Here is a 206,365-nt window from a genome sequence, read left to right as displayed (position 1 = left end):
CAGGGCGCCCCGGTGCCCAAGCGGATGAACCAGCTCGGCATGGGCGGCGCCCCGGTCCCCGGCTCACTGCTCACACCCGACTCACCCGAGGAGACCGCGGCCCTGGAACAGGCCCGCGCCGAGGAGGCCGCCGCCGAGGCCGCCGCCCGCAACGGGCACCCGGCCCCGGAGGTCAGGGCCCGCTCCGAGCGGCGCGAGGCGATCGGCCGACAGTAGGCAGTCGCACGCTCCCAGGAGCCTGCGCTCGTCCGGCCGGGTTACCTGCTCCGGAGCGCATTCGGCGACGTCGACCGGAGTCGACAGGTCCAGTTGGGGGGCGGCCCGATACCGGGCCGCACGCACGTGAGAGCGGGCATTCTGAGGTCGCGGGTGCCGTATCGACACAACGTCGTATGGACTATCTGGGTCACTTTTCCAACGCTTGTGAGGTGGCGACGACCCGCACGGGGGAGCGCGCCATGCGCGACGTCGGAAGGCGCCGAGCGCGATCGCCCCCACCGATGCCCAACCGCGCCAGCCGTTACCGTCCGCAGCGGTCTGCCGACTGGTGACGTCCCCCTTGGGAAGCGCCCGCGCAACTGGTGCTGTTGATCACTCGAACGGATGCGGTCTCGTGCGAAGCGCCAGATGGGATCCCCGTCACGATGTCCGCCATGTGTCGCTGGGTGTGGTCGTGGGGCGCGCGGGCTTCGGCAGTTTGTCCGCCACGAGCCCGTAGGAGTCGCTCACCAGCCCTCGTATCAGGACTTCGTCGATGCCAGGGCCGGCGGCGGCGCTCACCCAGTGCCGCTTGTCGGTGTGGTAGCCCGCGCTGATCTCCTCGTACCGTTCGCGGAGTGCGACGGCCTCGTCGGGCTCGGCCTTCACGGTCACGACGGCATGTCCCGGCAGGTCGGTCATGAGTAGGAAGACCTTGCCCGCGACCTTGTATGTCTCCCAGTTGGGGTTGGTCCGGTGCTCGAAGGTGACGCCGGGCAGCGCCATCGCCGCATCATTCGCGACCTCCTGCAATTGTTGTTCGTCCATGACGTTCGCCTCGTTTCTGGATCACGCGAAGGTGAACAGCCGGTCGGGCTCGAAGCGAGAGATCGCGGTGGCGTACTGCTTCTCGAGATCGGGGTATCCCAGCGCGAGCAGCACGGTCGTGGTGTAGCCGGTCTCGCGGATGTCGAATGCCTTGTCGATCGGCACGGGGTCGAAGCCCTCCAGCGGCATGGCCTCCACACCAAGCTCGGCAGCGGCCATCATCACGAGGCCGAGCACCATGTAGGTCTGCTTCTCCATCCAGTGGTAGGCGTCCTTGTAGGTGTACTTCCGCAGGTTCACGAAGTCGCGCGTCATCCGTTCCCAGTTCGCCTGCTTGTCCGTTGTCGGGAACCGGCTGTCCTCGCGCTCCTTGCCGAACACCGCGTCCAGGTGCTCCTCGGGGATGTCCGCGCGGGTGGTCATGATGATCGTGTGGGAAGCATTGGTAATCTTCTCGCCGTTGTCGGCGAACCGCTCCCCGAGATTGGACGCCAGCTTCGCCTTACCCTCCGGGGTGGACAGCACGATGAAGTGGTTCGGCTGGATGTTCGTCGACGTGGGCGCCGAGCGGAGGAACTTCAGCAGCTTATCGACCGTCTCCTTCGGGATGGTCTTGCTGCCGTCGAAGTAGCGACTGAGGTGCTTGTTCATAATCTTTTCGAGGTCCATGGGTCTCTACCTTCTGTGATTGTCGCGCAGGATCGATCTGACTTGCGCTTCGGGCGAGCTCGATGTCGTCGGTCGACATGCCACCCAGCAACGGCCTGCCGGGTGCAGAAATCGGTCAGATGGCCAACCCCGCGCCACCGGACACGACGATCTCCTGCCCGGTGACGTAGCTCGCATCATCGGACGCCAGGAAGGCGACTGTCCCGGCGATGTCTTCGGGTGTGGCGAGGCGGCCGAGGGGGTTGTGATCGGCCATCGTCGCCATCGTTCCCGCGACGTCCTCCGTCGATGTTCGGATCGATGCTCTTGTCATGGGTGTGTCGGTCATTCCCGGGCTGACCGCGTTGATGCGTATCCGGCGCGGTGCGAGCTCGAGCGCAAGGGTGGGGATCATGGCGAGCATCGCGCCGTGGGAACCGGCCGCGACGCAGCTGCCGGTGAGACCGCGGGTTGCTCCGATCCCGACGGTGACGATGACGGACGCGCCATCCGAGAGCAGCGGCAGCACCTTGGCCAGGGTGAAGAACACGCCCTTGGTGTTGACGGCGAACACCTCGTCGTACCCGGATTCGTTGGAAGTTTCCAGCGTCATCGGACGGTTGACGCCCGCGTTGAGGAACAGCGTGGTCAGGGTCCTGAAGTGTTGGCCGATGTCGGAGACAACCTTGTCGATGTCCGAGAGCGACCCTGCGTCAGATCGCAGGACAAGGACATCGTCGGGCAGTTCTTCTCGTGCGCGCTCCACGCTCTCCTGGCGTTGTCCGGTGATGGCGACGCGGTAGCCGCGATCGTGCAGAGTCCGCGCGGCGGCCTTGCCGATTCCGCTGGTGCCACCCGTGATCAGGGCCGTACGTGCTGACATGGCAGTCACTCCATCTTCGTTGCAGGCCGGACCGGACGGGCCACTCGGCACCGTGCCGAAGTGGTGGGGACTGGCCGATTGAGCCCGATCCGCGGCGACGGTGGGGTTCGTCATGATCACTCACCGAGCGGGGTGCCCCCCGTCGCATCGGTACGCGGGTTGTGCGTGGCGATGACGGTGAACAGGGTTGCGATGAGGGCGAGTGCGCCGTATCCGAGGGCGATCTGCGGTAGCGAGAAGGTGTTGGAGAGCTGGCCGGCGATGAGGGCGGGCACCGTCGCACCGCTGTAGCTGAGGAGGTAGATGACGCTGAAGATCGGTGCCCGGTCGGCCAGGGTGCTGCCGTGCAGCAGGCCGCGGGTGGCCGCACTGATCGCGATGCCCTGACTGGCGCCGGCGACGATGGTCGCGGCGAAGAACAACGCCAGTGCGCCGGTGGCGATCGCTGCGATGATGCCGGTCATTCCGGCGAGGAAGGCGATCATGCCGAGGCGTTGCGCCGCCGCTGGTGTGAACCGGCCGCCGAGGGGAGCGCCGAGAACGCTGGGGGCCATGTAGGCGGTGAACACCAGTCCGACGACGAGCGGGCTGCTGGTGTGGAGTTGCTCTTCGACCAGCGCGGGTACGAACGCTTGGTAGAAGGCCCCGGCCGCCCAGGTCGCCAAGAACACCGCGGCCGCGCTCGGGAGCAGGCTCCTGACCCGGGCCGGCACGTGGACCCGGGGTCGCAGCGACCGCCACGCACCCGGCATCCGGGTCACGGTCTCCGGGCTGACGACGATCAGTGCCGCGGACGCCAGGAGCAGGGCGATGACGACCAGGAAGATGAGCCGGCGTGGCCAGGGACCGAACTCGACCAGGGCACCGGAGGCGACGGCGCCGACGGCCAGGCCGAGCATGACCGTCTGGCTGGACGCGACGGAAGCCAGCCAGGCCGGCCTGACCGGCGCTGCGTCGACGATGTAGGAGGTGAGGCTGCTGCTGGCCAGCCCGGCTCCGAGGCCCATCAGGAGCCGACCGGCGATCAGGATGCCGATGCTGTGCACGTCCAACAGCAGCAGACAGCCCAGCAGGAGCAGGACGAGGCTGGCGATCGCTGTGGGCCGTCGGCCCAGATGGCTGGACAGCCGCCCCAGCACCAACAGCGTGGTGAGCGTGGCGACGGAGTAGGCGACGACGGTCATCGAGATACCGGCGTTGGTGAATCCGTCCTCGGCCCGGTAGATGTTGAACAGCGGGATCGTCGAGCCGACCGCGGCGAACGCGGCCACCAGGGAGACCACCGCGGAGACGAAAGCCGGCCAGGGCGTTCTGCCCCGGCCGGCCACGTTCGACGCTGGTGCCAGGTTGTGCATCGAGCGGTGCCTTTCTCGGGCTCCGAATCACGCCGGAGTTCTGGATGCCCGGGCGGTCAGGCGATCGTGATCGGATCGGGCGCGCAGGCCGCAACACGCACCCAGGTTCCCGCACGCTTCTGGTAGGTGTCCGTGTACAGAGCCTCTTCGGCCACTCCACCGTCGAGCGTGGTGAGTGTGGATCAGGGCAACGTCACTGAGGGTGCGGATGTTGACGTCGTGCGCGGCGAGATCCTCTCGAGGATCGCCAGGTCTTCGGTCAACTGCTGGGTGCTGCCAATTTCTCTACTCCAGGTCGCGCTCGAATGTGGCCAGCTCCGCATCGTGGTCGCCGTCCGCGGGTTCGGGCCGCGGGTAGGCGCCGGAGCCGGGATGAACCTTGTCGATCAGGTCCAGGTATTCCGGGTGGCGGGCGATGAACTCGCCCACGACCGGGCAGACGACGGTGATCTTCTTTCCGCTCTCCCGGACCTCGTCCAGGGCGCGAGCGATGAGCTCCTGGGCCACCCGGTTGTGGCGGGCGGCGGGGTCGACCCAGGTCGTCAGCAGCACGACGCGGCCGCCCACGAACCGGTACGAGAGCTCCGCGATCGCGTCCGCGCCGAGGACGGCGATCCAGCGGCCGCGCTCCGCGTCGTTGATGACGTCGAGCGCCCAGGTGGAATCCACCGCACCGGGGGTCTTCTCGTCCAGGGCGGCGATGAGTGCCGCGTTGTTCTCTTCTCGCGTGGCCGCCTCGGCCTCGATGTTGAACGTCAAGGTCACCCCTTGGTCACTCCTGGTCGCTTGGGATCGACGAGGTCCGCGTACCCGTGGTTGTGCTCGATGAAGGTGCGCACGATCGGGCACATGATGGTGACCGTCTTGCCTTGCGCGCGCACGTCGTCGAGGACGCGTCGGATCAGCTCGGTGGCGATGCCCTGTTTGCGGAAATCGGGGAACACCGAGACGGCCAGCAACACGAGTCGGTTGTCGTCGGCGACGTTGTACGACAGGCCGGCGATCTCGCGGTCGCCGACGACGGCCTCGTAGATGCCGGTCTTCTCGTCGTTGACGACTTCGAAGTCGGAGGCGGGGGTGTGGGGGTCGTCGAGTAGCTCGTCGATGAGGACGGTCTGATCCTGGCTGAGGCTGCCTTCCCCATCGGGGTACTGGAAGGCGTAGCGGCTCGGTGCGGTCGGGCCGGTCATGGGGGTGTCCCTTCGTTGATCGTTCGTTCGCCGGCCGTCCTTCAGGAGCGAACGCGGATGACGGTCTTCCCCTTGACCCGCTCACCCGGGTTGAGGGCGGCGACTGCATCGTCGAGGGTCGCGACTCTGCCGATGTTCGTCCGCAGTCGTCCGTCCTGGACGCGCTGGGCGATCTCACGCAGTTGGGCGGGCACGGACACGACGACGAAGTCGACCGCCAGGCCGTCGGTGGGTCGCGCCTCCGGCGGCCCGGTGACGGTCACCAGTGTTCCTCCGGCTCGAACGAGGCGAGCGGACCGCTTCTGGATGTCGCCGCCGAGGACGTCGAAGACCAGGTCGACCGCGCCGACGTCTTCCAGGGCGTCGTTGTCGAGGTCGATGAACTCGTGCGCGCCGAAGTCGAGTGCCGCCCGGCGGTGGGCGGCGCGTCCGGTGCCGATGACGTGGGCGCCGGCCTCACGGGCGAGCTGGGTCGCCATCGAGCCGACGGCGCCGGCGGCGCCGTGCAGGAGGACGCTCTCGCCGGCCTGGAGGCGGCCGTGGTCGAAGAGACCCTGCCATGCGGTCAGGCCGGTCATCGCGACGCCTGCGCCCACCGTGAAGTCGACGTCGCCCGGCAGCGGCGCGAGGTTGCGGGCCTCGACGACCGCGTACTCCGCGAGGGTGCCGTCGCGGGTCCAGTCCGTGAGGCCGAACACCCGCTGTCCTACCGTCAGGCCGGTGGTGCCGTAGCCGAGGGCGGTGACCCGACCGGCCAGCTCGTGTCCGGGGATCGACGGTGTTCGGTCGCGGCCGAGGCGATCGATCCAGGTCGAGGGCCACTCCAGCTCGTTCCCGGTGAATCCGGACGCGTGGACGTCAACGATGACATCGCCGTAGCTCGCGCCCGAGAGGCCGGCGAGCCTCGCCGCGTCCGGATCGGGCCGTTCCACCAGCTTCATCCCGGCCGTGCCGGCGGCCTGGTCCGTCACCACGATCGCTCGCATGTGAAAACACCTCTTCGTTTCGGTCCTCGCCGGTACGGCCCGGCGATCGCGTCCCGGCGCCGTCGGCGCTCGTCACGGACGAACGCGGATGATCGTCTTTCCCGTGGCCCGCTCGGTCGGGTTGAAGGCGGCGACGGCGCCGTCGAGCGTCGCGACGTTCCCGATGACCGTTCGCAGCCGTCCGTCCCGGACCCGCCGGACGATCTCACCCAGCTGAGCACGGTCGGACACGACGACGAAGTCGATCGCCAAGCCATCGGCGGGTCGCGCCTCGGCCGGCCCGGCGATGGTCACCAGCGTTCCGCCGGCTCGCACCAGACCCGCGGACCGCTTCCCGAGGTCGCCACCGATGACGTCGAACACCAGATCGACTCCTCCGACGTCCTCCAGCGAGTCGTTCTGGAGGTCGAGGAACTCCTGCGCGCCGAAGTCGAGCGCCTGCTGCCGGTCGGCGGCACGTCCGGTGCCGATGATGTAGGCGCCCGCCTCGCGTGCGAGCTGGGTCACCACCGATCCGACTCCGCCGGCTGCGCCGTGCACGAGGACGCTCTGCCCCGCCCGAAGGCGCCCGTGCTCGAACAGCCCCTGCCATGCGGTCAGGCCCGAGATCGGCAGGCTCGCGCCCACCGTGAAGTCGACGTCGCCCGGCAGCGGCGCGAGGTTGCGGGCCTCGACGGCCGCGTACTCCGCCAGGGTGCCGTCGCGGGTCCAGTCCGTGAGGCCGAACACGCGCTGTCCCACGGACAGACCCGTCGTGCCGTACCCGAGGGCGCTGACCACGCCGGCCAGCTCGTGCCCGGGAATCGACGGCGTTCGATCACGACCCAGGCGATCGGCCCAGGTCGACGGCCACGTGAGCTCACCCGGCGTGAATCCTGACGCATGTACCTCGACGAGGACGTCGTTCCCCGCCGCCTCGGGCTGCGGCCGCTCCGCGAGCGTCATCCCGGCCGTTCCCGCGGCCTGATCCGTCACCGTGATCGCCTTCATCCGGCATCTCCCTGTATCCAGTCCCCGCCGCCACCCTCGCCGGACGACTCTATGGACGATTCGGTCCATTATTACTCCAGTGCGGAGGTGTCCGGCCAGACGGGGTCGTACGGTACCGGGGGCAGAGTCGCTGCGCCAGGGGCGTCCACCACCACCGTCAGGTGCACTGATGCGCCAAGCTGTTGTTGACCGGCGGAGGCTTACCGATCGACGCCGGGCTACTCGTCGCTAGACGCAGCGGTCCAGTTGGCTGTGGGCAAGCCTGTCGTGGGTGACTACATCGTCACCGCGAAGAGCCTCATCACCCCGGGGGCGGCGACGTCAGATGATCTCGAGTGCGCGGGGTGGTCGTGCGCGGAGGGGCTGGCGGCGTCAGCGAGTGGCTGAACGGCACGGTCAGGTGCCATCGCGAGTCGCTGAGTGGTGAGCGTGGAACCTCGAACCTCGTGCTCCAGAGCTTCGCGATGGCGCTCCCGTCCGAGAAGGTCAACATCAGCGTGTACGACGGCGCTCGAGCTTCGTCGTGGTGCGCGCCGAGGCTCCGGCCGGAGAGGTGGATGAGGCGCGGAAGTGAGCTCAACGAGATCGAGTTGATGTGCAGCTCGAGACGTGCTGTTCCCGGGATCTCCTCGGGGGAGCCGACGACGCCTTCACCCGACTTGCCGGTTGTGGCGAGCAGGACGTCGAGGCCGCCCAGCACCCGCGCACTGATCGAGAGCTTCAGCTCCAGGAGGCGATCCGGCTCGAGGTCTTCCGACCGGCTGCCGTCAGCTGTGATGACGGCCGAGGACAGCTTCAACGGAAGGCCGGTAACCGGCGAACTCGGCGTGAAGCCCGGCTGCTCGCTCACCGTGGTGGCCCTTCGCGGGTCGCTCGTGCGGTCGCGACGACTCGGTCACTCTCCGGGCTCATCCCCCGCTCCTCTCGATCGGTGACCGGCCCCGACGCTCCACAGTCGACTTCATCCGGGACCTCCCGGTATCCAGTCCCCACCTGTACGGCACTTCGGTCGACCCTCTAGTCGTACCAGACGGTCCAGTCAAGTTCGCCGTGGGCCTGCCTGTGGCCCGGCAGGCGGTTGCTGCGGAGCTTCGACGCTGTTCACGCCGGCCTCGAGGGTGTCGAGCAGGGCGGTGGCACCAGCTCGTCGCCTTGACCGGGCGCCGCCTCGCCCGCAATACTCGGACTGAATAGTCCAATGTTGCGCACGTGGCCCGCCGCTGTCGGCTCCGCATCCCCGTTCACCGCACCCCGGAAGAGAGGCGACGTCATGCGCAAGATCCTGATCGTCGGCGGTGGCTACGCCGGCTTCTACACCGCCTGGAAACTCGAGAGGAAGCTGCGCCGGGGCGAGGCCGAAGTGATGGTGGTCGACCCGCGGCCATACATGACCTACCAGCCGTTCTTGCCCGAGGTGGTGGCCGGGTCGATCGAGGCCCGGCACGCCGCGGTGTCGCTGCGCCGCCATCTGCGCCGCACGCGCGTGATCGCCGGGATGGTCAGCGCGATCGACCACGAGCACCGCGTTGTCACGGTCCGGCCCGCTGACGGCGACACCTTCGAGCTGGACTACGACCTCATCGTGGTCACCGCGGGCGCGGTCACCCGCAAGTTCCCGGTGCCCGGTATCGCCGAGCAGGCGATCGGTCTCAAGCACGTCGAGGAGGCGGTCGCGATCCGCGACCGCCTGCTGACGTCCTTCGACCGGGCGGCCACGCTCCCGCCGGGGCCGCAGCGGCAGAAGCTGCTCACCGTCACATTCGTCGGCGGCGGATTCTCCGGCGTCGAGGGATTCGCCGAGCTGCTGTCGCTGGCGACCGCGTTGCTGCGGCGCTACCCCGAGCTGCACCGCGACGAGCTTCGGTTCCACCTCGTCGAGGCGTCCGGCCGGATCCTGCCCGAGGTCACCGACCCGAACGGCCGCTGGGTCGTGCGCTTCCTGCGACAGCGAGGCGGGCAGGTGCACCTGGACACGCAGATCAAGTCGGCGGCCGGCGGGCACGTGGTGCTCTCCACCGGCGAGGAGTTCGACTCGGAGCTCATCGTGTGGACGGCGGGCAACGCGGCGAACCCGGTCGTGGGCATGCACACCGACCTGCCCGTGGACGAGCGCGGTTTCCTCGTCGCCCGGACCGACCTGCGGGTCGGCACCGACTCCGAACCCGTGCCCGACGCGTGGACCGCAGGGGACGACGCGGGGATCGCGGACCTCACCTCCCCGACCCCGGGCACCCGCACGGTGCCCAACGCCCAACACGCCGTCCGCCAGGGCAAGCTGCTCGCCCGCAACATCGCCGCGACCCTGCACGGCAGAAGGCCGAAGAACTACCGGCACCACAGCCTCGGCGCTGTTGCCACGCTCGGCATCGGTCACGGCATCTTCCAGTACCGGCGGCTCGTGATCACAGGGCTGCTCGCTTGGCTGATGCACCGCGGCTACCACGTGCTGGCCGTGCCCAGCTGGGAACGCAAGGTCCGAGTGCTCGTGATCTGGCTGACCGCCGGGTTGTTCGGCCGGGACATCCTCTCACTGGCGTCGGTGCAACACCCGCGCGACGCGTTCATCGATGGCGGCGAACCCACCGTGCTGAGCGAACAGACCCTTCATGAATAGCCCTGCCCCGACTCGACACCCGTCCCCGTTCAGCCAACCCCTGAAAGGTCGACAGCATGCCCGAACTCACGAAGGTCGCCGTCGTCTACTACTCGTCGACCGGCACCGTCTACGAGCTGGCCAACTCCGTTCTCTCGGGGGCGAAGGACGCCGGTGCCGACGTCAGGCTGCTGAAGGTCCATGAGCTTGCGCCCGAGGAGGCCATCGCCTCGAACAAGGGCTGGGCCGATCACTGCTCCGCCACCCAGGACGTCCCCGTCGCCACGCATGACGACATCCTGTGGGCCGACGCGGTGGTCTTCGGCACCCCAACTCGTTTCGGCAACGTCTCGAGCCAGCTGAAGCAGTTCCTCGACACGCTCGGTGGCCTGTGGGCGCAGGGCCTGCTCGCCGACAAGGTCTACAGCGGCTTCACCGCGACCGCGACAGCCCACGGCGGGCAGGAATCCACGCTGCTCGCGATGTACAACACCTTCCACCATTTCGGTGGGATCGTCGTCGCTCCGGGCTACACCGACCCCATCAAGTTCGTCGACGGCAACCCGTACGGCACCAGCCATGTCAACGGTCAGGGCGCAATTCCGGTCGACGACACGGCCCGTGCGGCTGCGGCGTACCAGGGCAAGCGAGTCGCCACGATCGCTACCGCCGTCAAATCCGGTCTCGCCGCCTGATCCGGCTCTCCCGGCCAGCCGGTTACGCCGTCGGCTCGCTCGATCAGCGCAACAACCGATGTGGGGTCGTCATCATGTCGACACGTGCAGCCCTGATCACCGGTGCCACCCGCACGATCGAGACCCGCCCTACCCCTCGACGCACAACCTCGGTACGTGCCGGATGAGTGGGCGCCCGCGCGACGGCGTGGTCGACCGCTTCGGGCGCGCGCACGACGTGCCGAACCTGTTCGTCTCCGACGGCAGCGTATTCACCACAGACGCGGCGGCGAACCCCACGCTGACGATCGTCGCACTGGCGATCCGGCAGGCCGAGTACATCGCCACCGAGTTCCGCTACACACCGGCGTGAGCCCGGTCGACCTGAACTCGGAGAAGCACGTGGTCACCTCGCAGGTTGCGCCCGTGGCGCCGCCGACCCGGGCGGCCGCCGCAAGATGCAGTGGTCGGGACGCAGTATCAGCCGTCGGGCATCGCGTCGGCCGGCGGTGCCGGGCGCACCATCGCCCGCAGGCCCGCCCGGGCTTCCTCGTGCGCGCCGGCCCGCTTCTGCGCGGCGAGCCGGAGCAGCTCGACCGCCCGGCACGCGTCAGCGGGATCCTCCAGCGCCGCCGTGGCCTCGACGACGTGGTCCCGCGCCTCGGTCAGCAGCCGGTCGACCTCGCGCAGGCGGCGGTACACGCAAGCGCATGCGGAGATCGCTCGATGGTCGGCCGTGGACACGGTCACAGCTCCTCCTCCCGACGTTCCTGTACGTGCAGCGGCTGCGCCGCCATCCCTGGCCGGACGGCGGTCATGCGGCCCGGTCGGTGTCGACCTCGACCATTCCGAGGTAGATCCAGTACTCCTCGACCAAGCCGTGGCTCGTCGTCGGCCCGACGTACACCTTGCGGAAGACCTTCCCGTGGGTCTCCACCAGCTCGGTCCTGACCTCTCGTGGCGCGCGGGGTCCGGTGGCGTCGGCCATCAGGCAGCCCTGGCCCCGCGAGCGACGACTCCGGCGTCGTGCACCGCCTCCAGCGCGGCGGCCAGCCGCAGGCCGAGCGCGGCGACGACGGACGGTGGCAGCCGGCGCGATGCGCCGCAAGGCGCACGAGTGGGCCGGATGCGACAACGGAAAGCCATGAGACTCCTCCTGACCAGTGCCGCCGACGTCCGGGTCGATCAGGAGGTCGTGCGGACTCCCCGGCTCGGGCCGGGCGATGATCTGCGAGTCCCACAATCGCCGGCTCACGACGGGCTGTCTGCCCGGTCAGCAGCCAATGGCCGGCCCGGAGATCCGGCCGCCGGAAACCCTGCTAGCCGGGAGGCCGGTCGTTCCCGGGGCGGTCAGGGTGGGGGAGGGCGACCACGAGTTCCTGCCCGCTCGGATAGCGGCTAGCTGCGTGGTGGGGCCGGCCCGGCGGTCCTAGCCTGATGATCGTGACCCTGCGGTGCTTGCTCGTCGACGACAGCCTGGACTTCCTGCACACCGCGCGAACCCTGCTCGAACAGGAGGGTCTCCAGATCGTGGGCGTCGCCACGACAGGTGCCGACGCAGTCGTCCGCGCTGCCGAACTGCGTCCCGACGTGACGCTCCTCGACGTCGATCTCGGCACGACCGACGGCTTCGAGCTGGCGCGGCACCTGGCCGGCCGCCCGGACCTCGACGCCGGTCACCTGATCCTGATCTCCGTGAACGCCGAGGAGGACCTCACCGACCTGATCGAGGCGAGCCCGGCCATCGGGTTCGTGTGGAAGCCGACGCTGTCCGCCGCGGTGATCGAGTCGCTGGTCCGCGACGTCGGAGGCGGCGCCCGAAGGTGAGGTGGCTCCTGCTCAGCTCGGGCCCACGCCCCCGCGTTGCAGGGGGAACTCGGCCAGAACGGCGGTGCCGGCGCCGGGGGCGGAGTGCAGGGTGAGCCGGCCGCCCAGCGTCTCGACGCGGTCCCTGAGTCCGAGCAGGCCGGTCCCGCCGGTGAAGTGCGCGCCGCCGTGGCCGTCGTCGTGCACCCGGACCCGCAGGACGACGCCGGCCGGCGTGGTGTCGATCTCGACTTCCACGGTCACGATCGAGGGCTCGGCATGCTTGGTGGCGTTCGTCAGTGCCTCTGCGACGACGTAGTAGGCCGCGACTTCGACCGGTTCCGGCAGCCGTCGACCGGCGGACGCCTTGATCCGCACGGGGACGCGCGATCGGCGGCCGAGCGCGCCCAGGGCGGGGAGCAGCCCGCCTTGGGCGAGGGTCGGCGGGTGGATGCCGCGGGCGAGCTCGCGCAGCTCGGTCATGGCTGTGGCGGCTTCGGCCGCGAGGGCCTCCAGCTGTTCCCTCAGCGCGCCGGACTCGGGCGGTACGGCCGCTCGGGCGATCCGCGCGCGCATGCCGAGCGTGACCAGACGTTGCTGGGCGCCGTCGTGCAGGTCCCGCTCGATCCGCCGGCGGGCCTGGTCGGCGGCGGCGACGATACGCGCGCGCGAGGCGGTGAGGTCGGTGTAGAGCTGGGCGTTGTCGAGGGAGACGGCGAGCTGCGCGGCGATGAGCCGGACGGCGTCGAGCCGTTCCGTGGTGACCGCGGCGCGCATGAGGCGGTTCTCCAGCAGCAGCACCGCGCGCAGCGCGCCGCGGCCGAGGATGGGCATGGCCAGCAACGAACAGGCGCCGAGACCGGCGATGTACGGATCGCGGGCGAAGCGGTCGTCGCGGGTGGCGTCGTCGACGACCAGGATCTCGGCCGTCCGCTGGACGTAGCGCACTGCCGACATCGGCAGGTCGCGTTCGTGCGGGCTGCCCGCTGTGGCGGGGTCCGTGGTGTGGTCCGGTGCGGGCAGCAGCCAGTCTTGGCGGTCGTCGTCCCACAACAGCAGGTGAACGCTGGTGGCGCCGGTCATCGCACTGAGCACCTCGACGACTCGGGTGTGCAGGCGTTCGATGTCGGTCTCCGAGCTGAGTGCCTGCGACGCGGCGAGGACGCCGAGCAGGTCGAGCGTGCCGGTCGTGACCGTCGAGGACAGCCGCAGATCATCGGCACGGCTGTCGCCGCCGGGCTCGCCGGCCGTGAGTGCTCCCAGCTGTGAGGTCGGGTAGGCCCAGTCCAGCTGGGCGACCTTCGCCGACGCTCCCCATGCGGCGTAGTACTGCCGGGCGCGGGTGAGCAGGTCGCGGCCCGCCTGCTCCACCCCGTGCGCGAGGTAGAAGCGGGCGGCGCGTTCGGTGATCAGGGCCCGATGCCACGGGCGCTGCCGGCCGGCGGCCTCACGCCCGGCGGTGTCGAAGGCGAGGGCCCCGGCGCGGAAGTCACCGACCGCCCAGGCCCGCTCCGCCTCCAGCAACCGCTGCAGGTGCCGGAAGTTGTCCGGCGCGTCCGCGGCCCGGGCGGCCAGCCAGCTCGTCACCTCGTCCAGTTCGGACAGCGGACCGTCGCGCTCGTCGGCGTGGCCGGTGCGGGCCTCCTCGGCGAGGGCCAGCCCGCGCAGCAGGCGGGCCACGGCGGTGGGGTAGAGGCCAGGTACGGCCGGTAGCAACGGCATCGCCGCCGCGGCGTGCCGCGCCAGGCCCCCCGGATCCCCGAAGACCGCGGCGACGAGCGCGTGGCTGAGATGCGCGTGGAAGAGCGGCATCGGGTTGTTGGCGTACCTGTCGGTGGAGACCGCCTTACCGGTTGTGGCGACGTTGTCGCCGCGCAGTACGCCGGCCAGCCATTGATAGCTGTCGAGCCACTGGCCGGTCTGCTCGTTGCCGGTACGCCGCACGAAGGCCAGACCCGCCTCCACCTCGGCGACGAGGACGTCCAGCGACGGCGCGCAGTCCAGCAGGTAATGCGCGGTCGGGTGGTAGGTGTAGCCGGCGTTGGCCAGGTCGCCCCCTGCGGTCAGCCCTTCGCGGGCCCGCTCCGCGGCTCGGACACCGTTCTCGATCGGCTCGAACCAGCAGCTCAGCAGGGCGAGCCGGCGGCGGGCTTCGGAGGTGCCGGGCTCGTAGCCGCGGGCCTCGCCCAACTCCACGACCCGGCGCACCGTCCGGTACCCGGCGGCGCGGTGGGCGCGCAGCGCCACCGCGGCGACGGCGGCCGCGCTGGCAGGTCCGATGAGGGTGGGGCCAGGGCCGTGCTCGACCCAGATCCGCAGCGATTCCAGGCTCAACCAGGCGACGGTGGCATGGCCGCCTGCGAAGTAGGCCGCCGGCTGGACTGCGTCGATCAGACGGGTCGTGGCCAGCAGTGTGGGCTCGGTGAGCTCGGGCCGGGCCAGATCATCGGCAGCGTCGGTGCGGTCCAGCCACCGGTGCAGGTGGTCGAACTGGTGGTCGAGCTCTGTGGTGAGCCGGTCGGCCGCCGGCACGGTCGGGCCGAGCTCCCGCAGCAGGTCGATGCCGAGTCCGATCGCGTCCGCAAATAAGTTCCGGTGGGTCAGGCTGCTCACCTGCACCGCCGTCGCGGCCGCGCAGTCCAACGCGGAGGGACCCAGCCCTTCGATCGTGCGGTACTCCTCGTCCGCCTCGTCCAGGCGTCCCAGGCCGTAGAGGGCGACGTGGCGGTCGGTGTGGACCGCGATCAGCGTGGGGGTGTCACCCGGGTCGATCAGTCGCAGCGCGGCGGCCAGCAGCGCGTTCACCAGCGCGTGGTCGCCGATCAACGTGGCCTGGTCGGCGGCGCGGCGCAGCAGCCCCACGACCCGACGCCGCTCGCCGGCATCGTCGATCGCGTCAACGACCGGTAGGTACTGCTCGGCGGCGACGGCGTACAGCTCCGGCACCTCGGCCAGCCGCCGGGCCGTGGCCAGCCGCAAGGTGCGTCGCCGCCCCGGGTCGAGCCCGCGCAGGATCGCCTCGCGGATCCGGTCGTGGCGGAACCGCACCGCCTCGCGCGCGCCGGGCTCCACGACGAGAAGGCCTTCGGCGAGGGCGGGCGCCAGCATCGACTGCACCTCGGCCGCCGGGCCGCCGGTCGCGATCTGCAGGAGGCTCAGCTCGGCGCGCCCGCCCAGACCGGCCATCACCTCCACCAGCTCCCGGGACGGCAGCGGCACGGTCCCGATGCGCGCCGCCAGTAGCTCACCGACCTCCGACCGGCCCAGATGGGCGCGCACCGCCGCCGTGTCCCACCGCCATTCCGTGCCGGTCGCGGTGAGCACGCCGTCGCGGCGCAGCGCGCCCAGCAGTTCCACGGTCTCGTACGGGTTGCCGGACGTGTGCGGCTCGATCACCTCGGCCAGACCGGCCGCCGCGGCCGGGTCCGTGTGCAGCATCTCGGCGACCATCGTGACGAGGCTCGGGACGGGCAGGTCGTCCAGGCGCAGGTGCCGCGCTCCGGCGTGGTCACGCCATCGGGACGGCGGGTGCGCCGCGTCCACGTCCTCGTCGCGGTAGGCGCCCACCAGCAGCAGGCCCTCGACCGGTTCCTCGTCGAGCATCATGTCGACGAGGCCGAGCGCGGCGCGCCCGGCCCACTGCAGGTCGTCGAGGAACAGCACCACCGGGCGTTCGCGCGACGCGACCGCCCGCAGGGCCTGCACGCCCATCCGCTGAGCCCGGTTCTGCGCGGTCAGCGGATCCCCGGGATCAGGCGGCACCGCCAGCAGCGCGGCGAACTCCGGCACCACCGCGGTCAGCAGCCCTGCGTTCGGGCCGAGCGCGGCCAGGATCCGTGCGCGGACCTCGGTCAGCTCGGCCTCCGGCTCGGCCAACAGCAGCCGGCCCAGCGCCCGGTACGCCTGGTGGACCCCGTTGAACTCCAGGTCGCGGCGGTACTGGTCGAACTTGCCCGCCACGAACCAGCCGCCCCGGCCGGCCACCAGCGGCCGCAGCTCGTCGACCAGCGCGGTCTTGCCCACCCCGGGTTTCCCGCCCACCAGCACCGCCCGGCACCGGCCGACCTGCGCGTCCTCGAACGCCGCCTGCAGGGTCGCCACCTCGTCGTCGCGGCTGACCAGCCGCGGCGGCAGCAGCCGCAGCGGAACATCGCGCTCGCCGACGCGGACCGAAGCGGCCGCCGGACGCTGCTGAGCCTCCCGCACCCGCTCCAAGTCGTGAACCACGCCGTCGGCGGTCTGATAGCGGTGGTCCGGTTCCTTCTCCAGCAGATGCAGGATGACCTCCGAAAGCGACTCCGGTACGGCCGAGTTCACCTTCGCCGGCGGGACCGGCACCCGCGCCAGGTGATCGTGGGCGAGGCGCAGCGGGTCCCCGGTGCCGAACGGCGGCTCCCCGGTGGCCAGCTCGTACAGCGTCGCGCCCAGCGCGTAGAGGTCGGCCCGCTGGTCCACCGACCGGCCGGTGCGCCCGGTCTGCTCCGGCGCGAGATAGGCCAACGTCCCCACGATCTGCGTGTGATGGGCGAACTCCGGGCGGATCTCGGCGAACGAGGTCGCCAACGCGAAATCGACCAGGGACGGGACACCGTCACCGGAGATCACGATGTTGGCCGGGGTGATGTCACGGTGCATCACACCCCGCCGGTGCATCCCCGCCACCGCCTGGGCCAACCCCACCGCCAGCCCGATCAGGACATCAACCGTCAGCGGCTTGGCCAGGCCCGCCAGGCTGGTGCCACCGACGTCCGCCAGCACGATGGACCCCGGGTACCGGGGCTCCTCCAGCTGCGCGACCCCCGCGACATCGCGCAGCCGCTCCAACATCGCCCGCTCGTGCCGCAACCGGCGCTCGGCGTCCGGCCCCAGCGGCTCCTTCCGGATGACCGTGCGCCCGGTCGAGAAGAGCCGACTCACGCGCGTGCGTTCGCTCTCGTGCAGCACCTCGGCCTGCGGATCTCGGCGCGGCAGCATCCCGCCTGCCCCCATCCGACACCTCCATGCGCGGTCGGACCCGGCTCACACAGTGCCTACACCTCTTCGAGAGCGAAGGCGACCTCCGCAAGACCGCGACACGGCACAACCCGCCGGCCGCACCCGGCCCGGCCGGCCTGCGCCGACAGGTGGTCCGCAGTCCCGCCGGTCAGGGCGATAATCGTGGACATGGCGGAGAGCGGCGCTCGAGTGGTGGTGGCCGAGGACGACGTGTTGATGCGTGAGGGCCTGGCCAGCCTGCTCTCGGGGGCCGGTTTCGACATCGTCGGGCGGTACGGCACGCACACCGAGCTGATGGCCCATGTCTTGCGGCTGAACCCGGACCTCGTGATCGTCGACATCCGGATGCCGCCCACGCACACCACCGAGGGCTTGGACGCGGCCCGCACGATCCGGCAGGAGCTGCCCGACACCGCGATCCTGGTCCTGTCGGGGCACGTCCAGGTCGAGCAGGCGACCGAGCTGCTGAGGGGCGGGCAGCGCATGGGATATCTGCTCAAGGACCGCGTCAGCGACGTCGAGGACTTCCTCTCCACACTGGACCGGATCATCAAGGGCGCCTCCGTCGTGGATCCCGCGCTCGTGCAGGAGCTGCTCGACGCCCGCCGGGTCGAGGACCCCCTACAGCCCCTCTCTCCACGGGAACGTGAAGTGCTGGCGCTCATGGCCGAGGGTCTGTCCAACGCCGGCATAGCCCACAAGCTGTGGCTGGCCGAGGGCACGATCGAGAAGCACGTCCGCAGCATCCTCTCGAAGCTGGGCATCGCGGAGGCTGCCGGAAGTCACCGGCGCGTGCTGGCCGTCCTCACGTTCCTCGGCAGCAACTGACCCGCGGCCGTGCCCGCGCCCGCCTGAACGTCGGTCCTCTGGGGCAGCACCGCGGAACACGCGTCCTACCCTGCCAGCAGGTAGTTGATGTTCCTGCTTCCAGGTACAGCAAATAGCCGCTCACCGGGCGGACGTACCGCGCTCCGGTGACGACCCTTGGCAACATGCCGACCCGCAGTGGCTTCACCTGGGTGGCGTGATGGTTGCCCGCTACCCGGCGGACCTGCCAACCCGGCCGGTCCCGGACCACGATGCGAACGATTTCTGCTCGATCCCCACCGGAGTTGTCGGCGGCGCCCGATGGACGCCTGGCTCTTGCACCGTCGAAACCGCCGCAGAGCGGTGCGACGTGACCGTGACGTCCTTATCGCCCGCATCGGCCGACCGGCCGGTTGAACGGCGGAAAAGACCCCCGCGGCGCGACCGCGATCCACACCAACCGACCCGAGCCGAGAGTGGAACCCGTAATGGCAACGATACTGCCCGACACGCCGATCACCGGGGATCTGTCACCCGCAAAGGTCGCCGATCTCATCGACCAGGCCGCAACGCTCATCGAGTCCGATGGCCTGGAGGTCGGCGACTACTGGACGAGGGCCCTGTTCCAACCGTATGTGCCCGGGACGCCCTGCTGCACGGTGGGCGCGCTCGCGGCCGTGTCCGGCTACCGCGACGGCATCGACGCCGAGAAGGCGTTCGTCGGGGTCAGCGACTACGACCCGGAGACCGGGGTCACCGAGCCCGACCACCCGCATCTCGTGATGGCCACCGCGATGACGGCGCTCGGGTTCCGGGAGGCCGAGGAGCTGTACGACTGGTCGGACAACGCCGGTGACCATGCGGTTGTGGCAGCGCTCCGCTACGCCGCCGCGCAGATCCGCGCCCGGGCAGGCGGTGCGGCATGAGCCGGACGTCCGATGCCTGAGCTGCCTGGCCCGATACCGGAGCAGGGGAAGAAGCCCGAAGCCCACTCGGAAGGCACACCGATGACTGCCACCAGACGCTCACCGCTCCCGCCGCTGGTCGTGCAGTCCGTGCTCTGCCCGATCTGCGACAAGGAAGTCGGCTACGTCGGCGGCTCGTTCCGGTGCGAGACCTGTCATGGCAGCTGGGCCAGCGACCGCTACGACGAGGAAGGCGTCGCCGGCGCGGACACCGAGCAGTGCCCCGCCGAGGTCGCGCCTCACGAGGACGGCAGGTACCCGGGCCTCGTCGGCGAGCGGTACCGCTGCGTCCGCGATGCGGGCCATCCCGCCGCCTGGCCGGACCGGCACATCGGTGTCCGCTCCGACGGCGGCGTCGACCACGGCGGCGACCCGTTCGAGTGGCGTGATGGCGAGTACCCGCGGTGGCAGCCCGCCGATGCCTGACCTACCGCCGGAGACCGGGCCCGTCGTCCTTGCCGTCCTCGACGTCCCGCCCCCGGTTCAGGCCGCAGCCGGCCGCAGCTCGACGATCGGGCACCCGGGCCAGGTTCTGGCCATGGCAACTGCTTCTTCGAGGTCGGCGACGTCGACCTCGACGAACCCGCTGACCAACTCCTCGCCCGCCACGAACGGGCCGTCGATGATCAGCCGGCGGCCATCGTCCAGCCGCACCGTCGTAGCGGTGTGGGCGGGTTGCAGGTGGACGTGATGAGTGATCTTCGCGGCGTGCTCGGCGCGTGTCCGGGGCACGGCGCACGCGGCAGCGCCTGCGGTCGCTCAGGCCATCCAGCGGCCGTCGGTCATGATCTGGGCGCCGGGACGCTCGGGAAAGGTTCGCCACGCCAGCACCCGCCGGGGGGTGAGTCGTAGGTAGAGGTATCCCGGCATGTGCCGAGGATCGTGAGCTACCAGCGCGAACGCCTCCGCGGTCGGGGTGTCGACCTCCTCCGGGGAGGTGAGGTCGACCGATCCGTCGATGAGGACGACGTCGAAGTGGTGCCCGATGGCAGTCCTCGCCACCGGCGTACGGCGCAGGTTCCGAACGGTGGTGCTGTTCGCCGCCGTCCCCATCGTGATGCGCGTGCCGTCCCAGACGAACGACACCGGTATGAGGTGCGGGGTCCGGTCCACCGCCGCGGTCCCGAGCCACAGCTGTGACTCCTTGGCGAGGAGTTCGAGGGTGTCGGCTTTGCGCTGGGCGCCGTCGCGGCCCTCGCCGTTCATGGCGCCGTCGGTCATCGGGCGCACCCCGCGATGTAGTACCCCACGACGTCTCCGTTCCGTTCAGGCCCGCTCGTCGGGCCTCTCATCACCGATGACGAGCGGCGCAACCGCAGATCCGACATGCCGGGGGTGGGCTTTCGCGCTGTCACAGGTTCCGGTCGTGCGGCGTCTCATGGCGAATCCATCGAGACGGGGAGCCACGATGACGACCATCAGCGAGACCGCACCTCGGGTCGCGGTCCTGGGCGCGGGGTACGCCGGCGTCACCGCAGCCAAACTGATCGCCGGGAAGAGCGACGCGGCCGTCACCTTGATCAACGACGACGGTCGGTTCCGGGAGCGGATGCGCAACCACCAGCTCGCCACCGGCCAGTGGTTGCGCGACCTGCCATTGCGCGATCTCGTGAAGCGCACCGGAATCCGGCTGGTGATCGACCGCGTGAGCCGTGTCGACCTCGACGGGCGGCAGGTCGAACTAGCCTCCGTCTTCGGCGCCAAGCGGTTCTGACCGGCTCGACGCCGGCCGGTCGGGCGGCCCGGGGCGGACGCCCTACCGGCCGGCCGACGCCAGTGGCAGCGGCGCGACGTGGTCGTCCCATCGACCCGATGCCGCGTCGTAGCAGGGACCGAGCGACTCGACCGGCTCGCTGCGCAGCTCGGCCTTGGACACCTTCTCCGACGGTGTCAGTGGCAGCCGGGTGCGCAGTTCCCAGTACCGCGGCACCTTGAAGTAGGCGAGGTGCGTGCGCGTGTGCGCGATCAGCTCGGCGACGTCGACCGTCGTTCCGGGGACGGGCACGACGTAGGCCTTGATCTCCTCGCCGCGGATCTCGTCGGCGACCGGGACGCAGGCGCACACCCGCACCGCGGTGTGGAGCTGCAGCACCTCCTCGACCTGCGCGGCGGCGACGTTCTCGCCGCTGCGCCGGATGATGTCCTTCTCCCGGCCGCGGAAGTGCAGGTAGCCCTCGTGCGTCTGCAGGGCGAGGTCCCCGGTCACGTACCAGCCGGTGCCCGACCAGGAGTCACCGGCGTCGTCGAGGTAGCCATCGCTCATCGCCGTCCCGCGCACGAGGAGCCGGCCCACGGTGCCGCGCGGGACCGGCACACCCCGCTGGTCGACGATGCGCACCTCCCGGTGCGGTAGGGGGCGGCCGATGGTGCCGCACTGCAGCGCGATGTCGTGCTCGTCCGCCTCGACGAGGACGTCCGCGCCGGTCTCGGTGCTGCCGTACATCTCGTGCCACGGTGCCCCGAAGCGTTCCTCGAGCTCCGCGTGCCGGCCGGAGGGGATGGCAGAGCAGGCGACGTAGCGCAGCGCGTGGAGCCGTTCGCCCTCGCGCACCGGCGTGCGCAGCAGCATCGCGGGCATCACCCCGAGGCAGTAGAAGAAGGTCGCGCGGTGCTCCTGGACGGCGGGCCAGAAGGTGCTGGAGCGGAAGCGCTCGAGCACGACGAGCCGGGCGCCGGTGAGCAGCGCCGCGACGAGGTTCCACTGCGGGTCCATGTAGGAGAAGGGCTGTGCGGTCAGCAGCACGTCGTCGCTGTGGAGCCGCGGACCGTGCCGTCGCATGGCCTCGCCGATGGCGATCCAGTAGCGGTGGGAGAGCAGGCACCCCTTCGACGTACCGGTGCTCCCGGAGGTGAACTGGACGTTGGCGGTCGACTCGGGCCACGGGCCGTCCTGGGCGGCCGGAGCGGGTTCGGCCGGCGGCGCTGCCGCGGACAGCCGGGCGCACAACCCGGCGGCCGCGTCCTCGACGGCGACCAGCACCGTCTCCGGCCGGTCCGGCTCCGGCGCGGACGCCAGCGCCTCCGCCAGCACCTCCCCGAACTCCTCGTCCGCGATCACCAACCGCGGTCGGGCCGAGGCGAGCACATGGGCCAGGTCGGACGGCCCGAGGTGCACGTTCAGCGGAACGGTCACCGTGCCCGAACGCGTGATACCGAGCCAGCACACCGGGAACTCGAGGTCGTTCCGGAACATGATCGCGACTCGGGAACCGGTGCCGATGCCGCGGCGGACGATCGCCGCTGCGACGTGGTCGGCGAGCTCGTCGAGCTCCGCGAAGCTCGACCGCTGCTGCCGTCGCTCGCAGTGCAGGACCGTACGGCGCCCCCACCGAGCCGCGGCGTCGCGCAGGAGCGTCGAGAGCGTCGCCCCCGACGTCCCGGCGCGGACCGGGGAGTCGGTAGCGGTACTCACGCCGGCACCTGGTGGGCGGGCTGTCGTGGACCGGGCCCGCCCAGGAGCCGTCGGGCGTTGCCGCCCAGGATCGCCTGCAGCGTGTCCGGACGCAGCCCGCTCGCCCGCCACTCCCGCAGCGCCCGGGCGTGGTCCATGATCGGCCAATCGGTGGCGAACAGCACCTGGTCCCGGAGCAGGTTGTCGGCGAGCGTGCCGAGCACGTCCCAGCCGGTGCCCGGCCGCATCACGTACTTCGGAGCCAAGCCGCCCAGCTCCAGCAGCACGGTCGGGTGCCGGCGGGCGATGGCGCAGTACTCGGCCACCCACGGCCAGCCACCGTGGCAGGCGATGATCTGCAGGTCGGGGAAATCGCACGCGACCCGATCGAGGAACTCGGGGCGCTCGTGCGCCATCGGGTAGACCCGGGAGTAGTTGATGCCGGTGTGCAGCGCGACCGTGAGGCCGAGCTCCTCGGCGGCGGCATAGGCCGGGTAGAGGCGCCGATCGACGATGTCCATGCCGAAGAACGCCGGTTGGATGTTCACCCCGGTCAGACCCGCCGCGGCGCACCCCCGGACCTCACGAGCGCCTGCGCCGGCCGTCGGTGGGGGCATCGTCACCGTCCCGAAGCCCGAGAGCACCGTCGGGTGCTCGGCCACGAGCGCGGCGGTGGCGGCGTTGAGGGCTGCGACGTCCTCGTCGCCCTCGTTCTCGGCGTGCACCACGGCGTGGGCGACCCCGGAATCGGCCAGGTGCCGCAGCAGCGACTCCGTGGTTCCGGCCGTGAGCTTCGCCGTCATGTCGAGCACGTCGTCGTACTGCTGCCGGGCCATCGCCGCCGGCCGGCCCCTCGCCGGTCTCCTGTCGACGGGGAGCCGTACGCGGGCGTCGACGACGGTGGCGTCGTGGAACACGGCGCGTTCAGGCATGGATGTCGACCTCCTTGGTCTCGGGAAGGCTGAACGTGCAGAACAGGACGAGCAGCGCGACGACCGCGAGGTAGTAGCCGGGTGCGTACTGGCTGCCGGTCCACGCCACGAGCACGCTTCCCAGGAGCGGCGCGGTGCCCCCGAACAGCGCGTAGCCGGCGTTGTAGCCGAGTGCGGCGCCGCTCAGCCGGGTCCGGGTCGGGAAGACCTCGAGCAGCATGGCGTAGCTGCCACCACCGAACACGCAGAGCGCCGCGGCGAGCAGCAGTTGCCCGGCTACCGCTGCGGTGGAGCTGCCGCTGCCGGCCAGCAGGAACGCCGGCGGGCTGGCCACGACGAGCAGAGCGGTGCCGATCCTGATCATGGGGAGCCTGCCCACGCGGTCGGCGACGGATCCCGCCACGATGAGGCCCGCGGTGAACCCCACGAGCGCGAGCCCGTTGGTGACCAGCGCGGCCGGCCGGGACAGCCCGGCGTTCACCTGGAGGTACGTGGGGAAGTACCCGACCAGGAAGTAGAAGGCGAGTGCGCTCATCGCCGCCAGTGCGAATGCGGCGAAAACCGCCCGGCCGTTGCGGGTCAGGGCCTCCCGGACCGGTGTGGCACTGAGCGCCTTGCGCCGCTGTGCCCTCTCGAAGGCCGGGCTCTCGTCCGTGCGCAGCCGGATGTAGAGCCCCACCAGGCTGAGGGGGAGTGCGAGCAGGAAGGGCAGGCGCCAGCCCCACGCGGCGAACGCGGCCTCCGGGAGTACCGCGCTGAGCCCGAGGACCACGAGCAGCCCGACGATCGACGACACGGCCGACATCGCGACGACGGTCGTGATCCAGGTCGAGCGGCGGTGGCCGGGTGCGTGCTCGAGCGCGAACGAGGTGGCGCTGGTCACCTCGCCGCCCGCGGACAGCCCTTGTACGACGCGCAGCGCCACGAGCAGCAGTGGCGCCAGCAACCCGACCTGCTCGTAGGTGGGCAGCACGCCGATCAGCGCGGTCGCGACGCCGATGAGCGTCAGCACCAGCATCAGGACCCGGCGCCTCCCGAAGCGGTCGCCGATCGCGCCGAAGACGACTCCGCCGAGCGGCCGGACGATGAACGCGACGCCGTACACCGCGAACGCGGAGATCAGCGCCACCGCGGGGTCGCCGTCCGGGAAGAAGCTGGCCGCCACGATCGGCACGGTCAGGGCGTAGACGGCGAAGTCGTAGAACTCGATGAAGGTCCCCACCGCGGCGCCGGCGAGCGGTCGGCGGCGGCGCATGGGGCCCGGTCGAGCGGTCTGCTGGTCGAGCGCGTCGGCGGTGCCGTCGGCGCTCATGCCGCGATCCCGAGGACAGCAAGCGGGTTGTGGACCGTCAGACGGTGGATGGCGTCGTCGTCGAAGCCCTTGCGACGCATCAACGGAACGACGTTCCGCAGCAGGTGCCCGTACCCCTCACCGCCGTACTTCTGCAGGTGGGACTTGACGCAGATGTCCTGTGACACCAGGAGCCGGTCCCCGTGACCGCGGTCGGTCAGTGCGACGAGGTGGTCGACGCGCGTCGCGTCGTTGGGCATGTCGATGTCCGCCAACGGGTAGTAGCTCGACTCCTGCCCGAAGAGGTCGAACTCCAGGTAGCAGCCCGTATCGGCGAGTTCGAGCATCGCGTCGAGATCGAAGAGCGTGCGATCGACGTGGCTCATGACCACCCGGTGCGCGTCGCCGCCGTCGGCGGTGATCCTCCGCATCGCATCCGCCGGGGCCTCGCCGTGCCGTCCGGGGTGCACCATCAGCGCGGCACCGGTCGAGCGCTGCGCGTCGACCGCCGCGCTGAGGACCCGGGCCTCGACCTCGTGCACCGGCCAGCCGAGGCCGATCTCGCCGATCAGACCGGAGCGGATGCCGTCGACGACTCCGTCGACGACGTCGCGGTGGATCTCGGCTGCGATCTCCTCCCGCGAGCGACCGGTGAGCTCGGGCGGGTGGTAGTGGTGGTGGTAGTAGCCGCTCCCCATGACGACGTGCAGGTCCGTGCGCTCGGCGACCTGCACGAGGCCTTCGGGGTCTCGGCCGAGACCCACGCTCGTGGCGTCGACGATCGCGTTGCCGCCCTGTCGTCGGTACGCCGAGAGCTCCGCGACGGCGTCGTCCAAGTCGTTCACGACCATGTCGAACGCGCTGTGGTGCCGGCGGATCTCGTAGTAGTTGTCCAGCCGGATCTCCTCCGTGGAGGAGATCGCGCTGCCCTGCTGCGTAGCCGTGCCACCGATGTTCGAGAGCACGTGCTCGTGGGGCTGGATGTGGCCCACCTCGTGCAGGGGCACGTCTCCTCGAACGGTTCTGAGCACTCGCACGGTCGCCCACCTTCCTCGTCGAAGGTCTCTGAACAGCACTAATCAGTTGATGAGAAGCTACTAATCAGGTGATTAGCCGTCAAGGGTGACCGTTGGGTAAAGTGCGGCGACACCCGTCGAGCCGCGAGGAGGATCGGGGCGCGCGTGACCAGCTTGATCGACCTCCAACGGGCCGCCGTCCTGACGTTCTCCGAGCGCGGCTACGCCGCCACCGGGATCAGGGACATCGCCACGGCTGCCGGGGTCACCTCCGGCGCTCTGTACATGCACGCCCCGAGCAAGATGGCGCTGCTGGAGTCGGTGATGCACCTGGCGCTCGACGAGCTGCTGCGGATCGCCGATACGGTGCGACTGGCGAGCCCCGATCCGGCCACCCGGCTGGCCGGGCTCGTGCGGGCGCACGTGTCCGTCCAGGCGCGCAACCCGAGAACCGTGCGCGTCGTCGACGGCGAGGTACGGATCCTGCCTGCTGCCGACCGGCCGGTCATCCTCGAGAAGCGCGACGCCTACGAGGCGTACTGGGCCGAGGTGCTGCGCGACGGGATAGCCTGCCGGGACTTCGCGGCGGACGAGCCCGCGGTCACCCGCCTCGCGCTCCTCGAGATGTGCAACGGGGTGGCGCGCTGGTACCGGCCGCGCGGGCCGCTGAGCCTGGAACGGCTGCAGGACGTGTTCGTGCGGCTCGCCTTCAACCTGGTCGGCTTCGCCGGAGCCGTTCCCGCCGCCGACCCGTCCTCGCACGCGCGCGTGCTGCCCTGCGAGCCTGCTGGGGCGAACGTTCCCGCCGTCTCCGCCGCCGCGCCCGTCGGCGCGCCACTCGGTGGCGAGATGGAGTGACGATCCACAGCTCGGGCGATCTGTCCGGCAGCCGGCATCGTGCTGCCGGCCAGGCTGAGCGTCGGTTCCGCCTGCGAACGGCGGGCTCGTGACCTTGCTGAGCAGCAGCGGAGAAGCTCTCCACGGCGGTGTCCGAGCGGTCCGGACGGACGTCACATGGCTCGAACGGCGCCCAGGGCCGCGTCCGCGTGCCCACGCATCGACCGTTCGTCGGCCACCACGTGGCGGATGCGGCGATCCTGGCCGATCACGAAGGTCATGCGCCTGGTGTGCAGGCCACCGGGGAGGAACCGGCGGTAGGCCCCCAGCGACCTGGCGATGCGGTGGTCGGGATCGGAGAGCAGGGGATAGCCGAGTGAGTGGGCGGCGGCGAAGGCGTGCTGCTTCGCGACGGCGTCGCTGCTGATCCCGACCGGCTGCGCGCCGGCGGCTGCGAAGTCGGCGGCGAGATCGCGGAAGTGGCAGGCTTCTTGCGTGCAGCCGCCGCTGGAGGCGATCGGGTAGAAGAACAGGACGACCGGCCCGGTGGTGAGCAGCGTGCTCAGCCGGCGCGGTGCGCCGGTCTCGTCGAGCAGCTCGAAGTCCTCGACCTGGTCGCCTGGGTTCACGCGGTTCCTCCTCGGGTCGGGGCGCTGGTGCGGTGGACGAGCGCCACGGGCTGGGCCAGTCGCGTCCGGTGTTCTGCCCGAACGAGCCGACCGGTTCGTTCGATGCGATCCAGATCACAGTGATCGTGGTGGCGGGACGCCACCTCCGGATCGCCACACCCCTGCGCCTCGAACCATCGCCGGTCCGTTTGCGAACACGCCGGTGTGAGGGTGTCGGGGACGGTTGCCTGGTTGTGTCGAGGTCTGCGCACGGCGGTCGTCTGCTGTCTGGTCGGGTGCACCACGACGGTGATCGGCTTCACCGCGGTCGCGCCGCGCGCTGGTCCAGCAACCCCTCTCGGCAGCGTGCCGGCCGTGCGGGTGCGGGTGCTGCAGCTGAACCTGTGCGGCAGCGGGTTCGCCGCTTGCTACACCGGCCGGTCCGTGGCGGAGGCGGCTTCGTTGATCCGCGCTGAGGCACCTGACCTCGTCACCCTGAACGAGGTCTGTGCCGGTGACGTGTCGAAGATGCAGCGCGCGCTGGCCGATGTGGTGCCCGGCGGCACGGTCACGTCCGCGTTCCGCGCGGCCCGCGATGCGCGAACCGGGGAGGCGTTCCGCTGCCGCGCCGGCCGGCAGTACGGGATCGGGTTGGTTTCGCGGTGGCCGGCGGTGCCCGGCTCGGTTCCCGGCGGTGGGATCTACCCGATCCAGGACAGGCGGAGCCCGGAGGGCCGGGCGTGGCTGTGCCTCGACGTTGCCGCCACCCCGGCCCTCTCCGCGTGCACCACGCACCTCACCCACACCGAGCGCGAGGTTGCGGGGGCCCAGTGCCGATACCTGTTCGAGACGGTCATGCCGCAGCGGCGTGCGCAGGACGGGGAGTTGCCGGTGGTGGTGGGCGGTGACCTGAACCTCGGGTCGGGCGGCGGCCCGGATCTGAGCTCCTGCCTACCAGCCGGTTCCGCCCTCGCCGACGACGGAGGGCAGCAGCACGTCGTGGCGACGCCCGAGTTCGTCGTCGAAAGCTCGCGCGCGATCGAGATGCACGAAACCACCGACCACCCGGCCCTGCTCGTGACGCTCGCCCTACCGGAACACCGTGGCAGCGAGCGCGTTTCGGCCGACCTGCGCCGGCGGTGGTCACCGGCCGACGGCGACACCGAGCAGGTCGGTTCCGGCGACAAGACCGGCGCGGCGGGCGTAGCCGGGCGGGTTGGTGTCCCCGATGGCGACGAGCACGCGCCCCAACGGGCAGGCCCTGGCCTGCCCGCGAAGCCTGCCGCACACTGCGCGGTGCCGTCAGGAGGCCCTGAGCAGGACGGCACAACGGTCTCGCGCGCCATCGCTCTCCCATGCCTTCACCCCCCGGGCCACGAAGATCCAATAGGAATCAACCGTCTAGGGTGTGGGCCATGCCGAGGGGGGCATCCGAGTCTGCTGACGCTGCATCGCGCGTCGGAGCGATTCTGAAGGCCGGGCGAGCGCGGGCGCTGTTGACGCAAGAACAGCTGGCTGAGCGGACGGGACTGAGCGCCAGGTCGATCCGCAGGTGGGAGTCCGGTGACGCGTCGGGGCGGCCGTACAGCTCCTCGCTCCGCTTGTTGGCGGAGGCCCTGAACCTCGACGAGGCGGAAGTGGCAGAGCTGGGTGCCGCCGGACGTGACCACGGCGATCCGACCGTGCGGGAAGGCTCGAGCGGTCCGCCGATCACGTCGTCGTCCATGGCCGATCTGCCCCGCCAGCTCCCGGCGGCGCCACCGGCGTTCACGGGACGGGTGGCGGAGCTGGCCGATCTCGATCGCGCCCCGGACGCGGCCACCGTGGTGATCACTGCGATCGACGGTATGGCCGGGATCGGCAAGACCGCCGTCGCGGTACAGGCCGCCCACCGGCTGCAGGGCCACTATCCGGACGGCCAGCTGTTCATAGACCTGCACGGCTACACCGAGGGCGTACGACCGGTTTCACCCGAGGCCGCTCTCGACCGGCTCCTGCGGGCCCTGGGCGTGCCTGCCGAGCAGGTACCACGGGAGCTGGACGATCGTGCCGCGCTCTTCCGCAGCTGGCTGGCCGATCGGAAGGTCCTCATCCTGCTGGACAACGCCGCCGACGAGGCGCAGGTGATGCCGCTGCTCCCGGGTACGCCCGGGTGTCTCGCGCTCGTGACCAGCAGGCGGCGCCTCTTCGGCCTGGATTCGTCCCACACGATCTCGTTGGACGTCCTGCCCCTGTCGGACGCGGTCGCCCTGTTCTCGCGCACTGCTGGCGAGACCCGGCTCGGCGCAGGGTCGACCGAGCTGCTCGTCGAGGCCGTGGAACTGTGTGGTCGGCTTCCGTTGGCGATCCGGATCGCCGGAGCCCGACTCCGATCCCGTCAGAGCTGGACCCTGGAACATCTGCTGGAGCGGCTTCGCGACCTCCGGCGCCGCTCGGCGGAGCTGGATGGTGGGGAACGCAGCGTCGCTGCGGCACTCGGTCTGTCGTACCAGCAGCTCACCGTGCGGCCTCGGCTGATGTTCCGGCTGCTCGGCCTGCACCCGGGTGCCGAGTTCGACGCACGTGCTGCTGCCGCGCTGGCCGGCGTCACCCCGACCGAGGCCGGACGGCTGGTGGACCAGCTCGTCGACTCCCACCTCCTGCTCGAGCCCGCCCCCGGCAGGTACCGGTTCCACGACCTGGTGCGCGGATACGCCGTCGCGGTGGTCGGGCGCGAGGCGAGCGACGAGGTTCGCCAGGATGCCAGCACGCGGTTGTTCGATCACTACTGCTACGCCGCGTCCCTGGCGATGGATGCGGCCTACCCGTACGAGCGCGAGCGGCGCCCACGCCCCACGACCTCCGACCCCCCGGTGCCCGAGCTGGACGACCCGGCCATGGCCGCCGCGTGGCTCGACGCAGAACTCCCCAACCTGCTCGCCGTCGCCCGGCAGGCGGGCGCCGATCACACTCTTCACCTCGCGACCACCGTGAACCTGCATCTCCGCATGCGCAGTCACTACGTGGACGCCGAGGAACTCCTCGAGCAGGCCCTGCGCATCGCAAGTGATGCCGGCAGCCGGGCCGACGAACTGGACGCGCGGATCGGCCTGGGCAACGTGTACCGGGTGCAGGCCCGGCACGACGATGCCATCGACATGTTCCAGCAGGCTCTGAAGATCGCCCGGGTCGTCGATGTCCCAGCCGGTGAACTCGACGTGCTCACCGGCCTCGGCGATGCTCACCGTTCCCGCGGCGAGTACGCGCGGGCCGCCGAGTACTTCGAGGGGGCGCAGACGGTCGCCCTGCGTATCGCGAATCGCACCCGTCAGCTCGAAGCCCTGATCGGCCTCGGCTGGATCCGCGTGTCCGAAGGTGAGCTGTCGATGGCGGCCGATGCGTTCGAGCAGGTCGTCAGGGTCTCGCGCGACACCGGTCATCGGCCCTTCGAACTGCATGCACTCCGCGGTATGGGCCACATCCATCGGATCAACGGGCGGTATGCGGAGGCCATCGGCTGCTTCGAGCAGGCGTTGGAGATCTCCCGCGCCGTCGGCACCAAGTACGGCATGCTCGGCGTTCTGATCGGGCTCGGCTGGATCCACCGGTTGGAAGGGCGCCACGATCAGGCGGCTGACTGCTACGAGCAGGCCCTGCGCCTCGCCCGCGGGATCCGGAGCAGCAACTTCGAGTACGAGGCGCTCCAGGGTCTCGGTCGGCTCTACGGTGCGGAGGGATCGATCGAAGAGGCGATCACGTATCACCGGAAAGCGCTCGACATCGCGACGACCCTCGGGCAAGCAGGGGATCGAGCACGCGCCCACGACGGCCTGGGCCGCTCATACCGCTCCCTGAACGAGCCGGATCTCGCGCGGCAACACTGGAGTTCGGCCCTCGCCATTCTCGACGGCCTCGGCGCAGCCCACACCGACGATGACGAGGTCACCAGCGCAGCGATCCGCAGCCACCTCGGCAACCTCGACGGGCCATCGACGGCGTCGTCCTGATCGCACCGCGGTCGAGCTGATCACAGCGGTCGTGGCCGGCCGGGCGGAATCGGAGGTGGTGCCGAACAAGGGCTTCCGCACCGCGACGCTGCCGGACGCCGATCTCGCCGAGGTGGTCGAGATGCGGATGATGCTGGAGGTCCGCGGCTACGGCCCCGCCGAGCAGCACGACGAGCGGCTGCACCAGGTCAAGGTCATCGATCCCGGCACCGGCCGCCCGGTGTCGGCGACCGGCCGGACGTGGACGTCGGTGTTCGGCGAGGAGATGGTGCGCCTGGCCGCCGAACGCGACGACATCGTCGCCGTCACAGCCGCCATGTCACGCTCGGTCGCCTGGAACCCTTCGCCCGCCGCCACCGGGACCGCTTCTCCGCGAACGCCGGGGTGTCAGTCGAGCACGAGCGCGACGAGCTCGTCGATGAACCGGGGCAGCCTGTTGGCGGAGCGCTCGGTGGGGTTCGCCTGGTAGAGCGCCATCCGCCCGTGCGCGGCCGTGAACACGACCACGGCGGCCCGGTCCGCCGGGAGCCGCAACCGCCGGCCCGCGGCCTCGGCGCGTTCGAAGGAGCGCTGGAACAGCGCGAGGATCTCGATCACCGGGCTGGGCGCGGACGGCGGCGCCTCGGACGGGCGGCGGAACAGGATGCGGTAGTGGCCGGGATGGTTCGCCGCGAAGTCGCAGTAGGCGCGCAGCTGCTCGCGGGCCCGGTCCACCGGATCGGCGCCGTCGCCGTCCCCTGCGCGCTCGATGCGCTCGCGCAACCGCTGGATCTCGTGCGCGAGCAAGCCGTCCAGCAGCGCGGCGCGGTCGGCGAAGTGCGAGTAGATGCTGGCCGGCGCGATCCCGGTGGCTCTGGCCACCCCGCGGATGGTCAGGCCGTCCTCGTCGTCCAGCTCGGAGAGCAGCCGGCTGGCCGCGTCGAGGATCTCGGTCCGCAGCCGCTCGCCCTCGCCCCAGCGATTGCGGGTGCGGCCCATCGAGCCGGCCGCCTGGTTGCTCACAGGGCCATTCTCCCCATCCGCGAGCCATTGCCGGGTGCAGGCTTCCGCGAATTACCGAACATCTGTAAGCTAAGATAGAGAACAGTCGTTCGGCAAGCGTGGTCACCAGGGTGGGGGAGCATGACGGCGTCGACGCGCACCGAGGCGCCCGCGCGTTCCGCCCCACGATCGACTCCGTCGGAGCCGTCCGCCCCACCGCCGGACGGCAAGTGGGGCCTGCCGCTGGCGGTGATCGTCATCGGCATGTTCATGTCGGTGCTGAACACGACCAGCGTGAACGTCGCGCTCAGCCGGATGGCGGCCGACCTGAGCGCGAGCACCGACGACATCCAGTGGGTGGCGACCGCGTACAACCTCTGCCTGGGCGTGGTGGTGCCGGCCAGCGCGTGGCTCGGCGACCGGCTCGGGCTCAAGCGGCTCTACCTGGCCTCGCTGGTCGGGTTCTGCGTCGGCTCGATGCTCTGCGGGCTGGCGGGCAACCTGACCAGCGAGATCCTGTTCCGCATCCTGCAGGCCGCGCCGGGTGGCGTGTTGCCGGTGACCTGCATGACCATCCTGTACCGGATCGTGCCGCGTCATCAGACCGGCACCGCGATGGGGCTCTACGGGCTGGGCATGGTGGTCGCCCCGGCGGTCGGGCCGACCCTGGGTGGGTACCTGGTCGAGAACGCCAGCTGGCGGCTCGTGTACTTCGTCAACGTGCCCGTCGGCGTGGTCGGCCTGATCGCGGCGGCGTTCCTGCTCCCGCAGCTGCCCGGCCGGCCGGGTCGGCGGTTCGACGCGCTCGGCTTCGTCTGCATCGCGGGTGGGTTGTTCGCGCTGCTCCTGGCCGCATCCGAGGGCGAGGACTGGGGTTGGACCGACTACCGGGTCGTGATCCTCTTCCTCGCGGCGCTGGTGCTGCTGGCGCTGTTCGTGGTGATCGAGCTGGAGGTCTCCGACCCGCTGCTGGACGTGCGCGTGCTGCGCAACTGGCCGCTGCTCAACTCGCTGGCCCTGATCGCGCTGCAGTCCATCGGCCTGTTCGCGGTGTCCTTCTACGTGCCGATCTTCCTGCAGGAAGGCCAGGGGCTGACCGCGCTGAACACCGGTTTCGTGCTGCTCCCGCAGGGCCTGGTGATGATGGTGTGCATGCCGCTGGCCGGTCGCATCTCCGACCGGTTCGGCGCGCGCTGGCCGGCGGTGGTGGGGCTCGCGCTGTCCGGGATCGGGCTGCTCATGCTGGCAGGCGTCAACCCGGACATGACCCGCGGCGAGTTCATCGCGGCGTTGATGCTTCGAGCTGTGGGTCCCGGTGTGGCCATGATGCCGATCACCACCAGCGGGATCTCCTCGTTGCCGGTGCACCTGGCCGGCGCCGGCAGCGCGTTCAACCAGCTGGTGCAGCGGGTCACGGCTGCGCTCGGGCTGGCCGTGCTCACCGCGATGGCGACCGAACAGCAGGCGCAGCTGTGGGCGGGCCGCGCGGCACTGGAGGTGCCGGCCTCCGATGCGCGGTTGCACGAGATGGCCGAGCACGGCGCGCAAGGGCTCGCGCCCCTCTACGAGACGCTCAAGCTGGACGTGCTCGCCCAGGCCTACAGCGATGTGTTCCTGGTGTGCGGCGTGGTCACGCTGGCCAGCATCCCGCTCGCCCTGTTCATCCGCTCGCCGAAACACCGCCGCCCGGCGGGTTGAGAACGCCTTCGAGGGCGGACCGGAAGCCTGTTACCGCTGCCTGCTCGAGATCGACGGTGGGCAACATATCGAACGACTGCTATGTTGCCTCGAGCTGTTGCACTCGAGGAGGCATGCGACATGCACGAGCCAGCCGATCGCCCCCGCGGGCATCGCCGACTCCCGGCCGTTCTACTTCCCGTGCTCCTGGTCGTCGTTGCGGCGTGTGCCGGGGGAGAGGCCGGGGCGGGGACCACGGGCATCGTCGCGGCCAACTACGGCGGCACGAGCGGCGAGACGATCGAGCGCACCATCGCGGAGCCGTACGCCGCGGAGGCCCGGATCCAGATCCAGCACGTCAACGTCGGGAGCGGGTTCGCCGCCAAGATCCAGGCCCAGCACCAGACCGGCAACATCGGGTGGGATGTGGTCGAGGGTCTCGGCAGCCAGGAGGCCGCGGTGCTGTGGAGCGAAGGCCTGCTCGAACCGCTGCCGCCCGATCTGCGCCGGCGGTTGGAAGCCGTGTCCGAGCCCGGTGCCGTCACCGAGTACGGGGTGGCGCTCGGCAACACGGGCATCGTGATCGCGTGCAACACCTCCACGGTCCGGCGGTGCCCGGCCAACCCGGCCGAGTTCTGGGACACCGCGTCGTTCCCCGGCAGGCGAGCGATGATGGACAACCCGTTCCAGACGCTCGCGACCGCCGCCGTCGCCGCGGGCGTCGCACCCGACCAGGTGTTCCCGCTGGACCTCGATCGCGCGTTCGGGAGCCTCGAGCAGATCAAGCCGGCGATCGACGTCTGGACGACGAGCGGTGACCAGCAGATGCAGGTCATGCGCGACGGTCAGGTCGACATCAGCGTGATGTGGAACGGCCGGGCCAAGTCGCTCATCGACAGCGGGGTGCCGCTGCAGCTGGCGTGGGACGGCTCGCTGGTCAACCCGAACTACATGGTGGTCATCAAGGGCGGGCCGAACACGGCGGGGGCCATGAAGTACCTGGAGTGGTACGCGACCCACCCCGATGCGCAGGCCGGGGTGGCGCGGGAGCTGGCGTACGGGGTCTCGAACAAGGAGACGCTCGGCCTGCTCAGTGCGGACGAGGCGGCGCTGCTCCCCGCGGCGCACACCGGGTCCCAGGTGCAGCTCGACGCGGACTGGTGGGTCGCGAACGCCGACCGGGTGGCGCCGCGCTGGAAGGAGTTCCTGGCCGGATGACCGCACTCGCGCATCGCGGCACCGGCGGGGCGCCCGCGGACTGGCAGGCCCGGCCGTCGTGGCGCACCGGAGCCGTCCTGGTGGCGCCCGCCGTGCTGGCCGTCGCCGGGCTGATCGGCGTTCCGCTCCTGACGCTGGCCATCGACACCCTCGGGCCGGCCGGTCCGGCCGCCTACGCCGAGCTGTTCGGCAGCCCGGCCGACCGCGCGGCGTTGTTCCGCACGGTGTGGGTGAGCGGCCTGGTGGCCGTGCTGGCGACCGGTTTCGGAGCGGTGCTGGCGTGGGCGCTGTGCACCGTCGAGAGCCGAGCCGGGCGCGCGCTGCTCTGGATCTCGGTCCTCGCCCCGTTCTGGATGAGCGTCGTGATCAAGAACTACGCGTTCGTCCTGCTGCTGCGCCAGGGCGGGCCGGTGCACGCCCTGCTCGGCGGTCTCGGCCTGGTCGGCGGCGATGCCGATCTGCTCTACACCGAGGGCGCCGTGGTCGTCGGGATGCTCTACGCGATGCTCCCGTACGCGGTGCTCCCGCTGTACGCGACGTTCTCCGCGCTGGACCGCTCGCTCGTCGCCGCGGCGGAGACGCTGGGCGCCGGCCGGGCGTTCGCCGTGCTGAACGTCGTCGTCGCCACCTGCTCCCGCGGGATCCTCAACGCCGGCACGCTCGTGTTCGTCATCTGCCTCGGGTTCTACGTCACCCCGGTGGTGCTCGGCGGGCCGAGCTCGCCGTTCGTCGCCACCATGATCGGCGACGACGTCTTCGAGTACTTCGACCTCGTGGGTGCGAAGGCGTTCGCGGTGGTGCTGCTGGCCGTCGCGCTGGTCGTGCTCCTCGCGAGCCAGCTCGTGAGCAGGCGTCTCCCGGGCGGTGAGCAGCGATGACCGGGCGCATCCTGCACCGCGCGCTGCTCGTGGCGCTGGTGGTGTTCCTGCTGGGGCCGGCGCTGGCCGTCATCGTGATGTCGTTCTCGCAGGAGTCGTTCCTCGCCCTGCCGCCCGCCGAGTGGGGCCTGCGCCAGTACCGCGCCCTCGCGGAGTCGGCGGTCTGGGGGCCCGCCACCGGACGCTCGGTCCTGGTGGCCCTCCCGACCGCGCTCGTCGCGGTCGCGGCCGCGATGCTGCTGGTGATCGGGTTGCAGCGCACCCGCATCGGCATGGAGAACGGGCTGATCGCGCTGTGCACGCTGCCGATCCTCGTGCCCGGCGTGGCGCTCGCCGTCTCGCTGTACGGCTTCTACGCCCGGCTCGGCCTGCTCGACAGCTACCTCGGGGTGATCCTCGCGCACGCCGTGCACACCCTGCCGATCGCGGTGCTGGTGCTGTGGGCGGCGATCCGCGCGATCCCGCAGGACCTCGAGCTGGTGGCGATGACGCTCGGCGCCGGGCGCACCCGGGCGTGGTTCGGGATCACGGTCCGGCTGCTGGCTCCGGCGCTCGGTGCCTCCGCGATCATCGTGTTCCTCACCAGCTTCGACGAGGCGACGCTGGTGAGCTTCCTGTCCGGACCCCGGACGACGACGCTGCCCAAGGCGATCCTCGACTCGGTCGAGACGGGCGTCGACCCGAGCATCACCGCGATCGCGGCGCTCCTGGTGCTGGGCACCGCGGCGCTGATGACGATGAGCGAGATCCTGCGAACCCGGAGCGTGGACCGATGACGGACGTGACATCCGCCCCTGCGATCCCGGGGACGCCGGCCGCGGACGCGCCGTCACCGCTGGAGCTGGTCGGGGTGGGCAAGCGGTACGGGAAGGTGGTCGCGGTCGACGACGTGAGCCTGCGCCTCGCCGGCGGCGAGTTCCTCACGTTCCTCGGCCAGAGCGGCTCGGGCAAGACCACGGTGCTCAAGATGGTCGCGGGGTTCGAACGGTGTGACCGGGGCACGATCCGGATCGCCGGCCAGGACGTCGCCACGAGACCGCCGCGGGACCGCGGTGTGGGAATGGTGTTCCAGCAGTACGCGCTGTTCCCCCACCTGACGGTGGCGGAGAACATCGCCTACGGCCTGCGCCGGCACAAGTGGCGGTCCGAGCGGCGCCGGCACCGCGTGGACGAGATGCTCGACCTGGTGCGGCTCGGCGAGCTCGCGCGCCGCTACCCCCGCCAGCTGTCCGGCGGGCAGCAGCAGCGGGTGGCGGTGGCCCGCGCGCTGGCCTTCGAGCCCCGCCTGCTGCTGATGGACGAGCCGCTCGGTGCCCTCGACCGGGCCCTGCGGCTGGACCTCGAGCACGAGCTGCGCCGCATCCACCGCTCCACGGGGTGCAGCGTCGTGTACGTCACCCACGACCGCGACGAGGCGCTGGCCCTCTCGGACCGCATCGCCGTCTTCCACGCCGGCCGGCTGGTCGGCCTCGACCGGCCCGAGCGGCTCTACGCGGAGCCGCCCACCAGCTACGTCGCGCGGTTGCTCACCGACGCGAACCTGATCCCGCTCCCTGCCGGTGCCCGCCGGTCCGGCTCTCACGTCGAGACCCGGATCGGTGGGCGACCGGTGCGGCTGCGCGCCGTCGCGGAGATCGGAGATCGGGCGCGGATCTCCGTCCCCCGGGCGGCGATCCGCCTGTCGGTCCCGTCGAACGAGGAGGAACGTTCCGTGCCGTTACCGGCCGTGGTCGAGGACGTGGTGTTCCTCGGTGAGCACGCCAAGCTCGAGCTGCGCAGCGAGGCGCTCGGGCCCCTGGTCGCCCAGGTGCCGCTGCCGGTCGGCTGCGCACCGGGCGAGGCGCTGACCGTGCACCTGGACCTGGACCGCTGCACGGTGGTGGTGGGGGAGTGAGCACGCTGCACACCGGCCTGACCCGCCGGGTCACCGACCGCGACTTCCTGCTCGGCTCGGTATGGGAGGGCACGGGCGACGAGCTGCACACCAACCGGTTCACCGCCGCCGCCGGGCTGTTCGGCGGGCGGGTCCTGTCCGGGATCAGCGGCATGCTGCTGACGATCGGCACCCACGACCCCGACCTGCTGTGGTCGGCGCCGGGCACCCTGGAGTGGAGCTTCGACGCCCCGATCTTCGAGGGCAGCGACCTGGTCGTGTCCGCGACGCCGGAGGGCCGCGACCACGTCCTCGCCGGGAGCCTCGCCGGGAACACGGCCACGAGGGGGCGGATCGGGTTCGGCCCCGGCGGCGTCGCGCGGCCGGTCGAGGGCACGTCGACCCGTGGCCGGACCATGACGCGCGCCGACGTCGACCTCTTCCTGGGCTGGATCCCGCCGCGGAGCGTGGAGCCGGCGGGTGCGGTGCCGTGGCCGCTGCTCGTGCTGACGGCGTCCGGCCTGGTCAACCGCAGCGACTACCTGGGGAACCCGCATCCGGAGACGGTGCTGAACCGCGGGCTGCGGTGGACCTTCGGCGAGCGGCTCGCGGTCGAGGAGACCGTGCACTGCATCGTCGGCCCGGTGCAGCAGCGCCGGAGCGCGTCGCGTCCGGGCTTCCGCGTCGCCACGTTCCGGGTGGCGGTCGTGGCGTCGGAGAGCCGGCGGACGGTGGCCGCCGCCGACTGGGTGGCGATCATCCGATGAGCCCGCACCCGATGACGCCGGCACCGGATCCGGTGCCGCTCGCCGGCGGCAACCTGGCGGGGATCGCCCGGTGGGCCGCCGGCACCTACGGCGACGCACCCGCCCTGGAGCTGGAGAACGGCGAGCGGTTCACGTTCGTGGAGCTCGCCCGGCGGGTCGCCGGCCTGGCGGCGGAGCTCGCGGAGCGCGGGGTCGGCGCGAACGACCGGATCGCGGTGGCGCTCGACAACCGGTCCACGTTCCCGCTGGCGATCCTCGCGGCGGCGCACCTCGGGGCGGCGGTCCTGCCGCTGAACCCCGGGTACAAGGACGCCGAGCTCGCGGCCGTCCTCGACCTGGTGGAGCCGACCCACGTCGTGGCGCTCGCCTCGTTCTGCGACCGGCACGACGGGCTGCTGAAGTCGTCCAGCGCCCGGGTCGTGCCGGTGGACGGGCCGGTGAGCTGGGCCGATGCGCCGTTGCAGGTCCGGGACCTGCCCTACGAGGACCTCGGGCGGGCCGGCCACCTCGACGACCGGGTGCGGTTCGGCCTGACGTCCGGCTCGACCGGGGTGCCCAAGGCCGTGACCAAGACCCACCGGCAGTGGCTGATGGACGGGCGCGCCATCCGCACGGTCATGGCGATGACGCGCCACGACCGGGTGCTGTCGAGCCAGCCGCTTTACTACGGCGACCCGTTCATCGTCCTGATGGGTTGCCTGCAGGCCGGGGCCACCTGCGTGTACCTGACGCGGTTCCGCTCGTCGACGTTCATGCAGAACGTCGCGAACCGGCGGATCACGAAGTTCATGACCATCGGCGCGATGCCGGCGATGCTGCTGAACACCCCGCGCGCCGAACACGACCGGGCCCACCACGCCGTCGCGGCGTGGAGCGTCGCGGTCCCCCGGGCGCTGCACGCGGAGCTCGAACGCCGCTTCGGCGTGCCGTGGCTGGAGGCGTACGGGACGAGCGAGTGCGGTGTCGTGCTGGCGCAGACCGCCGCCGACGAGCGGGAGGTCGGCGCAGGCTGGCTGGGCCGGCCGGCGCCCGGGCAGGAGGTACGTCTGGTCGGGGACGACGGGAGCGAGGTCAGCGGGGACGGGCCGGGGATGCTCGACGTCCGGGGGCCGACCGTCTGCGCCGAGTACTGGCGCCGGCCCGACGCGTCCCGCGAGGTGTTCCTGCCCGGTGGGTGGTACCGGACGGGCGACGTGATGGAGCGCCGGGACGGGCGCTACCGCTATCTGTACCGGAGGAAGGACATCGTGCGGCGCGCCGGGGAGAACATCTCGTGCCAGGAGGTCGAGGCGGCCCTGCGGCGACACCCGGACGTCGTCGACGCGGCCGTGGTGGCCCGGCCCGACCCGGTCCGGGGCGAGGAGGTCTGGGCGTTCGTGCAGCTGGAAGCCGGGGTGCCGGAGGGCGATGAGGTCCGGGAACGCGCGGAGTCGGTCGTTGCGACGGCCGAGTCGGCGCTCGCCCGGCACAAGGTGCCCCGGTACGTGTCGTTCGTCCCTGAGTTCCCCCGCACCCCGTCGGAGCGGGTGGCCAAGCGGCACCTGGCCGAGCTCGGCGCCCCGACCGTGGACCTGGGCGCTCGCCGGCGGCCCGCTGCGGCAGACTCACTCCGATGAGGAACTCGGCTGTCCAGACCGCCGAGGCCAGGCTGATCGCGGCGGCCGTTCAGATGTTCAGCACCCGCGGCTACACCGCGGTGGGGATCCGCGAGATCGCCCGTGAGGCCGGCGTCACCATCGGGGCGCTGTACCACTACGCCCCGAGCAAGGAAGCCCTGTTCCTCCGCATCCTCAGCGAGGCGTACGAGTCGGCGATCGCCCAGCTCGAAGCGGCCGCCGACAGCGCGGACCCGGCGCCCGACCGCGTCGCCGCCATGATCCGCACGCAGGTCCACGGCGAGGTCAGCGGGCGCGACGTGTGGAACGTGACGAAGGCCGAGCTCCGTGCGCTCACACCCGAGGCGCGGGACCGGGTCGTCGCGTTGCGCGACCGCTTCGAGTCGGTGTGGGAGCGGGTGCTCGAGGAGGGCCGTGCCTCCGGTGACTTCGTCCTCGACGACGCCGCCATCACCCGCTTCTCCCTGATCAAGATCTGCGGCGGCGTCGCCGACTGGTACCGCCCGGACGGACGCCTCACGCTCGACGAGATCTGCGACCTCCTCGTCCGGCAGGCGCTGGCGCTCGTCGGGTATTCGCCCGTGGGGTAGCGCAGCCCTTCCGCGGCCGCTCGAGACCCGGGCGCGATGGGGTTGTCCACGGTGGCCATCGGTGTTCTGCCGGGTGCGGCGACCATCGGGGTCGCCGCGCCGATCATCCTGCTGATCCTGAGGTTCCCGCAGGGCCTCTACGTGCGGCTGCGGATCGAGGAGACCCCGGTGTTCCGCGAGTTGCTCGCCGAACGGGCGCACCGGGTGCGCGACGCCGCGCCGCCGACGGCGGCGGCGTGCCGCCGGTACCGGCCGCCGGACTGGTCGCCGCCCATGGCAGCGGCGCGATCGGCGTGCTGCTCGCGGGGTACGGCCTGCCGAGCATCGCCTGCGGCCTCGCGCTGCCCGAGACGAAGGGACGGTCGCTCCGCTCCTCGGCCGCGACCGGTGCGCCGAAGGCGCCGTAACACTGTTCGGCGGAGGGAACCGGGGTATCGCACTCGGGTGGCCCTGATGCGATCGGGCGGTCGTCGGCTGCACCATCGACGGGGTTGGACCGCCGGGCGGACGCCGGCGATCGGCAGGGTCCCCTGCATGCGCCGGTCCGTCCCGGACGAACCAGGGAATCTCGGAGGTGAAGACGATGGTCCGGTCGCTCGACAACCTGGGTGTCGCCGACGGCGAACCCGTGCCGGCGGAGCAGATCGCGACTGCCGTGACGGCAGGGGAGTTCGCCTACGGCGACGGCAGCACCCAGACCTTCGAACCGGGTGGTATGACGACGTACGTGGAGAACGGGCGCCGCACCCACGGGGAGTGGTACGTAGACGGCGAGGGCCGGTTCTGCTCGTTCTGGCCGCCGAGCTACCGTGCTTGTTACGACCTGCACTGGGTCGCGGAGAACGGCCGTGTTGTGGGCCTGCGATTCACCGGGACCGGCCGGGGATCTGTTTTCGACGGGCGTTATCGGTGAGTGGCCGGCGCCGGTTCCCCGAACGCAATGAGGCCGTTCGTTCCTGACCGGGTGGCGCACACCGGTCGGTACCCGGAGAAGACATGACCATGCGCAGGAGCTTCCCGTGCGACGCAGCCGAGCTCAGGAGGCTGTTCCTGTTCGAGAAGCTGGATGACGACCAACTGGCCTGGCTGTGCCGCAACGGGCGCGTGGAGCGGTTCGAACCGGGCTACGTCTATCGGGAAGACGACCTGGCGACGTCCTTCTACGTGCTGCTCGAGGGCGAGCTCGTGATCTCGCGCCGGGTCGCCCACGAGGACGTCGAGATCAACAGGACCAGTCACGTCGGCGCGTACGCCGGCGCCTGGCGATCGTTCTTCGGCGATCGGGTGAGCCAGACGCTGGACAACACGTTGCGCACGACGAAGCCGTCCCGGATGTACGTGCTTTCAGCGGACAAGTTCGCAGAGCTCATGCGCGAATGGTTTCCGATGCCCGTGCACCTTCTCGAGGGCCTGTTCCTCGGCCTGAAGAACACGCAGCAGGCGATCAGTCAGCGGGAACGGCTGCTGGCACTGGGCGGGCTGGCGGCCGGCCTCACGCACGAGCTGAACAACCCGGCCGCGGCGGCGGTGCGCGCGACCGCGGCGCTTCGTGAGCGGGTCGCCGGATCTCCGCACTCGCCCGGTTTCCTCCCGCCCGGGGACTTCGACCGCGAGGAGCTGGCCTTCCTGGTGGACCTCCGCCGGCAGGCCCTCGGTCGGCTGGAGCGAGCGCAGCCGTTGAGCCCGCTCGAAGCATCCGACCGTGAGGACGACCTGGTCGATTGGCTCGACACGCACGGCGTCGCAGACGGCTGGCGCATCGCGCCGACGTTCGTGCAGGCCGGGTTGACCGTCGAGTGGCTGGACACGGTAGCCGACACGTTCGTGGACGAGTCGACCCTCGCGGGAGTGTTGGGTTGGCTGAACCGGACGATCGACATCGAGCTGTTGATGGACGAGATGGACGGTTCCACGGCGCGGATCGCGGCTCTGGTCACGGCGGCGCAGGAGTACGCGCAACTGGACCGCGCGCCGTACCGGGACGTCGACGTGCACGGGTTGCTGGACAGCACGTTGCTGATGCTCAACCACAAGATCGGTGAGGGCATCGCGGTGGTCGAGGAGTACGACCGGGACCTGCCGCCGATCCCGGTGCATGCGGCCGAGATGAACCAGGTGTGGACGAACCTCATCAGCAACGCCGTCGATGCGATGCACGGCCACGGCACGCTGACCGTGCGGACCTCCCGGGACCATGACCGGCTGCTGGTGGAGATCTGCGACACCGGGGTGGGCGTGGCAGAGGAGATCAAGAGCCGGGTCTTCGAACCGTTCTTCACGACGAAGCCGGTCGGCTCGGGCACCGGCCTCGGCCTGGACGTGGCGTGGCGAATCGTCACCAACATGCACGGTGGCGACCTGTCCCTCGAGTCGTCGCCCGGGAGAACTCGATTCATGGTCCGACTGCCGTTCGGAGCAGCTCCGGGAGCGACCGATTCCCTTTGATCACCGCTGCAGAGCGGCCCTTGCATGCCCTGAGACGGGGACGAGCGCGATCGCGATGGCGATCAGGACGAGTACGCCCTCGCCGAGGAAGGCGGTCGTGAACGAGATGCCGCCGGTTCCCGCGGTCTCGGTCGGGGCGCCGATGGCGACCCCGGCGAGTGCGGCGAGCCCGACGGCGCCACCCAACGGTTGGGCGGCGTTGATCAGGCCGCTGAGCAGGCCGCCTTCGCCGTCCGCGGTGTCGCGAACCGCCATCGCCGTTGCGTTGACGGCGCCGAGCCCGAGGCCGAGGCCGATCAACAGGAACGCGCCGAGCAGCGTGGCGGAGAACCCGTCGGTGGTCGGGTCCAGCAGGAGCCAGACGAGGCCGGCGAGCAGTACGGCGAGGCCGGTGGGCAACCCGCGGGACAGCCCGATCCGATGTGCCAGGGCCGGCGCGGCGATGCTGCCCAGGATGATCATGGTGGCGATGGGGAGCTGGGACAGGCCACTGGCCAGCGGGCTCATTCCGAGCACGTGCTGCTGGTACTGGGGCAGCAAGAAGAACAGGCTGGTCAGCGTGCCGCCGATGAGCAGCATCACGAGGTTCGCCGTGACCACCGGCAACCTGGCGAAGACGCCGACCGGGACCAGGGGCTGGGTGGATCGCCGCTCGACGAACACGAACGCGGCCAGGCAGGTGAGGCCGGCGGCGATGCCGGTGAGCGTGGTGGGCGAGCCCCATCCGGCGTCGGGGGCGGAGAGCATGCCGAACGCGAGGGCGGAGATCGCGACGGTGATGAGGACGGCGTCGAGCGCCACCCGACGATCGCCGCCCCGATACCGATCGGGACCGGGGTCCAGAAGACCGCCTGCCAGCCCAGCGCCTGGGTGACGGCACCGCCGAGGAAGACGCCGAGGAGGCTGCCGGCGCCGGCGACCGCTCCCCAGATGCCCATCGCTCGGGTCCGTTCGGCGCCGGAGGCGTAGAGGCCGAGGACGAGCGAGAGCGCGGCCGGGGTGACGAGCGCGGCGCCGATCCCCTGCGCGATCCGGCGAGCAGGTCCGGGAGGATGTGAAGGCCGTCGCGCTGGCGCAGCTGGCCAACGGCGGGGCCCAGGCGATCTCGCTGAACGCCATCGCGAAGGAGTTCGGGGTGTCCGGGCCTGCGCTGTACCGCTACTACGGCAGCCGCGACGAACTGCTCAACGAGCTCGTGATCGACGCCTACCGCGACCTGTCCGACGCGCTCGCCCGCGCAGGCACGGCCGCCGCGCGCCTGCCGACTCCGCAGGAGCGGATGCGCGAGCTGGGATACGCCTACCGCCGCTGGGCGCGTGCGCAGCCGCACCGCTACGAGCTGCTGTTCAAGCCGCCGTTCCCCGGCTACGACGCGCACGCCGAGCCGATCTCCGAGGCTGCCGGCGCCCTCATGGTCGCCGCGCTGGGAATCTTCGAGGACGGGCACGGGGACGCCGGAACCCGGCCGGACCCCGATCGGATCGGCTACGTCGTGCGAGTGTGGTCGCGCATCCACGGCATCGTCAGCCTCGAGCTCGGCGGCGCCTACTCCGCGATGGAGGTCGACGCCGAGGCGCTCTTCGCCGAAGAGATGCGCGGGCTCACCGGAGGCATCGGCGAGTAGCCGGGGGAGCCGGTGGCGCAGACGAGGTCGTCCGATGAGTGCCGAGCAAGACGAGCAGTGACGCCGCGGTCAACACCACTCCGAACCAGATGACGCTGCGGACGCCGGCGTGGTCGACGAGCAGCCCGCCGATGAGCGCTCCGATCGCGATGGACGTGTTGTAGGCCAGGGTGTTGAGGGACATCGCCGCCTCGAAGGTGTCGGGGGCCGCGGCTTGCGTCATGGTGAGCTGGCACAGCTGTACGACGCCGAAGGACATGCCCCAGATGCCCAGCAAGATCATCGGTGCCGCCCTGGTGTGGCCGATCGCGAGCAGCAACAGCAGGGATCCCACCAGCCCCACGGCGCCGACGACGAAGCTGGCCCGCACGCTCTTGGTCGCAGTGTGACCGGCGATGAAGTTTCCGATCGCACCGCCGGCACCGAAGATCATGAGGGCTGCCGTGATGAAGAACGGCGTTGCGGTTGCGTTGCTCTCGAGGAAGGGCCGCACGAACGTGTAGGCCCCGAAGTGGCCGAGGACGAACAGCACCACGATGCCCAACACGAGGCGCAGCCGCACGTTGCGCGACGGGAGGCCGAAGACCTCCCGCACCGAGACCGCGTTCCGGGACGGGAGCGACGGAACGGTGGCCGTGACCGCGAGGAACACCACCGCGCTCAGGCCTGCCCAGATGAGGAACGTGGTTCGCCAGTCGGTGAGGCTCTCCAGGATCGTCCCGAGCGGTATGCCCACGACCGTGGCGATCGAGATACCGGACATGACGATCGCGGCGGCCCGGCTCGCGTGGCGCTCCGGGACGATGCGCATGGCCATGCTCACGCCGATGGCCCAGAACACGCCGCTGGCGAATCCCATCACGAGCCGTGTCGTGAGGACCAGCGGGTAGCTCGCCGCAAGGGCCGTGACGAGGTTCCCGAGCGTCAGTACCGCCAGCAGCGTCGAGAGCAGGACGCGGCGGTTGACACGCCGGGTCCAGGCCACGATGAACGGCACGCCCAGCCCGGCTGAGATGCCGTAGAGGGTGACCATCAGCCCGGCGGCCCCCACGGACACCCCCATGCTGGTGCTGAGCGGGGTGAGCAGGCCTACGGGCATCAGTTCGGTGGTGAGGAAGACGAACAAGCTCGCCGTGATCACGGAAACACCCGACCAGCCTCGTGCCGTCGAATGTGAAAGCTCTTCTTGGTCGACCATTTCTTCTCTCAGCTGGGCTCAAGCCGGGGACGTCGTGGCCGCCGGCACAGGCCGGCGGTGCGCAAGCACCACTGCAGTCTCGCTGGGCGACGATCAATGAGTCCAACACATGTTTGTCATGGGATCCATCTCGATACAAGATGAGTTCATGGAGCTCCAGCAGATGCGCTACGTCGTCGCCGTGGCCGAGACGAGCAGCTTCACCCGTGCCGCCGAGCGTTGCCTGGTCGTCCAGTCCGCCCTCAGCCACCAGGTCGCGCGCTTGGAACGGGAGCTGGGTGCGCGGCTCTTCGAGCGCACCAGCCGCCGGGTGCGGCTGACACCGGCCGGCGCGGCCTTCCTCCCCGCCGCTCGGCAGTGCCTGGGCGCCGCGGAACGCGCCGCTGCCGAGGTCGCCGCCGCCGTCGGCGAGGTGCGCGGGCGGCTCGCCGTGGGCTTGATCCCCACCGTCGCCGCGGTCGACCTCCCAGGTGCGCTGCGCGACTTCCGCCGGCGGTACCCGCACGTGCGCATCAGGCTGCGCGCGGGTGCGAGCGAGGAACTCGTCGAGCAGGTCAAGCAGGGAGCCATCGAGGTGGCGTTCCTCGGCCTGCCTCCCACCGCGCGACCCCAGGGCGTCGAGACCCGGGAGCTCGCTCGCGACCGACACGTCGCGGTGGTCCCACCTGACCACCCCCTCGCCGGCGAGGACACGATCACCCTTCGCAGGCTCTCCTCCGAGGTGTTCGTGGACCTGCCGGCCGGGACGGCCGGACGCATCCAGTCGGATCTGGCGTTCTCCGCCGCCGGTCTCGACCGCGAGGTCGCCTTCGAGGTGACCACCGCGTTCCTCGTTTCGCGGCTGGTCGAGCATGGCCTCGGAGTGGCCATGCTCCCGTCCGCTTACGTGCCGCAGCTCACCGGCGTCACCACGATCAAGGTGGTCGACGCGCCGACCCGTGTCGAGTACGTCATCTGGAGCGGCGGCGGTCGCACACCCGCGGCGCGTGCCTTCCTCGATCTTCTCGCCATCCCACCGCTGGTCGAGGAGGGTGCACCACGTTGATCATGGGGTGGTGACGCCGCTGTTCGTGGCCGCCGGTCGTACCAGCAGGCGCCGCAGTGGGATGACGGCGCGCGGCACCCCCGGGGCGGGTGTGGATCGCCTCCGGTCGCGAGGTGGGCGGGCTCGCCCGCGGGAGCCGAACCGCTGCGGCGCCGGCGGTGGTCGCGTGCTCACGAATGAGCTTCCGCAGCGCTACGAGCGGCCTGCCGGAGGCGGTGGGGAGGTCGTGATCGTCGGAATCGGGCATCGGCCCGATCGTCCGCCTTGCGATGACACCACCTGGACGCCGCTCGCTACGGCCGGAGTCGTTCAGGACCCTCCTAAGGCCAGCCGGCGCCCGGTGAGCCGTTGCAGCGGAACGGCGATGGTGTGGGCCGTCCGGTTCGGCGCCCAGGGAGCGGGCATCCGCTCGGCCAGCTCGGCCAGGCGGCCGGGGACGACGACCTCGTACGCCTCACCGACGCCGAGCACGGACCACCCCGTGCGCGAACCGGTGTCGAACTCGTCGACCTCGAAGGCCACGACCGCGCCGCGGGTGGCTGCGGCGAGCTTGCCCCCGCCTCCGGTGCGGAAGACGACCTCCTCCCCGTCGAGGAAGTAGGTCACGGGCTGAGCCGCCGGGAGCGCCGAGTCGGTGAAGACGATGCGGCCGATCGTCTTCCCCGCGAGCAGGCTGAGGCACTCGGCCTCGTCGAGCTCCGTCACGTCGACGATCGCCGCCGGATCTGCGGCTGTCACTGCGGCCTCCGATGGGTGTGCATCCGACGATCCGCCGTGGCACGGCGGGCCGACAGGGTCGAAGGTCCCGGTGCGGCGCGAGGAACCGCCCCGATCTCGGCCGTGGTCGACGGCCGAGATGCTGCCGCAGAGCTCAGCGACCGCCCTTGCGCATCTCGGTGGCGTAGACGGCGGCTTCGGTGCGGCGGGCGAACCCGAGCTTGTGCAGCAGCGAGGAGACGTAGTTCTTGACGGTCTTCTCGGCGAGGAACATCTCGGCGCCGATCTGGCGGTTGGTGAGGCCGTCGGCGATGAGCTCGAGGATGCGCCGTTCCTGGGGGCTGAGGGATTCGTAGCGGGGGTCGGTGGGTTCGTCGCCTCGGCGGAGGCGGTCGAGGATGACCGCGGTGGCTTTGGGGTCGAGGAGGGAGCCACCGGCGGCGATGGTGCGGACGGCGCCGACGAGGTCGATCCCGGTGACCTGCTTGAGCAGGTAGCCGGAGGCCCCGGCCATGATCGCGCCGAAGAGGGCCTCGTCGTCGGAGTAGGACGTGAGCATCAGGCAGGCGGGGGGTGGCGTGACGGCGGAGCGGATGTCGCGGCACACGGTGACCCCGTCACCGTCGGGGAGCCGGACGTCCAGGACGGCTACCTCCGGGCGCAGGGCCGGGACGCGGGCCATCGCCTGGGCGGCGGTGCCGGCCTCGCCGACGACGGTGATGTCGTCCTCGGATTCGAGCAGTTGCGCGATGCCGCGCCGGACGATCTCGTGATCGTCGAGCAGGAACACGGAGATGGTCACGCCCATGCCTCTCGCCTTGTGGATGCTCCTCCACCGAACGGTAGCCGGGGCGGCCGTTCGAGGGGACGGCCTTCGGCCCGTCGCAGGGAGCCGAAGGTCCCCTGATTCCGGCCGGCGCCTTCCCGTCGGCTCGAGGCAGGTCAGGTGCCGCAGTAGGTGGTGTGCGGGACCGATCCCGTCGGGGCCGGCCGGGTGAAGGCCTCCAGGCCGGGGCGGTGGTCGAAGGGTGAGCTGACCGCGTCGAGCAGCCGGTGGAACGGGGCGGTGTCGCCCTGCTCGGCGGCGTCCAGGGCGGCGTCGGTGAGGTGGTTGCGCGGGATGTAGAGGGGATTGACGCGGTCCATGCCCGCCGCGACGCCGGCGCGGTCGGCGGGCAGCCGCGCTTCCCGGCGGGCCGCCCACGCGTCGAACGCGTCCCGGTCGAGGAAGAGGTCGCGGGCCGTTCCTGCGGAGAGGGCGCGGAAGAAGGTGGTGAAGTCGACCTGCTGTGCGTGCAGCAGCGCCATCAGGTCCGTGGCCAGCACCGGGTCCGGCGTGTGGAGGCCCAGCTTCGCGGCCATGCCGGCCGCCCAGTACCGCTCGTAGGCCTCGGGGTACGACGCCAGAACGTCGTCCACCGCGCCTGCGGCCTCAGCGCCGCCGAGCAGGGGCAGCAGGCTCGCCCCGAGCTGCGCGAGGTTCCATTGCAGGATCGATGGCTGCTTGCCGTAGGCGTAGCGGCCGGTCTTGTCGAGCGAGCTGAAGACGGTGGCCGGGTCGACGGTGTCCATGAACGCGCAGGGCCCGTAGTCGATGGTCTCGCCCGAGATCGTCGTGTTGTCGGTGCTCATGACCCCGTGGACGAACCCGACGAGCATCCAGCGGGCCACGAGCGCGGCCTGGGCGTCGACCACGCGGCGGAACAGCTCCAGGTAGGGCCGGTCGGCGTGGGCGGCCTCGGGGAAGTGGCGGGCGATCGCGTGGTCGGCGAGGGCGCGCAGCACGGCGAGGTCGCCGGACGCGGCGGCGTACTGGACGGTGCCGACGCGCAGGTGGCTCGCGGCGACCCGGCAGAGCACCGCCCCCGGCAGCGCCCGGTCGCGCTGCACCTGCGCCCCGGTGGCCACGACGGCCAGCGCCCGCGTCGTCGGGACCCCGAGGGCGTGCATGGCCTCGCCCATGAGGTACTCGCGCAGCATCGGCCCGACGGCCGCCATGCCGTCGTAGCCGCGGGCGAACGGGGTGGGCCCGGTTCCCTTCAGGTGCAGGTCGCGGCGATGGCCGTGCACGTCGACGACTTCCCCGAGCAGCAGCGCCCGCCCGTCGCCGAGGCGCGGCTTGTAGACCCCCCACTGGTGACCGGCGTAGACCAGTGCGGTCGTGGTCACGCCGTCCGGCAGGCCGTTGCCCACCAGCAGCGCCACCCCAGCGGGTTCGCGCAGGGCGGCCGGATCGGCGCCCAGCTCGGCGGCGAGCTCCTCGTTGAGGGCGAGCAGCCGGGGCGCCGGGGCGGCCACCGCAGGCCACGGCACCGACAGCGCGGGGACCTCACGGGCGTAGCTGCCGTCGAGGTCGAACAGGGCCCGCGAGGTCGTCATGATTCGAGAGTAGGCGACCCGGTGGGCCGGGACTCCACGATCGGCAGCGGGTCGAAGGCGGTGACCAGCGGTGGGCCGCTGCGGTAGGCCTCGATCTCCACCGAGCGGCGACCAGCGCGACCGTGGTGCCTGCACCCGATACCCCGCCGGGCAGGACGTCATTGCCGATCCGCTCGGACTTCCGCGGCTTCCTCGAGGTCTCGGCTGATCGCTTCCGCCGTCCTGGCGAGGCGATGGCTCCACTCGGCCAGCCGGTCTCGCCGATAGCGCGCAGTCGGCATCGCGAGCGAGATCGCCGCAGGCAGTGGGCCGGGCGGCGCGGGTACGGTGCGCCCGCCGGATGCCAGGCGGGCGGGGAGGACCCTCCCCTCTCGGTCCCCGACTCGCAGGACCTGATCGCACTCGACGGTCGCCACGAAGCGGACCTGATCGCTGATGACGACGACCAGGTTGCTGGTCTCAGCGGTACGGGCGGTGAGACTCGCCAGGTGGGGGAGCGCGATGCGGCGGAGCTCTGCGAGTGGCTCCGAGACCGGGTGCGCGCGCAGCACCGGGCCGGCAACGTAGCGACGGTCCTCGTCCTGCTCGGCGAAGTCCCGATAGACGAGCATCGCCAGGAGGCGATGTGCCGTCGATCGAGCGACGCCCAGCCTCGCGGCAGCTTCGCTCACCCAACTAGAGCTCGCCGACCAGGGTGGCCAGTTGCGCCGACATCACGCCAGATCGGTTCTCACCCCGCGCGGCGCCACAGGCCGGCGAGCGGCGCGGTGTCCGCGCTGTGTCCCGAAGGGGGTAGCCCGTACAGCTCTTGGAGCGTGCGGAGCAGTGAGTAGTGGTCGGCGCGCTCGGGGTCCGGGCCCACCGGGACACCCTCGCCGACGGCGATCGTTGCGATGTGGTTCTCCGGGTCACCTTCGGTCTCCGACTCGTCGAACGTGACGAGCAGCATGCTGTTGTGCGTACTCGCCCACGTCGCGTAGTCGCCGAGCTGCTCCCGCATCCACGTGTCGCCCTCGGCGATCGAGCAGTCGTGCATGTCGTGGCACAGGTTCGGGATCACGAACGAGACCGTGGGCAGCAGCGTGAAGTCCGACGGCATCGCGGTGAGTGGCTGGTGAAGCTGTTCCGGGACGTCGGTGAAGTCCGCCCAGGGTGCATGTTTGCGCGCGTACCCGTCGTGGCTGCAGCCGGTGAAGCCGGGCCTCGGGAGGTCCTCGGAGTACGCGGCGAAGCTCAGGTCCGCAGCGAGGAGCTCGCCCCCGAGGCTCGGCCCCGGGAAGGAGTACGGGCAGTCGTCGTCGCTCACGCCCTGGGTGTCGCCGGAGAACAGGGCCAGGTAGTTGGGCTGGCTGGGATGGGTCTCGGCGTGCATGTCGGTCAGGGAGGCGCCGGTGGCGGCGAGTGACGCCAGGAACGGTGCCTCGGCCATGACCTCGCCCTGCTCCTTGTTCTCGAGCACGACGATCACAACGTGGTCCGGTCGCGCGAGCACGCCGGCCGGCGCCGCCGGATCCGGCGTGGGGCTCGGCGAGCCGGGGGAGGACGCGGCGGTCACGCACGCCGCCAGCAGCGCCGCCAGGGCCGCCGCAGCCAGCGTGGCGGCGGTCCGTCGGATCCGACCCATCTCGGGTCTCCTCTCCACCGCAAGCCTTGCCTGCCGGGACGGGCCGACCCTACTGGCGCGGCACGGGCGGCTCGGGCGATCCGCTTCCCGACCGTCGACGTCCACTCTCACGGATGACGAATGGCCTCGTCCGCCGACGGGGCCCGGCCGAACCGGCGGGCCCGTCCGCTGGTGATCGTGCCTCGCCTACCGCTGCGATGGGGACTGCATCGAGGTCGGACGGGCGGGACCGTGCAGCAGGGTCCACACCCGCTGACGGGAGACGCCGAGCAGCTCGCCGATGGTGCGCATGCTCAGGCCCTCCTGCCTGAGCGCGGTCGCCTTCGCCCGGCGAAACCTGCTCCCGGTGTCGCCCAGCTCGTCGAGCGCCTGGGTGATGATCTCGGTGATCACTGGTTGCTGTTCGCTCACCGCGATCCCGGACCACGGCTTCCCGCTGATCCGTTGCTCGATCATCGGTCCGATCCGTTCGGCTGCGGCGGTGAGGCCGGAGATGGTGTCATCGAGCGTTGCCTTGAGCTCGACGAGGGCCTGGACGACGTCGTCGTCGCCTGCTTCCGGTGCACCGGGGGGTTCGGATCGGCGCGTCATCGGCCGAGCTCACCCCCGCGTACGTCGGCGAGCGCCGCGGAGCAGGACACCGGCGGCTGCGATGGTCTGGGCGGCGAGCCACGCGACACCGGTCCCGACGACGCCCATGGTCGGCATCAGCATCCAGCTGCCTGCGATGACCGCGATCGTGATCGCGGCGGGAAGGCCGAACAGGATGCGGCCGTCGTGGCGGACCCGCGCCGCCCACACCATCGACCAGTTGACGACGTTCGGGATGGCCGAGAGGGCCAGCAGGGCCAGCAGGAGGCTGCCCTCGTCGGCGTAGCGGGCCCCGAACAGCGACAGCAGCGGGTGCGCGAGCGCAGCGCACAGCAGCACTGCCGGCACCACCAGCAGCAGGGCTTTGCCGACCATGGCGCGCCGGGCGGCCTCGAGCTTGTCCGGCTCGGCGGCCGAGTGCGCCACCAGTGACTGCCCCATACCGTTGACGACCAGGTAGAACGCGTAGGCGATCTGCCACACGACGCCGTAGACGGCGGCGGCTTCGGCGCCGAGACGGGCCAGCACGACGAGCGGGAGGCCGAACACCGCGGCCAGCAGGAACACGACGCCCGCGTAGTCGGCGCGCACGAACGCGGCCACATCGCGAACGGTGACGGCAGCACCGCTCGTGGCGAGGGGCCCCGGTCCGGTCCTGGCCTCCGGTCGGGGGAGCACGCGCGCCAGCCACAGCGTGATGGCCAGTACGGTCACGGCGGTGGCGGCGAGCCAGGACACGGCGATGCCGCTCCAGATCCCGAGCGCAGCCGCCGCGGCGAGGAACACCAACTTCAGGACGGAGAACAGCATGTTCTCCAAGGGCACCACGGTTGCTCGCCTGATCGCGGGCAGGACGTAGTCCTGCATCACGAACATCGTCCAGAGCGGCGTGCTGACCACGAAGAAGGCGAGCAGTTCCGATCTTCCGAACGCGGCGGCGAGTTCCGGAGCCCACCAGGACGCGCCCAGCGCGAACAGCCCGCCCGCCGCGGCGGCCGCCACGACGGCCACGGCGTAGCACAGAGCCACCAACGTGCGGGTGCGCCGCCCGGCCACCGGGATGAATCGCAGGAGCGCGTTGCCGAGGTTGAGCTGCGCAACCGTGCCCAACAGGGTCATCGCGGACAGCAAGGTGCTGTTCAGGCCGACGGTCGCCGTTTCGTAGAGGCGGGCCGCCAACAGCCAGAACAGCAGGCCGAGCCCGGAAGTGATACCCGAACTCAGGATCAGAGCAAGCCCGTCCCGGTGCTGGGGGGCGCGCCAACCGTGCAGCAAGGCGGTCGAACGTGCCACCACGGCGTCACGGACCCGGATGGGCCGATCCCGACGCATCGCCATCGTCACGCTGGTCCCAAATCGCAGAGATGAGGCCTCCGGTGCAGACGAGGCAATTTCGAAATATGCACCGCCGAAACCCATCGAGTTGCTCAGCGGCCCCGACCATCGAAACGTTATCCGGGGACGCCTGCCGCTCATATCCCCAAAACTGAGGGGGCCGTACGCCCGGGGTCGCGCCACGGGTGGTCACGTGCTGCGCGGCCTCGACACCCGACCTCGGGCCCCAGGTCGTCGTGGCGGGGATGCGGGACTCAGCGGAGGTTCAGGAGGCGTGGCTAGCCTCATCGGGGTGGGCGGGCCGGATGCCCCTGGAGATCGAGAGGGTCGACATGACCGCCAGCAGCGGGGCTGCCTTGTTCCTGGTCGACGATCACCGTGTCTTCGCGGAGTCCCTGGCACTCGCCGTTTCGATGCAGCCCGGCATGCGCTGCGTCGGCGTGGCCCACTCGGTTCACGAAGCCCGGTCGGCTCTGCGGGATCTTCCGGAAGGGCAGGCGCCCGATCTCGTCCTGGTCGACCTCGGCCTGCCCGACGAGAGCGGGCTGCATCTGGTCGTGGAGCTGGCCCCGCGAGTCCCGGTGCTCGTGCTCACCGCCCACCCCCGGGTCGATCTGGTGCGCCGCGCCGCCGGTGCCGGTGCGGCCGGTTTGCTCGCGAAGGACATGCCGCTGGACGAGATCCTCGCTGCCGCGCGCGCCGCGCTCGCGGGCATGCCGGTGCGACCGTGGGTGCCTGATCAGTCGGTGCATCTGACAGGGCGTGAGCTGGACGTGCTCGCCGGGCTCGGCCGGGGCCGCGATACCACGCGCATCGCGGCCGAGCTGCGCATCTCCGTTCACACGACGCGCGACCACATCCGCGCGGTGCTCGCCAAGCTCGGAGCACACAGCCAGCTCGAGGCCGTGGTGAACGCCGACCGGCTCGGACTCATCGCTGTCGGCACCGAGATATGACCGTTCGGGCGACGATCATGCGCCTGGCCGGCGCGACCCTCATCGCTGCCACCGTGATCGCCGGCCTGGTTGCGCTCGGCGTGCGCTGGGTCGGTGAAGCCGATGGTGAGCGAACGGCTCACACCGTCTCGACCCAGGTTGCGGCGTCGATCCTCGTGCCTCTCTCCCGGCAGGACTTCAGCGGGCACGAGGACCTCGACCGCCGGGCGCTGCTCGCCGAGTTGGAACCGTTCTTGAACACCGGGATGGTCTACCGGGTCAAGGTGTGGGCGGTGACCGGGGATCGAGCGCAGATCGCCTTCTCCGACGAGCCGCGGGTGGAGGCGGCGGAGCGACCCTTCGACCCGCATCTCGCGACTCGCCTCGATGCCGGCGAGGCCGTCGTCTACCCGGTGCCCGACGACGCCGAGCACCGATTCGAGAGCGCGCGCGCCGACGATCTGCGCGAGGTCTTCATCGGGTTTCGGGACGCGGTGGGTAACGACAGCCGACTCGAGGTCTACGTACCCGTCGGGGTGGATACCACCGTCCGCGACTCCATGGGGGTGCTCCTACCGCTCGCGGTGGTCGGTGTGCTGGCACTGGGGCTGGCGCTGCTTCCGATCTCCGTCGCGGTGGCACGCCGCGTCGACCGTGATCGCCGCGAGCACCGTGATGCCGTCCACTACGGCCTCGCCGCCGCGGAGCTGGCGCGGCGCGAGGTTGCCCAGAGGCTCCACGACGACGTCATTCCCGACCTCGCGAGCACCGGGTTGCTGCTGGACACGGCAGCTGGCGTTCCCGCGCCGGGCGCGAGGGCGCTCGTCGCGGACGCCCGCGCGCGTATCGGGGCTGATGTCCGTCGGCTCCGAGGGCTGCTGACGGAGCTGACGCCGCCGATGGTCGATCCCTCGATGGCGCGGGATGCCTTCCTGCGGCTCGTCGCCGGTGTGCACGGCGGTGGACCGAGGATCACCCTGGAGATGGCCGACGACCTCCACCTGGACGCCGAGGTCGCCACGCTGCTGCATCGCGCCACCGCCGAGTTGTTGCGCAACGCCGTCACCCACAGCGGGGCGAGACACGTGCACGTCGAAGTCGTGCGCGACGGCGATCGGGTGCTCGCCGCGGTCGCCGATGACGGGTGCGGCTTCGATCCCGCGGCCTCGTCCCGGCCGGGGCACATCGGCCTGCTCCTGGTGCGCCGCGCGGTCGATGATGCCGGTGGGACGGTCGTGATCCGCAGCCTTCGCGATCGTGACGGACGGCATGTGACCGGCAGTCGCATCGAGGTGGTCGTGCCCGCCGTTCCGCAGCGCTCCCGACCCGCATCCGACGCCCGGCAGCTCGGATTCGGCCGGTACGCGTCGGCCGGGTGACCTCCGCCCTCCGCGGTCGACGTTCCCGCGCTCGGTCGCCCGGTGTCAGTAGGCGTTGATGCACCCACGCCGGGGTCCCGGTGACGGCTGCGACTGTGAGTTCGACCCAGCACGACCCTGGAGGGCTCGTGGTGGCGACTCGTGCGCCGGGTGAGAACGGATGGAGCTAGATGTGGATTGCCCATGGCATCCTCTTCCGATGGACGCCCTCGTCCATCTCGTTGCGGTCGAGCGTCCGGCTGTGCGCAGGCATCCGAGCGGGCCGCCGATCAGACCGGCGCACGTGGTCTGGGGGCTGGTGATCGGGCGCGACGGGACCACGCACGACCGGATCGACCTACCGGCGGACGTGATCCGCGCTCTCCGTCGTGACGGCGGTGGCCCGGTCCGACCCATGGCCGAGATCTCCCCCTCGAGGCTGAATGCTGCGGTCGAGAAGGCCGTCGCCGGTCGACGGATGCGTGATGGCGACGCCGCCGGGCCGATCGCGCCGGGGCGCTGACATGCGGGAAGTCCAGGCGTTGCCGGGTGGACGCGGTCGCCTCCGTACGCGCCGCAGAATCGGCGTCCGATTCGTCCCGGATTCGGGTCGCTTTCAGCTGGTTCACAGTCGGTTTCAGCATGTTCACAGCGACGGGCGCGATGATTGTGATCGATGATTACCGATCTAGCCGTCGGAGGCGACGCATGAGCACCGGGGCCATGGTGAACTATTCGGCTTCCCGCGCGGACGCTGTTGCGGAGCGGGCCGGCCTCGACAACGGCTCCTGGCGACGATCGGCGGTGCGCAGAGGCACGGTGCAGCCGTGGCAGCGGCTTGCCGCCGCAATCTGGGACGGCCAATTCCTCTGCGTGCAACGCGCTGTCTACGGTGCTGCCCCCCGCCTCGCCGCTCACCTCGACGAGCTGGCGCGCCGTCGTGACGAACGGCGCCGCGAGCACCCGTGAACAACGGTGATCGGCGAGGGGTGCCTCGGGAGCCGTGCATCCCTGGTACGTGGCAGTGCGCACCATGGTCACCAAGGCCCGCACCTTGATCGTGCCCGGCGGACGGGTGGTCGTGTCCGCCGTGCCGAGAGTCGTGGTGGGGGCCGCGGTCGCGATCGCGAGGATCCAGCAGCGACCCCGACGCGATCTTCGGGTCGCGGGACGGTCCGCCGGGGCCGTGTGGGTGGCTCGGTGCCGTCAGTGCGGCTCGCGGGAATCGTCGGGCAAGAACTTCCTGCGGGCACGGTGGCGGGCGGTGTTGATGCGGTTGCCGCACAACTCGGGCATGCAGTACCGGCGGCGGCCGGCCCGGCTGGTGTCGATGAACAGTCCGGGGCAACCCGCCGCGCAGGTGCGGAACCGCTCCGGCCCCAGGCGGAGCCGCGCACCGAGAACGCCAAGACCTGCGACCACGGCGAGCAGGTGAGCCGCTGCGGCGTCGTCCGGGACATCAACGGCCCAGCCCCGGTCCGGCACGATCGTGACTGCGCGCGCGCTACCGGTGAGCGCGCTGGCGCCCGCGAGATCAGCGTGCTCGACCACCGGTCGCAACCGGTCGCGCAAGTCGTGGACGGCCGCGAGGTCCCTCGCCGCCGGACGGGCCGCGACCAGGCCGTGGACCGATAGGAATTCGCGCAGCGCCGGCACGTCGCCGAGGTGGTCGACGCCGGTGCTCCACACCAGCGGAGCGGTGTTGACGAGCTTCGTCGCCACCTCCGCGTGCTGCACGTAGTCGTCCAGCAGTACCCGCAATCCGCACCTCCTCCCGGTAGTGTACTGGGTGAAATCCACTTTCATCCCTTAGGAAGAACGATGCGGACGCTCCAGGCTGCCCTCAACGGGGACAGCGCACATCCCGCCATGCCCCGCACCCCGGACGAGATCGCCGCGGACGCCGCGGCCTGCGTGGCCGCGGGAGCGACGACGCTGCACCTGCACGCCTTCGACGACGAGGGTGCCGAATCGCTCGACGAGGGGCCCGTCACCAGGGCGTTGCGTGCGGTCCGCGCCCGCTGCCCCGGGATACCGATCTCGCTCACGACGTTCGCTGAGATCCAGCCCGATCGGAGGCTCCGCTACCAGGCGGTCTCGTCATGGACGGACCTTCCGGATCTGATCCCGGCCAACCAGGGTGAAGAAGGCATCGACGAGCTCAGCGAACTGCTCGCCCGGCGAGGCGTCGGGATCGAAGCGTGTCTGCTGTCGGTGGCGGACGCGGAGAAGCTCGCCGCCCGCGGCAGCGGCACGGCCTTCGTCCGGGTCGCGGTAGAACCCCTCGTCGAGGACCCGGACGATGCGCTCGCGCAGGCGGCCGCCATGGAATCCGTCGTCGCGGCCGCGGGCATCACGCTGGAGCAGGTACACCACGGGATCGGCATGGCCACCTGGGCGGTGTGCCGCCGCGCCGCCGAGCGGGGCCACGGCATCCGCACCGGCATCGAGGACACCGGCTACCTGCCCGACGGTCGGCCCGCACCGGACAACGCGGCACTCGTCACGGCCGCCGCCCGCATCCTGGGCCGAATTCCTGCCTGATGCACTCTGCGGCACACCGTCGATGCCCCCGGCCGGGACACCAGCGGGCGGCCTGGTCGGCACGTCGGTAGCCTGCCGGCTCAGCGCTGATTCGATCACACGCCTTACGGCTGGATGTCCGTTCACTCCGAGGGGGAGCCTGTCGCCATGTCCAAGATGTCACCCGGAGCCGGGGCGGACGAACCCGCGACGGAGATCTTCACCGCCGTCTCGATCCTGAACCGGGAGGGCCACGCACCCGGGGCGGCCGACCGCTCGGTGCAGCCGCAACACCGGCGGGATGCGGACCCCGGAGGTGAACCGGACAGGCGCGGGGTCACTCGAAGTGGCGCCATCGCGGGCGGTGCTGTGCTGGCGGGGGGCGCGGCGGTCGGCGTCGCGGTCTTCGCGGACTCGGAACCCACCGTCGGCGAGATGGTTCCCGTGGGCGACGGCGGCGACGGCGGCGCCTATCCGGGCCAGGGCCTGCTCGACGCGGAGGTCCCGGCCGAGGCACCTCTCGAACCGGTTGCGATCGACCCGGCTGCCAGCACCGGCTCGCTCGATGAGACCGCACCCGGCGGATCGCCTGGCGCCCCTGCAGGCGCCCCCGCCCACCCGGCGGCAGGCGGGGCCGGTGCCGCGTCCGCTTCCCCGGATTCGGGCGGACCCGATGCGGGCCGCGGCGGGTCCGGTGGCGCCGACGGTGGGGATGAGACCGCCTTCGGCAGCGGTTCCGGTCATGACACGAGCGACGGCGATACGAGCGACGGGGACACCAGCGACGGCGACACCAGCGACGGGGACACCGCGGGCGGGGATGAAGGGGGTCTCCTCGGTGCCGGTGGCGACGAAGGAGTTCTCGACACCGGGCTCCTGGCCTCCGACTCCGACTCGTCGGGCGACGAGGCGGAGTCGTCCGGTGACAGCAGCGGTGAGGACGACGGCGGTGGCGGCTTGCTCGGTACCGGGTTGCTCGCTTGAGCCGAGTCTCGACGCCGGTCGCCGGGACGGGTTCAGGCCGGTCGCGGGGGCCGGCGCCCACTGCGAGCCCGCCGGCTTCCCGCGCTGCTGCCGGGGGTGAGGTCTACCTCGGTCGGGTGGTGATGATCCCGGGCAGGAGGGCCTCGCCGTCCTGATCAGTGAACACGCGCGAGCTCCCCGGCCAGCTTCAGTGTTCTCGCCTTCTCGGCGTCGTCGCCGACGAGGCTGACCAGGACGTCGGTCGCGCCCGCGTCCGCGTAGGCGCGGACCGCGGCGGCGACGGTGTCCTCGTCCCCGGCAACGATCGTCTCCGCGACGTTGCTCTGCCCTTGGCGGTCGAGGAGCGCCCGGTAACTGGCGAAGTCCGACGCGAAGCCGACCGCGGCGGCGACCTCGTCGCGCACGGTGTCCGGGTTGGCGGTCACGCTCAGCATCACCGACGCCACGATGCGCGGGTCTTTCGCCACGGCATCGATCTTCGGCCGGATGTGGTCGGCGATCGTCGCCGGGGTCGCCCACACCGTGATCGTGCCGTCGGCCAGTTCGCCCGCGATGCGGAGCATCACGGGGCCGAGCGCCGAGAGCAGCACCGGCGGGGGCTGCGCGCCCGGCACCTGGACGTGGCCGGTGCCCGAGAGCTCGGTGCGCAGTGCGGTCAGGTACTCGCGGGTGTGCTGCGCAGGCTGGTCGTAGGACAGGCCGAACACGCCCTCGATGAACTGCTTGTGGCTGGGCCCGACGCCGAGGGTGAACCGGTTGCCGATCGTGGCGGCGACCGTGAGCGCCTGCCCGGCCAGCGAGATCGGGTGGCGTGGGTAGGTCTGCACGACACCGGTGCCCAGTTCGATCCCCGGCACGGCCGCCCCGGCGAGCGCTGCGACGGTGAGGGGGTCCCACGCCAGGACCTGGTTGAAGTACGCGCTGGCCAGCCCGTGTTCGGCCGCCGCGCGGACCTGCCCGATCTGGGACTGGAGATCGCTCTGGTCCCCGATGTACCGGCCGATCCGCATCGTTCCTCCAAGGTGAATTCGGGATTCCGGTTCCGCGAAGGTAGCATAAGAGGAATCTGAGGTTCCGGTTGATGGAGGGTCGAGTGCGGGCTGACGCGCGGCGCAACCGGGCGGCGATCACCGGTGCCGCCCTCCGGCTGGCCGGCCGGCTGGGCGAGGTCGTGTCGATGGAGGACATCGCACGGGAGGCGGGAGTGGGCGTCGGCACGCTGTACCGGCACTTCCCGGACCGGCGCGCCCTGCTGGAGGACATCGCGGTCGACACGCTGCGGGACCTGCTGGAGGCCACGCGCACCGAGGTCGGCCGCGCCCCGGCATGGGAGGCGATGCTGCGGGTCGTGGACCACTGCGTGGCCCTGCCGCTGCCGCTGATCAAGTCCCTGGTCGGCGGCGAGCCTCGACGCCCCGAACTGCCCGAACTGGAGGCCGAGGTCAACACGCTGATCGCCGAGATCGCGGCGGCCGCGCAGCGCGAGGGCGACCTGCGCGCCGACGTGCCGCCCACAGAGGTGGTGCGGCTGCTCAACGTTGCGGTCTGCCGCTGCGGCGCCCGCGCCGACGACCACCTGACCCGCGTACTGCTGGACGGCCTGCGCGCACCGAAGAACCAGTGGTGACCACGTTAATTCGCCGGTCCCGGTTGGAGCGGCGGTACGAACGGCACTCTCGTCGGCTAGGTGCGTACGAGAGTGCCGTTCGTGCAAAAGGCGGCCGGCACTGATCAGGAACTTGCGGGCGGCCGGACGGCCACGACCTCGGCGGAGATCTCACCGTCCGGGCCGGGATAGGTGATCCGGTCGCCGGCTCGCGCGCCGACGAGAGCCTGTCCGAGGGGGCTGTCGCGGGTCAACGTCCTCGCCGAAGCGGGGGCCTCCTCCAGGATGGTCACGACCCTCATGGTGCTGGTGGTGCCGTCGCCGAACCGCACGGTCACCGTCGTTCCGTCGGGCAGGGCGTCGGATGAGGACGACGGTTCGCTCCTGCCCGAAAGCAGCCCGGCGATCTCCCGGATGCGATCCGACACCCGGTCGAGATCGGCGGCGCGCTGGAGGCGCTGTGCCTGGTCGCCGGTGTCCTCGACGCCATCGGTCTCGACGGCGGCCTCGTCGAGCTCGCGGCTGCGGGCGCGCAGGTCGGTGAGTTCCCGTTCGAGCCGCCGGTGGGTGCCGGCATCCAGCCGGGACCCCGTACCGCTTCGCTGGTCGTTCATGGTGCTCGCCCTCCTGCGCCGTGTTCGAGACCGCCCCGGCACTGCGCGGGTGGTTACCCCCGACGCCGGGGGGCAACCCGAGCGGGCGCGCTCGGGCCGGGGCACCTTGACATCGCCGTTGGTTCCGGCGAGCATCCAGTCGTATGTATACGGACGGTGTGCCGCAGCTGATCCCCGGATCAGACGTCGGGCCTGCGGGCCGAGGCGTCAGGGCGATGTTCCGTGTACTCGCATCGGTCGGAAAGGAAACACTGTGAGCGTCACGACGGACGTCGTCTCCCTGCAGGACCTCATCGACCGGGGGGACCTGCTGGACTTCCTCTACAACGACTCGCCCGGCGCGCACAGCCGCGGGCGTCCCGACCTGACGCCGGTCCGCCAGGAGTTCACGAACTGGCGTGACGAGCAGCGGTCCTGGCGGGAGACCGCGGTGCTGTTCGACCAGAGCCACCACATGCCGGAGCTGTTCGTGTCGGGGCCCGACGCGCTGGCCCTGCTCGGCCGGATCGGGGTCAACAACCTCTCGAACCTGGGCGACGGCCGGGCCAAGCAGTTCATCGGGTGCACCGAGCGCGGGCACGTGATCGGTGACTGCATCCTCTACGACCTCGGCGGCGGTGGCTACGAGCTGGTGTCCAGCACACCGCTGCTCAACTGGGTCGAGTACCAGGCGCAGACCGGCGGTTGGGACGTGTCGCTGGAGCGCGACAACAACACCTCCGACAACCCGAGCGGCCGCCGGCGCAGGTTCCGCTACCAGCTCGACGGCCCGCACGCCGGCGCGATCTTCGACGAGGTCGTCGACGGCCCGCCCCCGGAGATCGGCTTCTTCCGCACCGCCCGGCTGGCGATCGCCGGGGTCGAGGTGACCGTGCTGCGGCACAGCATGTCCGGGCACCGGGGCGTCGAGATCTCGGGGCCCTACGAGCACGCCGACACCGTCCGCGGGGCGATCCTGGCCGCCGGGGAGCGCCGTGGCCTGCTCCAGGGCGGGACGAAGGCCTACTACAGCGCGAGCTTCGAGGGCGGTTGGATGGCCTACCCCCTGCCCGGCGTCTACACCGGGGATGACCTGCGGAAGTACCGCGAGTGGCTGCCCGCCACCTCGTGGGAGGGTCGGTTCCAGCTCGCCGGCAGCTTCCGCCCGGCCGACATCGAGGACTACTACGTCACCCCGTGGGACCTCGGCTACGGCAAGCTCGTGCACCTCGACCACGACTTCATCGGGCGCGCCGCGCTGGAGGAGGTCGCGAAGCGGCCCCCGCGCACGCGCGTGACGCTGGTGTGGAACACCGACGACGTGCTGCGCGTCCTGCGCTCGCAGTTCGAGCCGGGAACGCCGTACAAGCACCTCGACCTGCCGGTCTGCGACTACGGCAACGTGCAGCACCGCGACGAGGTGCGCACCGCGGGCGGGCGGCTGATCGGCCTGGCCACCAAGACCGGCTACACCGTCAACGAGCACCGGCTGCTGTCCCTGGCGATGGTCGACGTCGAGCACGCCGCGCCGGGCGAGGAGGTCGAGATCGTCTGGGGCGAGCCCGACGGCGGGTCCCGCAAGCCGCAGGTCGAGCGGCACCGCCAGACGACGGTCCGGGCCACCGTCGCGCCGGCGCCGATCGCGTCGGCCCGGCGCTGACCGGGGGATCGGTGGCCGGTTCCGCGCCCGAGGTCGTCGTGGTCGGCGGCGGGATCGCCGGCCTGTTCACCGCGCACGCACTGGTCGCCCACGGCATCCCGGTCACCCTGCACGAGCAGGCCCGCGCGCTCGGCGAGATCGGCGCCGGCGTGTGGCTCACCCCCAACGGCCTGCGCCACCTGGGGCGCGTCGGGCTGGGCGAGGCGGTCGCGCGGGCCGCCGGGCACGTCGGGCCCGGCTCGCGCTACCACCGCGAGGACGGCACGGAGATCGCCGGCGTGCAGCTCACCGGGTCGACCGGTCCGCTGTCCGCGGTGGGGATGCACCGCGCCGACCTCGTCGCCCTGCTCGCCGACGGGCTGCCCGACGGGGTCGTGCACACCGACCGGCGCTGCGTCGGGTTCGCCGAAGCGGGCGACCGGGTACGGGTCGGGTTCCACGACGGCACCGAGGTCGAGGCCGACGTGGCGATCGCCTGCGACGGCATCCACTCAGGCCTGCGCCACCACGTCGTACCGCCGTCGGAGCCGGTGTTCTCCGGGGCCGTCGCCTACCGCGGCCTCGTCCCGCACGAGGCGGTGCCCGACTGGCCCATCGACGGCTGGAACATGTGGCTCGGCCCGGGCCGGCACTTCCTGACCTTCCCCGTGCGCTCCGGCCGGCTGGTCAACTACGTCGGTTTCGTCCCCGCCGACGAGGCCATGCGGGAGTCGTGGTCGCTGCCCGGCGACCCCGACCGGCTGCGCCGCGAGTTCGCCGCCTGGGACCCGCGCATCGGCGGGCTGCTCGCCCACGTCGAGGCCACGCTGCGCTGGGGGCTCTACGACCGCGACCCGCTGCCGCGCTGGGTGTCGGGCCGCCTCGCCCTGCTCGGCGACGCCGCCCACCCGATGCTGCCGCACCTCGGGCAGGGCGCCAACCAGGCGATGGAGGACGGCATGGCGCTCGCCGCGCTGCTCGCGCGGGCCGGCCGCGCCGACGCCCCGGCCGCGCTGCGGGCCTACGAGCGGCTGCGGCTCGACCGGGTCGCGCAGGTGCAGCGTGGCGCGCGGGAGAACGGGCTGCGCTACGACTCCGCCTACGCCGACCTGGCGGTGCGCGACGCGGAGATGCGCGCCCACGTCGAGTACCGCAAGCAGCTCTACGGCTACGACGTGCTCGCCGCCGTCGACCAGGTCCTCGCGTAGTGGGGGTCACCGGGCGAGCACCCAGCGTGCGAGGGTGCCGTTCGCTCCACCTGCGGTGGCTCGGAGCGGGGCCGTCAGCTGCGGAGGCGCGGTAGCAGCTGCTCGGCCGCGTCCCGGTGGATGGAGGCGCGCAGCTGCTCGTCGGCGGCGCAGGCGTCGAGCTGCGCGGTGAAGTACTCGGAGTTGTCCTCGCGGGCGTAGGGCCAGTCGCTCCCGTACAGGACGTGCCCGGGCCGGGCGAACGCGAGCAGGCTCGGCAGGCTGTGGGCGCTCGCGGTCAGGGCGGTGTCGTAGTAGAAGGCCGCGCAGTCGTCGAGGAACCGGGCCCGGTCGACCGCCCCGGTGTCGGCCATCGGCGTCAGGCTCGCGATGCGGTGGGCGGCGTAGGGCAGGAAGCCGCCGCCGTGGGCCAGGACGAACGTGGTCCGCGGGAAGCGGCGCAGCACGCCGTGGCGCACCAGGTTGAGCGCGGCGCGGGTGGTGTCGAGCAGGAAGTCGGCGACGAAGACGGGCACGTCGGGCACCGGCGCGGCCGGCACCGCGTTGGGGTGCACGAACACGACGGCCCCGCGCCGGTCCAGCTCGGCCATGAGCGGGTCGAGCCGCGGGTCGCCGAGGTATGTGCCGTCGTTGTTGGCGAGCAGCACGATCCCGTCGCAACCCAGGTGGTCGTAGGCGTGCGCGACCTCCGCGAGCGCGCTGTCCAGGTCCGGCAACGGCAGCGCGGCGAAGAGCCCGAACCGGTCGGGTCGCTCGCGCACGAGGTCGGCGGCGTACTCGTTCACCTCCCGCGCCATGCCCGCGGCCTTGCCGGCGTCGCCGAACCAGAACCCCGGTCGGCCCACGCTGAGGATCGAGGTCTGCACGCCGAGGACACCCATCTCGTCGAGCGCCGCGGCGGGGCTCCACGCGGGGGTGGCCTGCCCGCCGAAGAACGCCTCCTGCTCCAGGTAGCTGCGGTAGGCGGGGGGCACGTAGTGCACGTGGGTGTCGATCCGTCCGGTGGTCACGATGCGCTCCTGTCGGCGTCGGTGACGGGCTCGGGCCGCCGCAGGGCCGCGGTGAGGAACCGGGTGAGCGCGTCGTGGTGGTCCAGCGGCAGGACGTGGGCCACGTACTGGTCGGGGCGCACGACCACGAGGCAGCCCCGCTCCCGGTCGACCCCGCGCAGGTCGAACACGTCCTGGCCCGGCCGGGGGTCGGGGCAGAACACCTTCTCCTGGTCGACCAGCCCGAAGCGGCCCTTCCGCGGCCGCAGCAGCGCCGGCACGTCGGCGGGGGAGAGGTCGTGGTGCCCCTGCTGCACGACGGCGCGCAGGTCGAGCACGGCGTCGATGTCGGCCCCCGGGTCGGTGAGGACGCGGACCGGCGAGCGCGGGTCCTCGGCGAGGAAGGCGCACAGCTTGCCCAGCGGCGACCCGGGACCGACCCCGTCCCGGTCGGCGAACGCGTAGAGCCGCCACCGGCCGTCGGCCTGCGCCACGTGCCCGAGGTGCAGCGCCCGCGCGTCGGAGAACCGGACGACGGGGGCGGAGTGGAAGCGCGTGCCGACGGCGAACCCGGAGGCCAGGCCCTGGTGCTCGGGCCCGCCCCGGACGAGCGAGGGCCCGTAGCGCGTCGCGACGCCCGCGGTGAAGCGGCCCTGTTCGGTGTAGAGCCCCTCCAACCCCGCCCTCGCGGACTTGCCGGCCTGCGAGTGGGCGCTGTGCTGCGCCGCCCAGTCGCGGTCGAAGTCGATCAGCTGCTGCGCCACCGCCTGGCGCTCCGCCGAGTAGGTGTGCAGCAGCGCCGGCGCCGCCCGGCCCTCCAGAACGGCGGCGAGCTTCCAGCCGAGGTTGAACGCGTCCTGCATCGACACGTTCATGCCCTGCCCGGCCTTGGGGCTGTGCGTGTGGCAGGCGTCGCCGGCGATGAAGACGCGCGGCGGCCGGTCGTCGCGCCCGGTGCCGGCCACGTCGTCGAACCCGTCGGTGAGCCGCTGCCCGATCTCGTAGACCGACCACCAGGCGACGTCGCCGACGTCGAGCGTGTACGGGTGCAGGATGCGCCGGGCCGCCGTGACGATGTCGTCGACACCGATCCGCCGGCCCGCGGCACGCTCGCCGGGCGCCAGCTCGCCCATCTCGATGTAGTACCGCACGAGGTAGCCGCCCTCCCGCGGGATGAGCACGATGCCGCCGTGCTCGGACTGGATCACCGACTTGCACCGGACGTCCGGGAAGTCGGTGACGGCCAGCAGGTCCATCACGCCCCAGATCTGGTTGGCCGAGTCGCCGCTGAGCGTGCGGCCGATCGCGCGCCGCACGGTGCTGCGCGCCCCGTCGCAGCCGACGACGTACCGGGCCCGGACCCGCACCTCCTCGCCGGCGCGATCGGTGCCGGTCCGGCGCAGCACGACCTCGACGCGTGCCGCGGGGTCGTCGGGCACGACGAGGTCGGTGACCTCCAGGCCGTAGTCCGGCTCCGCCCGGGTCGGCGAACGGCGCATCGCGTCGAGCAGCAGGGCGTGCACCCGCGCCTGGTTGAGGATCACGTGCGGGAACTCCGAGAGCCCGTCCTCCACGTCCTGGATCCAGCCGCTGCGGGCGATGCGCGCCGGGTCGTGCGGGTCGGGGCGCCAGAACCTGGTCTCGTTCACCCAGTAGGCCTCCCGCAGCAGCCGCTCGGCCAGCCCGAAGGCGTGGAACATCTCCACCGTCCGGCAGGCGAGACCGTCGGCCTGGCCGAGCTCGATCGGGCCGGGCTTGCGCTCGACGATCCGCGTGGTGACGCCGGGGAAGGCCGACAGCTGCGCCGCCAGCACCAGGCCGGCCGGGCCGCAGCCGACGATCAGGACGTCCACCTCGGGCGGCAGCTCGCCACCGGCGTCACCGCCGCTCCGGGGGGCGGGTGGTGCGACCTCGGGGTCGCCGGGCTGGAAGCCGTTCAGGTGGAACTGCACCGGAGACCCTCCTCGCGTCACGCGTGATGCGACAATACTCCGTATACAAACCGTGTGGTGAGTCCGGCGGTGCCGGCCCTGGGCTAGCGTTGCCCGGAGCGAAAAGGCCGGTGAGTCCTGGGGGGTGGGCGGGATGTCGACCTCCGCGGCGCTGCCGCTCGACACGACGGCGGGTCACCTGCTGCGCCGCGCGCAGCAGGTGCACACCGCGCTGTGGACCGGCGAGTTCGGCGGCGACCTGACCGGCCCGCAGTACGCCCTGCTCAGCGCGCTCACCCAGGGGCCGGTGGTCGACCAGGGGACGGCCGGTCGCGTGGCCTCGCTCGACAAGTCGACGGCGGCGGACGTGATAGCCCGGCTGGAGCGCAACGACTGGCTGCACCGGCAGCGGCATCCGTCGGACGGGCGGCGCTACCTGCTCTCGCTCACCGTTCCGGCGCGGGCCGCGCTGGAGTACATGACGCCGAAGGCGGCCACCGTGCAGGCGCGGCTCCTCGAGTCGCTGGCCGCGGAGGACCGCGGCTGGTTCACCGAAGCGCTGGCCCGGGTCGCGTACGCGGGGGATCCGCCGGCCGTGTCGGCGGAGCCGGGTACCACGCGCGCCCTCCAGATGCCCGTCACGCCCGGTCACCTCCTGCGGCGCAGCGAGCAGCTGCACGGGGTCGCCTGGGCGCGCCGGGTCGGTACCGCGCTCACGCCGTCCCAGTACGGCCTGCTCAGCGGACTCGCCTGGAACGCGCCCGTAGACCAGGGCACGGCCGGAGACCTGGCGTCGTTGGACAAGTCGAGCACCGCCGACATCATCGCCCGTCTCCTGCGCCGCGGGCTCGTCGCGCGGATCCCGGACGACCGGGACCGGCGCCGCAAGCTGGTCGTCCTCACCGACCGGGCGCGCGGCGTCCTCGACGAGCTCACGCCCGCCGTCGAGCGGGTGCAGCGCGACCTCGTCGCCCCGTTGCCGGCGGCCGAGGCGGCGCGGCTGGTCGACCTGCTGCAGGTCGTCGCCTACCGCGGGCGGCCCGACCGGGGAAGTGCCTGACACCACGTGCCGCGCCGCCCTCCGGTTGTGGTTCGGGCACAACGTCGGTATACGTACTAAATGCAGTCCGACACCGAGAACCGGAGGGGCGGACGTTGCTGATCGCACGGCGAAGGCGCCGCACCGCGCCCGCGCGGTTCGCCCTCGCGCTCGTGCTGGTGGCGGCCGCCGGCTGCGCGTCCGGCGCCGACGCGGCGGCCGCGGCCGACAGCGACGGCGACGGGCTGGTCGAGATGACGGCGGGCGTCGCGGCGTCCCAGTCGTCCACCGCGCTCATCCTCGGTGCCGAGCAGGGCTTCTTCGCCGCCGAGGGCATCGACCTCACCGTCACCTACGCGGCGTCGGGCGCCGCCGGGATCCCGCAGGTCCTCAACGGCCAGCAGCAGGTGGTGCTGGGCGGCATCTCGGCGACGGTCACCGCGGTCTCCGAGGGCATCCCGGTCGTCATCGTGTCGGGGTCGGTCAACGACCGCGCCGACCCGGCCGGATCGCAGTACCAGACGATGGTGCCGGGGGGCAGCGACATCCGGCGCTTCGCCGACCTCTCCGGCCGCCTGGTCGCGGTCAACTCCCTGCAGTGCTGCTGGGAGCTGTGGATCCGGGAGGCCGTGGCGCGCGACGGCGGCGACCCCGACTCGGTGGAGATGGTCCAGCTCCCGTTCCCCGACGCGGTGACCGCGTTGCGGGAGGAGCGGGTCGAGGCGATCAGCACCGTGCAACCGTTCGCCACGGGGCTGCGGCGGGACGGCTACCGCGACATCGGCGACTCGCCCGCGACCGCATACGACGACCCGGAGAACGGCAACACGGTGTTCTCCATGTCCCGGCGGTTCGTCGACGCCAACCCCGGGATCGTGCAACGGTGGCGCCGGGCGCTTCAGCGGTCGGCGGAGTACGCCAACGCCCACCCCGACGAGACCCGCGCCCAGATCATCGAGCAGACCGGCGCGAAGGCCGAGCTCGTGGGCAGTGCCCCGCTGCCGCTGTACTCCGCGGAGATCGACCGCGACGCCGTGGCGAAGGAGGCCGGGTTCCTCGTCCGGTACGGCGTGCTCGACTCCGCACCACGACTCGAGGAGCTGATCGTGCCGTGACCTCCGCGCTCACGCCGCGGACCGGCGCCGCGTCCGCCGCCGGTCCGCAATCCGAACCCGGGCCACGGGGCGGGGGCCCCGGGCTCCGGCGGCGCGTGCTGGTGGCCGCCCTGCCCTGGGCGACCACCGTCGCGCTCCTCGCCGTGGCGGAGGTCCTGAGCCGGACGGGGGTGCTGCCCGAGGAGGTCCCACCGGTCACCGAGGTCCTCGCGGCGGGTGCGCAGCTCGTGCCCACGGCCACGTTCGCGGCCAGCCTCGGCGCCACCCTCGCGCAGGTGGCGATCGGCCTGATCATCGGTGTCGTGGTCGGGGTGGCGGCGGGACTGGCGCTCGGTGCGGTCCCGGTGCTGTACCGGCTCACGCACTACGTCCTGGACTTCCTCCGTTTCATCCCAGCGGTCGTGTACCTGCCCCTCCTGGTCCTCCTGATGGGGGCGACGCCGCGGACGGCGTTCCTGCTCGCCGCCCTGGGCACGGTGTGGCCGATGCTGTTCCAGGCCTACTACGGGGTGGCCGGCATCTCCACGGTCCTCGCCGACACCGCGCGGGTCTTCGGCCTGCGGCCCCACCAGCGGCTCCTGCACGTCGTGCTGCCGGCCGTGTCCCCGTTCGTCGCCACGGGGCTGCGGATCTCCGCGTCGCACGCGCTGGTCGTGGTCGTCGCGGTCCAGCTCATCACCGCAGTTCCCGGCTTGGGCCGCGACATCGCGCGCTACGCGGCCAACGCCGTCTACCCGCAGATGTACGCCCTCGTCGCCGTCGTGGGCCTGGTCGGCGTGGTCGTCAACGCGGCCCTCGGTGCGGTGGAGCGCCGCCAGCTGCACTGGCACAGCGCGTACCGGGAGACCTGGGCGTGACCGCCGCGGGACCCGTCCGGGGCCGCGCGGCCGCACGCGTGCTCGTCCCGCTGCTCGTGCCGGCGGCGATCGTCGTCGCGTGGTGGTTCGCCTCGGCCGCGAGCACCTCGCCGTACTTCCCGCCGCTGTCGAAGATCCTTGCGACCTTCGCGGAGCACTGGCTGGGTGACCGCGTCGTCTCCGACGTGCTCCCGAGCCTCGGGCGGATGCTCGCGGGCTTCGGCGCGGCCGTCGTGGTGGGCGTCGGCCTGGGCGCCCTGCTCGGGCGCCTGCCCCTGGTGGCGCACGCCTTCAACCCGGTGCTGCAGTTCTGCCGGGCGCTCCCGGCCACCGCGCTGGTGCCGGTGAGCATCGCCGTGCTGGGAATCGGCAACGTCCCCAAGATCCTGTTGATCGCGTTCGTGACCGTCTTCCCGGTCATGCTGAACACGATCGACGGCGTGCGGAACGTCGACCCGGTGCTGGAGGACGTCACGCGCTCCTACCGGCTCACGCGCCGCCAGCGCCTGTTCCGCGTGCAGCTACCGGCCGCGGCCCCCCAGGTGGTCGCCGGTGTCCGCGTCGCGCTGGGCGTCGCCTTCGTCATGATGATCGTCACCGAGCTGATCGCGGCCACGAACGGCATCGGGTTCGTCACCCTCATCGCCCAGCAGAGTTTCCGGGTGCCGTTGATGTGGTCGGGCATGCTCCTGCTCGGGATCCTCGGCGTGGCGGTCAACGGCCTGTTCCTCATGGCGGAGCGGCGGCTGCTCCGCTGGTACTCGCACGCCCGGGAGGACTGACGTGCTGACCGTCGAGAACCTGCAGAAGAGCTACCCGACCGCGGGCGCAGCGCTCGAGGTGCTCCGCGACGTGTCCTTCACCGTCGGCCGCGGGGAGTTCGTCACCGTCGTCGGGCCGTCCGGCGCCGGCAAGACGACGCTGCTGCGCTGCCTGGCCGGCCTGCTGCCCCGCTCGGGCGGGTCGGTGGTCCTGACCGGCACGGGCACGGTGGTAGACGCGCCGCCGCAGGAGGTCGCGTGCGTGTTCCAGGACTACAGCCGCTCGCTGATGCCGTGGTCGCGGGTCGGGCGCAACGTCGAGCTGCCGCTGCGCAACACCATCCGCGACCGCGCCGACCGCCGGCGCGCCGTCGACGAGGCGCTGCACCAGGTCGGGCTCGACGGCTTCGCCGACAGCTACCCCTGGCAGCTGTCCGGCGGGATGCAGCAGCGGGTCGCGATCGCCCGCGCCATCGCCTACCGGCCCGAGTTCCTCATCATGGACGAGCCGTTCGCCTCGGTCGACGCCCAGACCCGCGCCGACCTCGAGGACCTCGTCCTGCGGATCCGGCAGGACTCGGGGCTGACCGTCCTGCTCGTCACCCACGACATCGACGAGGCCGTCTACCTGGGTGACCGCGTCGTGGTGCTGTCCAACCGGCCCTCGGTGGTCGTCGACGTGATCGACGTCGACCTGCCGCGCCCGCGCAGCCAGGTCAGCACGAAAGGCCTGCCCCGGTTCGCCGAGCTGCGCACCGACGTGGCGAAGCTGATCACGCGGCCGGCCTGACCCCCCGCGCCGGTTCGCCCATCCGGGGAATGAGCGTGCACTGCCAGTGATCATTGAGCGCCGCAGTTGCTCGTCGCAGGTGCATTTGCAGCGGCGCCTTGCATCTGCACAGCGATGCTGCACACTGGGACCGTGACCGTCACCGATGAGCCGGGTTACCGTTCGGCCGAGTCCCTGTCCCACGGCCCCGCAGCAACCGTGACGGTCACCTGCTGCAGGGATGATCGTTCGCATCGAGTGCTCGATGTCGAGCTCGCGGCGGCGTGCTCGCAACCCCGGGGCCTGGTCCGGGCGATCTGCGGGCACGTGATCGCGCCGGCTTCGCTGGTCGCGCCCGACGGGCCGCCGTGCTTGCTGTGCACCGCCATCCGCGACGCGCAGAGATGACCTGCGGGTCTGCGCGATGAGGGACCGTGGCGGGTGTCGACCCGCCGGGCGCGGCACCTGCCGCGCGGTGGCCCTGGCGACGGTCAGGCCGACCACGCTCCGGCTCGGGCGGTGGATCCGCCCCATTCGGTGAAGTCGCGGGGTGCGCGGCCGAGGACTTCCTCGACACCGTGGGAGATGTACTCGGAACGATGGCCGCGGATCACGGCGAACAGGTCGCGAATGGATTCCGCGTCCTCCTGGGGCAAGCCGATTGCGGTCAGCTCGGCGACGTGCTCGTCCGGGTCGAGGTCGACGTAGCGGACCTGCCGGCCGGTGGCGGTGGCCAGTCCGGCGGCGACCTCGGTCATGTCGAGGGTGCGCGGCCCGGACAGCGAGTAGGTCCGGCCGGTGTGCCGCTCGTCGAGCAGGACCGCGGCCATCACGTCGCCGACGTCGTCGGTGTCGATCCACGCCTCGGCGCCGGTGCCGGCGGAGACGCGGATCTCGCCCGCCATCACGTACTCGCGCAGGAAGTCCTCGCTGAACCCCTGCATGAACCAGGCCGGCTGGACGATCGTCCAGTCGGCCCCGCTGCCCTTGAGGGCCTGCTCCAGGTCGAGGCTGCTCGCGTAGACGGCGAACTCGCGGCCGGGGCTGCCGACGCCGCGGCCGGACAGCAGCACCACCCGACGCAGACCGTCGGCGGCGGCTCGCTCGACGAACCGGCAAGCCTGGGCCAAACCGCTCGGCCCGACCGGCGGTGCCAGGTAAGCCGTGTGGATGCCGGAAACGATCCCCGGCCACGTGGTCTCGTCGTACCAGTCGAATCGTCGCTCGCTCGACCGCGACGCCAGCCGGACCGGCACTCCCTTCGCCTCCAGCTGCGTGACGACGCGGCGCCCGGTCTTGCCCTTACCGCCCAGGATGAGAATCGGTGAAGTAGTCATGGGAGTAGTTCATCTCGACCAGACGAGACAAACCATGGTTGTCTGGCGCAGTTTCATGTCTGTGAGGCTCAACTAGGCTGCTCGGCATGGACGTCCTCGACGATCTGCTCGCATGCACCCGGGCCCGGGGCGGGGTGTTCAACCTGACCGTCCTGGACCGTCCGTGGGGCCTGGACATCCGCGACCAGGCGCAGCTCACCCTGGCCACTCTCGTTCGCGGCTCCGGCTGGATCATGCGCGGAGACCTGAACCCGGTCCGGCTCCATGAGCGCGACGTCGCGGTACTGACCGGCCCGGAGCCGTACGTCGTCGCCGACGATCCACGCACCGCACCGCAGATGCGCATCCACCCCCGCGGCATCTGCGAAGCGTTGCCGGGGGCGCCCGTCGACTACAGCGCCCGGCTCGGCGTCCGAACCCACGGCGGCCGACCCGAGGGCGAGGTGATGTCGGTCAGCGGCACCTACCAGCTCGAAGGCGACGTCAGCCGCCGGCTGCTCGCCGCCCTGCCGCCGGTGCTGGTGGTGCCGGCCGGCGACGTCGCCGGGCACGTGATGGACATGGTGCTCGACGAGATCCAGCGTGACGAGCCGGGCCAGCAGAGCGTGCTCGACCGCTGGCTCGATCTCGCCCTGATCGTCGCCCTGCGCGCGTGGTTCGCCCGGCCCGAGTCACACGCGCCGGGTTGGTACCGGGCGCAGAGCGATCCGGTGGCGGGCCTGGCGTTGCGGCTGATGCACGAGGACCCGGCGTACCGGTGGAGCGTCGCCGAGCTGGCCGACCGGACGAGCGTCTCCCGAGCCAGCCTGGCCCGCCGGTTCACCGCCCTGGTCGGCGAGGCCCCGATGGCCTACCTGACGGGCTGGCGGATCACGTTGGCCGCGGATCTGCTGCGGGAGACGAGCGACACGGTGGAATCCATCGCCCGCCGGGTCGGTTACGCGAACGCCTTCGCCCTCTCCGTTGCGTTCAAGCGGGTCCGCGGACTCAGCCCAACCGCGCACCGCCGCAGCGCAGCCGCCTGACGGCGAGCCCGATCGGGTGTCACGTTCGTGCGCCGGCCGGTGTCCCATGGCGGACAGGTCACGACGTACCGGGAGGACCCCATGGCGCCACGCGTTCCGAAGACGGAGCTCATCGGGCTGGACGAAAGCCTGATCCAGAGGTTCGGTGCCGTACCCGAGCCCCTGGAGGTCACCTGGCACAACCCCGGGGTCGCCGAGGCCTCGTTGGAGTTCGGGAGCCGGGCGAGCGAGTGGGATGCGGTCGACGAGAGCCTCAAGTCGTTCGCGCACATGGTCGTCGCGGCGCAGGTGGGCTGCAGCTGGTGCCTCGACCTCGGCTACTTCCAGGCGCAGAACCGGAACCTGGACATGGCCAAGGCGAGCCAGCTGCTGCGCTGGCGGGGGTCGGACGTGTTCACGCCGTGGCGGAGGGCGTCTCGATCGCGCTGCTGACCGTGCTGGAAACGCTCGGGCCGACGGAGCGGGTGGCTGCGCGGCGGCCGCGAGCGCGGGTGGGGCAGGCGGAGCAGCAGGCGGTTGTGGAGCGTTTCCTGGTTGCGTTGCGAACCGGGCAGGTCCAGGAGCTGGTGGAGATCATGGCTCCGGACGTGGTCCTGATCACCGATGGTGGCGGTTTCGTGGCCGCCGCTCGGGCTCCGATCCACGGGGCCGAGCTGGTGGCGAAGTTGCTCGTGCGCGCGGGCCGGGTGGCCGCTGCCGTCGAGACCGCGGCGGTGTGGATCAATGGAGCGCCTGCGGGCCGGATCGAGGTCGACGGCCAGCTGGCCGCGGTGAGTCTTGTGGTGGAGGACGGGAAGCTCAGCAGGATCTACGTGATGGCGAACCCGCGGAAGTTGACGCGGCTGGATGAACGGGCCGTACTCAGCAGGTGCCTCACCACCCGGCGAAGCGACCGATGAGGCGGTGGGGGTCGATGCCGGGGAGCTCCCGCTGGAACAGCCGGTAGTAGGCGAGCTCCTCCGGCGATCGCAACGGCGGGTCGAGGACGGCACGCCCGGCGCGGAACTCGTCGTCGGACACGGTGGATCCGTAGTACTCGCCGAGCACGTCGCGCGCACCGGTGCCCTGGCCGAACTGCGCCTTGGGCCGCCAGAGCACCGACTCGGGCAGCCAGCCGGTGAACGCCTTGCGCAGCAGCCACTTCTCCATGCGGTCACCGTTCGTCAGCTTCCACTGGGCGGGCAGGCTCAGGCCCAGCTCGACGACGTCGAGGTCGAGGAACGGTGTGCGGGCCTCCAGGCCGGTGGCGCCCGCGATCCGGTCGACCCGCTGCAGGCCACCGATGTGCAGGCCGCGGATCGTCGCCAGCAACTCCTCGTGCAGCTCCGCCTCGCTGCTGATCCGCTTGTAGTAGCTGTAGCCGGCGAACAGCTCGTCGGCACCCTCGCCGATCAGCACGACCTTCACCGACCGTGCCGCGCGCTTGGAGACCAGCAGGTTGGGCACGGAACTGTGCACGAGCTGCGGGTCGAACGACTCGATCACCCGGATGACCTCGGGCACCCAGTCGATGAGCTCGTCGTCGGTGTAGATGCGCTCGGCGTGCTCGGTGCCGAGCGCGTCCGCGACCTGGCGCGCGGCCAGGATGTCGGCGCTGCCGGGCAGCCCGACCGCGAACGTGGGGAACTGCCGCCCGTTGCGGTGCGCGTGCCGGGCCGCGATGGCGGTGACGATGCTCGAGTCGAGCCCGCCGGACAGCAGCGCGCCGACCGGGACGTCGGTGGTCATCAGCCGCTCGACCGATCCGATGAGCCGATCACGGATGGCGGCCAGCACGTCCTCCGACGGCTCCGTCTCCGGATCGCTGCTCGCCGCCGGGTCGACCGGCTCGACCCTCGGCAGGCTCCGGAACGGACGCAAACCGTCGGCCGGGGTCCAGACGTGCCCCGGCGGGAACGGCTCGATGGACGCGCGGCGGTCCGGGTCGAACGCCTTGAGCTCGCTGCCGAAGATCACCGTGTCGTCGTGGCGGACCCAGTACAGGGGGCAGATCCCCATGGTGTCGCGCGCGACGAAGAACCATCCGCCGATGCTCGCCCCGGCCAGCGCGAACTCGCCCCAGAGGCGGGAGAGCGCGGAGAGCCCGTGCTCCTCGAGCAGGTGCAGCGCGCTCTCCAGATCGGCCCGGGTCCGGAACTCGTGGCCCTGCGACTCCAGCTCGCGACGCAGCCGCTGGTGGTTGTAGACCTCGCCGTCGCCGATCAGCCAGTACTCGCCGCCCGGATCGCGCAGCGGTTGCGCGCCGCCATCGAGGTCGACGATGGCCAGGCGCCGGTGCCCCAGCCAGGCGTTGTCGAACGCGCGGGTGCCCTGCCCGTCCGGCCCCCGATGGGTGAGCCGGTCGAGCATCCGCTCGCCCTCGAGCGGGTCGAAAGGGCCGTACGCCGCGACGATTCCGGAGATCGGTGCTCACCTTCACTAGGGGCCAGGGGTGTGGGCCAGGCTAACCCGGGTCGCGGAGATGCGCCGGTGACAGCGATGACGTCAGGGGGTCGCCATGCCGCCGCCCGCGATGGCGGTCGACGCGACCGCGCGCATGCGGCGCAGCAGCCGCGACGTCACCGGCCGCACCAGCGGGTGCTGGCCGCCGTTCGCGGCCGCCGCTTCCCGCCACGCGGCCGTGCGGGCCTCGAACGTGGTGGCGTCGCCCAGCTCGACGCAGTCGACGGTGTCGTCGTCGAGGTCGATGACGATCGTGTCGCCGTCCTCGATCAGGGCGATCGGCCCACCCAGCGCCGCCTCCGGACCGACGTGGCCGATCACCAGGCCGACCGAGCCGCCGGAGAAGCGGGCGTCGGTCATGAGGGCGATCGAGATGCCCTTCTCCCGGCACAGCGTGGTGATCCGGGACGTCGGGTCGAGCATCTCCGGCATGCCCGGCGCTCCGCGCGGCCCCTCGTAGCGGATCACGACCATGTCCTGGTCGGCGAACACGTCCGGGGTCTCGATGAGGGCGTGCAGCAGGTCCTGTTCGCTGTCGAACACCCGCGCCCGGCCGACGAACCGGTTGTCGACGATCCCCGTCTCGACGCCGGCCAGCTTGAGCACCGCGCCGCCCTCGGGGGCGACGTTGCCCGACAGCAGGCGCAGCCCGCCGGTCGCCTTGAACGGCGCCGACACCGGGTGGACGACCTCGCCGTCGGGTGCGGGCGGGTCGATCCGGGCGACCTGCTCGGCCAGCGTCTCACCCGTGCACGTCATCGGCGAGCCGTCGAGCACACCGGCGTCCAGCAGTTCCCTGACCACGACGGGCAGACCGCCGACGGCGTCGATGTCGACCATGCTGTACTTCCCGAACGGGCGAGCGTTGATCAGCACGGGCACCGCGCGGGAGAGCCGGTTGAACTCCTCCTGCGACATCACCTGGTCCCAGAAGTCGATGCCCGCGGCGCGCGCGATCTCCGGCGCGTGCAGCACCACGTTGGTCGAGCCGCCCATCGCGATGGCGACGATCGTGGCGTTGCGGAACGCGGCGGGGGTGGCGATGTCGCGGGGCGTGATCCCGCGCTGCGTCATGATCTCCAGGCAGTCGACGACCTGCTCGGGGAACACCTCCGTGCGCCGCGGGTCCTCCGACGCGGGCGACACCATGTGCAGCGGTTCGAGCCCCAGCAGGGCGATGAACGACTGCATCGTGTTGTAGGTGAACATGCCGCCGCAGCTGCCGTGGCCGGGGCAGGCGTTGCGGGCCCAGCGCTCGCGCTTGGCCAGGTCCGGGTCACCCGCCACCTGGAAACAGCTCACCAGGTCGATCGTCTCGCCGGTGAGCGGGTCGGTGCCGGGGCGGATCGAGCCGTCCGACAGCACCACCGCGGGCACGTTGCGCTCCATGATCGCGGCGGTGGCCCCGACCGGCGGCTTGTCGCACGCGACGACGGCGACCAGGCCGCGGATGTCGCTGCCCTCGAAGTGCAGGGACAGGCCGTCGTTCGTGGTCTCGCGGCCGATGAGCGAGTACCGCATCTGCGGCGTGCCGTTGCGCTGGCCGTCGGAGACACCGCCCGAGTAGTTGGGGGCGAGCAGGCGCACCGGCAGGTCGCGCTCGGAGATCCGGCGGCCCATCGCCGCGTGCACGGCGTCGACCTTGTCGTTCACCCCCACGTAGCAGACGCTGTCGCCCAGCGTCCCGACCACACCCCACGGCGCCCCGTGGATCCGGTCGACGTCCTGGCCCAGCGCCTTCGCGGTGGCCACGGCCTGGCAGTCCTGACCGGGCCGCCAGACGTCCTGGCCCTTCGGCTCACTCATCGGTCCATCTCCTCGTTCGTTCTCGGCAATGGACATCATCGGCCGTGACCTTGCGTAGCGCGTTCGGGGTACCGCCGTGGCTGCCCTCTACAGGCCTCGGGTGATCGAGCGGCTGCCGCCCATCCAACCGGGGACGTGCACCATCTTGATCCCGGCACCACCCGCGACGATCGGTTCCACGCTCCCGACCGACGTCCCCGGGGCGCGCGCCGCCAGGAGGGCGCCGGCGCGCCCGGCGAGGTACCGGGAGAGGTCCGCGGGGCCCGTGCCGAGCCCGGTCAGGCGGCTCGCCACCTCGGGCGGCACCACGACGAGGTGCTCGCACCCCGCGGCCCGGCCCGGGTCACCGGACGCGAGCGCAGCCCCGGCGAGCAGCTCCGCGTTGTCGGTCGCCACCGTGCTCCGCGGCCAGCCGCGCCCGAGGGGGAGGCGGGTCGTCGCGGTGAGCACGTCGGGCGGCGCGGGCACCCTCGCCGCCGACCGCTGCGAGGACAACGGGCTCGTCCTGCCCGAGCTGGCGGAGGGCACCCAGGAGAAGCTCGCCCGGATCGTGCCCGACTTCGGGTCGTGCACGAACCCCGTCGACGTCACCGCCCAGCTCTTCCAGCGGGACGGGCGGGCGTTCGGGGACGTCTGCTCGATCGTCTGCAACGACCCGGCCACCGACGCGCTCCTGGTGCTCGTCACGATGGTCACCGGCGAGGACGCCGTCAACCTGGCGGAAGACCTCGCCGCCGCCATGGCGGGGGTCGACGTGCCCTGTTGGGTCGTGTGGTTGGCGGGCCGGGACCACACGGCGCGCCCGCGCGAGATCCTCGCCGAGGCCGGGATCCCGGTGTTCTCCTCGATCGCCGCCGCCGCCCGGGTCGCGGGCATGCTCGCGCCGCCGCAGCGGCCCGCCCTCCCACCGGAACCGCGCCCGGCCGTTCCCGTGGATCGCCCTGGAGCCGGGATGGCGTCGGGAGACGCCGGCCGGACCCTGCTCGACGCGATCGGCGTGGCGCGCCCGCGTTCCGCACTCACCCACGACCCGGGCGAGGCGGTCACCGCCGCCCGCGAGCTCGGCGGCCCGCTGGCGCTGAAGGCCGTCGCACCGGGGCTGGCGCACAAGATGGACGCCGGCGCCGTCCGGCTCGGGGTGCCGGTCGACGAGGTCGCATCGGTCTACGCCGACCTCGTCGAGCGCGTCCCCGGCCTGGACGGTGTGCTCGTCCAGCAGATGGCGGCCGGCGGGCTCGAGCTCTTGGTCGGGGCCACCGCAGGACGCGACGGCTGGCCGCCCGTGCTCACCGTCGGGCTCGGCGGCACCGCCACCGAGGTCCACCGCGACCTCGCCACGGCGCTCGCACCGGTCACGTTCGACGAGGCGCTGGCGATGCTGCGCTCGCTGCGGTCCTGGCCGCTGCTGGCCGGGCACCGCGGTGCGCCCGCGCTCGACGTCTCCGCCGCGGCCGACGTGCTGGTGCGGGTCGGCCAGGCGATCTCCCACCGGCCCGAGCTCGTCGAGCTGGAGATCAACCCGCTGATCGTCGCGTGCGAGGGCGCGCTCGCGGCGGATGTGCTGATCACCGTTGACCAGGACCGTTGACACCCGTTGGTCGGCCCGTCCGCGGCCCCCGCGGCGTTCAGCGGCCTCCGGTGGCGCCGCGCAGTGTGCGGGGCCGCCCCTCCCAGGTCAAGGGCGCTTCGCGTCGCTGCGCGAGCGCTTCGCGCCGCTTGACCTGCGAGCCTCTGCGGCCCCTCCCGGGCATATCGCGGGCAGGCCGGGGCCTGCCCGGTGGGCGCGGCGCCACCGGAGGCGGTGTGGGCGGACATGATCGCGGCTTCGGTGCCGCAGCGGCATAGAGGGTGTTGCCGAATCGGCCGCAGCGGCGTTCGGCGATCAAGGCGAAATGGTCGCCAGTCGATCTTCAACAGCGACCATCATCCCTTGACCGCCGCCCTGACCTGCCGTTATCGGGTGCACATCGTCGTTGCCACAACCATGGACAACCGATACCCGCTGATCACGGGCCGCCGCCCGGCAGCTGGATCTGGCAACACCTCCATACGGCCGTGGGTGCACCCATTTGCTGATCAAGCCTGGGCCCGATGAGCATGATCGGCGGCCTGGTGCGCGGTCGGCCGTATGTGGCCGTGATGTGGCCGTGCATGCACCGATCTGCTGATCAAGCAGTTCCCGGTGGAAGGGCGGCTGCACGAAGGCCGGCGCCGCAGCGGTCCCGTCGGCCCGTCGGTCCGTGGCCGAGACCGTCCCTGGGGGCTGGCCGAGGGCTAGCCCACTATCCTGTGGTCCCGAATCGCAGCACCGCCCCCGGCCCGAGCTGCGTGCTGTCCCGGGGCTTCGCGTTCGAGTTGTCCGGGCCGCAGTAGCTCGATGTCGAGCTGGTGGTCGGGTCCGGTTCCGCGGAACGCACCGGGACTCTCGCCGGGGCCGTGGTGGGTGTGGGGGCGGGACCACCGGATGGTCCGCGCGCACCCGGCAGTGACGGTCTCGTCGTGAACTGGCGTGCCTGATAGCCGGGGACGGCCGTCAACGCAACCTCAGGATCCGGTGGTGTACCCAACCAGGCCACCCACCCGAGGCGACGGGGTCGACGGACCGGGCCGAACGCACGCGAGGCCGGCGACAGGAGGCGGGGCAGGAGCGGCCGGCCGGGTAGGGCGCGCCCACCGCAGCAGATCCCACTGTGATCGCTCGCGCCGCGCAGCGGTGCGACCCATGATCGATCCGACCAGCACCACGCTGCGCCCGCAGGCACGCTGAGGTACTTCTCGCGGCCCATGATCAGCCCGAGCGGCACACCAGCGCGAGGACCACACCTCCTCGCGTCCCCAACGACCGTCGGGTACCGCCCCGCTGCAGAACTAGAAGGGGTAGCGAGCGAGGCGCAGCGTCCCGTCGCTCCCGTTCTCGGTGACCACGCGCATTGCCGGCACGAGTTCGCTGGTGACGACGCCGTGCTCGGCGGTGATCTCGTCGACGACGTCGAACGACCTCGCGATCCGGTCCGGGCTGTCGACGACGACCGTGACCACCGGGACGCTGCGCCCGAGCTGCAACAGGCGGTCACCGTGCGGGGGCCGGTCGTCGTGGAAGCCCCAGATCCCGCGCAGGGCGGTGGCACCGCGGGCGCCGGTCTCCCGGAGCCGGCGGACGAGGGCCTGGTGCACGGGCTGCCCGGCGTGCATCGCCCGTTCCGAGGTGTACACCATGAGCTTCTGCCACAGCGCCATGCCGGCCTGGTCGCTCGACGGTAGCCGGTGGGGCCGGGCGAGGAGCTCGCCGCGCTGCTTGCAGACACGCACCCGCTCGAGCGTGAGCAACGGCCTGCGCAGCAGTCCGCCGAGCTCCGGCAGCACGCGCCCGATCCGCTCGCCCGACCCGACCGCGATGATCATCATCGGTACGTCCGCGTTGCGCCCGAAGAAGCGGGCCCTGGCCCGCTCGCCGTGCGCGGTGCCGTCGACGCCGAGCAGCACGGTCGCTCCCGCGATGCCACGACGGTGCAGCAGGTCGCACACCGCGAGGAAGGCCGGTGCCCGGTAGACGCGCTCCCGGCGGCCGACGTACACGGTCAGCTTCGTCGCCTCGTGCAACTCCTCGGGCAGCACGACCGGCCCGATGTCGTCGCGCAGCATCCGGGCCCGCTCCAGGGTCACCAGCCCGCGGTGGTCGATCTTGCGCACGTCGTCGAGCAGCATCTCGACCCGCTCCCGCGTGTCGACGGCGACGGCCGTGACCGGGAGGTCCTCGGACAGCGTGAGCAGGCGGTCCGTGCGCAGCGCGTGGCTGAGCCCGAAGCCCTCGGCTCCGCGCAGCAGGACGCTGGTCGCGATCTCCCGCTCCCCGCACAGGTCGAGCAGCACGTCGGCGAGGAAGCGCCCGCCGACGCGCTGGCGCTCCCCGAAGTACGCGGTGAGCTTGAGGCTGTCCAGGTTCACAGCACGCCCCCGACCAGCTGGCCGACCGCGGCCGCGGCGACCCCGAGGACGAGGCTCACGACGACGTTGCCGACCAGGCCGGAGACCTGGCGGTCCTCGGCGAGCCGCTGTGTCTCGAACATCCACGTGGAGAACGTCGTGTACGAGCCGACCAGTGCCGTGCCGGCCAGCAGGGCGATCCGATCGTCCAGCGCGAGCCCGCTGAGGAAGCCCAGCAGCAGCGCACCCGAGATGTTGACGACCAGGGTGCCGTAGGGGAACGCGCGGCCTGCGCGGGCCGAGACCACCTTGTCCACGGTGAAGCGCAGAACCGAGCCCACACCGCCCAGCAGCACGACACCCGTCCAGACGGCGGCCTCGCCGACGATGCCGTTCATGCCCGCACCCGCACCCGGCGGACCACCGCGGTAGCGAGGTGGATCGCGGCATATCCGACGGCGACGCTCGCCAGCACGTACGCCGACGCGAGCCCGTAGGCGTGGTGGCCGAGCATGCCGAGGATCTCCACCTGCATGGTCGAGAACGTGGTCAGGCCACCGCACAGCCCGGTCCCCAGCAGGGGCCGGCGGTAGCTGGACAGCGGCAGGCGCTCCTGCAGCCGTGTCGCGAAATACCCCAGCAGGAACGCGCCGACGATGTTCACCACGAACGTCGGCCACGGCCACTGCGTCGGCGCGTGCGGGAACACCACGCCGAGCATGGCTCGGGCGAGCGCGCCGAGCGCGCCTCCGACGAAGATCGCAGCCAGTTCGCGCCCGTCAGGTCTGGCCATCCGGCCCACCCCTGACCGTGCTCATGCCGGCCTCACAGCCGCTGCTCTGCCACCCACACCGCACCCATCGACGTCAGGACCAGGGAAGACTACGCGGGCCGCGCGACCACGATCTCGCCGCGCCGGTGACCGGCGCGGGCCGGGCGAACCGTTGCGCTCTCGCAAATGCTGCGTATCCTCGAGTTGACGCTCACGGTCGGCTCAGAGTTGCACTTCCGCGCGTGGGGCAGGTGATGTTGCGATGTCCGCAACAACAGCAGAAGGCGCAGCCGCGAGATCAAATAGCGGGGTCGCCCGGTTCTTACCCGGTCTCGGCGGGGAGATGTTGGCCGAGTTCCTGGGAACTTTCGTTCTGATCATGTTCGGCCTGGGATCGGTTGCTGTCGCGGTGGTCGGTTTGTCCGGCTCGGGGCGGCAGTCCACCCCGTTCGACGCGGCGAACTGGCTGATCATCGCATGGGGTTGGGGGTTGGGTGTCGTCCTCGGCGTGTACGTCGCCGGTGGAATCAGCGGTGCGCACATCAACCCGGCCGTCACCCTGGCGCTCGCGGTCCGGCGGGGATTCTCCTGGAGTCGGGTACCGGCCTACTGGTTGGCCCAGTTCCTGGGTGCGTTCGCGGCTGCGGCGCTGGTCTACGCGGTGTACTACCCCGCGATCGACACGTTCAACGTCGCGGGCGGATTTGCCTCGCGGAGTGACTCGCTATCCACATTTGCGATCTTCGCGACGTTCCCGGCCAGCTACTTCAACGGCGGTCTGTGGGGGCCGTTGCTCGACCAGATCGTGGGTACCGCCCTCCTGCTGGCGCTCGTCGCCGCATTGATCGACCCTCGTAATCAGTCGCCGCGCGCGAACATGGCGCCCTTCCTCATCGGCATGGTCGTGGTGGCAATCGGGATGTCCTTCGGGACGAACGCCGGCTACGCCATCAACCCGGCCCGCGACTTCGGTCCTCGCTTGTTCACCTACCTCGAGGGCTGGGGGCATCTGGCCTTCCCGGGCGCGGGGATGAACTTCGACAACTACTGGTGGATCCCCATCGTCGGCCCGCTCATCGGTGGTGTGATCGGGATTTGTGTCTACGACCTGCTCATCGGCAGCGTTCTCGCTGCCCGGACCCGGGCCGGCGAGGAGCACGAGGTCGGGCGGGTCCCGGAACCGGACGAGCGATGATCACCGACGGCGTCCTCGCGGGCGTCACCCCCTGACGCGGGACGCCGCAGCCACCAGAACCACCAGCGGCGGGTCGCTGCCGAGGACCAACAGGGCCCCCTGCAGCAGGCTCTGATCGATCAGTGCCAGCCCGGCGACGAGCATGATGATCGCGACCACGAACAGCGCCCGGCCGATCCGGTCGGCCACTGTGGGCGGGGACGCCTCCTGCTCGGCGAGCTCCCGTTCGATCGCGCGCAACGCGCGGCGTTGCCGCCGGTTCAACGACATGGCAACCAGCTCGATCCGTTCGGGAGCTGACGATCCGGACGCGGGGTACCAACGACTGCGCTAGCGCAAACTTTGCTCTTCGGCCGAGCGGCCTTGACCATGCCGTTGCGGCATGGTGTGAACTGCTTCCGGTGCGTGACCTCGCGCCACTCGTGTCATGCCGTCGACCAGGCGGCCGGAGAGGGGAGCGATGACCGGGGCGAACGGCGGAGCAGAGCGGGAACGACCGGGCGGGCCGGGCGCCGAGACGGCCCCACTCCCTCGCGTCGGGCCGGGTGCGGCCGGACGCCGGGGCAAGGAACGCTCGCCGGAGGACCTCGAGCAGGCGAAACAGGCCTGGCGGGACGCCATGCCGTGGGACCATCCGATGTCTCGCGGGGACAAGGTCCTGGTCTTCTCGACGCTCGGGGTCGTGCTGCTGATGGTGGCCTCGATGCCGGTGCGGCCGTTCCTGCTGGCCTCGCACCCGGTCGCGCTGAGCGCGATCACCGGCAGCCTCTCCGCGATCGGTGCGGGAGCCGCGTTCGCCCGGATCGGCGAGGGCGAGCTGTGGCTGGTGATCGCCGCAGGCGTGTTCGGGATGATCAAGTTCGACTGGTTGTTCTGGCTGGCCGGGCGGCGGTGGGGCGCGAAGGTGGCCGAGTTGTTCGCGCCCGGCGACTTCGCGAAGCGGTTCGTGTCCCGGATCCGGTCCTGGCCGGCCTGGGCGATGCCGCTGGCCGTCGTGGCGGCGGCGCTGCCGGGGATCCCCGCGCCTGCGGTGTTCGCCGTGGCCGGGCTCGGTGGCATGCGGCTGGTCCCGTTCCTGATCTTCGACGCGGTGGGTGCCGCGCTGATCGCCGGACTCGTCGCGGGCCTCGGTTACGGGGTGGGCCAGCACGGGGTGGATGCCGTCCTGATGATCGACGAGTACGCGTTGTGGATCACTTTGGCGCTGGTCGTCGTGGTGTCGGTCCGGGCCGGTTACCGGGGCTATCGGCAGGACCGGGCGAAGAAGGCCCGTGCGGTGCGCCCTGCGCGGTGACCGGCCGGGAGATGGGATCGTGCCCGTGTGTCCACGGTTGCCGTCGACGGCGCGACCCTGAGTTGTGCCGATGTCGTCCGGATCGCCCGCGCGGGCGACGACGTCGAACTCGCCGCTCCCGCCCTCGAACGGGCCGCACGCGCCCACGAGTTGGCGATCGAGATCAGCGCGAAGCGGGCGGTGTACGGCCGGACCACCGGGGTGGGGGCCAACCGGCACGTGGTGCTCGACCCGACCACGGTCGACGAGCACGGCCTGCGCCTGCTGCGCAGCCATTCCGGCGGGGTCGGGCGCGTGCTGCCCGACGATGCGGTGCGGGCGCTGCTGGCGATCCGGCTCAACCAGCTGGCGGCGGCCGGTAGCGGGGTGCACCCGAGGCTTTTGGTGGCGCTGGAGCGTGCGCTGCGCACCGGGTCGGTGCCACGGGTGCACGCGCGGGGCGCGATCGGGACCGGAGACCTCACCGCGCTCGCCGAGGTCGCGCTGACCCTCGCCGGTGAGCGGCCATGGGCCGCCGGCGGGGTCGAGCCGGTGGCGATCAGCCCGGGGGACGCGCTGGCGTTCATCTCGTCCAACGCGGCCACGCTGGCCCAGGCGGTGCTCGCCTGGAGCGACCTCGGCGTGCTGCTGCGGGCCAGCCACGTCGTCGCAGCGCTGTCGTACCTGGCGCTGGGTGGGTCGCCGGAGGCGTTCTCACCGCAGGTGCACGCGCGCAGGCCGTTCCCCGGATCGGTGCGCTGCGCGGCCGAGATCCGGGCGCTGATCAGCCCTCCGGACGGCGCGCCCGCGCCGGGGCGGCGGCTGCAGGATCCGTACGGGCTGCGGGTGTTCCCGCAGGTCCAGGGGCCGGCGCTGGACGCGGAGGACGCCGTCGAGGCGGTGCTGGGCATCGACATCAACGCGGCCGCGGAGAACCCGCTGATCGACGTCGAGGGGGCGACGGTCAGCCACCACGGCCAGTTCTGCACGCCCTACCTCGCGCTCTGGCTGGATCACCTGCGGGCGGCCGCGCACCACGTCGCGGAGCTTTCGGTGGCCCGGCTGGGTGACCTGGTCGAGCCCGAGCTGACCGGGTTGCCCGCGTTCCTCGCGGCGGGGCCGCCGGGCAGCTCCGGAATCATGATCCTGGAGTACGTCGCCCACGACGCGCTCGCCGAGATGCGCAACGCCGCCGCCGCGGTGACGACCGGCACGGCGGTGATCTCCCGTGGTCTGGAGGACCACGCGAGCTTCTCCACCCAGGCGGTGCGCAGCACCGCGGCGGTCACCGACGCCTACCGCACGGTGCTCGCGTGCGAGCTCGTGGGTGCGGTGCGTGCGCTGCGGATGGCCGACGAGGACCTGCCGCGGATACCGGCGGCCGCGGTCTTCCACCGGCTCGCCGACGAGCTGCCGGGGATCGCGGAGGACCACCCATTGGGCGGGGAGATCGCTCGCGCCGAGGAGCTACTGGTCGACCTCGCCGACCCCGGATTCGGGGTCCCGTGATCACGGGCGTTCATCCGATGGCGGGGAGCGCCGGCCGGTACAGCCACGCGGTGAAGAACGCCGAGAGGTCGGTGTCGGCGTGCCGTCCCGCCAGCTCGACGAACTGCGCCGTGGTCACCGTCGCGTGCCGGTGCCGAGCCGCCCAGTCCCGCAGCAGGGCGAAGAAACGCTCGTCGCCGATGCGTCCGCGCAGGGTGTGCAGCGTGAGCGCGCCGCGCTTGTAGACCCGCTCGTCGAACATCCGCGCGAGCCCGGGGTCGGCGAGGACGAGGTCGGCCGGCTTCGCCGCCACCCGCGCGTGCCACTGCCGGGCGTGCGCCGCGGCGGCGCGGCTGCCGGTCGCCTCCGACCACAGCCATTCCGCGTATGTCGCGAAGCCCTCGTTGAGCCAGATGTGGCGCCAGTCGGCGATCGTGAGGCTGTTGCCGAACCACTGGTGCGCCAGCTCGTGCACGACGAGCCGTTCGTGGGTGCGCCGGCCGTCGAGGTGGTTCGCCCCGAAGATCGACATGCCCTGGGCCTCGATCGGGTCGTCCAGCTCGTCGTCGGTGACGACGAGCTGGTAGTCGGCGAACGGGTAGGGCCCGAAGAAGCCCTGGAGCGTCGTCATGATCGCGGCGTGCCGGCCGAGGTCACGCGCGGCGGTGCGGCGCAGCCGGGCCGGGAGCAGTGCCTTCTGCGGCACCGGGCCGGGGGAGAGCACGACCTCGTCGTAGCGCCCGATCTGCACGCTGACCAGGTACGACGCCGTGGGCTCGGCCCGCTCGAAGACCCACGTCCGCGTGCCGGCGGAGCGGCGCCGAGCGGTGAGCACCCCGGTGGCGGCGACGGTGTAGGGCGCCGCGGTGGTCACGGCGATGCGGTAGGTCGCCTTGTCCGAAGGGTGGTCGTTGCAGGGGAACCAGGACGGCGCGCCGATCGGCTGGCTCGCGACGAGCGCGCCGTCGGTCAGCTCGTCCCAGCCGACGTCGCCCCACCGGCTGGTGACCGGGGCCGGGTTGCCGACGTAGCGGACCTCGACGGTGAACCGACCCGCGACCGGCCGGGCCGGTGTGACGTGCAGTTTCCCGGAGCGCAGTGTGAACTTCGCCCGCTCGCCGTCGACGAGCACCCGGGGCACGCGGAACGCCGCGAGGTCGAGGCTGAACCGGCTCAGCGGCGCGTCGGCCACGGCGGTGAGGACCGCTCGCCCGGTGAGCCGGTTGGCCGCGAGCCGGTAGTCGATGTCCAGGTCGCAGTGCTCGACCCGGTACCCGCCGTTGCCGTGCGCGGGCAGGTAGGGGTCGCTCGACCGGTCGGCGCCGGCCACCGGTCTCCGGCGCTCGCCGCCGGGCGGCCGGCGACTCAGCCCCACGTCGTGATCGGGTTGCCCAGCCAGCGGGTCGACGCGGGGACGGTGTCGCCGCGGGTCACCAGGGAGCCCGGCCCGATGGTCGTGCCCGCGCCGATGCTCGCACCGGGGAGGATGATCCCGTTGGGTCCGAGCGTCGCGCCGGCGGCGATGCGCACCTCGTCCATGCTCATGATCCGATCATGGAACAGGTGGGTCTGCACGACGCAGCCCCGGTTGACGGTGGCGCCGTCGCCGAGCCGCACGAGGTCGGACTCGGGCAGCCAGTACGTCTCCAGCCAGACGCCGCGGCCGATCCTCGCGCCCATGGTCTCCAGCCAGGCCGTGAGCACCCGGGTACCGCTCGCCGGCCCGACCAGCCACGGCACCGCCAGCACCTCGACGAACGTGTCGGCCAGCTCGTTGCGCCACACGAACGAGCTCCACAGCGGGCGCTCGACCGGCCGGTAGCGGCCCACGAGCAGCCACTTCGCGGTGGTCGTCAGGCCGGCGGCCGCGATGCCGGCGGCGAGCAGCAGCGGGCCCGCGAGCAACGCGGCCACGGCGAACCCGGCGGTCGAGTGGATCGCCATCAGCTGCCCGACGACGAGCACGGCCAACGCGGCGGAGCAGATCACCGGCGCCACCCGGCCCAGCTCGATCAGCCCGCGGGCGACCTCGAGCCGGCGCGGCGGGTGGAACGTGCGGCTGGTGTCGCCCTCCTCGGTCGCCCTGCGCAGCGGCATCGGCGGCAGGCCGAGCCAGGACGAGCCCTTCTTGGCCTTGGGCGGTGCCGCGGACAGCACGCCGACGAGCCCGCGGTTGGGCACCGCGCGGCCCGGGGCGGTCATCCCGGAGTTGCCGAGGAACGCCTGCTTGCCGACCCGCGACGGCGCCACGTGCATCCAGCCGCCGGACAGCTCGTAGGTGCCGACCATGGTGTCGTCGGCGAGGAACGCGCCGTCCGCGATCGTGGTCATCCTCGGGAGCGCGATCACCGTCGACGCCTCGACGTGCCGGCCGACCTTCGCGCCGAGCAGCCGCAGCCACGCGGCCGTGAGCCGGCTGGAGTACAGCGGGAACAGGCTCGTGCGGGCCATGCCCATCAGCCGCTCGGTGGTCCAGACCTGCCAGCCGGCGCGGCTGTGCACCGGGTGGAAGCCCTTCACCATCCCGATGCCGAGCAGCCGGACCCCGGCCACGACCAGCGCCGCGTACGTCAGCAGGTACGCGAGCGTGGCGGGGGCGACCGCGAGCAACGCCGCGCCCGTCGCCTCCGTGGGCGACGTCGAGGCGAGAACCCCCGTCCCGACGATCAGGAGCGCCGGCAGCGCCGACACCGCGGGGAGCAGCCCGAGCAGCATCGACGTGACGCCGTACGCGAACACCCAGGCGCGTGAGCGCGGCGCCCGGGTCGGCGGCCAGTGCACGTCGCCCTTCCCGGTGCGCCCCGCGGGTGAGCCCGCCCAGCGCTCACCGGCGGGGACGGCACCGCGCACCGTCGAGCCCGCGGCGACCTCGGCGTCCTTGCCGATCCGCGTGCCCGGCAGCAGCGTGCTGCGCGAGCCGACGGTGGCCCCGGCGCCGATCCGGATCTTGCCGATGCGCACGACGTCGCCGTCGACCCAGTAGCCGGCGAGGTCCACCTCGGGCTCCACCGCCGCGCCCTGTCCCACCTTGAGCAGGCCCGTGACGGGAGGCGCGGAGTGCAGGTCGACGTCCTCGCCGATCCTCGCGCCGAGCGCGCGGGCGTAGCGGGTGGTCCACGATGCGCCGGAGACGCCGGTGGCGCCGGACAGCTCGGCGAGCCGGGTGGCCGCCCACAGCCGCACGTGCACCGAGCCACCGCGCGGGTGGCTGCCGGGACGCACCCCGCGCAGCAACAGCCGGGCGCCTCCCGCGGCGATCCCGATCCGCCCGGCCGGGCTGAACAGCACCAGCCAGGCCACCGCGAGCGTCCACCACGGCACGGCGGGCGCCCACGGGACCACGGCGGCGGCGACCGTCGAGATCGCGGCGGCGACGCTCGCCCAGCGCAGGCCGACCAGCGCCAGCATCGGTGCCATCAACAGCGCCTGCGCGCCGGTCGTGTGCCACGGCAGCGGTGCGACGTGGCGCCGCCTGGTCCGGGTCGCGGTCAGTGCGTCCAGCCGGGCCGCGAGCGATCCCAGCTTCGGGTGCAGGTAGACGTCGTTGACCGACACCTGGGGGTGCCGGGTCCGGATCCGCGCCACCAGCTGCGCCGCGGTGAGGCTGCCGCCGCCGTGGGTGAAGAAGTCGGCCTCCGGGTCGGTCACCGGCACGCCGAGGATCTCCGCCCAGCCGTCGGCCAGCCAGCTCTCGGTGGGGGTCAGGCGGCCCGCCACCTGTGATGTCGAGGCCAGGGGCCACGGCAGCGCGTCCCGGTCGACCTTGCCCGACGTGCGCGTCGGCAGGTCGTCGAGCACCGCGAGGAGCGGCACGAGCGCGGCCGGGAGCCGCTCGCGCAGGGCGAGGGCCGCGGCGTCGGTGTCCAGCCCGACCTCCGCCACCACGTACCCGACGAGCACCTGGTTGCCGGCTCGGGTGCGGCGCACGGCCGCCGCCGCGCCGCGGACGCCGGGGAGCGCGAGCAGCGCGGCGTCGACCTCGCCCAGCTCGATGCGCCGCCCGCCGAGCTTGACCTGCTCGTCCGCACGCCCGACGAACAGCAGCCCCGCCTGGTCGGCGCGGACGACGTCACCGCTGCGGTAGGCGCGGTCCCAGCCCAGCGAGGGCAGCGGGGCGAACTTCGCGGCGTCCTTCTCCGCGTCGAGGTAGCGGGCGAGCCCGACCCCTCCGATCACCAGCTCGCCGCTCTCGCCCATCGCCACCGGCTCGCCCGCGGCGTCGACGACGGCGAGCGCCCAACCGTCGAGCGGCAGCCCGATCCGCACCGGGCCCTCGCCGGTGAGCTGCGCGGCGCACGCGACGACGGTGGCCTCGGTCGGCCCGTAGGTGTTCCACACCTCGCGGCCCTCGACCGCGACCCGTTCCGCCAGCTCGGCCGGGCACGCCTCCCCGCCGAAGATCAGCAGCCGGACGTCTTCGAGGGCCTCCGGCGGCCACAGCGCGGCGAGCGTCGGGACGGTGGAGACGATCGTGATCCGCTGGGCCTCCAGCCACGGCCCGAGGTCGACCCCCGTCCGCACCAGCGCCCGGGGTGCCGGGACCAGGCAGGCGCCGTGTCGCCACGCGAGCCACATCTCCTCGCAGGATGCGTCGAACGCGACCGACAGCCCCGCCAGCACGCGGTCGCCGGGTCCGATCGGCTCGTCGGCGAGGAAAAGCCGGGCCTCGGCGTCGACGAACGCCGCGGCGGAGCCGTGGCTGACCGCGACCCCCTTCGGGGTGCCCGTCGAGCCGGACGTGAAGATGATCCACGCGTCGTCGCCGGGGCCGGGGGCGCCCGGGGTGCCGATCGGCGCGCCGTACCTGGTCATGGACCCGCCGTCGCCGAGCACGGCGCACACCCCGGCCTCGCCGAACACCAGCTCGGCCCGCTCGTCGGGGTCGTCGGCGTCGACGGGCACGTACGCGGCGCCCGCTGCGAGCACGGCGAGGATCGCCACGTACAGCTCGGCGGTGCCGGAGGAGATCCGGACGCCGACGCGGTCGCCGACGCCGATTCCGGCGGCGGCGAGGCGCCGCCGGACGGCGTCGACCTCCTCGGCCAGCCTGCGGTAGCCGAGCACCGTGTTCCCGGCGTCCACCGCGGGCTCGTCCGGGTACCTCGCGGCGGTCTCGGCGAGCACGTCGAGCAGCGTGCGGCGGGCCGGCGCGGCCGCGGCCGGGTAGAGCGCGGGAGCACGGGTCAGCGCGAGCGTCACCGGGCACCGACCGGGGTCGGTGATCCCACCAGTGCATGGGCGGTTCGGGCATGGCGACGGCAGCGGGCAGCGCGCGGGCGCATGTCTCACCTTCCGGGTGAACGTGCTGTGTCAACCGCCGGGTGAAGAGATGGGCGCGACAGGCGGCGCCACCCGGGCACAGCGATCCGGCCGTCCAGGGTAAGCGCAGGTGCCCGGCGGGTCGCGGATCAGTGTGGGAGTTCACCCTTCCCGGTCGGCTCCCGGCGGTGGGTCCCTGCCGCCTGCGCCGGGCGAAGCCGATGGATTTCGGGTGTAGGTTGCAACGGCTCCGGCCGCGCCTTGCGAGCGTCGTCCTCGCAGGCGGGGCATGATCGAATGGAGACGGTGATGTCGCGGGTTCCATCGACGAGGCCGGCAGGCCGGGCGACGGCGCTGGTGCTCTCGACCCTGCGGGCCGCGATCGTCAGCGGCGAGCTGAGCCCCGGCGAACAGATCCGGCAGCAGACGTGGGCCGACCGCACCGGAGTCAGCCGTCCGCCGTTGCGGGAGGCGCTCGAGATCCTCACCAACGAGGGCGTGCTCGTTCATGGGCTCAACCAGGGCTACTTCGTCGCGAAGTTCAGCCGCGACGAGATGGAGCAGCTCTACGCGATGCGCGCGCTGCTGGAGCGCGAGGCGCTCAAGGAGATCGTCTGGCCGACGGAGGCCCAGCTCGCGGAGCTCGACGAGGTCGCCGACCACATCGAGGAGCACGCCAGGTCGGGCCGACCCGACATCGCCCTCCAGGAGCTCGCCGGGTTCTACATGCGCGTCTACGAGCTGTCGCCGAAGAAGCTGATCGTCGACGAGGTGAAGCGGCTCTGGGCCAGGACGGCGACCTACCGCTCGTTGAGCCTCGACGTCAGCGCCGACCCCGGGCGGTCCCCCCGGCGTCTGCATCTGATCGTCGACGTCCTCCGCGCGAAGGATCTTCCCCGGCTGCGGAAGGTGCTGCTCCGCCCGACGCTGCGCGGGCGTGACGGCACTTCCGTCGGCGGTCGGCCGATTCCGGCCGGCGCCACCGATCGCCGCGCCGCGGGGTAGGGGCAGCGCCGGATCCACCGGCGACGGGCCGGGTCCCGTCGTCGCCGACCAGTCGCGCGCCGAGCCTATTGACACGACCGGATAGCAACTTCAGGATTGAAGACGCTGCCGTTCCCACCACGGAGCGCCTGACCGGCGTTCGGCTCGATCCAGCGCGATGGCGCGCCCCCACCAGGCGTGATCTCGCGTTCTCCCGCGGCAGTGACGGCTGGTGAGCCCCGTTCTGCAACGGAGGATCAGATGCTGAGCGCTAGCGACAACGAGACGATCTGCCGGGTCGGCGCGGGCACGCCCATGGGCGACCTGATGCGCGAGTACTGGGTGCCCTTCGCGCTCGGGACCGAACTGGAGCCCGACTGCGACCCGATGCGCATCATGCTGCTCGGACAGCGGTTCCTGGCGATCCGGACGACGGCGGGAACGCCGGTTCTGATGGACGAGACCTGCCCGCACCGCGGTGCCTCGCTCTGGTACGGGCGCAACGAGCAGGAGGGAATCCGCTGCGTCTACCACGGGTGGAAGTTCGACGGCTCGGGCACGTGCGTCGACATGCCGAACGAGCCCGTGGGCAGCAACTTCAAGGACAAGGTGCGGCTGCCGGTGTACCCGGTGACCGAGGCCGGTGGGCTGGTCTGGGCCTACATCGGCCCGCGTGCGACGCCGCCGCCGATGCCCGCGTTCGAATGGTTCGACAATCCTGAGGGCTCCAGTGCGGCCTGGGCGTTCCAGCGCGAGTGCAACTGGCTCCAGGCGCTGGAAGGCGACATCGACACGAGCCATTTCGGGTTCCTGCACGTCGGCCACGCGGAGCCGGAGGACGCGCCGGAGGGATCGTTCCTGCGGTACACGATCGAGGACCGCGCCCCGCGCTACAAGGTGCTCGACACCGAGTTCGGCGCGACCTACGGCGCCTACCGTCCGGCCGGCACGCCCGACCAGCTGTACTGGCGCTTCGCGCACTTCCTGTTCCCGTTCTACGCGATGGTCCCCACCGGGGTCCTGGGGACGAAGCTGCAGTTCCGGGCGTGGGTCCCGATGGACGACGGACACACCATGGCCTTCCACTCGGCGCCGACCGAGCGCCGGTTCACGGCGCCGGCCGCGCAGAAGGTGGGGATCACCGAGCGCGAGGCCACCGCCACGACGTACCTGCCCAACACCTCCGGCTGGTTCGGCCGGTTCCGGATGTCGGCCCGTGTCGAGAACGACCACGAGATCGACCGCGCGCGGCAGCGCAGCGGTGCCAGCTACACCGGACTGGGCAGCGTGATCATCGAGGACCAGGCGATCACCGAGAGCATGGGGCCGATCTTCGACCGGACCCGTGAGCACCTCGGCAGCGCGGACGTCATGGTGATCCGGGTGCGCCGCCGCCTGCTCGCCGCGGCCCGCGCGCTCGCCGAGGAGGGCACCGCCCCGCCGGCGGTCGACGTGCCGGAGGCCTACCAGCAGCGCTCCGGCGGGATCGTGCTGCCCGCCGACGCCGACTGGATGGAGGCGACCGCCGAGCTGCGCAGGGCAGGCGTGCAGCACGCGGATCTCGACCCGGCGCTGGCGGGCGGGGCGTGAGCACCACCACGGCGACGCTCGACGAGCTGCTCGCGGTCCCGTACGTGCTCGACGTCCGGGCCGTGCCCGGCGCGGACGGGGACTGGCGGTGCCGGGTCAGCTACGACGAGCTGCCCGGCTGCGTCGCCGAGGGCGCCACCCCGTTCGACGCGCTCACCCGCCTCGAACGCCTGCGGGTGGCGATCGTGACCGAGCTCCACGAGCAGGGCCGGCCCGTGCCGGTCCCGCGCGCACCCTTACGCGTCTAGTCACCCCGAACCGGTCCAGCAGAGAGGCATCGACAATGCTGTCCGTCGAACAGAACGAGATCCTCACCCGCGTCGGGCCGGGGACGATCATGGGCAACTTCCTGCGCCGCTACTGGACCCCGGCCCTGATGACACGCGAGCTGCCGACGCCCGGCTGCGACCCGGTGCGGGTGCGGCTCCTCGGGGAGAACCTGGTGGCCTTCCGCGATCTGAACGGCCGGCTCGGGCTCATCCAGGAGAACTGCCCCCACCGCGGTGCATCGCTCTTCTACGGGCGCAACGAGGCGGCGGTGGACGCGCCGGGCGCCCCGGGCGACGGCGTCTGCGGGCTCCGGTGCCCGTACCACGGTTGGCAGTTCGACGTCGACGGCAACTGCATCGACATGCCCAGCGAGCCCCCGACGAGCAGCTTCAAGAACCGCGTGAAGGCCAAGGCGTACCCGGTCCACGAGTCCGGTGGGTTGATCTGGACGTACATGGGCGCCCCCGACACGATGACCCCGTTCCGGGACTTCGGCACCGACTCCCTCTCCGCGGAGCACGTCTCGGTGGGCAAGACCTTCTCGCCGTGCAACTGGGTGCAGGCGATGGAGGGCAACCTGGACAGCGCGCACATCTCCTGGCTGCACTCGTACAACGCGATCGCCGACATCCCGGACGACGGGTCGGACAAGCCCGGCTACCTCTCCAACGACATGTCCTGGAAGGTCTGGCTGCACGACCGCGCGCCGCGGCTGGAGGTGCACGACACCTGGTACGGCTACCGGTACGCCGGCATCCGCACCACACCCAACGGCCACACCCACGTGCGCATCACCGGGTTCTGCGTCCCGTACATCACGGCCGTCGCCAGCATCCCGTTCCGGACGCGGCTGTCGATGTTCATCCCCATCGACGACGAGAACACCTGGCGGATCAACCTGAACGCCCAGCCGCCGCGCAACCCGAACGACTACGGCGGCCACAGCCTGTTCGACGTCCCGAACTACCCGTACGAGAAGCGCAGCTTCGACGGGATCCGCGGGCGGCGCTGGACCGCCGAGAACGAGTACGAGATCGACCGCGACGTCCAGCGGAGCACGACCTTCTCCGGTATCGCCGACTTCAACAGCCAGGACCTGATGGCGACCGAGTCCATGGGGCCGATCTACGACCGCTCACAGGAGCACCTCGGCACCACCGACCGCGCGGTGATCCGGATGCGCCGGATCCTGCTCGAGGCCGCGAAGGCGCTCGCCGCCGACGGCACGACCCCGCCGGCGCTGGCCGGCGTCGAGGGCCACGACTTCACGACGTTCCGTTCGGCCGAGAAGATCCTCGAGCCCGGCGAGGACTGGCGCATCCTCGGCACCGACGACGACCCGGCCGTCAAGGAGGCGATGCTCGCCGCGGGCGAGGGGTGACCGTCGGGCCGCGGGCTCGGCTACGTGTCGCAGGTCCCCGGAGATCCTCGGTGATCACTCAGTAGTGGATGGCGCCGCGGGCACCACCGCCCACCGCGATGGCGTCGCCGGTGATCGCCACGCTGCGGGGGGAGGCGAGGAACGCCACGACGTCGGCCACCTCGGCCGCGGTCACCATCCGTCCGATGCTGGTGCCGGCGGCGTAGCGGTCGGCGAGGTCGGCGGGCAGGTGTTCGGTGCGTTCGGTGAGCGTGGGTCCCGGGTGGACCACGGTGACGTTGATGCCGGCGCGGCCCAGCTCGTCGGCGAGGTTCTTGGTCATCGCGGCGACCGCGACGTTGCGGACGGAGCCCACCAGTGACCCGGTGGTGCGTGCGTTGAGCCCACTGATGTTGATGATGCGGCCCCATCCCTGGGCCACCATGTGTGGTTCGACCGCGCGTGCGCAGCGCAGGTAGCCGAGCACCTTCGTCTCGATCTCGGCGCGCAGCGCGTCGTCGGTGAGCTGGGGGAGCGGGGGTGCGCTGCCTCCGGCGGGTTGTGCTGCGGCGTTCACGAGGACGTCGACGCCGCCGAAGGTGTCGGCGACCGCGGCGACGGCCGCGCGGACCGCGTCGTCGTCGCGGGTGTCGGTCGGTCGGGTGAGCACGCGCGTGCCGTGCCGCCCGACGTGCGTGGCGGCGTGTTCGAGCGCGTCGCGGCCGCGGGCGAGCAGGGCGACATCGGCGCCTTCGGCGGCGAGCCGGTCCGCGACCGCGAGCCCGATCCCACGGCTGCCGCCGGTGACGAGGGCCCGCTTTCCTGTCAGTTCGAGATCCACTTGCCCATCATCGGCGCGACGCCGTGCGTGGGGCTACGTGAGGTCGTCTCGAGCAGCACCGGGAGTGGCCGACCTCTTGGGCGTATGCGTATACGCTCGATTCCGTATGTAGACGCCTGCTCGCTGTTAGGCTGCCTTGATGTCGAGTGATCGAGAGACCGGCGTGCGCGCTGTGAAGTCGGCGGCCCGCACGGTGGATCTCCTCGAGCTCCTCGCCACCCGGCAGAACCGGCCGGCCCGCCTCCGCGAGCTCAGCGAGGCCCTCGGGGCGCCCCGCAGCAGCGTCTACGCCTTGATCCGTACCCTCGTCGAACGAGGCTGGGTCCGGGTCGACCCGACCGGCACGCAGTACAGCATCGGCATCCGCGCGCTGCTCGCCGGCACCACGTACCTCGACACCGACCCGTACCTCCGCATCGTCCAGCCGCACATCACCGAGCTCTCCGCGGCGCTCGACGAGACCATCCACTTCGGCCGGATCGACCGCGGCGACATCGTCTACCTCGCCACCAAGGAGTCGACCAAGTACATCCGGCCGTTCAGCCGGGTCGGTCGCAGGCTGCCGGCCTTCAGCACCGCGATGGGCAAGGCGCTCCTCGCCGAACGCCTGGGCGATGACCCGGACCCGGGTATCGACGCGCACGTGCCCCGGGAACGGGCGCCGCTCACCCCGAACACGCTCGTCGATCAGGAGGCGTTGGTCGGCGACCTCGAACTCACCCGCAGGCGCGGGTTCGCGATCGACAACGAGGAGAACTACGTCGGCGTCCTGTGCTTCGGATTCGCCCTGCGGTACGCCAGCCCGCCGACCGACGCCATCAGCTGCTCGGTCCCGGCGGCGAGCCTTGACGCAGGGAGGCGGGAGGAGATCGTGGCGGCGATGGAGCAGACGCGCCTCGCGATCGAGCGCATGGCGCCCGTCGACCTCACCGCCTCCCCCAGCGGCCAGGGAGGCTAGGAGACACCCGCCAGCGCGTCCGGGTCGGCGAGCAGCGGGTGGTGGCACTCGGCGCCGTGGCTCGGATCGCCGACGAGCGGCGGTGCGTCGGTCGCGCACACATCGGTCGCCCGCCAGCACCGCGTCCGGAACCGGCAGCCGGACGGCGGGTCCAGCGGGGACGGGATCTCGCCCTCGAGCACGATCCGCTCCGCCCGGGCGGCCCGATCCAAGGTCGGGGCCGCCGACAGCAACGCCGCCGTGTACGGGTGCCGCGGCCCCTCGAAGACCTGCCGGGTGGGTCCCGACTCGATGATCCGGCCCAGGTACATGACGACGACCCGGTCCGCGACGTGCCGGACCACCGACAGGTCGTGGGAGATGAACAGGTACGACACCCCGAGCCGCTGCTGGAGCTCCGCCAACAGGTTGAGCACCTGCGACTGCACCGAGAGGTCCAGCGCGGAGACGGGCTCGTCGCAGACCACCAGGTCCGGCTCGAGGGCCAGCGCGCGGGCGATGCCGAGGCGTTGGCGCTGGCCGCCGGAGAACTCCGCGGGGTAGCGGTCGGCGTCGCCGGGCCGCAGCCCCACGAGATCGAGCAGCTCCCGCACCCGGCCGGCCCGGTCCCGTGCCGTCGGGTACAGGTCCCGATGGGACTGCCATGGCTCGGCCACGATCTCGCCCGCCGTCATCCGCGCGTTGAGGGAGTCGTACGGGTCCTGGAACACCATCTGGACGCGACGCCGCCAGGCCAGCAGCTCCTTCCCGGCGAGCGCGAACGGGTCGACCCCCGCGAACCGGACGGTGCCACCGTCCGGGCGTTCCAGCGCCAGCAGCGTGCGGGCGAGCGTCGACTTGCCGCAGCCGGACTCGCCGACCAGGCCGAGCGTCTCACCGCGGCCGAGCTCGAAACCGACCCCGTCGAGCGCGCGTACCCGCCCGCCTCGAACGGCGAAGCTCTTGCTGAGCTCCCTGACCTCGACCAGTGGATCAGGCATTCGGCACCTCGTCGGGGTAGAAGCAGGCCGTCCGCCGAGTGCTCCCGAGCGGGGCAAGCGGCGGCCGTTCGGCCCGGCAGCGGTCGCGGACCAGCGGACACCGGTCCTGGAAGACGCAGCCCGTGGGGATCGCGTGCAGGTCGGGTGGCACGCCGGGGATGGAACGCAGCGGCTCGCTCCGGTCGCCCTGGTCGGGCACCGAGTCCAGCAACCCCTTGCTGTACGGGTGGCGGGGGTCGGCGAACACCTCGTCGACCGGCCCCGTCTCCACCACGCTGCCGGCGTACATGACGGCCACCCGGTCCGCCTCCTCGGCGACGAGCGGCAGGTCGTGGGTGATCAGCACGAGCGCCATCCGCTGCTCGGTGCGCAGGTCGCGCAGCAGCCGCATGATCTGCGCCTGCACGGTGACGTCGAGCGCGGTGGTCGGCTCGTCGGCGATCAGCACCCGCGGGTGCAGCGCGACAGCCATGGCGATCAGCAGCCGCTGCCGCATCCCGCCGGAGAACTGGTGGGGGTAGCTGTCGGCCCGGACCTGGGGCTCCGGGATGCCCACCTGCGCCATGAGCTCCACCGCCGCTCGCCGGGCCTCCCGGCGCGACTGCCCGCGGTGGATCCGGAACGGCTCGGCGAGCTGGGTGCCCACCGGGTACACCGGGTTGAGTGCCGTGAGCGCGTCCTGGAACACGATGGCGATCTCGGGCCCGGCCTTGGCCCGACGGGTGCGCTCGTCGACGGCGAGCAGGTCGACGGCGTCGACCCCGTCACCGAGCTGGACGGCGCCCGCGGTCACGTCCGCGACCGGGTCCAGCAGCCCGACGACCGCGCGGGCCGTCATCGACTTGCCGCAGCCGGACTCGCCGAGCAGCGCGAGGGTCTCGCCGCGGCGGGCCGTGAAGCTCACGGCGTCCACCGCGCGGACGGTGCCGTCCGGGGTCCTGATGTCGACGCAGAGACCGTCGACGTCGAGCACGGTGTCGGTGTCGGGCGGGGCGGCGGTCATGGGCGGGCCTCCTGCTCGATGGGCACGCTGCGCGCCACGCCGGGGCGGCGTGAACGCGGCGCGAGGAGTCGCCAGCGCTCGCCCGGGTCGCCGGCCAGCCGCACCCAGGCCGAGAGCACCGTCGCCGCCACGGTGACGAGGACGATGGCGAGACCGGGGAAGAACGACAGCCACCACGCCGTGCGCAGGTAGGTGCGTCCCTCCGACACCATGAGGCCCCAGCTCACGTCCGGCGGCTGGATGCCGATGCCCAGGAAGGAGAGCGACGACTCGGCGAGCGTGATGTAGCAGAAGTCGAGCGTCGCGACGGTCAGCAGCGTGGGCATGATGATCGGGAGCAGGTGCCGGCGGATGATGGCGCCGCCCGCGGTGCCGAACGTGCGTGCGGCGTCGACGAACCCGCGGCCGCGCAGCGCGGCCGCCTCGGCCCGGGCCGTGCGCAGGAAGACCGGGATCCGGGTGATCGCCAGCACCAGCACGATCGTCGCGACGCTCGGCGCGAACACGTAGAGCACGACGACGGCGAGCAGCAGCGACGGGAAGCTCATGATCACGTCGGCGATGCGCATCGCGATGCTCTCCCGGCGGCCGCGGTGGTAGCCCGCCCACATGCCGATCGCGGAGCCGATCACCATCGACAGCAACACGGTCGGCACGGCCACCGAGAACGTCGTCGCGCTCGCCACGATCAGGCGGGCGAGCACGCTGCGGCCGAGCGCATCGGTACCCAGCAGCCCGAACCAGCCCAGGTCGAGGGTGAACGGGGGGCGGCGGGCGAGCGCGAGGTCCTGCCGCTGGGCCGCCTCGCCGAGCAGCAGCGGACCGAGCAGGGCGCACAGCGCGGCGACCAGCAGCACGACGGCCGCCGCCGTGGCGACCCGGTCGGCCAGCAGCAGCCGGAGCAGGCCGGGCGAGGACCGGCGCGGCGCAGAAGTGGTGGTGGGGGTCAGTTCGGCGGTGCTCATCGCTCGGCCTCGCTACGCTCGGCCGGCGCTTCGCGCAGGCGCTGTGACATTGATTCGCTCGCAAGCTCGCTCATCGCGGCCTTCCTCTACACCGTCGCGACGTCGCGGACGCGGGCGTCGAGCAGGGCGTAGCCGATGTCGATGGCGATGTTCAGGACGAAGATCGTGACGGCGGTCAGCAGCACGGCTGCCTGCAGCACGGCGAAGTCCCGCTGCAGGATCGAGTCGATCATCAGCTTCCCGATGCCGGGCCAGCCGAAGATCGTCTCGACGATCACCGCCCCGTTGACGAGGGACACCGCGAGGTCGCCGGCAACGGTCAGCGCGGGCGCTGCGGCGTTGCGCAGCGCGTGGTGGGTGACGACACGCCTGCTGTCGGCGCCCTTGCTGCGCGCGAGCCGGACGTAGGGCGCCGACAGCGCGGAGACCATCGCGCCGCGCACGACCTGGGTGAGCACGCCGAGGGGCCGGATCATCAGGACCGCGACGGGCAGGACCCAGGACAGCAGACCGTTGTCCATGCCGGAGGTGGGGAGCACCCCGAGGACCACGGCGAGCAGCCACACGCCGGTCACGGCGAGCCAGAAGTCCGGCACGCTGGCCGCGGTCATCGTGAGGAACGACGACGCCCGGTCGGCAGGCGAGTTCGGCCGGTACGCCGCCCAGCTGCCGATCACGAGGGCGCCCAGCACCGCGAGGAGCATGGTGACCGCCGCCAGCGACAACGTCACCGGGAACGCCCGCAGCACCATCTCGGCCGCCGGCTCCTCGGTACGCAGCGACGTGCCCAGGTCGAGCTGCACGACCCCGGCCAGGTAGTCGAGCAGCTGCCGCCACACCGGCAGGTCGAACCCGTTCGCCGCGGCGAACTCGGCCCGGTCCGCCGGTGAGGCCGACTCCGGCAGGTACAGCGCTGTCGGGTCGCCGGTGAGCCGCGCGAGCAGGAAGACGCCGAGGAACACGACCAGCAGCGGGATCGCGGCGCTCACCGCGCGGCGGCGCAGGAAGGTCAGCACGGGACGGCCCGGGGGAGGGCGGGTGCGGCCGGGACGGTCATGGGATTCCTCCGGTGCGGCGTCAGGCCGGGCTCATGGCGGCGAGGCGCATCTCGTCACCGGTCGCCGAATCGGGCTCGTAGTGCACCCGTGGGGAGCGGGCGAGCATGCCGCGCATGTGCGCGATGTAGGCGTACTGATCGATCTTCTCCGGCTCCCGCGCGAAGAGCTCGGCGAGAGCGTCCTGCCGCTGCGGCCCGGACATCGCCTCCGCCGCCGCGATCGCCGCGTCGAACCCCGCGGTGCCGAAAGAGCTCTGGTAACCGTCCGAGAGCATGTACTGGTCCAGCGTGAACGCGGCGTCACCGGCCTGGTTGCCGTGCTGGATCATCAGGATGTAGGCGCCGGTGCCCTCGGGGAACGGGCGTTGCTGGTACTCGAGGCCCTCGGCCGAGTCCATCATCTGGATCTGCACGTTCAGCCCCAGCTGCGAGAGCTGGTACTGGATCGCCTGGGTCACCTCGGAGACGCGGGGGAACAGCCCCGACCGCACGATGAACCGGATCGGCGCCGACAGGTCGACGCCGTCGGCCCGCACCTCGTCCATCAGCGTCTCGGCGCGGGCGGGGTCGAAGGGCTCCGGGCGCAGGTCGGGGTTGTAGCCGATCACGCCGTCGGGGATGAGCTGCGCGGCGGGGGTGCCGGCGCCCTCGAGGAGCGCGGAGATGATGCCGTCCTTGTCGATGACCATCCCGATGGCCCGGCGCACCCGGATGTCGTCGAGCGGCGGCTCGGTGGCCTGCAGCCGCAGGGCGGTGGTCTCGTTGTTGGGGAAGGAGACCCCGAGCTCCCCGGCGCCGTCCTCGGCGCCGATCCCGGTCGCGATGTCGGCCTCGCCGTTGACCACCATGGCCGCGCGGACACTGGAGTCCGAGCGCCACTCGTACTCGGCGCGGGCGAACGGGGGAGGGCTGCCCCAGTAGCCGGGGTTGCGCTCCAGGGTCAGCCGGATTCCCGGCTGCCATGCGGCGATCCGGTAGGGGCCGGTGCCGATCGGCTCGCGCTCCTTCGCGTCCACCGGCGTGGACGGGTGCACCATCTCCACGAACGACAGGCGCAGCGGCAGGATCGGGTCCGGGGTCGGCGAGGTGACCACCAACGTTGTCGCGTTCGGTGCCGCGGCCTCCAGGGTGTCGCCGAAGACGTAGCCCTGGACGTTGCAGTCGATGTCGGAGTTCACCGCGCGGTCGATCGAGAACGCCGCCGCGGCGGCGTCGAACGGGGTGCCGTCGCTGAACGTGACGCCTTCGCGCAGCGTGAACGTCCACATGGTCGGGCTGGTCTGCGTCCAGGACGTGGCGAGCAGCGGCTCCAGCCCGCCCGTGGCCGGGTTGCGTTCCGCCAGCGGCTCGGTGATGTTGGAGCGGACGACGACACCGGTGCCGGTGAGCGACGCGTCGCACGCCTCGAGGGTGGGCGGCTCCTCCGGGAGGACGATCCGGACCGTGTCGGCGGGCACCGTGCCCGGCCCGGCGCAGGCGGCCGCGGTCAGTCCCAGCACGGCGGCGGCCACGACGGCTCGCGCGCGGGCGAGCGCGGCCCTCGGCCGGGCAGACATCATCGTTGATCCTCCGCGCACGAGGGCAGCTAGCGTTCACATATGTGGACGGCATCCGGATGGGAAGACGTACCGTAGAAGAGCTGATCGAACACGTCAAGCCTTGCCGTACACATATGAAGACGGACGTCTGCGGATCTGGACCGCTGTTAGCCTGGGGTCGCCCGCAAGGACACCGTTCGACCGTCTGGAGATCGTCGCCATGTCTCGCGCGAAGTCCCGCTTCTCCGCCTCCGAGCTCCGCGTGGCGCTGGGAGCGGGACTGCTGTCGTTCCCCGTCACCCACACAACCGCCGAGCTGGAGTTCGACGAGCCGGGCTATCGCGCGCACGTCGAGTGGCTCGGCGGGTTCGGTGCGTCCGGCGTGTTCGCCGCGGGTGGCACCGGCGAGTTCTTCGCCCTGACCACGCAGGAGGTGGCGCGTGTCGTCCGTGCGGCGCGGGAGAGCGCGCCGGAGGGGACGCCCGTCGTCGCGCCCGCCGGCTACGGCACCGCGACGGCGGTGGCCATGGCGCGCGACGCCGAGGAGCACGGTGCCGACGGCATCTTCCTGCTCCCGCCCTACCTCACCGAGGTCGACCAGGAGGGCCTCTACCGCCACGTCGCCGCGGTCTGCCGCGCAACCTCCCTCGGCGTGATCGTCTACCACCGGGCCAACGCCCGGTTCGCCGCCGCCACGGTCGACCGGCTGGTCGCGGAGTTCGACAACCTCATCGGCTTCAAGGACGGCATCTGCGACATCGACCTGCTGGCGCGGCTGCACGCGACGCACGGCGACCGGCTGCTCTACGTCGGCGGGCTGCCCACCGCCGAGACCTACGCCCTGCCGTACCTGGAACTCGGCGCCACCACCTACTCGTCGGCGATCTTCAACTTCGCGCCCCGGTGGGCGAGCGAGTTCTACCGGTCCGTCCGCACCCGCGACCGTGCGGACGTGCACGCGCGGCTGCGCGAGTTCGTGCTGCCGTACCTGGAGATCCGCAACCGGCGGGCGGGCTACGCGGTGTCGATCGTGAAGGCCGGGCTCACCGCCTCCGGGCGTGGAGCGGGCCCGGTGCGTCCACCCTTGACCGACCTCACGGAGGCCGAGCTGGCCGAGCTGTCGGACCTCGTGAAGAAGGTGGTCTGAACACGGCAGCGCCGTTCATCGGGGCGCCGGACGGGCCGGCGAGCCCCCTGGGCTGTGGGGGAGGGGTGACGGGGAACACCCCGCGCACCTGCGAAGTTGCTGCCGGGTATGACGAAGCTCGGGCCGCTGGGCGGCGCGTACTCGGATCTCAACTACGCCGATGCCGCCACCGCCGTGCTGGAGCACCGCCGCTCGAACCGATCACGTGCGGTTGATCGCCGCGAGCGGCACGCCAGTGCGGATGCGGCGGTGGTGAGGTGCTGCTCGGCTAGATCTCCGCGCGGATGCGGGCGAGACGCTCGGTAGTGCGGTCGGGCTGCTCCACCTGCGCGCAGAGCCGGTTCATCACCACGGCGTAGTGCTCGAGGTCCGAGCGCTTGTCCATGTAGATCGCGCTGGTGAGCTGCTCGAGGTAGACGATGTCGGGCACGTCGGGCTCGGCGAAGCGCAGGATGGCCAACGGCCCGCCGGCGGCGGCGTGCCCGCCGTTGGCGAGCGGCGCCACCTGCAGCGAGATGTGCGGCAGCTCGTTCATCTCGATCAGGTGGGTGATCTGGGCCCGACCGCGCTCCGGACGGAGCAGTTGGCGTCGCAGGGCGGCCTCGTCGATGACCGCCCACAGCATGGGTGGGTCGGCTCGTGTGAGCAGGGCCTGGCGCTGCATCCGCAGCTCGACACGCCGCTCGACCTCGACGGGGTCGGTGCGGCCGATCATGGTGACCGCGCGGGCGTAGTCGCTCGTTTGCAGGAGCCCGGGCACGAACTGGACCTCGTAGCTGCGGATCACCGAGGCTGCCTGTTCGAGCCCGAGGTAGGTCTCGAACCAGCCCGGCAGCAGGTCGGAGTACTGGTGCCACCAGCCGGGGGTTCTGGCTTGCCGGGCGAGGTCGAGGAACCGTGCGCGCTCCGCCGGATCTTGCACCCCGTAGCAGGTCAGCAGGTCTGCGACGTCACGTTCTTTGAAGCCGACCCGACCGTGCTCGAGCCGGCTGATCTTGGCGGGCGACGCGCGGATCGCCTCGCCGGCCCGCTCCCGGGTGACGCTCGCAGCCTCGCGTTTGCGTCGAAGTGCCCCACCGAGCCCGATGCGCAGCACGGTCGGGCCGGTCGGTGTTCCCTTCGGAGCACGATCGCCTGCGGGGTCGACGGACCCGGCTTCCGCGTCGGGAACGATGATCATCAGGCGCCCCCGCAAGAGTGGTTTCGACCGGGTGTCGGCATGCGCCGCGCATCGAGCAGCTTCTCACTTTGCCGTGCATCGGCACATACGGCAAGCGAGCGCAGATGCAAGGAGCAGATGCGCGTGCATTTGCAGATGTAGTGAGGGCAGGCTTGGTCGTGCGGCGCTACGGTTTCCGTGCGACTCCGCCGTACTGGCCGACGGGCGTGGGTGACGTCGCTGCGACCGGTTGCACGTTGCCCGCCGGAACGTCGGGCGAGACATCGGGACGCCACAGTGAAACCGAGACGAACCCCGGCTCGACCAACTCCAACCCGTCGAAGAATGACGCGACCTGCTCGGGCTCACGGGCGTGGTAGCGCTGAGTGGTGCCGCCGCCGCGTTCCCCGTCGAGCTTCCGCCGCTGCTCGTTCGAGGTGCCATCCGAGATCGCGAGGTAGCTGCCCGACGGAACCCGGGCGGAGACCTGCGTGATCAAAGAGCGGGCCTGGTCCACGTCGGCGATGTGCCCGAGCACGCCCAGGATGAGCACGGCGACCGGTTCGGTGAAGTCGAGGACCTCCGTCGCACCGTCCATCAGGCGCTCGACGTCGCGGATGTCGGCGTGGATGTATTTGGTGACGCCCTCCGGCGTGCCGACGAGCAGCGCGCGGGCGTGCGCGAGCACCAGCGGGTCGTTGTCGACGTAGACGACCCGGGCGTCCGGGGCGACGCGTTGTGCGACCTCGTGGGTGTTGTCCGCGGTCGGTAGGCCGGTGCCGATGTCGAGGAACTGCCGGATCCCGGCGTCGCCGGCCAGGAACCGCACCACCCGCTTCAGGAACCCGCGCGCCGCTCGTGCGTTGACGAGGATCTCCGGATAGACCGCGATGACGGCGTCGCCGGCCTCGCGGTCGACGGCGTAGTTGTCCTTGCCGCCCAGCCAGTAGTTCCAGATCCGCGCGGGGTGCGGGACCGTCGGGTCGATCCCGGTACCGGCGAACGGTTCAGTCGACTCATCGGTCACGTGTTCCATACTTCCGGCAGGCGCCGTTCGCCTCCACTCTGGGGCCGTCCGCCCGCACCGGGGTTGCTGTTCGCGGCTCATGATCGGCACGATGATCCGGGTGCTCCCGATGAGACGGTCGACCGGCCTGCGCGCCATGGCGCTTTCCACCTCGCTCGCCCTGGGGCTCGCGTTGACCGCTTGCGCGGGAGGTGACACGGCCGACGGCACGGCCCCCGCCGCGGGACCCGCCGTCCCGGCCGCGCCCGCCGGTGGTCCGCTCGATCTCACCGGGGCGTGCCCCGCGACCGTCGTCATGCAGCAGGACTGGCAGCCCGAGGCCGAGCACGGCGGGATGTACAGCCTGGTCGGGCCCGACCGCACGATCGACACCGACGCGAAGCTGGTGCGCGGTTCGCTGGTGGCGCAGGGCGTCGACACCGGTGTGGACATCGAGGTGCGCCCCGGCGGCCCGAACGTCGGCTTCCAGCCCGTACCCGCCCTCATGCGGCTCGACGACAGCATCGTGCTCGGCACCGTGTACTCGTACGCGGGCATCACCGCGTCGGTCGAGAGCCCGGTCGTGGCGGTCGTCTCGCAGCTGACGACCAGCCCCCTGATGCTCATGTGGGACCCGGCGTCGCACCCGGGCGCGCAGACCCTGCGCGACGTGGCGGCGAGCGGCGTACCCGTGGTCACCTCCGATCCCCTCATCACGGCGCTGCTCGAGGCCCAGGGGGTCATCACGCCGGCCCAGGTGGACACCAGCTACGAGGGCACCCCGGCGCGGTTCGTCTCCGACCCGCGGATCATGCAGCAGGGCTACGTCACCACCGAGCCCTACATGTACGAGCAGGAGATCGCCGAGTGGGGGCGGCCGGTGGGGTACCAGAAGCTGGCCGACTACGGCTACTCGGTGTACCCGTCGGCGTTGTCCGTGCGCGCGGACCGGCTGGAGCAGCTGCGGCCGTGCCTCACGAAGCTGGTGCCGATCATGCAGCGGGCGCAGTTGGACTATCTGGCCGATCCGGGTCCGACGAACGCGCTGATCGTCGAGCTCGCCGAGGCCTACCAGACGGGGTGGGCGTACTCGCCGGGCGTTGCCGACTACGCGGTGCAGGCGATGCGGGATCAGGGACTGGTGACCGATGACCCGGCCTCGGGGGTGTTCGGGCGGTTCGACCCGGCCCGCATGCAGCAGATCGTGTCGACCTTCGGCCCGATCCTGCAGGAGCAGGGCACGATCACGCAGATCCCGGACCCGGCATCCCTCTACACCAACGAGTTCATCGACCCGAGCATCAGCATGGGCTGACCCCGATCAGTGCCCGCCGACCGTCGTGGGGCGGATGACGAAGACGACGCGGTCGGCCGCGTCCGGCGGTGCGGCCGTGCCGAACGGCGCGTCGTAGCGCTCGGCCAGCTCGACGAAGAAGGCGCCTTCGGGATCCGGGTCGACGCGTTCGACGACGCCGCGCACCTCCACGTAGCGGTACGGGTTCGCGGGGTCGACGATCGAGATCGCGACCGCGGGGTTGGCCCGGATGTTGCGGTACTTGCGGCGGTAGTTCGTGTGCGTGAAGCGGATGAACTCGCCGTCCCACGCGAACCACATCGGGTTGACCTGCGGGGTGCCGTCCTCCCGCACGGTGGCGAGGTCGGCGATCAGCGGCCGCTCCAGCAGGTCGCGCAGCTCGTCGGGGATGGTCCCGGTCGAGGTCGTCACGTGGTCTCCTTCTCGATGTGGGCTCGGACGGAGGCACCGTCTCCGCTGGTCCAGCTGGCCGGGATCGGCAGACGATCGTTGTTCCCGACACTACCGACCTCGGTGATCACGTGGTGGAGCGTGCCGCGACCCCGCGGTTCGGCGGCTTTCCCAAACAGTGTGGTGCACCTAACCTCGAGTTCGTGTACGGCCTGCTCCTGCGACTGTCGGCGCTCGACGCCGACGCCGCCAGCGCGGTGCGAGTGATCGGCTTCTTCGACGCGCTCGTGGAGCAGGGCGCGTCGATCGACGTGGTCCTGAAACACACCGCCGCGCTCGCCGGATGTGCCGTCGGGGTCAGGCGTACGGATACGCCCACGGGGCACCGCGCCGACGTGAACACGCCCGTGCACGACGGCACCCCTCCGGTCTGGGCCCGGGTACGCCCGGTTCCCTCGGGTCACGAGGTCTGGATCGAGCGGTTCGGCACCCCGCTGCCCCTGGACGAGCTGGTGCTCGAACGATTCGCCCTGGTCATGTCCGTGGCCATCAGCCGGCGACAACGCGACGTCGAGGACATGGACGCCGCGGAGCTGCTCCGGCTCGCGGTCGACGCCGCAGCGGACGAGGCCCGGCGGCGCCGGGCCCTGGCCCGGCTGGGCCTCACCCCGACGAGCATCGTCCACATGATCGCGGCCGATGGTCCACCCGAGCTCGTCGACGTGCTCGCCGAGTCGGCGGGCGCGCTGGTGGCGCGCGCCCCGATCGGGATGGCCCACGCCTTGGCCGGCTCCCGGCCCTTCCCGGAGGGGTCGGGCGTCCCCACCGGCACCCGCCTCGGCATCGCCTCGGCCCACCCCGCCCTGGCGCTCCCCGCGGCCTGGCGCGAAGCCAGCATCGCCCTGCGTTACGCGCGACCAAGCGGACGCGACAACCCGCCCTACGCGTTGGACGAGCCGGTCGCCGTCCGCTACCGGGCCCTCGGCGGTTTCGGAGCGCTCGTGGAGAGGATGCCTCCGGAGGCGATCAACGAGGTGGAGGACGTGCAGGCACTGGACAAGCTGGTGACGGATCCGGGTGGCGAGGAACTGCTGCACACCCTGGAGGTCGTCGCGTCCACGGAGTCGATGCGTCGAGCCGCGGCGGTCCTGCACATCCACCACAACTCGGTCGCCCACCGGGTGTCGCGCGCCGAGAAGGTGCTCGGCTTCTCGCTCGCCGGGCCGTGTGCGCGGTCGCGGTTGACGCTCGCACTGGTCCTGCGCCAGCTCCGCGATTCGGCCGACCCAGGAGCGCCCTGAACAACTCGGGCCTACTGCGCGACGCCCAGGCGGCGCCCTCGCCGCGTTGGACGATCGGGCCGATACAACAGCGGTATCGGCCCGATCGTCCGCCTTGCGAGGACACCACCTGGACGCCGCTCGCTACGGCCGGAGTTGTTCAGGACCCTCCTGGCGTGACCCGCCGGCGCCCGCTCGGCCGCCATGTGGCGCACGAGTGGGACGGATCGGCGCCAGGCGCCCAATGACATCCGCCCGGCCACTGCCCATGCTGGTCTGGCGCCGGCGCATCCACGACACGGCGCGTCCCACCGAGGAGCGCTCCGATGACGTATCGCTTCGATCCCGAGCTCGCGCCGTGGATCCCGATGCTGCCGACCCTGGACATCTCCGATCCCGTCGCTGCGCGCGCCGCGCTCGCCGAGGCGGCGCGGCAGGCTCCGGTGTACGAACCGTCCCGGCCCCTGACCATCGAGAACAGGACGGTCCCCGGTCCCGACGGGGCACCGGAGGTGCCGATCCGGATCTACGCTCCGGCGGAGCGCCGAACGCCCCTCCCGGGGTTCCTGTTCGTCCACGGCGGCGGGTTCGTCATCGGCGACATGGACGGGGAGGACGCCCGTGCTCAGGAGATCGCGGCCGACACCGACGCCGTCGTCGTCTCCGTCGGCTACCGGTTGGCGCCGGAGCACCCGTTCCCGGCCGGGCTCCATGACTGTTTCGCCGCGCTGAGCTGGCTCGTCAAGAACACCGCCGAGCTGGGCGTCGACCAGCAGCGGCTCGGGGTCGGCGGTCGCAGCGCGGGCGCCGGGCTGTGCGCGGCCGTGGCACTGCTCGCCCGCGACCGCGGCGGGCCGGCCCTGCGCATGCAGTACCTCGGCACCCCGGAGCTGGACGACCGGCTGGACAGCCCGTCGATGACGCTCTTCACGGACACCCCGATCTGGAACCGACCGAACGCGGTCCTGTCCTGGCAGTACTACCTGGGCGGTCAGGAGCCGACCCAGTACGCCGCGCCGGCCCGCGCCGAGGATCTCCGCGGACTGCCAGCGGCCTACGTCGACGTCTGCGAGTTCGACCCGCTGCGGGACGAGGGCGTGACCTATGCCCAACGCCTGACCCAGGCCGGGGTGCCGGTCGAACTGCACCTCTATCCGGGAACCTTCCACGGATCGTCCCTGGTCACCGACGCCGCTGTCTCGAAGCGCATGGCGGTGGACGGCCTGGGTGCCATCCGCCGGCTGTTGCACGACTGACCCGATTCCGATCAGAACGGGGACGACCCGATGGACGATACGAAACCGCTGGATGCACTGGTCGTCGGAGCCGGGTTCGCCGGCCTGCACATGGTCTACAAGCTGAGGGAGCTCGGCTTCTCCGTGCACGGCGTGGAGGCGGGCGCCGGGCCGGGCGGAACCTGGTACTGGAACCGCTACCCGGGCGCCCGGTGCGACTCGGAGATCATGTACTACTCCTTCTCCTTCCTGCCCGAGCTGGAGCAGAAGTGGCCGCTCCTGGAGCGGTACCCCGAGCAGCCCGACATCCTCCGCTACCTGGAGCAGGTCACCGACCGGCTGGACCTGCGCAAGGAGTTCAGCTTCGAGACCCGGGTGACCGGCCTGTCCTACGACGAGGCGGAGAACCTGTGGACCGCGCGCAGCGAATCCGGTGACACGTGGACGGCGCGCTTCGTCGTGACGGCCGTCGGCTGCCTGTCCGCGGCGAACACCCCCGACATCCCCGGAGCCGACACCTTCACGGGCCGGTCGCTGCACACCGGTGCCTGGCCGCACGACCCCGTCGACCTCACCGGCCTGCGGGTGGGGATCATCGGCACCGGCGCGTCCGCGATCCAGGCGATACCGGTGATCGCCGAGCAGGCGGGTCACCTCACCGTCTTCCAGCGGACGGCGCAGTTCACCATTCCGGCGGCCAACGGCCCACTGGATCCGCAGTTCGTGGAGCTGTGGAAGCAGAACTACCGGGAGTGGCGCAGGCGGGCGAAGCTCTCGAGGGCCGGCATCCCTTACACCGGGAGCGACGTGTCCGCGCTGGAGGTCTCCGAGGAGGAGCGCCGCGCCCGTTACGAGAGGACCTGGGAGCAGGGCGGGTTCCTCTTCTCCCTCGGCACCTTCAACGACCTGCTGACCGACGAGAAGGCCAATGCGACGGCGGCCGACTTCGTCCGCGCCAAGATCGACGAGATCGTCGACGACCCCGCGGTGGCCGAGCGGCTCAAGCCGGCCGGATACCCGATCGCGACGAAGCGGCTCCCGCTCGACTCCGGCTACTACGCCACCTACAACCGGCCCAACGTCACCCTGGTCGACCTGCGCGAGTCGCCGATCGAGGAGATCACCGGGTCGGGCATCCGGACCGGCGCCGAGCTGCACGAGCTCGATGTGATCATCTACGCCACCGGGTTCGACGCCCTGACCGGGCCGTTGACGGCGCTCAACATCACCGGCCGAGGAGGGCAGGGGCTGGAGGATGCCTGGGCGGAGGGTCCACGCACCTATCTCGGGCTCGGCGTACCCGGTTTCCCGAACCTGTTCACGATCACCGGCCCGGGGAGCCCCTCGGTGCTCAGCAACATGCCGGTCTCCACCGAGCAGCACGCCGAGTGGATCGGGGACTGCCTGGCTCACCTCCGCGAACGTGGCATCGACCGGATCGAGGCGACGCCGGAGGCGACGAGCGAGTGGACCGACCACGTCCAGGAGGTCGCCGCCGGAACGCTCTACCCGAAGGCGGCGTCCTGGTACATGGGGGCCAACATCCCCGGGAAGCCGCGCCTGTTCCTGCCCTACGTCGGCGGGGTCGGCAACTACCGCGTCAAGTGCGACCAGGTCGCCGCCAACGGCTACGCCGGTTTCGAGCTCGCCGGAGTCACCGCGCCGGCCTGAGTGGTCGTGCCGATCAGGAAAAGGGAGAACGCCATGGCGCTCGACGAGGAGACCGTGGGGCTGCTCGGCCAGCTGGCCGAGCTGGACGCCAAACCCCTGCACGAGATGACCCCGGAGCAGGCGCGCGACTTCACGGCCTCGCTCAGCGGCCAGGCCGGGCCCGGGCCGTCGATGCACCGGGTCCGGGACACCAGGGTGCTCGTCAGCGGCGGGGGTGTACCGGTACGGATCCTCACCCCGTCGGAGCGTCCGCGTGGTGTCATCGTGTGGTACCACGGGGGCGGCTGGGTGATCGGCGGCATCGACGAGGCCGAGCCGGTCGGCCGGACGATGGCCGCGCGGACCGGCTGCCTGGTGGTCCTCGTCGACTACCGGATGGCACCGGAGTACCGGTTCCCCACCGCGGTCGACGACGCCTGGGCCGCGCTGCGCTGGACGTTCGACCACCTCGACGATCTGGCGGGTGGGCCGTCCCCGGTGATCGTGGCCGGGGACAGCGCGGGCGGCAACCTCGCCGCGGTGGTCGCGCAGCGGGCCGTGCGCGAGGGCGGACCCGCCCCCGCCCTGCAGGTGCTGGTCTACCCGGTGACCGACTGCGACCTGTCGACGCTGTCCTACCAGGACCCGAGCAACCAGCTGCTGCTCAGCAGGGACAGCATGGTCTGGTTCTGGGACCATTACGCCCCGGTCCTGCTCTCGCGGGAGGACCCCGACGCGTCACCGCTGCGCGGGGACTTCGCGGGGCTACCTCCCGCGGTGGTCCTCACCGCGGAGCACGACGTGCTGCGCGACGAGGGCGAGCTGTACGCGACGCGACTGGTCCAGGCGGGAGTGCCCGTCGGGCATCGCCGGTTCCCCGGTCAGATGCACGGCTTCTTCACCATGCTCGGACGGTTGCCCGGCGCCGATGCCGCCATGGACTACGTCGTCGAGGCGGTCGACGCGCACCTGAAGGCCCCCTCCACCCCCGGCAGCTGACGGAGGGCGTCCCGGGGGTCAGGCGGTGTCGGAGCCGATGAACCCCTTGGCGATCATCCAGTCCTTCGCGACGATCCCGGGGTCGGCGCCGTCGACGTCGACCCGCTTCCCCATCTCGATCATCTCCTCGTTGGTCAACGCCATCGCGACGGGCTGCATGACCTGCTCGATCTCCGGATGGCTCCGGTAGAGCTCCTCCTTGATCACCACGCAGATGTTGTACTGCGGGAAGAACTTCCGGTCGTCCTCCAGCACGCGCAGGTTGAGCCCCGCGATCCGGCCGTCCGTCGTGAAGATCTCACCGAAGTTGCAGGTGCCGTTGGCGATGCCCGCGTAGATGGCGCCGGTGCCGAAGGTCTTCACCTCGGTGGTCGGGAACCCGTAGGCGGCCTGCACCCCGGGCAGCCCGTCCTGCCGGCTCGCGAACTCGGTCTCCACGCAGAAGACGGCCTGGTCGGGGTTCTGCTGCAGGAACGCCGTCATGTCCGAGGTGGTGCGCAGGTTGTGCTCCTGCGCGTAGGCATCGGTCACCCCGAACGCGTAGGTGTTGTTCAGCTGGGAGTACGGCAGCCACCGCAACCCGTTCTGGGCGAGGTCCGCGTCCCGGACGGCCTCGTACTGCGCCTGCTCGTCCGGGATCGGGTCGGTGTTGCCGAGGTAGTTGATCCAGCCCGTGCCGGTGTACTCCCACGTGAGGTCGACGTCCCCGTTGACCAGCGCGAGCCGCGAGTTCGACGACCCCTGGATGTTCGTCAGGTCGCGGACGTTCGCCCCGGCCGCCGACAGGGCGAGCTCGGCGATGTAGCCGACGAGGATCTGCTCGGTGAAGTCCTTGGACCCCACCGTGATCGTCAGGTTCTCCAGCGCGGGGACCGGCGTGATGGAGCCGGATGTGACGGCGAACGGGATGGCGGTGTTCTGCGACAGCCCGCAGCCCGTCAGCAGGAGCGTCGCTGCGGTCACCAGCGCCGCGGCCCGGCGTCTCATGAGGCCCCCTTCGGTGCGAGCCAGCGCTCGGCCATCCCGCCGAGCCAGTCGACGAGCAGCGCCAACCCGATCGCCAGCGCCGCGCCGACGTACATCACCGAGTTGAGCTGCAGCTTGTAGCCGGTGTCGATGAGCTCCCCGAGCCCGCCGCCGTTCACGAAGAACGCCAGCGTCGCCGTACCGACGGCCAGCACCAGCGCGGTCCGCAGGCCCGCCAGGATCAGCGGGACCGCCAGCGGGAGCTCGACCCGCATCAGCACGGACATGGCGGACATCCCGATGCCGCGCCCGGCGTCGATCAAGGGCGCGGGCACCTGCTGGATGCCGACCATCGTGTTCCGCAGAACGGGGAGCAGCGTGTAGAAGACCAGCGGGATCGCCACCGCCCACAGGCCCTCGATGCCCGACCACAGGAAGAACAGCACGATCACGCCCAGCGCGGGCGCGGCCTGACCGACGTTCGCGATCACCAGGAACAGGGGGCTCAGCCCCTTCATCGAAGGCCGGGTCAGCGCGACGCCCAACGGTATTCCGATCGCCACGACCAGCACGCTCACCACCAGGGTGATCAACACGTGCTGGCCGGTCAGGGTGAGGATCGTCGGCAGGTTGAGGGTCTCGCGCTCGTTCGCGTTGAGGTCGCTGCTCAGCGCCCAGACCACGACTGCCCCGACGATCACCACGACCGCGATCGGCTGGAGGAACAGCCGCAGCCGGTTCGACCGCGCCTCGACGCTCGGTCGCTGCGGGACCGTCCTGGTACCGCTGACACCCGCCAGGGGCTCCGCGACGGCCGTCATGCGCTGTGCTCCTCGCGGACGTTCGCGATCACGCTGGTCACGGTGTCGATGTCGATCGTGCCGAGCAGCTCGCCACGGTTCCCCGTGACGACCGCCCGGCCGCCCTCGGTGAGGATCGCCTCCAGCGCGTCCTGCAACGTCGACTGGGTGGACACCGAGTCACCGACCTGCTTGCCCACCCCGTCGAGCGCCTGCCGGCCCGCCAGCTCGCGGATGTGCACCCAGCGCTGCGGGCGCTGGCGTGCGTCGAGGACCAGGGCGTACGTCTTGCCGGCCTTCGTGAGCTTCTCGGTGACGGCGGCCGGGCGCTCGTGGTCGCCGACCGAGAGCACCGCGTCGGTGTCGTACTCGACGTCGCGCACCCGCATGAGGGTGAGCTGCTTGAGCGAGGCACCCGCACCGACGAACCCGGCGACCGTGTCGTTCGCGGGGTTGGCCAGGATCGCGTCCGGGGTGTCGTACTGCTGGATGGTCGAGCGGTCACCGAGCACAGCGATCTTGTCGCCGAGCTTCACGGCCTCGTCGAAGTCGTGGGTGACGAACACGATGGTCTTGCCCAGCTCGCTCTGCAGGCGCATGAGCTCGTCCTGCAGGTTCCCGCGGGTGATCGGGTCGACCGCACCGAACGGCTCGTCCATCAGCAGCACGGGCGGGTCGGCGGCGAGCGCCCTCGCCACCCCGACCCGCTGCTGCTGGCCCCCGGAGAGCTGCGCCGGCAGCCGGTTCGCGAAGGTCTTCGGGTCCAGACCGACGAGGTCCATCATCTCCTCGACCCGGTCGGCGATCCGCTTCTTGTCCCACTTGAGCAGCCCGGGCACCATGGCGATGTTCTGGGTGACCGTGTAGTGCGGGAACAGCCCGACCTGCTGGATCGCGTAGCCGATGGTGCGCCGGAGCTGGTCGGGGTCGATGTGCAGCGCGTCCTTGCCGCCGATGGTGATCGTGCCCGACGTCGGTTCGACCATCCGGTTGATCATCCGCATCGTCGTCGTCTTGCCGCAGCCGGACGGCCCCACGAACACCACGACCTTCCCGGCCGGGATGGTCATGCTGAACTCCTCGACGGCGGCGACCGCGGTGTTGGGGTAGTGCTTGGTCACCTTGTCCAGGCAGATCTCGGCGCCGGAGACACCCCGCTCGGTCGGCTCCTGCAGCGTTTCGGTCATCGGATCCCCTTCGGCACGGTCAGGCGGGCGATCAGAACGAAGATCGCGTCGAGGACGAGGGCGAGTACGACGACGCCGAGGGTTCCGGCGAGCGCCTGGTTCAGCGAGTTGGCCGACCCCGCACGCGTCAGCCCGGAGAACACCTCGGAGCCCAGCCCGAAGCCCTTGGCGTACGCGGCGATCACCGCGATGCCCATCAGCATCTGCGCCGAGACGCGCATCCCGGTGAGGATCGCGGGCCAGGCCAGCCGCAGCTCGACCCGGGTGAGTACACCGAACCGCCCCAATCCGATGCCCTTCGCGGCGTCGGACACCGCGGGGTCCACACCTGACAGGCCGACGATCGTGTTCCGCACGATCGGCAGCAGCCCGTAGAGGGTCAGGGCGATCACGCTGGGCGTCACCCCGAGGCCGACGACCGGGATCAGCAGACCCAGCAGCGCGAAGGACGGGATCGTCAGGATCGTGCTGGACAACGCCGTCGCGATGGCCGAGCCCGCCGGGCTGCGGTACACGAGGATCCCGACGCCCACCCCGATCACCGCGGCGAGGATCGTGCATTGGACGACACCGCTGACGTGCAACCAGGACTGCAACGACAGCCGGTCCCACCGTTCGGCGATGTACTGCCAGAGGCTCACTCTCCACCCACCTCCCGTACCGTTCGCCGACCGTGGATCGGCTCAGCGGTTCGCGGAACCCTATTGCGGTCCGGCCGCCGATGCCGAACAAGAGCGTCGGGGCCGCGCTCCGGACTTCCTCGGGCGGCGCCCCCTCCGAGCCGGTCCTCGCGCAGACCCAGGCCCATGACCTGCGTGAACGTCGGCGGCGTCGCTGAGTGGCGCCATGTCGCCCGTCGCGCGGCGCCGTCCATCGGTGACTCAGTCGTTACATAGGGGAGGTGTGGCAGTCGTGCGCGCCCCGGCTCCGGCGCGCTGCCGGATGCGCCCCGCGACGACGTCCGCGAGCATGAGCCCCTCGACGATCACACGGCGATTTGTATGCAACTTTCCCTGGCCCGTGGTCGCCTCCACTGACCATCGGTGGGTGTACTGACCAGCGCGTTCGCGCCACAGTGCCAGCGTAGTGGCCACCTGGAGCCGCCGCCGAATCGATGCTCGACCCTTGACAGGTCAGCGCGACGACCATGATATTTGCCAGGCTTGTACACAACGTGCCAGGCAATGGAGGCGGGCATGGTGACACGCAGGACGCGGACCGTGGCACGGCTGGGAGCGGTGCTGCTGCTCGCCGCTGTCGTCGCTGCGTGCGGAGGCCGGGGTAGCGCCGGCGACGGGGGCGACGGGGGCGACGGCGAGAAGTTCACCATCCGCGTCGCGCACGAGCTGACCCCGCAGAGCGTCAAGGGCTTGACACTGCAGAAGTTCAAGGAGCTGGTCGAGGCGAAGGCCGGCGACCGGGTGCAGGTCGAGGTCTACCCCAACTCCGAGCTGTACGGGGGCGCGGAGGCGATCGAGGCGGTCCAGAACGGTTCGGTCGAGATGACGATCGGCGCGACCGGCGACTTCGTCAACATCGCCCCGTCGCTGCAGGTGATGGACCTGCCGTTCGTCGTGGAGGACTACGACGAGGTGCCCGGGCTGACCGCGCCCGGCACCCCCGTCGGGGACCTGATCCGCGAGAACCCCGACCTGCAGAAGAACAACGTCAAGGTGCTGACCGTGGTCGGCTCCGGCATCAAGCAGGTCTCCAGCAACAAGCGGATCGCCACCATGGCCGATCTCTCCGGCCAGCGGATCCGCACCCAGCAGTCGCCGGCCGAGATGCGGATCTTCGAAGGGCTGGGGGCCTCGCCCGTCCCGATGGAGGACTTCAGCCAGGTCTACACGGCCCTGGAGCAGGGCGTGGTCGACGGGCAGACGAACCCGTACTCCACCATCGCCTCGGAGAGCGTGTACGAGGTGCAGCGCTACATCGCCGAAGTGAACATGGGCTACACCAGCTACCTGGTGATCATCGGCTCCGACTACTGGGACACGCTGCCCGCCGACGTGCAGGCCGACCTCGAGGCCGCTGCGACCGAGACCCAGCAGTACAGCCTGCAGCTCCAGCGGGACGAGAACGCCGCGGCGAAGCAGACGATCGCCGAGTCGGGAACCGAGATCGTCCCCTTCGACGACGCCGAGCGCGCCAAGCTCAAGCAGGCGCTCATCCCCGGGGTGTACGAGAGCTTCTCCGACGTCATCGGCCCGGAGATCGTGCGGAGCCTGATCGAGAAGGAGCAGGCCGAGATGCGTTGACGGCGCGCTCGCCGACGCCGCGCCATGACGCCCAGCCCGGTCCCGGATCACGAACAGGACGGTGGATCCCGCGTGTCCAGACTGAGCCACTACCTGCAGCGGGTCGAGGAGACCATCGTCGCCGTCTCGCTCGGTGGCGCCACGCTGATCATCGTGGTGAGCGTGGTCATGCGCTACGTGTTCCACAACGCGCTCTCCTGGGCGGAGGAGGGCGCGATCCTGCTGCTGGTGTTCTCCACCTTCGTCGGTGCCTCACTGGCGTTGCGGCACCGCGAGCACGTGGGCATCGACATCCTGTCGACGCTCGTCGGGCCGCGCGGGCGGAAGGGTCTGCTGATCCTCAGCGCGGTGCTGACGGCGTGCTACTGCGCGGCGCTCGGTGGCCTGGGCTGGGTGATGGCCACCTCCGACAGCGCGGTGAACGCGGTCACCCCGGCGCTGCAGCTACCGGTGTGGGCCGTCCAGCTCGCGCTGCCGCTCGGGCTCACGCTGATGTTCCTGCGCGCACTGGAGCTGTTGGTGCTGGCCACGCGGCGCGCCGCCGCCGAGCCGCCGGAGGGTGACGCCGACGTCGACGGGGCGACCAGGTGAGTGTTGAGCTGATCCTGCTCTTCGTCGTCTTCGCGGGGCTGTTGCTCAGCACGGCACCGATCGCGGTGGTCCTCGGCCTGACCGCGCTGCTGTACTTCTACTACTTCACGACCATCCCGCTCGCGCAGCTGCCGCGGAACCTCTTCCACTCGCTGGAGAGCTTCTCCCTGATGGCCGTGCCGCTCTTCATCCTCGCCGCGAACATCATGACCAAGGGCGGGCTGTCGAAGCGGATGACCGATGCGGTCCAGGCGGTCGTGGGGCGCCTGCCCGGCGGCCTGGCCGTCACCTCCGTGGTCGCGTGCATGTTCTTCGCGGCGATCTCCGGGTCGAGCGTCGCGACCGTGGTGGCGATCGGCTCGGTGCTGATCCCGGCCATGGTCGCGGCGGGATACGGCCGGGACCTGCCGACCGGCATCATCGCGACGTCCGGGTCGATGGGCATCCTGATCCCGCCGTCGATCCCGCTGATCGTCTACGGCGTCGTGACCGAGTCCAGCATCAGCGACCTGTTCCGGGCGGGCCTCGTCCCCGGGGTCGTCGTGGGACTGTCCCTGGCGATCCTCGTCGTCCTGATCGCCTGGCGCCGCGGGTTGCGCGCGGCGGACGTCGGCACGGTCCGCGACCGGCTGGTCGCCCTGCGGCGCGCCGTTCCGGGGTTCCTGCTGCCGGTGCTGATCCTCGGCGGCATCTACGGCGGTGTCTTCACGCCGACCGAGGCCGCCGGGATCGCGGTGGTCTACGCGCTGATCGTCGCGATGGTGCAGCGGGAACTGCGGCTCGGCGAGATCCCGGGGATCCTGGTGTCGTCGGGCCGCATGGCGGCCATGGTGATGTTCATCGTCGCCAACGGCTACCTGTTCTCGTTCTTCCTCTCCAACGAGCGGATCCCGCACCAGGTCGCCGCGGCGCTGACGGCGCTGGACCTGGAGCCCTGGGCCTTCCTGCTGATGGTCAACCTCATCCTGCTCGTGGTCGGCTGCTGCATGGAGACCTCGAGCGCGATCGTCATCCTCGCGCCCATCTTCATCCCGATCGCGACCGCGCTCGGGATCAACCCGATCCACTTCGGGATCGTCATGGTGATGAACCTCGAGGTCGGCCTGCTGACGCCGCCCGTGGGGCTGAACCTGTTCGTGGCCAGCGGCATCTCCGGCCTCCCGGTGACGAGGGTGGCCAGGGCGGCACTTCCCAGCACCGGGTTGCTGCTCGCCGCGGTCCTGCTGGTCACGTACGTCCCCGCGCTGGCCTTGTGGCTGGTGGAGTAGGGGAGCAGCGCAGTAGGGCAGTAGGGCAGTAGGGCAGCACGAGCAGGAGGAGGGCACATGTCCCGGGTCGCCGTCGTCGGTGCAGGAGCCATGGGTTCGGTCTACGCAGGGTTGATGGCCTCGGCGGGCCACGAGGTGCACGCCGTCACGCTGTGGGAGGACCACGTCGAGGCGATCAACCGCGACGGCCTGCGGGTGGAGGGTGTCAGCGGCGATCGCGTGGCCGCGGTGCACGCCTCCGTCGACAGCGCGGGCATCGGTGAGTGCGACCTCGTCATCATCGCGACGAAGGCGATGGACGTGGCGGCCGGTGCGCGCCAGGCCGGGCCGTTGATCGGCGCGAACACCGTCGTGCAGACCAGCCAGAACGGGCTCGGATCGGCGGACGCGGTGCGCGAGGTCCTCGGGCCGCGGCAGCTGGCCGTCGGGGTCGTCGGCGGGTTCGGGGCCTCGGTGCGGGCTCCCGGGCACGTGCACCACAACGGAATGGAGATGGTGCGTCTCGGAGCGCGGCCCGATGGCCCGCCGCGGGAGGCGCTGGAGCGGGCCGCGGCGATCTGGGAGTCGGCCGGCTTCACGGTCGGGCTGTTCGACGACGTGGACCGGATGGTCTGGGAAAAGTTGATCATGAACGTGACGTTCTCGGCGACCTGCTGCCTGACCGGGATGACGATCGGTGAGGTCCTCGACGACGAGACGGCGTGGGGACTCTCCTCCCGGTGCCTGGCCGAGGCGGTGGAGGTGGCCGCGGCGCTGGAGGTCGACCTCCGGGTCGGGGACCCGGTGGAGCACGTGCGCGCCCTGGCCGGCCGGATCCGCGGAGCCCGGCCGTCCATGCTGCTGGACCACCTCGCCGGGCGACGGTCCGAGATCGGCGCGATCAACGGCGCGATCCCGCGGGAGGGCGCCCGCGTCGGCGTGGCGACGCCGGTCAACCGGACGTTGGTCGAGGTGGTCGTCCTGCGCGAACGCGACTTCGCGGCGCAGCCCACCGCGGCGGCGGCATGACCGGGCCCGCAGGCCCGCTGGCCGGCGTCCGCGTCCTGGACATCGGCAACCTGATCGCGGGCCCGATGGTCGCCACCCTGCTCGGTGACCTCGGCGCCGAGGTGATCAAGGTCGAGCACCCGGTGCACGGGGATCCGCTGCGGGTGTTCGGCCGGCTGGTGGACGGGCAGAGCCTGTACTGGAAGAGCATGGGCCGCAACAAGCGCTGCATCACCCTGAACCTGTCGAAGCCCGGCGGGCAGCGCGTGCTCAAGCGGCTGGTCGCGGTGAGCGACATCCTCACCGAGAACTTCCGCGCGGGCACCCTGGAGCGCTGGGGCCTGGGCTGGGACACGCTCAAGGGCTGCAACCCGGACCTCGTGGTCGTCCGGACCAGCGGCTTCGGGCAGAGCGGCCCGTACAGCGACCGTCCCGGCTTCGGCACCCTCGCCGAGGCGATGAGCGGCTTCTCGTACCTGACGGGGGAGCCGGACGGCCCCCCGCAGCTTCCCCAGTTCGCGCTCGCCGACGGGATCGCCGCGCTGGTCGGCAGCCTCGGCGCCCTGGCCGCGCTGCACCACCGCCGCGACGGCGGCGGCGGGCAGTGGATCGACAACTCCCTGTACGAGCCGTTGATGCGGCTGCTCGAACTCGTGAACCTCGAGTACTCGCAGACCGGCACCCTGCGGACCAGGACCGGCACGCGGATGTCCGACGTGGTGCCGCGCGGCTCGTACCGGACCGGCGAGCCCGACCGCTGGGTCGCGCTGTCGGGATCCACCCCGGCCACCGCGCGGCGCATCCTGCACGCCATCGGCCGGCACGACCTCGCCGACGACCCGAGGTTGCAGACCAACGAGGGCCGGATCCGTCACCGGGACCTGATCGAGGATGCCCTGACCGAGTGGGTCGGCCGGCACACGCTGCAGGAGGCGCTCGCAACCTTCCGCGCCGCCGACGCCGCGGCCGCGCCGATCTACAACGCGGAGGACATCCTCGCCGATCCGCATTTCCGGGCCCGGGAGACGCACGTCGACGTGCCCGACCCGCACCTCGGGTCGATCCGCCTGCAGAACGTCATGCCGCGGTTGTCGCAGACCCCCGGCCGGATCCAGCACACCGCCCGCGAGAAGGGCCAGGACAACGACGAGGTGCTCGGGGGTCTCCTGGGCCTCGACGAGGCCGAGCTCGCGGCGCTGTCCGCCGAGTGCGCGATCTAGAGATCACGAGGAGGAGCACGTGGCGTCACCCGCACCGCCGGTCCGGACGTTGTTGTTCGCCCCCGCCACCCACGAGCGGCGGCTCGCGCGGCTCCCGTCCTGCGGCGCCGACGCCGCGGTCATCGACCTGGAGGACGCGGTCGCCGCCGAGGAGAAGGTCGGAGCCCGCCGGCTGGTGCCACCCGCCCTGGCAGCGGGCGGGCCGGGCCTGCGCTGCGTACGGGTCAACGGCGTCGACACGGGCCTGCTCTTCGACGACCTGACCGCGGTGGTGGGGCCCGACCTGGACGCCGTCGTCGTCCCCAAGGTGGACTCCCCGGACCTCCTGCGGATCATCGATGCGCAGCTGGGACGGCAGGAGGAGCAGCTGGGCCTCCCGCCGGGGAGCGTCGGCCTCTTCGCGCTCGTCGAAACGGCGGCCGGCGTCCAGCGGGCGGGGGAGATCGCGCACGGTGCGCCCGGCCGGGTGCGGCAGCTGGTGTTCGGCCTGGGCGACTTCAGCGCCGACATCGGCGTCGAGCCGAGCGAACAGGGCCTGGAGCTGCTCTACGCGCGTTCCGTGCTCGTGGTGGCGTCGCGGGCGGCCGGGCTGCCTCCCCCGCTGGACGGCCCGTACCTGCGGCTGCACGACCCGGAAGCCCTCGAGGCGGACACCCGGCGCAGCAAGGCGCTGGGGTTGCGCGGGCGGGTCGTGATCCATCCCGAGCAGGTGGCGCCGGTGCACCGCGTGGTCTCAGGGCTGTCCGACGCGGAACTGCGCCGCGCGCAGCGGGTGGTGCGCGAGTTCGAGCGGGCCGAGGCGGCCGGGGACGCCTCGATCACCGTCGACGGCGAGTTCGTCGACTACCCGATCTACCGGTACCGGCTCGCGCTGCTCGAACAGCACCGCCGGGCCACGGACGACGAGAGGGCGGAATGGACGGCGTGAGGGAACACCGGGTGGCGGTCATCCCGGGCGACGGGATCGGGCCGGAGGTCACCGGCGCCGCGCTCGACGTGGTGGCCGCGGCGGAGGAGCTGTACGGCTTCCGGGTCCGGACCGAGGAGGTCGACCTCGGCGCGCGGGCCTACCTCGAGTCCGCGCGGCTCTGGGACGACGAGACCGAGCAGGCGCTGCGCCGGTGCGACGCGATCCTGCTCGGTGCCCTGGGCGATCCGGCGGTTCCTCCCGGGGTGCTCGAGCGGGGGATCATCCTGCGGATGCGCCAGGCCTTCGGCCAGGCGGTGAACTTCCGCCCGGTGAAGCTGTACCCGGGGGTGGCCTCGACGGTCCGCACCGCCACCCCGGAGTCGTGCGACATGGTGATCATCCGGGAGAACACCGAGGGCGGGTACTCGGGCCCCGGCACCACCGTGCACGAGGGGAGCACGGACGCCGTCGCCGTGCAGCAGTCCATCAACACCTACGCCGCGATCGAGCGCGTCGTCGACTTCTCGTTCCGGCTCGCGGCCCGGCGCCGGGGGCGGGTCGCCCTGTGTCACAAGAAGAACATCCTGGTGGCGGCCGGCCGGTTGTGGCAGCGGGTGTTCGACGAGGTGAGCGAGCGCCACCCGGACGTGGAGGTGGACTACGTCCACGTCGATGCCATGTGCTACCTGCTGCCCACCACGCCGGAGCGCTTCGACGTGGTGGTCAGCGACAACCTCTTCGGCGACATCATCACCGACCTCGGCGCCGTGCTGCAGGGCGGAATGGGTGCCGCCGCCAGCGGCAACCTCAACCTCACCGGCCGGGCCCCGAGCATGTTCGAGCCGATCCACGGCTCGGCCCCCGACATCGCCGGGAAGGGCTGGGCCAACCCCGTGGGGGCGATCCTGTCCGCGGCGATGTGCCTGGCCCACCTCGGCGAGATCCGCGCGGCCCGGGCGATCGAGGCGGCCGCGGCGGCGGTGCTCGCCGAGATGCCGGAGACCAGGGGACCGGGCATGGGGCGCTCCACCGGCGAGGTCGGCGCGCTGGTCGCACAGCGGGTCGCAGCAAGCCCGGATGCCCGGATCGAGGTGGGTCTTTCACCGATGGACCCACTCGCCGACGTCGTGCGCGGGGGCGACCGCGGTGCCGCGTGACGTCAGGATCGTCGAGGTGCTGCTCCGCGACGGGCTGCAGACGATGGTGCACGAGCGGGACTTCCACGTGCCCACCACCGCGGAGAAGATCGAGCTGGCCGGACGGCTCGCCGACGCCGGTGTCCCGGAGATCGAGGTGACGGGGTTCGTCCATCCCAGGGTCATCCCGATGCTGGCGGACGCGAGCGAGGTCCTCGCCGGCCTGGCGCCGCGGCCCGGCACGGTGTTCCGCGCCCTCGTCCCCAACGTCAAGGGGGCCGAGCGGGCCCGCGCCGCCGGCTGCACGAAGCTCTCCGCCCTGATCGTGGCCAGCGAGACCTACAGCGCCAAGAACTCCCACATGAGCGTGCGCGAGAACGTCGAGCAGATCCGCCGGATCGTGGCCCTCGCCCGGGAGGGCGACCTGGCCGTCAACGTCACGATGGGCATCGCCTTCCTCTGCCCGTACGAGGGTCTGGTGCCCGAGCGCCGGGTCCTGGAGCTGGTCGACGAGTTCGCCGCCATGGGTGTGGAGGAGATCTCGATCGCCGACAGCATCGGCATGGCGAACCCGCGGCTGATCGCCGAGCGGTTCGGCGCGATCCACGGACGCTGGCCCGAGCTCACGCTGGGCGCACACCTGCACGAGCGGACCGGGATGGCGATCGCCAACGTCGTGGCGGCCCACGAGTCCGGTGCGACCGTCATCGAGTCGTGCGTCGGCGGCTACGGCGGCGGGATCTCCATGCCGACGTCGGTGCTCGGGATGGGCAACGTGCCCACCGAGGACGTGGTGAACCTGTTCGCCGAGATGGGGGTCGAGACCGGCATCGATCTCGACGCCGTGTGCAGGATCGGGAAGGACGTGGCCGAGCTGCTCGGGCTGGCGTCGGGCAGCCGGGTCACGAGCTTCGGCACGTTCGCCGACCTCCACACCGGCCAGGAGGGGGACCACTAGTGCTCGGCACGCTCGTCGGCATGGGCGCGCAGCACCCGGACCTTCGCCGCGTGCATGTGGGAGAGCATGACCGCCTCGGCCCAGTCGGGATCGCGGGCGCGGAACGCCGCCAGCAGGTCACGGTGGTGGTTGTTGCTGCGCTGGAGGTCCTCCAGCGTGTAGTTCCGCAGGCCGCGCAGCACCAGACCCGCCACGACGACGATGTTGCGGACCGAGTCGAGGTAGTAGTTGCCGGCGACGTCGGCCACCGCACCGTGCAGCTGGGAGTTCAGCTCCGCGATGGCCTCGACCGTCTGCGCGTCGCCGGGATTCCCGTCGCGGGTGATGCGCTCCATCTCGTCGCACAGCGTGGCGAGCCGGTCGATCTCCTCGTCGCTGATCCGGGTGGCGGCGCTGCGGGCGGCGTACCCCTCGACCCGTGCGCGCAGGCCGTACAGCTCGGCGAGGTCGACCCCGGCCCAGTCGACGACGCGGGCCCCGCGGTGCGGGAGCACCTCGACCAGCCCGTCGGACGCGAGCCGGCGCAGGCCTTCGCGGATCGGAGTGCGGCTGAACCCGTACTGTTCGGCCAGGTCGACCTCGCCGAGCCGCAGGCCGGGGCCCAGGGCGCCGGTGACGATGTCACGGCGCAGCATCTCGTAGGCACGGTCCGCGGCCCGGTTGGCGCCACGGTCCTCCGGTCGACTCATCGCAGCCCGAATCTCCGGGCAAGATTGTATACAACCATCCGGCGTTGCCTTTCGGTCTTCCAGAGTGGTGCGCCGTGAACACGCGAAGGTAGCAGGAATCCACCCTGCGAGGCCTGACCGATTGAATACAACATTGCGGGAGGCGCACCCATGGACGTCGACGGTCTTCCCGAGGCCCGGGTGGGGGCCGGCGCCCTCGAAGGGCTCCGCGTGCTCGACATCGCGACGATGATGGCCGCGCCGTGGACAGCCACCTACCTGGCCGACTACGGCGCCGATGTCGTGAAGGTGGAACTGCCCGGAAAGGGCGATCCGGTGCGGGAGTGGGGCACGCAGGTCGACGGCACCTCGCTGATGTGGAAGGGCCTCGCGCGCAACAAGCGGCTGATCACGCTCGCCCTGAACCGGCCGGAGGGCCAGCGGATGCTCCTGGATCTCGTCGACCGGTTCGACGTGCTCATCGAGAACTTCCGGCCCGGCGTGCTGGAACGGTGGGGGTTGGGGCCGGCGGCCCTGCACGAGCGCCATCCCGGGCTGATCATCTTGCGCACCACGGCCTACGGCCAGACCGGGCCGTACTCGCACAAGCCCGGATTCGGGACCCTGGCCGAGGCGTTCTCCGGTCTGTCCCACATGACCGGGGACGCCGACGGACCGCCGGTGCTGGCCGGCTACCCGCTGGCCGACGGCGTCGCCGCGTTGACGGGGGTGATGGGTGTCCTCTCGGCGGTGTACTGGCGAGATGTGCGGGGCGGGACCGGCCAGGTGATCGACAACTCGATCAGCGAGGCCACCTACCGGCTGATCGACCACGTGATGCTCGACTACGCCGTGCTGGGGCAGGTGCGCACGCGAGCCGGCAACCGGCTCGGCGACCTCGCGCCCCGCAACACCTACCGGACGCGGAACGGCGGGTGGATCGCGATCTCGGGGGGCACCCAGGGCATCGTGGAGTCGCTCTTCCGGGCCATGGGGCGACCGGATCTGATCGACGATCCGCGGTTCGCGACCAACGCCCTGCGCAGGCGGAACGTCGATGCACTCGACGAGCTGATCGCGGCGTGGATGGCCACCCTCGACGTCGACACCGTCATGGCCCGCTTCGAGGAGCACGGCGTCGCGGGCACCGCGGTGAACGACGCGGCGCAGATCGCCGAGCACGAGCACTTCCGGGCCCGTCAGCTGCTGCTGCGGGTGGACGACCCCGACCTGGGCCCGGCGCCGGCGACCCACGTGCATCCCCGCCTGTCCGAGACGCCCGGCGGCGTGAGCGCTCTCGGGGGAGCCGTCGGGCGGGACAACGCCGAGTTCTACGCGGAAGCGCTCGGGCTGGACGATGACGATCTCACCCGGCTCCGGGCGGCCGGGGTCGTGTAGCGCCGCGGTCGGGCCCCGGCTCGGATCGCCGAAGATCTGGTCGCGGCGCCCCGGGAGGGGTTCGATGTGACCATGGAACTGGGTGTGCGTGGCAAGGTCGCCATCATCACGGGCGGGACGGCGGGTATCGGACTTGCGACCGCCCGGATGCTGCACGACGAGGGTGCGAACGTCGTGATCTGCGGGCGCGACGAGGGCAGGCTGGGGGAGGTGGCGGCGTCGATCGGCGGGGACCGCTGCCACGGGGTGGCCGCGGACGTGCGGGACCCGGAGGCGCTGCGCGGGCTGTTCGAGGCCACGGTGGAGCGCTTCGGCGGCGTCGACATCCTGGTCAACAACGCCGGCACCTCGGCGCGCGGGCACGCCGCCGAGGTCGAGGACCGGGCCTGGTACGACGACATCGACCTCAAGCTGATGGCGCACATCCGGATGGCCCGCCTCGTGGCACCGTCGATGCGGGAGCGTGGCGGTGGGGCGATCGTCAGCGTGGTGTCGATCGGCGGCCGGGCGCCGGAGGCCGGGTCGGCCCCGACGTCGGTGTCGCGCGCGGCCGGGCTCGCGTACGTGAAGCTGCTGTCCCGGGACCTGGCCGGGGACCGGATCCGGGTGAACGCGGTCTGCATCGGGCTCGTGGAGAGCGCGCAGAACGAGCGCTGGTGGCGGGCCTCGGGTTCGGATCGGACTCGTGAGGAGTTCTTCGCCGACGTGGTGCACACCCGGAAGGTCCCGCTGGGACGGATCGGTCGTGCGGAGGAGGCCGCCTCGGCGATCTCGTTCCTCGCGTCCGACGCGGCCGGCTACGTCACCGGCTCCGCGATCAACGTGGACGGTGGTCTCTCGCACGTGCTGTAGGGGCGGAACGTACGTGTCGTGACGGCCGGGTCTCCGGTCGGAAGGGAAGTGTGATGCAGGATCTGGTCGATGTGGTCTGGGACGGCGCGCTCACCGGTCGGTTCGACGCGACACCGCTGACCGGCAAGCTGTCGGTCGACGACGGGGAACGGGCGCAGCTGTCGTTGCTGTCCCGCTGGGCCGAGCGCGGACGGTCCCGCGCCGGATGGAAGGTCGGGCTGACCTCCGGCGCGGTGCGCGACTCGTACGGTCCCGGCGTGCGGCCCTTCGGGTTCCTGCTCGCCGAGCGGGTCTTCGCCTCCGGTGCTGCGCTCGACGTCGGGCGGCATCCGCGGCTCGGGCTGGAGACCGAGCTGTGCTTCCGGGTGGGTCGTCGGCTGGCCGGCCCGGACGTCGGCGTGGCCGAGGTCGCCGCTGCGGTCGAGTCCGTCGCGCCCGCCTTCGAGATCAACGAGAGCCGGATCGAGGGGCCGCAGGAGCCCGGTATCCGGGTGGCCGACAACCTGACCCAGTGGGGCGTGGTCGTCGGCGAGCCGGTGTCGCCGGTGCCGGACCGGTCGGTGTTCGAGGCCACCGTGTCGACGCTGTCGCGGGACGAGGTGCTGCTGCAGACGGTGGCGGCCGCGGGGCACATCGACGACCACTTCCTGTCCATCGCGCGGCTGGTCGCCCAGCTGTCCCGGTTCGACCAGGTGGTCGAGGCGGGCGACCTGGTGATCACCGGCGCCTTCACCCGCGAGCGGGACGACCTGCGGGCCGGCGACTACGTCGGGACCTTCAGCGGCATCGGCGAGGTACGGGCCACCGTCACGAGTGGGCCCACGGCGTAGCGACGAGCCATCCGACCATTGAAGAGGAGTGCAGTGGACCACACCCGCCTGTCGATGACGCTCGGCGAGACGATCTTCACGCAGCGATCCATCCGCCGGTTCCGGCCGGATCCCGTCCCGCTCGCCGACCTCGAGTTGATCGTGGCCGCAGCGGCGAAGGCCCCGAGCGGTGGGAACAGCCAGATCGCCCGCTTCCTCGTGGTGAACGACCGCGACCTCATCCGCGAGTTCGGTGCGCTCTACCACGAGGCCTGGTGGGCGAAGCGACGGGACGCGGCGGGCTGGACCGGGCCCGCGGACCTGAGCGCGGCCGAACGCACCCAGTGGGCTTCGTCCATGCGACTCGCCGACGAGATGGGCGACGTCCCGTGCGTCGTCCTCGCCCTGTCCGTGCCGCCGAACGCGCCGGGCTCGGTCCTGCCGGCGGTCCAGAACCTGATGCTCGCCGGACGAGCGCTCGGCATCGGGTCGGTGCCGACGACACTCCACCCCTCGGTAGAGATCCGGTTCCGGGAGATGTTCGGGATCCCGGCCGAGGTGGGGTTCCACTTCGCGATCCCGGTCGGCTACCCGGCCGGCAACTTCGGCCCGACGAATCGCCGGCCGACCTGGGAGACCAGCTACCTCAACCGATGGGAGAGCGCGGTGCCGTGGGCGCCCGCGGCACCGGATCACACCGGCTCGTGACCGCGGACCGTACGTCGCGCAGGACGAGGACGCGTTCGTCGCCCTGTTCCAGGACGCCAGGGTGTCCCGCTGGATGGGCCATCCACGCTGGGCCCGCTCCACAAGATCGGGTTCGAGCACGTCCGTGACATCGACGAAAGGCGACGGCAGTACGGGGTCCGTGTGCTGACCGTCGGGCGGGGCGCCTGGGGGAGCACCTGGCGTAGCCTCCGGTGCCCTGGCCCACCCGAGGAGAGGCAGCGCCGGTGACAACAGCGAAGAGCGCCACGACGTCGAGCTGGCCTGCCCTGCGGGTCGCGGACTGGACCCCGACGCGGGACACCCTGCACATGTGGACCCAGATCGTCGGCAAGATCCGCATGGCGCACTCGCCGCTGCTGAACCACTGGTGGCAGGTCACGCTGTACGTCAGCCCGCGGGGGCTGACCACGTCGACGATCCCGTACGGCTCGCGAGCCTTCGACGTCGAGTTCGACTTCGTCGGCCACCAGCTGCTCATCCGCACGAGCGACGGTGCCGGCCGCTCCATCGCGCTGGAGCCGATGCCGGTCGCCCGGTTCTTCGAGCGCGTCATGCGGGCGCTCTCCGATCTGGGGCTCGAGACGCGCATCTCGGCGGGGCCGAACGAGGTGGACCCGGCGATCCCCTTCGCCGAGGACCTCGAGCACGCCTCCTACGACCCCGAGGCCGCGCACCTGTTCTGGCGGCAGCTGCGGCAGGCCGCGCGGGTGATGGGCGAGTTCCGGTCGCACTTCGTCGGCAAGGTCAGCCCGGTCCACTTCTGGTGGGGCGCGATGGACCTCGCCTGCACCCGGTTCTCCGGCCGTCGGGCGCCCGCGCACCCGGGCGGCGCGCCCAACTGCGCGGACTGGGTGATGGTCGAGGGCTACTCGCGCGAGCTGTCCAGCTGCGGGTTCTGGCCGGGCGGCGGTGCCGAGGGCGCGTTCTACGCCTACGCCTATCCCGAGCCGGACGGGTTCCGGGAGTACCCGGTGGGGCCGGCGGAGGCGTACTTCAGCGACGAGTTCGGCCAGTTCCTGTTGCCGTACGAGGCCGTGCGGACCGCACCCGACCCGGACCGGGCGGTGAGCGAGTTCCTCCGCACCAGCTACGAGGCGGCCGCCGAGCTCGCGAACTGGGACCGGGAGGCGCTCGAGGACGACCCACTACGTTGGGCGGACCGCCGTCCGACGCGGCGACCAGCATGAGGGGACAATCCGGCATGGTGACTTTCCGGACCACGCTCCGGGCGAGCGGCGGCAACAACGTCGGCATCGTCGTACCCGAGAACGTCGTCCTCTCGTTCGCCCGGGGCAGGCGCGTACCGGTGGTGGTCACGATCGACGGCGGCTTCACGTACCGCAACACGATCTCGTCCATGGGCGGGCAGTTCATGATCTCCTTCAACTCGCAGACCCGCGCCGCGACCGGCCGGGGAGCCGGCGATGAGGTCGAGGTCGCCCTGGAGCTCGACGACGCTCCGCGCACGGTCGAGCCGCCCGATGCGCTCGCGCAGGCGTTCGCGGCGGAACCCGCCGTCGCCGAGGCCTGGGCAAAGCTGTCCTACAGCAAGCAGCGTGCGCACGCGGACGCGATCACCACTGCCAAGACGGAGGAGACGCGGAGCCGCCGGCTGGAGAAGGTGCTGTCCGAGCTGCGCAACGCGTAGCGCGGCCCACCCCGGCGCGCACCGGCGGTGGGCGGGCCGGGGTGGTCACCCGTTACATGAAGTTGCGGGTGTGCAGGGCCGACAGTTCGGCGGCTTCGTCGGGTGGGAAGCCGAGCCGGGTGAGCCGCTGCCGGCGGCCGTCGTCCATCGCGCGACCCAGCTCCTCGACCGCCCGGTGGCCGCGGGCGATGGCAGCCGGCTCCCACCCGCCGGCCGCGAGGACGATGAGGGCGTCGAACACGTCGGCGTTGAGGCCGGCGGTGTCGACGAGGGCGTCGTGGCGGCGTTCGATCGCCGCGCGCAGCTTTCCCCGCAGCGCGGGGTCGAGCTCGGCCTGGCGCTCCAGGTGGGCGACCCCGAAGGCGACGTGCCGGGCCTCGTCGACGCGGGCGAGCCGCGTGACCTGCCGGGTGACCGGGTCCGGGGCGTGCTGGTCGAGGAACGCGAGCAGGGCCAGGAAGCTGCCCTCGCCCAGCACGGAGAGCAGGAACGAGGCCAGCGAGAAGTCCGGCTCGGCCAGCAGCGTCGTGAGCGAGGCCCGCCCGCCGACCGAGGAGGTACCCATCTCGCCCCCGTGCAGGAGGGCGCGGCGGGTGAAGACCTCGACGTGGCGGGCCTCGTCGGCGGCCTGCACGGCGAGGAGCTGCTGGACCTCCCGGAAGTGCGGGTGCACCCGGGCCAGCAGCCGCGCCGGGATGACCAGCGCGGCCTGCTCGTTCTCCACCAGGTAGGTCATGACCTGCACGACCGCGGACTCGATGTCGGCGGGCAGCGGGAGGGTCGCGGACCAGTCCACGGCGGTCGCCGGGTCCCACTGGGCGGCGGCGGCGTGCGCGTAGAGCCGCGGCGCGAGATCGGCCCAGACGACGTCGCGGTCGTCGATGTCGAAGGGCGAGGCGGCCGGGCCGCCCGCCTCCACCAACGCGCCGCGGGCCGCCAGGCCCCAGTGCGCGGGTGGCCGCCGGACCAGCCCGTCCGGACCGGGACCGCCGGCGCGTTCCGCACCGGCCCACCGCTGCAGGTCCGCCGTTCCGCGCACCACCGTGTGGCCGCCGTCCGGGTGCGGTGCGAAGTCGTGGCCCCGCCGGCGGCACCAGGCGCGCAGGTGCACACCGAGCGCCGGGTCCGCGCCCACCACGTGCAGCTCCTGGCCCGGGACCAGCCCGCGCAACGCCCGCTCGACGAGCAGGTGCGCGCCGGAGGTGAACCCGAGCGCCTCCAGGTCGAGCCGGGCGGCCGTCACGGGGCGTACGCCGCCGCGGTGACCCGGCCCGCGGCGTCGTAGAAGCCCGCGGCGTCGACGGCGTCCGCGAGCTGCGCGTACCCGCTCGTGCGGCCCTCCCTCCACACCCGCAGCCCTTCCAGGTCCAGCAGCGGGCGCACCTGCGGGTCGGCGTAGGACATGGCCAGCAACAGCTGGGTGAAGCGTTCGGCGAGTGGTGCCGGGGCGGTGTCGACCACGGTCATCGTGCAGTGGTCGTAGGCAGGGGTCTGGGCGAGGATCCGGGTGCCTGCCGGCAGCGTGCCCTCCTGGGTGAAGAGCAGGTGGTTGCCGTCGATCATGCAGGCGGCGTCCACCTCGCCCGCTACGAGCGCCCGGGCGGCGTCGCGCTCCCCGCCGACGTGATCGCCGTGCAGGCCCACGCCGACGTCGAACCGGCGGACCGTGATGTCGCGGCCCGGGTGCAGGCCTTCGCCGCGCAGGTGGGCGAGGGGGATGAGCGTGGCCTGCGGGGAGTCGATGGCGCCGACCCCCACCGTCCGGCCCGCGAGGTCGGCGAGCGATCCGATGCCGGAAGCCTCGGGAACGACCACCACCGACGTCAGGTCCCGGTCGGTGTCGCGCATGACGCTCGCCCGCACCGACCGGCCGCGGGCAGCGGCGAGTCGCTCGGCGCGCAGCGCTGCGAGGGGGGAGTTCCAGGCGGCGTGGATCCGCCCGTCCACCAGGTCTTCGACCTGGCGTTCGTAGTGGGAGTACAGCACGAAGTCGAAGGACAGCCCTTCGGAGCGCAACCAGCGGCGGAAGCCCTCCCAGATGGTCACGACCTTCGGGTCGTAGGCCACCGCGCCCATCAGCAGCGTCTCGCCCATCAGGCGGCCGGCCCGTCGAGCAGGGGCTGGCCCAGTGCTGCGCGGCCGACGAAGTCCCGCAGCGCCGCGGTGGTCGGCGCCATCACGCGCGCGGCGAGCGCGTCGCGGAAGCGGCGTTCGACGCCGAGCTCCTTGCGGAAGGCGGCGCCACCGCAGAGCCGCATGACGCCGTCGGCGACCTCGGACGTGGCCTCCGCGGCGACCGCTTTGACCTGCAGCACACGCAGCATCGCGTCTGCGCGTCCGGTACCGAGTGCGGTGAGGGTGTCGGCGAGGAAGGCGCGTGCCTCGGCGGCGCGGGTGAGCAGCGCGGCGTACTCGGAGCGGGTCGCGGGCTGCTCGGCCAGCGACCGGCCGAGGTGTTCGAGGCGGGTGGCGGTCAGGTGTGCGGCGGCTTCGTCGAGCATGGCCTGGGCCAGCCCGACCGAGAACGCGGCGCTGCCGACCAGGAAGGTCGGCAGCACGACCGCCAGCGCGATGTCCAGGCCCGCCCCGTCGGCGCCGATCATGGCGTCGGCCGGCACCAGCAGGCCGTCCGCGGTCACCGGGCGCGAGGCGTTGCCGCGCAGCCCCATGCCGTCGAAGGCGCCGGGCCGGCTCAGCCCTGCGGCGTCCGACGGCACCAGCCACAGCGTCATGGGCCCCTGCGCGGCGAGCGGGCGGCTGGACCAGACGTAGCTGTCGGCCTCCCCGGCCGAGGTGATCCAGCTCTTGCGCGCGTCCAGCCGGACCCGGTCCCCGTCCGCGGTCGCGGTGCTCGTGGGGGCCCAGAAGTGGCTGCGCGAGCCCGCTTCGGAGAAGGCCAGGGTGCTCAGGTGCTCGCCGCGGGCGACGGCTTCGCGCACCGGGCGCGGGCCGTGGGCCTCGAGCACGGAGACCGCGGAGAAGTGCATCAGCGCGACCATCGCGGTGGACGAGCACGCTCCGGCGACGCGCTCGACGATCGCGGCCACGTCGGCGAGCCCGGCCCCGCCGCCGCCGAGTTCGGAGGCGCTCGCGGCGCCCAGCACCCCGGCCTGGGCGAGGGCGTCGACGCCTGCGCGTGGGAAGGAACCGGTGCGGTCGATCTCGGCGGCGGCCGGCGCGATCACGTCGGTGATCACGCTGTCGAGGCGCTCGCGCCAGTCGGGAACGGCAACGGGCTCGGGGCGGGTGACGGCAGAACTCACGGGATCTCCTCGTGATGGATCGGCCGTCGCATGTCAACCCGGGGGACCACCGACGGCCGTGTGTGAAGCCGCCCGACCGGGCGGCAGGACCTGGTGGGCTCAACGGCGGGGCAGCATGCGACACCCCTTCCCGAACATCCTCGTTCCTCCCGTCGAACGTGCGGACGCTACGTCCGAAGGGATCACGGGCACAAGGCTCGCGGCTCGCGCCGGTCGGCGAAGTGCGGCAGAACCATCTCGACCAGTGCGGCGACGTCGCGGTCGGCCATCGGCTCGCCGGTCATGCCCATCCGGTGGAGCAGCACACCGACCACGACGTCGATGAAGAACAGGACCCGATCCGCCGGCTCGCCGAGCGCGTCCTGGAGCGCGAGCCGGTACGGGTCCTGGAACCTGGCGGAGAGGATCTCGCGCAGAGCCGGATCGCTGACGGCGTCGCTGAACACCCCGGCGAACGCGTCGCCCACGCCGGGTTCGCCGATCTTCCCCGCGATCCAGTGGATGGTCGAGGACATGATCTCGGCTCGACCGGTGCCCTCCAACGGCGCCGGGCCGAACGCGTCCAGGAGGCAGTCCACGATCAGCTCACCCTTGGACGGCCAGCGACGGTAGATCGTCGTCTTGGCGATGCCCGCCGCCGCGGCGATGCGCTCGACGGTGGCGCGCGCGTAGCCGACCTCGTCGATCGTGCTCAGCGTGGCGGCGAAGACCACGGCGTTGACGCCGGCGCGCGGACGGCCGGGTGGTCTGGCAGGTGTGGTCGATGCCATACGCGCACGTTACCGGATTTCGCTACCTTAGGTTCCGAAACCAGAGGTAGCGAAACTCTGATCGAGGAGGAGAAGGAATGAGCGAGGTCACCGCGACGGCACGGCCGCCGGCGCCGAACTGGTTGGGGATGACGGCCCAGCAGCTGGTCGCCTACCGCGACGCGGAGAACCGCTTCCGGGCGTCCGCCGCGGCGCGGGTGATCACCGGGGAACCGGATCCCGGCGCCGCGATCCGGTGGCAGGAGGTGGCGCTACCCGACCGCGAACTCCCCGTCCGGGTGTATCGGCCGGCAGGCGGATCCGGCCGGGCGGACCTGCCACTCGTGCTCCACGTGCACGGAGGCGGCTTCGTGGGCACGGCCGTGCAGAGCGACTGGGTCAACAGCCACCTCGCCGCCCGGCTGCCCGCCGTCGTCATCTCGGTCGAGCACCGCCTCCTCGCCCCGGGAACCCCGCTGTCAGCGGCCGCCGACGACGGCTGGGACGTGCTCCGACACGTGGTGGAGCACGCCGCGCAGTGGGGTGTCGACCCGGCGCGGGTCGTCGTCCTCGGTGAGAGCTGCGGCGGGTTGATCATGGCGCTGGCCGCGATCCGGGCAGGCGTTGCCGGCCTGCACCTCCAGGCGCAGGTGCTGGTCAACCCCGCCGTCGACGTGACCGACACGATGCTCGACCACGCCTCCGTCGTCGAGCACGCCCACACGCCGACCCTCGCCGAGCCGCAGCTGCAACTGTTCCGGCGGCTCGCCGTCCCACCGGGAACCGACGCTCGCGCGCTCTCGCCGCTGCATGCGGACGACCTGAGCGGGCTGGCGCCGGCGCTGGTGGTGGTGCCGACCCACGACCCGGTGGCCGATCACGGCCGCCGCTACGCCGAACGGCTGCGAGCGGCCGGGACACCGGCGCGGCTGACCGAGTACCCCGGAGCGGGGCACGCGTTCCTCAGCACGCCGGGCGCGGCCCGGCAGGCAGAAGCCGCGCGGGCGGAGATCCTCGAGTTCGTCCGAGCCTCCCTCGCCGTGGGGCATCGATCGGTACGGCCACCCGCACGGGACGCGTCGTCCTCGCGCTGACCGCGCTGCTCAGCCTGCGGGCAGCACCGGCACGCCGTAGGCGACCAGTGCGTCGTCGGCCGTCACAAGTGTCAGCCCCTCGACGGCCGCTTGGGCGACGAGCATGCGGTCGAACGGATCCTTGTGGTGAAACGGTAGGTCGCGGGCCGCCGTCGCGTGTGCCCCGGTGACGGGGAGCTCGGTGAAACCCTGCTCCATCGCATGGGAGCGAAGGTCCACATCCACGCGCAGCTTCCCGATCGACTGCTTGATCGAGAGCTCCCACACCGACGCCGCGGACAGGTACAGGGCGTTGTCGCCGTCCTCCATCGCCTCGGCGGCGGCCGCCGCCAGTCGTGGGTCTGCTTGTAGCCACCAGAGCAGGACGTGACTGTCGACGAGCAGCCTCACGAGGGGTGCGCCGCTGGCGGCGGGCCATGATCATGGCTTCGGGTGCGGCGGCGGCCGCATGGAGGGTGTTGCCCATTCGCTGCTGGCTGTGGTGGCGAGCATGATCCGAACTATCGGTTGTCCATGGCTGCGGCCACGACGATGAGCACCCGATACCGCGGATCACCGGCGGGAAGATCACAGATACCGGTTGTCCATGGTCGTCACTGCGACCATGGACAACCGATACTGTGGATCGTCGCGGCGGGCCCACGCCGCGAGCAGCTCGATCTGGCAACACCCTCCACGGGGCCGTGGGTCAACCGCGCGTCGTCGTGGCCGCCAGCAGTTCCCCGGCCACGTCCTCGGCCCGGCGGGGCGTGCTGTCGACCCCGCGTTCACGGACCCAGCGGCGCGCGGTCCGCAGCACCCCGCGGGCGGCGCCCTCGCGCAGCGGCGGGGGGAGGGTCTCGATGTCGGTGGTCTTGGCCAGGCCGACGATGCGCCGGGTCATCTTCGCGGCGCCGAACAGCCAGGCCTCGGCGCGCCACGTCGCGAGCAGGTGCTCGCGCAGGTCGTCGCCGAACGTGCGGGGGTCGACGCGCCCGTCCACCCATGCCCCGCGGAACCCCGCCTCGAAGGCGTCCCAGGTGCGGGTGCACAGCCCCAGCGCCCATGCGGCGCGCTCGTCGTCGCCGAGCGCGGTGGCGCGGGCGGCGGCGATGACGTAGTTGCCCCACAGGGCGCCGAGGTCGAACGCCACCGGGCCGTAGAAGGCGAACTCGGAGTCGAAGGCCTTCACCGAGTCGACTGGCACCGAGTCCGCCCCGCCGTCCTCGCCCTCGGCGGCGCGGACCATCACCGACCCGGTGTGCAGGTCGCCGTGCAGGAGCGCCTCGGCCCGCGTCATGAACGTCCACTTCGCCTGCCCCATCGCGTCGACCATGGTGCGGTCGGCGGCGAGCTCGGCGGCGTCGGCCTCGTTCGCCGGCAGCACGCTGTTGCGCCCCGCGTCGACGTACGGCTCGGTGAACACGAGGTCCTCGGTGATGAGGCACAGCTCGGGGTTGACGGAGGCGGCGAGGGTGCTCGCCCGGTCTGCCGCGTCCATGCCGAGCACCGACGTGCCGAACGCGACGGCGGCGACGTAGCGGCCCATCGCCTCGGCGGCGCCGTCGTGGCGCAGGCCGTCGTTGAGCGCGGTGCGCCAGACGCGGTGGTCGGACAGGTCCTCGATGGCGAGGACGTAGCGGTCGGCGTCGTAGTCGTACAGGTGCGGCACGAGGTCGGGGGCGAGCTGCCCGTGCAGCCGCAGCGCGTCGGCCTCGTGGCGGGCCCGGTCGGGGGTGAGCCGCCAGCTGGGGCCCACCAGCCGCACGTAGGGCAGCGCCTGCTTCAGGACGAGCCCGCGACCGGCGCCGTCGGTGAGCACGAACACGAGGTTGAGGTTGCCGTCGCCGATCTCGCGCACGGATGCGAGGTCGCCGGCGTCGATGCGCGATGCGAGTCCGGGCCGGGAGCGGACGTACGCGGCCGCGGTCTCCGGGGTGAGGATCTCGTAGGGCGCGTCGAGTGCGGCATCGGTCGTCATCGTCGCGCTCCTTCAGATGACGGCGGCGGGCGTGTAGCGGGAGCGGCGCCGCGACAGGGTGAACGAGAACAGCAGGGCGAGCAGCAGCACGATCCCCTTGACGACGTCCTGGCCGTAGTAGGGGAAGCCGGTGATGGTCAGGCCGGTGATGAGGATGCCGACGAGGACGGCGCCGAGGATCGTGCCCCACGCGTTCGGGCGGCCCAGCCCCAGCACCGATGTGCCGACGAGCGCCACGGCGACCGCGTCGAGCAGCAGGGAGTTGCCGGCGCTGATGTCGCCCTGGCCGATGCGCGCGGACAGGATGAGCCCGCCGATCGCGGCGAACACCCCGGACAGGACGTAGGCGAGCGCGCGGTAGCGGCCCACCCGGACGCCGGCGAGCCGGGACGCCTCCGGGTTGGCGCCCACGGCGTACATCAGCCGTCCCCAGCGGGTGCGGTTGAGGAAGAACCAGGTGGCGACGGCGAGCAGGCCGACGATGAGGACCGGCAGCGGGATCGGGCCGACGAACGCGCGGTCGATGGCGAGGAAGTCCGGGGTGAACCGGCCGGGCGCCACGCTCCCGTCGCGCAGCACCATGCCCGACGACACCGACTGGCCGTCGACCGGCACGAGCTTGAGCCCCATGACGACGAACATCGAGGCCAGCGTGGCGAGCAGGTCGGGTATCCGAAGCACGACGATGAGCAGCGCGTTGACCGCCCCGATGAGCGCTCCGGCGAGCAGCACCAGCGCGACCGCCACGCCCCCGACCTGCGCGTAGATCACCATGGTCATCGCGGAGATCGTCACCGCCATCCCGGCGACGGCCCCGACGGACAGGTCGAGCCCGCCCACCACCATCGTCAGCGTCACCCCGAGCCCGACGACGGCCACCACGGAGGCGAACTTCAGCATCGAGAACAGGGTGCTCGGCTGGCGGAAGGTCTCCTCGGTGACGGCGAAGAAGACGAACAGTGCCACCGTGATCGCGATGAACCCGTACCGGACGGCGAGCTCGCGCACGCCCGGCCGGGGCTCCGGCGGTGCCGTCCTGCCGGCATCCCGCTCCGCCTCGGTCTTCGGCATCGCCACTCAGGCCACCCCTTCTCCGTGCGGTTCGACCCGGGCGGGTTCCACTCGGGTGAGCGCCGCCATCTGCGCGACGATCCGGTCCCGGGTCACGTCGACGGTGCGCGCGTCGAGCCGGGGGACGCCCTCGACCAGCACGACCACCCGGTCGGCCACCTCGAGCACCTCGTCCACGTCCGCGGCGAGCACGAGCACGGCCGAGCCACCGGCGGCGAGCTCGCGCACCCGGTGCGACAGGTCGTGGCGGGCGCCGATGTCGATGCCGCGGAACGGCTCGTCGAGCACCATCACCCGCGGCTGCCCGCGCAGCCACCGTCCCACCACGACCTTCTGCTGGTTGCCGCCGGACAGCGCGTCCACGCGCTGGGTCTCCGAGGCGGCCACGACGTCGAAGCGCTCGACGACGGCCCGCCCGTCGGCCCGTTCCTTCCCGCGCGCCACCACACCGCGGGGCGAGAGCGCCCGCAGGAACGGCAGCGACGCGGTGCGCGCGATCGACCAGCCGGGGAGCATGGCCTGCGCCGCGCGGTCCTCGGGCACCAGGTAGACCTCGCGCGCCACCGCGTCGGCCGGGGAGGCCGGCGCGTAGGGCTCACCGGCGAGGCGCATCGTCCCGGCCGGGAACGGCTGCGCGCCGAACACGCCGAGCGCGAGCTCGCTCTTGCCGGCCCCGAGCAGGCCGACGACCCCGGTGACCTCGCCGCGCGCCACCGTGAGGTCGAACGGTGCGCTCCGGGTGAACAGCTGCACCCCGCGCAGCTCCAGGGCCGTCTCGTCGCCGCGCCGGTCGTGGACCTCGGCGATCTCCTGCGCGCCCCGCTCGCCGAGCATGTCGCGCACCGCGGCCGGCCAGTCGAACGGCTTGGCCTGCTCGGAACGGACGCTCCCGTCGCGCAGCACGGCGATCCGGTCGGCGAGCCGGTCGATCTCCCCGATGCGGTGGGAGACGTAGAGGACGGCGACGCCGCTCGCGCGCAGGTCGTCGACGACGCCGAAGAGCCGGTCGGTCTCGGCGCCGGACAGCGCCGAGGTCGGCTCGTCGAGCACGAGCAGCCGCGGACGGCGCGCGAGCGCCCGCGCGAGCAGCACGAGCTGCTGGTCGGCGATCCCGAGTTCGTGGATGTCGCGGCGCAGCGTCGGGTCGCTCCAATCGAGCCCGAGGCCCGCCGCGACCTCGCGGGCCGCGGGGAGCAGCCTGCGCAGCGAGCCGACGGCCGGCAGCTCACCCTGCGCGATGCGCTCGAACAGCAGGTTCTCCGCCACCGACAGGCCCGGCACCACGCCCTCGTCGATCCGCTGGTGCACGGTCTCGATGCCGAGCCCGCGGGCGGCGAGCGGGCCGTCGGCGGCGGACAGGGGCGAGCCGTCCACGCTGATCCGGCCGTGCTGCAGCGGGTGCACCCCGGCCAGCACCTTGATCAGCGTGGACTTGCCTGCGCCGTTGGCGCCCATCAGCGCGAGCACCTCGCCCGCGTCCCACCCGATGCTCACCCCGCGCAGCACCGGGTTGCCGCCGAACGCGTGCCGCACGTCGTGCAGCTCGACGGTTGCCACTAGAAGTTGACGACGGGGATCCAGTCCGCCGTCGCGACGCTCGTCATGTTGAGCTCCGGCAGCACCTCGCGCAGCTCCGCGAGGTTCCGGATGTTCTTGCCGCGCAGGAGGTCCTGCGTCACGAGCGTTCCGGGGAACACCACCTCCTTGGAGCCGAGCTGGCCGGCGAGCTCGAGCGCGGTCACCCGGACCACGGCGGCGCCGATGGCGTTCGGGTCGGTGGTCGCGGTGGCGACCCACGGGCTGCCGTCGGCCGTCATGACCTCGATGTCGGCGGTGGAGATGTCCACGCCGTAGACGCGGATGTCGCCCTCGCGCCCGTTCTGCTGCACCGCGGAGACCGTGCCCTTGGTCAGCTCGTCGTAGGGCGCGAAGATGCCGGCGACACCCGGGTTCGCCTTCAGCGCGGCGTCGACCAGCTGCGCGTTGTCGGTGGCCACCGAGTTGGTGAACTCGCCGACGAAGAACTGCTGGTCCCAGCCGTTCTGCGCGCGCAGCTGCTCCCAGACGGCGTGCCTGCGGTCGAGCGGTGCGATCCCGAGCACGTTGACGTAGCCGACCGGTTTCCCGGGTCCGAGGTCCTCGGTCATCTTGCCGAGGATCAGGCTCGCGAGGTTCGCGTCGTCCTGGGCCGTCTCCACGGCCTCCGGGGCGCATTCGGTGATCTCGACGTCGTAGATGACGACGGGGAGATCGGCGGCCAGCCCGTCGTTGATGAGCGGGCACATGGTGTCGGACTGCCCGTGGTCGACGATGATCGCGTCCACACCCGAACCGATCGCGGTCTGCATGTCGGTGGCCTGGCGCGCGTTGTCGGCCTGGGCGTCGTAGACCTGCAGCTCGATGCCCAGCGCGGCGGCCTGCTGGCGGGCACCGTTGGTCCACTGTTGAAAGTAGTCTCCCGCCCCGCTGTTCTGCACGAGCGCGACGCGCACGGGGTCACCACCCGCGAACGGGGCAGGCGCCTCCCCCGTGGCCTCCTGCACCGTGGCCGTCTCCGGTGCCGCGGCCTGCCCGCCGCCCGGGCCGAGGTCCTGCGAGCAACCGGCGAGCAGCAGGGCGGAGCCCAGCAGCGCGGCACCGGCCCGTGCGCTGGCTCGGCCGCGCGTCACGAGTGTCGTCATCGACATCTCCTTCGGAAGGTGCTCTGGTCAGAGGGGTTGCTGGACCGCCATCATGTCGGGGCGGAGCTTCGGTTCGGCGACACCGCGCTCGGTGACGACGGCGTCGATGAGGCGGGCGGGCGTGACGTCGAACGCCGGGTTGAACACGCGGCTGCCCGCAGGCGCGGTGGGCACCCCCCCGAGCGCGACGACCTCGGCGGGAGCGCGTTCCTCGATCGTGATGCCCGCCCCGTCCGGCGTCGCGAGGTCGACCGTGGACCACGGGGCGGCCACGACGAACGGGATGCCCGCGTCGGCGCACGCCAGCGCCAGCCCGACGGACCCGACCTTGTTGGCGGTGTCGCCGTTGGCCGCGATGCGGTCGGCGCCGATCACGACGGCGTCCACCAGCCCGCGCAGGATCGCGCCCGCCGCGGCGCTGTCGACCTGCACGACGTGGTCGATGCCGTCGGCCGCAAGCTCCCACGCGGTGAGCCGCGAGCCCTGCAGCAGCGGCCGGGTCTCGTCGACGTGCACCACCTCGATCCGGCCGCGGGCGTGCAGTTCGCGGACGATCCCGAGGGCGGTGCCCCACGCGGTGGTGGCGAGCGTTCCCGTGTTGCAGTGGGTGAGCACCCGCAGCGGGCGGTCGGAGCAGCGTCGGAGGAGCCAGTCGGCGCCCTTCGCGGAGAGCGCCCGGTTGGCCGCTTCGTCCTCGTCGAACACGCGCCGGGCCTCGGCGAGCACCGCGTCCGGTCCGTCGGGCAGGAACGCCAGGACCCGGTCGACGGCCCAGGCGAGGTTCACCGCGGTCGGGCGGGCCTCGCGCAGCCGGGTGATCTCGTGGCGCAGGCGGGCGTCGTCCCAGCCCTCCCGAGCGCGCTGGGCGAGGGCGACCGCGACGCCGAGCGCCCCGACCGCGCCGAGCGCGGGAGCGCCGCGGACGGCGAGCCGGGCGATCGCGTCGACGAGCGTGTCGACGTCGGCGGCGTCGAGGTAGACCTCCTCGACCGGCAGCCGGGTCTGGTCGAGCAGCCGCACGGCCGGGACCGGCTCGTCGAGCCACTCCACCGTCCTGACGGCCACGCGGCCTCCCCCGAGCTGTCAGTCGTCCTACGACTTCCCGGCACGCTATGGAGATGTAGGACGACTGTCAACCGCTACTCTGTGGCCGTGTCGACGTCGTTGGGTGCCCGCACCTCATTGGCGCGCCGACTGGCCGAGGACGTGCGGACCCGGATCATGTCGGGGGAGTACGCGCCGGGGGCGCGGCTGCCCAGCGAGGCGGAGCTCGTGCGCCGCTACGAGGTCTCCCGGGTCACGGTCCGCACGGCACTGCGCACGCTGGAGGCGCAGGGGCTGGTCGACATCCGGCACGGCACCGGCTCGTTCGTCAGCGACTTCGGTGCCGGGATCCGCGCCGGGCTGCAGGAGCTGCGCTCGATCAGCGACACCATCCGCGAGATGGGCCACGAGCCGGGGATGGAACGCCATTCCCGGGAACAGCGCCCGGCGACCGCGGTGGAGGCGGCCAAGCTCGGCATCCGGGCGGGCGCCGAGGTGCTCGCGGTCGAGCGGATGATCCTCGCCGACGAGGAGGCCGTGGCGTACTCGTACGACGTGGTGCCGCTGGCGGGCTTCCCGGCCGACCTGGTCGACGAGCTCGGAGCGGGCAGCCTGTTCGCCACGCTCGCCGCCGCCGGGCTGATGCCGGCGCGCGCACTCGCCGAGGTGCACGCCATCAGCGACGAGACGATCGGGTGGGGGCCGCAGAAGCCGGTGCCGGGTCTCTACGTCCTGCTGGACCAGGTGCATTTCAGCCGGCGGGGCAGCGCGGTCGCCTACAGCCGCACGTACTTCGTCGAGGGCCGGTTCCAGTTCGTCGTGCTGCGCACCAACTGAAGGGTCCCTGCACGGGTCCGGGTTCTGCGGCGCCCTGGGTGCGCCGGCTACTCGTCCTCGGTCGGGCGCTGCCGCCGTAGCTCCCGGACCTGACGCCGCAGGTCTTCCAGCTCCCACCGGTGATGCCCACTGGGGAGCGTCACCGTGGGTTTGAGCCATCCCAACTCCGCGTAGCGGGCAAGGGTTCGCCGACTCACCCCGAGCCACCGTGCGGCCTGCGCGGTGGTCAACAGTTCTGCCGGTTCCCCCACGTCATCCACGCTAGGTGGCCCGAACGGCGCGTGCGGCACGGTGTGACCCGGCTAGCTGATAATGCCCGACATGCCGATCAGTCTCATTAGACCCGTAATGCTGATGTCGCGCGACTGTCTCACTTTGCACTACAGTGTGGCGCGCCTCCCAAACGTGAGGCGGCCCCGGCCGGGCGCGACGAACGCCTGGCCGGGGCCTTGACGAACCACCAGCTAGGAGTGGATCGCCCATGGGGAACCTATCTCCTGAGCCAGCCGTATCCGAGCGCCCCACGCCGCCCTCGGCACCCGTGCTGCCGCCACCCGAGCAACCCCTGTGGCCCGTGCACGGCTCCGACAACTACTGGGCCCTCGCGCGGGAGCTGGCGAACAACGCAACCGCCATCGCCAAACTCCTGGCCGTGCACGTCCCCGACCTCCACGGCATGTGCCGCGCCTGCACCCGGCCCGGCACCGGCTACCGGCACACCCGGTGGCCGTGCCCGGTGGCCGCGCTGGCGTTGTTGGCACGCGACATCCGGGCCGGGACCGGCGCACGGAAGCTCGCAGTCGTTAACGCTGTCGCCGCCGGTCCCGAGGGGAGAAGTGATGAGTAGCCCACGGGCTCCCCCTCATCACCGTTCCCCGACAGGAGTGCGATGAACCAGCCGCAGCACGGCCAGACCTGGCACCCGCAGGCCCCGTACGGCCACCGGTGCGCCGACCGGGTGAAGGCGGACCGATGACCGGCGACAACGGGGCGCGGGCCGAGAGCGATGCGGAACGACGGTTGCCCGCTCGTGCGCGCCGCGTGGTGGACGGCGCGCCACTGTCGAGTGGGACGCAGCGCACCACGATCGCCGCCCTGTTCGCTCCGGCCGTACGCGAGCGGATGCGGGAAGCGCGGGAACGCGAGGGTCGGTCGTGAACGCCGAGCGCTGATCGTCCTGACCGGAGCTCCCTTCACGTCCGGGTCTCAGCGACATTCAGACGGGCGGCCCGAGGTGCTCCCGCCACGGGTGGTCCGGGTGGACGCGGTCGAGAGCGCCGGCGAGCCAGGCGCGGCGGTCGTCGTCGAGCACGGGGAGCACCGACCGCAGGTCCGCCTCGTCCTTCTCGCGCCGGTACTTGGCCTTGAACAGCAGGACGATCTCGGGGGCGAGGTGGGGGATGCCGTCGGCCGAGGCCAGCAGGGCCTCCCGCCACGGTCGCCGCAACGCCGGGTCGCGACGGCAGATCCACGTGTCACCGTCGTGCGACTCCCGGAAGACGTCGAGCAGGAACGCGTGCTCTGCAGGTGACCAGAGCCAGTTCTGGTGCGTCGCGGCGGTAGACGCCCCACCGTGGCGGTGCAAGCGGCCGTCGAGCGGGACGGCCCACTGCCACACCGGTTCGGGGAACGCCGCGAGCACCGCGGGGACGTCCGCGGCGAGCACGCTGATCTCGAGGTCGTCGTGGTCACGCGTCGGGTGGCCGAGATGGAGATCGATGGCCCAGCCGCCGGCGACGGCCCACCGGGCCGCCGGTACCGCGGCGGTGAGGGCGTCGGCCGCCTGGTGGGGTGTCCACGCCCGCCACGGCGTGAGCGCATCGTCGAAGGCGACGGGCCCGGACGTCAGATCGGGGAGCCGCATCCGAACAGCGTCACCGGTCCATCCACAGGGTCGCGTAGTGCATGTCGCGGGACGGGTACCGGACGACGCCCTTGACCTCGGGGCGGGTGATGGTGGACAGGAAGCCGCGGCTGAGCCAGCAGAACACCACGTCCTGGTTGACGATCTTCTCGACCTCCTTGTAGGCGACCGTCCGTTCGCCCTCGTCGAGGGTGCGGGCGCCGAGGTCCAGCAGCTGGTCCACCCGTGGGTTGGTGTACTTGCCGTAGTTCTGGTTGCCGGTCGTGTCCAGCAGGCGGACCGGGCCGGGGTAGGGGCTGTCGAAGGAGCTGACGGTGGTCGAGAGATCGAAGTCGCCGCTCTGCACCACCTGGGCCGCGTACTGCGCGAGGTCGTAGACCTCCACCTTCACCGTGATGCCGACGGCCGCGAGCTCGGCCTGGATGAACTGGGCGAAGTCGAGCCAGGTGGTGACGGTCTTGAACTCGATCTCGGTCGATCCGCCATCCGCCGCGTACTCCGCCACCAGTTGCCTGGCGCGCTCCGGGTCGTAGGTGGGCCACAGCTGCGACGCGGCGGCGTCGTGGTTGGGGCTGCCGCTCGCGAAGAGGCTGTCCGCGGGCACGATCTGGCTGCTGTAGTGCACGGCGGACAGCGCGCTCCGGTCGATCGCCCGGACGACGGCCTCGCGCATCCGGCGGTCGTCGAACGGGGGCCGCGCGAAGTTGAAGTACAGCAGCTCGCCGCCGTTCTGCTCGCCGTAATAGACGCGCAGTTCGGGGTTCTGGACCGCGCGCACCAGTTCCTCGTTGTACGCGCCGTAGATCAGGTCGACGTCGCCGTTCTGGATCGACGCGTACCGGCTCTCCGTGTCCGAGAGCGGGCGGAACTCGAGGCGGTCGAGATGGGGGAGGCCCGGCTGCCAGTAGTTCGGGTTGCGCTCCAGCACGATCCGCGAGTCCCGGATCCATTCGACGAACCTGAACGGGCCTGCTCCCACCGGGTGGCTACCGATGTCCGCTCCGTACTGCTGGAGCGCGGCGGGCGAGATGATCACGCCGAGGCTGCCGGTGCTGATCGGGGTGCCGAACATGACGGGGAAGGCGCCGAACGGCTCGTCGAGCGCGATCTCGAGGGTCAGCGGGTCGACCACGCGCATCGAGGTGATCCGCATGGCCAGCGCGTGCGCCGGCGAGGTCACCGTGTCGATGTGGCGTTGGATGTTGATCCGGACGGCCTCGGCGTCGAGCGGGGTTCCGTCGGTGAACACGACGCCATCGCGCAGGCCGAGGCGCCAGGTCCGGCCGTCGTCCGGGCTGTCCATCGACCTGGCCAGGTACGGCTGGGCGCTCCCGTCGGGGGCGATCCGGAGCAGGGTGTCGTAGACGGCGAACGCGGCGGCGTTGGAGTTCTGCACCGTGGTGTCGAAGCTGACGACCTCGCGGTCCATCCCGATGCGTGCGGTGCCGCCGGGCTCGGGTTCCCCCTCGGCGGCGGGCTCTCCGCCGTAGGGGTCGATCGAGGTGATGCGCGGCTGTTGCCCCGCCCCCGCGGCGATCTGAGCCGACCCGCAGGCCGGGAGCGCGAGTGCGGCCACGGCGATCAGTGCGGGGATCCAGCGGGCTCTCGACGGCACGTGCCTCATCGCAACTCCTCATCGAGTCCGGAGCACTGCTGCACGACCAGGAAGTTCGTTATACGGACACTCGTCCGAACCGCGAGATTAAGGCGCCGACGGATTTGATGTCAACGGCGCCGAGAAATGCCGGAGTCATCTGTTCTGCAGATACCGAACAATCCGGGGGAGGAATACCGGCCCGTTCCGCCTACCGCCGCCGGGCGATCAGTCGCTGAGCCCGAGCAGCCGGCTCGGGTTGTCGACGGTCATCCGGCGCAGGTCCTTCTCGGGCAACCCGAGGTCGAGCAGCGCGCCGCAGGTGCCCAGCCACGCGTCGACGGGGGTGGGGTTCGCGTGCTGGCCCGCGTCCGAGGCGAGCACCGTGTTCTCCGGGCCGATCCGGGAGATCCACTCCATCAGCGTCTCCGGCTCGAAGTGCCGGTTCTCCCGGCGCGGGTTGTACATCCCGACCTCGTGCTCGACGACGGCCCCGAGCCGCACGAACTCCTCGCAGGTCTCGGGTTCGGCGCCGATGACGAAGTTGGGGTGGCTGATGACCAACCGGTCCATCCCGGTCGCCCGCGCCTCGGTGAGCAGGACCCGGATCTGGTCGGGGTGCATGTGCCCGGCGTTGAGCACCGCGCCGGCCTCGCGGACGACGCCGAGTACCTCGCGGGCGTCCGCGGTCAGCTCGCCCCGGTCGGTGACGACGTCGATCCGGTCCACCGTGGTCGGCACCGCCGAGGTCGGGAACCGGTCCCCCTCCGGGTGGCACTCGATGTGCCGGCCCGAGCTGATCGTCGGGAACCACACGACCTTCCCGCCCATCCCGAGCGACAGCCGGACGGCGTGCGGGTTGATCCCGCCGACCGTGCTGTTGAGGGCGATCCCGCCGAACACCGCGGTCGGGATCGCGGCGAGCTGGTGCGCCTGGGCGTGCAGGTCCATCACCGTGCTGTGGTGGTGCGACTTCACCACCATCGCCCGCATGCGCAGCCGTTCCCAACCGTCCCGCGCCGCCTCGTGGTGCAGGAAGCGGCGGGGGTAGGGGCTGGGCCCGGAGTGGACGTGCATGTCGACCAGGCCACGCAGTGCGGAGACGACGGCGTCGGACATCTGGCGGGTCCTTCCTTGCGGCAACGCCGCGGATCGGTGCCGCACGGGCGGGACGTGATCAGGGGCCGACGGCCGGCTTCAGCTCCGCCGGGACGAAGTCGCCGATGGCCGCGCCGCGGCCGGGATCGAGGACGTCCTCGACGGCCGGCTTCTCGGTGATCAGCCCCGACTCGGCGGCCCAGTCGGCGAACGCGCTCACCGACTCCGGCGAGATCCTGGTCCAGGAGCTGCTACCGGGGTCGGGGATGAGCGCGCCGAGCCGGGTCTGCAGGTACTCGACCTGGTCGGCCACCACCTGCTGCTGGTCGCCACCGGGGGCGGGACGGGTCTCCGGCAGTGCCTCCCAGAGCACCTGGAGCGCCTCCTCGGGGTGCAGTCGCGCCCAGGCCAGGGTCTTGGCCACGGCGCGCCCGAAGCGCTCGAAGGTCTGGGGGTCGTCGGCGAGCGCCGAGCCCGAGGCCAGGAAGCCCCCGCCGAACAGCCTGTCCAGGCCGGCGACGGGGAGCTCGGTCAGCGACACGCCCTGGGAGCGCAGGCCCGTGTACTGGGTGTCCCAGAGCGCCAGCGCGTCGACGTCGCCGCCCCGGACGGCGGTGATCTGCTGGGCCCCGAGGCCGATCGGGACGAGGGTGACGTCCTTCTCGGTGAGTCCGACCGTCCGGAGCGCGGTGCGCAGGGTCGTCGCGCCGGTGCTGGCGGCGTTGCTGACGCCGATCCGCTTGCCCCGCAGGTCGGCGACCGTGGTGATGCCGGAGCCGTCCAGGGCGGCCAGACCGTAGATGAAGCGCCCGAAGAAGGGCTGGAAGTACTTCATGTCGGCCCCCTGCTGGGCCGCGATCATGACCGGTTCCGGGGTGGCGACCACGACGTCGGCATTGCCCCCGATGAGCTGCTGGACGGCCTCGGTGCCGGACTTCACGGTGCTGAAGTTCGCCGAGACGCCCTCCTGCTGCAGGAATCCGAGCCGGTCGGCGACGGTGATCATCCCCGTGTCCGCGCTCCACGACTGCGCGGTGACGATGACGTCGAGCGTGCCCGCGGGGGAGCCGGACTCGTCGGCGCCGCATGCTGCGACGCCGACGAGCGCGGCGGCAGCGGCGATGACGGCGCCGAGGCGGCGCGGCACGGTGCTGCTGAACATGGGAAGCCTGCCTTCATGGGAGGAGTCCGGGGGCGGGGTCGCGGCAGCGACGTCCGCATGGCGAACTATATGTTCGCGATGAGACAAGTCAAGGGTCCGCTGCCCTTGCTGGGTCGCGGCGTTGCCGGATACCTTCGCAACCTCACGTTCGCAATACGATCTCGGGAGTCCGCATGAGTGGCGAGACAGTGCCGTTCACCGACGCCGCCGCTCGGCCGAGCGGTGACATCCAGGCGGTGTCGCGGACCGCGCAGATCCTCGCGCTGTTCGGGCCGGCGCGGCCGACGCTCACGGTCGTCCAGGGCGCCACGCTGCTCGGCCTCAACCGGACCACGACCAACCGCTACTTCATGTCGCTGACCGCGGCCGGTCTCCTGGAGCGGTGCCCGGACCAGCAGGCGTCGTTCCAACCGTCACGGCTGCTGTACCAGCTGGGGGCGTTCGCGCTCGGCAAGCAGCAGCTGACCGAGATCGCGCCACCGGTGATGCGCGAGCTGTCGGCCGACGCGCAGCTCACGGTCGCCGTGGCCCTCTGGGGGGCGAGCGGCCCGGTGGTCGTCCACGTGGAGCAGCACATGAACTGGGGAGCGGCGGTCACGGTCCGGGTCGGGCAGCAACTCGCCGGCGACGCGGCCCAGACGCAGGTGTTCCTGGCGTTCCTCCCCGACCGGTTCGCCGTCGAACGCCTGCTCGGAAGCGTGCCCGGAGCCCAGCGCGACGACCTGGGCGAGCGGGTCGAACAGGTCCGCGTCTCCGGGACCGGGTATGCCGCGACGCCGGCCGGGGTGGCCATCCTCGCCGCGCCGGTCTTCGGGGCCCAGGGCATCTGCGCCACCATCGCGCTGGTCGGCACGACCACCGTGCTGGCCCCCGGGCGCGCCGCCCGCGAGGTGGAGATGCTCACCGCCGCCGCCTACCGGCTGACGGACCTGATGGGTGGGTCGTGGCCACTTCCGGAACCGAGGTCCGCTGCCGAACCCGGCAGCGCCTGACCCCGCGACAGCCCGCACGGAGGAGTGCAGATGTCCCTGGTGACGACCGACGCCGTTGCCCTGAGCGGCGTGCACAAGAGCTACCACACCAAACGGGGCGACCAGGTCGTCGCGCTCGACGCCATCGACCTCGCCATCCCGCAGGGCGAGTTCGTGTCCATCGTGGGGCCCAGCGGTTGCGGCAAGAGCACCTTGCTCAAGATCGTCCTGGGTCAGACGCTCCCCACCGCCGGGGCCGTCACGTTCGGTGGGGAGCTGACCGAGGGGCGGCACCGGCTCGGGATGGTCTTCCAGCAGGCGCTGCTGCTGCCGTGGCGCACCGTCCGCCAGAACCTGCTGCTCTCGCACGACCTCAACGGCACGCCGCCCGGTGGATCGGACGCCGTCGCCGACGCGATGCTGCTCAAGCTCGGGTTGCAGGACTTCGCCGACAAGTACCCGAACGAGCTGTCGGGTGGCATGCAGCAACGGGTCGGGATCGGCCGGGCGCTGGTGCACGACCCGCAGATCCTGATGATGGACGAGCCGTTCGGCGCCCTCGACGCGCTGACCCGTGACCAGCTCGGCATGGACCTGCTCGAGATCTGGGAACGGGACCGCAAGACGGTCCTGTTCGTCACGCACAGCGTCCCGGAATCGGTGCTGCTGTCCGACCGGGTGGTCGTCATGACCCCCCGGCCGGGCCGGATCGCCGAGATCATCGACGTCGACCTGCCCCGGCCGCGGGAGCTCTCCACGATCAACACCCCCGAGTTCGGGACGTACGTGAGCCGGATCCGCCGGCTGCTCGACTCCGAACACAGCGCGCACTGAACGGGAGACCCCATGACGACGACGTCCGATGTCCCGGTCCCGCCGACCGTCACCGCTCCCGGCCCGCCGGCGCCCCGCCGCCTGGTCGACCGGCCCGGCTGGGTGCTCGCCGCCGGGCTGGCGATCCTGGTGCTGCTCGCCTGGGAGGCTGCGGTCGTCGTCTTCGACGTCTCCCCCCTCATCGTGCCCCCGCCGTCGGCGGTCGTGGTGTCCCTCGCGGCCGGGCTCGCGGACGGCACGCTGATCACGCACGCGTGGGTCACGCTGCAGGAGATCCTGCTCGGCTTCGCCGCCGCCGTGGTGGCGGCGCTGACGGTCGCGTTCCTCGTCACCCAGTCCCGGCTGGTCGACAAGGCCGCGTTCCCGCTGGTGGTCGCCACGCAGACGATCCCGAAGGTAGCGATCGCGCCGGTCCTGCTGATCTGGTTCGGCACCGGGATGACGTCCAAGGTGGTCACCACCGCCCTGCTGGCCTTCTTCCCACTGCTGATCAACGCCATCCAGGGCCTGCGCTCGACGGACCCGGACCAGATCGCGATGTTCCGCGCCTTCGGCGCGAGTCGGGGACAGATCTTCCGCCGCCTGCAGTTCCCCAGCGCGCTGCCGAACATCGTCGCCGGGCTCGACGTCGCCGCGGTCTTCGCGGTGACCGGGTCCGTCGTCGCGGAGTTCGTCGGGTCCACCGCCGGGCTCGGCTACATCATCCAGGCCACCAACTACACCCTCGACGTGTCCCGGACCTTCGCCGTCCTCGTGATGCTGTCGGCGATCGGGCTGTGCCTGCACTTCGTCATCATCGGGCTCGGGAGGCGGCTCGTGTTCTGGGCCCACGACCTGGCCCGGCCCGACCACCACTGACCGACGCGGCCGTCTCCGGTCGGTGGCCGAGATCACCCGCCACCGGACGGCTCGGGCGACAGGATGTGCGGGGTGGGTCGCGACCCCCAGCGGCGGCCCCCGTGGAGGACAGCGGAATGGAATATCGCACGCTCGGCGGCACCGGAACGATCGTGTCGTCCCTGTGCCTGGGCACCATGACGTTCGGCAAGGAGAGCACGGAGGAGGTGTCGCACGCGCAGCTGGACCGGTTCGTGGAACGGGGCGGCAACTTCGTCGACACCGCCAACGTCTACTCCCGCGGCGTCTCCGAGGAGATCGTCGGACGCTGGTTGAAGGAGCGGGCGGGCGCCCGTGACCAGGTGGTCATCGCGACGAAGGGCCGCTTCGCGATGGGGGAGGGGCCCAACGACGTCGGGCTGAGCCGGGTGGGGCTGACCCGCGCCCTGGAGGCGAGCCTCCGGCGGCTCCAGGTCGACTCCGTCGACCTCTACCAGGCGCACGCATGGGATGCGTTGACGCCGCTGGAGGAGACGCTCCGGTTCTTCGACGACGCCGTGCGCGCCGGCAAGATCCGGTACGCCGGGGTCAGCAACTTCCTGGGCTGGCAGCTGCAGAAGGCCGCGATGCTCACCGACTTCCTCGGCCTGGCCCCGATCGCCACGCTCCAGCCGCAGTACAACCTCCTGGTCCGCGAGATCGAGCTGGAGCTCACGGACGTCTGCGAGAACGAGAGCATCGGCATCCTGCCGTGGTCGCCGCTCGCCGGGGGCTGGCTGACCGGCAAGTACCGCCGCGACGAGGCCCCGACGGGTAACAGCCGGCTCGGCGACGACCCCGAGCGGGGCATGGAGGCCTACGCCCGGCGCAACTCCCGGGAGCGGACGTGGCAGGTCATCGACGCGGTCGGCAAGATCGCCGAGTCGCGCGGGGTGTCGATGGCGCAGGTCGCGCTGGCCTGGACCGCGGACCGGCCGGCGGTCACCTCGGTGATCCTCGGTGCCCGCACGGTCGGGCAGCTCGACGACAACCTGGCCGCGGCCGGTCTACACCTGTCCGACGAGGAGACCCAGGTGCTGGACGAGGCCAGCGACCCGGTCGTCGGCGACTACCCGTACGGCGTCCCCGGGCGCCAGCAGCGCGCCAGGGGACGGGAGCTCTGACCGCGCGCCAGTCCGACCGGCACACGATCAACGACGCAGGAGCCTGCGCCTTCCGAGGAACGGCCCGAGCCCGGACCGCCACCACGGCAGCCAGGCGGACGGCCGGCACACCACCGCCTGGATCAGCGGACCCGAGTCGAAGAAGGAGTCCCGGCGGAGGACCGTGCCGGTCGGCGTGAGCCACAGCTTGTCGACCGCACGGAACTCCAGGGGTTTCCCACCGAGCGTCGCGCTGAGCCGGAGCTCGATGAACATGACGTCCTCGTGGCCCGCCCAGCTCACCACGTCGCCGCGGATGTCGGGAAGCAGCGTCACGATGCGTTGTGCCTCGTCGTGCCACGTCCGTCGGGTCGTGCCGGGCTGCGTCAGCGGTTGGTTGAGTTCGATGTTCTCCGACATGAGCGTGTCCCACGCACGCGGATCGGGGGTGTCCCAGCCCTTGGCGAACGCGGCGAGGACCCATTCATGGACCCTCGGCCAGCCGGTCGTCATGGCATAGGTGCGGACGTCGTCGTCGGTGGTCACCGCGTCCTCCTCGGGGAGCTGCGTCGGGCGAGCGAGGCGACTGGAACTTACCTCGTTCGCGCGACTTCATGATCCGACGGCGCCCGCCCAATCTGCCCGGCTCCTCCTCGTCGACGTTCGCCCGGCCCGCTACCAGGGATGGGTCCGGACCGCGGACCGATCTTCCAGCGCGACTCCGACGTCCACCAGCGTGGTGAGCATGCGTGCCTGCACCGGGGCGTGCGCCGGGTCGTCCCACAGGTTGTGCAGTTCGTCCGGGTCGGCCGCGAGGTCGTACAGCTCTCCGGTGGCCGGGCGGGCCGTCGCGGGCTCCCCGTGCCAGAGGACGAGCTTGTGGTCGCCGGCACGCAGCATCGTCGTGAGGACCTCGGGGTCGTAGCCGTACCCGGAGTCGCGGTACTCGGACAGGGCGTACTCCCGTGCCGGCTGCTCCCCGCGGGCGACACCGACCAGGTCCGTCCCCTGGTCGAGCGCCGTCTGCGGGAGCCCGGCGGCGGTGCGCACGGTCCGCGCGATGTCGTGCACCCCGACGAAGCCGTCGACGCGCTCCGCCGCGGGGACGCGCCCCGGCCAGGAGACGATCATGGGAACGTGGACGGCGCCCTCGTACATCATCGGGCCCTTGAGGAGCATGGCGTGGTCGCCGAGCATCTCCCCGTGGTCGCTGGTGAAGATCACGAGGGTGTCCTCGGCGCGCCCCCGGTCCCGCAGCGCCTGCATGATCCGCCCGACGCAGTCGTCGACGAGCGTCACCATCGCGTAGTAGGTCCGGCGGATCCGGTCGATGCCGTCGGCGTCGAAGTCGGTGAACGACGGCCCGTGCCCGGCGTAGCTGCAGCACGAGGCCTCGGTCTGGAAGTCCGGCTTGCCCGCCAGCTCGTCGGGCCCACCGACGGGCGGCGGCACCGAGCCGGGCGGGTACCGGTCCAGGTACTCCTGCGGCGCGACGAACGGGTGGTGCGGGTCGAAGAAGTTGGCCAGCAGGAAGAACGGCTGGTCGTCGGAGGTCGTCTGCAGGAACTCCTGCACCTCCTCGGTGACCCACGTCGAGTAGTGCGCCTCGGTCGGCATGGCGTCGAACGCGGTGTCGGCGTGGACGAAGTCGGTCTTCTCCGGCGTCACCACGTCGCCGGACGCCCGTGCCCACAGCTCGGGGTGCCGCCGCTTCAGCCACTGGTGGTAGGCGTTCTCGGGCGAGCCGTGGAACGGGTCGTGGGCCCAGCGGAACACCTCGAACCCGTCCTTCAGCCGCTGCTCGGTCCGGCCCTGGAAGGCGGGTGCGAGGTGCATCTTCCCGACGAGGCCGCACCGGTAGCCCGCGTCGGCGAGCTCCCGCGACACCATGTGCTCGTCGTCCGGCAGCGTCACGCCGTTGGCCCACAGGCCGTGGCTGCGCGGGTACCGGCCGGTGAGCATCGACGCGCGCGTCGGCGAGCAGACGGGGCTGGGGGCGTAGCAGCCGTCGAAGACGGCGCCCGAGTCCGCCAGCTCCTGCAGGTGCGGGGTGATCGCCGCGCTGCCCGGGTGGGTGGAGATCGCGTCGTAGCGGTGCTGGTCGGTGCAGATGACGAGGATGTTCGGTCGGTTCACGGGGAGGAGGTCTTTCCGTCGTCGGTCATGATCATTTGACGCTTCCGGCGGACAGGCCGCCGACCATGTACTTGCCGAACGTCACTGCCAGCAGGATCAGCGGGAGCGACAGCAGCACGACGCCGGCCATCACCTGGTTCCACTGCAGCGTGTAGCTGCCGAGGAACTGCTGGAGCGCGAGCGGGATCGTCCCGGCCCGGCTGCCCGTCAGCACGAGCGGGAACAGGAAGTTGTTCCAGGCGAACAGGAAGGTCATGATCGTCACGGAGGCGACGCCGGGCCGGGCCACCGGGAGGATCACCGTGAGCAGCGTCCGCAGCGGGCCCGCACCGTCGATGGCGGCCGCCTCGTCGATCTCCATCGGGACGCCGTCCAGGAAGACCTTGAGCAGGATCGTCGCCAGCGCGACGTTGTAGGGCAGGTAGACGATCAGCAGGGCGAGCAGGGTGTCGTTGAGGCCGAGCCCGTTGAAGATCGCGTAGGCGGGGATGCTCAGCCCGATGGCCGGCAGCGCGCGGGCGAACAGCAGCCAGAACCCGACGACGCCCGCCGACGAGGACCGCGCGCGGCTCAGCGCGTAGGCCGCGGGCAGCGCGATGACGAGCGCGAGCAGCGAGGACCCGATGCTGGTCTGCACGCTGTTGAGCAGCGGCCCGAGGAACGAGTACTCCACGAACAGCGACCGGAAGTTGTCCAGCGTCGGGACGAAGATCCACTGCGGCGTGGGCCGCGCGGTGACGATGCGGGGCTGGAAGGCCGTCAGGACCGCGTAGAGGATCGGGACGACGAAGAACGCGAACAGCAGGACGAGGTAGGCGTGGGCCAGCCCCACCGCGGCCGAGCGCCGGCGGACGGCCCTCACAGCCGGGCCTCCACCCGTCGTTGCCAGGCGAGCAGGAGCCCGACGCAGGCGACGGTGAAGACCACCACGACCACGGCGACGGCCGCGCCCGTGCCGAACTGCAGCTCCCCGAAGAACAGCTGGTAGTTGTAGTAGGTGAGCAGCTGGGTGCTCGTGCCCGGGCCGCCGCGGGTCAGGGCGTAGATCGTGGGGAAGACCTGGATCGCGTCGATGAACCGCAGCAGGGCCACCGAGAGGATCGCCGGAGTGATCATCGGGAGGACGATCCGGCGGGCCACGGCGATCGGACCGGCCCCGTCCAGCGCGGCCGCCTCGCGCACGTCGTCCGGCACCGCGGTGAGGGCGGCCAGCGTGAGCAGGATGACGAACGGCGTGTACTGCCACACGTCGATCCCGATGATCACGGCCATCGCGGACGCGGCGCTCGTCAGCCACGCCTGCTCGATCCCCACGAGTCCCAGGTAGTAGGACACGAGCCCGATGTCGCCCTGCAGCAGGAACTTGAAGACCAGCGCGACGGCGATCGGCGGGAGCACGGCGGGCCACAGCAGCAGCATCCGCACCAGCGACCCGCCCGGGACCAGCCGGTCCAGCAGCATCGCCGTGAAGATCCCGAGCACCAGCTCCAACGCGAGCGCGCCCACCAGGAACACGACGATCAGGCCGATCGACTGCCAGAACGCGCCGGAGGAGAACACCGCCGCGTAGTTGCCCAGGCCCTGCGGCGTGGACAGCCCGAGCTCGCCCGCCGGCGTGCCCAGCGAGAGCACGACGGTGTACAGCAGCGGGACGACCGTCGTGAGCGCGAGCACGGCGACGAGCGGCGTCAGGAACGCGCGCTGCCAGCGCGGCCCGTAGCGCGCCTGCGGCGAGGGCTCGGGGCATGCCGCCTCGGGCGTGGCGCGGGCCGGCGCGGGTGCCGTCACGCGGTGCCCATCGCGGCGGTGGCCGCGGCGATCGCGGCCTCGGCGCTGATCTGGCCGGTGACCGCCCTGCTCAGCTCCTCGCTGATCCGCTGCCCGACGGTGTTCCAGTCCGGCGTGGCGGGCAGGTAGTTGGGGTCGCCCGACAGCGGGCTGATCCCGCCGTTGTTGGCGAGGTCGATGGTCGCCGTGACCGACGGGACGAAGTTGTCGAAGCCGTACTTCTGCTGGTACTCCGGCGACTGGTAGACCGCCGCCAGCGGGGGCGTCGAGAACGCGACGTCGCCGGTCGCGGCGGCCGTGAGGGTGCGCTCCAGCGTCGCCCACTGCGCGAACAGCCACGCGGCGTCCTTCTTCGCGCTGTTCTGCGCGACCCCCCAGCCGTGCGCGTTGTACGGGACGTACTGGCCACCCCGGTCGGCGGGGATGACGAAGGTTCCGACCTTGCCCGCTGCCTGCGACGCCGCGGGGTCGTTGTAGGTGCCCCCGAACACGGCGCCCTCCTGGACGATGGCGACCTGGCCCGCGGTGAACGCGCGCGTGACGTCCTCGACGCTCCAGTTCGTCGCACCGCTCGGGGCGTACTCGCGCAGCAGCTGGGAGTACAGGTCGAGCGCGGTGACCGCGGCGTCGCTCTGCAGCGCGACGCCGCTGTAGGCCCCGTTCTCGTAGCGCGAGTAGTAGGAGCCACCGAACGCGTAGAGCCAGGCCGACCAGACGAACATCAGCTGGGACGTGCTCGGGGCGCTGCGCAGCGCGATCGCGGCCGTCGTGCCGTCGTGGATCCGCGCGCAGACGTCGCGCAGCTCGGTGAAGGTGCTCGGCGGCCCGCTGATGCCCTTCGCCTCGAACACGTCGGTGCGGTAGTAGAAGATCTGCGTCCCGAGGAAGGACGGTGCCGCGTACAGCGCGCCGCCCACGGAGAGCAGGTCGGTGGTGCCCTTCCCGTAGGCGGCCGGGTCCCACGTGGGCATCGCGGTGGGTGCGGACGCCCGCAGGTCCGTCAGCGACGCCAGCCACGAGCGCTCGACGTAGGTCGGCACGAGGCCCGACGTCGTCTGCACCACGTCGTAGCCGCCGGAGCCGGACCCGAGCGCGACCGCGGCCTTGTTGGCCGCGGACTGCTCGTCGAGCCCCGTCCAGTCGACGGTGATGCCGGTCAGCTCGGTGAACTGCCCCGCGAGCGCGTGGATCGCCTCGGCCTGCGGCGCCGCGTAGGCGAGCACGCTGATGCTCCCGCCGCCCAGCTTCGCGCCCGCGTCCCTCAGGAAGCCCTCGACGTCACCACCCAGCGTCGGCGCGTCGGCGGGAGCGCTGCCGGCCCCGCCCGCGGCACAGCCCGACACGGTGAGCGCCCCGGCGAGGCCCATCCCGAGCTGGAGCATGCGCCTGCGGGTCAGCTCACGGGGCAGGTCGGTCATGTCTCCTCCTCGGGCCTCGTCGAGCGTCGCCAGTTCGTGCTCGAACGAGCATCATGATCCGGATACTCTGCTGCAGTGAAATCGCTGCGACCTGGTCAGTCAAGGCGAGAAGCGAATCCGCTCAAACGAGCGCATCTTGCGCGCTCGAACGTGCACGGGCAGGCTGCGCGCTGTCGGCGGAGCGGTGGAGGAGGCTGACCCATGGACGCCGTGCCCATGCGCGACGCCGTGCTCATGGCGAACGTCGCCCGCCGCTACTACCTCCGGTCGCAGTCCAAGCAGGAGATCGCCGACACCCTCGGCATCAGCCGATTCAAGGTTGCGCGCCTGCTCACCGCGGCGCTCGAGACCGGCATCGTCCGCATCCAGGTCGGCCTGCCGGGCGAGTCGGACGGGGCGCTGAGCGAGGAGCTGCGCCGGACGTTCTCGCTGGACCGGGTCGTCGTCCTCGAGGACATCGAAGAGTCGCCCCGCGCGCTGCTGCGGCGGCTCGGGCAGGCCGCGCTGGAGGTGCTCGGCGAGATCCTGACCAAGGACGACGTGCTGGGGCTCGCCTCGGCCCGCCCGCTGCTGGCGATGGGGGACGACGTCACCGCCTTCCCGGCCTGCCCCGTCGTCCAGCTCACCGGTGCGGTCTCGAGGCCGGACGCCCGCGACATCATCCAGACGATCCGGGCGCTGACCGAGGTGGGCGGCGGCGAGGCGCACGTCTTCTACGCCCCGATCATCGGGTCGGAGCCGACCACCGGGATGCGGCGGCAGCCCGACGTCCGGCAGGCCTTCGCCCTGCTCCCGGACGTCAGCGTCGCTGTGCTCGGCATCGGTTCGTGGGAGCCCGGCCTGTCCACCGTCCACGACGCGATCGACGAGGACCAGCGCCGCGCCCTCACCGAGGCCGGGGTCACCGCGGAGATCGCGGGGATCTACCTCGACGACGCGGGAGCCCCCGTCGCCAACGTCCTCACCGGGCGGACCCTGACCCCCAGCCTGCCCGAGCTGCTACGCATCCCCGCCCGGTTCGGCGTCACCTTCGACGCCCGCAAGGCGCGGGCGGTGCGCACCGCGATCCGCGGCAAGCTGATCAACAACCTCATCACCCACCGCGCGCTCGCCGAGGAGATGCTCACCTTCGCGGACGCGTGAAGCCGACTTCGCACACCCAGCACCGACTTCGCACAAGGCGGGCCTTGTGCGAAGTCCACGCTGGATGTGTGAAGTGCCCGCGGAGGCCGCCTCCGGTGGCGCTTCGCCCGGCCGGCCCGACGGTGCCCCGTGTCAGCGCACGGCGGCGATGACCTGGTCGTCGCCGACCTGCCAGAGGGGTGCGGCCGCGGTGTATCCGGCCTCCCGGAGGAGTGCGATGTGCTCGGTCACGCTGAGCCGGTTGCTGTGGTGCTTCCGGCCGTCGGTACCACCGGTCGAATCCGGTGTGGCGGCCTCGTTGCCGCGCGACGTGGCGAGGGCGGCCAGGCGCTCGTCGGTCAGCGCGGCGCTCCACCAGTCACTCCAGTTCTCCCGTCCGTCGACCCCGGCCCGGGCGACATCGCCGGCGGTGACGGCGGCCCCGAGCGAATCCAGCCGGGCGTCCGCGAGCGCGAGGTGGTCACCGTTGACGAAGACTCCTCCCGGCCGGGTCCGGGCGGCGAGCGTGCGGTAGAGCTTGGCCAGCTGTTCCGGGCGCAGCCAGTGCAGCGCCGTGGTGGACACCGCCACGTCGACCGTCGCGGGCATTGCATCGACCCAGGCCGACGTCGTGAGGTCGGCCCGGAACCAGGTCGCGATCGCGCCGTAGTGCGCGGCGGCCAGCCCCAGCAGCAGGGGGTCGGCGTCGACGCCGATGAACGTGGCGGCGGGAAGCCGCTCGCTCAGGCGGGCCGTCAACGAACCCGGCCCGCACCCCAGGTCGACGATCGTCGGCCTCGCGACCCCGGCGACCGCCGCCGCGACCACGTCCGCCATCACGGCGAACCGCTCCTCGCGGCTGGCCATGTACCCCTCCTGCTGGGCGTCCCAGCGTGCGATCCACTCCGCCGCGACCTGCGAGGAGACCAGAGTGTCGGTCACCGGTGCATCCATCGTCTCTCCCGTCACTGCCGATAGGGTATTGAGCAGTGACGACGATATGGGGAGGGGTGTGACCGGTCAAGTGAACTTCGACAGTCATACAAGCGATGTGGTCTCGGCGGCGGTCGGAGCGGTCAACCTGCTCACGCCCGGGTGGAGTCGCGGGAAGCCGTACGTGCCGACGACGTCCCCGGACGCGATCGCCCAGGTCATGGTGCTCGCGGACCAGCGCCGGCAGCGCGTTCCCGGCGATGCGGACGTGACGGAGCTGCGCGGCTACGCGGAGCGCCTCTACGCCGTGTTCGGAGCCGTCGAGGCGGGCGACATGGATGCCGCGTGCACCGCCGTGAACCGGCTGCTCGCCGACACGCGCGCGGCGCCCGTGCTGGCGCGCCACGGCGAGGATCCGTGGCACCTGCACTTCCACGCCCCGGACGCCGGTTGGGCCCGCAGCTGGGCCGCCTCGATGGCCACCGCGGTCGCGATGGTCCTGGGGAGTGCTTGGGCCGACCGGTTCGGCGTCTGCTCGGCGGCGGAGTGCGACCGGGTGTTCGTGGACGCGTCGCGCAACGGCGGCAAGCGGTTCTGCTCGACCGCGTGCCAGAACCGCGTCAAGGCCGCAGCCTTCCGGGCCCGCCGCCGGGACGCCGGGATGTGAGGTCCGAGCCCGCCTGACTCACTTGACCGGTCAAATCACGAGTTGTACGGTCAAAACATGGCAGCGTTGCCGCTCTACCTCCAGATCCGGCGGGGGATCGAAGAGAAGATCCAGACAGGAGCCCTGGCTCCGGGCGCACGGCTGCCCACCGAGAAGGACCTCAGCAGCCAGTACGGCGTCAGTCGTGCCACGGCCCAACGCGTTCTCAACGAGCTGGCGGGCGCGGGTCTGGCCGTCCGCCGCCGGCGGCGTGGCACCTTCGTCGCGCACGTCACGCCGCAGATCAACCTGCTGAGCTACGCCGCGCCCGAGATCGCCCAGAAGGGGATGCCGGGCCGGCACGATGTCATCTCCGCACGGGTCGTCCGGGCCGGCGACGCGGTGCTCCAGCTCCCCGGCGCCGCCGCCGACACCGCGGTGGTGGAGCTGGTCCGCGTCAAGTTGGACGCACAGGAGCGCCAGCACGCGGTCGAACGGCACGTCATCCTGTTCTCGGCCGCTCCCGACCTGCTCGACGAGGATCTCGAGCAGCTCATCACCATGCGGTACTACCGCAGCAGGGGCACGCCGATCGACACGGTCCGGGTCTACCTCGACCCGGTGGGCCTGAGCGAGTACGACGCCGAGCTCCTGGGCTGCGAGGTCGGCACGCCGTCCTTGATGAGGCGCCGGGAGTCGCGGGCCCACGACGGGAGCGGTGTCGAGGTGGTCGCCACCGTCGTCCGCCCAGGAGCTGCGCAGTTCTTCGTGGAAGTTCCCTTTTCTGCCATCTGAACAGTCGTGCCCTGGAGAGGTGGAGCATGCGGGTCATCGTGGTCGGCGCCGGCATTCTCGGCGCCAGCGTCGCGCGGTCGCTCGCCGGGGCCGGCGAAGATGTTCTCCTGCTGGACCGGTGGGGAGCGGGAACCGGAACGACCTCGACGACCTTCGGCTGGACGAACGCGAACCGCAAGCTCGACCCGGACTACCAGCGGCTCAACGTTGCCGGGATGGAGGAACACGCCACGCTGGCTCGGCACCTGGGCGGCGCTCGGTCGTACTTCCGCAGCGGGAGTGTGCATTGTGCGGACGCCGCGAGCGAGTCCTGGCTGGCCGGCAATGTGGAGCTGCTGCAGTCCCTCGACTATCCCGCGCGTTGGGTCGAGCCCGCGGAAGCGGCTCGGATCGCCGGAGACATCCGGATCCCGGATTCGACATCGGCGATCGCGCATTTCCCGGGTGAAGGGTACGTGTTCCCGGAGCGCTTGCTGCAGAGCTTGGTGGACGACGCCGAGCGGCACGGAGCGAAGATCCTGATCGGCGAGGTCGCGGCGATCGACGACGGGCCGCGCGGGGTGTCCGTCCGCCTGGCCGGTGGCGAGGTCCACACGGGCGATCGGGTCGTACTGGCCACGGGCCGATGGACGGATGCGCTCGCCGCGCGGGCTGGGCTCGACGTCCCGATGATGACCGATGTCGGTCGCGGATCCCCGATCATCGGGCTGCTGGGGTACGTGAGCTCTCCGGAGATCGACCTGCGCTGCGTCGTCCACACCCCGTTGCTCAACCTGCGGCCCGCGGCCGGTGGGCAGGCCGTGGTGCAGGCGCTCGACCTGAACACCGGCGTCGACCCGACGGATCCCCGATCCGTTTACGGCGAGCTCGGTGGCACCGTCCGCCGCCGGTTCTCCACCCTGCTGGCCGACCGGAGTCGCGTTCCCGAGATCGACCTGCGCATCGCGATCCGGTCCATGCCGGCGGATGGCCGGACGATCGCCGGTTATGCCGAGGCGGACTCGCGGGTCTACTGCCTCGTCACGCACAGCGGAATCACGCTGGGACCACTCCTGGGGCGGCTGGTCGCGACCGAGATCACCACCGATCAGGAGCACGACCTCCTCCGCGCCTTCCGTCCCACACGTTTCGCCGGGATGCGGCGATCCGAGATCACGATCGAGCGGCCCACGAGGCTGGGTGAGCAGTAACTGACAGCCGGCTCGCCGCGGAATTGGCGGTCGGCAATTTCTCTGGGTAGGAGAACCAAATGACAATGTTGTCAAGTCGGTTTGATCCCATGTGGCGGTCCGTTTCCGAGCGGCGGCCGAGCAGACGTGATTTCCTGCGCCTCGCCGCGGCCGGCGGCGTCGGGCTCGCCGCCGGTTCGTCCCTCCTGGCGTGCAGCCCGGGCGGCGGCGGCTCGGGTGCCGGCCAGTCCTTGCAGGAGGGTGAGTTCAAGTACCTCTCGGAGGACACGTCGGACATCGAGGTCGCGTGGTACAAGAAGGTCAGCGAGGCGTTCCAGGCGAAGTACACGCGGGTCAACGGCGAGCACCTCGGCACCGGTGAGGACTTCTACCAGAAGCTCCAGACGCTCTTCGCCTCCCGCAACCCTCCCGACCTGATCCCGCGGACCAGCCAGGCCCGCGCGTTGACGCTCCAGACGGAGGGTGTGCTGCAGCCGGTCGGGGACATCGTCGACCGGATCGGGCGCGACAAGTTCACGCAGGCCGGGCTGGATGCGTTCACCGACAAGGGCGAGCTGTACGGCGTCCCGATGATCGGCACGTCGACCGTCTTCTGGTACCGGACGGACCTCGCGCAGCAGGCCGGCCTGAGCGGGCCGACCACATGGGACGAGTTGCTCGCGTTCGCGAAGGCACTCACGGTCGACACCGACGGCGACGGCCGGATCGACCAGTGGGGCACCTCGGTGCCCTTCGGCCGCAACTCGATGACCAACCAGTGGTTCTTCTGCCTGCTCCGGCAGAACGGCGGCAACATCGTCGATCCCGACCTCGAGGTGGTGTTCGACTCGCCGAAGACGGTCGAGGCGCTCGAGTTCATGAGGGAGCTCGTCCAGTACTCGCCGCCCGGTGGCGGGAACTTCAGCTTCGCCGAGATGGTCAGCAACTTCATCACCGGCAAGTCGGCCTCCACCTACTACATGGGTCGGATCGTCCAGACCGTGGAGGACACGGCCCCGGAGCTCGCCGGGAAGTTCGACGCGTCGATGGCTCCCCGTGCGGCCGGTGCCGACCCGTTCTGGTACGGCGCGGTGTCCGGGGCGGTGGTCCCGGCCGAGGCGAAGCGTCGCGATCTCGCCGAGGTCTGGCTCGCGGACTTCGAGTTCAACTCGTTCTACCTCGACTGGCTCAACCTGCTACCCGGTCACAACCTGCCGCTCATGAAGGGGTTCGACACGCTTCCGGAATACACGCAGTATCCGGCCAGGGCGAAGTATCCGGCGATCATGGATACGCTCCAGCGGTCGCTCGAGGAGGGCTACGACTTCGTCAAGGAGTCGGCCGACCACAAGCTGAACCCGATGGGCGGAGAGCTGGCGTCGGGTTTCATCATCGCCGACATGATCCAGAGCGTTCTGCTCCAGAACGAGGACGCCCGGACGTCCGTGAAACGTGCAGCGGGTCAGATCTCGGAGGTCATGGAGCGAGGTGTGCGCTGATGGTCGCCTCGCTGGACCACGAAGCACCCCCACGGGGGATCCCGCCCGGGCCGGCGCCGAGGCGCCGCCTGAAGTTGAGCACCCGCAACACGCTGCTGGGAATCGTCATGATCCTCCCGGCGGTGATCACGATGATCGTGGTCGTCGCCTACCCGCTCGTCTTCGGCGTCAGCCTGGGCTTCTTCGACGTCCGGCTGCTGACCCTGGATCGGACGTTCGTCGGTCTCGAGAACTTCGTCGACGTCCTCACCGGCGATGCCCAGTTCGTGTCGTCGCTGTGGATCAACACGAAGTTCGCGGTGGCGACCGTGATCGTCCAGACCGTGGTCGGGATCGGCATGGCTCTCCTGCTGAACCGCGTGTTCTTCGGGAGGAGCGTGGCGCGGGGAATCGTGCTGTTCCCCTACCTCGTGCCCGTCATCGCCGCCACGACGGTGTGGCGGTGGATGATGGACGAGTCCAACGGCCTGCTCAACTACCTGATCATCACGCTGGGCATCAGCGACGAACCGATCGGCTGGCTGAGCACGCCGAACTGGGCGATGTTCAGCTTGATCCTGGTGGCGTCCTGGCGGCTGTTCCCGTTCGTGCTCATCGCGGTGCTCGGCCGGCTGCAGAACATCCCGCGGGAGCTGTACGAGGCCGCGTGGGTGGATGGCGCGAGTCGCTGGCAGACGTTCTGGCACATCACGTTGCCGCAGCTGCGGAGCGTGCTGATCGTGACGGTCTTCCTGCGCTTCATCTGGGACTTCAACGACTTCGACATCATCGCCCTGATGACGGGCGGTGGACCGGCCCGGAGCACCGAGACGCTCCCGTTCCTCATCTACTCCGAGCTGTTCAACGGGGCGAGCCCGGGCGTTGCCGCGGCCATCGCCGATCTCGTTCTCGTGATCCTCGCAGCGTTCTTCGCCCTCTACTTCTGGGTCGTCAAACCCAATCGGGACAGGTGAGGTCACGATGGCATTGCTGAAGATGCAACTGCACGGCGGTCGTACCCGGAAATACCTGAACACGATCCTCATCTGGCCGATCGTCCTGCTCATAGCATTCCCGCTCTACTGGATGCTCGTGTCGTCGGTGAAGACCGAGCGCGAGGTGCTGGCCCAGCCGCCGACCTTCTGGCCGGAGGACTTCACGCTCGAGAACTTCGATGCGCTGCGCGGGCTGAACTTCGGGACCTGGTTCCTCAACAGCGTCGTGGTGGCCGCCGCAACCGTCGGGGTGGTCCTGGTGCTGGCCACCCTCGCCAGCTACAGCCTCGTGCGGTGCAAGTACCCCGGGCGCAGCGTCGTGAGCGTCAGCATGCTGCTGGCCTACCTGTTCCCGCAGGTGCTGATGCTGGTTCCGCTGTTCCTCGTCATCAGCAGCCTGGGGTTGAACGACACCTACATGGCGTTGATCCTCGCGAACGTCACATTCTCCCTGCCGTTGGCGTTGTGGCTGCTTCGTTCGCAGTTCGAGGCGGTGCCGCGTGAGCTCGAGGAGGCCGCGGCGGTCGACGGTGCCTCGTGGCTGCTGACGTTCACCCGCATCTTCCTGCCGCAGGTCCTGCCGGGCATCCTGTCGACCGCGATCATCACGTTCATCCTGGCCTGGAACAACTACCTGTTCGCACTGGTGTTCGTCTCGTCGGCCGACCTCAAGACGCTCCCGGTGGGCATCGCCACCTACAGCAACGAGCTCAACACGCAGTGGGGCCCGCTGATGGCGAGCTGCGTCGCGGTCTCGGTTCCCGTCCTCGTCGTGATGACGCTCCTGCAGCGCCAGTTCATGCGCGGTGCCAGCAGCGGCGGGCTCAAGGGCTAGCGCCATGGCGTCGGAGCGGAAGTCGGAGGGAAGACGGACTGTGAGGACGGACTGTGAGGACCGCGAGTGCCTGACGATGTCTTGAGCGGTGTACGGGTCATGGAACTGGCGAGCGGGATCGCGGCGTCCTACTGCGGGCGGCTGCTGAGCGACCTCGGTGCGACGGTGGTCAAGCTCGTGCCGGTCCCGGAGGAGGACCGGCCCGACGGGATGCGGCTCTACCTGGACCGGGCCAAGGAGCTCGAGCCCGTCGATCTCGGGTCGCCGGAGGGGCGTCGGGAGTTCGGTGACGTCGTCGCGGGCGCGGACGTCCTGGTGGAGGACCTGCCACCCGGCCGCCTGCAGCAGCTGGGCCTCGGGCCGGATCAGCTGCGGGCCGCGGCGCCGCGGCTGCTCGTCGCCTCCGTCACGCCGTTCGGCCAGAACGGGCCCCGGGCCGGTTGGAAGGGGGACGAGTTCACCTCGTTCCACGGCTCCGGGTGGGCGTACAACTTCCCCTCCCACATCGTGCCGAGCCTCGACCACCAGCCGCTGAACGCGCCGAGCCGGGCGGCCGGCTTCCTCGCCGGCGAGGTGGTGGCGACGGCCGTCCTGGCCGGGTTGCTGTCCGCGCAGCGGTCCGGTGTCGGGGGCCACCTCGACCTGTCCCTGCAGGAAGCGCTCGCCGCGGACAACCAGTCCCGGTACAACGTGAGCGCGGTCGAGCGCGGCTCGGCGGGCCGGACCGTATCCGACACCCCGGGCACCGCGGTGGTGGCGCTCCTGCCGTGCCGGGACGGCTGGGTCGCGGTGTCGGCGCGTGAGAACCGGCAGTGGGAGCGCTGGACGGCGCTCATCGACGGACCGTGGGCCGGGGATCCTCGGTTGACCAGCCGGAAGGACCGGGAACGCGAGTGGGAATGGGTCTACCCGCTGATGGCCGAGCGGACCCGCCCATACCTCAAGGCCGACCTCGTCCGGCTGGCCCAGGAGGCCGGCGTTCCGTCACTGCCCCTCGGCACCGCGGCGGAGCTGCTGGAGTCACCCCAGTTCGCGGCGCGCGGCTTCTTCGTCGACTGCGAGCTGCCCGGCGGTTCGAGCATGCGGATACCCGGCCGGCCGTACCGGTGGACGCCGGGGGCGGCGCCCGCCGTGCCCCCGGAACGCGTGGCGCCCCGCGAGGCGCCCGATCCGGCCCGCCCGCTCGCGGGCGTACGGGTCGTGGACTTCAGCTGGGTGCTGAGCGGCCCGATCTGCACGAAGTACCTCGCGGCGCTCGGCGCAGACGTGATCAAGATCGAGACCCGGACGCGACCGGACCTCTCGACGCGCGACCCCTCATGGGAGGCGGCCAACCTCGGCAAGCGCAGCTTCACCGTCGACCTCAAGACGGAGGAGGGGCGGGGTCTCGTCCGGCAGCTGGTGGCGAAGAGCGACATCGTCGTCGAGAACTTCTCGACCGGTGTGATGGAACGGCTCGGGTTCGGCTATCCGGAGCTGAAGGCCCTGAACCCGGGGATCATCGTGGCGTCCTCGTCGTCGTTCGGACGCACGGGGCCGGATGCGTCGCAGGTCGCCTACGGAACGCTGATCCAGTGCTTCACCGGGTGGGCCGAGCTGTCGTCGTACCCCGGTGAGATGCCTCGGTCCCCCGGCGGTGTGTGGGCGGACCCGCTGCTCGGGGTCCTGGAGACCACACTCGTCCTCGCGGCACTCTGGCACCGGGAGCGGACCGGCGCCGGGTGCTACGTGGACGTCTCGCTCGCCGAGGCCACCCTGGCCGCGATGCCCGAGGCGATCCTGGCCTGGGAGCTGGAGCGCAGGCTGCTGGAACCGCGGGGCAACCGCGACCCGGCGCGCGCGCCGCAAGGCTGCTACCCGACGTCCGCGCCGGACGGCTGGGTCGCCCTCACCGTGCACGACGACGAGCAGTGGTGCGCCCTCACCCGGGTGATGGACCTGACCGAGCTCGCCGGTCTGGACCCGCTGCGGACGGCCGGGGGGCGCGCTGCCGAGCACGACCGGATCGACCAGGCGATCGCCGAATGGACGTCCCGGCGCACCCCTGCCGAGGTCGTCGATTCGCTGCAGGGGGCGGGCGTGCCCGCGGCGCAGACCGTGCGCCAGAACGAGCTCCGGGGGGACGAGCACCTCCGCGCCCGCCGGTTCTTCACCGAGGTTCCGGCGCTCTCCGGACAACCCCATCAGGTCCCGGCCCTCGCCTGGCTCCTCGACGGGCGCCGGCCGGTGCCGGCCGGTCCGCCACCGGAGCTCGGGTCCGCCAACGGCTACGTGCTGAACGAGGTCCTCGGCCTGGCGCCCGAAGCGTGCGCCGACCTGGTCGATCGCAGAGTCATCTACTGAGAGGGGCCACACGTGCAGACATCCGAGGAGACGGCGAGCGTGACCGTCGAGCGCGACGGCGCGGTCGTGCGGATCACCCTGAACCGCCCGAAGAAGCTCAACGCGATCGACTACGTGCTGGGAGCGGCGCTGTGCTCCGCGCTGGAAGCCTGCGAACAGGACCGGGACTGCCAGGTGATCGTGCTGGCCGGGGCGGGGCGGGCGTTCTGCGCCGGTGACGAGCTCGGCCGCGATGAGCACCCCGAGGAGGCGTGGTCCCGGGCCAACGGGCCGGTCGAGCACTACGCGGAGGGGCCCGGACGGTGGACGAGGGCGGTGCACCTCATGCGCAGGCTGCCCCAGCCGGTCGTCACGCGCATCCAGGGCTACGCGTACGGGGCCGGGTTCAACCTCGTGCTGGGCTCGGACTTCCGCGTCATGGCATCCGATGCCCTGCTCTGCACACCGTTCGTCAAGCGCGGGCTGGCGACCGGCACGAACCTGCTGCAGCAGTACGTCGGCATCGGCAAGGCGATCGAGATGACGATGCTGGCCGAGCCGGTCACGGCCGACGAGGCGCTCCGGCTCGGGTTGGTCCATCGCGTCGTCGAGCCGGACCAGCTGGACGCTCAGGTCGACGCCCTCGTCGAGCAGCTGGTCGAAGGGCCGCGCGCCGCCATGGCGGTCACGAAACGGACGGTCTACCGCTCCTGGCAGCTGGAACCGCGTGCCGCGTACTGGCAGCAGGGTGCCGCCGTGCTGCAGAGCAAGACCTTCGACGGGTACGACGAGGGCATCGCCGCGTTCCGGGCGAAGCGTTCGCCGAAGTTCTGACGCCGGTAGGCCTCAGGTCGCCGCGGGAGCGGAGCCCTCGGCCTCCGCCCGCATGACCAGTTCGGGGCCGGGACGGCTGAAGGAGTAGGAGAGCTGCTCGGACCCGTGGGCGCCCACGGTCAGGTGGAGCTCGAAGAGGTTCGGCAGGAGGTGGTAGCGGGCCCGCTCGACGGCCCGTTCGGAGTCGGCGTACGTGATCCGGGAGAGCGCGAGCAAGGGGCTTCCCGGTGTGGTCTCGAGCAGTTCGGCCTGGTCCGGTGTGGCGGCGACGCTGGACAGGGTGATGTCGCCGTGGGAGAGCCTGAGGCCGAGGTCCTGCTGGAGGACCTGGTACACCGGGTGTTCCTCGATCTGCGCCCGCGAGATCCGCTCTCCGACCCGGTCGGGCAGGGTGATGTCGACCATCGCCTGCGGTACGCCCTCAATGACGTAGAGGCGCCGGACGAGCAGGCCGGAGTCCGTGTCGAGCCCCTGCAACGCGGTGGGATCGTTCGTCCACTCGAAGCGGAGGATGCGCCCCTCCGGGTACTTGCCGATGCTGGCGAAGATGGACACGAACGGCCGGAGCTGATCCAGTGGGTGCGTCACGCGCTTCCGCGCGACGAACGTGCCCGCACCTTGGCGGCGCACGAGGAGTCCCTCGTCGACGAGGGCGGCGATGGCCCTCCGGACGGTTGTCCGGCTGACCTCGTACGTGGCGACGAGTTCCATCTCGGTGGGTATGCGGCTGTCCGAGTCCGACCGGGCGACCAGTCGTCGCAACTGGTCGGCCAGCTGCTCGTGCATGCTCTCCGAGCTGCTCCGATGCAGGAAGTCGCGAGATTGGTCCCCGGTCATCTTCTTCCGATCGCCTTGACTTGTATCCTATTGTAGTGTGATGTGTGGGTCCCATGGTATCTGTCGACCGGGAGGGACCATGCAACTGACGGCGGCCGAGCAGGACATCCTCGACGGCAGACGGGGGGATGCGCTGGCCGGGATCCTGCGGGAGCAGGTGAGCGTGGGGGAGTTCTTCGGCGCCGAGCGGTTCGTCGAGATCACCAACGCCCACTTCATGGGTGACCGGGAGGTCTTCGGTCAGGCCGGCACGAACTACCTGACCCGGCTCGCCGACGCCGGCGTGACGGTCCGGGTCCCGACCACGCGCAACGCGCAGTCGGTCGACTTCGAGCAGGCCCATCTGCTGGCCCAGTCGCCCGAGCTCGTCGAGGGCGAGAAGGAGACGCGGGTGCTCCTGCGCCGGCTCGGGATATCCACGGTGAACACCTGCGTCGGCTACCAGACCATCTACCAGCCGAGACTCGGAGAACGCGTCGCGTGGGGCGACACGGGCACCGTCGCCTACGCCAACTCGGTGCTGGGGGCGCGGACGAACTACGAGTCCGGCGCCGCGGGACTCGCGGCGGCGCTGACCGGCCGCACCCCGGAGTACGGCTTCCACCTCGACGAGAACCGCCGGGCGAACGTCCGGGTCCGGGTCACCGCGACCCTGGACGACTTCGCCGACTGGGGCGCCCTCGGTGGTCTGGTCGGCGAGCGTGCCCGCGGGTACTGGAACGTGCCCGCCATCGAGCTCGTCGACCGGCGGGGCCCGGTCTCCGACGAGCTCAAGCACTTCGGTGCCAGCCTGGCCAGCTTCGGCTCCATGGCGATGTACCACATCGTGGGCACCACCCCGGAGGCCCCGACCTTCGAGGCGGCCAACGGGGGCCGCGAACTGATCGACGAGTTCGAGGTCTCCCAGGCGGACATCGACGCGTTCATGGCCCGGGACATGCCCGACGGCGGACCGGTCGACCTGGTGGTGTTCACCGCGCCGCAGCTGTCCTTCTTCGAGACCAAGCGCATCGCCGACCGGCTGCAGGGCAACACGGTCTCCGACGCGGTCAAGCTGCTGATCACGACCAACAGCCTCACCTGCGAGGCGCTCCGCGAGCAGGGGCACCTGGAGGCGATCACCGCCGCCGGCGGCATCGTCCTGCGGGGGACCTGCTGGTACGTCATGGACCCGGCCGCCCAGCGCGAGCACTTCGGCTGGGCCAACCTCGTGACCAACTCGGCGAAGCTGGTCAACATCATCCGCGCCCACGGCTACACCCCGGCCCTCCGTCGCACGGACGAGTGCATCGACGCGGCTCTCACCGGAAAGGTGTCAGGACGATGACGGCCATCGCGCCGACGTACTTCGAGGTCGCGCAGGCCACCGGCGCCGACGTCGAGGCGGAGGCCGTCGTGAGCCCGGTCGCCTTCAGCGCCCGCTACGACCTCGACCGCACCACCGGCCTGATCTCCCGCAACGATCACCCCCTCAAGGGGCAGTCGATCCGCGACAAGATCTTCATCGCTCCCGGCGTCCAGGGCGGGGTCGCCGCGGGCTGGGCATTCCTGTCGATGCGCGGGCTCGGTGTGGGGCCCCGTGGCCTGATCTTCGGCGCCGTCAACCCGGTCATGGTCCAGGGCGCCGTCACCGCGGGCCTGCCGATCGTCGCAGGCATCGACCGGGACTTCTTCGAGACGGTCCGCACCGGCGATCTCGTGCGGATCTCCCCGGAGAACCACACCGTCGCCATCGTCCGCTGACGGACCCGGCGCCTTGGGAGGAGACGACGTTGTCCCCAGAACTGATCTCCATCTACGTCCTCGTCGCCATGTTCGTCATGGCGTCGTGGCTGCCGATCAACCTGGGCGTGCTGGCGCTGGCCGCCGCTTACCTCGTCGGCGGGCTGGTCGGGGGACTCAGCCCCGACGACATCTTCGGCGGGTTCCCGAGCAAGCTGTTCATCCTGCTGGTGGGCGTCACCTACCTGTTCGCGATCGCGCAGACCAACGGGACGGTCGAGTGGATGATCGACCGGGGCGTCGCGATGGTGCGCGGCCGGCTCGCCCTCATCCCGTGGCTGATGTTCGGGCTGACCGCACTGCTCGCCGCGATGGGTGCTCTCGCCGCCGCCGCGCTGGCCTGTGTGGCTCCGATCGCGCTGCGGTTCGCCGCCCGGCACTCGATCAACCCGCTGATGATGGGAATCATGATCTGCCTCGGCTCGGTGGGCGGCAGCTTCTCACCGATCAGCCCGTTCGGCGTGATCACCGATGGCGTCCTCGCGGAGTCCGACCTACCCCGATCGCCCGGTCTGCTGTTCGTCAACAACCTCGCGTTCAGCGCGGCCGTGGCCGTCGTCGTGTTCCTGGTGCTCGGCGGCATCGGACTGTGGAGGCGCGGCAAGGTGGAACCCGCGCCCGCTGCACCGACCGAGCTGGGTTCCGACCGCGGCGAGCACGACGGATCGCTCCCCGGCCCGGGCTCCGGATCTGCAGGTCCCGGGCCGGCCGCAGCCATGGCCGCCACCGCGACCCGCGTCGCGGGCCGCGCCCCGGCCACGCGCATCGACCGGCGACAGGTGCTGACGCTGACCGGGATCGTCGCGCTGGTCATCGGTGCTCTCGTGTTCGGCCTCGACGTCGGGTTGCTCGCCATCGTCATCAGCGTTCCGCTCGCCCTGTTCGCGACCGACCGCGCGGCCGAGGCGGTTCAGAAGGTGCCGTGGTCGGTCGTGCTGCTGATCGGTGGGATGCTGACCTACGTCGGAGTGCTCGAGCACATCGGCACGCTCGACTACGTGGGGAATCTGATCAACGGAAGCGGCAGCCCGCTGATCGCCGCGTTGGCGCTGTGCTTCGTGGGCGCCCTGATCTCGGCGTTCGCGGCGACCGCCGGCGTCTTGGCGGCGACCATCCCGCTGGCGGTCCCGGTGCTGATGACCCACAACCTGTCGGTGATCGGCACCGTGACCGCGCTGACGATCGCGTCGACCTTGGTGGACAGCAGCCCGATGTCGACCAACGGTGCGCTGCTGCTGGCCAACCAGCAGACCCTGCCCGAGCGGGTGTTCTTCCGCCGGCTGCTGGTCTGGGCCGTGCTCACGGTCGTCGCCGGCCCGCCACTGGTCTGGCTGATCTTCGTCGTGCCCGGCGGGTAGGCCCGGCCGCGTCGGGCGGCGCTCAGGCCGTCGCCACGGTCTTCTCGGTCTCGGGGTCGGCCCGGCCGATGGGGGTGCGGGTCATGGTCAGCGCGATCGTCGTGCCCAGCAGCAGGAACACCCCGGCGACGACGAACGCCGCCGTGTAGCTGCCGGTGGCCTGCACGACGTAACCGGTGACGATCGGGGCGGCGATGCCGAAGACGTTGCCGCCGACCACCGCGATGCTGTTGGCGCGCCCGGCGAGCCACGGCGAGCGCAGCAGGTCGGCCAGCAGCGCGAGGTTCATCGACACGGCGCTGGACACGCACGTCAGCGAGATGCTGATGAGCACCAGGACGACCGCGATCGAGCCGACGAACGGCGTGAGCAGCACGACGGACGAGACGAGCAGGAAGCCCGCCACGACGAGCCGGCGGCGGCCCGTCGCGCGGCCGTGGGTGCTGAGCACCCGGTCGACGATCACGCCGATCGCGATGCCGAGCACCATCGCCACGACGTAGGGGATGGCGGTGAACGCGCCCGAGCGGAGCACCGACAGCCCACGCGCCTGCTCCAGGTAGCCCGGGAGCCAGGTGAGGAACAGGTACTGCGTGTACACCGCCGCGGCCTGCACCAGCGCCACACCCCACATGCTGCGATGGCGCAGCAGTTCCAGCACGCCGGCGCGGGAACCGGTGGTGGTCTCGGCGGTGGTCTCCTGGGCGAGGCCGCGCTCGCGCAGGATCGTCGCGCGCTCCTCCGCGCTGAGCCACTTCGCCTCGGCGGGGTCGCGGAACCAGATCAGCCACGCCACCAGCCACAGGAAGCCGATGGCGCCGAGCACGACGAACGCGGGGCGCCAGCCGTAGGCCGTGACCAGCGCCGCCGCGAGGAGCGAGCCGAGCGCCGGGCCCGCGTAGGCGCCGGAGTTGTAGGTGGCGACCACGCGGCCGCGCTCGGACGCGGGCGCCCACTCCTGCACCACGCGCCCGCAGGCCGGGTACGTCGTCGACTCGCCGACGCCCATCAGCAGCCGGGCGCCGACGAGCGCGCCGAAGCCGCGGACGAGACCGGCGAGCACGGTCGCGGCCGACCAGACGGCGATGCTGATCGCGTTGGTCCACCGCGTGCCGATGCGGTCGGTGAGGACACCGGCCGGGATCAGGCAGATCAGGTACGTCCACAGGAACGTGGACAGCAGCACGCCCATCTGCCCTGGCGTGAGCCCGAACTCCTGGGAGATCGGGGTGGCCGCGACCGACAGCGCGGAGCGGTCCATGTAGTTGATCGCGACGAGCAGGAACAGGAGGGTGTAGACCCACCACCTGCGCCGGGGGGTGCGCATACCGGGAACCTCTTCGTCTCGCGTGGCGGGCGGGTCAGGAGCCGAGGTCGACCGTGGTGGTCGGTTCGGCGCGGCCGGGGAGCCAGGCCCGGATGCCGGCGGACAGCCGGGAGTGCGCGACGACCTCGCCGCTGCGCAGGGACAGCAGCCGGTCGTGGCCGGGTACGAGCACGAGCCCGGGGTCGGCGGCGAGCAGGTCGCGGACCTTCGCGATGCTGTGCCGGCTCTCCGCGGCGTCGAGCGTCATGTCGGCGTCGCCGGTGCGCAGCTCGTGCTCGTTCTTCACGGCGTCGCCTGCGAACAGCACGGCGCCGTCGGTGGTGGCGACGCGGTAGGCGAAGTGGCCCGGGGTGTGGCCGGGGGTCGCGATCGCGTGGACGTCGGGGAGCGGTTCGCCGCCGTCCTCGGCGCGCAGCACGTGCTCGGCCCGCGCGAGCTCCTCGACGTGGTACTCGGGGAGCTCCCACGTGCCGATGGGCTGCGCGGCGGCCCACTCCAGGTCCGGCCGCGGGACGACGACCTGCGCGTTCGGGAACAGCGGGAAGTTGCAGATGTGGTCCCAGTGGCAGTGCGTCAGCACCACGGCGGTGACGTCGGAACGCGCGATGCCGCGCTCCTCCAGCTGCGCGAGCAGCGGGGCGCGGTAGCCGTAGCCGCCGGTGTCGACGAGGACCGTGCGCCCCTCGCCCTGCAGCAGCGCGACGGTGCTCCAGCCGAGACCGCCGTGGCAGGTACTGCGCCCCGGGAAGCCCTGGAACAGGATGGACAGCTCGTACACCTGGCTACCTCCTCGTGGTTTCGTGCGGGTCGCGCGCCGGGACGGACACGGCGACGCCGTGCGCGGCGAGCGTCTGCAGGACCGCCGGGGCACCGGCGGTCGGGAGCACCTCGAGCACCTCGTAGGTCACGAGGCCGGCGGTGCTGAACGGGTCGTCCGCGGCGATGCGCTCCAGCTCCCGCCGGTCGCAGTCCGCGGCGAGGATGAAGCCGCCCTCGCGGGGCACCTGCCGCCCGGCGACCAGGAACCGGCCCGCCGTGACGTGGCCGTCGATCCAGTCGCGGTGCTCGTCGAGCAGGGCGTCGACCTCCTCGATGGGGGCTCGGTAGGTGGGGAGCAGGACGAACACCATGTGCCTTTCGGGTGGGGGTCTCACCAGCGCGGCAGGACGACCGGACCGTCCGGTGCGTCCCAGGACAGGAAGCCGGTCTCCTGCCAGCTCGCGTGGAGCCGGTCGAGCGCGTCCGGGTCGACGTCGACGCCCAGGCCGGGACCGCTCGGGACCGTCATCCGGCCGTCGCGGATCGGGAGCGGCTCGGCCACGTCGGCGCGGAGGTAGGGGTAGTGGCTGTCCGATGCGTAGGGCAGGTTCGGGATGCACGCGGCCATCTGCAGCTGCGCGGCCTGCGAGATCGCGGTCTCCATGCTGCTGTGCACGCCGACGTCGCGGCCCAGCAGCTCGGCCATGCGCCCCGCGGTGAGCGCCGCGCGGAATCCGCCGTACCAGTTGAGGTCGATGAGCGGCACGTCGATGGCGCCGAAGGCCTGGTCGAGCGCCATCGTCTCCAGCGAGGCGACGGCCTGGTTGCTCGCCAGCGCCACGCCAGGGGCGAGCTCGCGGATCCGGGCGTTCTTCGCGAGGGTCGCCGCCGGGTCCTCCACGTACTCGACGCCGACCTCGCGGGCCGCCGCGAGCACCCGGACGCTCGTGCCGACTCCCCACGCCCCGTTCGGGTCGAGGCGCAGGCGGTGGTTGGGAAACTCCGTGCGCAGCCGGCGCACGATCGCGATCTCGCGGTCGGGGTCGAGTACGCCGCACTTGTACTTGAGGGTGCGGAACCCGCACCGGGCGACAGCATCGTGCGCGGAGGCCAGCAGGGCGTCCGCCGCCTCCTCGTCCGGCACGCCGCCCAGGTGGTAGAGGTAGCCGGCGATCTCGACGTCGTCGCGGACGGCGCCGCCGAGCAGGTCGGTCACCGGCCGTCCGGTGGCCCTCCCGACCAGGTCGAGGCAGGCCATCTCGATCGCCGAGTAGCCCTGCACCGCGACCGTTCCGGAGAACAGCTCGACCAGCCCCTGAGGGGCGATGCGCCACCGCAGCGGTTCGAGCCGGTACGGGTCGGTGCCGACGAGCTCGGGGGCGAGGTCGCAGAGCAGGGTGTGGCGGAGCCGGTCGCCGCGGCACTCGCCGTACCCGACCGTCCCGTCGGCGGAGGTCAGCTCCACCACGATCCGTTGGAACGCCCGCACCTGTCCCTGCGTGTACCGCAGCGGCCCGTCGATCGGGAGTGTCAGTGGCAGCACGCGGACCCGGTCGATCCGCAGCCCGGTCATGCGACCACCGCGCTGCTCGGTGTCCCGGAGCGGGCCGCGACGGAGCTGTCACGTTCCCGGATGAAGATCGTCAGCACGGCGGCGATCGCGAGGCTCGCGACCAGCACGTAGATGCCGGCGGTGAACGAACCGGTGACGCTCTGGACGTAGCCCATGACGTACGGGCCGATGAAGCTGCCGATGTTGCCGATCAGGGAGATCATGCCGATCGCCGCGCCGACCAGGCGGGCCGGCAGCACCTCCATCGGGATCGACCAGAACGGGGCGTGCATGGCGAACAGGAAGAACCCTGAGATCACGAGGAACGCCAGCGCGGCGACGGTGTTGCCGCTGAGCAGCGTGGCGACCAGCAGGAACAGCGCGAAGCAGCCGAGGTCGACGCCGACGAACAGCTTGCGCCGCTGCGTGCGGTCGGCGAACCGGCCGACGAGCAGCAGGCCGATCAGCGCGGCGACGTAGGGGAGTGCGGACAGGAACCCGGTGCCCGCGACGCCCGCCGAGGACACCTGCTTCATGATCGCGGGCACCCACGTGAAGAAGCCGACGGCACCGAGCAGCCAGAACAGGTACACCGCCGACAGCAGCAGGACCTGCGGGTGCAGGATCGCCTGCCGGTATCCGGTAACCTTCACCCGCTCCCCGGCCCCGGCCTGGCCGGAGAGGATGTGGTCGCGCTCGGCGGCCGGGAGCCACGGTGCCGTCTGCGGCTTCGCCGCGCTCACGGCGAGCACGACCAGGGCGAACAGGATCGCCGGGATGCCCTCGATGATGAACAGCCACCGCCAGTCGGTCGCCTCCAGGACGAGGCCGGACACCGGTCCCATGATCACGAAGGAGGCCGGGAGGCAGACGAGCCAGATCGAGTTGGCAGTCGAGCGCTCGCGGTCGGTGAACCAGCGGGCGAGCATCACGAGGATCGCGGGCCACACGGCGCCCTCGGCGAGCCCGAGGAGGAAGCGCAGCACGAGCAGCTGCCCGAGGTTCTGCGCGAGCCCGGTGGCGGTGGCGAGCACCCCCCAGGCGATCGCGAGGGTCACGACCAGCTTCTTCACGTCGAACCGCTCGGCGAGGATGCCGCCGGGGATCTGCAGTACGAGGTAGCCGACGTAGAACAGGCCACCGGCGAGGCCGGCCTCGGCGTTGCCGATGCCCAGCTCCTCGTTCATCCCGCCGATCACGGCGAAGCCGATGTTGTTCCGGTCGATGAAGTTGATCAGGTAGAGGAACAGCAGCGGGACCAGGATCCGGGTCCAGCGCTTGCCGGTGATGCGCGCGGCGGCGTCGGCGAACGCCGGCGTCTGTGACATGGGGTCACCTCTTCGTCGAGGGAGGGGAGCCGTCAGCGCGAGTGCGGTGGCGCGACCGACTCGCGGTGGAGGAGCGTGCTGGGCACGACGTGCAGGCCGGCGGTGACCGGCGTGCCGTCGAGGAGGTCGAGGACCAGCCGGGCGGCGAGCTCGCCCATGGCCTCGACGGGCTGGCGCACGACGGTGATCGGCGGCGGGTAGAACGACATCCAGGGCGCGTCGGTGAACCCGACGACCGAGACGTCCCCCGGGCAGCGCAGGCCCTCGTCGCGCAGGCCGGTGAGGATGCCCTCCGTGACGGGGGCGTTGAAGCCGATCGCCGCGGTGAGGCCGGCGTCGGCCTGCAGGGCGCGCCGGATCGCGGCGCGGGCCCCCGGCCCGGTCTGGTCGGTGTGCAGGACGATCGGCTCGGCGCCGACGGCCCGCACCGCGTCGCGGTAGCCGGCCTCGCGGCGGACGGTCGTGGAGGCGTTGCGCGGGCCGAGGACCGCCGCTATCCGCTGGTGGCCCGCATCGAGCAGGGCGCGGGTCGCCTCGCCCATCGCCTCGGGTTCGTTCGTGACGACCGAGGGTGTGGCGAGGTCGGGCATCGTGCGGCTGACCAGCACCGCGGCCCCGAAGCCTGCGAGGTCGTCCGTGGTGAGCGTGCTGTGCACGGCGGGGGCGACCAGCAGTCCGCTGGGCCGGTACGAGCCCACGAGGTCCAGCTGCCTGCGCTCGGTCGCGGGGTCGTCGTCGGAGTTGAGCAGCATCAGCGTGAGGCCGCGCTCGCGGAACACGGCCTCGACCGACTTGTGCAGGCTCGCGTAGAAGGGGTTGGTGATGTCGGTGATCAGTAGACCGACCATCGGGGTGCGGGCGGCTCGGAGGCCGCGCCCGACGGCGTTGGGCCGGTAGCCCACCGCGGCCACGGACGCGAGGACCCGGGCCCGGGTCTCCTCGCTGACGTACCCCGTGCCACGCAGGACCCGTGACACGGTCTGGGCGCTGACCCCGGCGTGCACCGCGACCGTCTTGACGGTCGCGGCGGGCTCGCGCCAACCGGTTAACGTTGCCACAAGTTAACGTTGACATACGGCTGCGCGGGAGCGCAAGTGTGACGCCGGGCAACCGGACCGGGAGGTGCGCCGGCCCGGGTCACGTGTCCAGCAGGTCGGCGGCGAAGATCTCCTCGACGGTCCAGCGACGGCTCGACAGGCCCTGCTCGTGGTGGTAGCGGAGAAAGGTGTCGAGGGTGGAGCGGTTGGCGGCGATCCCGTAGGGCCACCAGTCGTCCCCGAGCAGCTGCACGTCCTCCTCGAACAGCGCGTTGGTCCACGGCAGCATGTGCTGGACGTGGAACAAGCGGCGATCGTTGCGGTACTGCGCGGCCGCGGCGTCCTTCGCGTCCGCGAACGCGCGGAAGACGCTGCGCGCCAGGCCGGGGTGCGCGGTCAGCAGGTTCCGGCGGGCGACGACGGTGTGCATGATCGGGAAGATCCCGGTGCGCCGGAAGTAGTCGCGCTCGACCGACCGGTGGTCGGGGAACAGCCGTGCGACGTGGGGCGACCCGTCGAGGTAGCACTGCGGGACGTTCGCGGTGAACAGCGCCTCGATCTCGCCCGACTCGAGCATCGCGCCCAGCGTCCTGCCCTCGGGGGCGGTCGTGACCTCGACCTCGGCCGGATGCGGGTGCGGGATGAAGTCGAACGGCGGCGCCGGGTGCTCCAGCCCGCCGATGACCCACCGGTTCCGCTCGGGCCGGAACCCGTGCTCGTCCATCAGGATGCCCTTGACCCACACCCCGGGGTCCTGCCCGTAGACGCCGAACTCGCCGATCGTCCTGCCGACGAGGTCCTCCGGCCCGCGGATCCCGCTGGCGGTGTTCACGAAGACGCACGAGTGCCGGAAGACGCGGTTGGGGAAGGCGGGGATCGCGACGAGGGGCTCACCGAGCTCGAGGGTGCGCAGCAGGAAGGTGAGGCCGAGCTCCGAGACGTCGAGATCGTCGTCTCGACCACGGGGGCGCAGCATGCGTTCGAAGATCTCCGGCACCGTCGCCGCGGTCGACACCTGCGTGCTGCGCACCCCGTCGACGGTGACCGTGCCGTCGAGCAATGCGCGCGTGGTGTCGTACGCGAAGGCCCCGACGCGCAGATCGAAGTCGCTCATGTCGTGTTCCTCTCCTCGACGATGCCTCGATGCTCGGCCCCGTGCCGCGGTCCGGTCCAAGACCGCTCCGGTCCGCGCATACCGGCTGGGTATCGTCGCGGCGTGGACCTGCGGGCGCTGCGCTACTTCGTGGCCGTCGCCGAGGAGCGCAACATCGGTCGCGCGGCGGCACGTCTGGCGATGACCCAGCCGCCGCTCAGCCGGGCGATGCGGCTGCTGGAGGCCGACCTGGGCGTCAGCCTGCTCGACCGGACGGCCAGCGGCGTCACGCTGACCGGTGCGGGCGAGACCCTCTACGACGAAGCCCGCACGCTGCTCGGACGGGCCGACCGGCTCCGCGTGCGGGTCGCGGGCGCGGCGGGGCCCGCCTCGCTGGCGATCGGCACGCTGGCCGACACCGCCGAGCTCCTCGCCGGCAGGCTGGCCGCTCCGTTCCGCCGGCTGCACCCGCACGTGGAGGTGTCCGTCCACGAGGCGGATCTCGGCGATCCCACCGCCGGGCTGCGGACCGGGCTGGTCGACGTCGCCCTCACCCGCGAACCGTTCGACGCCACGGGGGTGAGCACGCACGTCCTGTCGTCCGAGCCGGTCGGGGTGGTCGTCCACGAGGACGACCCGATCGCCGGGCGCACCTCGGTGTCGGTGGCCGGCCTCGCCGACCGCCGCTGGGTGCGCCTGCCGGATGGTGCCGACCCCGTCTGGACCGCGTACTGGACCGGCGGCCCACCCGGCGACGGTGCCGGTGTGGCGCACACGATCCAGGAGTGCCTGCAGGCGGCGCTGTGGAACGGCACGCTGGCGCTCGCTCCGCTCGAGCAGGTGCTGCCGCCGGGGCTCGTGACCGTCCCCGTCGACGACCGACCGCGGAGCCGGCTCGTCCTCGCGTGGCGCAGCACCGCGACCACACCGCTCGTCCGCTCGTTCGTCACGACGGCCGCGGACGTCTTCCGGCGGCGTGGGGGCCGGGATGCGCCGGCGTGAACGTCCGGCCGGCGGGTCGTCGTCGGCGCCGCGGGTGGCGGTGCAGGCATGACGACCGATCCGCCGCTGCTCGTCGTGCTGGACCTGGTCGGCACGTTCGCGTTCGGGCTGAACGGCGCGTTGACCGCGGTCCGCGCGACCCGCCTCGACATCGTCGGGGTGGTCACCCTCGGGGTGATCACCGCGATGGGTGGCGGGATCATCCGGGACGTGCTGATCGGGGATGTGCCGCCGGCCACGTTCCGCGACTGGCGCTATCTCGCGTTGGCCGTGGGTGGCGGGCTCGCGGCGTTCGCGATGAGCCAGTGGCTGAAGCGGCTGGAGATGCCGATCAACGTGTTGGACGCGATCGGGTTGAGCGTGTTCGCCGTGATCGGCGCGAGCAAGGCGCTGGAGTTCGGGCTCGGGATCGGTCCGGCGATCATCCTGGGCACCGTCACCGGGGTGGGCGGCGGGACGATCCGCGACACGCTCGTCGGGCAGGTCCCGGTGGTGCTGCGCAGCGAGCTCTACGCGATCCCGGCCCTGATCGCCGCGGCCATGACCGTCGCCGCCGTCCGGATGGACGTCTACGGCCTGCCGGCCGCGTTGGCGGCGGCCGCGGTCTGCTTCGCGATCCGGATGCTCGGCGTGCGCTTCGGGCTCAACGCGCCGGGCCCGCCCGGTGCGCTCGGAGACCGCGGATCCCCGGATGCGCGGTGAGCAGGCGGGCGGGTCAGCGCATCGGGTTGGTGGCGATCAGCTCCGGCGGGGTCCGTCCGGTGAGCACCGTCTCGGCGATCAGCTGCCCGGTGCGTGGTCCGAGAACGATGCCCCACATGCCGTGCCCCCCTGCGGCGAACACGCGGGCGGACGTGGTCGGGCCGATCAGCGGTAGGCCGTCGGGCGTGCAGGGGCGGGAGCCGACCCATTCGTCGCGGCGGTCGTCGAGGTCGAGGTCGCGCAGGAACGGGGCGACGGCGTCGACGACGGCGCGGATGCGGCGCGGGTCGAGCGGCTCTTCCGGGTGCCGGAACTCCATCATCCCGGCTACCCGCAGCCGACCGTCGAGCGGTGTGCACGCCACCCGCTGGGTGGGCAGGTAGACCGGCCCGGAGGGCAGGTGCGGTGAGGTCGCGCTGAAGCTGTAGCCGCGGCCCGCCTGGACGGGGCGCCGCACGCCGAATCGCCGCGTGAGCCGGTTCAGTTCCGCACCCGTCGCCACCACGACGGCGTCGAAGCGGTGTACGCCCTCGTCGGTGTCCAGGGTCACGGCGCCGCCGTAGTCGATGATGTCGCGAACCGCCAGCCCGGTACGGAGGACGGCCCCGCGCTGCTGCACGGCGGCCCCGAGGGCTCCGACGAACCGCGGAGGATCGATGAACCGCTGCCCGTACAGCTGCAACGCCGCCCCCACCTCCGCGGTGAGCGCGGGTTCGCGCCGTCGGGCCTCGGCGCCGTCGAGCACCTCGACGTCCACCTTCTGGCCGATCGACTCCATCTCCGTGAGCTCGGCCAGGAGGGCGCGCCGATCGGTGTCGGTCCGGAAGCACGCGAGGAAGGGCTCGGCGGACCGGGTCGGTGCCGACACCCCGCCCGCTTCGAGCGCGTCGAAGGCGTCGAGGGCACGCTCGTTGAACGCGAGGTATGCGCCCATCGCTCGCCGCCAGCGCGCGCTGGTGCAGTGCCGGGCGAACCCCGCGAGGAAGCGCCACAGCCCCGGATCGGCGCGGAGCGGCACGTAGACGGGAGATGCCGGGCTGAGGACGGCGCGCAGCCCGTACCGCAGCACGGCGGGTTCGGGAAGCGGTGTGGTGAGGGCCGGGGCGAGCCATCCGGCATTGCCCCACGATGCGCCCGCCGCGACCCCGTCCCGGTCGAACACGGTCACCCCGGCGCCCCGCTCCTGCAGGAACCACGCGGCGGCCAGCCCGACCATGCCGGCACCGACGACCGCGACCTGCTGGGTCCTCACCGGTCGGTCCCCTTCCCGCCGCGGGCGCTCATGATCCATGCGACACCGGCCGCGATGGCGCCGATGATCACAGCTGTGGTGAGCTGTCCCGTCAGCAGCAGGACGATGACGACGAGCAGCACCACCGGAACGACCACCGCAGGTTCCACGCCGGCGCTCGGCGTGTTCAGGTGCTTCTGCCCCTCGCGCAGGACGTCGGCGAATGCGGGGTCCTCGGCCGCCGTCCGGCGCTCGACGTCCCCGAGTGCCCGCCGCTCCCGGTCATCGAGCACCGGGCTCACCTGCCCGCGGCGACGGAACCGCAACGGTGGTCACGACTGCATCCCCTCCTCGTCCGAGCCCCACTGTCCCGTCGGCGCCCGGGCCCGGAAGGGGTGGTGATGGGCAATGTTCGACCTTGCGACATTGCCCGCTATCGGCAACAACCAGATCGCGGTGCGGTCGGGACCCCCGGTCGAGGGCCCTTCGATTCGTCCGAAGGGAGGGTCATCTGCCGATGCTCGGCAGCCGAAGAGGCTGTCACGTTGCACTCGGGCGCGGCGCCGTCGTAGAGTCGATGGCGAGCACGGTCCGTGTCGGGGCCGTGCTTCTGTGCATCCGGTGGCCGCTGCCTTTCCCCACGGCGCGGCAGGAGCGCGACACAACCCACAGATCGAGGAGCACGGGTGTGACTGGAACCCAGCAGGTCTGGCTGACCCATGACGCGTACGAGCGGTTGACCGCCGAGCTGCGCGAGCTCCTCCGGCGGCAGGCCGACGCCGAGCTGGACCTGGGAGAGGCGCGCGAGCGCAGCCAGCGCATCCGCAAGCTCCAGGAGCTGCTGCAGGACCCCGTCGTCGGGCAGGAGCCACCCGACGACGGCATCGTCGAGCCCGGGATGGTCGTCACCGTCCGGTACGAGAACGACGAGGGGACCGAGACGTTGTTGTTCGCCGAGCGGGACGAGGGCGTCACCCCGGGCATCGAGGTCTGTTCCCCCGGTTCTCCGTTGGGCCGCGCTCTCGCGGGAGCGAAGGAGGGGGAGCAACGCTCCTACCCGCTGCCGGACGGGCGGACGATGGCGGTGTGGGTCGTGCGGGCCGTCCCGTACGGCCACGCGGCCAGTGCGTGACCTTCGCGCCGCGGGAACGCCGAACCGGCCGTTCGACCTGGGGCTCGTGGCGCACATCGTGCGCGCCGCGGGTGTCCCGTGCGTACTCGAAACCGGACCGGACGCGGAGACGATCTGGGCCGAGCCCCGTGAGCTGATCTGCCGGGGGACGTGCTGGACGGTCCGGCTCGTGAGGCAGCGGTCCGGCTCCGGGGAGATCCGCGTCCGGTCGGTGGACGGCGGGCCGGGAACGGAGCTTCGCCCCGGGGGAGACGAACGCGACCTGGCCGCGTTCGTCGTCGTCCAGGCGCTGCGCGTGGACCCGTGTCGACCGCTCACCGAGGACGACGCCCGGGCGGCAGGTCTCGCCGGTCGGGACGTCCGGGAGTGCCGGACCCCGTCCGCGTCAGATGTCGGCAGGGCTCGCGATGGGCGTTGCGAGCCGCCGCAGCGCGAACGCGTCCCACGCGACCAGGCCGCGGGGTGATCCGAGGAGCCGCCCGGCGGTCGTGCGGGTGTCCGCGGCCCACACGGTCCAGCCGGCCGGAACCCGGCGAAGGGCGATGTCGGTGATGCGTGCCGGCCGCTCGTCCGGAGCCGTCAGCACGGGGCGCCCGAAGGAGTGGGGGAGCAGTCGTTCCCGGCCGGCGATCCGCCGTCGAACTGGTGAGCGGACGGGCGCGGAGGAAGGGAGGCGACGGTGGTGAGCGAGACGTTGCCCGCGCGGGCGATGGCGATCGCGCTGGTGCTGGCGGTGCTCGCCGTGAACTCGTTCCGCATCGTTCCCGCGGACGAGCGGCTCGTCCGGTTCCGGGCGGGCCGCCCGGGTCACCGGGTGAAGGGTCCCGGGCCCGTCATCGTGCTGCCCGGGCGTCGTGACCGGGCTCGGCGGCTCCATGAGCCGGACCGGCTAGCGGTCCAGGGTGAGATCCCGCTCCGGCCATCCGAGCAGCCTCGCACCGAGCACCGCGGCGTGGACGGTGAACCGATGCGCGGGATCGGCGGGGTCGTACCCGGTGAGGGTCTTGATCCGGTCGAGGCGGTAGGTGACGGCGCGGACGGACAGGTGCAGCCTGCGCGCCGTCTCCGTGGTGACGCTGCCGGCTGCGAAGTAGGCGTCGAGGGTCGCGAGGAGGGGTTCGGCCCCACCCCGCGCGTGCACCAGCCGGCCCAGGACGGACTGCACGAGGTCGGCGATCGCCGGCTGGTCCCGGAGCAGCACCCGGTAGACGAGCAGTTGCTCGGCCTGGATGAGCGGGCTGTCGAGACGCAACCGCACGGCCATCGTGAGGCCCTCGCGGGCTTCCTCGTAGGACCGGGCGATGCCGTACGACCCCAGGTAGGGGCGACCGACCGTCACCCGCCACGGCCGTCCGCGAGAATGCTCGAGCTCCCTGAGCAGGAGGTCGCCGAGGGTCTTCGGCCCGGTCCGGCGCCCGGGGACGTCCGTGTCGGCCGGGGTGATCGCGACGATCCAGCCGTCCTTGGTGGCGACCAGCACGTCGCGGTCGCCCGCCCAGTGCACGACGGCGCGCTCGACCGAGCTGATCGTCGCTTCGCTCTCGTTGAGCCGGTCCGTCGGCGCGGCCAGCGCGACCTGGTGCGGCCGGGTCATGTCGAGGCCGAAGGGCTCTGCGCGATCCACGAGACGGCCGACGTCGGCGTCGCCCCGGAGCAGGTCCTCGATGAACTCGCGTCGCAGGTTCTCCTCCCACCGCACCATCTGCCGGCGGGCCTCGGTGTACGCCTCGACCAGACGTGCGACGGCCTCGTCCACCACGTGGAACACGGCGTCCGCGGCGGCCCGGACGCCCTCGCTGTCGCGGGAGCGGACGACGGCCGGGAGCTGCTGCCACATCCGCCGGGCCGCCGACAGGTACAGCTGTACGACACTGCCGGCCGACACGCCCAGCTCGGCCGCCCGCCGACCCAGGAGCCCGACGGCATCGAGCTCGAGGGTGTCGGGCTTCCGACCGGTCGCCGCGGCGTCGGCGATGAGCGGGAGGTAGTCGCCGAGGAGCTCGATCGGTACGTCGCCCACCTCGCGACTGGCGCCTCGGGCGACATCCTCCAACCACTCGTCACCCCCGGAGCGGGGATCGCCGCCGGCCCGTCCGCGTGGTCGAGTGCTGTTGTCCCCCACGGCGCTCCCCTGTCCAGACGCTGTCGGCCGCGTGGCTCGACCCGGCAAGTCCCGGAAGCATCGGGTGCCTGCGCCGGCGTGCGCGTTGCCGGTCCTGGGCAACTTACTCCCGGCGCGGGCAGGTCGTCGGCTGCGGCGTGTCGGGTGAGTCCGCAGGCGCGGTGCCGCGCAGGATCGGCCGGCACACCGGGAGGAAGAGGGCGAGCATCCCGAGGCCCACCGCGCCGCTGATCGTCACCGCGGTCGTGGTGCCGAACGTCGTGCTCGTGATGCCCATCAGGAGGGTGCCGACCGGCATGGTCCCGATGGCGGTGGAGAGGATGCCCATCGTGCGGCTGCGGCGACGGGCCGGTGCGGCCTGCAGGACCAGCGCGGCCTGGCTCGCGGAGAAACCGGAGATGCCGGTCCCGGCGACGATCAGCACGACGAAGGTCAGGCCGTACAGCGGGGTGTGGACGGCCATGATCATCGCGACCATGCAGAGGGCCGCGCCGGTGACGTAGACCCGGCCGAGCCGTCGGGGGCGCAGCAGCGCGATGACCGTGTTGCCGGCGACCATGCCGAGACCCGGTGCGGCGGCGAGGATGCCCAGCTGCGAGGGCTCGGAGGTGAATCGTTCGCCGATGACGGGGACGACCGCCTGGAAGGGGAAGTAGAACAGGTTCACGAGGACCGTGACCCCGAGGATGCCGGCGAGCCCGGGAGGCAGGCGCCTCGTTCGGGGCATCGGGTCCGACGGGTCCGGGGTCGGCGCGTGCGGCGCTTCCGGTGGCACCCGCACCCGCCCGAGGACGACCCTCGAGGTGAGGAGGAGGGCGGTGATGACGGCGTACCCCACGGGTGTGCCGCCGACGGTCATCGCGTAGCCCATCACCAGCGGTCCGAGGCAGACCGCGAGCGACGATCCGAGCGCGTCCAGCGCGAGTGCGCGGGGGCCCTGGCCGGGGCCCGCGCGCTCGTAGAGCATCGGGCGCAGGAGCGTGTGGGTGCCGATCTGCCCCAGCCCGCCCAGCAACGCTGCCCCGTAGACGACACCGACGGGCGCCCCGAGCGCCGTGGCGGCGGTGAGCGCGGCCATCCCGGCGGCGAGCAGGACGACGAGGACCCGCAGGGCGGTGAGGCGGTCCAGCCGTTCGGCCAGCCACCCGGCGGCCGTTCCGGCGAACAGCAGGGGTGAGAACGACGCGATCGCCGTGCTCTGGACCGCGAGTACGGAGGCCCCACTCGCGATCAGCGACTGCACCCCGACGAACAGCGCACCCCACTGTGCGAAGTTCCCGATGAAGGAACTGACCAGCAGCATCGCCATACCCGGGGCCCGGAAGAGCCCGCGCCCCGTCACCGGGTCGTTCGATCGCGGGAAGAGCAAGCCGATGTCGATCCGATCATGACCACCCCCACCACGAGCCTACGGCGGGCCCGGCCCTCCCGCGTTCGGTGACCGCATCCCAGAATTGCGGCGAAAATGTTCCGTACATTGTCCCGGCGGTTGCGGTGATGTGTGCTACGTATTCCTGGAACGGTTGCCATTCGCATTCTCGTTTGGGCGCGATCGGGTCGGTCGCCGGCAGTCCCATGATCGCCGTAAGCGGTCGTGGAGCCGCAGATCTGCGGCTCTGGAACCGCACCTGGCGATCATCGGAGGGACGGCCGGGTTCGAACTCGCTCATCCAGACCGCGCCGGCTCGCGGGGCCGCCGCCGTGCGCCGGTCCTCACATCCGGGTCCTGCACGCCGCACACGACTCGCACGGGTCGACCGAAGATCGTCTCTCGGTGACGGAGCACGGGAGATGGAGAGGGCACATGCGAGGAAAGATCCGAGCGGCCGGCCTCGTCGCGGTCGGGGGGTTGCCGACCGCCGGCACCGCGGCTGCGGCCCCCGGCCCCTGCCTGCGGGCCACACGTGGTCGGCGGCGACGTCCCGATCGGCTGGATCCCACGGTCACCGTCCGAGCGGGACCGGCGGTTCCGATGGAGCCAGGTCAGCAGGTGGGACGCCGACCGCGACGACCGCCTGAGCGACCGGGAGATCGCCGAGTCCCGCAAGTCCGGCGAGCGCGTCCCGGGAGGGCCCGACCGCCGCCGTCAGGAAGCTCCGCGGCGCTGACGTGGATCCCGGTCCAGCGGGGTCACCCGGCGCCGGGCAGGGTCGGGAACATGCGCCGGTGCGCGTCCTCGGACCACTCGAGCAGGAGCAGGGTGGCGTCGTCCTGCAGCTGCCCGGACTGGTGCTCGACGACGGCCGCGGTGAGCCTGCGGAGGGTCTCGGGTGCGGAGAGGTCGTCGGCCGCGGCGTGCTCGGTCATCTCGACGAGACGCTCCTCACCGAAGAACCGGCCGCGGGTGTCCCGTGCCTCGGTGATGCCGTCGGAGTAGAACAGCAGCCGGTCGCCGGGCTCGAGCTGCTCGTGCCCCGGCACCACGGGTGGCGCCCCGGCGACGCTCACCCCGAGCGGCATGCGGTGCGGAGCCGCGAGTTCCTTCACGACGGTGCCGTGGCGCACCAGCAGCGGCGGTGGGTGCCCGGCGACGAGGTAGTCGAGGTGCCCGGTCACCGTGTCGAACCTGCCGAGCACCGCCGTGGCGAACTGCATCGGGCCCGGCTGTTGGGCGATCAGCCCGTCCGCCAGCGCGGCGATCGCGACCAGGTCCTCCAGCTCGCTCCGGCGCGCGTTCCGGACGGCGGTGATCGCCAGCGCGGCGGTCATGCTCGCGCGCAGATCGTGACCGACGGAGTCGAACACGGCGAGGTCGACGGTGTCCCCGTCGACGTTGTAGTCGTAGGCGTCGCCGGCGACGTCGCCCGGTGGTTCCAGGATCGCCGACACCACGATCCGGTCGGTGGCGAAGGTCCGGGGCGGGAGCAGCTGCCACAGGAGCTCGGACGCCGCGCTCAACGGCCCGTTGCTGCGCCAGCGTCGGAGCCGGTCGCTGTAAACGATCTTGGTCATCAGGATGTGCCCGACGAGGCCGGCCAGGCTCCACAGGCGGTTCCTGAGATCTCTGTCGTCGGTGATCAGGGGGCCGGTGGCCGCGTCGAGGTCGACGCGCAGGACGCCGGCGCGATCGGTGCCGTCCAGCACGGGCACCCAGAGCACCCGCCCGCCGCGGTCGTCCGTCGCGGCGAGGATCTCGCCGAGCTGGAACGCCCGGCCCGCCATGGTCCCGACCACCCGGACCTGGGCGCCCCCGTCGACCCGCAGTGGGGTGAGCACCTGCTGCGCAAGATCGACCATCAGGACCTCGGCGCGCAGACCCACGGCCTGCACCGCAGCATCGACGAGCGCCGAGAGCCGGTCGCCGGTGGCGAGGTGGGATTCCTCGATCACGCGCGCGAGCACGTCCGCCCAGGCGGTGCCACCGGCAGGAGTCTCGCTCACCTCACGGACCGTACAAGCCCGCACCGGTGAACGCCCGGATCACGAGGCCACCGCGCCCGGGTACCAGGGACGCACGATCGAGGCGCGTTTGAGCGTGCGCAGCCCTAGCGTCACGTCCACGTCCCGGATGCCCGCGATGCCGCCGAGGGTGCCGGTGAGGAAGCGGTGCAGGTCGCGGTACTCCGCCACCGCGACCTCGCCGCACATCGTGTGCTCGCCCGCCGTCGCGCAGAGCAGCAGTACCTCGGGGTGGCGCACCAGCTCCGCGGCCACGGCGTCGACGCGGCGCGGGTCGACCCGCAGCCAGAGGAACGCCGTGACCGGCAGCCCGAGCGTCTCCGGCTCGACGATGGTGCGGAACCGGATCGCGCCGCTGCGGCACAGGTTCTCCACCCGGCGCCGTGCGGTGCTCTCCATGATCCCGGCCCTGCCTGCGAGCTCGCGCCAGCGCATGCGGCCGTCCTCGGCCAGCGCGGCCACCAGCACCTCGTCCACGTCGGTCAGCGGTGGGGCGAGCTCGGTGGGCTGCGCGCGGTCCCAGCGGTCGATCCGCTCGGCACGCAACGCCGCCACCGCGCCGGACGTGAGGAAGCCGGGGGTCCAGCCGACCCCGGTGGTGAAGCGGCGCAGCACCACCTCGGAGCTGCTGCCGATCACCCCGTCCAGCTCCGGGAGCCGCAGCAGGGTGAGCTCCAGCAGGTCGTTGCGGTCGGTGGCGACGATCTCCACCAGGCAGTCGGCCGCGCCGGACACCAGGGAGACGAACCGCACGCTCGGCCAGGCGGTGAGCGCGTTGGCCACCCCGACCGACTTGGCAGGCTCGCAGCGCACGCGCACGAACACCGGCACGCCGCGGCCGGTGGCCAGGACGTCGAGCGTCGCGGCGACGTGCACCTCCTCCGACGCGAGGATCCGGGCGGCCCGCCGCGAGACGGTGGCCTCCGAGGCGCGCACGGCGCGGCCCACCGCGGGCCAGCTCGCCCGCGGATGGGCGATCAGGGCGGCGATCACGCGCCGGTCGAGCTCGTCCATCTATGCAGCATCCCTCATCTGAGCAGTTCTAACAGACGACTTCTTGCGAGTACAGGTCAAACATTGCTCATTCACATATGTTCGACCGAGCATGGAAGTCGACCTTCCGTTCCCTTCACGCGTGGAGCAGCACATGACCCCGTCCACCACGGCCGAGCACGGCAGCGCGCGGAGCACGCGCCGCGCGCTCGTCGGCGGCACGATCGGCAACTTCGTCGAGTGGTTCGACTGGTCGGTCTACGGCTTCTTCGCGGCCTACTTCGCCGGCCAGTTCTTCCCGGGCGGGGACGCGTCGGCGACGCTCTCGACGCTGCTGGTGTTCGCGATCAGCTTCTTCATGCGCCCGGTCGGCGCCGCGGTGCTCGGGGTCTACGCCGACCGGTACGGCCGCCGCCACGGCATGACGCTCACGATCCTGCTGATGGCGCTGGGCAGCCTGCTCATCGCGGTGGCGCCCACCTACGGCGCGGTCGGCTGGGTCGCCCCCGCGGTGCTGATCGCCGGCCGGCTGCTGCAGGGGTTCTCGACGGGCGGCGAGTTCGGGACGTCCGCGTCGTTCCTCGTCGAGTGGGCGAAGCCGGGGCGCCGCGCGTTCGCCGGGTCCTTCCAGCAGGTGTCGGTGGTGCTGGGGATCCTGTGCGCGTCGCTGTGCGCCACCGTCCTCACCCGGGTGCTCGACCACGCCGCGCTGACCGAGTGGGGCTGGCGCCTGCCGTTCGCGCTCGGCGCGGTGATCGGGCTGGTCGGCCTCTACATCCGGCGCAGGCTGGACGAGCCGGAGGCGTTCCGGCGGCTCGAGCAGGCGGGACAGCGCGAGCACAAGCCGCTCGGTGCGATGGCCGCCGGGCACCGGCGCGGGGCGTGGTTCGTGTTCGGCATCTCGATCGCCGGCTCCGTGATCACCTACATGTGGCTGACCTACCTGCCCACCTACGCGGCGCTGACCGCAGGCGCCGACCCCGCGGACGCGCAGTTGGCCAATACGATCGCGCTGGCCTTCTTCGTGGTGCTCCTGCCGTTCGCGGCGCTCCTGTCCGACCGCTTCGGGCGCAAGCCCACGATGCTCGTCTACGCGGTGGCGTTCGTGATCCTGCCGTTCCCGCTGCTGTCGATGCTCGACGCGAGCTTCGCCAGCGTGCTGGTCGTATCGCTGGTCGGCATGGCGTTCCTGTCGCTCAACCACTCCAACCTGGCCACGGTCTTCGCCGAGCTGTTCCCGCCGCAGGTGCGCACCATCGGCATCGCGCTGCCGTACGCGATCTCGAATGCGATCTTCGGCGGCACCGCCCCGAGCGTCATGCAGTTCTTCGGGGCGCGCGACAACCTGTGGGCCGTACCGCTGTACGTCAGCGCCTGTGCCGTGGTCACCGGACTGTTCTTCGTCTTCATGAAGGAGACGAGGGCCGTGGACACCGGCGACGTGGCGATGCGCGCATGATCACCCTCGCCAGTGACGTCGACCGCCTCCCGCCCTACGAGCAGGAGCTCACCGCGGTCCAGCGCGAGCGCGTCGAGCGGCTGCTCGCCGGCCCGGTGGTGTCGCTGCACGACCACCCGATCCGGTTGCCCGACCCGCTCACCCCGCGGACGTGGGCCGAGCAGAGCAGCGCCGGCACCGACCGGCTCGGCCACGACGGCCTGCGCGCATCGGGCCTGGACGTGGTGCTCGCCAGCTCGCTCGCCGAGCCCGACCAGCAGCGGCTGCTGCGCTGGGCGGCCGCGCTGCGCGCGGACATCGATGAGGACGTCGACGCGGGCGGCCCTCGGGTGCTGCTCGCGCTGGAGGACCTGGGCAGCATCGGCTCCGACCTGGACGGCATCGTGGACCTGCAGGTCGCCGGCTACCGGTCCGCGGGCCTGGTCTACAACACCGGGAACGCCCTCGGCGGCGGGCTCGGCCAGGCCCACGACGAGGGCCTCACGAGCCTCGGCCGCGAGGCCGTCGCCGTCATGAACGGGCTCGGCATGCTCGTCGACCTCTCCCACGTCGGCGACCGCACCAGCATCGAGGCCGCGCGGAGCAGCAGCGCCCCCGTCGTGATCACCCACGCCGGGGCCCGCGCCTGCTGGCCGAGCGCACGCATGAAGCCCGACGACGTGCTGCGGGCCGTCGCCGACACCGGCGGCGTGATCGGCGTGGAGGCCGCGCCGGGGTCGACCCGCGTGGACGGGCGGCCCGCGCACGACCTCGACGCCGTGATGACGCACGTCGCGTACATCGCGGAGCTGGTCGGCGTCGCGCACGTCGGGCTCGGCCCCGACACGTTCTTCGGCGACCACACCGGCCTGTACGCGGCGGCGGGCTGGTCCCCGCAGCCGGTGCCCGGTCGCGCGGACGTCCCGCTGCCCGACCACGTCGCCGGCATGGAGAACCCGGCCGAGGCGCCCCGCAACGCGGCGGGCTGGCTCGTCCGGAACGGCTGGTCCGACGGCGACATCACCAAGATCCTCGGCGCCAACGCCGAGCGCGTGCTCGAGGAGGTACTGCAGTGACCGGCGCACCCGCCGCGATCCACGACCGGATCGAGGAGGAGGTCGGCCGCCTCGCCGGGTCGTTGACCGAGCTGAGCCTCGACCTGCACGCCCACCCCGAGCTGGCGATGCAGGAGAGGCACGCCGCGCGCCGGCTCACCGGGCTGCTGGGCGACGACTTCGCGGTGGAGGAAGGGGTCGGCGGGCTGCCGACCGCGTTCCGCGCCACCGCGGGCGCCGGCGCGCCCGTCGTGGCGTTCCTCTGCGAGTACGACGCGCTGCCCGGCATCGGGCACGGCTGCGGGCACAACCTCATCGCCGCCGGCGGCGCGGGCGCGGCGCTCGCGCTGCGCCGGGCGGCGCCCCAGCTGCCCGGCACCGTCCAGTGCATCGGCACCCCCGCCGAGGAGGGCGGCGGTGGCAAGGTGCTGCTGCTCGACGCGGGCGTGTTCGACGGCGTCGACGCCGCGCTGATGTTCCACCCGGGCGACACGACGATGCCGGTCCGCCACGCCACCGCCACCTGCCCGTTCACCGTGGAGTTCCACGGGAAGGCGGCCCACGCGGCCGCGACGCCGCACGAGGGCCGCAGCGCGCTGGCGGCGATGATCCAGTTCTTCGTCGGGGTCGACGCACTGCGCCAGTTCGTCCCCGAGACCAGCCGGATGCACGGCGTCATCACCCACGGCGGCGAGGCCCCCAACGTCGTGCCCGCCTACACCCGGGCGGCGTTCATGGTGCGGGCGCTGACCGGCGACGTCGTGGCCGACCTCGCGCATCGGGTCGAGGCCGTCGCCGAGGGGGCCGCCCGCGCGACCGGCACCGCCGTGACGATCACCCGCGGGATCGCCTACGCCGAGCGCAAGAACAACCACGTGATCGCCGGTCGGGTCGCCGACCACCTGCGGCGCCAGGGCGTGCCGGTCGAGCAGCCGGTGCTGCGTGGCGGCACGGGCTCGTCCGACATCGGCAACGTGAGCCTGGTGCTGCCGGCCGTCCACCCGTACCTGCAGGTGATGGACCGCGGCACCCCCACGCACTCCGAGGCGATGGCCGACGCGGTCGCGCAGCCCCGCGCGCAGGAGGCGATGCTGCGGATGGCCACCGCGCTGGCCTGCGCGGGCGCCGACCTGCTCGCCGACCCGGAGCTGTTCGACGCCGCCCGGGCCGAGTTCGCCACCCGCGGCCCGGACCTGCCCCAGTGACACCCCTCGACGTCACGGACGTGGTCGCGGTGCGGCGAGACCTGCACGCCCACCCCGAGCTCGGCTTCACCGAGATCCGCACCGCCGCGCGCGTCGAGGCGGCGGTGCGGGAGCTGGGCTGGCGCGTCCGCTCCGGCGCCGACGTCGTCGACCCCGCCGGGCACCCCGGCCTCCCGCCCGCCGCGGTGCTCGACGCCGCCGCCGAACGCGCCCGGGCGGAAGGGGTGTCCGCCGACCAGGTGGCGCGGCTGTCCGGCGGCCGCACCGCCGTGGTCGCCGACCTCGACGGCGAGCGGCCGGGCCCGCGCGTCGCCCTCCGGTTCGACATGGACGCGTTGCCGATCGGCGAGACCACTGACCGGGCGCACGTCCCGTCCCGCGACGGGTTCGCGTCCCGGCACCCCGGCGTGATGCACGCGTGCGGCCACGACGGGCACGTCGCCGTCGGCCTCGCGCTGGCCGCCGCCCTGTCCCCGCGCGACTTCCCGGGCAGCGTGCGGCTGCTGTTCCAGCCCGCGGAGGAGGGCGTGCGCGGCGCCGGGCCGATGGTGGCCGCCGGGGTCGTCGCGGGCGTCGACGTGCTCGTGGCCGCCCACCTCGCGTTCGGGCTGCCCAGCGGCGTGCTCGCGCCGTCGGCCACCGAGCTGATCGCCACCTCGAAGCACCTCGCCCGGTTCACCGGACGCCAGGCCCACGCGGCGAAGGCGCCGGAGCAGGGCCGCAACGCGCTGCTCGCCGCGGCCACCGCCGCGCTGAACCTGCACGCGCTCCCGCCGTTCGCCGGCGCCGTGACCCGGATCAACGTCGGCCGGCTCGAGGCTGGTGTGGCGGCCAATGTGATCGCGGGCGAGGCCGAGCTGGCCTTCGAGACGCGCGCCGACACGGCCGACGTCGCCGCCGAGCTCGCCCGCCGCGCCGAGGTCGTCGTCCGCGCGGCCGCGCAGATGCACGAGACCGACGTCGAGCTGGTGCGCACGGGCCACGCCACGGCCGCGCACACGGACGCGTCGGTGGCGGGGGCGCTGACCGCGGCGGCCGAGGGACTCGCGCGGGTGCGGGCCACGCATCCCCTCGGGGCGAGCGACGACGCGAGCCTGCTGATGCGCGCGGTGCAGGACGCGGGTGGCGTGGCCGCCTACGCGATCGTCGGGTCCGACACCCCCGGGCCGCCGCACTCGCCCCGGTTCGACGTCGACGAGGCGGTGCTGCCGGTGGCGGTGTCATGGTTGGAGCGAGCGGTGAAGGACGGGCGCTGGTGAGCGGGTCGTACACGGTGGTCGGTGGTGGGGCGATCGGCGGGACGCTCGCGTTCCACCTCGCCCGGGCGGGCCACGACGTGGACATCGTGGACACGGACGCCGCGCACGTGGCGGCGATCCGCGAGCGCGGGCTCGTCATCCGCGGTGCCGACGGCACCGAGCGCAGCGTTCGCCTCGCGGCATGCGCGCCGGACGAGGTGACCGGGACGCTCGGCGGGGTGATCCTCGCCGTGAAGGCGCACGCCACCGCGACCGCCGCGCGGTGGATCGCGCCCCGCCTGGCCGTCGACGGCTACGTCGCGAGCCTGCAGAACGGCTTGTGCGAGCCGGAGATCGCGGCCCAGGTCGGCGCCGAGCGCACCGTCTCCGCGTTCGTGAACCTCTTCGCCGACCTGGTCGAGCCGGGTGTGATCGCCGACGGTGGGCCGGGCGCGCTGGTCGTCGGCGAGCTCGACGGCACCGTGAGCCCGCGGGTGCGCGCGCTCGTCGCCGACCTGCAGGCGTGGGGTCCCGCGGTGGCGAGCGGGAACGTCGCGGGCTTCCTGTGGTCGAAGCTCGCCTACGGCATCGTCGGCGCGGCCAGCGCCGCCGTCGACGACCCGATCTTCGACACGATCGCGGCCTTCCCCGACCTCACCGTCGCGCTGGCCCGGGAGGTCTACGCGGTCGCCGCGGCGCGGGGCATTGCCCCGGAGTCGTTCGACGCGTGGGAGGCCGACGCCTTCCCCGTCGACGCGCCGCCGGAGCGCACCCGCGCCGCACTCGAGCGGTTCTGCGCCTGGCTGCGCACCCAGCCGAAGACCCGGACGGGGATCTGGCGCGACATCGCGGTGCGGCACCGGCCCACCGAGGTGCCCGCCCAGTACGGTCCGGTGCTCCGGGTGGCGGCCGAGCACGGGATCGCGTGCCCGGGCATCGTGGCGGTGCTCGCGCTGATCGGCGAGCTGGAGCGCGGCCGGGAGCGCCGCCGCGACAACCTCGTCCAGCTGGACGAGGCGATCCGCGAGGAAGGGAACGGCTCGTGACACGGCACGTACTGGTCACCGGCGCGGCCGGCGGTCTGGGCAGCGCGATCGCGGCGAGGTTCGCCGCGGCGGGCGACCGGATCACCGGCGTCGACCTCAGGGAGGAGCCGCTGCGCGCGAGCGTGGACGCGCTCGCCGCGACGCACGGTGTGGCCGTCGACGCGATCGCCGCGGACCTGTCCGATCCCGGCGCCGGCGCCGTCGTCGACCGGGCGTGGGAGCGCTCCGGGCCGGTCGACGTCCTGGTGAACGCGGCCGGCATCTGGCCCGCCACCCCGCTGCTCGACATGACCGCGGCGATGTGGGACCACGTGCTGGCGATCAACACCCGGGCCCCGATGCTCACCACCGTGGCCCTCGGGCGGCTGGCCGTCGCCGCCGAGCGACCGGCGAGCGTCGTGAACCTCGCCTCCGGCGCGGCGATCCGCGCGCGGCCGGGCGCGTCGCACTACTGCACGTCCAAGGCCGCGCTGGAGATGCTCACCCGGTCCTGCGCCGTCGAGCTGGGCGGCCACGGGATCCGCGTCAACGCCGTGTCGCCGGGCTACGTCGCGGGCAGCAGCCAGGAGGTCAACCCGGTCACCGAGGAGTACACCGCCGCCGTCTCCGGCAACGCCCTCGGGCGGATCGGGCAGCCCGACGACGTCGCGGGCGCGGTGCTCTTCCTCGCGTCGCCGGACGCCGGGTGGACCACCGGCGCCGTCCTGCGCGTGGACGGCGGCTCCTCCGCGGGCAACCCGGCCTTGCCCGTGCACTGGGCCGGGACGACGGAGGTCCAGTCACCGCGGTGACCGCGTCGATCCGGTGGGACCCGAGTGGGCGCCGAAAGCGCGACCGTGATGCGCCGGTGTCGGCGATCAAGGCGAAATGGTCGCTAGTTGATCTCCAACAGCGACCATCAGCCCTTGATCGCGCCGTGGCCTGCCGTTGTCGCAAGCGCTGATCAAGCCCGCCGGAGTCCATCGCCGGACCCGGCGCGCAGGTGCATTCCGATCACGGTCCGAGCAGGAGGTTGGGCAGCCAGGTCACCAGCCCCGGCACCAGCGCGAGCAGGAGCAGGACGACCAGCATCGCGCCGAAGAACGGCAGCACGGCGACGCTGAGCCGGCCGAACGGGACCCCGCTCGTCTTCGTGACCACGTACAGCAGTGCGCCGACCGGCCAGGTCAACAGGCCCATCATCAGGTTGACCACGACGATCACGCCGAAGTGGATCGGATCGATCCCGAGGTCCTCGGCCACCGGGAGCAGGATCGGGAGGAAGATCAGGATGGCCGGCACCGCGTCCATCGGCATCCCCACGATCAGGAAGAACACCATCGCGATGAGCAGGAACGCGACCGGGCCGACGTCGAGTGCCGCGACCAGCCCGGTGACGTTCTCGCTCAGCCCGCCCACGGTGAGCACGTAGGAGAAGGTGCCCACGACCGCGAACAGGACCATGATCGTCGCGCTGTTCACGGCGCTGTGGCGGAACAGCGGGAACAGGTCGGAGGGCGTGATCGTCCGGTAGACGACCAGCCCGAGGAACAGCACGTAGGTGGCGGCGAGGATGGAGATCTCGGTGACCGTCGCGAAGCCCGTGATGATGCCGACGACGAGGAACAGCGGCGCCAGCAGCGCCGGGAGCGCCCGGCCGAGGAGCGACAGCGGGGACACGGCGGTGTAGGTGTCGGGGCGGGCCTCGGGCAGCTTCCCGCCGCGCCGGCCCTGCCACATGATCACCACGACCATGGATGCCGCGAGGAGCAGGGCGGGGACGACGCCACCGAGGAAGAGCTTGCCGACCGAGAGGTGCGTGACCAGCGCGACGAAGATCATCGGAATGCTCGGCGGGGAGACCGGGCCGATGACGGGGGCGCTGGCGTTGATCGCGGCGGCGTAGGAGGGCTCGTAGCCCTCCTTGCGCATCGCCGGCAGCATCACGGACGAGACGGCCGCGGCGTCGGCGGGCGCACTGCCGGAGACGCCGGAGATCCCGACGTTGGCCCCGACCGTCGCGTACGCCAGGCCCCCGCGGAACCGGCCGAGGAAGTACATGAGCAGCGCGACCATCCGGTCGGTGAGGCCCGCGCGGTTGAGCAGCTCGCCGGTGAGGATGAAGAACGGGATGGCGAGGAGCTCGAAGTTCCCCACCCCCTCGGCCATCGCGTTCGGGAGGTCGGTGGCGTCGCCGAGCCCGAGGACGGCCAGCGCCACCAGTCCCGCGGCGCCCATCGACACCCAGACCGACAGGCCGAGCGCCATGAAGACGAACAGCGCTCCGAAGAGGATCAGGACGTCCATGGGCCACCTTGGTCGGCGAGTCGGGTCGGGCGCCGGGCGAAGTCCCGGACGAACTCGGTGGTCCGCTCGATCGCCGCCGCGCTGATCTCCGTCCCGGACGCGAGCGTCGCCCGGGTGGCGTCCCCGAAGACCCCGTTGCGGGTGCGGGAGGCGAAGGAGCGGACGACGCCGGCGGCGAACGGCCGGTAGTTGTCCTCGAGCGCGCCGTAGTCCTCGATGAGATCCCCGGCCTCCAGCGCGTCGGGCCGCACGAGGTCCCCGGTCAGGGCCATCGCGACCGCGGTCTCGATCTCGCAGGCGTGTCCCCAGCGCTCGGTCACGCGGTGGCGCGCGATGACGTCGGCCGCCTGGGTCATCCAGAACGTCGACGCCGCCTCGATGCCGTGCTGGTAGGCCAGCTCGGTGATCAGGACGCCGAGGACGTTCTCGTTGCCGCGGTGCCCGTTGACGAACACCAGCTTGGTGATGCCGTGCGCCTTCAGGCTGCGCGCGACGTCGGTCAGAACCGCCCGGAACGCGTCGGGCCCGATGCTGATCGTCCCCGGGAAGTCCATGTGGTGCGCGGACAGCCCGAACGGCAGTGGCGGCGTCGCGACGACGGTGGGGGACAGGGCGGCCGCGACCTTCGTGGCGATCGCCTGGGCGATCCGCCAGTCCACCCCCATCGCGAGGTTGGGCCCGTGCTGCTCGGTCGCCCCGACCGGGATCAGGGCGAGCCGGGGCCGCGGGGACAGGCCGGCGAACTCGGTGGTCGTCAGGTCGTCGAGGGTGCTCACGAGCGTCCTTCCGGGAGGTCGTCGAGGGGGACTTCGGCGCTCGGCAGGCTGAGCGGCCGGGACAGGGCGGCCGCGAGCAGGAGCACCCCGGCGACGGGGATGGCCGCGTACGTCCAGCCGGTGGAGATGCCGAGCTGGACGTACGGGATGCCGGCCCGCACGGTGGCGACGGTGTACCCGGCGATGATCAGGATGAGGAAGAACAGCACCTCCAGGACCCGGAGGCCGAGGAGGAGGAGGACCTGGGGGCGACCGCTGAGCTTGGTGTCGAGGTATCCGGTCACGATGTGCTCGCCGAGGCAGTAGGCGGCCACCACGCCGGTCATGACCATCCACAGCAGCATCAGCTGGCTCAGGTCCGTCACCCAGACGAACCCGCCCCCGGCGGCCCGCAGCCCGACCTGCACCAGGTTGACGAGCAGGAGCGCGATGAACAGGGCGGCGGACACCCCCTGCGTCGCGCGGCCGATCGGGCCGCTGAGCCGCGACTCCGCACCCGGCTCGGCCAGCGTGAGTACCTGCTTCATCGTTGCTCGTCCCGGATCCTGCGCGCCGTGTCCAGCACGCCCGCGGGCCACAGCCGGCCGTCGAACTGGTCGAACTGGCCGTCCAGCGCCGCGCGGAACGCGGCGACGTCCGGCTCGACCACGGTGATCTCGGACCGCAGCTGTTGCTCGGCCGCCGCCAGCTGCTTCTCGACCTCGGCCGTGTCCAGCTGCCCGGCCTCGGTCGCCACCTTCGTGATCGCGTCCCGGTCCGCGGCGCACAGCCCGCCCCACCACTTGTCGTTGACGTACCAGGAGCGGGCGTCGCGGATGTAGTCGGTCGGCATGTAGTAGCCCTGGACCTCGTTCAGGCTCTGGTTGATCATCGTGATCGCGCCGTTCTCCTGGGCGTCGACCACGCCCTGGCGCAAGGCCAGGTACAGGTCGGACAGCGGCACGACCTGGGGGTTCGCGCCCAGCGCCCGGGCGAACGCCTGCGGCATGGGCGCCTCGGCGATCCGCAGCTTGAGCCCCTGCATGTCGGCGGGCGTGGCGATCGGGCGGTTCGCCGACAGCGCCCGCGGCTCGGCGTCACCCTCGACGGCGATGACCCGCACACCGGTCTGCGCGGCGGCCTGCTCGAAGAGCTGGGTGAACTCGGGGGACCGCAGTACGCCGAGCAACTGCTCGTAGCTGTCCCACATGAAGGGGACGCTGACGACGGTGAACGCGTTCGCCCCCGACAGCGTCGGGTAGATCGTGATGCCCTCGTAGAACATGTCGACGCCCTGGCCGGAGCTCAGCCCGGCGAAGATGCTGTTGACGTCGCCGAGCTGGCTGTTCGGGAACACCCGAACCTTGATCCGTTGGTCCGTGGCCGCGGCGATGGAGTCGGCGAACCTCTTGGCGGCCAGGGTCGCCGGATCGTCCTCGGCCCGGATCGTCGCCAACCGCAGGTCCTGGGGCGTGCAGGACCCGTCGGTGCCGGTCGCGGCCGAGTTGCCGGTGAGGAAGCCACAGCCGGCGAGGGACGTGAGGAGCACGGCGGCGGTGGCGAGGACGGTCGCCCTGCGAAAACGTGCCGGGTGGAACCTCATGGACGGGCCTCCGGGGTGCGCGCGGTCAGGATGAACTCGATCTCGACGGGTGCTCGCCGGGGGAGCGCCGCGACCCCGACGGCGGAGCGGGCGTGGCGCCCGTTCTCGCCGAAGATGCGGCCGAGCAGCTCGCTCGCCGCGTCGATGACCCGGGGCTGGTCGTGGAAGCCGGGGGTGCTCGCGACGAACCCGGTGACCCGCAGGACGCGCTGCAGCGCGTCGACGCCCCCGACGTGCGCGGCGGCGCAGGCGATCCCCTGCAGGACGCAGATGCGGGCAACCTCCTGGGCCTGTTCGATGCCGATGTCGTCGCCGAGGATCCCGGTGATCCGGACCTCGCCGCCCTCCTTGGGCAGCTGGCCGCTGACGTAGAGCACGCCGGCGTTCTCGGTGACGGGTACGTAGTCGAAGCTCGGCACGGCGGGGTCGGGGAGCACGAGCCCGAGCTCGGCCAGCCTGGCGCTGGGCAGGTCTGTCATGGGATGTCCTCCTGCGAGGGATCGAGGTACCGGCGCGCGCCCGACCCCGGGTCCGCGAAGCGGGGCGCGAACCCGATGTCGGTGCGGATCCGGGTGGTGTCCATGAGGGGGAGGTCGGGGGCGCCGTCCGCCGTCGCTTCGACGCTCGCGGTGGTTCCGGCCGCGGCGGCGAGGGCCGTCCCGAGCTCGTGGAGGCTCGACCGGTGCCCGGTGACGTTGTAGACCGGGGCGGTGGCCGCCGGGTTCACGGCGCACTCGAGCAGGCAGCGGGCCGCGTCGTCGACGTGCATCCAGTCCGCGGCGTCGGTCCACGCCCGCAGGTGGGCCGGCTCGCCCGCCGCGATGCGCTCGGCGAACGTCACGAGGTCCCGCTGGCTCCCGCCGTACCACCGGCCGTTGCCGTAGACGAGCGGCAACCGGACGCCGACCGCGCGGATCCCGTATGCGGGGGCGAGCACCCGAGCGATCTCCTCGGCGCCGACCTTGGTGGCCCCGTACACCAGCTGCGGGGAGGGCGCCGCCGCTTCGTCGACCACGCCTTCCCGGTAGGAGGCCCGCGGGCCGTACACGGTGCTGCTGCTCGACCACGACAGGTGCCGGCAGCCGGCCCGTTGCAGGGCCCGCAGCAGGACGGCCGTACCGACCACGTTGACGTCGACGGCGCGCGCCGGGTTGCTCCCGGCGCCGCCGGCGAGACCGTCGGTGCCCTCGCCGTACGCGGCGAGGTTGATCGCGCCGTGCGGGGCGAACTCCGTCAGTGCCGCGGTCAGCGCCTCCTCGTCGGTGATGCCGACCGCGGCGTGCCGGACCCGGACGGAGCCCGGGCGGCGCGGGTCCGCCGGGTCGACGGTCAGCACCTCCCAGCCCGCGCCGACGGCCTGGCGGACGACCTCCTGGCCGATGAAGCCGTTGCCGCCGACGACGGCCAGCCGCCGGCCGCTCACCGGTCGCTCCGCAGCCGTGCGAGGGCCTTCTCGTCGATCTCGATGCCGAGGCCCGGGGTACGGGGGACGAGGACGTCGGTGCCGTCCCGGCCCAGCGGCACCGAGGTGAGCTCGTCGCGCAGCGCGTTCGCCCCGCGGTCCATCTCGAACCAGACGGGTTCGGGCTCGTGGTCGGTGTGCGGGTAGGTGGGCACGCCCGCGAGCAGCTGCACGGTGGCGGCCTGCGAGACCGCGCCGCCCCAGACGTGCGGCGAGAAGCGGACGTTCCACGTCTGGGCCAGGTGGGCGATCACGCGCGCCTCGCTGATGCCGCCGCACTTGGTCACGTCCGGTTGGACGACGTCGATCAGGCGGCCGGCGATCAGGTCCCGGAACCCGAAGCGCGTGTAGACGGCCTCGCCCGTGGCGATCGGCACCCCGCTCCGGCGGAGCAGCCGCAGGCCCTCGTGGTCGTCCGGGGTGACCGGTTCCTCGGCCCACCCGAGATCGTGCGCCCGGATCGCGTCGAGGGAGCGCATCGCCTGGTCGGCCGTGTAGTTGCCGTTGAAGTCGACGAGCAGCGCGGCGCCGGGGCCGAAGGTCTCGCGGGCGATCCGGGCGCGTTCGCCGTCGCTGGCCCGCCCGAGCCCGAGCTTGATCTTGACGCCGGGGTAGCCCGCGTCGGCCGACTCCTGCAGCACGCCGCGGAACCGGCCGAGGTCGTTGTCGACGGTGACGTACCCGGTGGAGGCGTAACAGCTGATCCGGTCGCGCGTGGGCCCGCCGAGCAGCTCGTGCACGGGGCGGGAGAGCGTGCGGGCGAACGCGTCCCACATCGCGATGTCCAGCGCACTGGCGGCGACGACGTGCAGGCCGGACGACGAGTAGTGGTAGGAGCGCTGCAGGAGGCCGGTCAGCCAGTTCGACGACGGCCGCAGCGGCGTGCCGATCAACGTCTCGCCGAGCTCGTCGACGAGCGTCCTGGTGGCGGGTGCGCCACCCCACGCCTCGCCCCAGCCGACGACCCCGTCGCTGGTTTCGAGGCGGACCATGACCGCGGCCCGGCCGGGGACCAGGCCGCGCGCCGACCCGTACCGGGCGGCCACGTCCAGCGGGTCGGCGACCGGGATCGCCTCGATGCGCGCGATGGTCGTCATGCGTGCCCCCCGAGCAGGCCGCTGAGGGTGACCGACGGCGTCAGCACGTCGGCGGAGGTGCGGGCGACCAGCACCCGCGGCCCCCGGGTGGCGAGCAGCTCGCGCAGCGCGTCGTCCAGCGCGTCCGGCGCGTCGACGGTGCGTGCCGTGGCCCCGAGCGACCGGGCGAACGCGCCCAGATCGGCCGGGCTGATGTCGACGGCGGCGGGGCGGCCGTTCGACCTCGCCTGGTGCATGGCGATCGTCCCGTAGAGCCCGTTCTGGAAGACCACGACCAGCGGCTCGGCGCCGCACCGGGCGGCCGTCTCCAGCTCCTGCCCCGTCATGAGGAAGCCGCCGTCGCCGGCCAGGCCGAGCACGGTCCTGGTCGGTGC

The 206,365-nt window shown here is 71.8% G+C and carries 202 protein-coding genes and 3 pseudogenes (1 of these 205 only partly in view); 103 read left to right on the top strand and 102 right to left on the bottom strand.

Annotated features, from left to right (window positions below; translation table 11 throughout):
- Positions 1-216 (top strand): annotated as a pseudogene (locus tag ACU436_RS06350) (cytochrome b); the annotation flags it as partial.
- Between the two features lie 423 nt (positions 217-639).
- Here ACU436_RS06350 and ACU436_RS06345 read toward each other — a convergent pair.
- The 9 genes from ACU436_RS06345 to ACU436_RS06305 all read right to left on the bottom strand — a co-directional run bounded on the left by ACU436_RS06345 (position 640) and on the right by ACU436_RS06305 (position 7,928).
- Complete coding sequence (locus tag ACU436_RS06345; protein WP_459022546.1) at positions 640-1,026, bottom strand: MmcQ/YjbR family DNA-binding protein; 387 nt, start codon at positions 1,024-1,026, stop codon at positions 640-642.
- A 21-nt stretch (positions 1,027-1,047) separates the two neighbouring features.
- Positions 1,048-1,695, bottom strand: a complete 648-nt coding sequence (locus ACU436_RS06340) for a nitroreductase family protein (RefSeq protein ID WP_459022544.1) — start codon at positions 1,693-1,695, stop codon at positions 1,048-1,050.
- 115 nt (positions 1,696-1,810) lie between these two features.
- Positions 1,811-2,671, bottom strand: a complete 861-nt coding sequence (locus ACU436_RS06335) for an SDR family oxidoreductase (protein ID WP_459022542.1) — start codon at positions 2,669-2,671, stop codon at positions 1,811-1,813.
- Positions 2,672-2,673: 2 nt separating this feature from the next.
- Positions 2,674-3,840, bottom strand: a complete 1,167-nt coding sequence (locus tag ACU436_RS06330) for an MFS transporter (RefSeq protein ID WP_459022540.1) — start codon at positions 3,838-3,840, stop codon at positions 2,674-2,676.
- A 357-nt stretch (positions 3,841-4,197) separates the two neighbouring features.
- Positions 4,198-4,677, bottom strand: a complete 480-nt coding sequence (locus tag ACU436_RS06325; RefSeq protein WP_459022538.1) for a GNAT family N-acetyltransferase — start codon at positions 4,675-4,677, stop codon at positions 4,198-4,200.
- Entirely contained in the window at positions 4,674-5,102 is a 429-nt protein-coding gene (locus ACU436_RS06320) for a GNAT family N-acetyltransferase (protein WP_459022536.1), read from the bottom strand. Before ACU436_RS06320 ends, ACU436_RS06325 begins: the two co-directional genes overlap by 4 nt.
- A 41-nt stretch (positions 5,103-5,143) precedes the next feature.
- Positions 5,144-6,088 (bottom strand): NADP-dependent oxidoreductase, encoded by a 945-nt coding sequence (locus tag ACU436_RS06315; RefSeq protein ID WP_459022534.1) that lies wholly within the window; start codon positions 6,086-6,088, stop codon positions 5,144-5,146.
- 72 nt (positions 6,089-6,160) lie between these two features.
- Positions 6,161-7,078: an NADP-dependent oxidoreductase gene (locus tag ACU436_RS06310; protein WP_459022635.1), complete on the bottom strand. Its 918-nt coding sequence runs from the start codon at positions 7,076-7,078 to the stop codon at positions 6,161-6,163.
- A 301-nt stretch (positions 7,079-7,379) separates the two neighbouring features.
- Positions 7,380-7,928 (bottom strand): hypothetical protein, encoded by a 549-nt coding sequence (locus ACU436_RS06305; RefSeq protein WP_459022532.1) that lies wholly within the window; start codon positions 7,926-7,928, stop codon positions 7,380-7,382.
- Positions 7,929-8,348: 420 nt separating this feature from the next.
- Here ACU436_RS06305 and ACU436_RS06300 point away from each other — a divergent pair, with 420 nt between their 5' ends.
- From ACU436_RS06300 to ACU436_RS06290, 3 genes are all read left to right on the top strand, one after another.
- On the top strand, positions 8,349-9,692 hold the full coding sequence (locus ACU436_RS06300) for an NAD(P)/FAD-dependent oxidoreductase (protein WP_459022530.1): 1,344 nt from the start codon (positions 8,349-8,351) through the stop codon (positions 9,690-9,692).
- 56 nt (positions 9,693-9,748) lie between these two features.
- On the top strand, positions 9,749-10,366 hold the full coding sequence (gene wrbA / locus ACU436_RS06295; RefSeq protein WP_459022528.1) for an NAD(P)H:quinone oxidoreductase: 618 nt from the start codon (positions 9,749-9,751) through the stop codon (positions 10,364-10,366).
- A gap of 163 nt (positions 10,367-10,529) precedes the next feature.
- Positions 10,530-10,718, top strand: coding sequence for a GMC oxidoreductase (locus ACU436_RS06290; RefSeq protein ID WP_459022526.1), 189 nt, complete (start codon positions 10,530-10,532; stop codon positions 10,716-10,718).
- 107 nt (positions 10,719-10,825) lie between these two features.
- Here ACU436_RS06290 and ACU436_RS06285 read toward each other — a convergent pair whose 3' ends face one another.
- Together ACU436_RS06285 and ACU436_RS06280 are read right to left on the bottom strand one after the other, a co-directional pair.
- Positions 10,826-11,095: a hypothetical protein gene (locus tag ACU436_RS06285; protein ID WP_459022524.1), complete on the bottom strand. Its 270-nt coding sequence runs from the start codon at positions 11,093-11,095 to the stop codon at positions 10,826-10,828.
- A gap of 64 nt (positions 11,096-11,159) precedes the next feature.
- Complete coding sequence (locus ACU436_RS06280; protein WP_459022522.1) at positions 11,160-11,333, bottom strand: hypothetical protein; 174 nt, start codon at positions 11,331-11,333, stop codon at positions 11,160-11,162.
- A 455-nt stretch (positions 11,334-11,788) separates the two neighbouring features.
- Between ACU436_RS06280 and ACU436_RS06275 the strand changes: the two genes are divergently transcribed.
- Positions 11,789-12,172 (top strand): response regulator, encoded by a 384-nt coding sequence (locus ACU436_RS06275; RefSeq protein ID WP_459022520.1) that lies wholly within the window; start codon positions 11,789-11,791, stop codon positions 12,170-12,172.
- A gap of 12 nt (positions 12,173-12,184) precedes the next feature.
- On the opposite strand, the gene ACU436_RS06270 is transcribed toward ACU436_RS06275, so the two are convergent.
- A complete protein-coding gene (locus ACU436_RS06270; protein WP_459022518.1) occupies positions 12,185-17,140 on the bottom strand; it encodes an AAA family ATPase in 4,956 nt (1,651 codons plus the stop codon).
- 174 nt (positions 17,141-17,314) lie between these two features.
- On the opposite strand from ACU436_RS06270, the gene ACU436_RS06265 reads away from it, so the two are divergent.
- The 3 genes from ACU436_RS06265 (at position 17,315) to ACU436_RS06255 (ending at position 19,344) form a co-directional block, all read left to right on the top strand.
- Positions 17,315-17,974 carry a response regulator gene (locus ACU436_RS06265; protein ID WP_459022516.1) on the top strand — a complete coding sequence of 220 codons (660 nt, stop codon included), beginning with the start codon at positions 17,315-17,317 and terminating at the stop codon, positions 17,972-17,974.
- 467 nt (positions 17,975-18,441) lie between these two features.
- Positions 18,442-18,879: a DUF6197 family protein gene (locus ACU436_RS06260; protein WP_459022514.1), complete on the top strand. Its 438-nt coding sequence runs from the start codon at positions 18,442-18,444 to the stop codon at positions 18,877-18,879.
- Positions 18,880-18,960: 81 nt separating this feature from the next.
- Positions 18,961-19,344: a hypothetical protein gene (locus ACU436_RS06255; protein ID WP_459022512.1), complete on the top strand. Its 384-nt coding sequence runs from the start codon at positions 18,961-18,963 to the stop codon at positions 19,342-19,344.
- Positions 19,345-19,401: 57 nt separating this feature from the next.
- On the opposite strand, the gene ACU436_RS06250 is transcribed toward ACU436_RS06255, so the two are convergent.
- Both ACU436_RS06250 and ACU436_RS06245 read right to left on the bottom strand, forming a co-directional pair.
- The gene (locus ACU436_RS06250; RefSeq protein ID WP_459022510.1) at positions 19,402-19,650 is read right to left on the bottom strand and encodes a YciI family protein; all 249 of its coding nucleotides are present in this window, start codon (positions 19,648-19,650) and stop codon (positions 19,402-19,404) included.
- 27 nt (positions 19,651-19,677) lie between these two features.
- Complete coding sequence (locus ACU436_RS06245) at positions 19,678-20,139, bottom strand: pyridoxamine 5'-phosphate oxidase family protein (protein ID WP_459022508.1); 462 nt, start codon at positions 20,137-20,139, stop codon at positions 19,678-19,680.
- A 187-nt stretch (positions 20,140-20,326) separates the two neighbouring features.
- Between ACU436_RS06245 and ACU436_RS06240 the strand changes: the two genes are divergently transcribed.
- A complete protein-coding gene (locus ACU436_RS06240) occupies positions 20,327-20,632 on the top strand; it encodes a hypothetical protein (protein ID WP_459022506.1) in 306 nt (101 codons plus the stop codon).
- A 42-nt stretch (positions 20,633-20,674) separates the two neighbouring features.
- Here ACU436_RS06240 and ACU436_RS06235 read toward each other — a convergent pair whose 3' ends face one another.
- Genes ACU436_RS06235 through ACU436_RS06220 form a run of 4 tightly spaced genes read right to left on the bottom strand, consistent with a single transcriptional unit; the run spans position 20,675 to position 25,539 of the window.
- Positions 20,675-22,330: an AMP-binding protein gene (locus tag ACU436_RS06235; protein WP_459022504.1), complete on the bottom strand. Its 1,656-nt coding sequence runs from the start codon at positions 22,328-22,330 to the stop codon at positions 20,675-20,677.
- A complete protein-coding gene (locus ACU436_RS06230; protein ID WP_459022502.1) occupies positions 22,327-23,241 on the bottom strand; it encodes an amidohydrolase family protein in 915 nt (304 codons plus the stop codon). The genes ACU436_RS06235 and ACU436_RS06230 overlap by 4 nt, the downstream gene beginning before the upstream one ends.
- Positions 23,234-24,553: an MFS transporter gene (locus ACU436_RS06225; protein WP_459022500.1), complete on the bottom strand. Its 1,320-nt coding sequence runs from the start codon at positions 24,551-24,553 to the stop codon at positions 23,234-23,236. Before ACU436_RS06225 ends, ACU436_RS06230 begins: the two co-directional genes overlap by 8 nt.
- The gene (locus ACU436_RS06220; RefSeq protein ID WP_459022498.1) at positions 24,550-25,539 is read right to left on the bottom strand and encodes a phosphotriesterase family protein; all 990 of its coding nucleotides are present in this window, start codon (positions 25,537-25,539) and stop codon (positions 24,550-24,552) included. The genes ACU436_RS06225 and ACU436_RS06220 overlap by 4 nt, the downstream gene beginning before the upstream one ends.
- Before the next feature lie 174 nt (positions 25,540-25,713).
- Here ACU436_RS06220 and ACU436_RS06215 point away from each other — a divergent pair, with 174 nt between their 5' ends.
- The gene (locus ACU436_RS06215) at positions 25,714-26,406 is read left to right on the top strand and encodes a TetR family transcriptional regulator (RefSeq protein WP_459022496.1); all 693 of its coding nucleotides are present in this window, start codon (positions 25,714-25,716) and stop codon (positions 26,404-26,406) included.
- 152 nt (positions 26,407-26,558) lie between these two features.
- Here the strand turns inward: ACU436_RS06215 and ACU436_RS06210 are convergent, their stop codons facing one another.
- Positions 26,559-27,014 carry a peroxiredoxin gene (locus ACU436_RS06210; RefSeq protein ID WP_459022495.1) on the bottom strand — a complete coding sequence of 152 codons (456 nt, stop codon included), beginning with the start codon at positions 27,012-27,014 and terminating at the stop codon, positions 26,559-26,561.
- A 288-nt stretch (positions 27,015-27,302) separates the two neighbouring features.
- Between ACU436_RS06210 and ACU436_RS06205 the strand changes: the two genes are divergently transcribed.
- The 4 genes and pseudogenes from ACU436_RS06205 to ACU436_RS06190 all read left to right on the top strand — a co-directional run bounded on the left by ACU436_RS06205 (position 27,303) and on the right by ACU436_RS06190 (position 31,448).
- Entirely contained in the window at positions 27,303-28,466 is a 1,164-nt protein-coding gene (locus tag ACU436_RS06205; protein WP_459022493.1) for an endonuclease/exonuclease/phosphatase family protein, read from the top strand.
- A pseudogene (locus ACU436_RS06200) lies at positions 28,409-28,582 on the top strand (helix-turn-helix domain-containing protein); the annotation flags it as partial. The gene ACU436_RS06205 and the pseudogene ACU436_RS06200, both read left to right, overlap by 58 nt.
- A gap of 15 nt (positions 28,583-28,597) precedes the next feature.
- On the top strand, positions 28,598-30,979 hold the full coding sequence (locus ACU436_RS06195; protein ID WP_459022634.1) for an ATP-binding protein: 2,382 nt from the start codon (positions 28,598-28,600) through the stop codon (positions 30,977-30,979).
- A gap of 31 nt (positions 30,980-31,010) precedes the next feature.
- Positions 31,011-31,448, top strand: a complete 438-nt coding sequence (locus ACU436_RS06190) for a hypothetical protein (RefSeq protein WP_459022491.1) — start codon at positions 31,011-31,013, stop codon at positions 31,446-31,448.
- Here the strand turns inward: ACU436_RS06190 and ACU436_RS06185 are convergent.
- Positions 31,367-31,981, bottom strand: a complete 615-nt coding sequence (locus ACU436_RS06185; RefSeq protein WP_459022489.1) for a TetR/AcrR family transcriptional regulator — start codon at positions 31,979-31,981, stop codon at positions 31,367-31,369. The genes ACU436_RS06190 and ACU436_RS06185 overlap by 82 nt on opposite strands.
- A gap of 120 nt (positions 31,982-32,101) precedes the next feature.
- Between ACU436_RS06185 and ACU436_RS06180 the strand changes: the two genes are divergently transcribed.
- The 11 genes from ACU436_RS06180 to ACU436_RS06130 all read left to right on the top strand — a co-directional run bounded on the left by ACU436_RS06180 (position 32,102) and on the right by ACU436_RS06130 (position 43,024).
- Positions 32,102-33,658, top strand: coding sequence for an MDR family MFS transporter (locus ACU436_RS06180; RefSeq protein WP_459022487.1), 1,557 nt, complete (start codon positions 32,102-32,104; stop codon positions 33,656-33,658).
- Between the two features lie 180 nt (positions 33,659-33,838).
- Positions 33,839-34,855 (top strand): extracellular solute-binding protein, encoded by a 1,017-nt coding sequence (locus ACU436_RS06175; protein WP_459022485.1) that lies wholly within the window; start codon positions 33,839-33,841, stop codon positions 34,853-34,855.
- Positions 34,852-35,733: an ABC transporter permease gene (locus tag ACU436_RS06170; protein WP_459022483.1), complete on the top strand. Its 882-nt coding sequence runs from the start codon at positions 34,852-34,854 to the stop codon at positions 35,731-35,733. Before ACU436_RS06175 ends, ACU436_RS06170 begins: the two co-directional genes overlap by 4 nt.
- Complete coding sequence (locus ACU436_RS06165) at positions 35,730-36,509, top strand: ABC transporter permease (protein WP_459022481.1); 780 nt, start codon at positions 35,730-35,732, stop codon at positions 36,507-36,509. Before ACU436_RS06170 ends, ACU436_RS06165 begins: the two co-directional genes overlap by 4 nt.
- Positions 36,506-37,627 (top strand): ABC transporter ATP-binding protein, encoded by a 1,122-nt coding sequence (locus ACU436_RS06160; RefSeq protein WP_459022479.1) that lies wholly within the window; start codon positions 36,506-36,508, stop codon positions 37,625-37,627. The genes ACU436_RS06165 and ACU436_RS06160 overlap by 4 nt, the downstream gene beginning before the upstream one ends.
- Complete coding sequence (locus ACU436_RS06155; protein WP_459022477.1) at positions 37,624-38,373, top strand: hypothetical protein; 750 nt, start codon at positions 37,624-37,626, stop codon at positions 38,371-38,373. Before ACU436_RS06160 ends, ACU436_RS06155 begins: the two co-directional genes overlap by 4 nt.
- A complete protein-coding gene (locus tag ACU436_RS06150) occupies positions 38,370-39,989 on the top strand; it encodes a class I adenylate-forming enzyme family protein (RefSeq protein ID WP_459022475.1) in 1,620 nt (539 codons plus the stop codon). Before ACU436_RS06155 ends, ACU436_RS06150 begins: the two co-directional genes overlap by 4 nt.
- Positions 39,986-40,579 (top strand): TetR/AcrR family transcriptional regulator, encoded by a 594-nt coding sequence (locus ACU436_RS06145; RefSeq protein ID WP_459022473.1) that lies wholly within the window; start codon positions 39,986-39,988, stop codon positions 40,577-40,579. Before ACU436_RS06150 ends, ACU436_RS06145 begins: the two co-directional genes overlap by 4 nt.
- 236 nt (positions 40,580-40,815) lie before the next feature.
- A complete protein-coding gene (locus ACU436_RS06140) occupies positions 40,816-40,986 on the top strand; it encodes a hypothetical protein (protein ID WP_459022471.1) in 171 nt (56 codons plus the stop codon).
- Positions 40,987-41,162: 176 nt separating this feature from the next.
- Positions 41,163-41,492, top strand: a complete 330-nt coding sequence (locus tag ACU436_RS06135; RefSeq protein WP_459022469.1) for a hypothetical protein — start codon at positions 41,163-41,165, stop codon at positions 41,490-41,492.
- A gap of 83 nt (positions 41,493-41,575) precedes the next feature.
- Entirely contained in the window at positions 41,576-43,024 is a 1,449-nt protein-coding gene (locus ACU436_RS06130) for an ATP-binding protein (RefSeq protein WP_459022467.1), read from the top strand.
- On the opposite strand, the gene ACU436_RS06125 is transcribed toward ACU436_RS06130, so the two are convergent.
- Together ACU436_RS06125 and ACU436_RS06120 are read right to left on the bottom strand one after the other, a co-directional pair.
- Positions 43,025-43,825: an MFS transporter gene (locus tag ACU436_RS06125; RefSeq protein WP_459022465.1), complete on the bottom strand. Its 801-nt coding sequence runs from the start codon at positions 43,823-43,825 to the stop codon at positions 43,025-43,027.
- A gap of 149 nt (positions 43,826-43,974) precedes the next feature.
- Positions 43,975-44,043, bottom strand: a pseudogene (locus ACU436_RS06120) (hypothetical protein); the annotation flags it as partial.
- A gap of 35 nt (positions 44,044-44,078) precedes the next feature.
- Here ACU436_RS06120 and ACU436_RS06115 point away from each other — a divergent pair.
- The gene (locus tag ACU436_RS06115) at positions 44,079-44,648 is read left to right on the top strand and encodes a TetR/AcrR family transcriptional regulator (protein WP_459022463.1); all 570 of its coding nucleotides are present in this window, start codon (positions 44,079-44,081) and stop codon (positions 44,646-44,648) included.
- Here the strand turns inward: ACU436_RS06115 and ACU436_RS06110 are convergent.
- Positions 44,626-45,789: an MFS transporter gene (locus tag ACU436_RS06110; RefSeq protein WP_459022461.1), complete on the bottom strand. Its 1,164-nt coding sequence runs from the start codon at positions 45,787-45,789 to the stop codon at positions 44,626-44,628. The genes ACU436_RS06115 and ACU436_RS06110 overlap by 23 nt on opposite strands.
- Positions 45,790-45,994: 205 nt before the next feature.
- Between ACU436_RS06110 and ACU436_RS06105 the strand changes: the two genes are divergently transcribed.
- On the top strand, positions 45,995-46,891 hold the full coding sequence (locus ACU436_RS06105) for a LysR family transcriptional regulator (protein WP_459022460.1): 897 nt from the start codon (positions 45,995-45,997) through the stop codon (positions 46,889-46,891).
- 309 nt (positions 46,892-47,200) lie between these two features.
- On the opposite strand, the gene ACU436_RS06100 is transcribed toward ACU436_RS06105, so the two are convergent.
- From ACU436_RS06100 to ACU436_RS06070, 7 genes are all read right to left on the bottom strand, one after another.
- A complete protein-coding gene (locus ACU436_RS06100; protein ID WP_459022458.1) occupies positions 47,201-47,629 on the bottom strand; it encodes a pyridoxamine 5'-phosphate oxidase family protein in 429 nt (142 codons plus the stop codon).
- Between the two features lie 133 nt (positions 47,630-47,762).
- Positions 47,763-48,410, bottom strand: coding sequence for a response regulator (locus tag ACU436_RS06095; protein ID WP_459022632.1), 648 nt, complete (start codon positions 48,408-48,410; stop codon positions 47,763-47,765).
- Between the two features lie 140 nt (positions 48,411-48,550).
- The gene (locus ACU436_RS06090; protein WP_459022456.1) at positions 48,551-49,987 is read right to left on the bottom strand and encodes a protein adenylyltransferase SelO; all 1,437 of its coding nucleotides are present in this window, start codon (positions 49,985-49,987) and stop codon (positions 48,551-48,553) included.
- Positions 49,988-50,145: 158 nt separating this feature from the next.
- Positions 50,146-50,658, bottom strand: coding sequence for a helix-turn-helix domain-containing protein (locus ACU436_RS06085; RefSeq protein ID WP_459022454.1), 513 nt, complete (start codon positions 50,656-50,658; stop codon positions 50,146-50,148).
- A gap of 59 nt (positions 50,659-50,717) precedes the next feature.
- Positions 50,718-51,611, bottom strand: coding sequence for an alkaline phosphatase family protein (locus ACU436_RS06080; protein WP_459022452.1), 894 nt, complete (start codon positions 51,609-51,611; stop codon positions 50,718-50,720).
- 186 nt (positions 51,612-51,797) lie between these two features.
- Positions 51,798-52,202 (bottom strand): helix-turn-helix domain-containing protein, encoded by a 405-nt coding sequence (locus ACU436_RS06075; RefSeq protein ID WP_459022450.1) that lies wholly within the window; start codon positions 52,200-52,202, stop codon positions 51,798-51,800.
- A 9-nt stretch (positions 52,203-52,211) separates the two neighbouring features.
- Complete coding sequence (locus ACU436_RS06070) at positions 52,212-53,621, bottom strand: lipopolysaccharide biosynthesis protein (RefSeq protein ID WP_459022448.1); 1,410 nt, start codon at positions 53,619-53,621, stop codon at positions 52,212-52,214.
- A 221-nt stretch (positions 53,622-53,842) separates the two neighbouring features.
- Between ACU436_RS06070 and ACU436_RS06065 the strand changes: the two genes are divergently transcribed.
- The 4 genes from ACU436_RS06065 (at position 53,843) to ACU436_RS06050 (ending at position 56,799) form a co-directional block, all read left to right on the top strand.
- Positions 53,843-54,493 (top strand): response regulator transcription factor, encoded by a 651-nt coding sequence (locus ACU436_RS06065; RefSeq protein ID WP_459022446.1) that lies wholly within the window; start codon positions 53,843-53,845, stop codon positions 54,491-54,493.
- Entirely contained in the window at positions 54,490-55,851 is a 1,362-nt protein-coding gene (locus ACU436_RS06060) for a sensor histidine kinase (protein ID WP_459022444.1), read from the top strand. Before ACU436_RS06065 ends, ACU436_RS06060 begins: the two co-directional genes overlap by 4 nt.
- Positions 55,852-56,050: 199 nt before the next feature.
- Positions 56,051-56,353, top strand: a complete 303-nt coding sequence (locus tag ACU436_RS06055; RefSeq protein WP_459022442.1) for a hypothetical protein — start codon at positions 56,051-56,053, stop codon at positions 56,351-56,353.
- A gap of 26 nt (positions 56,354-56,379) precedes the next feature.
- Positions 56,380-56,799 carry a hypothetical protein gene (locus tag ACU436_RS06050; protein WP_459022441.1) on the top strand — a complete coding sequence of 140 codons (420 nt, stop codon included), beginning with the start codon at positions 56,380-56,382 and terminating at the stop codon, positions 56,797-56,799.
- A 237-nt stretch (positions 56,800-57,036) separates the two neighbouring features.
- On the opposite strand, the gene ACU436_RS06045 is transcribed toward ACU436_RS06050, so the two are convergent.
- Positions 57,037-57,591, bottom strand: a complete 555-nt coding sequence (locus ACU436_RS06045; RefSeq protein ID WP_459022439.1) for a CGNR zinc finger domain-containing protein — start codon at positions 57,589-57,591, stop codon at positions 57,037-57,039.
- 60 nt (positions 57,592-57,651) lie between these two features.
- Here ACU436_RS06045 and ACU436_RS06040 point away from each other — a divergent pair, with 60 nt between their 5' ends.
- Entirely contained in the window at positions 57,652-58,374 is a 723-nt protein-coding gene (locus ACU436_RS06040) for a 3-keto-5-aminohexanoate cleavage protein (RefSeq protein ID WP_459022437.1), read from the top strand.
- Positions 58,375-58,521: 147 nt separating this feature from the next.
- Complete coding sequence (locus tag ACU436_RS06035) at positions 58,522-59,337, top strand: hypothetical protein (RefSeq protein WP_459022435.1); 816 nt, start codon at positions 58,522-58,524, stop codon at positions 59,335-59,337.
- A 155-nt stretch (positions 59,338-59,492) separates the two neighbouring features.
- On the opposite strand, the gene ACU436_RS06030 is transcribed toward ACU436_RS06035, so the two are convergent.
- A complete protein-coding gene (locus ACU436_RS06030; protein ID WP_459022433.1) occupies positions 59,493-60,347 on the bottom strand; it encodes a TIGR03564 family F420-dependent LLM class oxidoreductase in 855 nt (284 codons plus the stop codon).
- Between the two features lie 83 nt (positions 60,348-60,430).
- Here ACU436_RS06030 and ACU436_RS06025 point away from each other — a divergent pair, with 83 nt between their 5' ends.
- On the top strand, positions 60,431-60,964 hold the full coding sequence (locus ACU436_RS06025) for a TetR/AcrR family transcriptional regulator (protein ID WP_459022431.1): 534 nt from the start codon (positions 60,431-60,433) through the stop codon (positions 60,962-60,964).
- A gap of 104 nt (positions 60,965-61,068) precedes the next feature.
- On the opposite strand, the gene ACU436_RS06020 is transcribed toward ACU436_RS06025, so the two are convergent.
- Complete coding sequence (locus ACU436_RS06020; RefSeq protein ID WP_459022429.1) at positions 61,069-61,557, bottom strand: GreA/GreB family elongation factor; 489 nt, start codon at positions 61,555-61,557, stop codon at positions 61,069-61,071.
- Between the two features lie 253 nt (positions 61,558-61,810).
- On the opposite strand from ACU436_RS06020, the gene ACU436_RS06015 reads away from it, so the two are divergent.
- Both ACU436_RS06015 and ACU436_RS06010 read left to right on the top strand, forming a co-directional pair.
- Positions 61,811-63,196 (top strand): aminomethyl transferase family protein, encoded by a 1,386-nt coding sequence (locus ACU436_RS06015; RefSeq protein WP_459022427.1) that lies wholly within the window; start codon positions 61,811-61,813, stop codon positions 63,194-63,196.
- 11 nt (positions 63,197-63,207) lie between these two features.
- Positions 63,208-64,383, top strand: a complete 1,176-nt coding sequence (locus ACU436_RS06010; protein ID WP_459022425.1) for an FAD-dependent monooxygenase — start codon at positions 63,208-63,210, stop codon at positions 64,381-64,383.
- Positions 64,384-64,457: 74 nt separating this feature from the next.
- On the opposite strand, the gene ACU436_RS06005 is transcribed toward ACU436_RS06010, so the two are convergent.
- Together ACU436_RS06005 and ACU436_RS06000 are read right to left on the bottom strand one after the other, a co-directional pair.
- Entirely contained in the window at positions 64,458-65,393 is a 936-nt protein-coding gene (locus ACU436_RS06005) for an amidohydrolase family protein (RefSeq protein WP_459022424.1), read from the bottom strand.
- Positions 65,390-67,324: an FAD-dependent monooxygenase gene (locus ACU436_RS06000; RefSeq protein WP_459022422.1), complete on the bottom strand. Its 1,935-nt coding sequence runs from the start codon at positions 67,322-67,324 to the stop codon at positions 65,390-65,392. Before ACU436_RS06000 ends, ACU436_RS06005 begins: the two co-directional genes overlap by 4 nt.
- A 133-nt stretch (positions 67,325-67,457) precedes the next feature.
- On the opposite strand from ACU436_RS06000, the gene ACU436_RS05995 reads away from it, so the two are divergent.
- The 6 genes from ACU436_RS05995 (at position 67,458) to ACU436_RS05970 (ending at position 72,252) form a co-directional block, all read left to right on the top strand.
- On the top strand, positions 67,458-68,363 hold the full coding sequence (locus tag ACU436_RS05995; protein ID WP_459022420.1) for a MarR family winged helix-turn-helix transcriptional regulator: 906 nt from the start codon (positions 67,458-67,460) through the stop codon (positions 68,361-68,363).
- A 95-nt stretch (positions 68,364-68,458) separates the two neighbouring features.
- Entirely contained in the window at positions 68,459-69,457 is a 999-nt protein-coding gene (locus ACU436_RS05990; protein ID WP_459022418.1) for an ABC transporter substrate-binding protein, read from the top strand.
- On the top strand, positions 69,454-70,314 hold the full coding sequence (locus ACU436_RS05985) for an ABC transporter permease (protein ID WP_459022416.1): 861 nt from the start codon (positions 69,454-69,456) through the stop codon (positions 70,312-70,314). Before ACU436_RS05990 ends, ACU436_RS05985 begins: the two co-directional genes overlap by 4 nt.
- Positions 70,311-71,096, top strand: coding sequence for an ABC transporter permease (locus tag ACU436_RS05980; RefSeq protein WP_459022415.1), 786 nt, complete (start codon positions 70,311-70,313; stop codon positions 71,094-71,096). The genes ACU436_RS05985 and ACU436_RS05980 overlap by 4 nt, the downstream gene beginning before the upstream one ends.
- Before the next feature lies 1 nt (position 71,097).
- Positions 71,098-71,865, top strand: a complete 768-nt coding sequence (locus ACU436_RS05975) for an ABC transporter ATP-binding protein (protein ID WP_459022414.1) — start codon at positions 71,098-71,100, stop codon at positions 71,863-71,865.
- Positions 71,866-71,997: 132 nt separating this feature from the next.
- Positions 71,998-72,252, top strand: coding sequence for a hypothetical protein (locus tag ACU436_RS05970; protein ID WP_459022412.1), 255 nt, complete (start codon positions 71,998-72,000; stop codon positions 72,250-72,252).
- Positions 72,253-72,335: 83 nt separating this feature from the next.
- On the opposite strand, the gene ACU436_RS05965 is transcribed toward ACU436_RS05970, so the two are convergent.
- Entirely contained in the window at positions 72,336-73,181 is an 846-nt protein-coding gene (locus tag ACU436_RS05965; protein WP_459022410.1) for an NAD(P)H-binding protein, read from the bottom strand.
- Positions 73,182-73,267: 86 nt separating this feature from the next.
- Here ACU436_RS05965 and ACU436_RS05960 point away from each other — a divergent pair, with 86 nt between their 5' ends.
- The 3 genes from ACU436_RS05960 to ACU436_RS05950 all read left to right on the top strand — a co-directional run bounded on the left by ACU436_RS05960 (position 73,268) and on the right by ACU436_RS05950 (position 75,105).
- Positions 73,268-74,206: an AraC family transcriptional regulator gene (locus ACU436_RS05960; RefSeq protein WP_459022408.1), complete on the top strand. Its 939-nt coding sequence runs from the start codon at positions 73,268-73,270 to the stop codon at positions 74,204-74,206.
- An 81-nt stretch (positions 74,207-74,287) separates the two neighbouring features.
- Positions 74,288-74,638, top strand: coding sequence for a carboxymuconolactone decarboxylase family protein (locus ACU436_RS05955; protein WP_459022406.1), 351 nt, complete (start codon positions 74,288-74,290; stop codon positions 74,636-74,638).
- Positions 74,608-75,105, top strand: coding sequence for a sigma-70 family RNA polymerase sigma factor family protein (locus ACU436_RS05950; RefSeq protein WP_459022404.1), 498 nt, complete (start codon positions 74,608-74,610; stop codon positions 75,103-75,105). Before ACU436_RS05955 ends, ACU436_RS05950 begins: the two co-directional genes overlap by 31 nt.
- Here ACU436_RS05950 and asnB read toward each other — a convergent pair.
- The 3 genes from asnB to ACU436_RS05935 form a co-directional block, all read right to left on the bottom strand.
- Positions 75,080-76,555 (bottom strand): asparagine synthase (glutamine-hydrolyzing), encoded by a 1,476-nt coding sequence (gene asnB / locus ACU436_RS05945; protein WP_459022402.1) that lies wholly within the window; start codon positions 76,553-76,555, stop codon positions 75,080-75,082. The genes ACU436_RS05950 and asnB overlap by 26 nt on opposite strands.
- Positions 76,556-76,690: 135 nt before the next feature.
- Positions 76,691-78,454 carry a dihydroxy-acid dehydratase domain-containing protein gene (locus ACU436_RS05940; RefSeq protein ID WP_459022400.1) on the bottom strand — a complete coding sequence of 588 codons (1,764 nt, stop codon included), beginning with the start codon at positions 78,452-78,454 and terminating at the stop codon, positions 76,691-76,693.
- An 87-nt stretch (positions 78,455-78,541) separates the two neighbouring features.
- Entirely contained in the window at positions 78,542-78,850 is a 309-nt protein-coding gene (locus ACU436_RS05935; protein WP_459022398.1) for a hypothetical protein, read from the bottom strand.
- Between the two features lie 46 nt (positions 78,851-78,896).
- On the opposite strand from ACU436_RS05935, the gene ACU436_RS05930 reads away from it, so the two are divergent.
- The gene (locus ACU436_RS05930) at positions 78,897-80,042 is read left to right on the top strand and encodes an acetate--CoA ligase family protein (protein WP_459022397.1); all 1,146 of its coding nucleotides are present in this window, start codon (positions 78,897-78,899) and stop codon (positions 80,040-80,042) included.
- A 1,280-nt stretch (positions 80,043-81,322) separates the two neighbouring features.
- Here the strand turns inward: ACU436_RS05930 and ACU436_RS05925 are convergent.
- The 3 genes from ACU436_RS05925 to crcB (ACU436_RS05915) are packed head-to-tail and all read right to left on the bottom strand — an operon-like array spanning position 81,323 to position 83,171.
- Positions 81,323-82,399: a DUF190 domain-containing protein gene (locus ACU436_RS05925; protein WP_459022395.1), complete on the bottom strand. Its 1,077-nt coding sequence runs from the start codon at positions 82,397-82,399 to the stop codon at positions 81,323-81,325.
- Entirely contained in the window at positions 82,396-82,776 is a 381-nt protein-coding gene (gene crcB, locus ACU436_RS05920; RefSeq protein WP_459022393.1) for a fluoride efflux transporter CrcB, read from the bottom strand. The genes ACU436_RS05925 and crcB (ACU436_RS05920) overlap by 4 nt, the downstream gene beginning before the upstream one ends.
- A complete protein-coding gene (gene crcB, locus ACU436_RS05915; protein WP_459022391.1) occupies positions 82,773-83,171 on the bottom strand; it encodes a fluoride efflux transporter CrcB in 399 nt (132 codons plus the stop codon). Before crcB (ACU436_RS05915) ends, crcB (ACU436_RS05920) begins: the two co-directional genes overlap by 4 nt.
- A 322-nt stretch (positions 83,172-83,493) precedes the next feature.
- Here crcB (ACU436_RS05915) and ACU436_RS05910 point away from each other — a divergent pair, with 322 nt between their 5' ends.
- On the top strand, positions 83,494-84,345 hold the full coding sequence (locus ACU436_RS05910; RefSeq protein WP_459022390.1) for an MIP/aquaporin family protein: 852 nt from the start codon (positions 83,494-83,496) through the stop codon (positions 84,343-84,345).
- Between the two features lie 24 nt (positions 84,346-84,369).
- Here ACU436_RS05910 and ACU436_RS05905 read toward each other — a convergent pair whose 3' ends face one another.
- Positions 84,370-84,615: a hypothetical protein gene (locus tag ACU436_RS05905; protein WP_459022388.1), complete on the bottom strand. Its 246-nt coding sequence runs from the start codon at positions 84,613-84,615 to the stop codon at positions 84,370-84,372.
- Between the two features lie 190 nt (positions 84,616-84,805).
- Between ACU436_RS05905 and ACU436_RS05900 the strand changes: the two genes are divergently transcribed.
- Positions 84,806-85,639, top strand: coding sequence for a DedA family protein (locus ACU436_RS05900; protein ID WP_459022386.1), 834 nt, complete (start codon positions 84,806-84,808; stop codon positions 85,637-85,639).
- A 27-nt stretch (positions 85,640-85,666) separates the two neighbouring features.
- The gene (locus tag ACU436_RS05895; RefSeq protein ID WP_459022384.1) at positions 85,667-87,127 is read left to right on the top strand and encodes an aromatic amino acid ammonia-lyase; all 1,461 of its coding nucleotides are present in this window, start codon (positions 85,667-85,669) and stop codon (positions 87,125-87,127) included.
- Positions 87,128-87,137: 10 nt separating this feature from the next.
- On the opposite strand, the gene ACU436_RS05890 is transcribed toward ACU436_RS05895, so the two are convergent.
- Positions 87,138-88,481 (bottom strand): M1 family metallopeptidase, encoded by a 1,344-nt coding sequence (locus tag ACU436_RS05890; protein ID WP_459022382.1) that lies wholly within the window; start codon positions 88,479-88,481, stop codon positions 87,138-87,140.
- A complete protein-coding gene (locus tag ACU436_RS05885) occupies positions 88,472-92,305 on the bottom strand; it encodes a Pls/PosA family non-ribosomal peptide synthetase (RefSeq protein WP_459022381.1) in 3,834 nt (1,277 codons plus the stop codon). The genes ACU436_RS05890 and ACU436_RS05885 overlap by 10 nt, the downstream gene beginning before the upstream one ends.
- A 369-nt stretch (positions 92,306-92,674) precedes the next feature.
- Between ACU436_RS05885 and ACU436_RS05880 the strand changes: the two genes are divergently transcribed.
- From ACU436_RS05880 to ACU436_RS05865, 4 genes are all read left to right on the top strand, one after another.
- The gene (locus ACU436_RS05880) at positions 92,675-93,370 is read left to right on the top strand and encodes a GntR family transcriptional regulator (RefSeq protein ID WP_459022379.1); all 696 of its coding nucleotides are present in this window, start codon (positions 92,675-92,677) and stop codon (positions 93,368-93,370) included.
- Between the two features lie 240 nt (positions 93,371-93,610).
- The gene (locus tag ACU436_RS05875) at positions 93,611-94,939 is read left to right on the top strand and encodes a Rieske 2Fe-2S domain-containing protein (RefSeq protein WP_459022377.1); all 1,329 of its coding nucleotides are present in this window, start codon (positions 93,611-93,613) and stop codon (positions 94,937-94,939) included.
- Positions 94,936-95,187 (top strand): type II toxin-antitoxin system HicB family antitoxin, encoded by a 252-nt coding sequence (locus ACU436_RS05870; protein WP_459022375.1) that lies wholly within the window; start codon positions 94,936-94,938, stop codon positions 95,185-95,187. Before ACU436_RS05875 ends, ACU436_RS05870 begins: the two co-directional genes overlap by 4 nt.
- A gap of 35 nt (positions 95,188-95,222) precedes the next feature.
- Positions 95,223-96,590, top strand: coding sequence for a Rieske 2Fe-2S domain-containing protein (locus ACU436_RS05865; RefSeq protein WP_459022373.1), 1,368 nt, complete (start codon positions 95,223-95,225; stop codon positions 96,588-96,590).
- A gap of 58 nt (positions 96,591-96,648) precedes the next feature.
- Here the strand turns inward: ACU436_RS05865 and ACU436_RS05860 are convergent, their stop codons facing one another.
- A complete protein-coding gene (locus tag ACU436_RS05860; RefSeq protein WP_459022371.1) occupies positions 96,649-97,410 on the bottom strand; it encodes an SDR family NAD(P)-dependent oxidoreductase in 762 nt (253 codons plus the stop codon).
- Between the two features lie 139 nt (positions 97,411-97,549).
- Here ACU436_RS05860 and ACU436_RS05855 point away from each other — a divergent pair, with 139 nt between their 5' ends.
- On the top strand, positions 97,550-98,368 hold the full coding sequence (locus tag ACU436_RS05855) for an IclR family transcriptional regulator (protein WP_459022369.1): 819 nt from the start codon (positions 97,550-97,552) through the stop codon (positions 98,366-98,368).
- On the opposite strand, the gene ACU436_RS05850 is transcribed toward ACU436_RS05855, so the two are convergent.
- The 5 genes from ACU436_RS05850 to ACU436_RS05830 all read right to left on the bottom strand — a co-directional run bounded on the left by ACU436_RS05850 (position 98,365) and on the right by ACU436_RS05830 (position 103,932).
- Positions 98,365-99,348 (bottom strand): ABC transporter ATP-binding protein, encoded by a 984-nt coding sequence (locus tag ACU436_RS05850; RefSeq protein WP_459022367.1) that lies wholly within the window; start codon positions 99,346-99,348, stop codon positions 98,365-98,367. The two genes, ACU436_RS05855 and ACU436_RS05850, sit on opposite strands and share 4 nt — an antisense overlap.
- The gene (locus ACU436_RS05845; protein WP_459022365.1) at positions 99,341-100,351 is read right to left on the bottom strand and encodes an ABC transporter ATP-binding protein; all 1,011 of its coding nucleotides are present in this window, start codon (positions 100,349-100,351) and stop codon (positions 99,341-99,343) included. The genes ACU436_RS05850 and ACU436_RS05845 overlap by 8 nt, the downstream gene beginning before the upstream one ends.
- Entirely contained in the window at positions 100,348-101,316 is a 969-nt protein-coding gene (locus ACU436_RS05840; protein WP_459022364.1) for an ABC transporter permease, read from the bottom strand. The genes ACU436_RS05845 and ACU436_RS05840 overlap by 4 nt, the downstream gene beginning before the upstream one ends.
- Before the next feature lie 86 nt (positions 101,317-101,402).
- The gene (locus tag ACU436_RS05835; RefSeq protein ID WP_459022362.1) at positions 101,403-102,332 is read right to left on the bottom strand and encodes an ABC transporter permease; all 930 of its coding nucleotides are present in this window, start codon (positions 102,330-102,332) and stop codon (positions 101,403-101,405) included.
- Positions 102,333-102,393: 61 nt separating this feature from the next.
- Entirely contained in the window at positions 102,394-103,932 is a 1,539-nt protein-coding gene (locus tag ACU436_RS05830) for an ABC transporter substrate-binding protein (RefSeq protein ID WP_459022360.1), read from the bottom strand.
- Between the two features lie 199 nt (positions 103,933-104,131).
- On the opposite strand from ACU436_RS05830, the gene kdgD reads away from it, so the two are divergent.
- Positions 104,132-105,058: a 5-dehydro-4-deoxyglucarate dehydratase gene (kdgD, locus tag ACU436_RS05825; protein ID WP_459022358.1), complete on the top strand. Its 927-nt coding sequence runs from the start codon at positions 104,132-104,134 to the stop codon at positions 105,056-105,058.
- A gap of 268 nt (positions 105,059-105,326) precedes the next feature.
- Here the strand turns inward: kdgD and ACU436_RS05820 are convergent, their stop codons facing one another.
- Together ACU436_RS05820 and ACU436_RS05815 are read right to left on the bottom strand one after the other, a co-directional pair.
- Positions 105,327-106,238 carry a helix-turn-helix domain-containing protein gene (locus tag ACU436_RS05820; RefSeq protein ID WP_459022356.1) on the bottom strand — a complete coding sequence of 304 codons (912 nt, stop codon included), beginning with the start codon at positions 106,236-106,238 and terminating at the stop codon, positions 105,327-105,329.
- A gap of 166 nt (positions 106,239-106,404) precedes the next feature.
- Positions 106,405-107,253, bottom strand: coding sequence for an SAM-dependent methyltransferase (locus ACU436_RS05815; RefSeq protein ID WP_459022355.1), 849 nt, complete (start codon positions 107,251-107,253; stop codon positions 106,405-106,407).
- Positions 107,254-107,353: 100 nt separating this feature from the next.
- On the opposite strand from ACU436_RS05815, the gene ACU436_RS05810 reads away from it, so the two are divergent.
- The gene (locus ACU436_RS05810; RefSeq protein ID WP_459022353.1) at positions 107,354-108,538 is read left to right on the top strand and encodes a substrate-binding domain-containing protein; all 1,185 of its coding nucleotides are present in this window, start codon (positions 107,354-107,356) and stop codon (positions 108,536-108,538) included.
- Positions 108,539-108,544: 6 nt separating this feature from the next.
- Here the strand turns inward: ACU436_RS05810 and ACU436_RS05805 are convergent, their stop codons facing one another.
- Entirely contained in the window at positions 108,545-108,949 is a 405-nt protein-coding gene (locus tag ACU436_RS05805; RefSeq protein ID WP_459022351.1) for a PPOX class F420-dependent oxidoreductase, read from the bottom strand.
- A 182-nt stretch (positions 108,950-109,131) separates the two neighbouring features.
- Between ACU436_RS05805 and ACU436_RS05800 the strand changes: the two genes are divergently transcribed.
- From ACU436_RS05800 to ACU436_RS05785, 4 genes are all read left to right on the top strand, one after another.
- Complete coding sequence (locus tag ACU436_RS05800) at positions 109,132-110,229, top strand: helix-turn-helix domain-containing protein (protein WP_459022349.1); 1,098 nt, start codon at positions 109,132-109,134, stop codon at positions 110,227-110,229.
- 305 nt (positions 110,230-110,534) lie between these two features.
- Positions 110,535-111,464 carry an alpha/beta hydrolase gene (locus tag ACU436_RS05795; protein WP_459022347.1) on the top strand — a complete coding sequence of 310 codons (930 nt, stop codon included), beginning with the start codon at positions 110,535-110,537 and terminating at the stop codon, positions 111,462-111,464.
- A 30-nt stretch (positions 111,465-111,494) separates the two neighbouring features.
- Positions 111,495-113,114 (top strand): flavin-containing monooxygenase, encoded by a 1,620-nt coding sequence (locus ACU436_RS05790; protein WP_459022345.1) that lies wholly within the window; start codon positions 111,495-111,497, stop codon positions 113,112-113,114.
- A 33-nt stretch (positions 113,115-113,147) separates the two neighbouring features.
- Positions 113,148-114,092: an alpha/beta hydrolase gene (locus ACU436_RS05785; protein ID WP_459022344.1), complete on the top strand. Its 945-nt coding sequence runs from the start codon at positions 113,148-113,150 to the stop codon at positions 114,090-114,092.
- Between the two features lie 18 nt (positions 114,093-114,110).
- On the opposite strand, the gene ACU436_RS05780 is transcribed toward ACU436_RS05785, so the two are convergent.
- From ACU436_RS05780 to ACU436_RS05765, 4 genes are read right to left on the bottom strand one after another with little or no spacing between them, the layout of a single operon-like run.
- Positions 114,111-115,079 (bottom strand): glycine betaine ABC transporter substrate-binding protein, encoded by a 969-nt coding sequence (locus ACU436_RS05780; protein ID WP_459022342.1) that lies wholly within the window; start codon positions 115,077-115,079, stop codon positions 114,111-114,113.
- Positions 115,076-115,879, bottom strand: coding sequence for an ABC transporter permease (locus ACU436_RS05775; protein ID WP_459022340.1), 804 nt, complete (start codon positions 115,877-115,879; stop codon positions 115,076-115,078). The genes ACU436_RS05780 and ACU436_RS05775 overlap by 4 nt, the downstream gene beginning before the upstream one ends.
- Complete coding sequence (locus tag ACU436_RS05770) at positions 115,876-117,045, bottom strand: ABC transporter ATP-binding protein (protein WP_459022338.1); 1,170 nt, start codon at positions 117,043-117,045, stop codon at positions 115,876-115,878. Before ACU436_RS05770 ends, ACU436_RS05775 begins: the two co-directional genes overlap by 4 nt.
- On the bottom strand, positions 117,042-117,686 hold the full coding sequence (locus ACU436_RS05765) for an ABC transporter permease (protein ID WP_459022337.1): 645 nt from the start codon (positions 117,684-117,686) through the stop codon (positions 117,042-117,044). Before ACU436_RS05765 ends, ACU436_RS05770 begins: the two co-directional genes overlap by 4 nt.
- Before the next feature lie 555 nt (positions 117,687-118,241).
- Between ACU436_RS05765 and ACU436_RS05760 the strand changes: the two genes are divergently transcribed.
- The 8 genes from ACU436_RS05760 (at position 118,242) to ACU436_RS05725 (ending at position 126,376) form a co-directional block, all read left to right on the top strand.
- A complete protein-coding gene (locus ACU436_RS05760) occupies positions 118,242-119,306 on the top strand; it encodes a TRAP transporter substrate-binding protein (protein ID WP_459022335.1) in 1,065 nt (354 codons plus the stop codon).
- A gap of 72 nt (positions 119,307-119,378) precedes the next feature.
- The gene (locus ACU436_RS05755) at positions 119,379-119,897 is read left to right on the top strand and encodes a TRAP transporter small permease (RefSeq protein ID WP_459022333.1); all 519 of its coding nucleotides are present in this window, start codon (positions 119,379-119,381) and stop codon (positions 119,895-119,897) included.
- Positions 119,894-121,165: a TRAP transporter large permease gene (locus ACU436_RS05750; protein ID WP_459022331.1), complete on the top strand. Its 1,272-nt coding sequence runs from the start codon at positions 119,894-119,896 to the stop codon at positions 121,163-121,165. Before ACU436_RS05755 ends, ACU436_RS05750 begins: the two co-directional genes overlap by 4 nt.
- A 57-nt stretch (positions 121,166-121,222) precedes the next feature.
- Positions 121,223-122,173, top strand: a complete 951-nt coding sequence (locus ACU436_RS05745; RefSeq protein WP_459022329.1) for a ketopantoate reductase family protein — start codon at positions 121,223-121,225, stop codon at positions 122,171-122,173.
- On the top strand, positions 122,170-123,372 hold the full coding sequence (locus tag ACU436_RS05740; RefSeq protein ID WP_459022327.1) for a CaiB/BaiF CoA transferase family protein: 1,203 nt from the start codon (positions 122,170-122,172) through the stop codon (positions 123,370-123,372). The genes ACU436_RS05745 and ACU436_RS05740 overlap by 4 nt, the downstream gene beginning before the upstream one ends.
- Before the next feature lie 19 nt (positions 123,373-123,391).
- Complete coding sequence (locus tag ACU436_RS05735; protein WP_459022326.1) at positions 123,392-124,300, top strand: HpcH/HpaI aldolase/citrate lyase family protein; 909 nt, start codon at positions 123,392-123,394, stop codon at positions 124,298-124,300.
- Positions 124,288-125,439 carry a 3-isopropylmalate dehydrogenase gene (locus ACU436_RS05730; protein WP_459022324.1) on the top strand — a complete coding sequence of 384 codons (1,152 nt, stop codon included), beginning with the start codon at positions 124,288-124,290 and terminating at the stop codon, positions 125,437-125,439. Before ACU436_RS05735 ends, ACU436_RS05730 begins: the two co-directional genes overlap by 13 nt.
- Positions 125,429-126,376, top strand: coding sequence for a hydroxymethylglutaryl-CoA lyase (locus ACU436_RS05725; RefSeq protein WP_459022323.1), 948 nt, complete (start codon positions 125,429-125,431; stop codon positions 126,374-126,376). The genes ACU436_RS05730 and ACU436_RS05725 overlap by 11 nt, the downstream gene beginning before the upstream one ends.
- Here ACU436_RS05725 and ACU436_RS05720 read toward each other — a convergent pair.
- Positions 126,373-127,065 (bottom strand): GntR family transcriptional regulator, encoded by a 693-nt coding sequence (locus tag ACU436_RS05720; protein WP_459022321.1) that lies wholly within the window; start codon positions 127,063-127,065, stop codon positions 126,373-126,375. The genes ACU436_RS05725 and ACU436_RS05720 overlap by 4 nt on opposite strands.
- 150 nt (positions 127,066-127,215) lie before the next feature.
- On the opposite strand from ACU436_RS05720, the gene ACU436_RS05715 reads away from it, so the two are divergent.
- From ACU436_RS05715 to ACU436_RS05690, 6 genes are all read left to right on the top strand, one after another.
- Complete coding sequence (locus tag ACU436_RS05715) at positions 127,216-128,442, top strand: CaiB/BaiF CoA transferase family protein (RefSeq protein WP_459022319.1); 1,227 nt, start codon at positions 127,216-127,218, stop codon at positions 128,440-128,442.
- A 72-nt stretch (positions 128,443-128,514) separates the two neighbouring features.
- A complete protein-coding gene (locus ACU436_RS05710) occupies positions 128,515-129,294 on the top strand; it encodes an SDR family NAD(P)-dependent oxidoreductase (protein WP_459022630.1) in 780 nt (259 codons plus the stop codon).
- 53 nt (positions 129,295-129,347) lie between these two features.
- The gene (locus ACU436_RS05705; protein ID WP_459022317.1) at positions 129,348-130,124 is read left to right on the top strand and encodes a 2-keto-4-pentenoate hydratase; all 777 of its coding nucleotides are present in this window, start codon (positions 129,348-129,350) and stop codon (positions 130,122-130,124) included.
- A 33-nt stretch (positions 130,125-130,157) separates the two neighbouring features.
- Positions 130,158-130,811: a nitroreductase family protein gene (locus ACU436_RS05700; protein ID WP_459022315.1), complete on the top strand. Its 654-nt coding sequence runs from the start codon at positions 130,158-130,160 to the stop codon at positions 130,809-130,811.
- 245 nt (positions 130,812-131,056) lie between these two features.
- Positions 131,057-132,019 carry a DUF5996 family protein gene (locus ACU436_RS05695; protein WP_459022313.1) on the top strand — a complete coding sequence of 321 codons (963 nt, stop codon included), beginning with the start codon at positions 131,057-131,059 and terminating at the stop codon, positions 132,017-132,019.
- A 14-nt stretch (positions 132,020-132,033) separates the two neighbouring features.
- Complete coding sequence (locus tag ACU436_RS05690) at positions 132,034-132,480, top strand: YdeI/OmpD-associated family protein (RefSeq protein ID WP_459022311.1); 447 nt, start codon at positions 132,034-132,036, stop codon at positions 132,478-132,480.
- Positions 132,481-132,532: 52 nt separating this feature from the next.
- On the opposite strand, the gene ACU436_RS05685 is transcribed toward ACU436_RS05690, so the two are convergent.
- The 4 genes from ACU436_RS05685 to ACU436_RS05670 all read right to left on the bottom strand — a co-directional run bounded on the left by ACU436_RS05685 (position 132,533) and on the right by ACU436_RS05670 (position 136,513).
- On the bottom strand, positions 132,533-133,723 hold the full coding sequence (locus ACU436_RS05685) for a ferritin-like domain-containing protein (RefSeq protein WP_459022310.1): 1,191 nt from the start codon (positions 133,721-133,723) through the stop codon (positions 132,533-132,535).
- Positions 133,720-134,574: a phosphate/phosphite/phosphonate ABC transporter substrate-binding protein gene (locus tag ACU436_RS05680; protein WP_459022308.1), complete on the bottom strand. Its 855-nt coding sequence runs from the start codon at positions 134,572-134,574 to the stop codon at positions 133,720-133,722. The genes ACU436_RS05685 and ACU436_RS05680 overlap by 4 nt, the downstream gene beginning before the upstream one ends.
- On the bottom strand, positions 134,574-135,743 hold the full coding sequence (locus ACU436_RS05675) for an acyl-CoA dehydrogenase family protein (protein WP_459022306.1): 1,170 nt from the start codon (positions 135,741-135,743) through the stop codon (positions 134,574-134,576). Before ACU436_RS05675 ends, ACU436_RS05680 begins: the two co-directional genes overlap by 1 nt.
- Positions 135,744-135,925: 182 nt before the next feature.
- On the bottom strand, positions 135,926-136,513 hold the full coding sequence (locus ACU436_RS05670) for a TetR/AcrR family transcriptional regulator (protein WP_459022304.1): 588 nt from the start codon (positions 136,511-136,513) through the stop codon (positions 135,926-135,928).
- A gap of 77 nt (positions 136,514-136,590) precedes the next feature.
- On the opposite strand from ACU436_RS05670, the gene ACU436_RS05665 reads away from it, so the two are divergent.
- Positions 136,591-137,586 carry an alpha/beta hydrolase gene (locus tag ACU436_RS05665; RefSeq protein WP_459022302.1) on the top strand — a complete coding sequence of 332 codons (996 nt, stop codon included), beginning with the start codon at positions 136,591-136,593 and terminating at the stop codon, positions 137,584-137,586.
- A 9-nt stretch (positions 137,587-137,595) separates the two neighbouring features.
- Here the strand turns inward: ACU436_RS05665 and ACU436_RS05660 are convergent, their stop codons facing one another.
- The 6 genes from ACU436_RS05660 to mtnA all read right to left on the bottom strand — a co-directional run bounded on the left by ACU436_RS05660 (position 137,596) and on the right by mtnA (position 144,363).
- Positions 137,596-137,976 (bottom strand): type II toxin-antitoxin system VapC family toxin, encoded by a 381-nt coding sequence (locus ACU436_RS05660; protein ID WP_459022300.1) that lies wholly within the window; start codon positions 137,974-137,976, stop codon positions 137,596-137,598.
- 298 nt (positions 137,977-138,274) lie between these two features.
- Positions 138,275-139,546, bottom strand: a complete 1,272-nt coding sequence (gene mtnK / locus ACU436_RS05655) for an S-methyl-5-thioribose kinase (protein ID WP_459022298.1) — start codon at positions 139,544-139,546, stop codon at positions 138,275-138,277.
- A gap of 12 nt (positions 139,547-139,558) precedes the next feature.
- Positions 139,559-140,617: an ABC transporter permease gene (locus ACU436_RS05650; protein ID WP_459022628.1), complete on the bottom strand. Its 1,059-nt coding sequence runs from the start codon at positions 140,615-140,617 to the stop codon at positions 139,559-139,561.
- Positions 140,618-140,623: 6 nt separating this feature from the next.
- Complete coding sequence (locus ACU436_RS05645) at positions 140,624-142,174, bottom strand: sugar ABC transporter ATP-binding protein (RefSeq protein ID WP_459022296.1); 1,551 nt, start codon at positions 142,172-142,174, stop codon at positions 140,624-140,626.
- Complete coding sequence (locus ACU436_RS05640; RefSeq protein ID WP_459022295.1) at positions 142,174-143,298, bottom strand: substrate-binding domain-containing protein; 1,125 nt, start codon at positions 143,296-143,298, stop codon at positions 142,174-142,176. The genes ACU436_RS05645 and ACU436_RS05640 overlap by 1 nt, the downstream gene beginning before the upstream one ends.
- A 27-nt stretch (positions 143,299-143,325) precedes the next feature.
- Positions 143,326-144,363 (bottom strand): S-methyl-5-thioribose-1-phosphate isomerase, encoded by a 1,038-nt coding sequence (gene mtnA / locus ACU436_RS05635; RefSeq protein ID WP_459022293.1) that lies wholly within the window; start codon positions 144,361-144,363, stop codon positions 143,326-143,328.
- 87 nt (positions 144,364-144,450) lie between these two features.
- Between mtnA and ACU436_RS05630 the strand changes: the two genes are divergently transcribed.
- From ACU436_RS05630 to ACU436_RS05620, 3 genes are all read left to right on the top strand, one after another.
- The gene (locus ACU436_RS05630; RefSeq protein WP_459022291.1) at positions 144,451-145,179 is read left to right on the top strand and encodes a GntR family transcriptional regulator; all 729 of its coding nucleotides are present in this window, start codon (positions 144,451-144,453) and stop codon (positions 145,177-145,179) included.
- Positions 145,180-145,720: 541 nt separating this feature from the next.
- Positions 145,721-146,026 (top strand): hypothetical protein, encoded by a 306-nt coding sequence (locus tag ACU436_RS05625; RefSeq protein ID WP_459022289.1) that lies wholly within the window; start codon positions 145,721-145,723, stop codon positions 146,024-146,026.
- Positions 146,027-146,151: 125 nt separating this feature from the next.
- Complete coding sequence (locus ACU436_RS05620) at positions 146,152-146,337, top strand: hypothetical protein (protein ID WP_459022287.1); 186 nt, start codon at positions 146,152-146,154, stop codon at positions 146,335-146,337.
- A gap of 58 nt (positions 146,338-146,395) precedes the next feature.
- Here ACU436_RS05620 and ACU436_RS05615 read toward each other — a convergent pair whose 3' ends face one another.
- From ACU436_RS05615 to ACU436_RS05600, 4 genes are all read right to left on the bottom strand, one after another.
- Positions 146,396-147,043 (bottom strand): nucleotidyltransferase domain-containing protein, encoded by a 648-nt coding sequence (locus ACU436_RS05615; protein ID WP_459022285.1) that lies wholly within the window; start codon positions 147,041-147,043, stop codon positions 146,396-146,398.
- A gap of 10 nt (positions 147,044-147,053) precedes the next feature.
- A complete protein-coding gene (locus ACU436_RS05610; RefSeq protein ID WP_459022283.1) occupies positions 147,054-148,667 on the bottom strand; it encodes an ABC transporter substrate-binding protein in 1,614 nt (537 codons plus the stop codon).
- A 198-nt stretch (positions 148,668-148,865) separates the two neighbouring features.
- Entirely contained in the window at positions 148,866-149,756 is an 891-nt protein-coding gene (locus ACU436_RS05605; RefSeq protein WP_459022281.1) for a DUF6282 family protein, read from the bottom strand.
- Positions 149,757-149,814: 58 nt separating this feature from the next.
- Positions 149,815-150,897 carry an ABC transporter substrate-binding protein gene (locus tag ACU436_RS05600; RefSeq protein ID WP_459022279.1) on the bottom strand — a complete coding sequence of 361 codons (1,083 nt, stop codon included), beginning with the start codon at positions 150,895-150,897 and terminating at the stop codon, positions 149,815-149,817.
- 173 nt (positions 150,898-151,070) lie between these two features.
- On the opposite strand from ACU436_RS05600, the gene ACU436_RS05595 reads away from it, so the two are divergent.
- The 4 genes from ACU436_RS05595 to ACU436_RS05580 all read left to right on the top strand — a co-directional run bounded on the left by ACU436_RS05595 (position 151,071) and on the right by ACU436_RS05580 (position 154,702).
- Entirely contained in the window at positions 151,071-151,889 is an 819-nt protein-coding gene (locus tag ACU436_RS05595; RefSeq protein WP_459022278.1) for an IclR family transcriptional regulator, read from the top strand.
- A gap of 30 nt (positions 151,890-151,919) precedes the next feature.
- Positions 151,920-152,702: an ABC transporter ATP-binding protein gene (locus ACU436_RS05590; protein ID WP_459022276.1), complete on the top strand. Its 783-nt coding sequence runs from the start codon at positions 151,920-151,922 to the stop codon at positions 152,700-152,702.
- A gap of 12 nt (positions 152,703-152,714) precedes the next feature.
- On the top strand, positions 152,715-153,560 hold the full coding sequence (locus tag ACU436_RS05585; RefSeq protein WP_459022274.1) for an ABC transporter permease: 846 nt from the start codon (positions 152,715-152,717) through the stop codon (positions 153,558-153,560).
- 116 nt (positions 153,561-153,676) lie between these two features.
- Positions 153,677-154,702, top strand: coding sequence for an aldo/keto reductase (locus tag ACU436_RS05580; RefSeq protein ID WP_459022272.1), 1,026 nt, complete (start codon positions 153,677-153,679; stop codon positions 154,700-154,702).
- Between the two features lie 27 nt (positions 154,703-154,729).
- Here ACU436_RS05580 and ACU436_RS05575 read toward each other — a convergent pair whose 3' ends face one another.
- From ACU436_RS05575 to ACU436_RS05555, 5 genes are all read right to left on the bottom strand, one after another.
- A complete protein-coding gene (locus tag ACU436_RS05575) occupies positions 154,730-155,227 on the bottom strand; it encodes a nuclear transport factor 2 family protein (RefSeq protein WP_459022270.1) in 498 nt (165 codons plus the stop codon).
- Positions 155,228-155,356: 129 nt separating this feature from the next.
- Positions 155,357-156,817, bottom strand: coding sequence for a sulfatase family protein (locus tag ACU436_RS05570; protein WP_459022269.1), 1,461 nt, complete (start codon positions 156,815-156,817; stop codon positions 155,357-155,359).
- 31 nt (positions 156,818-156,848) lie between these two features.
- Entirely contained in the window at positions 156,849-157,679 is an 831-nt protein-coding gene (locus tag ACU436_RS05565; RefSeq protein ID WP_459022267.1) for a carbohydrate ABC transporter permease, read from the bottom strand.
- Positions 157,676-158,605, bottom strand: a complete 930-nt coding sequence (locus tag ACU436_RS05560; protein WP_459022266.1) for a carbohydrate ABC transporter permease — start codon at positions 158,603-158,605, stop codon at positions 157,676-157,678. The genes ACU436_RS05565 and ACU436_RS05560 overlap by 4 nt, the downstream gene beginning before the upstream one ends.
- On the bottom strand, positions 158,602-160,023 hold the full coding sequence (locus ACU436_RS05555; protein WP_459022264.1) for an extracellular solute-binding protein: 1,422 nt from the start codon (positions 160,021-160,023) through the stop codon (positions 158,602-158,604). The genes ACU436_RS05560 and ACU436_RS05555 overlap by 4 nt, the downstream gene beginning before the upstream one ends.
- A gap of 201 nt (positions 160,024-160,224) precedes the next feature.
- On the opposite strand from ACU436_RS05555, the gene ACU436_RS05550 reads away from it, so the two are divergent.
- Positions 160,225-161,166 (top strand): sugar-binding transcriptional regulator, encoded by a 942-nt coding sequence (locus tag ACU436_RS05550; RefSeq protein WP_459022263.1) that lies wholly within the window; start codon positions 160,225-160,227, stop codon positions 161,164-161,166.
- Positions 161,167-161,298: 132 nt separating this feature from the next.
- Here ACU436_RS05550 and ACU436_RS05545 read toward each other — a convergent pair whose 3' ends face one another.
- A complete protein-coding gene (locus tag ACU436_RS05545; protein WP_459022261.1) occupies positions 161,299-162,087 on the bottom strand; it encodes a class I SAM-dependent methyltransferase in 789 nt (262 codons plus the stop codon).
- A gap of 70 nt (positions 162,088-162,157) precedes the next feature.
- On the opposite strand from ACU436_RS05545, the gene ACU436_RS05540 reads away from it, so the two are divergent.
- From ACU436_RS05540 to ACU436_RS05505, 8 genes are all read left to right on the top strand, one after another.
- Positions 162,158-162,745, top strand: coding sequence for a CGNR zinc finger domain-containing protein (locus tag ACU436_RS05540; RefSeq protein WP_459022258.1), 588 nt, complete (start codon positions 162,158-162,160; stop codon positions 162,743-162,745).
- 57 nt (positions 162,746-162,802) lie between these two features.
- Complete coding sequence (locus tag ACU436_RS05535; RefSeq protein ID WP_459022256.1) at positions 162,803-163,519, top strand: GntR family transcriptional regulator; 717 nt, start codon at positions 162,803-162,805, stop codon at positions 163,517-163,519.
- Between the two features lie 38 nt (positions 163,520-163,557).
- Positions 163,558-164,709 carry an NAD(P)/FAD-dependent oxidoreductase gene (locus ACU436_RS05530; protein ID WP_459022254.1) on the top strand — a complete coding sequence of 384 codons (1,152 nt, stop codon included), beginning with the start codon at positions 163,558-163,560 and terminating at the stop codon, positions 164,707-164,709.
- Positions 164,710-164,798: 89 nt separating this feature from the next.
- Positions 164,799-166,187, top strand: coding sequence for an ABC transporter substrate-binding protein (locus ACU436_RS05525; RefSeq protein ID WP_459022252.1), 1,389 nt, complete (start codon positions 164,799-164,801; stop codon positions 166,185-166,187).
- Complete coding sequence (locus ACU436_RS05520) at positions 166,187-167,140, top strand: carbohydrate ABC transporter permease (protein WP_459022250.1); 954 nt, start codon at positions 166,187-166,189, stop codon at positions 167,138-167,140. Before ACU436_RS05525 ends, ACU436_RS05520 begins: the two co-directional genes overlap by 1 nt.
- A gap of 7 nt (positions 167,141-167,147) precedes the next feature.
- The gene (locus ACU436_RS05515) at positions 167,148-167,996 is read left to right on the top strand and encodes a carbohydrate ABC transporter permease (RefSeq protein ID WP_459022248.1); all 849 of its coding nucleotides are present in this window, start codon (positions 167,148-167,150) and stop codon (positions 167,994-167,996) included.
- A 66-nt stretch (positions 167,997-168,062) separates the two neighbouring features.
- Positions 168,063-170,339, top strand: coding sequence for a CaiB/BaiF CoA transferase family protein (locus ACU436_RS05510; RefSeq protein WP_459022246.1), 2,277 nt, complete (start codon positions 168,063-168,065; stop codon positions 170,337-170,339).
- Between the two features lie 12 nt (positions 170,340-170,351).
- A complete protein-coding gene (locus ACU436_RS05505) occupies positions 170,352-171,152 on the top strand; it encodes an enoyl-CoA hydratase/isomerase family protein (RefSeq protein ID WP_459022244.1) in 801 nt (266 codons plus the stop codon).
- A gap of 12 nt (positions 171,153-171,164) precedes the next feature.
- Here the strand turns inward: ACU436_RS05505 and ACU436_RS05500 are convergent, their stop codons facing one another.
- Positions 171,165-171,938 carry a GntR family transcriptional regulator gene (locus tag ACU436_RS05500; RefSeq protein WP_459022242.1) on the bottom strand — a complete coding sequence of 258 codons (774 nt, stop codon included), beginning with the start codon at positions 171,936-171,938 and terminating at the stop codon, positions 171,165-171,167.
- Positions 171,939-172,068: 130 nt separating this feature from the next.
- Between ACU436_RS05500 and ACU436_RS05495 the strand changes: the two genes are divergently transcribed.
- From ACU436_RS05495 to ACU436_RS05485, 3 genes are read left to right on the top strand one after another with little or no spacing between them, the layout of a single operon-like run.
- Positions 172,069-173,316 carry an aconitase X gene (locus ACU436_RS05495; RefSeq protein WP_459022240.1) on the top strand — a complete coding sequence of 416 codons (1,248 nt, stop codon included), beginning with the start codon at positions 172,069-172,071 and terminating at the stop codon, positions 173,314-173,316.
- Complete coding sequence (locus tag ACU436_RS05490) at positions 173,313-173,732, top strand: aconitase X swivel domain-containing protein (RefSeq protein ID WP_459022238.1); 420 nt, start codon at positions 173,313-173,315, stop codon at positions 173,730-173,732. The genes ACU436_RS05495 and ACU436_RS05490 overlap by 4 nt, the downstream gene beginning before the upstream one ends.
- Before the next feature lie 29 nt (positions 173,733-173,761).
- Positions 173,762-175,129, top strand: coding sequence for an SLC13 family permease (locus ACU436_RS05485; protein ID WP_459022236.1), 1,368 nt, complete (start codon positions 173,762-173,764; stop codon positions 175,127-175,129).
- A 22-nt stretch (positions 175,130-175,151) separates the two neighbouring features.
- On the opposite strand, the gene ACU436_RS05480 is transcribed toward ACU436_RS05485, so the two are convergent.
- The 7 genes from ACU436_RS05480 to ACU436_RS05450 form a co-directional block, all read right to left on the bottom strand.
- Entirely contained in the window at positions 175,152-176,456 is a 1,305-nt protein-coding gene (locus ACU436_RS05480) for an MFS transporter (RefSeq protein WP_459022234.1), read from the bottom strand.
- Between the two features lie 34 nt (positions 176,457-176,490).
- A complete protein-coding gene (locus tag ACU436_RS05475) occupies positions 176,491-177,234 on the bottom strand; it encodes an MBL fold metallo-hydrolase (RefSeq protein WP_459022232.1) in 744 nt (247 codons plus the stop codon).
- Positions 177,235-177,238: 4 nt separating this feature from the next.
- Positions 177,239-177,586, bottom strand: a complete 348-nt coding sequence (locus ACU436_RS05470) for a YciI family protein (protein WP_459022230.1) — start codon at positions 177,584-177,586, stop codon at positions 177,239-177,241.
- Between the two features lie 20 nt (positions 177,587-177,606).
- Positions 177,607-178,788, bottom strand: coding sequence for an enolase C-terminal domain-like protein (locus ACU436_RS05465; protein ID WP_459022228.1), 1,182 nt, complete (start codon positions 178,786-178,788; stop codon positions 177,607-177,609).
- Entirely contained in the window at positions 178,785-180,095 is a 1,311-nt protein-coding gene (locus ACU436_RS05460; protein WP_459022226.1) for an MFS transporter, read from the bottom strand. The genes ACU436_RS05465 and ACU436_RS05460 overlap by 4 nt, the downstream gene beginning before the upstream one ends.
- Positions 180,096-180,127: 32 nt before the next feature.
- Entirely contained in the window at positions 180,128-181,153 is a 1,026-nt protein-coding gene (locus ACU436_RS05455) for a LacI family DNA-binding transcriptional regulator (RefSeq protein ID WP_459022224.1), read from the bottom strand.
- Positions 181,154-181,232: 79 nt separating this feature from the next.
- Positions 181,233-182,246: a substrate-binding domain-containing protein gene (locus ACU436_RS05450; protein WP_459022222.1), complete on the bottom strand. Its 1,014-nt coding sequence runs from the start codon at positions 182,244-182,246 to the stop codon at positions 181,233-181,235.
- A gap of 102 nt (positions 182,247-182,348) precedes the next feature.
- Here ACU436_RS05450 and ACU436_RS05445 point away from each other — a divergent pair, with 102 nt between their 5' ends.
- Together ACU436_RS05445 and ACU436_RS05440 are read left to right on the top strand one after the other, a co-directional pair.
- Complete coding sequence (locus ACU436_RS05445; protein ID WP_459022220.1) at positions 182,349-183,227, top strand: LysR family transcriptional regulator; 879 nt, start codon at positions 182,349-182,351, stop codon at positions 183,225-183,227.
- Between the two features lie 48 nt (positions 183,228-183,275).
- Entirely contained in the window at positions 183,276-183,929 is a 654-nt protein-coding gene (locus ACU436_RS05440; protein ID WP_459022219.1) for a trimeric intracellular cation channel family protein, read from the top strand.
- Between the two features lie 13 nt (positions 183,930-183,942).
- Here ACU436_RS05440 and ACU436_RS05435 read toward each other — a convergent pair whose 3' ends face one another.
- Both ACU436_RS05435 and ACU436_RS05430 read right to left on the bottom strand, forming a co-directional pair.
- Positions 183,943-185,181 (bottom strand): NAD(P)/FAD-dependent oxidoreductase, encoded by a 1,239-nt coding sequence (locus ACU436_RS05435; RefSeq protein WP_459022217.1) that lies wholly within the window; start codon positions 185,179-185,181, stop codon positions 183,943-183,945.
- A complete protein-coding gene (locus tag ACU436_RS05430; RefSeq protein WP_459022215.1) occupies positions 185,178-185,453 on the bottom strand; it encodes a DUF3040 domain-containing protein in 276 nt (91 codons plus the stop codon). The genes ACU436_RS05435 and ACU436_RS05430 overlap by 4 nt, the downstream gene beginning before the upstream one ends.
- A gap of 395 nt (positions 185,454-185,848) precedes the next feature.
- Here ACU436_RS05430 and ACU436_RS05425 point away from each other — a divergent pair, with 395 nt between their 5' ends.
- Positions 185,849-186,292, top strand: a complete 444-nt coding sequence (locus tag ACU436_RS05425; protein ID WP_459022213.1) for a GreA/GreB family elongation factor — start codon at positions 185,849-185,851, stop codon at positions 186,290-186,292.
- Positions 186,293-186,677: 385 nt separating this feature from the next.
- Here ACU436_RS05425 and ACU436_RS05420 read toward each other — a convergent pair whose 3' ends face one another.
- From ACU436_RS05420 to ACU436_RS05400, 5 genes are all read right to left on the bottom strand, one after another.
- A complete protein-coding gene (locus ACU436_RS05420) occupies positions 186,678-186,878 on the bottom strand; it encodes a hypothetical protein (RefSeq protein ID WP_459022211.1) in 201 nt (66 codons plus the stop codon).
- A gap of 303 nt (positions 186,879-187,181) precedes the next feature.
- Positions 187,182-188,312 carry a PucR family transcriptional regulator gene (locus ACU436_RS05415; RefSeq protein WP_459022209.1) on the bottom strand — a complete coding sequence of 377 codons (1,131 nt, stop codon included), beginning with the start codon at positions 188,310-188,312 and terminating at the stop codon, positions 187,182-187,184.
- A gap of 205 nt (positions 188,313-188,517) precedes the next feature.
- Positions 188,518-189,717: an MFS transporter gene (locus ACU436_RS05410; protein WP_459022207.1), complete on the bottom strand. Its 1,200-nt coding sequence runs from the start codon at positions 189,715-189,717 to the stop codon at positions 188,518-188,520.
- Between the two features lie 827 nt (positions 189,718-190,544).
- On the bottom strand, positions 190,545-191,795 hold the full coding sequence (locus ACU436_RS05405; protein ID WP_459022205.1) for a PP2C family protein-serine/threonine phosphatase: 1,251 nt from the start codon (positions 191,793-191,795) through the stop codon (positions 190,545-190,547).
- A 39-nt stretch (positions 191,796-191,834) separates the two neighbouring features.
- The gene (locus ACU436_RS05400) at positions 191,835-192,827 is read right to left on the bottom strand and encodes an Lrp/AsnC family transcriptional regulator (protein ID WP_459022203.1); all 993 of its coding nucleotides are present in this window, start codon (positions 192,825-192,827) and stop codon (positions 191,835-191,837) included.
- Between the two features lie 133 nt (positions 192,828-192,960).
- On the opposite strand from ACU436_RS05400, the gene ACU436_RS05395 reads away from it, so the two are divergent.
- From ACU436_RS05395 to ACU436_RS05370, 6 genes are read left to right on the top strand one after another with little or no spacing between them, the layout of a single operon-like run.
- Positions 192,961-194,265, top strand: coding sequence for an MFS transporter (locus ACU436_RS05395; RefSeq protein ID WP_459022201.1), 1,305 nt, complete (start codon positions 192,961-192,963; stop codon positions 194,263-194,265).
- Positions 194,262-195,320, top strand: coding sequence for a dipeptidase (locus ACU436_RS05390; RefSeq protein ID WP_459022199.1), 1,059 nt, complete (start codon positions 194,262-194,264; stop codon positions 195,318-195,320). The genes ACU436_RS05395 and ACU436_RS05390 overlap by 4 nt, the downstream gene beginning before the upstream one ends.
- A complete protein-coding gene (locus ACU436_RS05385; RefSeq protein WP_459022197.1) occupies positions 195,317-196,504 on the top strand; it encodes an amidohydrolase in 1,188 nt (395 codons plus the stop codon). Before ACU436_RS05390 ends, ACU436_RS05385 begins: the two co-directional genes overlap by 4 nt.
- Positions 196,501-197,763, top strand: a complete 1,263-nt coding sequence (locus tag ACU436_RS05380; protein ID WP_459022195.1) for an amidohydrolase — start codon at positions 196,501-196,503, stop codon at positions 197,761-197,763. The genes ACU436_RS05385 and ACU436_RS05380 overlap by 4 nt, the downstream gene beginning before the upstream one ends.
- Positions 197,760-198,788: a ketopantoate reductase family protein gene (locus ACU436_RS05375; RefSeq protein WP_459022193.1), complete on the top strand. Its 1,029-nt coding sequence runs from the start codon at positions 197,760-197,762 to the stop codon at positions 198,786-198,788. Before ACU436_RS05380 ends, ACU436_RS05375 begins: the two co-directional genes overlap by 4 nt.
- Positions 198,785-199,579, top strand: coding sequence for an SDR family NAD(P)-dependent oxidoreductase (locus ACU436_RS05370; RefSeq protein ID WP_459022191.1), 795 nt, complete (start codon positions 198,785-198,787; stop codon positions 199,577-199,579). The genes ACU436_RS05375 and ACU436_RS05370 overlap by 4 nt, the downstream gene beginning before the upstream one ends.
- 202 nt (positions 199,580-199,781) lie before the next feature.
- On the opposite strand, the gene ACU436_RS05365 is transcribed toward ACU436_RS05370, so the two are convergent.
- The 8 genes in view from ACU436_RS05365 to ACU436_RS05330 are tightly spaced (each overlapping or abutting the next) and all read right to left on the bottom strand, a layout consistent with a single transcriptional unit that may run on beyond the window.
- Positions 199,782-201,074, bottom strand: a complete 1,293-nt coding sequence (locus ACU436_RS05365) for a TRAP transporter large permease (RefSeq protein WP_459022189.1) — start codon at positions 201,072-201,074, stop codon at positions 199,782-199,784.
- Entirely contained in the window at positions 201,062-201,850 is a 789-nt protein-coding gene (locus ACU436_RS05360) for a creatininase family protein (RefSeq protein WP_459022187.1), read from the bottom strand. The genes ACU436_RS05365 and ACU436_RS05360 overlap by 13 nt, the downstream gene beginning before the upstream one ends.
- On the bottom strand, positions 201,847-202,377 hold the full coding sequence (locus ACU436_RS05355; RefSeq protein WP_459022185.1) for a TRAP transporter small permease: 531 nt from the start codon (positions 202,375-202,377) through the stop codon (positions 201,847-201,849). The genes ACU436_RS05360 and ACU436_RS05355 overlap by 4 nt, the downstream gene beginning before the upstream one ends.
- A complete protein-coding gene (locus ACU436_RS05350; protein ID WP_459022183.1) occupies positions 202,374-203,432 on the bottom strand; it encodes a TRAP transporter substrate-binding protein in 1,059 nt (352 codons plus the stop codon). The genes ACU436_RS05355 and ACU436_RS05350 overlap by 4 nt, the downstream gene beginning before the upstream one ends.
- On the bottom strand, positions 203,429-203,911 hold the full coding sequence (locus ACU436_RS05345; protein WP_459022181.1) for a RidA family protein: 483 nt from the start codon (positions 203,909-203,911) through the stop codon (positions 203,429-203,431). Before ACU436_RS05345 ends, ACU436_RS05350 begins: the two co-directional genes overlap by 4 nt.
- On the bottom strand, positions 203,908-204,855 hold the full coding sequence (locus ACU436_RS05340) for an NAD-dependent epimerase/dehydratase family protein (protein WP_459022180.1): 948 nt from the start codon (positions 204,853-204,855) through the stop codon (positions 203,908-203,910). Before ACU436_RS05340 ends, ACU436_RS05345 begins: the two co-directional genes overlap by 4 nt.
- A complete protein-coding gene (locus ACU436_RS05335; protein ID WP_459022178.1) occupies positions 204,852-205,991 on the bottom strand; it encodes a mandelate racemase/muconate lactonizing enzyme family protein in 1,140 nt (379 codons plus the stop codon). The genes ACU436_RS05340 and ACU436_RS05335 overlap by 4 nt, the downstream gene beginning before the upstream one ends.
- Positions 205,988-206,365 carry the end of a thiamine pyrophosphate-dependent enzyme gene (locus ACU436_RS05330; RefSeq protein ID WP_459022176.1) on the bottom strand. It continues 1,269 nt past the right edge of the window, so only the last 378 of its 1,647 coding nucleotides appear in the window; the start codon falls outside the window, past its right edge; it ends in the stop codon at positions 205,988-205,990. The genes ACU436_RS05335 and ACU436_RS05330 overlap by 4 nt, the downstream gene beginning before the upstream one ends.

The sequence above is a fragment of the Pseudonocardia wallangbongensis genome (assembly GCF_054486945.1).
This window is presented reverse-complemented; position numbering and strand designations above follow the sequence as displayed.

What these genes read in the sequence shown, in the direction of transcription:
- ACU436_RS05680 (WP_459022308.1), bottom strand. Translation starts at nt 134,574, where the DNA reads ATGGGCGAGACGCTGCTGATGGGCGCGGTGGCCTACGACCCGAAGGTC.
- ACU436_RS05335 (WP_459022178.1), bottom strand. Translation starts at nt 205,991, where the DNA reads ATGACGACCATCGCGCGCATCGAGGCGATCCCGGTCGCCGACCCGCTG.
- ACU436_RS06130 (WP_459022467.1), top strand. Translation starts at nt 41,576, where the DNA reads ATGACCATGCGCAGGAGCTTCCCGTGCGACGCAGCCGAGCTCAGGAGG.
- ACU436_RS05595 (WP_459022278.1), top strand. Translation starts at nt 151,071, where the DNA reads ATGAGTGGCGAGACAGTGCCGTTCACCGACGCCGCCGCTCGGCCGAGC.
- ACU436_RS05585 (WP_459022274.1), top strand. Translation starts at nt 152,715, where the DNA reads ATGACGACGACGTCCGATGTCCCGGTCCCGCCGACCGTCACCGCTCCC.
- ACU436_RS05650 (WP_459022628.1), bottom strand. Translation starts at nt 140,617, where the DNA reads ATGCCGAAGACCGAGGCGGAGCGGGATGCCGGCAGGACGGCACCGCCG.
- ACU436_RS05580 (WP_459022272.1), top strand. Translation starts at nt 153,677, where the DNA reads ATGGAATATCGCACGCTCGGCGGCACCGGAACGATCGTGTCGTCCCTG.
- ACU436_RS05785 (WP_459022344.1), top strand. Translation starts at nt 113,148, where the DNA reads ATGGCGCTCGACGAGGAGACCGTGGGGCTGCTCGGCCAGCTGGCCGAG.
- ACU436_RS05535 (WP_459022256.1), top strand. Translation starts at nt 162,803, where the DNA reads ATGGCAGCGTTGCCGCTCTACCTCCAGATCCGGCGGGGGATCGAAGAG.
- ACU436_RS05795 (WP_459022347.1), top strand. Translation starts at nt 110,535, where the DNA reads ATGACGTATCGCTTCGATCCCGAGCTCGCGCCGTGGATCCCGATGCTG.
- ACU436_RS06270 (WP_459022518.1), bottom strand. Translation starts at nt 17,140, where the DNA reads ATGGGGGCAGGCGGGATGCTGCCGCGCCGAGATCCGCAGGCCGAGGTG.
- ACU436_RS06040 (WP_459022437.1), top strand. Translation starts at nt 57,652, where the DNA reads ATGCGGACGCTCCAGGCTGCCCTCAACGGGGACAGCGCACATCCCGCC.
- ACU436_RS05525 (WP_459022252.1), top strand. Translation starts at nt 164,799, where the DNA reads ATGTGGCGGTCCGTTTCCGAGCGGCGGCCGAGCAGACGTGATTTCCTG.
- ACU436_RS05730 (WP_459022324.1), top strand. Translation starts at nt 124,288, where the DNA reads ATGGACGGCGTGAGGGAACACCGGGTGGCGGTCATCCCGGGCGACGGG.
- ACU436_RS05840 (WP_459022364.1), bottom strand. Translation starts at nt 101,316, where the DNA reads ATGAGCACCGCCGAACTGACCCCCACCACCACTTCTGCGCCGCGCCGG.
- ACU436_RS05640 (WP_459022295.1), bottom strand. Translation starts at nt 143,298, where the DNA reads ATGACGACACTCGTGACGCGCGGCCGAGCCAGCGCACGGGCCGGTGCC.
- ACU436_RS06300 (WP_459022530.1), top strand. Translation starts at nt 8,349, where the DNA reads ATGCGCAAGATCCTGATCGTCGGCGGTGGCTACGCCGGCTTCTACACC.
- ACU436_RS05390 (WP_459022199.1), top strand. Translation starts at nt 194,262, where the DNA reads ATGATCACCCTCGCCAGTGACGTCGACCGCCTCCCGCCCTACGAGCAG.
- ACU436_RS05850 (WP_459022367.1), bottom strand. Translation starts at nt 99,348, where the DNA reads ATGCCTGATCCACTGGTCGAGGTCAGGGAGCTCAGCAAGAGCTTCGCC.
- ACU436_RS06265 (WP_459022516.1), top strand. Translation starts at nt 17,315, where the DNA reads ATGGCGGAGAGCGGCGCTCGAGTGGTGGTGGCCGAGGACGACGTGTTG.
- ACU436_RS06310 (WP_459022635.1), bottom strand. Translation starts at nt 7,078, where the DNA reads ATGAAGGCGATCACGGTGACGGATCAGGCCGCGGGAACGGCCGGGATG.
- ACU436_RS05740 (WP_459022327.1), top strand. Translation starts at nt 122,170, where the DNA reads ATGACCGGGCCCGCAGGCCCGCTGGCCGGCGTCCGCGTCCTGGACATC.
- ACU436_RS06065 (WP_459022446.1), top strand. Translation starts at nt 53,843, where the DNA reads ATGCCCCTGGAGATCGAGAGGGTCGACATGACCGCCAGCAGCGGGGCT.
- ACU436_RS05495 (WP_459022240.1), top strand. Translation starts at nt 172,069, where the DNA reads ATGCAACTGACGGCGGCCGAGCAGGACATCCTCGACGGCAGACGGGGG.
- ACU436_RS06225 (WP_459022500.1), bottom strand. Translation starts at nt 24,553, where the DNA reads ATGAGCGCCGACGGCACCGCCGACGCGCTCGACCAGCAGACCGCTCGA.
- ACU436_RS06255 (WP_459022512.1), top strand. Translation starts at nt 18,961, where the DNA reads ATGACTGCCACCAGACGCTCACCGCTCCCGCCGCTGGTCGTGCAGTCC.
- ACU436_RS06280 (WP_459022522.1), bottom strand. Translation starts at nt 11,333, where the DNA reads ATGGCCGACGCCACCGGACCCCGCGCGCCACGAGAGGTCAGGACCGAG.
- mtnK (WP_459022298.1), bottom strand. Translation starts at nt 139,546, where the DNA reads ATGACGACCGATGCCGCACTCGACGCGCCCTACGAGATCCTCACCCCG.
- ACU436_RS05780 (WP_459022342.1), bottom strand. Translation starts at nt 115,079, where the DNA reads ATGAGACGCCGGGCCGCGGCGCTGGTGACCGCAGCGACGCTCCTGCTG.
- ACU436_RS06335 (WP_459022542.1), bottom strand. Translation starts at nt 2,671, where the DNA reads ATGACGAACCCCACCGTCGCCGCGGATCGGGCTCAATCGGCCAGTCCC.
- ACU436_RS06170 (WP_459022483.1), top strand. Translation starts at nt 34,852, where the DNA reads ATGACCGCACTCGCGCATCGCGGCACCGGCGGGGCGCCCGCGGACTGG.
- ACU436_RS05815 (WP_459022355.1), bottom strand. Translation starts at nt 107,253, where the DNA reads ATGGAACACGTGACCGATGAGTCGACTGAACCGTTCGCCGGTACCGGG.
- ACU436_RS05550 (WP_459022263.1), top strand. Translation starts at nt 160,225, where the DNA reads ATGGACGCCGTGCCCATGCGCGACGCCGTGCTCATGGCGAACGTCGCC.
- ACU436_RS05440 (WP_459022219.1), top strand. Translation starts at nt 183,276, where the DNA reads ATGACGACCGATCCGCCGCTGCTCGTCGTGCTGGACCTGGTCGGCACG.
- ACU436_RS05820 (WP_459022356.1), bottom strand. Translation starts at nt 106,238, where the DNA reads ATGATCATCGTTCCCGACGCGGAAGCCGGGTCCGTCGACCCCGCAGGC.
- ACU436_RS05875 (WP_459022377.1), top strand. Translation starts at nt 93,611, where the DNA reads ATGCTGAGCGCTAGCGACAACGAGACGATCTGCCGGGTCGGCGCGGGC.
- ACU436_RS06150 (WP_459022475.1), top strand. Translation starts at nt 38,370, where the DNA reads ATGAGCCCGCACCCGATGACGCCGGCACCGGATCCGGTGCCGCTCGCC.
- ACU436_RS05900 (WP_459022386.1), top strand. Translation starts at nt 84,806, where the DNA reads ATGACCGGGGCGAACGGCGGAGCAGAGCGGGAACGACCGGGCGGGCCG.
- ACU436_RS05955 (WP_459022406.1), top strand. Translation starts at nt 74,288, where the DNA reads ATGGCGCCACGCGTTCCGAAGACGGAGCTCATCGGGCTGGACGAAAGC.
- ACU436_RS06165 (WP_459022481.1), top strand. Translation starts at nt 35,730, where the DNA reads ATGACCGGGCGCATCCTGCACCGCGCGCTGCTCGTGGCGCTGGTGGTG.
- ACU436_RS05830 (WP_459022360.1), bottom strand. Translation starts at nt 103,932, where the DNA reads ATGATGTCTGCCCGGCCGAGGGCCGCGCTCGCCCGCGCGCGAGCCGTC.
- ACU436_RS06030 (WP_459022433.1), bottom strand. Translation starts at nt 60,347, where the DNA reads ATGCGGATCGGCCGGTACATCGGGGACCAGAGCGATCTCCAGTCCCAG.
- ACU436_RS06345 (WP_459022546.1), bottom strand. Translation starts at nt 1,026, where the DNA reads ATGGACGAACAACAATTGCAGGAGGTCGCGAATGATGCGGCGATGGCG.
- ACU436_RS06180 (WP_459022487.1), top strand. Translation starts at nt 32,102, where the DNA reads ATGACGGCGTCGACGCGCACCGAGGCGCCCGCGCGTTCCGCCCCACGA.
- ACU436_RS05450 (WP_459022222.1), bottom strand. Translation starts at nt 182,246, where the DNA reads ATGAGCGACTTCGATCTGCGCGTCGGGGCCTTCGCGTACGACACCACG.
- ACU436_RS05910 (WP_459022390.1), top strand. Translation starts at nt 83,494, where the DNA reads ATGTTGGCCGAGTTCCTGGGAACTTTCGTTCTGATCATGTTCGGCCTG.
- ACU436_RS05355 (WP_459022185.1), bottom strand. Translation starts at nt 202,377, where the DNA reads ATGAAGCAGGTACTCACGCTGGCCGAGCCGGGTGCGGAGTCGCGGCTC.
- ACU436_RS06060 (WP_459022444.1), top strand. Translation starts at nt 54,490, where the DNA reads ATGACCGTTCGGGCGACGATCATGCGCCTGGCCGGCGCGACCCTCATC.
- ACU436_RS05555 (WP_459022264.1), bottom strand. Translation starts at nt 160,023, where the DNA reads ATGACCGACCTGCCCCGTGAGCTGACCCGCAGGCGCATGCTCCAGCTC.
- ACU436_RS05865 (WP_459022373.1), top strand. Translation starts at nt 95,223, where the DNA reads ATGCTGTCCGTCGAACAGAACGAGATCCTCACCCGCGTCGGGCCGGGG.
- ACU436_RS06240 (WP_459022506.1), top strand. Translation starts at nt 20,327, where the DNA reads ATGACGACCATCAGCGAGACCGCACCTCGGGTCGCGGTCCTGGGCGCG.
- ACU436_RS05940 (WP_459022400.1), bottom strand. Translation starts at nt 78,454, where the DNA reads ATGAGTGAGCCGAAGGGCCAGGACGTCTGGCGGCCCGGTCAGGACTGC.
- ACU436_RS05760 (WP_459022335.1), top strand. Translation starts at nt 118,242, where the DNA reads ATGGTGACACGCAGGACGCGGACCGTGGCACGGCTGGGAGCGGTGCTG.
- ACU436_RS06145 (WP_459022473.1), top strand. Translation starts at nt 39,986, where the DNA reads ATGAGGAACTCGGCTGTCCAGACCGCCGAGGCCAGGCTGATCGCGGCG.
- ACU436_RS05845 (WP_459022365.1), bottom strand. Translation starts at nt 100,351, where the DNA reads ATGACCGCCGCCCCGCCCGACACCGACACCGTGCTCGACGTCGACGGT.
- ACU436_RS05500 (WP_459022242.1), bottom strand. Translation starts at nt 171,938, where the DNA reads ATGCACGAGCAGCTGGCCGACCAGTTGCGACGACTGGTCGCCCGGTCG.
- ACU436_RS06290 (WP_459022526.1), top strand. Translation starts at nt 10,530, where the DNA reads ATGAGTGGGCGCCCGCGCGACGGCGTGGTCGACCGCTTCGGGCGCGCG.
- ACU436_RS05350 (WP_459022183.1), bottom strand. Translation starts at nt 203,432, where the DNA reads ATGAGGTTCCACCCGGCACGTTTTCGCAGGGCGACCGTCCTCGCCACC.
- ACU436_RS05880 (WP_459022379.1), top strand. Translation starts at nt 92,675, where the DNA reads ATGTCGCGGGTTCCATCGACGAGGCCGGCAGGCCGGGCGACGGCGCTG.
- ACU436_RS05345 (WP_459022181.1), bottom strand. Translation starts at nt 203,911, where the DNA reads ATGACAGACCTGCCCAGCGCCAGGCTGGCCGAGCTCGGGCTCGTGCTC.
- ACU436_RS05995 (WP_459022420.1), top strand. Translation starts at nt 67,458, where the DNA reads ATGTCGACCTCCGCGGCGCTGCCGCTCGACACGACGGCGGGTCACCTG.
- ACU436_RS06075 (WP_459022450.1), bottom strand. Translation starts at nt 52,202, where the DNA reads ATGACGCGCCGATCCGAACCCCCCGGTGCACCGGAAGCAGGCGACGAC.
- ACU436_RS06080 (WP_459022452.1), bottom strand. Translation starts at nt 51,611, where the DNA reads ATGGGTCGGATCCGACGGACCGCCGCCACGCTGGCTGCGGCGGCCCTG.
- ACU436_RS05960 (WP_459022408.1), top strand. Translation starts at nt 73,268, where the DNA reads ATGGACGTCCTCGACGATCTGCTCGCATGCACCCGGGCCCGGGGCGGG.
- ACU436_RS06260 (WP_459022514.1), top strand. Translation starts at nt 18,442, where the DNA reads ATGGCAACGATACTGCCCGACACGCCGATCACCGGGGATCTGTCACCC.
- ACU436_RS05720 (WP_459022321.1), bottom strand. Translation starts at nt 127,065, where the DNA reads ATGAGTCGACCGGAGGACCGTGGCGCCAACCGGGCCGCGGACCGTGCC.
- ACU436_RS06105 (WP_459022460.1), top strand. Translation starts at nt 45,995, where the DNA reads ATGGAGCTCCAGCAGATGCGCTACGTCGTCGCCGTGGCCGAGACGAGC.
- ACU436_RS05515 (WP_459022248.1), top strand. Translation starts at nt 167,148, where the DNA reads ATGGCATTGCTGAAGATGCAACTGCACGGCGGTCGTACCCGGAAATAC.
- ACU436_RS05965 (WP_459022410.1), bottom strand. Translation starts at nt 73,181, where the DNA reads ATGACTACTTCACCGATTCTCATCCTGGGCGGTAAGGGCAAGACCGGG.
- ACU436_RS06230 (WP_459022502.1), bottom strand. Translation starts at nt 23,241, where the DNA reads ATGCCTGAACGCGCCGTGTTCCACGACGCCACCGTCGTCGACGCCCGC.
- ACU436_RS05590 (WP_459022276.1), top strand. Translation starts at nt 151,920, where the DNA reads ATGTCCCTGGTGACGACCGACGCCGTTGCCCTGAGCGGCGTGCACAAG.
- ACU436_RS06245 (WP_459022508.1), bottom strand. Translation starts at nt 20,139, where the DNA reads ATGACCGACGGCGCCATGAACGGCGAGGGCCGCGACGGCGCCCAGCGC.
- ACU436_RS05690 (WP_459022311.1), top strand. Translation starts at nt 132,034, where the DNA reads ATGGTGACTTTCCGGACCACGCTCCGGGCGAGCGGCGGCAACAACGTC.
- ACU436_RS05790 (WP_459022345.1), top strand. Translation starts at nt 111,495, where the DNA reads ATGGACGATACGAAACCGCTGGATGCACTGGTCGTCGGAGCCGGGTTC.
- ACU436_RS05470 (WP_459022230.1), bottom strand. Translation starts at nt 177,586, where the DNA reads ATGGTGTTCGTCCTGCTCCCCACCTACCGAGCCCCCATCGAGGAGGTC.
- ACU436_RS05600 (WP_459022279.1), bottom strand. Translation starts at nt 150,897, where the DNA reads ATGTTCAGCAGCACCGTGCCGCGCCGCCTCGGCGCCGTCATCGCCGCT.
- ACU436_RS05855 (WP_459022369.1), top strand. Translation starts at nt 97,550, where the DNA reads ATGTCGAGTGATCGAGAGACCGGCGTGCGCGCTGTGAAGTCGGCGGCC.
- ACU436_RS05705 (WP_459022317.1), top strand. Translation starts at nt 129,348, where the DNA reads ATGCAGGATCTGGTCGATGTGGTCTGGGACGGCGCGCTCACCGGTCGG.
- kdgD (WP_459022358.1), top strand. Translation starts at nt 104,132, where the DNA reads ATGTCTCGCGCGAAGTCCCGCTTCTCCGCCTCCGAGCTCCGCGTGGCG.
- ACU436_RS05395 (WP_459022201.1), top strand. Translation starts at nt 192,961, where the DNA reads ATGACCCCGTCCACCACGGCCGAGCACGGCAGCGCGCGGAGCACGCGC.
- ACU436_RS05620 (WP_459022287.1), top strand. Translation starts at nt 146,152, where the DNA reads ATGACCGGCGACAACGGGGCGCGGGCCGAGAGCGATGCGGAACGACGG.
- ACU436_RS05810 (WP_459022353.1), top strand. Translation starts at nt 107,354, where the DNA reads ATGAGACGGTCGACCGGCCTGCGCGCCATGGCGCTTTCCACCTCGCTC.
- ACU436_RS06020 (WP_459022429.1), bottom strand. Translation starts at nt 61,557, where the DNA reads ATGAACGACCAGCGAAGCGGTACGGGGTCCCGGCTGGATGCCGGCACC.
- ACU436_RS05770 (WP_459022338.1), bottom strand. Translation starts at nt 117,045, where the DNA reads ATGACCGAAACGCTGCAGGAGCCGACCGAGCGGGGTGTCTCCGGCGCC.
- ACU436_RS06090 (WP_459022456.1), bottom strand. Translation starts at nt 49,987, where the DNA reads ATGACGACCTCGCGGGCCCTGTTCGACCTCGACGGCAGCTACGCCCGT.
- ACU436_RS06070 (WP_459022448.1), bottom strand. Translation starts at nt 53,621, where the DNA reads ATGGGTTTCGGCGGTGCATATTTCGAAATTGCCTCGTCTGCACCGGAG.
- ACU436_RS05465 (WP_459022228.1), bottom strand. Translation starts at nt 178,788, where the DNA reads ATGACCGGGCTGCGGATCGACCGGGTCCGCGTGCTGCCACTGACACTC.
- ACU436_RS05775 (WP_459022340.1), bottom strand. Translation starts at nt 115,879, where the DNA reads ATGACGGCCGTCGCGGAGCCCCTGGCGGGTGTCAGCGGTACCAGGACG.
- ACU436_RS06035 (WP_459022435.1), top strand. Translation starts at nt 58,522, where the DNA reads ATGTCCAAGATGTCACCCGGAGCCGGGGCGGACGAACCCGCGACGGAG.
- ACU436_RS05745 (WP_459022329.1), top strand. Translation starts at nt 121,223, where the DNA reads ATGTCCCGGGTCGCCGTCGTCGGTGCAGGAGCCATGGGTTCGGTCTAC.
- ACU436_RS06315 (WP_459022534.1), bottom strand. Translation starts at nt 6,088, where the DNA reads ATGCGAGCGATCGTGGTGACGGACCAGGCCGCCGGCACGGCCGGGATG.
- ACU436_RS06055 (WP_459022442.1), top strand. Translation starts at nt 56,051, where the DNA reads ATGGACGCCCTCGTCCATCTCGTTGCGGTCGAGCGTCCGGCTGTGCGC.
- ACU436_RS06320 (WP_459022536.1), bottom strand. Translation starts at nt 5,102, where the DNA reads ATGACCGGCCCGACCGCACCGAGCCGCTACGCCTTCCAGTACCCCGAT.
- ACU436_RS05365 (WP_459022189.1), bottom strand. Translation starts at nt 201,074, where the DNA reads ATGGACGTCCTGATCCTCTTCGGAGCGCTGTTCGTCTTCATGGCGCTC.
- ACU436_RS05460 (WP_459022226.1), bottom strand. Translation starts at nt 180,095, where the DNA reads ATGTCACAGACGCCGGCGTTCGCCGACGCCGCCGCGCGCATCACCGGC.
- ACU436_RS05670 (WP_459022304.1), bottom strand. Translation starts at nt 136,513, where the DNA reads ATGGCATCGACCACACCTGCCAGACCACCCGGCCGTCCGCGCGCCGGC.
- ACU436_RS06135 (WP_459022469.1), top strand. Translation starts at nt 41,163, where the DNA reads ATGGTCCGGTCGCTCGACAACCTGGGTGTCGCCGACGGCGAACCCGTG.
- ACU436_RS05665 (WP_459022302.1), top strand. Translation starts at nt 136,591, where the DNA reads ATGAGCGAGGTCACCGCGACGGCACGGCCGCCGGCGCCGAACTGGTTG.
- ACU436_RS05400 (WP_459022203.1), bottom strand. Translation starts at nt 192,827, where the DNA reads ATGGACGAGCTCGACCGGCGCGTGATCGCCGCCCTGATCGCCCATCCG.
- ACU436_RS05710 (WP_459022630.1), top strand. Translation starts at nt 128,515, where the DNA reads ATGGAACTGGGTGTGCGTGGCAAGGTCGCCATCATCACGGGCGGGACG.
- ACU436_RS06160 (WP_459022479.1), top strand. Translation starts at nt 36,506, where the DNA reads ATGACGGACGTGACATCCGCCCCTGCGATCCCGGGGACGCCGGCCGCG.
- ACU436_RS05610 (WP_459022283.1), bottom strand. Translation starts at nt 148,667, where the DNA reads ATGAGGCACGTGCCGTCGAGAGCCCGCTGGATCCCCGCACTGATCGCC.
- ACU436_RS05480 (WP_459022234.1), bottom strand. Translation starts at nt 176,456, where the DNA reads ATGCGCACCCCCCGGCGCAGGTGGTGGGTCTACACCCTCCTGTTCCTG.
- ACU436_RS05615 (WP_459022285.1), bottom strand. Translation starts at nt 147,043, where the DNA reads ATGCGGCTCCCCGATCTGACGTCCGGGCCCGTCGCCTTCGACGATGCG.
- crcB (WP_459022391.1), bottom strand. Translation starts at nt 83,171, where the DNA reads ATGGCCAGACCTGACGGGCGCGAACTGGCTGCGATCTTCGTCGGAGGC.
- asnB (WP_459022402.1), bottom strand. Translation starts at nt 76,555, where the DNA reads ATGCTCGACCGGCTCACCCATCGGGGGCCGGACGGGCAGGGCACCCGC.
- ACU436_RS05715 (WP_459022319.1), top strand. Translation starts at nt 127,216, where the DNA reads ATGGACGTCGACGGTCTTCCCGAGGCCCGGGTGGGGGCCGGCGCCCTC.
- ACU436_RS05905 (WP_459022388.1), bottom strand. Translation starts at nt 84,615, where the DNA reads ATGTCGTTGAACCGGCGGCAACGCCGCGCGTTGCGCGCGATCGAACGG.
- ACU436_RS05605 (WP_459022281.1), bottom strand. Translation starts at nt 149,756, where the DNA reads ATGTCCGACGCCGTCGTCTCCGCACTGCGTGGCCTGGTCGACATGCAC.
- ACU436_RS05410 (WP_459022207.1), bottom strand. Translation starts at nt 189,717, where the DNA reads ATGCTGCTGGTCAGTTCCTTCATCGGGAACTTCGCACAGTGGGGTGCG.
- ACU436_RS06340 (WP_459022544.1), bottom strand. Translation starts at nt 1,695, where the DNA reads ATGGACCTCGAAAAGATTATGAACAAGCACCTCAGTCGCTACTTCGAC.
- ACU436_RS05490 (WP_459022238.1), top strand. Translation starts at nt 173,313, where the DNA reads ATGACGGCCATCGCGCCGACGTACTTCGAGGTCGCGCAGGCCACCGGC.
- crcB (WP_459022393.1), bottom strand. Translation starts at nt 82,776, where the DNA reads ATGAACGGCATCGTCGGCGAGGCCGCCGTCTGGACGGGTGTCGTGCTG.
- wrbA (WP_459022528.1), top strand. Translation starts at nt 9,749, where the DNA reads ATGCCCGAACTCACGAAGGTCGCCGTCGTCTACTACTCGTCGACCGGC.
- ACU436_RS05520 (WP_459022250.1), top strand. Translation starts at nt 166,187, where the DNA reads ATGGTCGCCTCGCTGGACCACGAAGCACCCCCACGGGGGATCCCGCCC.